Raw genomic sequence first — 173285 nt, 5'->3', positions numbered from 1 at the left:
GGCGCAAGCGCACCTGGGGGCTCGAAAGTGAGGGGGTAATCATCACGTGCTTGAGAGGCATATTCGTAGCCCACAGGTGCATGTTCCTTCCCTGATCAAAACTGACTTCCAGACACCGAAGTATGGAGGAGGAAAGGAACGGACAACCTATATCGAGAGGCTTCGTTCCGGTTCTGCGCAGTGGGTAAACCGGCAAGGATGCCGGTTTAGCCGCGCTGGGCCATGGATGGCCCATCGCGGCGACCCACGGAGCAGGACCGGAGCGAGGGTATGCCGAGCATTAGCGAGGCACCGAACGCCAGGGGCAAGAGCCCTTGGTTACTTGGGGCTCTTCCAAGTGACTCGCTGTAAAAGCGAAACCCTAAGTGGTCGTTACCGCAGGAATGGATATGTACACCTGAAAGAAATTGGTCGGCTGCCAGGCCGCCTTCGCGAGCAGGCTCGCTCCCACAGTAGATCGGGTACATCCGCAAGCGACTGGTCGGCTGACAGGCCGCCTTCGCGAGCAAGCCCGCTCCCACAACACGCGTGATATCAGGAGGGCTTGGGTGGGGCCGCATCCGACGGGGCTTTTGCCGAACCCTGCTTTTGCGCGCGCCACGTCGCCGGAGGCATGCCGAACTGGCTGATGAACCAGCGCGTAAACGAACTCGCCATCGAGTAGCCGAGCATGTCGGCAATGCGACTGAGCGAGTAATTCGGGTTGTCCAGGTAACGCAGCACCAGGTCGCGGCGCACGTCGTTGATCACATCGTTGAAGGCACAGCCATCATCCTTGAGGCGACGTTGCAGTGTGCGTACGTTCATGCCCTGGCTCTGCGCGACCTGTTCGATGGTGGCGCGGCCCATGGGCAGTAGCAGGTAGATGGCCTTGCGCACTTCGAACAGCATCGAAGTGCCCTGGTGGCTTTGCAGCGAATCGAGGTAGCTCTGGGCATAGCGTGCCATGGCCGGGTCGGCGTTGGGGTTGGTCATGTCCAGGCTGGCGCCGGCGCAGACGATGCCGTTGAACTCACTGCCGAATTCCAGGGTGCAACCGAACAGGCGGCGGTGCAGTTGAAGGTTGTCGGGGGCCTGGTGGGTGAAATTGACGCTGTAGGGATGCCAGTGTGAGCCGAGCAGGGCGGCGCACAGGCGGAACATCACGCCGATGGCCAGCTCGGTGGCCTGTCGACAGGGCATCGGCGATTCGGTGACCACCTCTTCGCGAATGATCACCATCTTGCCGGCCTCTTCAATGAAGATGGCCAGCGAGTCATTCATCAAGTGCCGGTAATGCACCACCACCTGCAAGGCATCGCGCAGCGTGCGCTGATGGCTGAGCAGCAGGCTGACCACGCCGAAGTCCGAGAGCTGGCGTGATTCGGCCATGCTCAAGCCGAAGGTCTGGCAGCCACTGGCAGCGGCTGAATCCTCCAGCAGGCGCACGGCGGAATCGATGGGGATGCGATGTTCCGGGGCCTGCAGCAAAGCCTTGGACAAGCCAACACTGGCCAGCAAATCGCGAGGGTTGAACCCCAGGTATTGGGTGACCTCCAGGTAGTTGGTCAAGACGGCGGCGCGAACAAGCTTGGTCATGCGAAGGTCTTTCCTGGGCCGATTGCAATTCAAGTGAGCGTGGCGACTATATCCAGCGCATCAGCAATTGCAACAGTTGTTAAGTGAGCGATTGCACCCGCCCATTGCTGTCCGATTTACCACTCTTGAACCTGCCTCATCGAGGCTCACCCATTGATTACAGTGACCCGCACAGAACTTGCTGAGATTTTCGACCGGTGGTCGCACCGCGCCATCACCGAAACGTTTGTCATGAAAAGAAAAGTGCCTGACGTCCAATGAAAAGCGCCTGGGGTGGGCGCTCTTTAATGTCAGTCCTACAAAAAGCCCCTGGCGACAGAGCCAGTCGAGTCATCGAGAAAGCGTAGGTGTTGAAGTGGACAAACTGCAAACTGCCGCAACCGTTCTGATCGTACCGGGCCTGCGTGAGCACGTCGCCGAACATTGGCAAACGTTGCTTGAAGCCAGGCTGAGCAAGGTACGTAGCGTGCCGCCGCTGGAGGCCGACAAGCTCGATTGCAACAAACGCGTGCAAGCGATCCAGCATGCACTGGAACAGATCGACGGGCCGGTGATCCTGGTCGCCCATAGCGCCGGTGTCCTGATGGTCGCGCACTGGGCCGCGCAGCACAGCCGGCCGATCAAGGGCGCGCTGCTGGCCGCTCCACCTGACCTCGATGCCCCTTGGCCGTCTGGCTACCCATCGCCGGAAACCCTGCGTAGCCAGGGATGGGACCCTCTACCCAAAGGCCCGCTGCCATTTCGCAGCCTCGTGGCCGCCAGTACCAACGACCACCTCGCCAGCCTGCAAGCCGTTACGCACCTGGCCGAAGGCTGGGGCAGCGAGCTGCTCAACCTGGGCGATGTCGGTCATCTCAATCCTGCTGCCGGGTACGGGCACTGGCCGCAAGCCGAAGCCCTGATCCTCGAGCTGGATCGCTAGTTCAGGCGCCGGTTGGCCCGCGCCATCCGGTATCCGCCCCTATCCTGAAAAACGTAAACCCCTGGAACAAGGGGTTACGCGGGGCCTGCTGCGCTTAAAACAAATACAAAAAGGCGGAGACAACGCTATGCACCACAACAAGAGTCACGGGTTCACCGCTTCACGCTACACCTTGCTGGCCTCTGCCATTCTCGCGGCAACGGTGCCGACGGCCCATGCGGTCGAGATCGAGACAGGTAACCCGGACTGGAACGTTCGCGTGGATAACACCGTCAAGTACAACTACGGCGTACGCACCGAAAGCGCGGACAAACGTATGTTGGGCACGCCCAACAACAACGACGGCGACTACAACTTCCGTAGGTCTGGCACCAACATCACCAACCGCGTCGACCTGTTGACCGAGATGGACGTGGTCTATCAGAACCACATGGGCTTTCGCGTGAGCGCCGCCGGTTGGTACGACAAGGCCTACGAGAACACCGGTTCCAATTCCAACCCGTTCGTCAACGGCAACGGTTCGACCTCGGGCCTGATCGCCAACGACCCACGCCTGGCCGCAGTCACCAATGACAACGTCGGCAATGGCAGCCCGCACCTGAGCAACTATGCCCAGCGTTACTACACCGGTCCGTCCGGCGAAATCCTCGACGCCTTCGTGTTCTACAGCACCGAAGTGGGCGAGGAGTCGATGCTGAGCTTCAAGGCTGGCCAGCACAACGTGTTCTGGGGCGAGACCATTCTCAATCCGGTGCATTCGATCAGCTACGGCCAGTCCGGCCTGGACCTGGCCAAGCTGGCCGCGTCGCCTGGCACCGAAGCCAAGGAGCTGTTCGTACCGCGCAATCAGCTGTCGATGTCGTTCACCGTCAACCCTGAGTTGACCCTGGCGGCCCAATACTTTCTCGACTGGGATGAAGCGCGTCTTCCAGAAGCCGGCACCTACTACGGCGGTTCCGACCTGGTCGGTTTCGGCGCGCAGTCGTTCCTGCTGGGTAACACTAATGCTGTCGTGCCTGGCAGTCCTCTGGGTTGCGGCCTGGCGCCGTGCAACGGCTTGACCAACGTGCGTCGCGGGCACGACCTGACCCCGGACAAGCGCGGCGACTGGGGCCTCATGGCCAAATGGTCACCCGCCTGGCTGGACGGCACCCTCGGCGTCTACTACCGCGAAACCTCGGAAATCCTCCCGCAGGCCTGGCTCGATGCCCGTGGCCTGAGCTCGGCCAACCCGAACGGAACCCGGCCAGCCGGCCAGGTGCCCGCGGTCATCAACACCCTCAACTCGCTGAGCACCGCCACCTATCAGATGGCCTATGCCGACAACATCAAGATCGTTGGCCTGAGCCTGTCCAAGGACGTGGGCGGGGTGAGCGTGGGCTCGGACCTGAACGTTCGGCACAACATGCCGCTGGCCAGTATCCCGGCCGTCGTCAGCACCACCAGTCCCCTGGGCCTGGGCCAGGGGCTCGGCCTGCTGCCGGCACGCACACCCGGCACTGGCGTGATCTACGACACCCCGGAAAAGGGCGACAGCATGGCCGCCACCGGCGACACCCTGCACTGGACGGTCAACGGTCTGATGACCATGCCGAAAACGCCCGTGTTCGATTCGGCGACCCTGCTCGCCGAGTTGTACTACAGCAACTTGCTCAAGCTCGATAGCAAGAACGAAGCGCTCTACAAAGGCAAGGGCACCTACCACGGTATCGATCAGCCGACCCGGGACAACTGGGGCATCGCGGTCAACTTCACACCGACCTGGTACCAGGTGTTTCCCGGTGTCGATCTCAACGCGCCAATGTCCATCAACCTCGGTCTCGATGGCGTGTCACCGGTCGCAGGTGGCGGTGCCAAGGACACCGGTAACTACGCAGTCGGCCTCGGCGCCATTGTGTACAACAAATACTTCGTCGACCTGAAGTACGTGGACTCTTTCGGCAAGGCCGACAAGTGCAATGTCAGTGGCGTGAGTACTGGCCCGACCGGAGGTGACGGCGCTGCGCCGAATGCCTTCAGCGGCAACGAAAACTACGCCTGTTACGCCGGTGGCTACTCGTCCTTTTCCGGTGGTGGTGCCACGACTGAGGACCGTGGCGCCGTGTACCTGACGATGAAAACAACCTTTTGATGCACCACTGATTTGCTCAATGCAAGCAGGAGAATAACAAGATGAAATTCGTGAAAACCGTGTTGGCCGCTTCGCTGGCCATGGTCCTTGCCGCCCAGGTACAGGCCGCTGTTTCGACCCAGGACGCTGCCAAGCTGGGCACCAGCCTGACTCTTGTGGGCGCCGAAAAGGCCGGCAATGCCGATGGTTCGATTCCGGCCTACAACGGTGGCCTGACCACGCCGCCAGCCAGTTTCAAGGCGGGTGACAGCATGCGCCCGGACCCGTTTGCCAGTGAAAAACCGCTGCTGGTGATCGATGGCAAGAACGTCGACCAGTACAAGGGCATGCTCACCGCCACCACGGTGGAACTGGCCAAGCGCTTCCCGACTTTTCGTGTGGACGTGTTCCCGACCCACCGCACCGTTTCGCTGCCAAAAGCCATCCTCGATAACGGCGTGAAAAACGCCAGCGGTGCCAAGTCCCTCGAAGGCGGCCTGGCGATCGACAACGTGCTGCCGGGCGTGCCGTTCCCGATTCCGCAATCGGGCAACGAAGCGATGTGGAACTTCCTCTTGCGTTATCAGGGCGTGAGCATCAACTCCAAGTACGACTCCTGGAACGTTGACTCCGCCGGCGTGCCAAGCCTGGCCACCACCGGGCAGGCGTTCATCTCCTATCCGATCTACGAGAACCTGACGCAGCCGATCAGCAGCGCCGATGTGTACTACCAGATGAAGCTGTCCTACACCGGCCCGGCACGTCGCGCCGGCGAAGCGGTGATGCTCAAGGACGCGGCCAACCCGCTGCAGCAACCCCGCCGCGCCTGGCAATACCTGCCGGGGCAGCGTCGGGTGAAGCTGGCGCCTAACCTGGCGTACGACACACCGAACCCAGGGACTGCGGGAGCGGGCACTTATGACGATGTGTTCGTGTTCAACGGTGCGCTGGATCGCTACGACTGGAAGCTGGTGGGCAAGCAGGAAATGATCGTGCCCTACAACACCTACAAGCTGACCTACGCCCAGGATCCGAAGTCGCTGACCACCGCCAATCACTTGGCACCGGACTTCGTGCGCTGGGAAAAACACCGCGTCTGGGTCGTGGAAGGCAACCTCAAGGCCGGTGCCCGGCACATCTATGCCAAGCGTCGTTTCTACCTCGACGAAGACAGCTGGAGCGCTCTGGCCTCGGATCAGTATGACGCCCGTGGCCAGCTCTATCGTGGTTCCTTCGCGTTCCTCAGCCAGAGCTATGACAAGCAGGTGCCGGACTCCACGCCTTTCATGATCTACGACCTGGTCGGGGGTTCCTACAACATCAACGGTGTAGTCGGCCCTTACGGCGGCATCAAGTACATCGATCCGCTCTCCAAGGCCCAGTGGTCGTCGGAATCCCTGGCCGGCAGCGGCATTCGCTAAGCAAACCGCAAGCAGACGCTCGCACGATCCACTGTGGGAGCGAGCCTGCTCGCGATGGACGTTAACGATGACGCGTGCTGTCTGGATGCCCGCGTCGCCCTCTGGTCCATCGCGAGCAGGCTCGCTCCCACATGACCTGCACGGCGCAAGGTTTGAACGTCAGGCACACCGATGTGTGTCCCGGCGCGGTTTTCCGAAGAGGACGCGGTATGTGTTCGAATAAGAATTATAGGCATGTGGCGTTTGGCGTTGTGCTTGGCTTGTTGCAGGGCATCACCCACGCAGCCGATTACGTTGATGTGCTGGACCTGCCTGCCAGGGTCAGTGCCTTGGCCCTCAAGAGCCCATTGTCTGGCATGGCCCGCGCCGGTGAGCGCGTGATCGCCGTCGGCCAGCGCGGCCATATCCTGTTCTCCGATGACGGTGGCAAGCACTGGCAACAGGCTGCCGTGCCGGTCAGTGCCGACCTCACCGCCGTGAACTTTGCCAGCGCTACCCAAGGCTGGGCGGTGGGCAATGACGGCGTGGTGCTGCACACGAGCGACGCTGGCGCGACCTGGAACAAGCAACTCGACGGTCGCCAGATCGGCGACTTGCTGGTCAAGCATTACACGGCGCTGGCCAGTGCCGAGCCGGGCAACGAACAGTGGCCGCTGCTGGTCGCCGAAGGTCAGCGCCTGCTAGAGCAGGGCGCCGATAAACCGCTGCTCGATGTGTGGTTCGCCAATGACCAGGTCGGCTATGTGGTCGGCGTGTTCAACCTGATCCTGCGCACTGACGATGGCGGCCAAAGCTGGACGCCGTTGCAGGATCGCACCGACAACCCGCAAGGCTTGCACCTCAACGCCATCGCCTCCACCGGCGACAACCTGTACATCGCTGGCGAACAGGGCCTGTTGCTCAAATGGGATGACCAGGTCCAGCGCTTCGCCGCCGTGCCAACGCCCTATCAGGGCAGCTTCTTCGGCGTCGTTGGCAAGCCTGGCGAAGTGTTGGTCTACGGCTTGCGCGGCAACGTGCTGCGCAGTACCGATGGCGGCCAGAACTGGAGCGCGCTGGACACAGGTCTGCACGTCAGCATCACCGCCGGCCTCGTCGATGCCCGGGGCAATTACCGCCTGTTCACCCAGGGCGGGCAGATGCTGGTCAGCCAGGGCTCGGGTGCGCAAATGCACCTGATGCAGCAACCGGCACGCACCCCGGTCTCCGGCGCCACCCAGTCCGCCGACGGCGCATTGGTGGTAGCGGGCAGCCGTGGCGCCCAGGTATTAGCCGCCGATCCAGCCCTCGAACCCTAAGAGCGAGAACCCAGACATGGGCAATATCAAACAAGACGCCATGCCGGTGATCCGCGAGCTGCGTGATTTCGACCGCCGCTCGGGCAACCTGCTCGAACGGCTGGTGTTCAACTACCGTCCGCTGTTCATGCTGCTGATGGCCTTGGCCACCGTGGTCCTGGGCTTCATGGCGGTGACCCGCCTGGAACTGCGCCCCAGCTTCGAAAAAATGATTCCGCAGAGCCAGCCGTACATCCAGAACTTCCTGGAGAACCGCCAGTCGCTGCGCGGCCTGGGCAACTCGGTGCGGGTGGTGGTCGAGAATACCCAGGGTGACATTTTCGACCCTCAGTACCTTGACGTACTCAAACAGGTCAACGACCAGTTGTTCCTCACTGAAGGCGTCGACCGTGCCTGGATGAAGTCCTTGTGGAGCCCGGCGGTACGCTGGACTGAAGTCACCGAGCAAGGCTTCCAGGGCGGCCCGGTGATGCCTGATACCTATGAGGGCAAACCTGAGCAAATCGAACAGCTGCGCCAGAACATTTCCCGCGCCGGCATCGTCGGCAGCCTGGTGGCCAGCGACTACAAGTCGAGCATGCTCGTCGTACCGCTGCTGGACAAGTCCGCCGCAGGTGGCCAGCGCATCAACTACCATCAGTTCTCGCAGATGCTTGAAGAGCAGTTGCGCGACAAGATCGAATTCGCCGGCGACAGCGCCGCGCGTAAATCCGGGGAAGAGGGCAAAGGCCCGTACAAGGTGCGGGTGATCGGTTTCGCCAAGCTGATGGGCGACCTGATCGACGGCCTGATCCAGGTGATGATGTTCTTCGGCCTGGCCGTGGTCACCTCGCTGATCATCATCTACGCCTACACCCGTTGTGTGCGCAGCACGCTGTTGGTGGTCGGCTGCTCGCTGATCGCGGTGGTCTGGCAACTGGGCATCGTCGCCTGGCTGGGCTACGCCATCGATCCGTACTCGGTGCTGGTACCGTTCCTGATCTTCGCCATCGGTGTGTCCCACGCCGCGCAGAAGATGAACGGCATCATGCAGGACATCGCCCGTGGCACCCACAAACTGATTGCCGCGCGTTACACCTTCCGCCGCCTGTTCATCGCTGGCGTCACTGCATTGCTGGCCGACGCCGTGGGCTTTGCCGTGCTGATGCTGATCGACATTCCGGTGATCCAGGACCTGGCGATCACCGCCAGCATCGGTGTCGCGGTACTGATCTTCACCTCGCTGTTGCTGATGCCGGTGGCGCTGTCCTACATCGGCGTCGGCCGCAAGGCGGCCGAGCGTGCGCTGAAAATCGACAACCGTGCCGAGCACCACAAGGGCTTCGGCAAACTCTGGGACCTGCTCGATCGTTTCACCACGCGCAAGTGGGCGACGGGCGCCGTGCTGGTCGCGGTGCTGATGGGCATTGGCGGCTTCATGGTCAGCCTGCAACTGAAGATCGGCGACCTTGAAAGTGGGGCGCCGGAGTTGCGCGCCGACTCGCGCTACAACCGCGACAACGCCTACATCACCAGCCACTACGCGCTGTCCAGCGACCTGTTCGCGGTGATGATCAAGACCGCGCCGGAAGGCTGCCTGAACTACAAGACCCTGATCCTCGCTGACCGCCTGGCCTGGGAGCTGCAACAGTATCCGGGTGTGCAGGCGACGTCCTCGCTGGTCAACGCGGTACGCCAGATCACCGCCGGCACCTATGAAGGCAACCCCAAGCTCAACAGCATCCAGCGCAACCAGGACGTGCTGAACTACGCCGCACAGCAAGCCTCGGTCAACTCGCCGGAGTTGTTCAACAATAACTGCTCGCTGATGCCGGTGATTGCCTTCCTCAAGGATCACAAGGCCGAGACCCTGGATGCGGTGGTGGCGATTGCTGACAAGTTCGCCAAGGAAAACAGTACTGACGATCGCCAGTTCCTGTTGGCGGCCGGCAGTGCCGGGATCGAAGCGGCCACGAACATCGTGGTGCGCGAGGCCAACCGTACCATGCTGCTGTACGTCTATCTGGCGGTAACCCTGTTTTGCCTGATCACTTTCCGCAGCTGGCGCGCCACGCTGGTGGCGCTGCTGCCGCTGGTGCTGACTTCGATCCTGTGCGAAGCGCTGATGGTGGCCATGGGCATCGGCGTGAAAGTCGCGACCTTGCCGGTGATCGCCCTGGGTGTGGGGATCGGTGTGGACTACGCACTGTATCTGCTCAGCGTGCAATTGCACTTCCAGCGCCAGGGCCTGCCGCTGTCCCAGGCCTACCGCAACGCCGTGTCGTTCACCGGTCGGGTGGTCGGGCTGGTCGGTATCACCCTGGCCGCCGGCGTGGTGTGCTGGGTCTGGTCGCCGATCAAGTTCCAGGCCGACATGGGCATCCTGCTGACCTTCATGTTCCTGTGGAACATGCTCGGTGCGCTGATCCTGATTCCCGCCCTGTCGTACTTCCTGCTGCGTGAACGGGCACCGCAACCCGGCGCTGTTGCGGCAGCCGAAATCATTGAATCCACTGAACGTCCCGGCATGCCCCATGCCGTGACCACTTCCGAGTAAGTCAAGATGTCTGATTACAAAGCTCCCCTGCGCGACATGCGCTTCGTACTCAACGAGGTCTTCCAGGTATCCCGGCTGTGGGCCAGTTTGCCTGGCCTGGCCGACGTGATCGATGAAGAAACCGCTGCCGCCATCCTCGAAGAAGCCGGCAAGATCAGTGGCGAAGTCATCGCACCCTTGAACCGCGCGACCGACGAGCAGGGCTGCACCTGGAACAACGGTTCGGTGACCGCCCCGGACGGTTTTGCCCAGGCCTATCAAGCCTTCGCCGAAGGCGGTTGGGTCGGTGTCGGCGGAGATCCGCAGTACGGTGGCATGGGCATGCCCAAGGCCATTTCGGCCCAGGTCGAAGAGATGGTCAACTCGGCCAGCCTGTCGTTCGGCCTGTACCCGATGCTGACCGCCGGCGCCTGCCTGTCGATCAAGGCGCACGCCAGTGAAGAACTCAAGGCGCGTTACCTGCCGAACATGTACGCCGGCACCTGGACCGGTTCCATGTGCCTGACCGAGGCCCATGCCGGCACCGACCTGGGCATGATCCGCACCCGCGCCGAGCCCCAGGCCGATGGCAGCTACAAGGTCAGCGGCAGCAAGATTTTCATCACCGGCGGCGACCACGACCTGACCGAGAACATCATCCACCTGGTTCTGGCGCGACTGCCGGATGCCCCGGCGGGCCCAAAAGGCATCTCGCTGTTCCTGGTGCCCAAGGTGCTGGTCAACGCCGACGGATCGCTGGGTGAAAACAATGCGCTGTCCTGCGGCTCCATCGAACACAAGATGGGGATCAAGGCGTCGGCCACCTGCGTGATGAACTTCGACGGCGCCACCGGCTGGATCGTCGATGCGCCGAACAAGGGGCTGGCGGCGATGTTCACCATGATGAACTATGAGCGCCTGGGCGTGGGCATCCAGGGCCTGGCGCAGGGCGAGCGTTCCTACCAGAACGCCGTCGCCTATGCCCGTGATCGCTTGCAGAGCCGTGCACCTACCGGCGCGCAGAACAAAGACAAGGCCGCCGACCCGATCATCGTCCACCCTGACGTGCGGCGCATGCTGTTGACCATGAAGGCCCTGAACGAAGGTGGCCGTGCGTTTTCCAGCTACGTGGCCCTGCAACTGGACATCGCCAAATACAGCGAAGACCCGACAGCCCGCACCCGTGCCCAGGAACTGGTGTCGTTGTTGACCCCGGTGGCGAAGGCATTTCTCACCGACATGGGCCTGGAAACGACCCTGCACGGGCAGATGATTTTCGGCGGCCATGGCTACATTCGCGAGTGGGGCCAGGAGCAACTGGTGCGCGACGTGCGCATCACGCAAATCTACGAAGGCACCAACGGCATCCAGTCCCTGGACCTGGCCGGGCGCAAGATTGTCGGCAGCGGCGGGACGCTCTACCGCCTGTTTGCTTCGGAAATCCGCAACTTCACCGCCAACGCCAGCGCCGAACTTGATGAGTTCACCCAGCCGTTGAACGCCGCCGTGGACACCCTCGATGAACTGACCGCGTGGCTGCTGGATCGGGCCCAGGGTAACCCGAATGAAATCGGCGCGGCCTCGGTCGAGTACCTGCACGTGTTCGGCTACACCGCGTACGCCTACATGTGGGCGCGCATGGCCAAGGCCGTCGTGAGCGGCGATGCCGAAGACGATTTCTACACCAGCAAGTTGGCCACCGCGCGTTTCTACTTCGCCCGGTTGCTGCCGCGTATCCACTCGTTGAGTGCATCGGCCAAAGCCGGTAGCGACTGCCTCTACGAGCTGCAAGCCGACCAGTTCTAAAGGACAAGGAACCTTAATCATGATGGCGACAAAAATAATTCCACCCGCCGAAGGCGCCTATGCCTATCCCTTGCTGATCAAGCAATTGCTGCTGTCCGGGGTGCGCTACGAACCGGGTCGGGAAATCGTCTACGCCGACAAACTGCGCTACAGCTACCAGACCCTCAACCAACGCATTCGCCGCCTGGCCAATGCGTTGACCGCGGCCGGGGTCAAGGCCGGTGACACCGTGGCCCTGCTTGACTGGGACAGCCACCGCTACCTGGAATGCTTCTTCGCCGTGCCGATAATTGGCGCGGTGCTGCACACGGTGAACATTCGCCTGTCGCCGGAGCAGGTGCTGTTCACCATGAACCACGCCGAGGACGACCTGGTGCTGGTGCATGATGACTTCCTGCCGCTGGTGGAACAGATCCAGGGCCGGTTGACCACGGTCAAAGGCTTTGTGCAGCTCACCGAAGACCAGGCATCCGATACTTCGTTGCCGGTGCTGGGTGAGTACGAGCAGTTGCTGTCCCAGTGCCCGGACCAGTACGAGTTTCCCGATTTCGACGAGAATTCGGTAGCGACGCTGTTCTACACCACCGGCACCACCGGTGATCCCAAGGGCGTGTATTTCACCCATCGCCAACTGGTCTTGCACACCTTGAATGCCGTGGGGACATTGGGCGTCTACCAGGGGACGCCGCTGCTGCGTTCCGATGACGTGTACATGCCGATCACGCCGATGTTCCATGTGCATGCCTGGGGCGTGCCTTACGTCGCGACCCTGATGGGCATCAAGCAGGTGTACCCCGGCCGCTACGAACCCAACAGCCTGGTCCGGCTTTATCAGGAGGAGAAGGTGACCTTTTCCCACTGTGTGCCGACCATCCTGCAAATGCTCCTCACCTGTGAGCAAGGCAAGTCCGCCGATTTCAATGGCTGGAAAATGCTCCTGGGCGGCAGTGCGCTGCCCTTGGGTCTTGCCAGCGAAGCCAGTGCCAAGGGCATGGTGGTGCACGCCGGCTACGGCATGTCGGAAACCTGCCCGCTGCTGTGCCTGACTTACCTGCGCGATGAAGACCGCAAGCAATCGGCCCAGGCGCAACTGCCGACACGCATCAAGACCGGTACGCCGGTGCCGATGGTCGACCTGAAAATCATCGATGCCAGTGGCAATGACGTGGTCCATGACGGCGAGTCCCTGGGCGAGATCGTGGTGCGCGCGCCGTGGTTGACCCAGGGCTACTTGAAAGAGCCGCAAAAAGGCGCCGAATTGTGGCAGGACGGCTGGTTGCACACTGGCGACATGGCTTCCATCGACCCGTTGGGCGGTGTGGAAATCAAGGATCGCATCAAGGACGTGATCAAGACGGGCGGGGAGTGGATCAGCTCCCTGGAGCTGGAAAGCCTGATCAGCGAACACCAGGCGGTGCTGTCGGTCGCGGTGGTGGGCATTGCCGATGAGCAATGGGGTGAACGGCCCATGGCCCTGGTGGTGTGCGAGCCGGGACAGTACCTGGACCGCAAGATCCTCGAGGCGCACCTGCAAGGGTTCGTCGAGCTCGGTCGGATCAATAAATGGGCGATTCCCAAGCAGTTCAAGTTCGTGGCTGAGATTCCCAAGACCAGCGTCGGCAAGATCAACAAGAAACTGATCCGGGAACAGGCGCTTGCCTGAGCAACCGTGACGCACAACCCACTGTAGGAGCGAGCATGCTCGCGAGAAACCCGAGAGCACCGCGGGGTGTCAGGTAGCCAGCGTCATCGTTGACGACCATCGCGACGGTGCGACGATTCGACATGCTCGCTCCTACAGGGGGGCCTTCGGCCCTACAGATTTCAATGAAAATCCCCCCGCACGTTTTGCAAAAACCATGAGGTTGCGTACCTCATTGCGACAACTCTTATCTCTCTACGGAAATTACTTTCATCTCGTTTGAAGTTCGTGCCTCGAAATGTTCTAAGAGTTTCACAAATATTTCGACGTGACCCTCTTGAGGAGTACCGCATGTTCAAACGAGCAATTCCCGCCGCCATTCTGTTGTTCGGCGGTTCGATCGGCGCACAGGCAGCAGAGCCCGGCGCACGCGGCTTTCTGGAAGACAGCAAGGCCAGCCTTTCCATGCGGACCCTGTACTTCAACAGCGATAACCGCGACGGCAGCGCAGACCCTTCCAAGACCGAAGAGGCGGCCCAGGGTTTTGTGCTGCGTTATGAGTCGGGATTCACCCAAGGCACCCTGGGGTTCGGGCTTGATGCCCAGGCGTTGCAAGGGATTACCCTGGACAGCGGCGCTGGTCGCCACGTCGGCAGCGGCATGATTCCCTCGAAGGGCGACGGTGCGGCCGATGCCTGGAGCAGCTTCGGTCCCACGGCGAAGATGCGCATCGCCAAGACCGAACTGCGTTACGGCACGTTGTTGCCGAAGCTGCCGATACTGCTGTCCAACGATGCCCGCGTGCTGCCGCAATCGTTCACGGGCGGCCAGGTCACGTCAAAAGACATCGATGGCCTGACCCTGACCGGCGGGTTGCTGGAGCACGCAGTCGGTCGTGCCTCGACCGATCGAACCGGCCTGTCGGTTGCGGGCGGTACCCGGGAGAGCAACAAGTTCTATTTCGCCGGGGGCGACTACGAGGTGACCAAGGCGCTGAAGGCACAGTACTACTTCGCGCAGCTGGAAGACTTCTACAACCAGAACTTCCTCGGCCTGACACACAGCCTGGCCATCGACAGTGCAAGCGCCATCACCACGGACCTGCGTTATTTCCGCACTACCTCCAGCGGTGCCAACAGCTCCGCTGCAGGTAGAGCGCAGGGTTATCGCGTCTCGGGTTACACCGATGACAACAACGGTGAAATCGACAACTCCACCTGGGCTGCCATGGTGACCTATACCAACGGCGGACATGCCGTGGCGCTCGGTTACCAGCAAGTGGGCGATGGCAGCAACTTCGTCCAGCCCAACCAGGGCAGCCTGGTGGACAAAGGCGCGGGTGGCGGCAGCGTCTACCTGCCCACCGATCGCATGATCCAGAACTTTGCCCGCGCCGGGGAGCAAACCCGTTTCGGTCAATACACCTATGACTTCGCACCCCTTGGAATCCCGGGCTTGAAGGCGTCAGTGGCGTATCTCAAGGGCACGGACATCAAGGCGCAAAACGCTGCGGACCAGTCTGAGTGGGAGCGTGATATGACGCTGGACTATGTGATTCAGTCGGGTTCGTTCAGGGGGCTTGCCTTCAGTGTGCGCAATGGCAAGTCGAACACCGATGCCGGGCGCAACGTTGAGCAGAATCGCTTCATCATCAACTACTCCCTCTCACTGCTATAACGGCCGCTACACCCTCACGGCGAATGAAATCCCGGGTAACCGACCAATCAGCGGATTCACTCGATCCACTGTAGGAGCGAGCATGCTCGCGATTGAGGTCAACGATAACGCGGGGAGCCTGGCCCCCCGCGGTGCTCTCAGGTTTTTCGCGAGCATGCTCGCTCCTACGATGCCCAACCTGACCGCCACTCAATAAACATCCCGCAAATAACGCTTCTGCTCACTCATCTGCCGCCAGTAGTCAGCGGCGCCTTGCGAGTCCAGTCCACCGTGGTGCTGCGCGACCTGGCGCAAGGCCTGGTCGACGTCCTTGGCCATGCAGCTGGCGTCGCCACAGATGTACAACCGGGCGCCGTCCTGCAGCCAGCGCCAGAGTTCGGCGCCTTGTTCGCGGATGCGGTCCTGCACGTAGATTTTCTCGGCCTGGTCACGGGAAAACGCCAGGCTCAGTTGCGTCAGCAGGCCATCGTGTTGCATGCCTTGCAATTCGTCGCGGTAGTAGAAGTCGCTGGCGGCGTGCTGTTCACCGAAGAACAGCCAGTTCTTGCCCTGGTCGCCCCGCGCCCGGCGCTCCTGCAGGAAGGCGCGGAAGGGCGCGACCCCGGTGCCGGGCCCGATCATGATCATCGGCACATCACCTTCGTTCGGCACGCGAAAGTGTCTGGCTGGCTGGACGAAAACCGGTACCTCGGCGTCCTGCGCGCGGTCGGCGAGGAAGGTCGAGGACACGCCCTTGCGCTTGCCGTAGCGCACCGCCGCCACGGTCAGATGGACTTCCCGTGGATGCGCCTTGGCGCTCGAAGCGATGGAATACAGGCGCGGTTGCAAGCGCTTGAAGGTGCCCAGGAGCTCGCTCGCCGAGCAGTCCAGTGGATATTCCTGCAGCACGTCCGCCAGTTGCCGCCCCCACAACCATTCTTTCAACTGAGCCTTATGGTCAGTCCCCAGCAACTGTTTCAAACCGGGATTGGCGCTGCGTTCGGCGATGAAAGCCAGGGTGTCTCTGTTGGGCCGGGCGATTTCGAAGTGTTCGGTCAGTGCCTGGCGTAACGACACTTCGGCGCATTGATCGACATTTACCAGCGTCTCGCCATTCAACCGGGTCAAGTCGAGCAACTCGTCGACCAGTTCCGGGCAATTGCGCGGATGGACGCCCAGCGCGTCACCCGCCTCATAACTCAATCCCGAATCCGCCAGGTCCAGGGAAAACATACGGGTTTCCTTGTGCGGGCTCTGGCGGTTCAGGTGAAGATTGGCCAGCAGCCGCGAAGCATGGGGCTTGGCCTTGCCGGGTGTCTGGGCAGCGCTGGCGGCAGTGTGGCTATGCGTGACGATCACAGCCTCGGGCTTGAGGGTCTTCTGCAATTGCGCCAGCCAGGTATCGGCGCGCTCCTCGAATTCGGTGTCGCAATCGACCCGTTCCAGCAGGCGGGTGGCGCCCAGTTCCTGCAGGCGCTGATCGAGCTGTTTGCCGTGCTGGCAGAATCGGTCATAGGCCGGATCACCCAGGGCCAGCACCGCAAAGCGCAAGGACTCCAGACGCGTCTGGGCGGTGCTGAGGGTGTGCCAGAAACCTTCGCCATTGTCCGGCGGATCGCCATCGCCGAAGGTGCTGCTGATCAGTGCCAGATTCTGCGTGCTGGCCAACTTGCTGGCGGGGAAGTCGGCCATCGCGCTCAGCTCCACGGCGAAGCCGTCATCGCGCAGGCGCGCGGCCAGGCGCTCGGCCAGGGTTTCGGCATTGCCGGTTTGCGACGCCCAGAGCAAGGTCACCGCGGGGGCATTTTCTGCAACGGCGGGCGCCAAAGTTGCAGCATGATCAGCTACACCCGCATCAACCCGACTGAACAATCCGCCCAGGAGTCCGTCCAGCCACAGACGAGTCTCGATGGCCAACGGCGCGCTGGGTGGCAGCACCGGCACCCCAGCCGCCTGGCGCCCTGCTGGCGATTGCAGGCCACTGAGAAAACCGGCGAGGTAGGTGCGTTCACGGTCGTTCAATGGCGGGGAGGGCAGGCAACGGATGCCCGCGAGATCGGCAAAGGTCTCGATGCTCGACATGGCGAGTTCCTCTGGTAAGGGGGATGAGTCGACGGTGGCCGGCGCTGGCGTTTGCAGGAACTGATGGTCGATCAGTTCGACACGTTGCAGGGCGACCGCACAGAATTTGAATTCGGGCTGCTGCGAGATCGGGTCGACGGCATCGTTGGTCACGGCATTGATCGCCAGGTTCTCGCCAAACACATCGTTCCAGTGAAAAGGCGCAAAACAGTTGCCCTGGCGCACGCGGTCGCTCACCAGCGCAGGCAACACGGCCCGACCTCGTACCGAACGTACCTCGACCGGGTCCTTGTCCTTGATGCCCAGGGCGCTGGCATCCTCGGGATGGATCTCGACGAAGGGGCCCGGATTGAGCTTGTTCAGGGTCGGCACCTTGCCGGTCTTGGTCAGGGTGTGCCACTGATGCTGCAAGCGCCCGGTGTTGAGCACGAAGGGAAAGGCTTCATCCGGCATTTCAGCGGGAGCCATGTGCGGACGGGCGAGAAAGATGCCTTTGCCGCGCTCGGTGGGGAAGACGATCGTCGGCTGGCTGCCGTCGGCTTCGACCCTGAGTGCCTGACTCTCGCCATTGTTGAGGTAGCGAATCGGATTGCGTTCCGCCGCGCTAGCGCTGGCGCAGGGCCATTGCAAGGGTTTGTTGCGCAGGCGCGGGTAGCTGGCGCCGCGAATGTCATAGCCGGTCTTGGGGTTCCAGGCGCGCTTGATCTCTTCGAACACCGCGTCGGCAGTGCTGTAGGTGAACGCCGCGGCGAAGCCCATTTCGCAGGCCACCCGCGCGATGATCTGCCAGTCGGGCAGCGTCTCGCCCGGGGGCTCCACGGCTTTTTGCATCAGCGTCAGGTTGCGCTCGGAGTTGATCATAACGCCCTCGGCCTCGGCCCAGAGCGCGCCGGGCAGCAGGATGTCGGCGTAACGGTTGGTCTCGGTGTCGAGGTAGGCGTCCTGGGTGATGACCAGCTCTGCCGCCTGCAGGCCGTCGATCACTTTCTGGCGGTTGGGGCCCGACGCCACCGGGTTGGTGCAGATGATCCAGCAGGCCTTGATCCGTCCTGCGCTCATGTCTTCGAACATCGACACGGTGCCGCCACCTGCGTTGCGCGGCAGTCGGTCGCGGGGGATGCTCCACAAGTTCTCGATGAACGCGCGGTCCGCCTCTACCAAGAGCGAACGCTGGCCGGGTAGGCCAGGCCCCATGTAGCCCATCTCACGGCCACCCATGGCGTTCGGTTGCCCGGTCAGGGAGAACGGCCCGCTGCCCGGCCGGCAGATCGCCCCGGTGGCCAGGTGCAGATTGCACAGGGCGTTGGTGTTCCAGGTGCCGTGGGTGCTCTGGTTCAGCCCCATGGTCCAACAGCTCATCCACTGTGCGGCTTCGCCGATCCATTGCGCGGCCTGGCGAATGTCCGCCTCGGGCAGACCGGTGAGGTGTGCGACCTTGGCCGGCGGATAGTCCTCGAGAAATTCCGGCATGGCCTCCCAGCCTTCGGTGAACGCCGCGATGAACGCCGGGTCGGTGTGGCCGTTTTTCACCAGCAGATGCAGCAAGCCATTGAGCAATGCCAGGTCGGTGCCCGGCCTGATCGGCAGGAACAGGTCGGCTTTGTCCGCGGTGGCGCTGCGCCGTGGATCGACCACGATCAACTTCGCGCCGGCCTTGACCCGGTCCATCATGCGCAGGAACAAAATCGGGTGACAGTCGGCCATGTTGGCGCCGATGACGAAAAACAGGTCCGCCTTGTCGAAGTCCTGATACGAGCCCGGAGGGCCATCAGAACCGAGGGAGAGCTTGTAGCCGCTGCCGGCGCTGGCCATGCACAGGCGGGAATTGGACTCTATGTTTGCGGTTCCGACAAAACCCTTGGCCAGTTTGTTGATCAGGTATTGGGCTTCCAGCGACATTTGCCCGGACACGTAGAACGACAATGCATCGGGGCCGTGGCGATCGAGGGTGTCGCGCAGTCGGTTGGCCGTCTCGCTGATGGCTTTATCCATGGCAATGCGCACCGGATCGCGGCGGCGTTCCTGGCGCAGGTAGGCGTGTTCCATCCGGCCCGACTCGGCGATGGCCTGGCCGCAGGTGGTGCCCTTGGTGCAGAGCCTGCCGGCGTTGCTCGGGTGCTCCTTGTCGCCGCTGACCTTGACCACGCGGTTGTTTTCGACCTGCATGACGATGCCGCAGCCCACACCACAATAGGGACATACACTGCGTACGGTTTTGCTTGTCATCCTCGTCCCTCGAATCTTTTGCCGGCCGTTGCCGATGCCGGAAACAAAAAAGGCGCCATGCGGCCCACCGTCAGAAAAAACGGGGGACACACGGCGCCTTTGTCGTATGCATGCAATCAGCGTTGACTGCAGGGTTGAGGTGTTCCTAGCAAGTCACGCGCCAGAAATGCCCTTGAGGTCGTGATCGTTATGGATGCGCAGGCGAGCGGGGCTGCGCGGGCACGGTTTTGCCGGATGAAAAGCGCGGTCTTGTGCGATTCCCCGGCGAAGGGCGTGCAGGAGGGGGATCGTTGAACGACGGTTCAAATGAACGGTGCAGCGCCGGTTGGCTGCACTTTTATAAAGCGCCATGTGCACCCAGGTGCACCAGTCGGTGGCGGCGTCGGGACTGGCGCCTGTACCGCGCCAGTCCCGACCGGGTTATCACTTGCCCAGCGGTGGCGTGCGCGGTGGAATCAAGCGCTTCGAACCACAGGCCTCGAACGCCGACGCCAGGCGCAGCAGGCTCGAGTCGTCATAGGCGCGACCGGCAAAGGTCAGCCCCACGGGCATGCCGATGTCCGGCATGACACCCATCGGCACGGTGACTGTCGGCACACCCAGGTGACGTATCGCGAGGTTGCCGTTGGCCACCCATACACCGTTGCTCCAGGCGATGTCCGCCGCTGCCGGATCAACGTCGGCATTGGCCGGGCCGACGTCGGCGACCGTCGGGAAAATCACTGCATCGAGCCCCAGTCGGTCCATCCACTGTTCAAGATCGATCTGGCGGGTCTGTTCCAGGCCGCGCAGGCCATCAGGCACCGTCGGGATCTGGTCCCACGGGGTAATGCCGCGCTCGGCCATGCGCACGTACTCGTCCATGCCGGCGGCCAGGTCGCCTTCGCGGTTGGGCAGGGTGCCCGGGTCGTGCGGGAAAATCAGTGGCCCATCGACATCCACCAGACGGTTCAATTTCGGATCGCCGTTGGCCTGCAGGAAATCGTCGAACGCCCAGGCCGTCAGGTCCCACAGCTCGTGATGCAGGAATTCCTTGGACACGATCCCGCGATTGAACACGGTCGGTGCACCGGGGCGATCGCCTTCACAGTTGGATACGAGGGGAAAATCGACCTCGACGACTTCGGCGCCGGCGGCCTGCAAGGCCTGGCGTGCCTGCTCCCAGAGCCCGATCACCGAAGGCCGGGTGTGGATGCGCTGCCCGGTCGGGCCGCCGATGCCAGGGGCTTCACTGGTGCCGGCTTCAGGGTCGGCGTTGATGTACATGCGCGGAACGCCCAGGCGCTTGCCGACCAGTGTCGCGGCATTGGCGGCCAGGTCCTGGTAAGACGCGGGACGCACCGAGGCGACGGGCGGAATCGGCACCCAGGGTTGCATGCGCCACAGGTCGCCGCGGGTGTCGGGGTCCTCGGCCACCACCACGTCAAGCACCTCGAGCAGGTCCGCCATGGTCCTGGCAAACGGCACGACGACGTCCATGGTCGGCGTCAACGGCCAGTTGCCGCGCACCGAGATCACGCCGCGTGACGGCGTGTAGGCACACAAGCCATTGTTGGACGCAGGGCCGCGACCGCTCGACCAGGTTTCTTCAGCCAGGCCGAAGGCGGCAAAACTCGCGGCGGTGGCCGTCCCTGCGCCGTTGGAAGAGCCCGAGGCGAAGGGGGCGGTGAGGTAGTCGGCGTTGTACGGGCTTTCTGCGCGGCCGTACACGCCACGCTGCATGCCGCCGTTGGCCATCGGCGGCATATTGGTCTTGCCCAGGCAGATGGCACCGCCAGCACGCAAGCGCTCAACGGTGAATGCATCGCGATAGGCGACCAGGTCCTTGAAAGCCGGACTGCCGGAGGCGGCGGTGAGCCCCTTGACCAGATAACTGTCCTTGGCCGTATAGGGGATGCCATCGAGCGGGCCCAGCGTTTGGCCCTTGGCTCGACGGGCATCGCTGGCCTGTGCCTCTTTCAAGGCGTCGGGGTTGCGCACCACCACCGCGTTGAGCGCGGTGGGCGTCTGGGGCGTGTCGTAGGCATCGATCCTGGCCAGATAAGCCTGGACCAGCTCAACGGCGGTGGTCTGGCCGGATTCGAGCGCGGCGCGCAGTTGGGCAATGGAAACTTCGGTGACTTCGATCATGCGGTGACTGCCGAGTGTTGATGGGGGATGCGCTGAGTGAGGCATCCGGGTACGCCCGTCATGTTAGCACCGCGCTCGTCGAAGTCAGCGATCGACTTGAAGACGCAGGCGCTGGTTCACCGGATTGAAACAGGTGCGCAAATGGTCGATGACCTGGTCGATCGAAGGCCCTTCAATGGCCGGTAGTTGCGAGTTCTCGCCAAATTCACGCCAGATGAACAGGGTCATTTCAGCGCCATCGGTCAGTGTACGCGCGGCGGCGCTGGTGCCGAAGTTTTCCAGCAGCCGGTAGCGCTCATCCTCCCAGAACTGGTCCTCGACCCACTGGTAGACCGGTATGTAATGAAAATGGATGGGGAAGCGTGGGTCATGGCCGAAGCGGCTGATATAGAGCCACTTGGGCTTCAACTCCGCTTGCAGGGTTTTCTGGATGCTGGCGAGCAGCACGCCCATCTCCACCAAGGCCTGCTCGGGCAGGTCGGACAGCGAATTGGCGTTGTGCCGGGTGCCCAGCACCAGATAGCCGGGGAGCGCCGAAGACATATGGTGGTTGAGGATCCAGTGGGCGGTTTCATGAATGATGAAACGGGGTGCGATGTCCATGGGTCTATGTCCGTTGGCGAAACTGCCGAAGGGGGCGAGTGGGGGTGGCCACGATCGATTCTAAATCCAGCATTGCGCGGTGCGATACGCTTTTTGCGCCGAGTCCATGAGCAGGGCCCACAGGGTTTATGGCACTGTGCCCTTCAGGTACTGGCAATGTAGGGGTAAACATTGCTCGCGACCACTGGACAAGGGTGTAGCAGGGTAATGCTTTGGTATGAGGCGGGCAGGGGCCGCCAGCCGAGCATGGCAACGGGTTTCACAGGTTCAGCTCGATCACATGGGCGGCATTGAATCGAGCATTTTCATTGACGCCCTCTTTGGCATAGCCCCGGGCATTGCAGATGACCCGGGTGTCGCCGATCCGGTAATCGAAGCTGCCATGGGTATGGCCATGCAGCCAAAGCGCGGGCTGCCACGCCTCGATCCGCGCCTGCAGGTCTGAGACGAAACTTGCGTTGATCGGCGAATCGGCGAACGCCGGGCTGATGCTCGACCGTGTCGGCGCGAAATGGGAAATCACCACCGTGGGGATGCCGGGGTCGGCGGCAAAACATTCTTCCAGCCAGGCGACCGTCTGCATGAACAGCATCTGGGAAAGGGCCGGCGTGAACAGGTCTGGGAAGTCAGGCGCAACCTTGATGCGGCTGAAGTCGCGGATCAGCCGGGTGGCCATGTCGATACCCTGCGCCCGATCTTCCGCTCGATCGAAGAGACGGTAGTCTGACCACAGGGTACAGCCCAGGAAGCGTACGCCGTGATGAACGTATGCGGTGCGTTCCAGGACGTGGATCGGAGTGCCTTGCGACAACCTGTGCAACTGCTCGTAGGTAGAGATCAGGTCACTGCCATAAAATTCGTGATTGCCCGCCACGTACAATACCGGCGCCGGGCTTGACCTGGCCCAGTCGATGGCCGCGGCCGGTCGGGAAATGTCACCGGCCAGGACCACGATATCGGCCTCCACAGCCGGGAATGGCATGGCGTCTACGGACAAGTGGATATCGGAAAGCAAGGCGATGCGCATGGAACGGTTCCTGACAGGATTGAACGTCGTCGGCTGGTTACTTGAGAGGATGACGCACCAGAATCGACTCGTCGATCCGGTCGATGGCGGTGACACCTGTCAAGGTCATCGCCACGCGCATTTCCTTGGCGAAAATATCCAGCATGTTTTCCACCCCGCGTTGACCATCGGCTGCCAGTGCATAAGCCATGGAGCGTCCCAGGAGCACTCCCTTTGCTCCCAGTGCCAACATGCGCACCACATCCAGCCCCGAGCGAATCCCCGAGTCGACCAGCACCTTGAGGTCATCACCGACCGCTTGCATGATGGGCGGCAAGGCTTGGGCCGTGGAGAGCACGCCGTCCAGCTGGCGTCCGCCGTGGTTGGAGACGACAATGCCGTCCGCGCCAAAACTGACCGCATCCCTGGCGTCCTCGGGGTCGAGAATTCCCTTGATGATCATCGGGCCCTTCCAGAAATCGCGAATCCACTCCAGGTCGCTCCAGCTGATCGAGGGATCGAAGTTGTTGGCCAACCAGCCGATGTAGTCCTCGAGCGTAACCGCCTTGCCCAGATACTTCGAGACATTGCCCAGGTCATGCGGGCGGCCCAGCAGGCCGACATTGAAGGCCCAGTCGGGTCGGGTCATGGCCTGCAGCATGCGCCGCGACGATGCATAGGGACCGGACATGCCCGAATGGGCATCGCGATAGCGCGCACCGGGCGTGGGCATATCGACCGTAAACACCAGGTTCTGCACGCCGGCAGCCTTGGCGCGCTCCAGCGCATTTCTCATGAAGCCCCGGTCCTTGAGCACATACAGCTGGAACCAGATGGGCTGCCGACTGTTGGCGCAGACTTCTTCGATCGAGCACACCGAGACAGTGGACAGGCACAGCGGGATGCCTTTTTTCTCGGCGGCCTTGACCGCCTGCACCTCGCCCCGGCGGGCGAACATGCCCGTCAGGCCTACCGGCGCCAACACGATGGGCATCGACAGTAGTTGATCGAACAGGGTGGTTTGCAGGCTCAATGCTTCGACGTTCTTGAGGATACGTTGGCGCAGGCTGACCTGCGTCAGGTCGGCGCTGTTGGCCCTCAGCGTATGCTCGGCATAGGCTCCGCCATCGATGTAGTCGAACAAAAAACGCGGGAGCTTGCGCCGCGCTGCCTCGCGATAATCGGATGCGGACGAAATGATCATATGGCCGATGCCTCGGGCTGATGAGGGACGGTGACGTCTGTCGAGCGTGAACGCAGATTAGCCCATGCAATCGCATCCCTGCAGAAAATGCCATTCAAACCTTTTGTGGCTGCAACATGGACGAAACATAACGCGCCTATGATCCGCCTCAACCAAAACTCAGGGAACGACCCATGAATCGGCCATCAAGAAGCCTGCGCAAACTGCTCGACGCCGTCGCCACCAACAATGAAGGCGCGGCGTTGGATGTGATGCGTGCAGCTGAACAGCTCAAGGACGAAGTGTTGCGCCAACGCTTGCTCAACCTGATTCATCGACTCAACCAGGACGCCATTGACTTGCGGATTGCGCGGGATGAGATTCAGGGGGGTGGGATCAAGTTGGCGTGAGGGGCGCCCGTCAACTTGCTGAAAGGGTGCCAGGGGGCAGCCGATCCAGGTCACGTCATCCGTCCACTCCTGGCGCAAGGTGGTCTCACCAAAGATGGCGTCAGCCGAAATGGTTGTTGGGTTGCCGAATTTTAGTAGCGAGCATGTCGAATCGTCGCACCGTCGCGATGGAAGTCAACGATGACACGGGGGAGCCTGACACCCCGCGGTGCCCTCAGGTTTTTCGTCGGAACGCCGCCCGGAGCATGCTCGCTCCTACAGGATTGCCCACTGCGCAGAACCGGATTTTGCAGGTATACCGATCCCCTGTGAGAGCGGGCTTGCCCGCGAAGGCGGCCTGACAGTCGACCAATCTCCCGCGGCTGTCCACGATCCAGGCAATATCTGTAGGAAGAATACGAGGCGACATCGCCCTGCCATTTCAAACGCCGTATGATGCGAGCCTCATTGTCGATAAGGACGTCGCCATGTCACCAAACAAGGCTTGCCCCGTCATCCTCTCCAGTACTATCGGGCCACGCATCCTTCTGTTCCGCCACCCCCTTGCGCCGGGCATTCACGCTTGGCCTCATGTACAGGAGAGTTGATGCATGAACAGATTCAGGATCCGCGAGCTGAACAGCATGGATGCGGACGCCTTGCTGGCCTTCGAAATCCACAACCGTGCATGGTTCGAATCGCATATTGATGCGCGCGACCCTTCTTTTTACTCATCGCAAGGCGTCGCCGAACATATCGAAGGCTACTTGTCCGGTTTTGCCATCGGCACCTGGCATCCGTTTGTTATTGAGGACGGCAGCGGAACAATTGTAGGGCGGGCAAACTTGAAAGGCATAAACCCATCGACCGGTTGCGCAGAGGTTGGCTATCGGATCGGTCGCGACGCCTGCGGGCAGGGCCTGGCGACACAGGCGCTCAGGCATCTGATCGAGCAAGCGCAGGCGCGTTGGCAACTGACGCAACTGGTGGCTTATGTATTCAAGGAAAATGTGGGCTCAAAAAAAGTGCTGTCCCGGTGCGGATTCAAGCTTGAACAACCCCGCAGCAACGAAGAACCGGAAGCCGAATGCCGATTCGTCCGCGCGCTTGTTCCAGACACTAATGCACAGTGATCGCCCAGGTGATGAACCCTGCAATGGCCGTGGTACAGGTCAAGGCGATAAGGAAAAGAATGTCGACCAGTTTTTCCAGGAAGTGATTGCGGTTCACGTTGCTGGTGCGCAACGCCCAGTAGGACAGCAGCGTGGTAATCAAATACAGGATGGCGTTTATCGCAAGAAAGTCATCACCCAGGGAGTCTTCACTTCTCAGCGTGGTAACCACCTGGAAAATACCGATGACCGTAATGCATACGCCCACCATGGCCGCTGAAGCGGTAAAGACATGCACGCAGATATCTTCATTCAAACTGACCGGCGATTTTTTTTCGTTCATGTCATTTCCCGTCAGCCAGCGCAGTGAGCCACTGGTTTTGCGCGAGACTTTTGCGCAGTGTAGAACAGGTCGGGTGACTGGCAAGTAGCTAGGAACCGCCGTTACAGCAATGAGATGAAATGAGCTTTTTCCCCAGGTAAATACCTTCATTCGGCGATTTTCGTCTGTCAGAGATGCCTTTCCTGGTTTTTCCAAGCGGCTGGTCGTCTACGCTGGATACACAAGCCTGCCACGTAAACTCATCCACCGGAGCGTGAAGACATGTCCGAACATTTTGACGTGGTGGTTGTGGGTTCTGGTTTCGGTGGATCGGTAATGGCCTACGAACTGGCTAAAGCCAAAATGAAGGTTTGCCTGCTGGAGCGTGGCCAGGCCTTTCCCCCAGGCTCTTTTCCGCGCAGCCCGCGTGAAGTGGCGCGCAATTTCTGGGACCCCAGCGAGCGTCTCTACGGCATGTTTGACCTCTGGTCATTCCGCAAGAGTGAGGCCGTGGTGGCGAGTGGGCTGGGCGGCGGGTCCCTGATCTACGCCAACGTGCTGATTCGCAAACCTGCGGCATGGTTCGAGCGTGACCTGGCGGGTGGGGCGCGGGGGCCATGGCCCTTGAGCTACACGGCGCTCGAACCGCATTACGAAGAAGTCGAGCGGATGCTGGGGGGGCAGGTGTATCCATCAAGCGATCTGCCGAAGGAGGCAACGACCAAGGCGCGAGCGTTCGCTGAGGCGGCTGCCAAGGTCGGGCTCAATCCATATTACCCATTGTTGGGCGTGTCATTTGCCAATCCAGGCAGACGGCCGGCCATGGGCGAGCCAATCAGGGAGACCGAGCCAAACCTGCACAACGCACCTCGTTCCACCTGCAGGCACTGCGGTGAATGCGATATTGGCTGTAACTATGGAAGCAAGAATTCACTCGACTTCAACTACCTCAGTGCGGCGAAACGCTTGGGTACGGATTGTCGAACGCTGTGCGAAGTGCGAAGTATCAGCCCGATCGATCACAGCGATCCCTCGCGAGGCTACGAGGTCTCATACGTTCGACACACACCTTTGGCTCAAATGCCTTCGAGTCATTTGCCCCTTGATGTGATGACCTGTGATCGGTTGATACTCTGCGCCGGGACGTTGGGGACAAGCTATCTGTTGCTCAAGAACCACCATCGCTTCCCGCGAATCAGCCACCTGCTTGGCAGCGGATACTCAACCAACGGCGACCTCCTGGCCTTTGTCATGCGCTGCCGCGACGGCACCTCCCGCCCGCCGCAACCACGCGTTCTCGATCCAAGCCGCGGCCCGGTAATCACGACGTCTGCACAAATCGACTTCGGCCCGGGGCGGGGAGGCATGATCCAGGACGCCGGCTATCCGGAGTTCGTCAACTGGTTGGTCGAAGCGAGCGACATGGGTGGAGTCATGCCGCGAGCGCTGCGGTTCGTCATCAACCGGATCCACGCATGGTGGTCGGCCAGCCCGCGCAGCGAGTTCGGTTTCGAGATAGCGAAGCTGCTTGGGCCAGCGGCGTTGAGTAGCAGTTCCCTCCCGCTACTGGGCATGGGGTGTGATAAGGCAGATGGTCGTCTGAGGCTGCGCAAGGCGCAACGCGGGAGCGCTTATCTGGATGTTGACTGGACGTCGCGCCACTCGGCCGAGTGCTTCGATACGCTGACCGAATGGTGTCGCAAGATCGCCGTGGAGATGGGGGGCACGCTCGCTTCAAATCCCTTGACCCGATATCTGCAACGCATCATTACCGTTCACCCGCTCGGTGGGTGTCCGATGGGCAAGGATGCCCACTCGGGGGTGGTCGGTACTGATGGTGAAGTCTTCCATTATCCCAATCTCTACATCGCCGACGGCTCGATCATGCCCGGCCCCGTCGGCGCCAATCCCAGTCTCACCATTGCAGCGATGTCGCGCCTCATTGCCCAGGGCATCATCGATCGCAGGAACGGTAGCAACACCCCGCAGGAGGGCCTGCGCCATGACCAATGACAAAGGTTCGGCCACGTCGTCACTGCAGTTTACCGAGACCATGAAAGGGTATGCAGGCGCAGGGCAGAAGGACTTCCAAAGTGGCTATGAAGCAGGTAAAGGCGTCTCGTCTTCTATCGCCTTTACGCTCACTATCAGCATTGATGACGTCGAGCGCTTCATAGACTCGCCTTTGCACCAGGCCGATGCGGCTGGTCACCTCAATTGTGGTTTGCTGGGTGGTCGTGTGCCTGTAGAGAGGGGGCGCTTCAACCTCTTCGTGGACAGTGTCGGTGATCGCCTGCGCAAAAAGATGTTGTACCGTTTGTTCGTGCGCAACCGGCAGAACGAGCCGTTGACGATTGCAGGTCATAAAGACATTTTCGATGACCCTGGTCCTGACCTGTGGTCAGACACGACGACCCTCTACGTGTCGATTCTCCGTGGGCACGTGGAACCGGCAGATGACTCGAAGGCTGATGTTGTTGCCGCAGGCATCATGCACCTGGGCGCGCTTGATTTCATGAAGCAGATGGCGACGTTTCGTTGTTTCGCCGCCACCAGGTCCAAGCGCTGGGCAGCGTTGGAACGCTTCGGTCGCTTCTTTCTGGGTAACCTGTGGGGCGTGTACGGTCGCCCCGATTTTTCGCTGACAAACACTCGGTACGAGCGGGAGATTGCGCTGTTCACCACAGAAGGCGTGCCGGATGCACAGTGCACCCACCACGCCATCACCACGGCCGATAAACTCGGATTGGGAATGCTCCGATTCACGCGTGCCGCGTGCGATGACGTGGTGCTGCTGATACATGGGCTGACCTCTTCCAGCGACATGTTCATCATGCCGGAGCACTACAACCTCGTCAGCTACCTGCTGGACCATGGGTTTACCGACATCTGGACGCTCGATGGCCGAATGAGCAATCGCTTGCCCTACAACTTGCTGCGGCACCGCTACACGATGGACGACGTCGCCCTGTTTGACTACCCGCCAGCGCTTGAGCGGATCAGGGAGGCGGTGGGGTCGTCGGTACGGATCCATGTCATTTGCCATTGTCTGGGGGCCGTGTCCTTTACCATGAGTCTTTTCGGCAAGGCTGTGACGGGTGTGAGCAGCGTTGTGGCCAATAGCGCGGCACTGACACCACGGGTCCCCGGCTGGTCCAGGGTCAAACTGACGATCGCGCCGTTCGTGACCGAGTACATTTTGGGGATGACCTATCTGGACCCTTTGTTCAGTGAGCGACCAGGGCTGACCCTTGGCAAGATCATGGGCAAAGTCACGAGCTGTTTTCACCGCGAGTGCGATGTACCTGCGTGCCATATGCTGAGTCTCATGTGGGGTGCCGGCAGCCCGGCGCTCTACAACCACAAGAACCTCGCAGACATCACCCACCGGCGCGGGGGCGACCTCTATGGCCCGACGAGTGTGCATTACTACCGCCATGTGCTGAAGATGGTGAAAGCGGACAACACCGCAGTCAAGTATGACCCATTGAATACAGAGCACAGCGCGTTACCCGACAACTACATGGCGTATGCTCACGAGATTGAAACACCTGTCCTGTTCATGACGGGCCAGGAGAATCATGTGTTCAGTGATTCCAACATCCTCTGCCATGCCAGGCTCGAGCAGAGGGTGCCAGGCCGTCATCAACTGCGCGTCATTCCAGGGTACGGGCATCAGGACGTGTTCATGGGCACCCATGTTGATCGCGATATCTTTCCCCATATTCTTGAGTTCCTGACTGCCAATGCTCGTCCGGTGCGGGACTCGAAGGAACAGGCAGAATTTAGCTCGCCAGTGTGTTATCAGAGTGATTTCCCTGATTATTAGGCCTGTAAATCAGAGCGATTCATTGCTGGCAAAGGTCTGATCGACCAACCGTATGCTGTCGCGTCCGCCACGTTTGGACTGGTAAAGCGCCGCATCGCCTTGCTCGATCAATGCCGCGAGGCTCGCTGGCGGATGGTCGAACAGGTTGGCGCCGATGCTCAGGGTCACAGCGGCAGGGGTGGCAAACGTTTGTGCGGCAGCGCGGTGAAACTGCTCACGCAGCGCGTTGCCCAGCCCGACGATTTGCGCATTCGATGCATTGCGCAGCAGGATCACGAATTCGTCACCACCCAACCGCGCCGCCAGTGCGCCTTCAGGCAGGATCGAACGGATCATCTCGCTCAGCGTGATGAGCAGGCGGTCGCCAGCCAGATGGCCATAGAGGTCGTTGACCTGTTTGAAGTTGTCGATATCGATCAACAGCAAGGCACCGGGTCTTGCCGTGGAGACGTTATCGAGCAGGCGCGCTGCTCGCACTTCGAGGGCGCGGCGGTTGTACAGGGCGGTCAATGGATCACGGGCGGCCAGCCGGGCTATGCGCTTCTCGCGCCTGTAGCGTTCGGTACCGGTCATGGACAAGGCGATCAGCATGATCGCCATCGCGCCCTCGACCAGGGAAATCTGAATGATCTCGCCACGAAACGCGGCAAGATCGATCAGCGTGCCGGGAACGATGGCGGTGATCGACTTGGCCAGATAGAACAGTCCATGGACCAGCAGCACATAGCGCAGTTGCACCGCCCCCACGCTCAACGACTTGCCATGGGGACGCAGGAGGAAACTGGCCCTGAGTGTCACCAGGGCCACCAGCAGCGAATTGGCCAGCAGCATGACCTTCGACCACGACGGCTCGTCGGGCAACAACAGCAAGGCCACCCAGGCGACGAAGATCAGGTACCAGGCACGCGAAAGCCGCGTCTGCGTGAAGCGCGCGACGCCCAGCAGGAAACACCAGTGGGCCACCACCAGCAGGCCATTGGCGAACCAGATACCGACCAGCAGAAGGCCGGCCCCGCGCAGCAAGGCGAGGGTCGACCCCAGGGTGATGGTGGCGAAACCCGCGCTCCAGAACAGCAGCGAGGGTTCGCGAATGCTCCGCCATTCGATCGCCAGGTACAGCGCGGCGGCGGCTGCAAGGGCGATCGAAATCGTCAACATCGTGGGAGGGTCGAGCGCCATAGCCTGAAAAACCTTTCTGATCTGCGATGAAAGGCGTGATTGTAAAGGCTGGGCTGGTTTTTCGCAGATCCCGACGCATTGAAAAAGCTGCTGCGGGATCCCACGCTGCGCATTAATGATTCAGCGGGCCTGCCAATCGCGCATCCATTGCAAGCCTTCGCTGGTGTTGCCGCGCGGCCGGTACTCGCAACCCACCCAACCGCTGTAGCCCAGCTTGTCAATCAGCTCGAACAGGTAGGGGTAATACAGCTCGTTGTGCAGGTCCGGTTCGTGGCGATCCGGCACACCCGCGATCTGGATATGGCCGATGCCGGCGATATCCCGACGCAGCTTCGTCGCCACGTCACCTTCCACGATCTGACAGTGGTAGATGTCGAACTGGACCTTGAGATTGTCCCGGCCGACGGCTTTGCAGGCTGCCTGGGCCTGATGCTGGTGGTTGAGGAAAAAGCCCGGCATGTCGCGGGTGTTGATCGGCTCCAGCAACACGGTGATGCCGACTTTGGCCGCTTGCGTGGCCGCGTGGCTGAGGTTTTCCAGGTAAGTCTCATGGTGTCGGGCACGGTCTGCTTCGTTCGCCAGCAGTCCGGCCATCACGTGGATGCGGTCATTGCCCAGGATCGCGGCATATTCCAGGGCCTGGTCGAAACCTTCGCGAAACTCCGCTTCACGGCCAGGCAAGGAGACGACCCCTCTTTCGCCTGCCGCCCAATTGCCGGGCGGGGCGTTGAACAGGGCCTGGACCAGGCCGTTGTCGTCCAATCGTTGTTTAAGTTGTTGCGCGCTGTAGTCGTAGGGGAACAGGTATTCCACCGCCTGGAAACCATCGGCGGCGGCCGCGGCGAAGCGGTCGAGAAAATCGTGCTCCGGGTAGAGCATGCTGAGGTTGGCAGCGAAACGAGGCATGGTGACTCCTGAAATCGAAATTATTGTAGGAGCGAGTTTACTCGCGAAAAACCTGAGAGCGCTGTGGGGTGTCAGGCTGCCCGCATAATCGTTGGCGTCCATCGCGAGCAAGCTTGCTCCTACAGGTACCGCGTAGTTCTTGTGGGAGCGAGCCTGCTCGCGAAGAGCTTGAGAGCGCTGTGGGGTGTCAGGCTGCCCGAGTTATCGTTGTCGTCCATCGCGAGCAAGCTTGCTCTTACAGGGGTTACCACTGCACGCCAAAGACTTCGCGCAGTTCATCCAGTGCGGCCTGGTCGAGCGGGGCCGGCCTGGGGTTGCTCATCAGCCAGAGGCGTGCCGTTTCTTCCAGCTCTTCCAGGGCATAGCTGGCCCGCGAGACCGAGCTTTCCCACACCACCGGCCCCAGTCGCTCGAGCATGACCCCACGCACGCTGGTGGCCAGTTGCGCCACCCGCTCGGCTACCTTCGGCGAGCCGGGACGTTCATAGCCGATCAACGGGATATGCCCGACCTTCATCACCTGATAGGGCGTCAGCGGCGGCAGGATGTCATCCTGCTGCCAGACCCCGGCCAGCGTCAACGCCACCAGGTGCGTGGAGTGCGTGTGCACCACGCCGCCGACCCCCGGGTTGCGATCATAAACCTCCCGGTGCAAGGCCAGGGTCTTCGACGGTTTGTCGCCGCTGACCCATTCCCCTGCCAGGTTGACCTTGGAGAGGGCGGCCGGATCCAGGCGGCCCAGGCACGCGTCCGTGGGCGTAATCAGCCAGCCATCGTCGAGCCGGGCGCTGATGTTGCCGGCACTGCCTACTGTGTAGCCACGGCTGTACAACAGGCCGCCTACGTCACAGATTTCTTCGCGCAGGGCGTTTTCGTTGCTCATGCTTGAACTCCCGCCAAGTGTTTCAGAGCCTTGGCGAAGAAGTCAGGGCCACCGAAGTTGCCGGACTTGAGCGCCAGGGCCAATGGTTCCCCAGGCGTGCTGACGCAAGCGGGCACCCCCGGATCAATTTGCGCACCGATCTGCAACAGCTGGATATCCAGCGCTTGCACCACGGCCCCGGAGGTTTCCCCGCCGGCGACCACAAATCGCCGCACACCGGCCTGGCGCAGCCCGCTGGCTATCTTGCCCATGGCCTGCTCGAGCATATTCCCCGCGCGCTCGGTACCCAGTTCACGTTGTACGGCCTTGACCTCATCCGGGGAGCTGGTGGCGTAGATCAGCACCGTTTCCGCCGTGTCAGCGACGAAGGCCAGTGCCTGTTCGATGACCGACGCTCCCGCCGCCAAGGCCAAAGGGTCGATCCGAAAGGCTGGGCGACCGGCCTGCAGCCAGTTCGCCACTTGCCCGTTGGTGGCTTGCGAAGCGCTGCCCGCGAGCACCACTTCGCCACCGTCAACCTTAGGCACTAGAGCGGCGTCCAGGTCGCGCAGTTTACCCGCCCGACGGAAGTTGTCCGGTAAGCCCAGCGCCAGTCCCGAACCGCCCGTCAGCAGGGCAAGACCGGCGCAGGCTTCGCCCAATAGATGCAGGTCTGCATCGGACACGGCATCGGCGATCGCCATGCGCACACCCTCGGCGCGAAGCTGCGTCATGCGGGCGCGAATGCTCCCCACGCCCCTGGACACCGTGTCATGGCGCAACAGGCCGACTTTGCCCTGACTCTGCGCTTGCAGCACCCGAACCAGGTTCGCGTCGGTCATCGGTGTCAGCGGGTGATGCTGCATGCCCGACTCGCTGAGCAACTGGTCCTGCACGAACAAATGCCCACGAAAGACCGTGCGCCCGTTTTCCGGGAAGGCGGGGCAGGCCAGGGTGAAATCACTGTCCAGCGCTTCCAGCAAGGCTTCGCTCACCGGGCCGATGTTGCCGTCAGCGGTCGAGTCGAACGTCGAGCAGTACTTGAAGAAAATCTGTTCGCAGCCACGTTCGCGCAGCCAGCGCAGCGCTTCGAGCGACGCCTCAACGGCGTCGGCGGCCGGCACGGTGCGAGACTTCAGGGCGATGACGATCGCATCGGCGTCGAGGTGTTCGGCAACCTCGGCGCCGGGTATGCCGATGCTTTGCACGGTGCGCATGCCGCCGCGCACCAGCATGTTGGCAAGGTCCGTGGCACCGGTGAAATCGTCAGCGATGCAGCCCAGCAGAGGGCGGGCAGGGGCATTCAACATGTCGGGTTCCTCATCCGGGCAGATAATCAGTCATGTACTGCTTGATCACAGCGCGCAAATCTTCATCTGCGGTGAAGCCCAGGTCCCGGGAATAGGTGGCACAGAAGGACCCCGGCCACGAACCGACGATGCGCTCGATCGCCGGATTGCGCTCCAGGCTGATCCGCGCGGCCACTTCCGTACCAGCGACCTCGCGCAGGGCATCGATCATCTGTTCGACGGTAATCGACAGGCCCGGCATGTTGATCACCCGACCCTCGGTCATCTGCTCGCCGGCCAGTTCATGGCCATGGATCAGGTTGGCGATCGCTTGCGCTGGCGACATCAGCCAGAGCCGCGTATCGAGGGGTACCGGACACACGCTGGATTGGCCATTGAGCGGTTCGCGGATGATCCCGCTGGCGAAGCTGGAAGCGGCCAGGTTGGGTTTGCCCGGGCGCACCACGATGGTCGGCATGCGCAGGCTGCGGCCATCGACAAAACCGCGCCGGCTGTAGTCGGCGAGCAGCAGGTCGTTCATCGCTTTTTGCGTGCCATAGGAACTCTGCGGTGCCCACACCTGATCATCGCGCACGCGTTCCGGCAGTTGCCCGCCGAATACCGCGACGGAGCTGGTCATCACCCATTTCGGGCAGGTGCCGAGCAGGCGAATGCGTTCGAGCATGTTCTGGGTCGCGGTGAAGTTGATGCGCATGCCCAGTTCGAAGTCGGCCTCCGCCTGGCTGGAAACCACCGCCGCCAAATGGAAGATGCTGTCGGTGCTGGCGTCGATAAGGCTGTCCAGCACTTCAGGGTTGGCGATGTCGCCACACACCACCGTTACCCGAGGATCATCGATGCCCTCGAGCGCGACCATATCGAAGGCGACGATTTGCCCGATGGGCTGGGGCTGGCCTGCACGGTCGGTGAGCGAGCCGCGCAGCAGCAGGGCTTCGATCAGACGGCGGCCAAGGAAGCCGGCTGCACCGGTCACGAGAATTTTCATGAGTTGCTCCAAACGTCAGCGGTTGACGAGTTTTCCGGGAATTTTGAAGACCAGCAGGGCGCCGAGGAACAACGCGCTTGCCATCACATACATGCCGATCGTGGTGCTGTGGGTGGTGTCCTTGAGGAAGCCCATCAGGTACGGCGAGACGAAGCCCGCCAGGTTGCCCCAGGAGTTGATCAGGGCAATGCCGGCGGCTGCGGCGGTGCCGCCGAGGAAGGCCGTTGGCAGGCTCCAGAACAGCGGCAGGGTGCTCATGGCCCCCATGGAACCCAGGGTCAGGCCGATCATCGAAATCGTGAAGTTGTCGCTCCAGGTGGCAGAGATGAACAGGCCGACACCGCCCAGCACCGCAGTCAGCGCCAGGTGCCAGCGACGCTCGCGCAACCGGTCGGCGCTACGCGACACCAGGATCATGGTCATCGCGGCGGCGGCATAAGGGATGGCGGTGAGCATGCCGACCTGCAAGACATCGCTGACGCCGGCCTGGCGGATCAGTGTCGGCAACCAGAAGCCCACGGTGTAGAAGCCAGCAATCATGCAGAAGTAGATGCCTGTCAGCAGCCAGATGCGCGGCTGCAGGAACACCTCTTTGAGGCTGTGGGTTTGATGGCCAGCGGTTTCGGCGTCGATACGGGTCTGCAGCAGGGTTTTCTCTTCCTGGGTGAGCCAGCCGGCACTGGAGATGCGGTCGCTGAGACAGAAGATCACTAGGATGCCGACGGCAATCGAGGGCAGCCCTTCAAGGAAGAACAGCCATTGCCAGCCGGCAAACCCATGGTCACCGTTGAAGGCGCTCATGATCCAGCCGGACAGGGGCGCACCGATCAGTCCCGAGAGCGGCACGGCCGTGGCGAACAGGGCGTACATCTTGCCGCGGCGATGGGTCGGGAACCAGTAGGACAGGTAAAGGATGACGCCCGGGTAGAACCCGGCCTCGGCGATGCCCAGCAGGAAGCGCATGATGTAGAAGGACATCGGCGTACTGACCAGGGCCATGGCCGAGGAGATGATGCCCCAGGTGATCATGATGCGCGCGATCCACAACCGCGCACCGACACGATGCAGGATCAGGTTGCTGGGAATTTCCACGAGGAAATAGGCAATGAAGAAAATCCCTGCGCCGAGACCGTAGACGGCTTCGGAAAATTGCAGATCGTCGGACATCTGCAATTTGGCGAAACCCACGTTCACCCGATCCAGATAAGCGACGAGGTAGCACAGCAACAACAACGGCAGGATCCGCCACGCGGCTTTGCGATATGCAAGGTCCTCGAAGCGATCGGCGGGCGCGATGGCACCGGTTTGAATCACAGATTCAGTCATGTGTTTCCCCCATCCTTATTTTTGTAGTGGGTGACGTTGTTTTTATCGGACTTACATGAAGATCGGTTTTTTATCATAATACGTCATACGAATTCAAGGCGCAGAATCCAAAGAGGACGACGGATCTAAAATGCAGTACCGTTCACCGATTTGAGCCCAGAGATGCCTATGCCCACTCCTGACAAATCCCCCTGTTCCGCCGAGGCGCTGGCCGTTCTGAAGGACTCCGCCAAGGGCACGCTGTCCGATCAGGTGACGGCGGCCCTGAAGGCTTATATCGCCAATGGTGAAGTGCTGCCGGGCGCTCGCCTGCCCACCGAGCCCGTGCTCTCGGAGCGATTCGGGGTGAGCAGGACGGTCATCCGCGAGGCGATCTCGCGCCTCAAATCAGCCGGGCTGGTGGAGGTCCGCCAAGGCAGCGGTACCGTCGTCAGCGAAGGCGCGCACATCAAGGCGTTCACCATCGACCTGGATGTCAGCGGCTCGATCGAGGCGGTATTGCGGGTTACCGAACTGCGCCGCGGTATAGAAGGGGAGGCAGCAGCATTGGCGGCACAGCGGCATTCACCAGCACAACTGGAGGCCATCCACCAAGCGCTCAAGGCCATCGATGCCGCCGAGCAGGCGGGGCGCGATGGCGTCGAGGAAGACCTGGCGTTCCATCACTCCATTTCCAGGGCAACGGGCAATCCGCTGTACCCGTCACTGCACGAGTTCATCGCTCAGTACATCAAGGAAGCGATCCGCATCACCCGCTCCAACGAGGAACGCCGCCACGACCTGGCCAGGACGGTGCATGTCGAACACTCTGCCGTGTACGAAGCCATCGCCGCACGAGACCCTGAAGGCGCGCGCCATGCCGCCCTCAACCACATCAACAATGCGGTCGAGCGGCTCAAGAGTGCCGATCCTGCGTTCTGGCAGAATCCGGGGGCGAGAACCTCTTAGCCTGATCTGTAACGGCCCGGCTTACCGGCGAAGGCTGCGTAGAATGTTGCGCTGACGTTTCGGCCCGCTTCGCCGGCAAGCCTGGTTCCTACGGTATTTGTTAACGCCGGGCGAGGCGTCGTGATCACCGCTGGCCTGTAGGAGCCCGGCTTGCCGGCGGTGGCGTCCTCGAATATTGCATTTACCTTTCTGGCCTCATCGCTGGCAAGCCAGCTCCTACAAAAGCTGCGTAGGGCGTTGACTCATGGGTGCCGGACTTCCTGCCAATGTCTTACAGCAGGCTCCACGACACCCCGATATACACCCCCATACCTTCACCCGGCGTCGACCGCGCCGCGTCCAACCCTTTGTCGTCGTAGCCCGGCGTGACAGTGGCGGCGTAGTGCTTGTCGGTCAGGTTGCGCATGTCCACCCAGGTCTGCCAGTCACCCTTGGGCGCGTTGTAGCCCAGGGTCGCGCCAAACAGTGCGTAGGGATCGGCGTAGTAGCTGTTGGCGTAATCGACCGCGACCTTGGACACCCATTGCGTGTTGAGCGCGGCGAAGAATCCCTGGGGCCAGTCGTAACGCAGTTCGCCCTGGTAGTAGTGCATCGGCAGGCCTGGCAGGCGGTTGTCGCCGAAGCGTTCGTCGTCCTCGTAGTGGAAGTCACTGAAGGTATAGCTCTGGCGCAGGCTCAGTTGACCGCCATCGTTACCCGACCACAGGTTACTCGACAGGCTGGCTTCCACGCCCTGGTGCACGGTGGGGCTGGCGTTGAGTTCGTAAGGCGTGGTGGCGTTGGCATCCGGCAACACCGAGAGCAATTCGTGGCGCACCTGGGCGTAGTACCAGGCCAGGCTCCATTGGCCCATCGCGCTGTCGCCGCGACCGCCCAGCTCCAGGGTGGTCGCCGTCTGGTTTTGCAGCTCGATAGGATCGCGCTGGGTACCCGTGGCGGGGCCGCTGCCGGCCGGGAAGCGAATGTTGGAGCTGTAGATCAGCGACCAGGGGTGCGGTGCCTCGACCGAACGGCTGAGATTGCCGAACAGTTGCAGGTCAGGTGTCAGTTGGTAGCGCAGCCCCAGGCGCGGGGCATAGTCCCAGTCGCCCTGACTGGTCTTGCCACCGCCTTGCGGGTAGGTCACCGCGCTTTCGCGGCGGGTGTAGATGGCCGCCAGGCCCGTGGTCAGCCACAGGTCGTCGGCAATCTCCAGGTCATTGCCCGCGTGCAGGACGCTGTCCGAGCCCTGGTAGGTGAAGTTGCGCATGGGCGTGCCCGGCGCATAACCGGCCGTGTTGCCGGTGGGGATGCGCACCTGTTCGCTGGCGCCGGCGTTGGGCAGGTGCTTGGTCACGCGCAGGCCCAGGGTGCTTTGGCTCTGCAGGCCCCAGAGGGTGTCGCGACGCTTGTAGTCAAGGGTGCCGCTGACATCCGTGTAGGCCACCTTCAGGCGGTTGGGACCTTCGCGCAAGTCCATGGGGTAGTCATGGTAGGCAAGGCCGGCCTGGATGCTCGAATCGTCATCGATGAACCAGGTGGTCTTGTTGCCGATAAAGGTGCTGCCCGGCTGTTCGCGGCGATCGTCGCGCGCCACGTAGGCAGGGTTGGCCGCGCGCGGGTCGTGCTCGATGGAGTGTTTGGTGACCCGGCCGGCGAGGTCGTTGTCGGTCTGGCGGTAGCGCAGGTAGAAGCGCGTTTCCAGGTTCGGGTTGAAGCGATAGCCGAAGTTGGCGATGACGCCCTGGCTCTCGCTGGCGGTGTGATCCTGATAGCCGTCCGCGCGAGCGTCGGTCAAGGCCAAGTAGTAGTCGAAATCGCCCAGCACCTGCCCGGAGCTGACCTGGCGTTGCTGATAACCGTGGCTGCCCGTGGCATAGCGCACCTGCAAGCGCGGTGCGTTGTAGCCGGTATGGCTGACGTAATCGATGGCCCCGCCCAAGGCCAGGGCACCGCGGTCGAAACCGTTGGCGCCGCGCAGCACCTCCACATGGTCAAGCCATAGCGGTTCCAGCAGCTCATAGGGTGTGCCGCCGGGACCGGTCAGCGGCAGGCCGTCGAGCATGGCGTACAGGCCCGAGGCATGGGCGCCCGGCGCACGGTTGATGCCCGACCCGCGGATCGAGATCTTCACGCCTTCATTGCCTGCCGACTGGGCATAGATGCCTGGCTGATAAGCCAGCACATCCTGATTGCTCGCTACCCGGCCCTGCAGGGGGCGGCGCATGTCGACCACGTTGGTGCCGCCGGGTACCTGTTCGAGCCGCGCCTTGGCGTCCTCGATCCCCTGGTCCTCGTCACTCGGGTTGTCGGCCCCGATCAGCACTTGCCCCAACTCCAGGCCCTGGGCCTGGGCGATCGCCGGACAGACAAGGGCCAGGCCCAGCAACGCGGCGGACAGGGATTGGGGCGAGGGCATTGAGAAAACTCCAGACAGGGGGATACGGGCAGTGAAGTCTGCGACGCATGAAAGAACGAAGGGAGCACATGATGATTTTGCTGTTGCGCCAGGATCAGGCTTATCGGCAGGGGCGAGCCTGGCGTGAAATGGCGACCGTCCATGTCGTCGCGCTGCGGGACGCGCCTACTGTCGAACAGGCGCAAGCTTCACTGTACGAGCGAGCATGCTCGCGATGGTCGTGAACGATAACGCGTTGAACCAGATGCCCCGCGGCGCCCTCTGGTTTTTCGCGAGCATGCTCGCTCCTACAGGTAGGCAGTCGCGGTTGTTTCAGCGTTTGTTCAACGCCGCTTCCGCCGCCGCGATTTCAGCCTGGCGCTTGAGGATCACGTCGCCCACCGGCGGTCCCTGGAAGCGTCGCGCTTCGAAACCGAACCAGACGATAGCCGTCAACACCAAAAAGCCGATGGTGATGTACAGCGCCCAGTCGTTCGGTGGCTGGATGCCGATGACGAAAATGATCACCATCGACAGGACCGAGAGCAGGGCGAACAGCGTGTACCAGAAGCGCCCCATGTTCCACGGCCCCATGGTCGGCCATTTCGAGGTGCCGTAGGCAAACAGGCCCAGCACGATGGGAATAATGAATGAGAAGAACAGGAAGATCACTGTGCAGGAGACCACGATGGTGTAGACCGGTGTTTCGCCGATCGATATCACCGACGATCCCCAGACGAACAGCACCGCCAGTGTGGCACCGGTCCAGATGGCTGCCACCGGGCTGCGGAAGGTCGGCGAAACCGAGGCCAAGGCTTTGGAGCAAGGCAGGCCGCCATCGCGGGAAAACGCGAAGATCATGCGTGAAACCGAGGTCACGGTCGCCAGGCCACAGAGCACCTGCGAGATGAAAATCGCCACGTACAAGCCGTCCTTGAGCAGCGGGTTGACTTGGGTATTCATGGCCCAGAAGAACACGCTCCAGCCCTGCTTGGCCGCTTCGTCCATGCTCGGCAACATCAGCACGAATGCGCTGAGCATCACCCAGCCGAACAGCAGCGACCAGACCACCGACATGACCATGCCCCGCGGCACCGACATGGCCGCATTGCGGGTTTCCTCCGAGGTGTGGGCAGAGGCGTCGTAGCCAGTGATGGTGTAGATCGGCAGGAGCAGGCCGAGCATGAAGACCCAGCCGTTGGAGACTTCCGGCCAGACACCGCCGCCCGCTGCGCCGGAGTAGTTGCCGAAGGTCACCAGTCGCGAGAATTCGTAGCTGGGGGCCGAGATCAGGCAGACGATGGTCAGCGCCAGTGCGGTGGCGAAGATCAGGTAGCCGGAGAAATCAGTGAGCCTGGCGGTCAGGCCGATCCCCAGGTGATTGCACAGGGCCTGGAGACCGGTGAGGATCGCCAGGAAAATCACCCGGGTCGTGGTGGTGTCTTCCATGCCCAGCGTGGGGCCAAAGGCGCCGAAAAAGAAGTAATAGGTGCCGACGTTGATCGCCCCCAGCACCGTGACCAGCCCCAGCAGGTTGAACCAGGCCGTGAGCCAGCCGGTAAAACGGTTGCCGAGGATCGAGCCCCAGTGATACAGGCCGCCTGCGGTGGGGTAGGCCGAGGAAATCTGCGCCATGGCCAGGGCGAACACGCCGGAAATCAGGCAACCGATCGGCCAGCCAATACCGATCGACGCACCGCCGGCGCCCGAGGTGCCCTGGGCCAGTGAGTTGATGCCACCGGAAAGGATGCAGATGATCGAAAAGGAAATCGCAAAGTTGGAGAAAACCCCCATTCGTCGCGAGAGCTGTTGGGCATAGCCCATGCTGTGCAGCACCTTGACGTCATCGTCGTGCGCGTCGGTGCCGGGCTGGCTTGCTGGGTTCATTGTCGTGTGCCCCTTCAGGTTTTGATACGCAGCCATCCGGCGCTCCGGATGGATTGGCTTTCAACCCCTTGTCGTACTGCTCCTGTTTCCTATTGGTGAAACCTGCCTGCTTTTGTGTAGGAGCGAGCATGCTCGCGATGGAGGTTAACGATTACTCGGGGCGTCAGGTTCCCCGCGTTATCGTTGAGGTCCATCGCGAGCGTGCTCGCTCCTACAGAAGGCGGCCGTGGAGGGCCGCCTGGAAAATTTCCGCTACACCGGCCCGGGTCAAGGGCAGCGGGTTGCCGCCGGCCGACGGGTCGACCACCGCCATGTCGGCGATCAGGTCGGCTTGCTGGTCGTCCACCCCCAGCTCGAACAGCGTATGTGGCACGGCGATGTCCTTGCGCAATTTGAGGACGAAGGCCAGGAAGCTGTCGAAGCCCGGGGAGGGCAGGTGCAGGTACGCCGCCAGGCGTGTGATGCGTTCCTCGATGGCCGGACGATTGAACTTCAGCACGTAGGGCATCAGGGTGGCGTTGGTCATGCCGTGGTGGGTGTCATACAGGGCGCCGATCGGATGCGCGAGGGCGTGCATCCCGCCCAGGCCTTTCTGGAATGCAGTGGCGCCCATCGCTGCCGCCGCCAGCATTTGCCCGCGTGCATCGAGGTCCGAAGGGGTGTGGACGGCGCGCACCAGGGCATTGCTCACCAGGCGCATGCCTTCGACCGCAATGCCATCGGCCATGGGATGGAAACCAGGGGCGCAGTACGACTCCAGGCAGTGCGCCAAGGCGTCCATGCCTGTGCCTGCGGTGACTTTGGCCGGCATGCCGACGGTCAGGGCGGGATCGCTGATGACCACGCGCGGCATCATTTTCGGGTGGAAGATGATGCGCTTGGTGTGGGTACGATCGTCGATAATCACCGCCGCGCGGCCCACTTCCGAGCCCGTACCCGCAGTGGTCGGCACCGCGATGACCGGGGCAATGCGGCTTTCATCGGCGCGGGTCCAGTAGTCGCCGATGTCTTCGAAATCCCAGACCGGGCGGGTCTGGCCACTCATGAAGGCGATGAGCTTGCCCATGTCCAGGCCGCTGCCTCCGCCAAAGGCCACCACGCCATCGTGGTTGCCCGCGCGCCAGGCGTCGAGCCCGCCTGCCAGGTTGGCTTCGACCGGGTTGGGCTTGAGGTCGCAGAACAGCGCGGCGCCCAGCCCTGCATCGCGCAAGGCGTCCAGCGCAGCCGTGGTGATCGACGCACGCCCCAGACCGCTGTCGGTGACCAGCAGCGGGCGCTGGATCCCCTGGCTGCGACAGACCTCGGCCAGTTCCGCGATGCGGCCGACACCGAAGCGGATGCTCGTGGGGTAGTTCCAGTTTCCAGTCAGGCTCATGGCTCAGATCTCGTGGCGCAGATGGAAGGATTTGGCGCGGGTCAGGTGTTCGTATCCCAAGCGGGAAAGGGTCACGCCGCGCCCACTGTTCTTGACCCCTGTCCAGGCCAGGGCCGGGTCCAGGTAGTCGCAGCGATTCATGAACAGGGTGCCGGTTTCGATCTGCTCGCCCAGGCGTTCGGCGGCGGCCAGGTCCCGGGTCCAGATGGACGCGCTGAGCCCGAACTCACTGTCGTTCATCAAGGCGACGGCCTCGTCGTCGCCGGCAACTGGCATGATGCCGACCACTGGCCCGAAGCTTTCATCGCGCATCACCGACATCCGATGGTTCACATCCACCAGCACTTGTGGAGCCAGATAGGCGCTGCCGGGCACATCGGCGGCGAAGGCTTGCGCGTCGATCAGCGCCGTGGCGCCCTCACTCAATGCCTCGGCGATCTGCCCGCGCACGAAATCGGCCGCTTGTGGATTGACCATCGGTCCGAGGGTGGTGGCGGGGTCCAATGGATTGCCCAGCACGTACTGGCGGGTCAATTCGGCGAAACGCTGGATGAAGGCCGGATAGATTGCCTGATCGACATAGATGCGCTCCACGGCGCAACAACTTTGTCCCGAGTTGAAGAAGCTGCCGTCCACCAGGTTTTCCACCGCGTGTTCGAGGTCGGCATCGGCCCGAACGTAGGCAGGGTCCTTGCCGCCGAGCTCCAGGCCGGTGCCGATGAAGCCTGTGAGTGTCGCCTGTTGGACGATCTTGCCGGCCTCCACCGAGCCGGTGAAATTCACCTGCTGTATGTCGCCGGAGACAATGGCCAGCGCAGTCGAGGCGTGCTCAAGCACCAGGTTCTGGAACAACCCTTCAGGCAGATGCGCCCGACGAAAAGCTTCAGCGAAACGCTCACCCACCAGCAGGGTTTGCGAAGCGTGTTTGAGGATGACGCCGTTGCCAGCCATCAGCGCCGGAATGACCGAGTTGACTGCCGTCAAGTAAGGGTAATTCCACGGGGCAATCACCAGCACCGTACCCAGCGGTTCGCGCTTGATATAGCGCTTGAAACCCGCGACAGGCACGGGCTCCACCGCTGCCAGCGCATCAGGCGCAATGGCGATCATGTGCCGTGCGCGTTCTTCGAAACCGCGCAGTTCGCCGGAGCCGAAACGCACCGGTCGACCCATCTGCCAGGCCAGTTCCGGGACGATGTCATCCTTCATGGCCAGCATTGCGTCCACTGCTGCGCTGCAAATGCCCGCGCGTTCGTTCAGTGGCCGGCGTTTCCACTGCGCCTGGGCATCGGCCGCCGCCTCCAGTGCCCGATAGAGCTGGCCGGTATCGGCGCAGGGACGTTCAGCATAAACCCGGCCATCGACCGGGGAGATGAGTTGAATCGTCTTGGTCATGGCAATCTCAATAGCGCTCGAAACCGCGCTGCAGTTCCCAATCGGTAATCCGCCGGTCGTACTCCTTCTGTTCCCATTCGGCGGTGTGTACGTAGTGATCGATGACCTCGTCACCGAACGCCTCGCGCAACATGCTCGACTTCTGCAATGCGGCGCTCGCCTCACGCAAGGTCTTGGAAACCTCGGGCAAATGCTCGTCTACGTAGGCATCGCCCTCAAAGGGCGCGGCGAGCTCGAGCTTTTCATCGATGCCTGCCAGCCCCGCGGCGATCAAGGCGGCGAAGGCCAGGTAAGGGTTGAGATCGGCACCGCCAATGCGACATTCGATACGGATCGATTTGCTGCCCTCGGCGCACAAGCGAAAGCCCGCGGTGCGATTGTCCCGGCTCCACACCGCGCGGGTAGGGGCGAAGGTGCCGGCCTGGAAGCGCTTGTAGGAATTGATGTAGGGCGCAAGAAAGCAGGTGATGTCGTTGGCATACTTGAGCTGCCCGGCCACCCAGGCACGCATCAGCTTGGACATGCCGAACTCGGCCTTTGCATCGAAGAACAGCGGTTTCTTGGCGTTCTTGTCCCACAGCGAGTTGTGGATGTGGCTGCTGGAGCCGGCGGCGTCATAGCGCCACTTGGCCATGAAGGTGATCGCCTTGCCCTGCAATTGAGCGATCTCCTTGCACGCATGCTTGATGATGACGTGATGGTCGGCCATGGTCATCGCGTCGGCGTAACGGATGTTGATTTCTTCCTGGCCCGGGCCCCATTCACCCTTGGAGTTTTCCACGGGAATGCCGCTGGCCTGCAGATGCTTGCGAATCGCCCGCAGCACCGGCTCTTCGCGGGTGGTCTGCAGGATGTTGTAATCCTCTATGTAGTGCCCGGCGGTTTTCGGCTTGTGATAGTTGCGCTTGTGGATGGCCTCGTAGCTCTCGTCGAACAGGTAGAACTCCAGTTCGGAAGCAAACATGCCGGTGTAGCCGCGTTCACGCAGGCGCTCGACCTGTTTTTTCAGGATCGCCCGCGGGCTGTGGGGCAGGTCCTCTCGATGGTGATGGTCCAGCACGTCACACAGGACCAGCGCCGTGCACTCAAGCCAGGGCACCTTGCGCAAGGTGCGCATGTCGGGCTTGAGCACGAAATCGCCGTAGCCTTTGCTCCAACTGGCGGCGGCATAGCCGGGCACCGGCTCCATGTCGATGTCGTCGGCCAGCAGGTAATTGCAGCAGTGGGTTTCTTCATGGCCGCTGTCGATGAAAAACTCGACCTGGAAGCGCTTGCCAACCAGGCGCCCCTGCATGTCGACCATGCACACCAGTACGGTATCGATCTCGCCAGAGGCGGCAGCACGCTTGAGTTGGTCAAAACTGAGGAACGGCTCGGTCATCACGGCAATCCTGCGCAAATTGTTTGGGCCTGTCTGAGATAGCTGTTGCAGACGCTCTCCAGATAAAACCAACAACTGCCGCCGCGAGCATCGTAGGCAATAAGCTGACGTAAGCTTAGCCTACTGTCGCTTTTCGCAAGTTTTTGCTGCGCAGGGTGTGTGACCCTCTACGATCGACTTTCAAATTGTTGAAGAGGAGGTGCGGCATGCAGCGATTTACTGGCGGTTGCCTGTGCGGCAATGTGCGGATTGTGGCGTCGGGGCAGCCCTATCGGGTCGGCCTCTGTCACTGCCTCGACTGCCGCAAGCACCACGGTGCGCTCTTTCACGCCTCGGCGATCTTCCCTGAGGACGCGGTGATGATCGAGGGCGAAACGCGCGACTACGCCGGGCGCTATTTCTGTCCGCGCTGTGGCTCGTCGGTGTTTGCCCGCAGCGACGACGAAATCGAAGTGAACCTGGGCTCGCTCGATGCCCCTGACCAGTTGAAGCCAACCTATGAAAGCTGGACGGTGCGGCGCGAGTCCTGGTTGCCGGCGTTCCCGCTCGCACGGCACTACAAGCACGATCGAGAGGGCACCGGCCGATGTGACGGCTAAATGATATGGCTTGTAGGAGCGAGCATGCTCGCGATGAACGTCAACGATAACGCTGGCAACCTGACACCCAGCGGTGCTCTCAGGTTCATCGCGAGCATGCTCGCTCCTACAGAAGATCAGCGCGTCGCCCTGTCCGTTAGGCGATATCTCCTGGCTTGTTAGCGTTAGCCGGCTATCAGGGCGCGCGCTATTGTGGTCGCACGTTCCCGGCCGCCTGGATGATCCCGATGACCCGCCCCCGTTTCTTGCCCGATAACTTCACCCTGACCCTGATCGGCGTGGTCCTTCTCGCCAGCCTCCTGCCCGCCAGTGGCCAGGTGGCCGTGGGCTTCGGCTGGTTGACCAATTGCGCTATCGCGCTGCTGTTTTTCCTGCACGGCGCAAAGCTGTCCCGCGAGTCGATCATTGCCGGCGCCGGCCACTGGCGCTTGCACTTGCTGGTCTTTGGCCTGACGTTCGTCCTGTTCCCGCTGCTCGGCCTGGCGCTCAAGCCTGTGCTGTCGCCGATGATCGGCGCCGACCTGTACATGGGCATGCTCTACCTCTGCGCGTTGCCGGCCACGGTGCAGTCGGCGATTGCCTTTACCTCGTTGGCGCGAGGCAACATTCCGGCGGCGATTTGCAGTGCGGCAGCGTCCAGTCTGTTCGGGATCTTTCTTACGCCATTACTGGTGACCTTGCTGCTAGACGTGCACGGCGAGGGCGGCTCGACCCTCGACGCCATCGTGAAGATCAGCGTGCAGTTGTTGCTGCCGTTCATTGCCGGGCAGATCGCTCGCCGCTGGATCGGCGCCTGGGTCGCACGCAACAAGGGCTGGCTGAAATTTGTCGATCAGGGCTCGATCCTGCTGGTGGTGTACGGCGCTTTCAGCGAAGCGGTGATCGAAGGCATCTGGCACCAGATTCCATTGCGCGACCTGGCCGGGCTGGTGGTCGCCTGTTGTGTGGTTTTGGGGTTGGTGTTGCTGGCGTCCACCGTGCTGGGCAAGGCCTTGGGTTTCAACCAGCAAGACCGCATCACCATCCTCTTCTGTGGTTCGAAGAAAAGTCTGGCCACGGGTGTACCGATGGCCCAGGTGCTGTTCGCCGGCAGCACCATCGGCGTGTTGATCCTGCCGCTGATGCTGTTCCACCAGATTCAGTTGATGGTCTGTGCGGTGCTGGCCCAGCGGTTCGCCAATCGCCCTGAATCGGTGCCTGAATTGATGGCACAGGTCGACCCTTGATGGTAAGTCGCTGTTTTAAAATAAAATAATGATGCAGGGGGGTTCCCAGGCGGCAAGAAAGTTGATAAATTGCCGCCCATTCCTGCAGGGGGCCATCCACGGCTCTCCAGGTAGCAGCTACAGGGGCGTCGCCAAGCGGTAAGGCAGCAGGTTTTGATCCTGCCATGCGTTGGTTCGAATCCAGCCGCCCCTGCCATCTTCTGATCAGCCGCGCTCGTGCATTGCACGAGCGCGGCTGATTGCATTCTGAATATCCTCTGCCCGCATCCAAAAGCTTCCCACTGCACGGTGTCTCCTTCGCAGGCTCACGACAGCTCGTTCGCTCCCGTTTGCCCGTGATGGCGAGTGGATATCTGCAAGAAGCCGATTATGCTTCTAGAAACCTTGCAGCGATGCGAGGCCGTCAGCCTGTGTGCATGCTTTGCGCAATCCGTAATCCGATGACATCAGCCCTAGGGCCTGGGTGCGGCAACAAGACAGTGGGGTACTCCGGCCTATAACAAGAGCAAGACGGAGAAGACTCATGGCCGCAATCGACAACACAACCACGGGCAGCGCGCCCAACCACGGGATCACCAAGGAGGAGCGCAAGGTCATTTTCGCCTCGTCCCTGGGCACCGTGTTCGAATGGTACGACTTCTATCTCTACGGCTCTCTCGCCGCGATTATCGCCAAGCACTTCTTCGCTGGCGTCAACGAGACAACGTCCTTCATTTTTGCCTTGCTCGCGTTCGCCGCAGGCTTCGCCGTACGCCCCTTCGGCGCCATCGTGTTCGGCCGTCTGGGCGACATGATCGGGCGCAAGCACACCTTCCTGATCACTATTGTGATCATGGGTATCTCTACCGCCGTCGTGGGCTTTTTGCCCGGTTACGCGACCATTGGCGTGGCGGCGCCGATCATCCTGATCACCCTGCGCCTGTTGCAAGGCCTGGCCCTGGGTGGCGAATATGGCGGTGCAGCGACTTACGTGGCCGAACATGCACCCAAAGGCAGGCGCGGTTATTTCACCTCGTGGATCCAGACCACCGCCACCCTTGGCCTGTTCCTGTCGTTGCTGGTCATTCTCGCCTGCCGCACCGTCCTGGGCACCGAGGCGTTCGAAGCCTGGGGCTGGCGGATTCCCTTCCTGCTGTCGATCCTGCTGTTGATCATCTCGGTCTACATCCGCTTGCAGCTCAGCGAGTCGCCGGTGTTCCTGAAGATGAAGGCCGAAGGCAAGTCCTCCAAGGCGCCGCTGACTGAATCGTTCGCCCGCTGGGAGAACCTCAAGATAGTGATCATGGCGTTGCTCGGCGGTACCGCCGGCCAGGCCGTCGTCTGGTACACCGGGCAGTTCTACGCGTTGTTCTTCCTGCTGCAAACGCTCAAGATCGACGCGCAGACGGCCAACCTGCTGATTGCCGGTTCGCTGTTGATCGGCACGCCATTTTTCGTCATTTTCGGCAGCCTGTCTGACCGCATCGGTCGCAAGGGCATCATCATGGCCGGCTGTATCCTCGCAGCGGTGACCTACTTCCCGATCTTCCATGCGTTGACCCAGTACGGTAACCCCGACGTGTTCGTTGCGCAGGAGAAGAACCCGGTCACGGTGGTCGCCGATCCCGACCAGTGTTCGTTCCAGTTCGACCCGGTGGGCAAGGCCAAATTCACCAGCTCCTGCGACTTGGCCAAGACCTTGCTGGCAAAAAGGGCCATTCCCTACAAGAACGAGAAGGCCGAACCGGGCACCGTCGCGCAGGTGCGCATCGGCGACAAAGTGATCCCAAGCTTCGAAGGCACCGGCATGCCGGCTGCCGACTTCAAGACCCGCAACGACGCTTTCGTCGCGACCCTCGGCACCGCCCTCAAGGACGCCGGCTACCCCGAAAAGGCCGATCCGGCCAAGACCAACTACCCGATGGTGCTTTTGCTGCTGACCATCCTGGTGATCTACGTAACCATGGTCTACGGCCCGATCGCCGCCTGGCTGGTGGAACTCTTCCCGGCGCGCATTCGCTACACCTCGATGTCGCTGCCTTACCACATCGGCAACGGCTGGTTCGGCGGGTTCCTGCCGACCGTGGCCTTCGCCATGGTCGCGGCCACCGGCGATATCTACTACGGGCTGTGGTACCCCATCGTCATCGCAGTGATGACGGCGGTCCTGGGTACGTTCTTCCTGCCGGAAACCAAGGATCGGGAGATTCATCACACCTGAAACCTGCACTCGCCCTTTCCCGCACGGGAAAGGGCGATGCCGCTTCTTTTCAGATCCGCGAATACTTTTTCCTTCCTCACCGCACATGCCGCTCGTCTATTCGAACGCACACTTTCCCCTCGACACCTTCAAACCAGTACGGCCCGGAAAACCCGGAACTACGTGGTGAGGTGAAACATGTCCAGCGAAACGATCTTCCAGGATAAAGGGCAAGACCCGGACAAGACGCAGGGTGCTGTAGAACCCGCGTCGGACGATCCGGGCAAATACGATCCCCTGACCCAGCCCGACCTCGATGAAGACGAGGGCGCGCAGGATTGGAATGAGCGCGACAGGAAACTTCCCGAGGCAGATGAACAAACACCTTTGTCCGACGACAGGCGATAAACGCAGGCGCCCGGCGATAGCCCGATGCACTGCCCAGGAGAACAGCCAATGACACTATTCACGCCCTTGTCGGGTTCGCCTTCGGCGCTTTCGGATGCCGGCGTCGATGGCCCTTACCGTGAACTCTATGGTTTGCTGTACAGCAACGACCCGCAAGCAGCCACGCGGGGCGAACAGTTCCTGCGCGAGCAACTGGCCCTCGCCGCCGAACTCCCCTGTGATCTGCCTGAAGAGCCAGGCCAGTTGTCGTCATGGACGGAACAACATTGTGCCGATGTGGCGCGTGACTATGCCCTCTATCTCGAGGCGCGCAAGCAGGGTGAGGCGCGTCGGTATTTCTCGAGCAAAGCCCATGCCCTGTATTTCCTGCAACGTGTTGCCCCGACCAAGGAAGTCGACGGTGCATGGCTGGCCGGGGTGCTGGAGCATTGGCAGGACATGCGCTATGACGGGCTGCTGAGCACCTATCTGGAAGAATTGGGCAATGGCGATGCGCGGCAGAATCACGTAGTCATCTATCGCAAGCTGCTAGCCGCCCACGACTGTGGCGACAGGCAGGGGCTGCTCGACGAACATTTTCGCCAAGGCGCAATCCAGCTGGCACTGGGGCAGTGCAGCGCGATGTTCATGCCGGAGGTGATCGGCTACAACCTCGGCTACGAACAACTGCCGCTGCACTTGCTGATCAGTGCCTATGAACTGCGTGAGCTGGGGATCGATCCGTACTATTTCACCCTGCACGTCACCATCGACAACATCAGCAGCGGTCACGGGCGCAAGGCTATTGAAGCGCTGCTCGACCTGATGCCCATGGAGCAGGGGCGGGACGAGTTCTATCGGCGCGTTGCCGTCGGCTATCGACTCAATGACCTGGGGCCGGGCTCGACGGCGGTGATTGCAGGTTTCGATCTGCAGCAGGAAGTGATTGCCATGCTCGAGCGCAAACGCACCTATGGACAGCACATGCATTCCGATTACTGCCAGATCGAAGGCCAGACCGTCAATCAATGGCTGGCAACCCCTGGCCAGACCGAAGATTTTCTCGGGGCCCTGCAACGCAAGGGCTGGATAAAACGGCATGGCCCACCCGGGGAAAGCCGCTTCTGGCAATTGATCGAGGGCGACACGGCGGCCATGTTCGGCGTGTTCAGTGGCTACGAAAAACAGCTGCTGCACGACTGGATCGCCGGTGACTGGCAAGCGCCGCAACAGCAACGGGCGATACGCCGGGTGCCGTCCGATGATGCCTTCGCCGATGACGCCTGGGCGAACGATACCGAGCTCAAGGCCTTGCAAGAGGCGCTGCACGGCCAGTCACCGCGACAGCAATTGCAACTGCTGATTCCTTGGCTCTCTGCACAGCGCCATTGTCGTCCCGCCGGGCTCTACGCAACCCGCCGTTTCATTGAATGCGTGGCCCGTTTGCGCTGATTCCAGGAGTGTCATGCATGTCAGAACAACAGATTGCCGATCGTACTTTGCTGGAGCTCGGCAAGCGCCTGGCTGCCCAGGACTACCGTTTCATCACCCCGACGCCCTTGACCCATGAGCGCGTATGCCAACGCTTTGCACCGCCCTTGGCCACGGACCGGCGTGACGTGTTCGGCTGGTCGATGCCTTTCGAGCACACGCTGTTTCCAGCGCAGGAACTGGCTGACCTGGAGCAGGCGGCCATCGTCGAAAAAGAGGGCTCGCTGTGGCGTAGCACGGTACGTTGGTCAAGCCTTGGGTCCTTTTTGATTGCCCACTCGGCGTACCCGACGACGCAGAGCGATGCGGTGTTTTTCGGGCCCGACAGCTACCGCTTCGCGCAATTGATCGAAGCGCATCTGCAGCAGCGCTCCGAGCCCGTACGGCGCGCGGTGGACATTGGTTGCGGAAGCGGCATCGGAGCGCTGGTCGTCGCCCGCGCCCGCCCGGACGCCGACGTGCTGGCGGTGGATATCAATCCACGGGCGTTGCGCTTGTCGGCGGTGAATGCCGAGCTGGCCCAAACCAGCAATGTGAGCGCTTACCACAGCGACGTGCTGGGCAGTGTCGAAGGGCTGTTCGACCTGATCATCGCCAACCCGCCCTACATGAACGACAGCCAGCAACGGGCGTATCGTCATGGCGGTGGGGCGCTGGGGGAAGCCTTGTCGGTACGCATCGTGCGTGAATCGCTGCCGCGCCTGGACAAAGCCGGCAGCCTGCTGCTGTATACAGGAGTGGCGATGGTGGCCGGGATGGATCTTTTTCTCGAATCCATCCAGCCGCTACTGGGCGACGACAAGTTCAGCTGGACCTATCGAGAGCTGGACCCTGACGTGTTCGGCGAGGAACTGCTCAAGCCCGGCTATGAACGGGTGGAGCGCATTGCCGTGGTGGCGTTGACCGTGACCCGGCGCTGTTGATGCACCGTCGGTTCAATTGCCATCCGCTACCTTGCGTTCGATCTCGGCAACTTTGCGTCTGAGGTCCTCGGCTTCCTCCTCGGTGGTTTCGGGGGGAGGGGGCGCAAGGGCGTCATCCTCTTCGGTGGGCGGGGTGTCGGCAGGGGTGATGCGGTCATCGTTGTTCATGATGCTGGCCTCCAGTGTGTACTCATTGGATCGGGGCCTTCGCTACGAGTTCGAGATTTTCACTGGCCATGCCTGCCGCAAGTCAGCCTTTGCACCAATACTCGCTCACCGCACCGTGTGCACCCTGCACCGGATCCTGGTCGGGGAACGGCAGCGCGTCGATGTCTTGCAGCTGCGCAGCGCTCGGCGCTTCGCGGCAAATGTCGGCATGCTGGCCCGGCGGATAGGCGCCGACCACCAGGAAGTCGTCGCTGCAATCGAGGTTGCAATGCCCGGTGCCCGCCGGCAACAGCAGCACATCCCCGGCACTGACCTGCAGCACTTGGCCGCCAGGTCCGCCCAACATCAGGCGGGCATGGCCGCTGGCTATCCCAAGCACTTCATGGCCTTCGGTGTGATAGTGATGGAAGTCATAAATGCCGTAGCGCCATTGTGGTGGCCAGCCGTTGGCGCTAAAGGTCTGTTCGAACAGGGCCGCCGGATCGTCGCCCTGGACAGCGATGGCCTTGGGATAGACCAGCACCGGTAGGCGAGGGTTGTTCGGCACCCAGCCATTGCGTTGGAACATCACTTGTTGCGCGGGAGCATCCGCTTTCGACCTGTTCATCTGTGACCTCCGTCTTTGCCCGGCGCTTTAAAGGCTGGCTATTGCAGGGACCTATTGTTGAGTGACATTGCCTGGGTATGGGTGGTTCTAAAAAACCGCAGGTGCAGGTGCAGTGAACTCCTGAAGGCGGCCTGGCTCAGAACTTCAAACGCTGAATTTCAAGCGCTGAAGATCAGGAGCACTCAGTCGTGATCAGGGAGAAAGGGCCATGAGCAACGCATTAACCCTCGAACGCCTGCTGCAACGGTTCGCCTGTCGGCCTGCGACAAGCTCCGCGGACGCCGCACTGCAACCGCTGATGCAACAGCTCGTCAGCGATGGATTTACCGACCTGCCTCTGCCCGGGCAAGGCCGAACCCTGGATCGCTGGCGCACCCTGGCCGCCGTCTCGGCCAGCGATCTGGCACTGGCCAAACTGTTCGAAGGTCATACCGATGCGCTGGCAATCATGACCGAGCTCGAGCCCGACGCGCCACCGGCTGCGGGCACATGGGGCACTTGGGCGGCCGAGCCGGCCTTTGCCCGGCTTAATATTGTCGACCGTCAGGCCGGAACCGTTTACTTGCAGGGCCGCAAGGCCTGGTGTTCTGGTGCGGCGATACTCGATCGGGCGCTGGTGACAGCATGGGATGAGCAGATGCAACCGCAGTTGGTGGCGGTCACGTTGCAGCAGCCGGCGATCAGGCGACTCGACGATGGCTGGCAAGCGGTTGGCATGGGCCGTACGGCCAGCGTCGACGTGCTGTTCGAGGGTGCGCTGGGCCGTTGTGTCGGTTTGCCTGGGCAATATGTCGACAGGCCCGGCTTCTGGCACGGTGGCGCCGGGATTGCCGCGTGTTGGTACGGCGCCGCTTGTGCGCTTGCCGATTACCTTCGCCAACATTGTACGCAGCCGTACTGCGACGCCCATGCCCAGGCGCATCTGGGGGCCGTCGATGCGGCGTTGTGCTGCGCCCGGGCTGCGCTTCGGGAAACGGCCCTCTGGATCGATGAAAACCCCCGGCGCTCGGCGCAACTTCCTGTCTGCCGACTGCGTGCCCAGGTAGAAGCGGCCGTCGACAGCGTGCTTGCACATGTCGGGCGCGGGCTGGGTGCCACGCCATTGTGTCGTGACAGTCATTTCGCCAGGCTCGCCGCCGACCTGCCGGTCTTCCTGCGCCAGAGCCATGCCGAAAAGGACCTGGCGCAGCTTGGGCAGCAGGTCGCCGCGCAGCCGCTCGATGGGTGGGCGCTGTGATCGCCGGGCCGGCTACTCAAGAAAACCTGATTCAGGGTGCGGGGACAACGCTGGCCGAATGGCAGGCCAGTGACTGTTTGGCGCAAGTGCCAACCATCACTCATCGGCAACTGGTGCCTGTGGGGCAGCGCCTGGTCGTCGTCGCCCCGCACCCTGATGATGAAGTCCTCGGTTGCGCCGGCATCCTGGCGGGGATGCGGGGCAACGAGGCCGACGTCCTGATGATTGCGGTCACGGATGGCGAAGCCAGCCATCCGCAATCGCGGCACTGGACGCCGACACGCCTGCGACGGCAGCGCCCGATGGAAAGTACCCACGCGCTCGCCCGCATGGGGCTCGATGTCGATGCGCTGGACTGGCAACGCCTGGCGTTGCCCGACAGCGCTGTAGAAACGCAGGAGGCTTGGTTGGTCGAGCGGCTGGCGGCATTGATTCGCCCGGGCGATCGTGTGATCACCACCTGGCGCCGGGACGGACACTGCGATCATGAGGCGACCGGCCGCGCGACCGCCTGCGCGGTAGCCCGCCACCAGGCTTGCCTGATTGAAGTACCGGTCTGGGCATGGCATTGGGCGCGTCCCAACGATGCCCGAGTCCCTTGGGCGCGGGCGCACAAATACCTGCTGGCCCCACACGTGTTGGCGCGCAAGCGCCAGGCCATCGCGGCCCATGCGTCGCAGGTCAGCCGCGACGGTCAGACACCCGCGGTGTTGAGCGGTGAAACCCTCGAACGATTGCTGCAGCCTTTTGAACTGGTGTTTTTATGAGCGTATCCCCCGACTACTTCGAGCAACTGTTCGGAGCCAGCGATGACCCCTGGTCCTTTCGGACCCGCTGGTACGAAAAGCGCAAGCGCGAGCTGACGCTGGCCAGCCTGCCGCGCCAGCGCTATCAACGTGTGTTCGAGCCAGCCTGTGCCAACGGTGAACTCAGCGTACAGTTGGCCGGACGCTGCGACGCGTTGCTGTGCCAGGACCTGAACGCGAAGGCGGTCGAGCTGGCGCGCCAGCGCTTGAGTGGCCTGCACCATGTCCACGTCGAGCAGGCGGGTATTCCCCGGCAATGGCCGGACGGTGACTTTGATCTCATCGTGCTCAGCGAAGTGGGGTATTTCCTCGATGTGGACGACTGGCACCAGGTCATCGAAAACACCTTGCGCAGCCTCGGCCCGGCGGGCGGCGTACTGGCCTGTCACTGGTTGCATCCGATCGAAGGGTGTTCGCAGGACGGTCACGATGTTCATGCGGCGCTTGGCGAACGCCTGCATCTGCATCGTCTGGTGCGCCATGAGGAAGCGGATTTCCTGCTCGAATACTGGAGCCGAACAGCAACCTCGATCGACCTTGCCGAAACCTGCCAGTCGTTACCCGGCCAGTGACTTCAGGTAGTCGCCAAAGCCTTCCCGGCATCGGCAATGCTGGCGAGCGCTGGTGGTGACCGGGTTGCCGGCCGTCCACATGATGCGCGCGCCGCTGCGTTCCAGGTCGGCGACCAGTTGCACGTCTTCGTGGGCGGGCAAGGCCTGGAATCCGCCCGCCTTGCGATACGCCGCAGAAGAGACGCCGAGGTTGGCCCCATGGATATGCCGATGGCCCTCAACGGGACGGTAATTGGCGTGATAGCGCTCGCGCACTCCCTCCGAATGTTCAGACCAGTCGTTGACCTTGACCAGGCCGCAGACCGCATCGGCGTTGAACCTGATCTGCTCAACCAGCCAGGAATCGGGCACGACGCTGTCGGCGTCGGTGAAGGCCAGCCAGCGTGCATCCGCCGCCAGCAGGTGTTCGGCGCCTTGCGCACGGGTTTTTCCGACGTTGCGGTGAGTGCAGCTCAACGTCCATACGTCGTAGGCCTGGGCAATGTCCATGGAAGTGTCCGTGCAGTCATCCAGGACGATCAGGATCCTGACTTCTTCACGGTCCAGATCCTGGTGAAAGGCCGCCGCCAGCAGCGACTCGATGCATTCCTCAAGGCGCTGTTCCTCGTTATGCACCGGGACAATCACTCCTATCATCTGCAGCTCTCCATGGGACGTTCACTGTAACCTGGCTTTTCGATGTCGACCGGGATCAATGGCCATTGGTTGCAACTGTTTGCGCACAAAGGGAATCATCCATGGCGGGCAACCATCGATCAGGTGCCGCCGATGAAAGAATGAACCGCCGCATCTGCGCTGCGCCCTTAGTCATAAGCACTGGTAGAGGCAATGGGCGTGAACGAACGGACGATTTTCACCGGGTGTGCCGGCTGGAGCCTGGGCAGGGAACATTCAGCGGCCTTTACGGCTGAAGGTACCCACTTGCAGCGCTATGCGGCGCGACTGAACTGCGCCGAGATCAACAGCTCGTTCTATCGCCCGCATCGCCAGCAAACCTACCAGCGCTGGGCGGCCAGCACGCCGGTCGGCTTTCGTTTCAGTGTCAAGGTGCCCAAGCTGATCAGCCATGTGCAGCGCCTGCAGGCCTGTGATCAGGCGCTCGATGAGTTCGTGCTGCAATGCTCCGGCCTGGGCGATCGCCTGGGCTGCCTGCTGGTGCAGCTACCGCCGTCGCTGGCGTTTGACGAGTCGGTCGCCGAAGCATTTTTCATCAGCCTCAGGCGGTGTTTTCCAGGACCTGTGGTGTTCGAGCCCCGACACGAGTCCTGGACCGGTGCCGAGGCATTGTTGGTGCGCTATCAGATTGCACAGGCCGCGGTGGACCCTTCGCGTATCAGCACTGACTCGACGCCACGGGGATGGCCGGGGCTCAAATACTGGCGCCTGCATGGATCGCCGCGCATCTACTACAGCCCTTATGAATTGCCACGCCTGGAACGCCTGGCGGTCGAGCTGAAAACAGCCACTGCCGAAGGACAATCAGCCTGGTGCATCTTCGACAACACCGCCAGCGGCGCGGCACTGGGCAATGCCTTGACGTTGGCGCAATGTCTGGATCCGCACTAAACCCCTTTGGTGGACGGCAACAGGATCGTCAGGATGCCCAGCAGCGGCAGGAACGAACACAGCGTATACACGTATTCGATGCCGTGGATATCCGCCAGGTGCCCGAGTAGCGCGGCGCCGATGCCGCCAAAACCGAACATCAGGCCGAAGAATACCCCGGCGATCATGCCGACGTTGCCGGGCACCAGTTCCTGGGCGAAGACCACGATGGCCGAGAAGGCCGAGGCGAGGATGAAGCCGATGATCATGCTCAGCACGCCGGTCCAGAACAGGTCGACGTGGGGCAGGGCGAGGGTGAAGGGCGCCGCTCCGAGGATCGAGAACCAGATCACTTGCTTGCGCCCGATCCGGTCACCGATCGGCCCACCGAAGAAGGTGCCGGCTGCCACGGCGCCGAGAAACAGGAACAGGTACAGTTGCGAGCTGGCCACCGACAGGTCGAACTTCTCGATCAGGTAGAACGTGAAGTAGCTGGTGAAGCTGGCCATGTAGAAGTACTTGGAGAACACCAGCAATGCCAGGACCACCAGGGCAAAACTCACCCGTTGCCTCGACAAGCCATGGGTTGCCTTGGTGCCCTGCTTGAGCTTGAACAGGTTCAGATGGTGGCGGTACCAGCGGCTCAGCCCGTATTGCACGAGGATGGCGAATACCGCGAACAGCCCGAACCAGGCGACGTTGCCCTGGCCATAAGGGATGACGATGGCCGCTGCCAGCAGCGGACCAAAAGCGCTGCCGACGTTACCCCCGACCTGGAAGGTCGACTGGGCCAGGCCGTAGCGACCACCCGAGGCCAGGCGCGCGACGCGGGAAGTCTCTGGGTGAAAGGTCGACGAGCCAATGCCCACCAGCGCCGAGGCCACGAGAATCGCCCCGAAGCTGCCGACCATTGCCAGCATCAGGATGCCGATCAGGGTGCAGACCATACCGGCCGGCAACAGCCACGGCTTGGGGTGGCGATCGGTGTAGTAACCGACCCAGGGTTGCAGCAGCGAGGCGGTCAGTTGAAAAGTCAGGGTGATCAGGCCGACCTGGGTGAACGTCAGGCCATACGTGGCCTTGAGCATCGGGTAGATCGACGGCAGCACGGCCTGGATCAGGTCGTTGATCAAGTGCGCGAGGGCACAGGCACCGATGACGCGCATCACCAACGGGCTGGCCTGGCTGGCCACTGAAGCTGTGGCCGTGGGGGAAGTAGTGGTACTGATGGACATGGGATCCTTCCAGAAAAAACGTAAGACGGGGCTCGGTGCCAGGCACAAAAGCGCTGCCCATTTCAGGGTTCGGCGTTATCCTAGGGACCACCCGACTGCCTGTCTCACGCAATTCGGGAGTCGACTATCGCAAAAAGGGCATCATGATCAAGTCGCTGAAAGAATTCCTCAGAGAGATCGACGACCGATCCTGCGATGTGAGCAGCAGCGCTACCGACTACCCGGAAAACTGGGTGATCGAAGCGCATTCCCATCAGGCTCACCAATTGATCTACGCCATCGAAGGCGTGATGGTGGTGCACTCGGGATTGAGCCAGTGGACGGTGCCGCCCAGTCGCGGGATATGGATGCCGAGCAGGCACGTTCACTCGATTCGCTGCGTCGGTCCGTTGAAGATGCGCAGCCTGTTCGTGCGTCCCGAGGCGTTTGCGGACATGCCCAACGAACCCAGGGCGGTGAGTATTTCGGCGTTGCTCAGTGAGTTGATCAAGGTCTCGGTGGCTATCACCGCACCCTACGACGCGGACTCGCGCGAAGCTCGGGTGATGCGCCTGATCCTCGATGAACTGAGGATCTTGCCCACCTTGCCGCTTCACCTGCCTCAGCCCTCGGACCCACGGATCAAGGTGGTGTGTTCAGCGTTGCAACGCGATCCCGGTGATGGCTCGACCCTGGCCCACTGGAGCGCACGCCTGGACCTCGACGAAAAAACCATCCAGCGCCTGTTCCGCAAGGACACCGGGATGACCTTCGGCCAATGGCGCCAGCAGGCGCGGTTGCTGCTGGCCCTGGAGCGCATCGCCGTGGGCGAGAAGATCATCGACATCGCCGGGGAACTTGGCTACGACAGCCCCAGTGCCTTCACCAGCATGTTCAAGAAACAGTTCGGCAAGACCCCCAGTCATTTTTTCAGGTAGGAGCGAGCTAACGCGGGCCACCTGACACCCCGCACCTGTAGGAGCTGCCGCAGGCTGCGATCTTTTGACTTTGATTTTTGAAAGCAAGATCAAAAGATCGCAGCCTGCGGCAGCTCCTACAGGGGAATGCGAACGCTCTATTTGCGGTCTGACAGCGGCCCCATTTATTGCTGATGTACCCGGTCCCTGCAGGAGCGTGGTTCACCATCGTCAGGTAACCCCTAAAACGCCTGCATCGCACCCACCAACGCCTCGTGAAAGTAAGCCTTCGATGCCCGGTCGCAGAGTATGAACAAGCGCGGCTGTTGCGCCGACGTGGCGTTGATCACGATCACGTTGATGCGCGCCGCCGAGGTTTGCGCCACGGCACCGGGGCCGAACACCTGGGGGGCCATGTCGACGCCGCAGAGTTTGGCCATGACCTCGGGCAATTGTTCACCGCTAAGCTGGAACCAGGCATGGCTGTCCTGGCGTGGCAGCAGGTAGTTGGCTTGATGGTCCAACTCCCAGCGGGCCTCTTCGTCGGCAATACGTTGGCCCTGGTCTTGCGCACTGCCCAGCAGCAGGTATTCGGTCTGGGACAGACGCACGGCGTAGCTGCCCTCAACCTGGGTGACGGCATGGTTGGGCGCGTCCGGCAGCACGAAGCCCCGACGCTGCAAATAGGGCGCACTGTCGGCACCGCGAAATCCGACCCGGGGCAGGTCGGTCAGGTCCGTCAGCGCACAGGTGGGCAGGAGGGCAAGGGCCGGCTGCCCGGCGCTGTGTTGTTGTCTCAGGCTGGTCATGGCTCAAAGCTCCTGGCGCAGGTTGGAAGGGTCGAAAAAGGGTAACGGCACCACATCGGCATGGACCACGCGCCCACCTTCGACACGGATGGCAATCCGTTGCCCCGGTGTGCTTTGGTCGATGCCGGCGTACGCCAGGCCAATGATCTTGCCCAGGCTCGCCGAGTACTCGCAGGACGTGACGTTGCCGCTGATGTCCGGGCCGTTGAGCACCAGATGACCTTCCAGCGGTTGCGCGCTGCCCTTGGGCAAGGTGAAACCCACCAATTTGCGTGTTTGCGGCTGGGCTTCGAGGATGTCCACCGAGCGCCGCCCGACGAAGAACGGCTTGTTGCGATTGACGGCCCAGCCCATGTCGATTTCCATGGGATGGGTCATGCCATCGGTGTCCTGGCTGATAATCACATGGCCTTTTTCCAGGCGCAGCAAACGCTGGGTCTCCACGCCGAAAGGGCGAATGTCATGGGCCTTGCCGGCTTCCATCAGCGCGTCCCACAGCGTGAGGCCATGGCGCGCCGGCACGTGGATTTCATAACCCAGTTCGCCGACAAAACCGACTCGCAACAGCCGCGCCTTGATCCCGGCCACGGTGCCTTGACGCACGCCCAGGTAGGGAAACGCTTGAGCGCTAAGGTTGAGCTCGGTGCAGACCTTCTCCAGCACTTTGCGCGAGTCGGGACCGGCGACATTGACGGCACAGATCGCCGCCGTGACGTTGGCGACATCCACGTCCAGGCGCCATTGCGCGTTCCACTTGAGCATCTGCTGGTAGATGCGATCCACGCCGCTGGTGGTGGCGGTGACGTAGAAGTGATTGTCGGCGAAACGCGCGCACACGCCATCGTCGATCACCACCCCCTGTTCATTGGTCATCAGCGCATAACGGGAGCGACCGATCGGCTGCTTGAGGAAGGCGAAGGTGTACATCCGGTTGAGCAGTTCGGCGGCGTCCGGGCCGCGCACATCCAGGCCGCCCAAGGTCGAGACGTCGATGATCCCGACCTTGTTGCGCACATGCAGCGCTTCGGCCTGCATGCATGCCTCGCGGTCCCGGGCATTGCCGTAGTAGGCCGGACGCTGCCAGATACCTGCGGGCATCATCTTCGCGCCGGCTTGCAGGTGCCGGGCATGCATGGGTGTCTGTCGATACGGATCGAACGCGCGACCGGCCACGTGGGCCAGTTTTTCCGCGACAAAGGGCGGGCGCGCGGTGGTCACGCCGGTTTCGCTGATGTTGCGCTGGGTCGCCCAGGCCACCAGGCGCGCGGTCGGCAGGGCCGAGTGACGCCCTTGCGAGGGGCCCATGCCCACGGTGGAATAACGCTTGACCAGTTGCACGTCGCGATAACCGATGCGCGTGGCAATGACGATATCCGCCACTTGCAGGTCCTCGTCGAAATCGACGAAATCCTTGCCTTTGGGGTGGGGGAAGATCGGCCAGTTGAAGTTGACCCGCACCTCGCTGCCCAAGGGCGCCCGGTGCACACCGACTGCCAGCCCCAGCGCAGCGGCGGCGTCGGCACCGGCGTTGACGCCGTCGGCGATCACGTTGTCGAGGCGGTGACGGCCATTGACCGAGCCTGCGACCGCAAGGTTCTGCGGCAGTCCGCTGAGGGTGAATTCGGCGCGCTGATCGTCGTAGGCCAGCTTGCCACCCGCCTGGCACAGCAGTTGATAGACCGGCATATAGCCGGCGGACATGCACAACAGGTCACAATCCAGGCGTTGCCCGCTCTCGGCGACCTGGCCTTGGGCGGTGATCTTGCGCACGTCGACGCCATTGACATGGCGCAGGCCTTTTTCATGCAGCGCTTCATACACGGTACTGTTGAGTTGGCAGGCAATCTTGCGTTGCGCCAGCGCGCCCAGTAGGGCCACGTCGCCCGGGCCTTGGCGCATGTCCACCACCGCGGCGACTTCCACGCCTTGATCAAACAAGTCCAGCGCGGCGAGGTAACCGTCATCGTTGCCGGTCAGCACCACCGCGCGCTTGCCCGGCTTGACCGCGTACAGCCTCATCAGGCGCTGCGCGGCGCTGGTCAGCATCACGCCGGGCAAGTCGTTGTTGCGAAACACTACCGGCTGGTCGAACGCCCCGCTGCACACCAGGCACTGTCGGGCGCGCACCTTGTACATGCGTTTTCCTTGAATCACCGGCAGGTAATTGTCGGCGAACCAGGCGTTGCAGGTCGCCTCGGTGAGGATGCGAATATTGGCGTGCTGTTGCACCGCCGCGAGCAGTTCGCGGCGCAAGGCGTCGGCGCGAATGCCGGCGATGTCGAAGCGGGCATAGGTCAGCGAACCGCCGAGGACCGGCTGTTGCTCGATGAGCAATACCTTGGCCCCGGCATTGGCCGCGGTCAGGGCCGCGTGCAGTCCGGCGGGACCGGCGCCCACCACGGCCAGGTCGGTGAACAGGTAGGCCTTGTCGTAGTACTCGGGCTTGAACGTCAGGTCGAGTACGCCCAGGCCGGCCTTCTTGCGAATGATCGGTTCCCAGACTTTCCACATGCCCCGGGGCTTGTAGAACGAGCGGTAATAGAAGCCCACCGGCATGAATCTGGAGAACTTGCCCAGATAAGCATCCCGGTCGTTGTCCAGCGAGCCGTTGACGTTCTGTGCCGTCACCTGCAAGCCGGCAACCAGCGCATGGGCATCGGCCAGTACGTTGGGTTCCCGGGGCAATTGCACCAGGCTGTTGGCGTCCTGCCCGGCCATGGTCAACGGGCCACGTGGGCGGTGGTACTTGAACGAGCGGGAAATCAGGAAGCGTCCGTTGGCGAGCAGGGCGCTGGCGATGCTGTCGCCCTGCAAGCCCTGATAGGGTTGGCCGTCGAAACTGAAATCGAGCGGCTGGTTACGGTCGATCAGCAGGCCCATCGGGGCGGGTAGGCGGTTCATCCGGCGATCTCCTTGGCGGCGTTGAAGTCGACGCGGGCAGTGAAAAGTTCTTTAGGGTCGAAAGTGCGCAGGATGTCGTCGGTGACGGTGTGGCGTTCGGCGAGAAACCAGTAGCTCGACGGCGTGTGCATCCACCATTCGCGCACCACGCCGGCGAGGTTGTCGGTGTTGAACACGTAGTCGGCCCACTCGGCATCGCTGCAGCGCAGTGCATCGGGCATCGGCTTGAATTCGCCGCCATAAGTGAATTCGCTGATATTGCGTGGCCCGTTGAGCGGGCAATTGATGATTTTCATGGTCCGCTCTGCCTCAGTGACTGGCCGCCGTGGCGCCCATTTCGTTGACTTGCCGGAAGGTCGAGAAGCGCTCCAGGCCGAAGGGCTTGATCAACTCCGGCACCTTGCCGCCGCTGGCCACCAGTTCAGCCATGGTCTTGCCGCAGACAGGCGTGGCCTTGAAGCCCCAGGTGCCCCAACCGGCGTCCAGGTAGTAATTCTTCACCGGCGACAGGCCCATGATCGGGCTGTAGTCCGGCGTCATGTCGGTGATCCCGGCCCACTGGCGCATCAGCTTGGCGTTGGCCAGGAACGGGAACATCTCGATGGCATGGGCCAGCAGGCTTTCCTTGAGGTCCAGGGTCGATCGGGTGTTGAACAGCGGGTACGGATCGGAGCCGCCGCCGAACACCACTTCGCCGCGGCTGGTCTGTTGCACGTAGCAGTGCAGCGCCGACGAACTCACCAGCGGATCGAGGAAGGGTTTGAAGGGCTGGGTGACCATGGCTTGCAGCGGGAAGGTCTGGATCGGCGAACGAATCCCGGCCTTGGCCATCAGCAGTGAGCTGTGCCCGGCAATCGCCTGCACCGTGCAGCCGCACTTGATGGTGCCGCGGTTGGTCTTCACGGCGGTGATGGCGCCATTCTCGATGATCAGGTCCTGCACCTCGGTGAGCTGATGGATTTCCACCCCGCGCTTGGCCGCTTGCTTGGCGTAGCCCCAGGCCACGGCATCGTGGCGCGCGGTGGCGCCGTCGATGTGCCAGAGGCCGGCGATCACCGGCAGGTGGCCGGGGTCGAGGTTGAGGCTGGGCACCAGTTCGCGGATCTGCTGGCGGTCGATCATTTCAGTGCGACCGCCGAAGTGCTTGTTGACCTCGGCCCGCTGGCGGAACGATCGCACGGTGGCATCGGTGTGGGCCAGGGTCAGTTGGCCGCGTTCGGAGTACATGATGTTGAAGTCGAATTCGTTGGACAGGCCCTGGAACATCCGCACCGATTCGGCATAGAAACGCACGCCTTCGCTGGTGAGGTAGTTGGAGCGAATCACTGCGGTATTGCGCGCGGTGTTGCCACCGCCCAGGTAGGACTTCTCCAGCACGGCGATGTTGGTGATGCCGTGATACCTGGCGAGGTAATAAGCGGTGGCCAGGCCATGGCCACCGGCACCGATGATCACCACGTCATAGCTTGATTTCAATTCACGCGGCGGCGGCAGGTCCACTTCCACCGGGTACTCGGAACTCAGCCCGTACTTCAAGAGATTGAATGGCATACGGCCTCCGATAGGCTGTGCTGTTGCATAAGGGCTGCGGTCACGGTGTTTTTCATCAGGAAGGCAATGGTCATCGGTCCGACACCACCGGGTACCGGGGTGATCGCCGCGACCCGGGGCAGGGCGCTGTCGAAGTCGACATCGCCGACCAGGCGGCTGCGACCGGCGTCGTCGATACGATTGATGCCGACATCGATCACCACTGCACCTGGCTTGAGCCAACTGGCATCGATCAATCGCGGACGACCCACGGCGGCAATCACGATGTCTGCCTGACGGCAGAGCGCCTGCGGATCGGGGCTGTGTGAATGCAAGACCGTCACCGAGCAGTCGGCCTTGAGCAATAGCGCCGCCATGGGTTTGCCGACGATGTTCGATCGGCCGATCACCACTGCATGCTTGCCGCGCAGATCGCCGCAGGTCTGCTCCAGCAGGTACAGGCAGCCACTGGGTGTGCAGGGCGCGAGTACCGGGCGCCCCTGGCTGAGGCCCCCCACGTTTTCGCTGTGGAAACCGTCGACGTCCTTGCCAGGATCGATCGCCTGCAGTGCCCGCAGTTCATCGACCTGGGCGGGTAGCGGCAATTGCAGGAGAATGCCGTGGATCGAGCCATCGGCATTCAGCCTGGCGATCAGGTCGAGCAACTGTTCGGTGCTGGTGTCTGTGCCCAGCCGATGTTCCAGGGAGCGGATGCCGACCTCTTCTGCGCGCAGAATCTTGTTGCGCACATACACCTGGCTGGCCGGGTCGCTGCCGACCAGGATCACCGCCAGGGCCGGCTGGATGTCTTGCGCGCGCAGGCGCTCGACGTCCTTGCGAACCTCGATCAGCACCCGGGCGGCGGCGGCTTTGCCGTCAATCAGTCGGGGTGTGTTCACCGGAAGATCACCGTTCTGTCCTGGTTGAGGAAAACCCGATGCTCCAGGTGGTACTTGACCGCCTTGGACAGGGCCACGGTCTCGGTGTCACGCCCGGTGGCCACGAGGTCATCCGGCAGGTAGACGTGATCGACGCGCTGCACCTCCTGTTCGATGATCGGACCCTCATCGAGATCGCTGGTGACATAGTGGGCGGTGGCGCCGATCAGCTTCACGCCGCGCTGGTACGCCTGGTGATACGGCTTGGCGCCCTTGAAACCGGGCAGGAACGAATGGTGGATGTTGATTGCCCGACCGGACAGTTGCCGGCACAGGTCGTCAGAGAGGATCTGCATGTAGCGCGCCAGTACCACCAGCTCGGTGCCAGTGTCGTCGACCACCTTCATCAGCTCGGCTTCCTGGCGGGCCTTGGTGTCCTTGGTGACTGGCAAGTAGATGAAGCGAATGCCCTCGCGCTCGGCCATGGGCCGCAGGTCGAGGTGGTTGGAGACGATGGCGGTGATGGTCATGTCCATCTCGCCCTTGTGGTAGCGGTAGAGCAGGTCGGTCAGGCAGTGGTCGAACTTGCTCACCATCAGCAGCACGCGCATCGGTTCGCGGGTGTCATGCAGTTCCCAGTGCATGTCGAAGGCCTGGGCGACGTCACTGAAACCGTCCTTGATCTGCTGGATATCCCCTGCGTGGCCATCGTTGAAACGAAACACCGCGCGCATGAAAAAGCGCCCGCTGAAATCGTCGTCGAATTGCGCCATCTCCCCGATGTAGCAACTGTTGTCCGCCAGGTAGGTGGTGACGGCCGCGACAATGCCGGACACCGCGGGACAGGTGATCTTGATGATGAAATGGTTTTTTTCGTGTTGCATGACACGTCCTCGGGATGATGGCGGCAGCTCATCGCATAGCGAAAAAATGTCAGCGGACAGCGAGGCTCATTCCATGAGCGCGGTTTCTTGTCAGGAATAAAATATTCCTGTTGTAGGCTTTATAGGGGAAATGCAGGCGGCGCGTCCAGAGGTTTTGTGAAAGTTTTTTAACTAGTGGGAATTTTATTGGGCAACCCGACGTGCCCTGTAGGAGCGAGCACGCTCGCGAAAAACCCGGGAACACCGCGTGGCGTCAGGCTCCTCACAACCACCCTGGCCACACCGCTTGCACGCATGAAATTAAAGCTGTATTTTTTCATGAAATTAAAACTATAAAATTTCATGGAGCCGGTATGTTTCAGCAATCAACCCAACATGTCGCCAGCTATTACGCCCATACATGCGCCGATCGCCTGGTCAATCGAGCGGCGTTGGAGGGCGAGCAGGACACCGACGTGCTGATCATCGGTGCCGGCTTCAGCGGTTTGCACACCGCACTGCGCCTGGCCCTGGCCGGCAAGCGCGTGACACTGCTGGAGGCCAGCCGGGTCGCCTGGGCCGCGTCGGGACGTAATGGCGGCCAGGCGATTCTCGGTTGGTCCTGCGACATGCCGCCGCTGGAAGCCGCACTGGGCCATGAACGCGCGCGGCGCTTGTGGGACGGCATGCGCTGGGCGGCAAAAGAGGTGCGCGAATTGCCCGGGCGCCATGGTTTCGATTGCGACTACCGGCCCGGGCACCTCTGGACTTCGGTGATGCCACGGCGGGTGGGGTTGTTGACCGAGTGGCAGCACGAGGCCAGCCACAAATGGGGGCATGACGGTTTGCGCTTCATCGAGCGCGCCCAGTTGCCCGAATGGGTGGCCAGCGAGCGTTACCAGGCCGGTTTGTACGACCCCGAAGGCGGGCATTTGAACCCGCTGAAACTGGCACTGGGACTGGCCGCCGAGATCGAGCAGGCCGGTGGTGTGATTCATGAGCAAAGCATGGCGTTGAATTATCGCGAGGACTCGAACGGCTACGTGGTGACGACTGAACGCGGACGCATTCGCGCCGATGTGTTGGTCTTGGCCTGCAATGCCTATCTTGACCGGCTCGACCCACAGCTATCGAGTTGCGTACTGCCCGTTGGTACCTACCAGGTGGCTACGGCGCCGATGTCCGAGGCCCAGGCAGCCGCGCTGCTACCCAGCAATGTCTGCGTCACCGACAACCAGTTCGTGCTCGACTATTTTCGCCGCACGCCAGACAACCGGCTGCTGTTCGGCGGCGGTTGCACCTATCTGGGGGGCATGCCCAAGGACATCGCCGGCGCCACACGGCCGTGTCTGGAAAGGGTGTTCCCGCAATTGAAAGGCATTGAATTGGAGTTTGCCTGGGGCGGTCACATCGACCTGACGCTCAAACGCACGCCCGACATCGGTCGACGCGGTGACTTGTATTGGTTGCAGGGCTATTCCGGGCACGGCGTTCTGCCGACCCTGGCTGGGGCACGGGCGGTGTCTGACGCTATTCTCGGCCAGCCGGATGAGCTGGCGCTGTACCAGGGTTTGACCAACCCCAGTTTTCCCGGCGGTAAATACATGGCAGCACCGCTGGAAGCCATCGGCAAAGCCTGGTACAGGCTGCGCGACAGCATTTGAATCGGCCACTTCTGGAAGCCTTTAGATGGACATGCAAGAAGAGATTTCGGCGTTGGCGATCCTGATCCAGGACCTGCGCAAGCACAAGAAGTACACCTTGAAGGATCTGGCCGACAAGATCGGACGCTCCGTGGGTTTTCTATCCCAGGTCGAACGCGGCTTGTCCCGCCCGACGGTGGCGGACCTGACCGCCATCAGCGAGACCCTCGGCGTGCCGACCACCTATTTCTATAGCCTGCCCAAACCCATGGCCCTGCCGTGGGTGACCCGGCCGGATGAGCGCCGCACGTTGTATTACGCCGATGGCATCACCGACATCATGGTCTCGCCAAAGATGCGTGCGTCCTTTTCCATGCTCGAAAGCCAGCTGGAGCCCGGTGCCAGCAGCGGCGACCGGCACATGAAGGACAGCTCGGAGCAGGGCGGCTATGTGCTGGAAGGGGAACTGACCCTGTGGCTCGACCAGAACGAACCGGTGACCCTGCACGCTGGCGACAGTTTTCAACTGGCCAGTCATGCCCACTGCCGCTACGGCAACCTCTCAGACCAAATGACCCGCGTACTTTGGGTCTACACCTGATAAAAACAACAAGGAACAAAACGATGGATGCTGTGTGCTCTGATCTGTTGGCCGAAGTGCGTGGGTTTCGCCAGCGCTACCCCGATGTGCGCTTCGTCGACCTGATATCCCTGGACATTCCGGGGCATTTCTACGGCAAGCGCTACCCGATCGAAATGCTCGAAAAAGTCGCCGCTGGCAGCGCCCTCAAATTGCCGCAAAACTGCGTGTTGCTCGGCACCCAGGGCGGGCTGTTCAAGATTGGCGACTACTGCTTCAACGATGGCGATCCGGACGCGCTGCGTCGCCTGGTACCGGGCACGCTCAAGTTGGTGAGTTGGGAGAAGCAACCGCTGGGGCAGATGCTGATCACCTCCGATGGCACGGAAAAACCGATCGTGTTCGAACCCCGTGAAGTCCTGGCGCAGGTGTTGGCGCGGCTTGGCCGCAAAGGCATTTTTCCGGTGGTGGCGTTTGAGCTGGAGTTCTACCTGTTCGACAGTCAGTTGCGCGATGGCTTGCCGCAGTTTGCCCGCGACCCGCTGACCGGCGATGCGGACGATCAGCCGAACATGCACATCGAACGCCTCTCGCGATTTGCCCCGGTGCTCGACGAAATGGTCGAGACCGCACGTGCACAAGGCATCGATGCCACGGTGATCACCGCCGAATTGGGCCCCGGTCAGTTCGAGATCAATTTCGGTCATCTTGATGATGGTCTGCGCGCTGCCGACTGGGCTGCGTTGTTCTGCCGCAGCACGCGAGGCGTGGCACTCAAGCACAACTACCGCGCCAGTTTCATGGCCAAGCCTTACCTGCAGCACCCCGGCAGCGGCATGCATGTGCACGTGAGCCTTTACGACAAGGCCGGCAACAACCTGCTGGCGGCGAACGGGCAACGCGCGTTGCGCCATGCGGTGGCCGGTTGCCTGGATGTGTTGCCACACTGCATGCCGATTTTCGCGCCAAACCACAACGCGTTGCGTCGCTTGAGCGCCACGGTCAACGTCGCCTCGCGCGCCAGTTGGGGCTTTGAGGATCGAGACGCATGCCTGCGGGTGCCGGAGTCTGACGCCAGGAACCTGCGGGTCGAACATCGCCTCGCTGGCGCCGATGCCAACCCGTATCTGGTGCTCGCCGCGATCCTGGTGGGGTTGGAGCAAGGCCTTGAACAGGAGCGCGAACCGATCGCCCCACTCAACGACGACCGCAACAGCGGCATCGACTTTCCGCTGGAAATGCTCGAGGCCGTGCGAGCCATGCAAGGCCATCAAAAACTGCGAGAAGGTTTGGGCGCGGAATTCGTCGATGTGTACTGCGAGAACAAGCGCCAAGACCACTTGGCGTTCCTGAACGACATCAGTGCACGGGAGTATCGCTGGTTCCTGTAGTTAAGGTTGTTTCGAGGTTAACCGTAAAAAATATCTGGATATTTAATAGGTTAGGGATTTTAGTAACTAAACGGTTAATCAAAATATCTTGTTACAGGGCGAAACATTGCGTAATATCCGCCCCGCGTTCACCACCACGGTTTATGCATTTTTAAGTCCCGGGCGTCCATCAGCTGCCCGGGATTTTTTTTGCCTGAAATTTGGTGTCATTGTAGGAGCGAGTATGGTCCGGGCGGCGTTCCGACGATGGACGTCAACGATGACGCGGGAAACCCGCGGCGCAGATGTAAAAAAGCCCGGCTGATCAGGCCGGGCTTTTTGTGGGTGCGGTGAAGCGATGGGTTCAGGCGACGGTGTTGCCTTGCAGGCGGTCCGAGCCATCGGCAGCGACGGTGTTGCCTTGCAGGCGGTCCGAGCCATCGGCAGCGACGGTGTTGCCTTGCAGGCGATCCGAGCCATCGGCAGCGACGGTGTTGCCTTGCAGGCGGTCAGAGCCATCGGCGGCGACGGTGTTGCCTTGCAAACGATCCGAACCATCGGCGGCCACACGATTCTCGATCAAGCGATCCGAACCACCCTCGGCCACCCGGCTTTCAATCAGACGATCCGAGCCACCTTCAGCCACGACAGGCTGAACAGAGGTAGCGGCAAAAGCGTTAACTGCGAAAAGCGAGAAAGCGATGCTGAGGAGGGTTTGGCGTTTCATGATCGTGTGCTCCGGGGTGTTGTTGGTTGGTATGGAGCTGATGTTACGCCGTGGAGTTTTTAAGAGAACTTCATTGAGTTAATGGTGACTATTGACGCAGTCAATGATCGTTAACGCGAAATAAGTCCGTGATCGATCGCGTATTTGACCAGCGCCGCCGGTTTGTCGATGTTGAGCTTGCGCCGAATGCTCAAGCGGTGCGTCTCCACCGTGCGCACGCTGATATCCAGTTCCCGCGCCATTTCCTTGTTGTTCAGCCCTTGCGCCATCTTCGACAAAACCTGGCTTTCACGGGGGGTCAGTTCGTTGTCGGTGTTTTTGTCAGCGATCAGTCGCTGGGCGATGTCGGCGCTGTAGAAGGTCCCCCCGCTGGAGATGGCTTCGATGGCCGCGATGATTTCCCGTGATGGGGCATTTTTCAACACGTAGCCGCTGGCGCCCGAGCGCAGTGATTCACTCACGTACTCATAGTTGTCGTACATGCTCAGCACCAATACCTTTAGCGACGGGTACTGGCTGCGCAGCACGCGGGTCAGTTCCAGGCCGTTGATGTCCGGCAGGCTGATGTCGACCAGCAGCAGGTCGGGCTGGCAGCGCCCGACCATCTCGATGGCCTCGGCGCCACTTTCGGCTTCGCCCACCACTTCCAGGGGGGCCATGACGGACAGCAGCGCCTTTATTCCGTCGCGGACCAGGGCGTGATCGTCGACCAAGGCGACGCGGATCGGGGAGGGCAGGTTCATTGCAGGCTTCACTCTTGATTTTGGGGCATCAGCGTTTGCTGGCGGGCAGCTTCATCGGTAGCAGAACATCCAGCTCACTGCGTCCGGGCGTCGAGATCAGTTCGAAGCGGCCACCAAAATGTTCGACGCGTTCACGAATATTACGCAAGCCAATGCCGACGTGGCGACGTTCGACCTGGGCGACGTTGAAACCAACTCCGTCGTCGACCACCGTCAGCCGCACCGATTGTTCGCAGCCGCGCAGCGTAATGGATACGTGCCTGGCCCGGGCGTGGCGCTCGATATTGGTCAGGCCTTCCTGGACGATGCGAAACAACGAGACTGCTGCGCCGTCGACCAGTTGGCAGTCGAACTCATTGTCGTCATAGGTCACGGTAAGGCCGCTACGCTGTTCGAACTCAGCGGCCAGTTGACCGATTGCCGCCGACAGGCCGAGGGTATCGAGCAACGATGAGCGCAAGTCGTGGGAGAGGCTGCGCACTTCGCCGATCGCATCACCCAGGCGCGCGGTGGCATCCCTCAACGCGCCCAAGCCCTTGTCGTGGGTTTGCCCGCTTTCCAGCAAGTGGCTGGCGAGTTCGAACTGAAACTTGATCGAGACCAGCACCTGGCTGATGCCGTCGTGCAGCTCGCGGGACACCCTCGAACGCTCCTCCTCCTGCAGGCTGACAATCCGCTGGGTCAGGCGCTGCAGTTTCTTGTCCGCCAAGCGATGTTCGCTGACATTGAGGGTCATGCCGGTGGCGAAGACAAACAGCACTGCCACCAGCGCAACCACCGCAATCGCCATCATGGTCTTGCGGATGCCCTGGGCCACTTCGGCTCGGGCTTGCTGGGTGGCGCGCTCGACATCTTCAAGGTAAATGCCGGTACCGAGCATCCAGCCCCAGCGATCGAGCATGACCACGTAGGCCAGTTTGTCGGTCACCTGGCCGGAGGAGGGTTTGTTCCAGGCGTAGCGTTGGAAACCTTCGCCCGATTGCGCACTCTTGAGCAGCGCCTGGATCACCGGCAGGCCGTGTGGGTCTTTCATGTCCCACAGGTATTTGCCCACCAGCTCCGACTGGCGCGCGTGCATCAGGCTGCGGCCTTCATGGTCGTAGACGAAGAAATAGCCATTGATGCCAAAGCTGAGCTTGCGCAGTTCCTCCAGCACCTGTTGCTGGGCGCGTGCGTCACCCTGGCCATTGTCGTACAGCGGCTCGATCAGGCTTTTCGCCATTTCGACGTAGTTTTTCAGTTCCGCGCGCTTGCTCATCAGGATGCTGTCTTCGATCAGCTGCGCCTGTTGATCACCCAGCTGGCGATTGAGGGAAATCACCAGTGCGCAAATGACCGCAATGGCCAGCACCAGCGGCAAAATGCCGAGGGCGACGATCTTGTGTTTGAGCTGCATGGTTGCTCCTGCCCGCGCGAGGGGCCGGCATCATATGCCAAAGATACCCCAGGACTGTAGCGTTGCTGGACGGAATGACTGATGGCGGGGATGCCCGCCCATTGAAACGCAATCCCCTGTGGGAGCGAGCCTGCTCGCGAAAACAATCGGTCATTCAACATCCATGTCGTCTGACGGATCGCTTTCGCGAGCAGGCTCGCTCCCACAAGGGGCCGAATTTTCAATAGCAGATCAGTGTGTTCTACGTAGAACTACGTAGACGGCGCGTACGTAGTAACGCGGATTTATTTGTGGACGACATGCGCGGATATTGGCCCAGCTCCGCACAGCGGACACAATTATAAAAATTACCGCCGCAGTCACGAGCTGTCGGCAGGAGACCCTCTATGCCCCGTCTGGCTAAACACCTCGCCTGGTTTGCCGTGGCTGTCCTGGGAGCGATTGCGCTGAGTGTCGTGGCCCTGCGCCGCGGCGAAGCGATCAACGCCCTGTGGATCGTCGTTGCAGCCGTCGCCATCTACCTCGTTGCATACCGCTACTACGGCCTGTTCATCGCCAACAAAGTGATGCAACTGGACCCCAATCGCGCCACGCCCGCTGTGCTCAACAACGATGGTCTGGACTTCGTGCCGACCAACAAGCACGTACTCTTCGGTCACCACTTCGCGGCCATCGCCGGCGCGGGACCGCTGGTCGGTCCGGTATTGGCGGCGCAGATGGGCTACCTGCCTGGCACGCTGTGGCTGATTGCCGGCGTGGTGCTGGCCGGTGCCGTGCAGGACTTCATGGTCCTGTTCATGTCCACCCGCCGTAATGGTCGTTCGCTGGGCGACATGGTCCGCGAAGAAATGGGCCGCATCCCCGGGACCATTGCGCTGTTCGGCTGCTTCCTGATCATGATCATCATCCTCGCGGTGCTGGCGCTGATCGTGGTCAAGGCCCTGGCCGAGAGCCCGTGGGGCATGTTCACGGTGATGGCGACCATCCCGATCGCGATGTTCATGGGCATCTACATGCGCTACATCCGTCCGGGGCGCATCGGTGAAATCTCGATCATCGGCGTGTTCCTGCTGCTGGGTTCGATCTGGCTGGGCGGGCAGATTGCCACTGACCCGGTGTGGGCCAAGGCCTTTACCTTCACCGGCGTGCAGATCACCTGGATGCTGATCGGTTACGGTTTCGTGGCTGCCGTTCTGCCGGTCTGGCTGATCCTGGCACCCCGTGATTACCTCTCCACGTTCCTGAAAATCGGCACCATCGTCGCCTTGGCCATCGGTATCCTGGTGACCATGCCCGAGCTGAGAATGCCGGCACTGACCCAATTCGTCGATGGCACGGGACCGGTGTGGAAGGGCGGTATGTTCCCGTTCCTGTTCATCACCATCGCCTGTGGCGCGGTATCGGGTTTCCACTCGCTGATCGCTTCTGGCACCACGCCAAAATTGCTCGCCAGTGAAGGTCATGCCCGGTATATCGGTTACGGCGGCATGCTGATGGAATCCTTCGTGGCGATCATGGCCATGGTGGCTGCCTCGGTGATCGATCCGGGCGTGTACTTCGCCATGAACAGCCCTGCGGCCATTGTGGGTTCCGATGCGGTTTCGGTTGCTCAGACCGTCAGCAGCTGGGGCTTTGCGATTACTCCCGAAGCCCTGCAAGCGGTGGCCAAGGACATCGGTGAAACCAGCATCCTGGCCCGTGCCGGCGGTGCGCCGACCCTGGCCGTGGGTATCGCGCAGATCCTGCACCACGTGCTGCCGGGTGAAAACACCATGGCGTTCTGGTACCACTTCGCGATCCTGTTCGAAGCGCTGTTCATCCTGACCGCGGTGGACGCCGGTACTCGCGCCGGGCGTTTCATGCTTCAGGACTTGCTCGGCTCCTTCGTGCCATCGCTCAAGCGCACCGAGTCCTGGACCGCCAACCTGATCGCCACCGCCGGCTGCGTGGCCATGTGGGGCTACCTGCTGTACCAGGGCGTGATCGATCCGCTGGGCGGCATCAACACCTTGTGGCCGCTGTTCGGCATTTCCAACCAGATGCTGGCCGGTATCGCGCTGATGCTCGGCACCGTGGTGCTGATCAAGATGAAACGGCAGCGCTACGTTTGGGTCACCTTGTTGCCCGCCGTGTGGTTGCTGATCTGCACCACCACCGCCGGCTTCATCAAGTTGTTCGACGCCAACCCGGCCATCGGCTTCCTGGCCCTGGCGAAGAAGTACAGCGATGCGTTGGCCAATGGTCAGGTGCTGGCCCCGGCCAAGAGCATTGACCAGATGCAGCACGTGATCTTCAACGCCTACACCAACGCCACGTTGACCGCGCTGTTCCTGTTCGTCGTGTTCAGCATCCTGTTCTTCGCACTCAAGGTCGGTGTCGCCGCCTGGGGCACCAAGGAACGTACTGACAAGGAAGCGCCGTTCCACGCGCTGCCGATGCCTGATCATGTTCAATGACCTGAGTCGCCTGGGTAAATACCTCGGTCAGGCCGCGCGCCTGATGGTGGGTATGCCCGATTACGACAACTACGTCGAGCACATGCAAAACAAGCACCCGGACAAGCCGGTGATGGACTATGAGGCGTTCTTTCGGGAACGCCAGGAGGCCCGCTACGGCAGCAAGGCGGGACCGAAGTGTTGTTGAAAGAATGAAAAAACCCGGCCTAACCAGCCGGGTTTTTTGTTTGGGATTTCACGTGTTCAGTTCAGATGTGGGAGCTTGCTCGCGAAGGTGGCTGAAATTAAGTCGACCGGACAGATAGTCGGCAATGAACATCACTTTCAGGTCCATAGGTTTGAGCTCTCGCCACGGCATGGTCAAATCCTCGGAATCGACCAGTGCCAGTTAAAAACTGTTACCTATGTGCTTGAACTGTTTTGTTACCTATGTGGGTGAGTCATACCGGCAAAGCCTTTTGCTTCCTTTTTGCTGGGCCGGCACTCCGGCGTTTGAAAAAGGGAGTCGCCGTAAGGGCGAAACCATAGGTGGCCGTTACCGCAGCAATGGATATGTACTCGGCCAACACAACACAACACAACACAACACAACTCAGGTGAGCGTCAGCTACAGACTGAACCGCTGCAACATAGTCCCCAGTCTTTCGGACATCGCCTTGAGCTCCTGGGTCGTTCGCACAATTGCGCCCTGGGCCGTTGCATTCTCTTCCACGCTTTGCGCGACTTTTTCCACATTGCTGGCGACCTGATCACTCGCTGCGCGCTGTTCCTGCAATGACAGGGAAATGAAGCTCACGGCTGCAATGGATTCATCCAGCGCCCCCTTGATCCGCCCCATGGATTGCCCGGCGCTTGCGACCAGTTTCTGGCCTTGGGTCACACGCTCACAACCGGCAGCCATGCTGTCCTTCGCTTTGACCATGCCGTTTTGTATGGCATTGACCAAGGTCACGATTTCCGTAGTGGACTGGGCGGTGCGCGCGGCAAGGCTGCGCACCTCATCGGCGACCACGGCGAAGCCGCGACCCTGTTCACCGGCGCGTGCCGCTTCGATGGCGGCATTGAGGGCGAGGAGATTGGTCTGCTCGGCAATGCCGCGAATCACACCGACAATCAGGCTGATATTGTTCGACTGAATCGCCAGTTGATCGATGTCCACCGAACTCTGGGCCACCAGATCGGCAATCTGTTGCATTTCCTCGATGGACGCATGCATCACCGCCATGCCTTCGTCGGTGATTTCACCGGCTTTGTGCGCGGTGCTCTGGGCCTGGCAGGCATTGTCGGCGATGTGATTGATACTCACGGAAAGCTCTTCCACCGTGGCGGCCATCGATGAAGCAGTTTCACTTTGCAGGGCGGCACTGCTCAGACCCTGTTCCGAGGACGCGGACAGTTGTAGCGTGGCCACTTCGATCTGTTCGGAGGCCTGGCCAATCTTGCCGATCATGTCGCTCAAGCTATGACGCATCGCCTGGACGGAATGCAAGACACCGGTTGAAGGTTCCTGCCGATCATCCTGGGTGCGAGCCAGTTTTCCATGGGCGATGTTCGAGCTGATAGCGGCCAGCTCAGCAGGTTCGGCGCCGAGCTGCAGGCCCAGCTGTCTGGAAAAGAACCATGAATAGGCCGCGCCGGCCAGCGTCGCCAACAGGAGAATCAACAAGCAGAGCCGGAGATTGGCGGTGTAGGCGATATGGTTTTGCTCAAACTGGTTCCTGGCTTCCAGCAGTTGAACCTCGATCAATTCGGCAAACTTGTCCGACAAGGGGTCGAACAGCGGGTACAACTGCTCGATCGAGAAACGCGCCAGACCCACGTCGTCGTTCTGGCGCAGAATGCCCAGCAAACTTTGCAACGGACCGCGGGTGGCGGCCATCAGTGGATCGATCTGCGCGATCAGGCGGGTTTCTGCGGCAATCAGTTGCGTCGATTTGTAGGCTTGCCACGTCAGATCGATTTCTTTCTGTGCCTGATCGATCCGGCTCAGCGAGTCCGTTTTGGTAAAGTTGCCATTACGTGCCTTGTGGGTGGCATCAACGATGTTCACTGCATACAGGTCGGCGATTTTCTTCAGGTCCCGCAAGGGCACGACTCGATCGAGATAGACGGTTTCCAGGCTGCGCACCGCCGATTGCATGCCCAGGAGTCCAAGGCCGCCGACGCACAATAATCCCAGTAATAAAGCGGTAGTCAGCAGTAGAAGGTGAGTCCTGATTTTCCAGCTTTCCATAATCCGGTATTCCTCAGTCGACTTGTCCAGTCAGCAATTGAAGTTGAGCGTTATGCTCCATCCTGTGCACATGGCACATTGATATCGTGTGCTGGGGCAGCCAGGAAAAGCACGGTGTTACCGGCAGGAATTGACGAATTAGAGCGATCTGACAGAGCGCGCCGAAGGATTTTTCACACAGGCAGCTTGCGGGTAACCGGGAACACTGGCCTGTGAGGGACCCTGGTGTGCGGCTGCTGATCGCAACAAAACCGGGATTGCAGGCAAACCGGGATAGCCGTTTTTCAGGCGTATCGGTATGCTCAGCGCACAGTCCGAAACGCCAATGATAAACGACCACAGTGACGACATGAGCTCATCAGAAACGCGTGCGAATATCCTAGCGCTGTATCCGGAAGACTCCCGCGAGGCGGCGGTCCTGCTCAAGCAGGCCGTGCCCCTGATGGTTCGCCATAACATCCCGCCCAATCCCGTGCACTACGCACTCTGGTACACCTACAGCAAGGGTCAGGACCCGGAACTCATTCGCCACCTGGACCGGGTGGTCAGAGACTTCGACGGTTGCCCGCCAGAGGCTGCGACCCGGCTGTTCCGCCAGTACATCATTCGTGATGAGCTCGAGGATGCCCGTGCAGAGCAGCATCAGGTCATCAACCTGGTCGATGGCATGGAGCGCGACGTCTCGCGCAGCGTGCAGGGCAGTCTCACGTTCCAGAACCGTCTTGGGCAGTGCCTGGAGCTGCTCGACGAACCGGCCAGCGACCGCCTGCCGGGTATCTTGAGCGAGCTGCAGCAGAGCACCCGTTTGATGCAGAGCCAGCAGGAGCACTTCCTCGCGCAACTGCACTCGGCGCAGGATGAAATCAAGACCCTGCGCGACAAACTGCAACGCGCGCAACTGGCCGCGACCCTCGATGGCTTGACCGAACTGCTCAACCGCACGGCGTTCACCCGCCTGCTGGAGCAGGCGCTGGGCAAGGCTTCCGGCGGGGTGGCCCTGGTGATCCTGGATATCGACCACTTCAAGCAATTCAATGATCAGTACGGTCACCCGCTGGGCGACCGAGTCCTGCAGCATGTCGCCCAGGTGCTGCGCGGCGCGTTGCCAGCCACTGCTTTCGCCGCGCGCTACGGTGGCGAAGAGTTCTGCGTGGTCCTGCCCGATTGCGCCGACCTGGGCAGTGCCTGCGCCTTCGCCGAGCACCTGCGCCTGAAGGTCCAGTCCTTGCGCATCAAGGCGCGTGGCACCGACACCGTGCTGGACACCGTGACCGCATCCTTCGGTGTGGCCCTCGCACAGACCGGTGACAACCTGGAAACCCTGCTGACACGCGCCGATGACGGGCTGTACCAGGCGAAACGCAACGGACGCAACCAGGTGCATGCCCTGCGGGACAGCGCGGTATCGCAGCCTTAGAGCTGGATTATCGACCCTCGACGCTGCGCGGCACACCAAGCGGATTGCCGTCGCGCAGTGCCTCCGGCAGCAGCGCATCGGGGAAGCCCTGATAGCACACCGGCCGAAGGAAGCGCTCGATGGAGGTCATGCCCACCGAGGTAAAACGGCTGTCCGACGAGGCCGGGAAGGGGCCGCCGTGCACGCTGGCGAAAGACACCTCCTGCGGGTGGGCGAAGGCATTGACGACAATCCGTCCGGTGCGCCGTTCCAGGATCGGCAGCAAGCGACGGGCCAGTCCCTGGTCCTCCTCTTCAAGGTGCATGGCGGCACTGAGCTGACCGCGAAGGGCACGGGCGACCGCGAACATTTGCGCCTCATCCTCGACCTTCACCAGCAGGGCTGCCGGGCCGAATACCTCCTGGGCCAGGGCCGTTTCGCTAAGAAAACGCTGGCCGTCAACCTCAAGCAAGGCGGCCTGGCCATCAAGCGCCCCCGTAGCGGGCGAGCCTTCGGCGACAGGCGTGGCACCGGCGCCTTGCAGCTTGTCAAGACCGTTCAAGTAAGACCCGTGGATGCCAGGCGTCAGCATCGGACGTGCCGGTGCCATCCCCACACGATCGATCATGGCAGCGCGCAAGGGTTCGAATCCGGGCCCTGCGATGGCAATCAGGATCGCCGGTTTTAGGCACGCTTGCCCGACGTTGACCAGCATGCGCTCGACAAAACCGTCGCCGATCTGTGCGCCACGCTCGGCCAGTGCCTGGGGCAGGATGAACGTGGGGTTGACGCTGGCCATCTCGGTGAACACCGGGATCGGCTCAGGGCGTAGTTGCGCCCGGCGATACAACGCCATGCCGCCTTGTTCGGAGCCGGTGAAGGTCACCGCCTTGATCAACGGGTGATCGACCAAGGCTTCGCCGATCGCGTTGCCGGCGCCGCGCACCATCGAGAACACGCCTTCAGGCAGGCCACTGTCTTGCACCGCCTGGCAGATGGCCCGTGCCTGGATTTCCGAGGCACCCGGGTGTGCGTTGTGGGCCTTGACGATCACCGTCGCGCCCGCCGCCAACGCCGCGGCGGTGTCGCCTCCGGCCACCGAATAGCTGATGGGGAAATTGCTTGCGCCAAACACCGCCACCGGGCCGAGGGCGATACTTTGCAGGCGATGATCCATGCGCGGGCGTGGCTGGCGCTCGGGTTGGGCCGGATCAATGGCCACCTGGAGGAAGCGGCCCCTGCGCACCACTTCGGCGAATTGGCGGAACTGGGTGGCGGCCTTGGCCGCTTCACCCAGCAGCTGCGCTTCGGGCAGGCCGGTTTCCAGCGCGGCCCGTGCCGCAAGCGGCTGGGCGACCACATCAAGATTGTCGGCGATGCGCTCCAGCAATGCCGCACGCTCGGCGAGCGAGGTATGGCTGTAGTGGTCAAAGGCGGCGTCGGCAAGGTTTGCGGCCCTGTCCACTTCGACTGCGCCACCGAAGGCGAAATTCGGCTCGATCAGTTGATGGGTGGCAGGGTTGAGCGCTTTCATCGTCCCCGCGCTGGCGGGGACTTCGTTGGCGCCGAGTAACAGGTTTCCAGTCAGTTTCATGGGCGTGCTCACGGCTTGAGGGTGGCGATCAGTTGCTCGGTCGTCACAATCGAATGGGCGAAGGTCGGGCCATTCAATTCATGGGCGGCGTGCATCATTTCCGGTTTGAAAGCGGCGGTGGCGTCGCGCACCAGGGTGACGTGGTAGCCCAGTTCCTGAGCGTAACGGGCGGTGGCCTCGATACAGGTATTGGCCAGCAGGCCGACGATGATCACGTGGGTGATGCCTTTCTGCTTCAGGCGAAAATCCAGGTCGGTGTTGGCAAAGCCGCTCGATCCCCAATGCTCCTGGACGACGATATCGCCTGGCTGGGGCGCGAAATCAGGATGCCATTCACCACCCCATTCGCCGCGCGCGAAATGGTGCATGTGCTGGATCTTGCATTGAGTAGGACTTGGGTGGTCCCAGTTCTCGTAGTCACCTTGTTCCCAGCGCCGGTGCGGTACGATGAACACCGGAATGTCGAGGGCGCGGACCGTTCGGTCGAGTGTGCGCAGATTGTCGAGCAGGCCGACTTGCCGCGCGATCGGTTCGAGCAGGGGGAAGATCTTGCCGCCTTCAGACAGAAAATCGTTGTAGGGATCGACCAGCAGGTAGGCGGTTCGAGCCAGCGGGTAAGGCGTGTTGGACATGATGAGTGCTCCAGTGAAATGGGCTGAGCGATGCCATTGGCTTGCTTGGCAGCGTGTTGATATGATAATCATAGTTACTTGGAAAGAGGCAAGCCCGTATGGCGCTAAAAAAGACTAGTCCTGAAACCTTGTGTCCGATTGCCCGGGCCGAGGACGTCGTCGGCGATCGCTGGACCGTGCTGGTGTTGCGCGAGTTGTTCATGCGCAATCATCGCTACGATGAGATCCAGGCGCAGACGGGCGGTACCCCGCAGATGGTCGCGGCTCGCCTGAAGAGCCTGGAGGCTGACGAAATGGTCGAACGCCGCGCCTACAGCGAGCGGCCACCACGCTACGAGTACCACCTCACTGCGAAGGGGCAGGCGTTTTATTCCGTGGTCCTGGCATTACGTGCCTGGGGTGAAACCTGGTGCAAGTCGCCACAGGAGGGCTTGGCCGTGCGCTACACCCACCAGCGTTGCGGGCAGCCTGCCGGGCTGGGGCCGCTGTGCGAGCATTGCGGTGAATTGTTGCGGCGCGACGAGCTGGTCAGCGAGCCGAGTGCAGCCTATGCCTTGGAACGCCAGGAACGACGCGAGGCCTTCAAGCGCAAGCCGGTGGCCAAATCCGCAGAGTAAAGGCGACGTCTTTTACTATTCGTTGCACTGATAGTGATCATCATCCATCACAAGTTCTGTTGTGGCCGGCAAACAAGGAACATGGCGTGCATTGAAAACGCTTGTGGAACCCTGTGATGAAGATGTTGACTCGACTGGCGCTGATCGCCCCCTTGCTGCTGTCGGGGTGCGCCTCGGCCCCCAATGATCCGACGCTGACGCTGCAAACGAAAAAGGCACCGGCGGATTACGCCCACTGTGTCTTGCCGAAACTGCAGGAAAACGCGCTGAGCGCGACGATCTCGCAAACCCAGCGCAGCTATCGAATCGTCGTTTCGAGCAAAGTCGCCGCCGACGATGTGCTTGAGGCGTACAAGGTCTCGAACGGCGGCAAGGTGTTCCTGTACGAACGCACGTTGCTGGCCTCGACATTCGGGCCATCACGACTCGAACGTGCGGCCCAGGAGTGCCTTTGAAAAGCCCCGTGGCGTGGGCACGACCAGTAGTGGGAAGCCAATACCTTCGATGACATTAAGGTTGAGCGACCCACATGGCCGCTCAATTGAAGTGGGTGTTAGAAGAGAACGAAAGCAGAGGCCGTAGTTTGATTCAGGTTGATGTTGCCGACTTCCAGTACTTCATATTCCGCGCGGATACCGATATTGCGAAATACATCGAATTCAACGCCGGCACCGTAGGTCAGGTCGACGCCCGTATCATCGTCGGCAGCATTGCCGTCCGCATCCCAGGCATGTGCACCGACACTGCCGAAGATACGCACCCGATCTCCTACCGGAAATCCGACATGGGCACTGGCCTGGACGGATTTACCGTCAAAATCAAGTTCCTTGTCCTCGAACTGGCCGAGATCCACGAAGGCGCCCTCAAAGGCCAGATAGCTGTTGAGACGATAACCTGCGAAAACCTTGTAGCTGGAGTCGTCATCGCTCAAATGGGTTTTGTCGGTTTCAATATTGCTGACGCCGGCGCCCAGGTATAAACCTTTGTCATCGGCGAGCGCCTGAAAAGACAGTAACGAAAGCAGCGATACGAAGCCAAGATTTCGAAGTAGCATGTGAGGTGGGTCCTTATACGGGTTATGGGTGGTGATGCACGGCGTTAATAGGCGTCAATCATCCAGGCCAACGCGACGCCACATAAATAAGCGGCAAGGCACAGGATGATTTTCTGTTTGAGTGGCAGCGTACTTAATCGATAGCGCATGCTTATCCCCTTGAGTAGACCGAAGCCATCCTGGCCACTCAGTGAGTAAGTTAAAAATCATTGATTGTTATTTTTTGGCGCTGCCAGCATTGTTCGGTTACGCCTGGACGTTTCTGAGGGCGTCTCGCCATAAGCGTCCTGATACGCCTTGGAAAATCGGCTCAGATGATGAAAATTCCAATGCATTGCTGTTTCAGTGACTGTAGGCCAGGTGTTGCGGATCAAGTCTCGGCGGACATGGGCGAGTCTCAGGTTTCTGATGTAGGCGATCGGCGAAGTGCCGAATGTTTCAACGAAACCATGATGCAGGCTGCGAGTGGTGGTTTGCAGTTGTTTTACCAGCACCTTCATGTTCAATGGCTTGTTTGGGTTTTGATGAATGTACTCAATTGCCTCTGTCGCGATCCTCCTTCTGGTCGGGGGCCTCAGTGCGCAACGGCCAACGGGTGTCAGGGCCCGTATCAGGGCAACCAGCAATGCATCTTCATTAAATGAGTGTTCATGGCGGTTGCGCTGTTTCAACGGAGATTCATGGGGGGAGGTCAAGTAAGCATTGAAAACGTCAATGGCCGATTGCACTAATTTGAAATTGGCAACCTGGAAGCGGTATGCCTGTCGATTTGCCAGGACGTCGATCAATGAATGGTTTGCGACGCACTGTTGGTAATGTTCTACATTTGTGGTCAGGGTAAACAAGGTTTCATTTGGCTCGCAGGTGTAGCGTACAAACTCGCCGCTGTATAACACGATTATTTCGTTAGGCCGCAATTCACGGTTGTTGACAGTGGGTCGACTAATCGTAGATTGGGATATGGCCAAGGTGACACAGTCATGAGGCACAAAACCGATCAGCGTGACAGCTGAATCAAAGTGCAGTCGACTGCATTGGCGCCTGCAATCCTGCATGATTTTATCCGCACGCTGGCGTGCTTCGTGCTTTGAGGGGGCGATGCTCATCACGTCGAGGACTCCCGCATGAGCTCCAGTGCCGCAGCAAAAACGTACGTGTCGCTCGTGGATAACTCCACCAGGCTCTGAAGCTTGCATGGCGCTATTTTCGAGCCAAAGATGGCTGACTGGTTTGACGGGCCAAGGGCTGAGGCATTAAAGGCAAAGAAATCATCCACGCGATAATCGGTACAAATCTTGTAACTTGATTGTTCTTCGATCAGCTTGTTTTCGTTGCTTTCAATGCGCGTCAGGTCGGCCTTGTAGTGTTCCTTGTCGTCGGCCCAGGCCTTGAGAGAAAGCAATACACCAAAGGATACGCTTGCGAGGTTTTTAAGCAGCATTGAGGTGCTTTCCTTGTTGATGATTTTTCAGGCAGAGCAGTGTGTCTGCCGTATCACTGTCACGGCTTTGCCTTCGGATAGTCCTGTGCTGACGATGTTTGTTGAAGTCAAAAATTCATATTTTCAAACGGGAGTCAGCGAAATCTCATCGCTCTCGTTGTCAATGTTTTGTGAGGGAGGCAATGAGTCATCAACCGCGCTGTCACCTTCATTGCGCTCATTTTCAGAATGGATTTTCAGGTGTTTCAACTTTATTTTTTCGTTCGGGCTCAGTTCTATTTCGTAGAGCTCGATTTCCGTGCTGCCGATGGCGTATTCATTGTGCGCCATTGAATGAAAAGGTAAGGCAGCTAGAGATAGAAGTGCCAGGATCTTGGTCATCATTGATTTGACGGCTCGCGAACACGATAAAGGCGGGATCTTGATGGGGGGAGGGTGCTAGATTCAAATCACTAATTATTATTTTTGTTATGGTGTGATTTGCTGAGGTGCCTCAGTGATTCATGCAGCGCAGGCGGCCGACATCATGCACATAAAAACACACGCTGTTTTTGTCGGCGGTAGGGAGTAATTCGTAGTTTAGGATAGTGCCTTCCTGAAGAATGAATTGACGCCTGAAAAACAGATCCGGAGTTTTTTCGATGGCGAATAATTCGTTGTCCTGGCTCAGTTTGACGTTATTGATTTTTATCTGGACGTGATGATTGCTTTCCCGGATAACCTGCGCCGAAATAGTCGCGTTACGTATTTTTCCGTTCAAGCTTTCCAGGGTGGTTTGTGTCAGCCGACCGTGGCCGATTGTCAGATACTCTTCAGTGTTGAGCTGATTCGAATCCTCCAGCCATTGTCGGGTTATGGTTTGATAACTGATATTTTCCATGTAGTAAGAAGGCGAGTACAACAAAGAAAAAATACAGGCGGCGTTAATGATCGCAAGCACTATCCAATGTGCGGTTGAAGGTGTCATTGACTTCATAGGGTGACTTCCAAGCATTGCCGAATCATCAGCGCAAGGTCTTTTTGCTCACTATTCAATTGCAGGTTTGCAGTGCTCAGGTCTGGGCGAATGCACGAAACGGAATAGTTGGATTTAAACAGGTTTAGCCAAACGTCGCCTTTTAAATTGAGCGAAAGTTGTTTGACTTGTGCGATCGAAAGATCCCTCAGTTCCTCTGCCTCCGCAACACTGTGGCCTACGGCATGGATGGCCAGCTCATTGTGTTTTGCGCTGGAAACTTCAACTTTCGGTGTGTCGAAGCCGGAGTGGAAGCCGGTGTAGGCACACACTCCCAAGGTCAAGACATAGCCGATCAACTGGAATTTTGTAATGTAAGTTGATGTTCCGGTTTTCTCTGCAGGCACCGGCAGAGGCCCTTGTTTTTGTGGCGCCAACGCTTCAAGGGCGGGCACAGGTTCCGCTGCATCTGAAGGTGTCGGCAGCTCGGCCTGTGCATCCATTACATAGAGACGGTTGAAGCAATAACCCCTGCGCGGAACCGTCATCACTATTTCGTGATCTCGACTGTCATTGAGCAGGTTTCTAAGAGAGAAAACGGCCTGGTTCAAACTGCCGGAGGCGACGACGCGGTCATTCCAGGTGTAATCGATGATTTCCTCGCGGCTTTTGGTCTGGCCGGGGTCCATCAGCAGCAGGTCCAGTAGACGCGATTCGGCTCTACCGATGGTAGAGCTTTGAACTTCTCCATGGGTTGTGGTGATGGTAAGCAAAGCGGTATCTGGATCGAAAAGGGCCATGGCACCGTTTTTCAATTTGAAGGCGTAGCGCATGGGTATCCTCCGTTCAGGTGGTTCGGGCTGAGTATAGAGACGGTTTTGACAGGCCGGATTTGACGCAGTGCGTTCTTGTCGGGGAGTGAACGGCAATGAGCGGGCAAGCGCGGGTAATCCACGGAGGCTCAATCGGGGGCGGTGATGATGCTCGAAGCGCGCGATCTGCGCTATCCGAAAAATGCAAGGCAGGGGTATTGGAAGGTCTGTTACTGCGAGTTAAACGGTATTGCGAAACCCCATGCTCGATTGCATCGCATAGCAATCCCGTGACAGTGGATGGCAGGCCATTCAACGTCGCAATGGGGTTTCGAGCGAGTTGTTACTGCCCTGACAGCAGTGCTTGCATGTCGTTCGTCATGTCCTTGAATGCAACCTTGAAATCATTGGCGACAATTGGCTGGCTGGCATTTTTCACGGTTTCACCGAACACCTTGCGAACCACCTTGGCGACCGGCAAACCGGTTCTGGCATCTACCAGGTCGGCTTCCAGGTACAGTTCGGCGGTCTGATCGCGATGGCCGGTGGCAGCTTGTGTCGCCCCGACAATGGCGGCGATCGGTACGGCTTCATACCAATGCATGCCTTCGTTGTTGGCGCTGACGTGGGTGATTGCCGCTTGCAGGATCAGCGTCCGTGAATCGGCCGGTGCGCGTGGCACCTTTGAGACAATGGTGTAGTAGGGGCTCAAGGCAGACTTGACACTATTGCTGGCTGCAGTCTGTACGTCCTGCAGGGTTTTCAGGTTGACGCGCTCGGTCGGTTTCGGCGCCGGGTACAGCGCTACCTGCTCGAACACCACCGTGGAGTAGGCGTGTGGATCAAACCCTGGCGCCATCCAGCGCAGTACCTTCTGTTCACTCGGCGTAGTCTGCTCTTGCAGCCCCTCGTAATTGGGGAGGAAGCCGGAGTATTGATTCGGCTGCGCCACTTTGGAGACACAACCGACCTGAAACACGCAGCTCAAGGCAATACCGGCAATCCATCCATTCGACATGTTCATGTGTTCTGTTCTCTGTGATGAAAGTTATCGATCAGATTGCCTGCCGTGGCCGGATAATCCGAATCAATAACCGTCAACAACTCTCAAACGTGAGTGGCTGGCGGGGCCTATGTATCGCTCTGTATCCAGCCCCCTCGAACGCAGACTGGCTTACAAATGCCCCTGCAACCGGATACACCCCGGATACACGGTTGCCGTCAAATAGCCCTGCCTAAGCGAGAAAGCAACCGCGCCTCGCACCTCGGCTTATCGCCCTTTTGGCAATGACCCACGCGGCTCGGCCGCCCACAGTATCCGGAGTATCACCATGTCCCGTATGTCGAACAAATCCCGTATTGGCCTGATCGCTGTTGCACTGGCCGGCAGCCTCAACCTCGCTTCGAACGCTTTTGCCGCCGACGCGCTGCCTCAGGGGTATCAACTGGCCTCGGCGGAAAAAACCAGTGAAGGTAAATGTGGTGAAGGCAAGTGTGGCGCTGGAGAAACCGGCGCCAAAGTGACCAAGGCCGGCGAAGGCAAGTGCGGTGAAGGCAAGTGCGGCGATGCTTCGTTCGCCCGTACCGACACCGACCACGACGGCCGCGTTTCGCTCAAGGAACTGCTGACCGTGGCCCCGCAGGGCGGCGAAGAGTTCAAGGCCATGGACACCAACAACGACGGTTTCCTCTCCGAAGGCGAGGTTTACAAATTCCGCACCAACCAGTTCATCTCCAATGGCAAGAAAGTGCCTACGGAATTGTTTACCCAGATGAGCAAGGCGAAGAGCTGATTGCGAGTTGCATCGGTCAATAACCTCCCTGGGATTTTCCTGGGGAGGTTTTTTTGCGTGCGTATCCATTGCTGCGATAACGGCCACTTATGGTTTCGTCCATGCGGTGCGTCACTTGGGAAAAACCTGTAGGAGCGAGGCTTGCCCGCGAAGGCGGCCTGACAGCCGACCTGACTTTCACGGTTGTACCTGAATGTCGAAACCCTGCGACGCAACCCTTACTCGAAGGCGCGTCGGTAGGCAAACAGCCCCGGCATGCCGCCAGTCATCACAAACAGCAGATTGCTCCCCGCCGGGTAATCACCCCGGCGTACCGCGGCGAGCAGTCCGGCGAAAGCCTTGCCGCCGTAGACGGGATCGGTGAGCAAGCCTTCCTGGGACGCCAGCAGGCGTACCGCTTCGAGCATTGCTTCGGTCGGCGCGCCATAGGCATCGCCGCGTTGGCTGCCATCCACGCGAATCGAGTGGTCGGCCAGCGTCGTGGAACGGTCAAGCAGCTGCAGGACCTGTCGGGTTTTTTCCAGGGTCGTGGTCGCGGCCTGATCCTCCGTCGCCAGCACCGAGTAGCCGAGGATTTGCGTCGAGGCACCAGCCAGGGTGACGCCGGCCAATAAACCTGAGTGCGTGCCGGCGCTGCCATTGGGCACGATGATGTGCTCGAAATGCACCCCCAGCGCCTGCGCCTGGCGCAGGATCTCGCCTGCGCAGGCGGCATAACCCAGGCTGCCCCGAGGGCTGGACCCGCCGAGGGGCATCACAAAAGGCTTCTTGCCTTGGCCCTTGAGCGTGTCGACCAACTGCGTCGCGTAGGCATCGGGCAAGACACCCCGAGCCAGCCGATGGACCTTCGCGCCAAACAAGGCATCCAGCAGCACATTGCCGTTGTGGCAAAAGTCGTCATCGGTGCGCACGGCCGAGGGTGTCAGGATCAGCTCGCAGGCAAGGCCATGACGGGCCGCCACGGCCGCGGTCAGTCGTGCGTGATTGGATTGCAAACCGCCCCAGGTCACCAGTGTGTCGGCGCCTTCGGCCAAGGCTTCGCCGAGCAGGAACTCCAGTTTGCGCAGTTTGTTGCCACCGCCGCCAAGACCGGTCAGGTCGTCGCGCTTGACGTAGAGCTGACAGCCATTGAGTTCGGGCAAGTCGCTCAAGCGGGACAGTTTCTGGATCGGCGTCGGGCCTTCGAGCAGGGCCACCCGTGGGTAGGCGGCCAGCGCGGCATCAAGATGATTCAAGTCGTGGGGCATGAAGGTTCGCTCGTGGAGTGAAGGAATTTGAACGCCATCGACCACTGTAAAAAGCTCTGGTTCGAAGATATACCACCGGCAAGGAATTACAGTTGATACACCATGTAATGAACGGTTGCATCTCTGATACAGATGCCAGCGATCTTGATAAATCGTTTCACGAGATATCTTCGCGCGAGATAAGGTCTGCCCATTCGCCTGCGGAGTACCTGGTCCCATGAATTATGCCGAGCGCAATCTTGTCTATTGGCGTCGCAACCTGGCTGTTTGTGTATTCGGCTCGTTCACCACATTGGTGAGCCTGAGCATGCTGTTGCCGTTCCTGCCGCTCTATGTGCAGCAACTGGGCGTCACTGAGCAGGCCGATGTGGTGCAGTGGTCCGCGGTAGCGTTCGGCGCGACATTCTTTGGCACGGCGATCACTGCACCGCTCTGGGGCCGCTTGGCTGATCGTTTTGGGCGTAAACCGATGCTGGTCCGCGCGGCCATCGGCATGGCGATCGTGATGTCGCTGATCGGGCTGGCGCGGGACGTTACCGATCTGGTGGCGCTGCGCCTGATCGCCGGGCTCATCGGCGGATATGCCTCGGCTTCGATCGTGATGATCGGTTCCCAGGTGCCACGGGAAAAGGCCGGTTGGGCACTGGGCGTGCTGTCGACGGGGGCGTTGTCCGGCAATTTGATCGGGCCGCTGGTAGGTGGATTCCTCCCGCAGTGGGTAGGTATCCGTGGCACTTTCTTTGTTGGCGGCGCGATGATCGCCGTGGCGGCGATCACCACCATCGTGCTGATTCGTGAGTCGTTCGATCGTAGTTCGGACGGGGCCCGACGCGCCAAAAAAATCCCGGTCGAAGGTGCCGGTTCTCGATGGCCGATCATTGGCGCACTGCTGATGACGGCAATGATGGTGCTGCTGGCCAACATGTCTATCGAGCCGATCATCACTGTCTACATCGGTCATCTGGGCGTGGCCTTTGATGATCAGGCGCAGATTGCCGGCGTGGTAATGGCCTGTTCAGCGCTGGGCAGCATCCTGACCGCTGCCAGGCTGGGGGCACTGGCCGATCGGGTCGGCAGCTGGAATGTGATCATCGGATGCCTGGTGTTGACGGCAATCGTCATGGTGCCCCAGGCATTCGTTACGCAGTGGTGGCAACTGGCAGTGTTGCGCGGCCTGATGGGCATGACCATAGCCGGGCTGCTGCCGGCGATTGCCAAGCTGATCCGGCAATCGGTGGAGGATCACGACAGCGGGAAAATCCTTGGCTATCTGCAATCGGCGCAGTTCTCCGGGCAGGTGATCGGGCCCCTGATCGGTGGCCAGATCGGCGCCCATTTCGGGTTGCACCACGTGTTCCTGGTGACCGCCGCGCTGCTGATGTTGTGCGCCGGAATCAATGGCTGGGTGAGAAGTGGCGCAGAAATCCAAAGTAGTAGATTCACCAAAAGCGATCAACCGGATCATTAATGATCATTTTACATGATCATGTGCCGGGCATAGGTTTAAAGGGCACAGATACCGCAGCCAGTGGCGGATCGAGTCTGAATCTGAGGCTGTGGAACAACAATAACGCTACCACTGCTACACGGAGTCAACGTGAACCATGCAACCGAATCAGCCAGAATCCGCAACCATCCCCGGTACAAGGAGCTGGTCTCGCGGCAGCGAAGGTTCGTCGCCAGTCTGACCGCGGCAACCCTTGTCCCGTACTTCTCGTTCATCCTCGTCGCCGCTTTCGCCCCCCAGTTGCTGGCGACGAAACTTTCCGCGACCAGCATCATCAGCATCGGTTGGCCTTTAGGTGCCGTGTTCATCGTCGGGGCCTGGTTGTTCACCGGGCTGTACATCCATCGCGCCAATGGTGAATTCGATGACCTGAGCGCAGAAATCCGCGCGGGGGCCATCGTATGAAACGCATCCTCATGAACCTCATGCTTCCCGTACTGCTGTGCGTATTCGCGGCTCGCGCCATGGCCGGTGACATTATCCAGGGCGTCGAAAAACAACCGATCAACATCACCGCCATCAGCATGTTCCTGGTCTTTGTCGTGACCACCCTGGGCATCACGTACTGGGCCGCCTCGAAAACCCGATCCATGGATGATTTCTACACCGCCGGTGGCGGCATCAGCGGTTTCCAGAACGGCCTGGCACTGGCCGGTGACTACATGTCGGCGGCGGCGTTGCTGGGGGTCACCAGCATGATCTTCTTCAACGGCTTCGATGGCGTGCTGTACTCGATCAGCTTCTTTGTCGCCTGGCCCTTGCTGTTGTTTCTGTTCGCCGAGCGCATCCGCAATCTGGGGCGCATCACCATCTCCGATATCGCTTCGTTCCGCCTCGATCAAAACCGCATCCGCACGATGACAGCCTTCGGTTCGTTGACGGTAGTGTGCTTTTACCTGGTGGTCCAGATGGTGGGAGCAGGGCAGTTGATCCAGCTGCTGTTCGGTCTGCCCTACAACTATGCGGTGGTTGCCGTGGGGCTGTTGATGGCGGTCTACGTCACCTTCGGCGGCATGGTCGCCACCACCTGGGTGCAGATCATCAAGGCCGGTTTGCTACTGGTGGGCGGGACGCTGCTGGCATTCCTGGCGCTGAGCAAGTTCGGCTTTTCCTTCGACCTGTTGTTTGAAAAAGCCGTGGCCGCGCACCGTGATGGCGAGCGGATCCTGCTGCCGAGCAAACTGGTGGCCGACCCGCTGTCGCTGATCTCATTGGCGCTTGGGCTGGTATTTGGCACCGCAGGGCTGCCGCATATCCTGATGCGCTTCTTCACCGTGCCGGACGCCAGGCAGGCGCGCAAATCGGTGTTCGTCGCCACGGGCTTCATCGGCTTTTTCTACCTGATCGTGGGCGTGCTGGGCCTGGCGGCCATCGTGATCGTCGGGCAAGACCCGGCCTTCTACGAGTCCGGCAATCTGGCGGGCAAGCTGATCGGCGGCAGTAACATGCCGGTGATGCACCTGGCCAAAGCCGTGGGTGGCGACCTGTTGCTGGGCTTCATTTCCGCCGTGGCGTTCGCGACGATCCTGGCGGTGGTGTCGGGGCTGACCATGGCGGGCACATCAGCGATCTCCCATGACTTGTACGTGATGGTGGTCAGGAAGGGTAAGGCCGAAGCCAAGGACGAACGCCGCGTTTCGCGCATTGCCTCGGTGGGCATCGGCATCGTCGCGGTGGTGCTGGGGATTCTGTTCAAGGATCAGAACATTGCCTTTCTGGTTGCACTGACGTTCGGCGTGGCGGCCTCGGTCAACTTCCCGATCCTGGTGCTCTCGATGTACTGGAAAGGGCTGACCACCCGGGGCGCGCTGATCGGCGGTGTCGCCGGGCTGGTGAGTGCGGTGGGCCTGGTCATTCTCTCGCCGGCGGTGTGGGTCAAGGTGCTGGGCAATGCCGAGGCGATCTTCCCCTATGACTACCCGGCGATCATCTCGATGAACGTGGCATTCCTGTTCACCTGGCTGGGCTCGGTGACTGACCGCAGCCGTGGCGCGGTGCTCGAGCGCGAGCGTTTCGATGATCAGTTGATCCGCGCCCAGACCGGGCTCGGCGCCGCGCAGGCGGTCAACCACTAAGACCTTCGCGGTCCATCCTTTCCTGATCTGCGCATTCTGCAAAAGGAGTCAGCCATGCAACTACGAGACAATGGCCTGAGATTTTCACCCATCACCGTTGCCCTGCACTGGGTCGTGGCGTTTTCGCTGCTGGCGATTTTCGGCCTGCAACTGTTGAACGACCACGCCTCCAGCGAGGCGCAGCAACTGGCGCTTGGCAGGGTACAAAACCTGCTGGGGCTGATTCTGTTCCTCGTCTCGTCCTACCGGTTCTGGGCGCGGATCACCTCCTATCATCCGCTGCCGGTAGGCACGCCGAACCCGATCGAAGTGATCATCAGCCGCTCGGTGGCGGTGTCGCTGGCCCTGGCGATGGTGCTGTTGCCGATCGCGGTATGGGCTTCACGGGCCGCTGCCGGCGAGGTCGTCGAACTGCCCGGCGGGTTGTGGATTCCGAGCATCCTGCCGGCCAACCCGACCTTGAAGCATGTGGTCGATGTGTTGTTTGACATTGGCGCCTCGGCGTTCCTCGCCGGGCTCGCATTGCATGTGTTCGGCGCGGTGAAGAATCACTTTCTCCTGAAGAACAACACGCTCAAGCGGATGCTTGGCAAACATGTGGAGCTGTGAGTCATGAAACAGGACAAAACGGTTTTTTCGGGTAATGTCGTCACCCGGCTCTGCGGCGTGAACTACCCGATATTTCTCGGCGGCATGGCGGCCATATCCGGCCCGAAACTGGTCGGGGCCGTGGCCAACGCCGGGGGCATGGGCGTGCTCGGCGGGTTGCGGCTGCCGCCTTTGGCCTTGCGTCGCTGGATCGAGGAAACACGGGCACTGACCGACCAGCCGTTCGGGGTGAACCTGGTGCCGCAGTTCGGCGGGCCGGATGTGTTCGAAGCGCAGTTCCAGGTGATCCTCAAGCAGAAGCCCAAATTGTTGTCGCTGTTCTATGCCGAGAAATATGCCGCCGACATGATTCCCCGGGCGAAAGACGCCGGGCTGTTGGTGATGGTGCAAGCTGGGTCGGTGGAGCTGGCCCGCATCGCTATCGCCCAGGGCGCGGATATCATCATTGCCCAGGGCAGTGAAAGCGGTGGGCACCTCAATCGCGGCACGATCGGCATCATGCCGTTGTTGACCTCGATCCTGGCTGTCGCCGAGGGCAAGCCGGTGCTGGCGGCCGGCGGTATCGTCCACGGCGATGATGTGCGCGCACTGATGTCGCTCGGCGCGTCAGGGGTGGTGGTGGGCACGGCGTTCATTGCCACCGATGAGTCCAACGCCCATCCGCTGTACAAACAGAAGATCATCGAGGCGACTACCGATGACACGGAGTACCGCACCGGCTATTCGTTCGGCTGGACCTACGGCACGCCGCACCGGGTGATTCCCAATCGGGACAAGTGGAACCTGCTGCGCTTTATCGGCGGCGGGGCCCGGGCGATTGACAAGCCTCGGATGGCGCAGAAGCTGTCGCTGTATGCGGGGCAGGGGGTGGGCAAGATCCACAGTGTCGTGCCGGCTGCCGAGCGGGTGGCGGAGCTGGCGTGCGGGCTGGATCAGTTGTCTGTAACCGAGAGAAAGGTCACGGACTACGCTGCGACAGGACGGTTCCTGAACGAGCAGAGAAGGACACTCGGCTGGCAGTGAACCTTGTGGGAGCGAGCCTGCTCGCGAAGGCGACAGCACATCCAGAATGGATGTCGACTGAACCACCGCTTTCGCGAGCAGGCTCGCTCCCACAGTGGTTGCCGATGTAGTTCAAGCCACCGCCGGCCGGGCGATCTGTTGTTGCGCCAGGCCGATGAACGCGCTCATCGCCGAGGTGATCATCGTGTCGTTGCGGCGGATGAACACCGTGGAGACATTGGCGAATTCCGCCGGCAGGGTGTGGCAGCGGATGGCATGGCGCACGCTGCAGTTTTCTGCGATGGCCTTGGGCAACAGGGTCACGCCCATGCCCGCCGCCACGCACGACAGGATGCCGTCGAGCGTGCCCAGTTCCATGATCTGGTTGGGCACAAGACCCACTTGGTAGAACCAGTTCTCCAGGGTCGAACGATAGAAACAGCCGGTGCGGAACACCAGCACGGTCTGCTGGGGCATTTTCTCGATCAGCGCCGGCAACGTTTCGAACTGGCTGCTGCTGACCAATACCAACTCTTCGCAGAACACCTCTTCCTGGGCCAGCGCCGAGTTCTGGTGAAAGCCGCCGACGAAGGCACCGTCGAGGCGATGGGCTTCAATGGCCTTGATCAACTCGACCGTGGTGCCGGTGAGCAACGACAACTGCACGTCGGGATACTGCTCGCGGTAGCGGGTCAGCACTTGCGGCAAGCGAATGGCAGCGGTGGTCTCCATCGAGCCGAGCCTGAGCAGGCCGCTCGGGCTGCCGGTGTCCATCAGGGCGCTGCGGCTCTCGTCGGTGAGTTGCAGGATGCGCCGCGCATAACCGAGAAAGGTCTCGCCCGCCGAGGTGAGTACCACGCCTGATTTCTTGCGGATGAACAGTTCGCGATTGAGTTCGGCTTCCAGTTCCTTCACGCGCATGGTGACGTTGGACTGCACGGTATTCACCTGCAACGCGGCGGCGGTGAAGCTGCCCAGTTCGGCCACGGCGCAGAAAATCTTCAGTTGGCGCATTTCCATTTGTTGTCACCATCTATCAGTAGAAGTGATCGCTGACATGCTTAACGATCACTTTACGGCCATTTCTGGTGATTAGTAAAGTGACTAAAACCCCCTGATAAGTGAAGGTCGGCCCATGACACTGATTTCGACAATCGACCATGTCTTCGCTGGAGGCCTGGCGCTATTGCAGCCTGAAGGGCAGCGCACGGGCATCTTCAAGCAACGCCAGGCAGGCCCGGTGCGCGTGGAGTTACAGGGGATCGTCGGCGACCAGCACGGCGACACCCGGGTGCACGGCGGGCCGGAAAAAGCCGTGCATCAGTATGCGGCGCAGAACTACCAGCGTCTGGCGCAGGCCTTTGCCCCCAGTGCCGCGCAAATGGTTGTGGGGAGCCTGGGGGAGAACATTTGCGCATTCGGGCTTTCGGAACTCAACGTGCACATCGGCGACGTGTTCCGCATCGGCAGCAGCCTGTTGCAGGTCTCCCAGCCGCGCAGTCCGTGCTGGAAGATCAACCATCGGTTTGATGCCGAGCACATGTCGATGTTCGTCGCCCGGGAACGAATCACCGGCTGGTATTACCGGGTGCTCGAGCCGGGCTGGCTGCAAGCGGGGGACCGCATTGAATTGCTGGAACGGCATAACGAACGGTTTTCCATCGACCAGTTCTGGCAGGTGCAATTGGCGCACCGGCCGCTGATCGACGATTTGCTCGCGCTGGCGGACAGCGTCGGCCTGGCCGCGGACTGGAAGCGCCGCCTGGGCGAGCGGGCGAAATGGCTGCTTCATAAAATATGATCCATAAGATCATTAATCATCATTTTACATGATTTATCGGCGGGCCTAACGTGGCCATGTCGGGAGCGCTCAGCCGCCCCGGCCTGACAACAACAAGAGATGGCTCCTATCCACCACCAGGGGACAACCCGCCATGAGCACCCAGCCTGCAGACATCGCACACTACATTCACGGTCGCCTGACACCCGGCACTTCCAGTCGCTCGCAGCACGTCACCAACCCCGCCACCGGTGGGGTGATCGGCAAGGTGGCCCTGGCCTGCGCCGCGGACGTCGACGCCGCGGTGCAGTCGGCCGCCGCCGCCTTTCCCGCCTGGTCGGCGACACCGCCGCTGCGCCGCGCGCGCATTCTGTTCAAGTTCCTCGCGCTGCTCAACGAGCACCGCGACACCCTGGCCCGGATGATCACCACCGAACATGGCAAGGTCTTCACCGATGCCCAGGGCGAAGTGACGCGCGGCATCGAGGTTGTCGAGTTCGCTTGCGGCATCCCGCAATTGCTCAAGGGCGACTACACCGAGCAAGTCTCGACCAACATCGATAACTGGACCCTGCGCCAGTCCCTGGGCGTGGTGGCCGGTATCACGCCCTTCAACTTCCCGGTGATGGTGCCGATGTGGATGTTTCCGGTGGCCATCGCCTGCGGCAACACCTTCGTGCTCAAGCCCAGCCCGATCGACCCATCGCCGGCGTTACTGATTGCCGAGTTGTTCAAGGAGGCCGGGCTGCCCGACGGCGTATTCAACGTGGTGCAGGGCGACAAGGAAGCCGTGGACGCGCTGCTCGACCACCCTGAAGTCAAGGCCGTGAGTTTTGTCGGCTCCACGCCAATCGCCAACTACATCTACGAGACCGGCGCTCGCCACGGCAAGCGTGTGCAGGCGTTGGGTGGGGCGAAAAACCACATGGTGGTGATGCCCGATGCCGACGTCGAGCAGGTGGTCGATGCGCTGATCGGCGCGGCATTCGGTTCTGCCGGCGAGCGCTGCATGGCGATCTCGGTGGCAGTGTTTGTCGGTGATGTGGCCGACAAGGTCCTCCCCAAACTGGTGGAACGCACCCGCACACTGAAGATCCTCGAGGGCATGAACCTGGCCGCCGAAATGGGCCCGATCGTTTCGCGCGTGGCGCACCAGCGCATCACCGGCTACATCGAGCAAGGCATCGCTGAAGGCGCCGAGATGCTGGTCGACGGCCGTGACTTCGATGGCTCGCAGGCCGGCGCCGATTGCGCCGGGGGCTTCTGGCTCGGTGGCACAATATTCGACCATGTCACCCCCGAGATGAAGATCTACCAGGAGGAAATCTTCGGTCCGGTGCTGGCGTGCATGCGGGTCAAGGATTTCGCCGAGGCGGTCGATCTGGTCAATGCCCACGAATTCGGCAACGGCACCGCGTGCTACACCCGCGACGGCCATATCGCCCGTGAATTCGCGACCCGCATCCAGGTGGGCATGGTCGGCATCAACGTGCCGATTCCGGTGCCAATGGCGTGGCACGGTTTCGGTGGCTGGAAGCGCTCGCTGTTCGGTGACATGCACGCCTATGGCGAAGAGGGCGTGCGTTTTTACACCAAACAGAAATCGGTCATGCAGCGCTGGCCGAACAGCATTGCCAAGGGCGCCGAGTTTGCCATGCCGACCTCCAAGTAGGCCTTCACGCGCTTTCGGGTTGGAGGGTGTGCAGGCGCGGGCTTGCACGCTGTCCATTGTCCCAGGGAGCGGCTCTGCCTTTTCTCAACGGCGGCTCGCTCCCATTTTCTTGCCCAAGGTAAACCGCGATGCCATTGCTCAAGTTCGACATCATTCAAGGCCGTAGCGACGAACAGTTGCGCACTTTGCTGGAGGTGGCGCATCAGGCCATGGTCCAGGCATTCGAGGTGCCTGCCAGTGATCGCTACCAGAGCGTGACGCAACACCGGCCGGGGGAGTTGGTACTGCACGACACGGGATTGGGTTACTCGCGATCGGACAATGTGGTGTTGCTGACGGTGATTTCGCGCCCGCGCGCCCAGCAGCAAAAAGTCGCGTTCTACCGCTTGCTGGCCGAGCAGTTGCACGCCGAGTGCGGCCTGTCGCCGGACGACCTGATTGTTTCACTGGTGGAGAACACCGACGCGGACTGGTCGTTCGGTCGTGGCCGCGCGCAATTTCTGACTGCAGAGCTCTAGCGTTCACTTTCATTCATCAGGCCCAGGTGCTGCCATGTCCAATCCACTGTTGTCCCTATTGAACATCCAATTGCCGATCATTCAGGCGCCGATGGTGGGCGTCTCCACCTCCCGGCTTGCGGCGGCGGTGTCCAATGCTGGCGGGCTGGGTTCCATCGGCATTGGCGCGAGCAACGTCGAGCAGGCGCGGGCGATGCTGCGTGAGACCGCGGCGCTTACCGACAAACCCTTCAACGTGAATGTGTTCTGCCACCAGCCGGCTGTCCGGGACACCTTCCGAGAATCCCGGTGGTTACAATTTCTGGCAGGTTTTTTCGCCGAGTTTGGTGCCGAGCCACCGGTGTCGCTGCGGGAAATCTACACTTCGTTCGTCGAAGATGCCGACATGCTGCAGATGCTGCTGGAAGAAAAGCCGGCGGTGGTCAGCTTCCATTTTGGCCTGCCGCCACGACCAGCCATCGATGCACTCAAGGCCGCTGGCATCCTGCTGCTGTGTTCCGTGACCAGCCTTGCCGAAGCGTTGGCGGCGCAGGACGCGGGCGTGCATGCACTGGTGGCACAGGGTTACGAGGCGGGTGGGCATCGCGGGGTCTTCGATCCGCGGCAGGATTTGCAGATGGGCACCTGCGCTTTGGTGCGTGTACTGGTCGATGCCTGTCGTCTGCCAGTGATTGCCGCGGGCGGCATCATGGACGGTGCAGGTATTAACGCCGTCATGCAGTTGGGCGCCAGTGCCGCGCAGTTGGGCACGGCATTCATTCTCTGCCCTGAATCGTCGGCGAACGCTGCCTATCGCGAAGCGCTCAAAGGCCCGCGCGCGCATCAGACGCACGTCACCAGCGTCATTTCCGGCCGCCCGGCCCGGGGCATGGTCAATCGCAACTTCACCAGCCTCGAAGGGGCAGGCATCGAATTGCCGGACTACCCACTCACCTATGACGCCAACAAGGCGCTCAACGCTGTGGCGGCGGCCCGGACCAATAGCGATTTTGCCGTGCAATGGGCTGGACAGGGGGCACCATTGGCTCGGGAGTTGCCGGCCGCAGCGTTGGTGAAGCTGCTCGCGGCCGAGATGCAATCCTGAGTGCGGGCTTGTCATGGTTTTGTTGTAACTTGGGCGCCGGGACTGAATCGGTTTGCAAGGGATGAACCATGACATTGACGGCCGAGAAATTGGTTGGCATCGCATTGACCAACCCGATCAACGCGCAATTGACCTCACGCTTGCCTGCGCTTGGCCTTGATCAATGCATGCTCACGGCAGGTTGCCTGTTCCAGGCGGTATGGAATCAACAGGCGCAGCGCGATCCTGCCTGGGGCATCAGGGATTACGACGTTTTCTACTTTGACACCGATCTGTCGTGGGAGGCCGAGAACGAAGTTATTCATCGGGCTCAGGGTCTGTTCCACGATCTCGGGGTCAACGTTGAGCTCAGGAATCAGGCGCGCGTGCACCTTTGGTACAGTCAGCGCTTTGGCGGGACTTATTCCAGGCTTGAATCGGCCAGGGACGGGATTGATCGCTACCTGGTGGCGGGTACTTGTATTGGTCTGGATGTTGTCACCGGCGAGGTCTACGCCCCCTACGGCCTGGAGGACTTGGACGATGGTGTGTTGCGCATCAATCCGGCAAACCCCAGGCCTGACTTGTTCGAGCAGAAGGCGAAGAGTTATCAGGTTCGCTGGCCATGGTTGAAAGTTGTGTAAGGCGTGCCTGCCCGCGTTGTGATCGATGATGGTTCCCACGCTCTGCGTCACTGTTGCGCACTGCTCAGGTCATGCGTCGTCAGCGGAACGCGGAGCGTCCCTGGCGGAGCGTGGGAACGATCAACGTGTTCGCTTGAAATCAGGCCGCCTCGCTTTGCTTTTGATCGCGAGCGCCCCGTTAAACCACGATGGCCCATCGCGACGACCCCTGTAGGAGCGAGCATGTCGAATCGTCGCACCGTCGCGATGGAGGTCAACGATGACGCGGGAAGCCTGACACCCCGGGGAGCTCTCAGGTTTTTCGCGAGCGAGCTCCTGCAGAAAGGGCGAAACCATAAGCAGCCATTACCGCAGCAATGGATATGTACGCCAAAAGAATCCAGCAAAAATAGCCTGGGTGGTTTCTCCCATCGAGTGCCGTCAGGCTAAAAAGGCCGATACCTGGACGAGGTTATTGTCCTGGGCTGCCGCGACAAGGTGCAAAGGCACATGCGGTTGCTCGACGGGGGAGGAGATTTCAATGCTTCCCACAATATGCGCTTGTCGCTCGCTCAGTCCGGTCGACTCTTGTTCCTTTTCCTTAGCCATTCTCGCGTGGTTCGCTGCGATTTCGTTGAGAGTTGACACGTTACATCTCCGGTGACTGACCAAGCGTTTTGCTGGAGTCCTTTAGCGTTGATTGGATGGCCATCGCGTCAGTTTTATGTCGTTCGCGATGGCTAACGCGGGCCGGTGCAATCCCCACGCCAGAGAAGGCCAGGATTACCTGTGGCGATTTCATTTACGACGAAAGGTTATGGGCCTCGGTTAAAACACGATGCCGAGCTTTACGCCGTACTCGTCCCGGGTCTGCTTGTCGAAGTCGGTTAGCTGAAATTGACCGTCCAGGTCGTATTTGAAGCGGTTGTAGTAAAGGCTGGCAATCACCGGAATCGATCCCTCCTGGTTGAACAGCCAGCTCAATTCGACAAATGGATTGGTGGTGTCCTTGAGGTCCTGTTCCTCGCTGTCCACGTTGTGGATTTCCAGCTGCGCATTTCCATTGACGACCTTGCGAACGCCGGCTTCCAGGCGCAAGGTTGAGGTACTGAAGGCGTGGTTGTAGCCGGCTGCGACTTTAGCGAAGGGAGTGCGACTGGTGAGATTGATGTCGTACTTGTGAAAATCCGGGTCATAACGGTTCCACTTATAGCCTGCTCCGATCAAAACGTCGAAAAAATTGTCGGCATCCAGGGCGATTCTCCACCCCAGGTCCAGGTCGGCCTGGCCATCGGTGACGCGTTGATGCTTTTCCTCGGAGTACTGCCCGGTGATTTCTGCCTGATACACAAGGCCGCCCCGGCCCGTCATCTTGTTGCCGAAGTTGAGGAACAGTCCTGCTTCGGGGATATGCTCGGAACTGCTGGTCCTGCGGCCTGTAAACTCCAGCTCGCTGTAGCTTCCCAGCAGGCCGGCGGAAAAAACAGGGTTTTCAGAAGATGTTGCGCTAGCGAATGACGGGGCGGCGCCCGCCAGGAGGGAGGTGACAACAGCAGCAAGACTGGTTCTATTCATGAGAACTCCATCAGCGCACCAGGGTCCGTGACGGACCTGTCACTAACAACAATAGTCGGTTTTGGTACAACGTAAGACCGGTCGTCGGCGAGTTCTCGAAAAAGATGGCAATTGGCCTTGGTGTCATCTTTTTGTCGTCCGTGAGTGCGACTTTGCGGGGTTGCGGTGCGGATCCTTGTCCGACGAACTGCACTTCTGCTCTTTCGATATGTGGCCAGTGCGGGCACAATGCGCATCCTTTTTTTGGCTGGCCTTGCCGGAGGCCTCGAAATGATCAAAACGCCGTACTACCTCATCGATAAGCAAAAGCTGCTGGGCAACATGGAAAAGATTGCCTACGTGCGCGAGCAGTCCGGGGCCAAGGCCCTGCTGGCACTCAAGTGCTTCGCCACCTGGTCGGTGTTTGACCTGATGCAGCAATACATGGATGGCACCACGTCGTCGTCGCTCTACGAACTCAAGCTCGGTCGGCAGAAGTTCGCTGGGGAGACTCACGCCTACAGCGTCGCCTGGGCCGATGACGAAATCGAGGAGATGCTCGACAACTGCGACAAGATCATCTTCAACTCCATCGGCCAGTTGCAGCGCTACACGCAAGCGTCTGAAGGCAAGGTCCGTGGCCTGCGGGTCAATCCGCAGGTGAGCAGCTCCGATTACCTGTTGGCCGACCCGGCACGGCCGTTCAGCCGCCTGGGTGAGTGGGACCCGGTGAAGATCGAGCAGGTCATCGAGCAGATTTCCGGCTTCATGTTCCACAACAACTGCGAGAACGGTGACTTCGGCCTGTTCGACGACATGCTGTGCACCATCGAAGAGCGTTTCGGTCATCTGCTGCACAAGGTCGAGTGGGTCAGCCTCGGTGGCGGTATTCACTTCACCGGCGAAGGCTACGCGCTGGATGAGTTCTGCGCGCGCCTCAAGGCGTTCTCGCAAAAGTACGGCGTGCAGGTCTACCTGGAACCGGGCGAAGCGGCGATCACCCAGAGTGCGTCGCTGGAAGTCACCGTGCTTGACACGCTCTACAACGGCAAGCACCTGGCGGTCGTGGACAGCTCTATCGAAGCCCACATGCTCGATCTGCTGATCTACCGCCTGAACGCCAAGCTGGCCCCGAGCGCGGGTGAGCACACCTACATGGTGTGCGGCAAATCCTGCCTGGCCGGCGATATTTTCGGTGAGTACCAGTTCGATCGTCCGCTGGCCATCGGCGACCGCCTGTCGTTCGTCGACGCCGCGGGCTACACCATGGTCAAGAAAAACTGGTTCAACGGCCTGAAAATGCCGTCCATCGTAGTGAAACAACTCGACGGTACTGTCGAGGTGGTTCGTGAATTCGGTTACAACGACTATATGTCCAGCCTCTCGTAAGCTGGCTGAGAAGGAGAGAGAGAAAAATTGAAGAAGAACGTACTTATCATTGGTGCAGGAGGTGTCGCCAAGGTGGTGGCCCACAAGTGCGCGCAGCACAACGACGAGCTCGGTCGTATTGCTATCGCGTCGCGCAACATCTCCAAATGCCAGGCCATCATCGACAGCGTAAAGGCCAAGGGCAGCCTCAAACAGCCCGCTGAAATCAAGGCATTCACCCTCAATGCCCTGGACGTCGAGGCGACCAAGACGCTGATTCGCGAAACCGAATCGCAGATCGTCATCAACGTCGGTTCCGCTTTCCTCAACATGTCGGTGCTGCGTGCTTGCATCGATACCGGCGCGGCCTACCTGGACACCGCCATCCACGAAGAGCCAGGCAAGATCTGCGAGACGCCACCCTGGTATGGCAACTACGAGTGGAAGCACCTCGAGGAATGCCAGCAGAAGAACGTCACCGCCATCCTCGGCGTGGGCTTCGACCCGGGGGTGGTCAATGCCTACGCGGCACTGGCCCAACAACAGTATTTCGACAGCATTGATTCGATCGATATTCTCGACGTCAATGCCGGTTCCCATGGCAAATATTTCGCCACCAATTTCGATCCGGAAATCAATTTCCGCGAGTTCACCGGGCAGGTGTGGAGCTGGCAGGACAGCCAGTGGACCAGCAACACCATGTTCGAAGTCAAGCGCACCGACGACCTGCCGGTAGTCGGTTCGCAGAACCTGTACCTGACCGGTCACGATGAAGTGCACTCGCTGTCGAAGAACCTCGGCGTGCCCAACGTACGTTTCTGGATGAGCTTCGGCGAGCACTACATCAATGTGTTCACCGTGCTCAAGAACCTCGGCCTGCTCTCCGAGCAACCGGTCAAGACCGCCGAAGGCCTGGAAGTCGTGCCGCTCAAGGTGGTCAAGGCCGTGCTGCCTGATCCGAGCTCGCTGGCGCCTGGCTACACGGGCAAGACTTGCATCGGTGACCTGGTCAAGGGCACCAAGGATGGCCAACCGCGCGAAGTGTTCATCTACAACGTTGCGGACCACGAGCAAGCTTTTGCCGAAACCGACAGCCAGGGCATTTCCTATACCGCTGGCGTACCACCGGTGGCTGCAGCCCTGCTGGTAGCCCGTGGCGAGTGGGACGTGCAGCGCATGGTCAACGTCGAGGAGCTGCCAGCCGAGGCATTCCTCAAGGCGCTGGACGTGATGGGCCTGCCGACCCGCATCAAGGACGAGCACGGCGATCGTGCGTGGGACTGCAACGCCTGAGGATAGGGACTTTGTGGGAGCGAGCCTGCTCGCGATGGACTGAAGAGCGCTGCGTTTATTCAGTAAACCAGCGTCATCGTCAACGACCATCGCGAGCAGGCTCGCTCCCACATTGGATCAACTGCGCAGATTCGATCAGTGGCGATCCAGCCACACCGTCTGTGCATTGCAGAATTCGCGTACGCCGAAGTGCGAAAGCTCACGGCCGAACCCGCTTTTCTTCACGCCACCGAAGGTCACGCGCGGGTCACTGGCGCAGTAGCCATTGATGAAGACCCCACCGGTTTCCAGTTCGCTGGCCATCTGCTGTGCCTGCTCGACATTGCCGGTATAGACGGTAGCCGCCAGACCGAACTCACTGTCGTTTGCCAGTTCCAGCGCATGCGCTGCGTCACGAGCGGTGATGATCGAAGCGACCGGTCCAAACAGCTCCTGTTTGAATGAAGTCATCTGTTCAGTGACACCCGCCAGCACCGTAGGCTCATAGAAGTTGCCCGGGCCTTGGGCTTTCTTGCCGCCCAGCAACAAGGTCGCGCCTTCCTCCAGGGTGTCGCGCACCTGTTGATCCAGTTCATCGCGCAGATCGAAGCGGGCCATCGGGCCGATGTACGTCTCGGCGGACAGTGGTTCACCGACCACCAGTTTACGCGTGGCGTCGACAAAGCGCCGGGTGAATTCCTCGACTATGCCTTGCTCGACAATCAGCCGCTTGGCGGCTGCACAGACTTGCCCGGTGTTCTGGTAGCGACCGATCACGGCGGCTTTGACGGCGTCGTCGAGGTTGGCGTCATTGAGCACGATGAATGGATCGGAACCGCCCAGTTCCAGCACGCACTTCTTCAGTGCCGCCCCCGCCTGGGCGCCGATAGCCATGCCGGCTCGCACACTGCCGGTCAAGGTGACGGCGGCGATGCGTGGGTCGGCGATCGCCTTGGAAACGCCGTCCGGCGTGACGTTGATAACCTCGAAGACGCCTTCGGCGAAGCCCGCCTGCTTGAAGGCGTCCAACAGCAAGTAGGCACTGCCCATTACATTGGGCGCGTGCTTGAGCACATAGGTATTGCCGGCCAGCAGGGTCGGGACCGCACCGCGCAGCACTTGCCAGACCGGGAAGTTCCACGGCATGACCGCGAGGATCGGGCCCAGCGGGCGATATTCGATGCGCGCCTTGTTGCCTTCGACCAGCGTGGGTTCAGCGCTGAGCATGGCCGGCCCGTGTTCGGCATACCAGTCGCAGAGCTGCGCACATTTTTCGATTTCACCGCGGGCCTGGGCGATCGGCTTGCCCATTTCCAGGGTAATCATGGTGGCCATGGCCTGGGCGTTGTCGCGCAATGCCTGGCCAAGGGCAATCAATCGTTGCACGCGTTGTGCAACCGGCTCGCGGCGCCAGGCGCGGAACCCGTTGGCGGAACGCGACAGGGCGGCGTCCATTGCCGCTGCGGATTCGAAAGGATAGTGGCCGATCTGTTCACCGGTCGCCGGGTTGATCGAAATGGCGTGGGTAAGGCTGGATATGTGGGTCATGGCACCGTCCTGCGGGGTAAGAATGGGCTCAGGTTACGGTGCTGTATGTTTTCTTGAAACTGAATAATAATGAGCGTCTTGTTCACGTTTGGAGAATGAATTGGACCTGGTTCAGCTCGAGATTTTCAAGGCTGTCGCCGAGCACGGCAGCATCAGCGTCGCCGCGCAGCACATCCATCGGGTGCCTTCGAACCTGACCACGCGGATCAAGCAACTTGAGCAGGATCTGGGCGTCGACCTGTTCATCCGCGAAAAAAGCCGCCTGCGCCTGTCGCCAGCCGGCTGGAGCTTCCTCGACTACGCCCGACGGATTCTCGACCTGGTCCAGGAGGCCCGCGCCACGGTGGCCGGCGAAGAACCCCAGGGTACATTTCCCCTGGGATCGCTGGAGAGCACCGCAGCGGTGCGGATTCCCGAGCTGTTGGCGGCTTATAACCAGCAGTACGCCAAGGTCGAGCTTGACCTGTCCACCGGACCTTCCGGGACCATGATCGACGGGGTGCTGGCGGGCCGCCTGACCGCCGCGTTTGTCGATGGCCCGGTGCTGCACCCGGCGCTGGAAGGCGTACCGGCATTCGAAGAAGAAATGGTGCTGATTGCGCCGCTCAACCACAGCCCGATCCATCGCGCTCAGGACGTGAACGGCGAAAATATCTACGCCTTCCGCTCCAACTGCTCCTACCGCCATCACTTCGAAAGCTGGTTCGCCAACGACGCGGCAGTGCCGGGCAAGATCTTCGAAATGGAGTCCTACCACGGCATGCTCGCCTGCGTCAGCGCCGGTGCCGGCCTGGCCCTGATGCCGCGCAGCATGCTGCAGAGCATGCCCGGCTGCAGCACGGTCAGCGTCTGGCCGTTGTCCGAATCCTTCCGCTACTTGCGCACCTGGCTGGTATGGCGCAGGGGCACGGTGTCGCAGAGCCTGACCATGTTCGTGCGCTTGCTGGAGGAGCGGTGTGAAGCAATGAATTAGTCAAATGGAGGGGAGGGCACGTCGAGGCGCATTCTCAAAAAAATTTGACATATGTTATTTGTGATCACATATTGGGCCCATAAGAACGTCCAATGTGAGCCATTACTCATGACAGATCATCCGATCCTCCTGCCCACCATGCGCCAGGTGTCCCGCGATACCCTGCAGGATCAGGTCTACCGCCAGATCCGCGAAGCGCTGATGAGCGGCCGCTTCCAGCCAGGCCAGAAACTGACCATCCGCGGTCTTGCCGAGGCGCTCGGCTCCAGCCCGATGCCGGTGCGGGAAGCACTGAACCGCCTGAGTGCGGAAAACGCCTTCGAAGTCACCGAAACGTCCCGCCTGCGTGTACGCATGATGACCCCCGAACGCCTGCGCGAGATCCGCGATGCCCGGGTTGCGCTCGAAGGCCTGCTGGCCGAGAAAGCGGTCATCCTGCTCAACGACGCCGACCTCAAGGACATCAGCCACCTGTGCGACCAGATGCAGCAAGCCGCCGACAGTGTCGATGTGGCCCGTTACCTGTGGACCAACTTTGCCTTCCACCGACGCATCTATGCGGTTGCCAAAGCCGACCTGACTATCGCGGCAGTGGAGAATTTCTGGCTGCACATGGGCCCCTGCTTTGCGCTGGTAGCACCTGACAAGGCGCACCTGCAGCGCTCGATGGAAGCGCACAACCGCATCGTCGAGGCCCTGGCCGCCCGTGATGGGGCTGCAGCCCGGGCGGCGGTCACCGACGACATCATGCAGGCTGCCGACTCCCTGTCGCGCCTGATCGTCAAGAGCGACCGTTCACGGTCGCCTGTCTCTGGAGTAAAAAAGGCATGAGCGTTCTCGACCGACTGATTCCCTACACCGGCCTGCGTGTTCTGATCTCCGGCGGTGCTGCCGGGATCGGCGAAGTGTTGGCGGCGGCCTACATGGAAGCCGGCGCCAAGGTGCATGTGTGCGATGTAAGCGAAGCGGCCCTTGCCGCGTTCCGCGACCGTTATCCGGACAGCGTCGCCACCCGCGCGGACGTGGGTGACCCGGCGCAGATCGAAGCGGTGTTCAAGGTTCAGCTCGAACATTTCGGTGGCCTCGATGTCCTGGTCAACAACGCCGGGATCGCCGGACCGACTGCCGGAATCGATGCGATCACAGACGAAGAATGGCAGCGCACCATCGACATCAACCTCACTGGCCAGTACCGCTTTGCCCACCACGCCGTGCCGCTGCTCAAGGCGTCACCCAACGCGCACCTGATCCACATCGCCTCGGTGGCCGGCCGCCTGGGTTACGCCTGGCGCACGCCGTACGCGGCGACCAAATGGGCGATCATCGGCCTGATGAAATCCCTGGCATCGGAGCTTGGCGAAAGCGACATCCGCGTCAACGCCTTGCTGCCCGGCATCGTCGAAGGCCCACGCATGGACGGTGTGATTCGTGCCCGCGCTGAACAGATGAACGTGCCTGAAGCCGAGATGCGCGAGGAGTACCTGAAAAAGATCTCGCTCAAACGCATGGTGACTGCCGAGGACGTTGCCGCGATGGCGCTGTTCCTGTGTTCACCGGCCGCACGCAACGTGACCGGCCAGGCCATCAGCGTGGATGGCAACGTCGAGTACCTCTAGGCGCCTCGACCCCCGATCGCAACAACGGCCGGACAACCAGTCCGCGTCGAGTGACCCCGATAACTTTCTCGCCAAGAACAAGAACGGAGAATACTCATGTCCAAAAAACGCCCGATCATCATTACCTGCGCAGTCACCGGTGCTATCCATACGCCGTCGATGTCGCCACACTTGCCGATCACGCCGCAGGAAATCGCCGACGCCGCCATCGGTGCCGCCGAGGCGGGCGCATCGATTGTCCACCTGCATGCGCGCGATCCCATCGATGGCCGGCCCAGCCAGGATGTCGACCTGTTCCGTCAGTTCCTGCCGCAAATCAAGGCCAAGAGTGACGTGGTGATCAACATTACCACCGGCGGCGCGCCAACCATGGGCGTGGAAGAACGCCTGCAGCCCGTGGCGCAGCTCAAGCCAGAGCTGGCGTCGTTGAACATGGGCTCGATGAACTTCGGCCTGTACGAAATGCTCGACCGTTTCACCGAGTTCAAGCACGACTGGGAGCGGCCGTACCTGGCCGAGAGTGACGACCGGATCTTCCGCAATACCTTCCGCGACATCGCCCACATCCTCAATGCCTGCGCCGAGAACCGTACCCGTTTTGAAATTGAATGCTACGACATTGGCCACCTGTACACCGCCGCGCACTTCCTGGAGCGCGGGTTGCTCAAGGCGCCGATCTTCATTCAGTCGGTGTTCGGCCTGCGCGGCGGCATCGGTGGCCATCCTGAAGACCTGGCGCACATGCGCCGCACGGCCGACCGTCTGTTTGGCGATGCTTACCAATGGTCGATCCTGGGCGCCGGTCGCAACCAGATTCCGCTGGGCACCATGGGCCTGTCGATGGGCAGCCATGTGCGGGTCGGCATTGAGGATTCGCTGTGGGACGGACCGGGCAAACTGGCGGCGTCCAATGCGGATCAGGTCAAGCGCATTCGCACGGTGATCGAAGCCTTGGGCGGGCGCGTGGCGACCCCGGATGAGGCACGGGAAATGCTCGATCTCAAGGGCAAGGACCAGGTCGATTTTTAATATCGCCGCTCTCTGGCTCGGCCTCCATGTCTCGAGCGTCCGCGTTCGAGACTGGCTCATGACAACTCGAAAAGGTTAGTCCGATGACAATAATAAATAAAACCGACGCGCTTTCCGAACCCCGCGATCCGGCGACGCTGAACAAGTTGATGTTCGTCAAACTGATGCCGTTGTTGATAGCGGCGTACGTGCTGAGCTTTCTTGACCGCACCAACATCGCGTTGGCCAAGCATCACCTGGATGTCGACCTGGGCATTTCCGCTGCGGCCTACGGGTTGGGCGCCGGGTTGTTCTTCCTGACCTACGCACTGTCGGAAGTACCCAGCAACCTGATCATGCACAAGGTCGGCGCGCGATTCTGGATTGCACGCATCATGGTCACCTGGGGCCTGCTCTCCGCGGCGATGGCTTTTGTCCAGGGCGAAACGTCGTTCTACGTGCTGCGCCTGTTGCTGGGCATCGCCGAAGCGGGCCTGTTCCCCGGCGTCATGCTGTACCTGACGTACTGGTTTGGCCGGGAGCAACGCGCCCGGGCGACCGGTTACTTCCTGTTGGGTGTGTGTTTTGCCAACATCATCGGCGGGCCATTGGGTGCGGTGCTCATGCAACTGGACGGTGTCTGGGGCTGGCGCGGCTGGCAGTGGATGTTCATGCTCGAAGGCTTGCCGGCCGTGTTCTTCGCCATGGTGGTCTGGAAAAAATTGCCCGATCGTCCAAGCAAGGCGCCTTGGCTGACTGCCACCGAAGCCGAGCAGATCGAGCAGCGCCTGGCAGCTGAGTCGGAGGAGGGCGCAGGCAAAGGTGGCCACTCGTTCAAACAATGCCTCACCCCGCAGATCCTGTTGGCGATCCTGGTCTACTTCTGCCACCAGATCACGATCTACACGGTGATCTTTTTCCTGCCCGGGATCATCGGCAAATACGGCGACCTGAGTACTTTGCAGGTTGGGTTGCTGACTTCCCTGCCTTGGTTGGCGGCGGCGGTGGGCGCCATTGCACTGCCCCGATACGCCTCCACGCCAGCGCGCTCCCGACAAATGCTGGTAGCGGGCTTGCTGACCATGGCCGCGGGACTGGCGATCGCTTCGCTGGCGGGGCCTGTGATCAGCCTGCTGGGCTTCTGCATCTCGGCGGTGATGTTCTTCGTCGTGCAGTCGATCATCTTTCTCTACCCCGCTTCGCGACTCAAGGGCGCAGCGCTCGCCGGAGGATTGGGGTTCGTTAACTCGTGCGGCCTGCTGGGCGGTTTTGTCGGCCCCTCGGTCATGGGATTGATCGAGCAAAGCACGGGCAATGCCATGAATGGCATGAAAATCGTGGCGATTATCCTGGTCGTCGCGGCATTGGCTGCGTTGCGTTTGCGCCAGGGCCATGAGCAACAGCTGGGCAAACAACGGCTGCAAGGCCGGCGTCAGCCTGTGTGAGTGCGCGCTGATAAAAAGGCTCCGCAACAGGGTGGGAAGGATATTTGCTACCTCCCCACCCTAGTTTTCCTCGATGTTATCAATGTGCTTGAAACGTTCGATCAGAAAGTCGATCAGGCAGCGCACTCTCGCTGACAAATGCAGCTGTTGCGGATAGACCGCGTACACGTCGGCGCGGGTAGGGGTCTGGTCTTCCAGCACCAGGCGCAAGCGGCCGCTGCGTACATAGCGGGCGATGTCCCATTCGGCCCGCAGCAATATGCCGAAGCCATCCAGCGCCCAGTTCAGCGCCACCTCGCCATCGTTGCAACCCAAGGCGCCATGCACCTTGATGTTTTCCTTGCGCCCGCCGTTGTTGAAGCTCCAGACCCCATAGGGTGATTCGTTCTGGCGGATGAAAATGCAGTTGTGATCCTGCAACTCGGCAAGCTTTCCTGGTGTGCCGTATTTGTCCAGGTAGAGCGGTGAGGCACACAACAGGCGACGGTTGGAGGCGATCTTGCGCGCATGGAAGGCGGCGTCTGGCAGGGTGCCGAAACGTATGCCCAAATCAAATCCGTGAGTCGCCAAGTCAAGTGGGTGGTCGCTGATTTCCAGCTGTATTTCCACCTCCGGGTATTGGGCGAAGAACGCCGCCAGGGCAGGGCCGATATAGCGCCGGCCAAAGCCCAGGGAGGCATTGACCCGGATCAGCCCCTTGGGGGTGGCGCGGCTGCTGCTGACCAACTGCTCAAGCTCGTTGATCTGGGTGAGGATCCGTGCGGCGTGGGAGAAATACAGCTCGCCTTCCGACGTCAGGCTCATCGACCGCGTGGTGCGATTGACCAGGCGTGTGCCGAGCCGTGCTTCCAGGGCGGTCAGGCGTTTGCTCACTGCCGGTGGCGTCACGCCCAGCTCTCGGGCCGTGGCTGCCAGGCTGCCTTTGTTGGCCAGCAGGTAGAAAAAAGACAAATCCAGGGTCTGGTCCATTCGTAACTCAAATTCATCTATGTAGTTATTTTGGGTAACTCACGCTCATTTACTCACTACATATACTCCGCTCACCCCCTGATTGAACACCCCGTTCAGCAGGCACAACAAAAACGTGACGAGAGTGGAGTTAACGATGAGCGCATACAAAATTGCTGCGGTTCCAGGTGACGGTATCGGTGTGGAAGTGATCGCCGCGGGTGTCGAGGTGCTGCAGGCCCTGTCGAAAAAGTCCGGCTTCGAACTGGATTTCAAACACTTCGACTGGAACTCGGACAACTACCTGAAAAACGGTTACTACATCCCGGAAGGCGGGCTGGAAGAACTGAAAACCTTCGACGCGATTTTCTTCGGCGCCGTCGGTGCGCTCAACGTACCTGACCATATTTCCCTGTGGGGCTTGCGCCTGCCGATCTGCCAGGGCTTCGACCAATACGCCAACGTGCGTCCGGCGCGCGTGCTGCCCGGGGTGAAAAGCCCGCTGCACAACGGCGACCAGATCGACTGGGTGGTGGTGCGGGAAAACTCCGAAGGCGAATATTCCGGCAACGGCGGTCGCGTGCACCGGGGCTTGCCGGAAGAAGTCGCCACCGAGGTGTCGGTATTCACCCGTGCCGGGGTGGAGCGCATTCACCGCTTTGCTTTCGAGCTGGCGCAGAGCCGTCCGCGCAAGCACCTGACCATGGTCACCAAGTCCAACGCTCAGCGTCATGGCATGGTGTTGTGGGACGAGATTTTCTTTGAGGTCGCCAAGGACTTCCCTGACGTGAAGATCGACAAGGAACTGGTCGACGCGGTAACCACGCGCATGGTGCTCAAGCCATCGACACTGGATGTGATCGTCGCCACCAACCTGCACGCCGATATCCTCTCCGACCTGGCCGCCGCGCTGTCCGGCAGTTTGGGTATCGCGCCGACCGCCAACCTCAACCCGTCGCGCAGATTTCCTTCGATGTTCGAACCGATCCACGGCTCGGCCTTCGACATCACCGGCAAGGGTGTCGCCAACCCGATCGCGACATTCTGGACAGCGGCGATGATGCTCGAACACCTCGGTGAGCCAGCCGCGGCCAAGCTGTTGATGTCGGCCATCGAAGCCGTGACTGAAAGCGGCCTGCATACCCCGGATCTGGGCGGTAACGCCACCACCCGGCAGATCACCGAGGCCATCATCGCCTTGATCAACCGCTGATAGTTTCCAGCGATTCAAACGAGTACTGCGGCACAACGCCGAGGGGCGGATCACCGATCCGGCTCCTTGGCATTTCCTGACAACAATAAAAAATCAGGGCCCTGTCATGAAAAGAATATTTGGCAAACTCTACGTACAAGTGCTCATCGCCGTCATTCTCGGCGCGATCGTCGGGGTGTTCATGCCCGAGACCGGTACTGCGCTCAAGCCCTTGGGCGACGCGTTCATCAAGCTGATCAAGATGCTCCTGGCCCCGGTGATCTTCCTGACCGTGGTCACCGGCATCGCCAAGATGGAGAACATGAAGGAACTGGGGCGCGTCGGGTTTCGCGCGTTGATTTACTTCGAAGTGGTTTCCACCCTGGCTTTGGTGGTCGGCCTGGTGGTGGTGGATGTCTTCAAGCCTGGTGCCGGCATGAACATCGATGTCGCCACGCTCGACACTTCAAGCCTCGCCACCTACACCTCCGCGGTCAAGCATGCATCGTTCATGGACTTCATCATGAACATCATCCCCGACACCATCGTCGACGCCTTTGCCAAGGGCAATGTCCTGCAGATCCTGTTGTTTTCGATACTGCTCGGTGTAGCGCTGGCGTATGTGGGGCCACGTGGCAAGGTATTTGTCGACACGCTCGATAGCCTGATGCAGGGCATGTTCCGCATCGTCAACATGGTCATGCGCCTGGCCCCGATCGGTGCATTCGGTGCCATCGCATTCACCATCGGCAAGTACGGCTTCGGCTCGCTGTTCTCCCTTGGCAAACTGATGGCCTGCGTCTACCTGACCTGCGCGGTATTCGTGATCTTTGTCCTGGGGCCGATCTGCCGCTACAGCGGTTTCAGCCTGTGGAAGTTCCTGAAGTTCATCAAGGAAGAGCTGTTTACCGTGCTCGGCACCAGCTCTTCGGAATCGGTGTTGCCGCAGATGATTGCCAAGATGGAAAAGGCCGGCGTTTCCAAGCCCGTGGCCGGGATGATCATCCCCTCGGGCTTGACCTTCAACCCCGACGGCCAGGCGATTTACTACACCATTGCCGCAATCTTCATTGCCCAGGCGACCAACACGCCACTGACCCTGACCGATCAGTTGATCGTGCTGGCGGTGTTGATGTTCACCTCCAAGGGCTCGGCGGGCGTCACCGGCTCCGGCTTCATCATTCTGGCGGCAACGCTTTCGTCCCTGGGCACCATTCCTGTGGCGGGCATGGTGCTGCTGCTGGGGGTCGACCGATTCATGTCGGAAGCGCGTGCGATCACCAACACCATCGGCAATGGCGTGGGCACCATGGCGATCGCCAAATGGGTCGGAGCGCTGGATACGGTAAAAATGCACAAGGCCCTCGATGGCGACGCCGAAGACAAAGTGCCCGAGGCCGTGCCGCCAGAGAGTGCCGCCGTGGCGCCCTCGTTAGCCATCAACCCTTTGCGAGGGAATTTGCAGAAAACCACGAGGGCCTGAGGGGGCAGGGCGCTGAAGGTCGAAGTTCAGCGCCCTGGCAGTTTTTTGTCATCTTCAGACTTCGTTAAGAAATCCCTTAGATACTTCTCCCAACTGATCCGGGGGAGGTGTTTTCCAATGTCCGAATTCAACTGGAATGTGCAGTTGCCGCTGTATTTCGGCCAAGCCGAAACACCGCCAATGAGTCTCCTCAGGGCTTTGCCCGGCGACGAGCAGCGGAGCGTCTTCGAAAGCTTCATCCAGCAACGTTTTCGCAAGGCCCACGGCGCCGACATCCGTCATTTCATGCCAGAGCTGTTTGGCATGAACGATGCTTGCGGTACCTTGTGCGCAGTGGCTGGCGTGCGACTGGCAGGCGCACACCCGTTGTTTCTGGAGGGTTATCTGGACGAGCCGATCGATCCGCTGATCAGTGCCACGGCGGACCGCACCGTGGAGCGATCCGCCATCGTCGAAGTCGGTAATCTGGCGGCCGCCGATACAGGCAGCGCGCGCATGAGCATCATCGCGTTGACCTACGTGCTGGCCATGGGTGGCCTGGAGTGGGTGGCGTTCACCGGCAATATTGGCCTGGTGAACAGCTTCCATCGCCTGGGTTTGAAGCCGGTGACACTGTGTGCCGCCGATCCTGCGCGCTTGGGCGAGGAGCGCCATGCCTGGGGCAGTTACTACGAAAGCAAACCCTGGGTCCACGTTGGCAATATCCGCAGTGGGTTCATTCATTTACGCAACATAGGTCTGTTCAGTCGACTGGGTTTGCCTTCGTCCATCGAGGGGTGTTGCCATGTCGCCTGAAGTGGAGCGTTTCAAACGGACACTGCGCGATCATGCCGCCCGCAAGGGCGATGACATTGCCTTGTGGGGCGATCAGTTGAAACTGGACTACGCCACCCTGTACGCCGAAGTGATCGAGCGCCAGCAACGACTGCGCGATGAACACATCAAGGTGCTCGCCCTGGCGTTGGACAACGGTGTCGAGGCGATGCTCTGGGACCTGGCCGCGTTGTTCGAAGGCTTGACGTGTGTCGCGTTACCGCCTTTCTTCAGCCCGGCGCAGCGCAGTCATTGCCTGGAACAGAGCCAGGCCGAAATAGTGATCGCTGAGCCGCACCAGACAGCCGAACTGCAAGCAGGCGGCTATGAAAAATCCGGCGAGTTCTGGCGCCGTACCTTCAGTGGCTCGAACCGGATGCCCGAAGGCACCGCCAAACTGACGTTTACCTCCGGCACCACGGGGACACCCAAAGGCGTGTGCCTGAGTGCCGACAGCATTCTGCAAGTCGCCCGCGAACTGGATCAGGCCAGTCGAAGCTGCCATCCGCAGCATCATCTGGCGCTGTTGCCGCTCGCCATTTTGCTGGAGAACATCGGTTGTTATGCCGCGTTGTATGCCGGCGCGACCTTGAGCCTGCCCAGCCAGAAAACCCTCGGGATCCAGGGGGCCAGTGGCGTGGATGTGCCGCAACTGCTGGCGTGCCTGGCGAAACGATCGCCCCAGAGCCTGATCCTGGTGCCGCAGTTGCTGCTGATGCTGGTCAGCGCGGCCGAGCAGAAAGCCTTCGACCCGCAGCACCTGCGTTTTGCCGCCGTGGGTGGCGCCCGGGTTTGCGAAGATCTGTTGCATCGAGCCCAACGTGCAGGCGTGCCGGCTTACGAGGGGTACGGATTGTCGGAATGTGCGTCGGTGGTGTGCCTCAATACACCGCAAGCCTGCCGTCCTGGCAGTGTCGGCCGCCCCTTGCCCCATGTGCAGGTTCGCCTGGCCGACGACGGCGAAGTGCTGATCAAGGGCTCGACCCTGCTGGGTTACCTGGGGGAGGCGCCGCATGCTGATGAGTGGTGGCCCAGCGGTGACCTCGGTGAGTTCGACGAGGAGGGATTCCTCTACCTCAAGGGCCGCAAGAAACATCAGTTCGTCACCAGTTTCGGGCGCAACGTCAACCCCGAGTGGGTCGAAGCCGAACTGACCCAGCGCCGTCATATCGCCCAGGCCTTCGTCCATGGCGAAGCCCTGCCGGGCAACCATGCATTGCTCTGGCCGCACCGTGCGGACTGCACGGACGAGCAATTGGCCGCCGCCGTGGCCGAGGCCAACGAGGCCTTGCCCGATTACGCCCGGGTCCAGCACTGGACCCGTCTGGAACAACCCTTCACCGTTACAAATGGCCTGCTGACAGCCAACGGTCGACCACGCCGCGACGCCATCGTCGAGCGATACCGGGCGCAGCTGACTGAGTCGGTACTATTCGAGGAACCCGCATCATGAGCTTTTTCGACACCCTGCAAGAGGCCACCCACCAGGAGCGCAGTACGCTGTTCAATCTGCCGATCATCGTCGATGCCCTCGAAGGCAAGGTCAGCCTGGAGAGCTACCGGGCCTTTCTGGCCCAGGCTTACTACCACGTGCGCCATACCGTGCCGTTGATGATGGCCTGCGGTGCACGCCTGCCGTCACGCCTGGAGTGGCTGCGCGAAGCCGTGTGCGAGTACATCGAGGATGAATACGGCCACGAACAATGGGTACTCGATGACATTCAGGCCTGTGGCGGCGACAAGGAGGCGGTGCGCGGCGGCCAGCCGTCGTTGGCCATCGAGCTGATGGTCAGCTTTCTTTACGACCTGATTGCCCGGGGCAACCCGGTGGGGCTGTTCGGCATGGTCAATGTGCTGGAAGGCACCAGCATCGCCCTGGCCACCCATGCCGCTGGCAGCATTCGCGAACGTCTGGCCCTGCCGCAAAGCGCTTTCAGCTACCTCGATTCCCATGGATCGCTAGACATCGAGCACATGCAGACCTACCGCCGACTGATGAACAAACTGGACGACCCTGGCGATCAGGCCGCTGTCATTCACGCCTCCAAAGTGGTTTACCGGCTTTACGCCGACATGTTCCGTGGCCTGCCACGCGACGGGGAGAACCCGCATGCGCCTGTCTGAGACTCGCGTGGTACTGACCGGTGCCAGCGGCGGCATTGGCCTGGCGATCACCACCGCCCTGTGCGCCAGTGGCGCCACGGTGCTGGCCGTGGCCCGACATCGGGAGGCGCTGGAGCCCTTGCTCGAACGCTACCGGGAAAGGCTGTTCTGGGTGGGCGCCGACCTGACATTGCAGGCCGACCGGCGCAAGGTGCTGGCCGCCGCCGAAGTCCTGGGCGGGATCAACCTGCTGATCAATGCGGCCGGGGTCAACCACTTCGCCATGCTCGAACAGCTCGAGGACAGCGAAATAAACGCGATGCTGGCGGTGAACATCAGCGCGCCAATCTGCCTGACCAAAACCTTGCTGCCACTGCTCAAGCAGGCGGACAGCGCCATGGTGGTGAACGTCGGCTCGACCTATGGCTCGATTGGCTATGCCGGTTACGCCAGTTATTGCGCGAGCAAATTCGCCCTGCGCGGGTTTTCCGAAGCCCTGCGCCGGGAATTGGCGGACACCCGGGTCGGTGTGTTGTACGTCGCACCGCGCGCCACCCATACAAGCATGAACAGCCCGGCGGCGCAGGCCTTGAATGACGCACTCAAATCCAGCGTCGACGACCCGCAAACCGTCGCCTCGGCGGTCATCCACGCCATTGCCGGCGACCGCCGCGACCTGTATCTGGGCTGGCCGGAGCGATTCTTCGTGCGCCTCAACAGCCTGTTGCCCAACCTGGTGGATCGGGGTCTGCGCAAGCAATTGCCGCTGATTCGCCGCCTGAGTCAAAAGCCAGACAACGAGAACCTCGAGCCATGAAAAAATTTGCCGCGTATTTACTGTTGGGCGCCTTGAGCCAGAGCGTCTGGGCCCTGGACGCCGCCGACCAGCAACGTCTCAATGGCATCCAGCAGAGCTGGGCGCACATTCAGTACGAGTTGCCAGAGGAGCAACGCACCGCCGCCTTCGAAAAGCTCGCCACCCAGGCGGCAGCGTTTACCCAGGAGCGCCAATCGGTGGCTGAGGCCTGGATCTGGTCCGGCATCGTCACCAGCAGTTGGGCCGGCGCCCAAGGGGGGCTCGGAGCCCTTGGCAAGGTCAAGGACGCGAAGCAATATCTGGAAAAAGCCCTGACCCTGGACCCCAAGGCCTTGCAAGGTTCGGCCTACACCAGCCTCGGCGCGTTGTATGATCGTGTGCCTGGCTGGCCTATCGGTTTCGGTGACTCGGACAAAGCCGAGCAATTGCTCAAGGTCGCTTTGCAGATGAACCCCAATGGCATCGACAGCCTGTACTTTTGGGGTGATCACCTCTACCGTCAAAAGCGCTACGCTGAGGCCAAGGCAGCGTTGCAAAAGGCCCTGTTGGCCGCCCCTCGGCCCGGGCGGGAAACCGCCGATGCCGGGCGTCGCAAAGAGATCGAAACACTGCTGGTGGATGTGAACAAGAAACTCGGCTGACAGGAGTCCGCGTGCGTTTACTACTGATTGAAGATGACGTGGCCCTCGGTGCAGGCATTCATCAAGCCCTTGAGCGCGAAGGCTATACCGTCGACTGGTTGCGCGATGGCAGCAGCGCCTTGCATGCATTGCTCAGCGAAACCTTTGACCTGGCATTGCTTGACCTTGGCCTGCCGCGCATGGACGGGCTCGAAGTGCTGCGGCGCCTGCGCGACAGTGGTTCGAACCTGCCAGTGCTGATTCTCACGGCCCGGGATGCCACCGAAGACCGCATAGCCGGGCTCGACGCCGGGGCTGACGATTACCTGATCAAACCTTTCGATTTGGCCGAACTCAAGGCGCGCCTGCGGGCGCTGTTGCGGCGCAGTGCCGGGCGCGCACAGGCGTTGATCGAGCACGCTGGCATCCGGCTCAACCCTGGCACCCAGCAAGTCAGTTACCAGGGCGAACCGGTGGCGCTCACGCCCAAGGAGTATCAACTGTTGCATGAACTCCTTTCGCCCCCGGGCCGGATCATGACCCGCGACCATTTGATGCAGTTGCTCTACGGCTGGAACGAAGAGGCTGAAAGCAACACCCTGGAAGTGCACATCCATCACCTGCGCAAGAAATTCTCCACCGACCTGATCCGTACCGTTCGCGGCGTCGGTTATCTGGTGGAGGAGCGTCGGTGACGTCGATCCGCCGTCGTACCCTGACGTTGATCATTGGCCTGATGCTCGTGGGCCTGGGTGTGATCAGCGCCTTGAACCTGCACGATAGCCAACACGAAATTGCCGAAGTCTACGACGCCCAACTCGCGCAAAATGCGCGATTGCTGCAAGGCGTGTTCCGCATGCCACTGGCCAGCAAGGAACACGCCGAGTTGTACCAGGCGTTCAATGAATCCCTGGGCGAAGCGGTGCCCAGGGGAGACGGACATCCCTATGAAAGAAAAATTGCCTTCCAGGTCTGGAATCCCCACGGCGAAGTGCTGGTGCACACCGCCAGCGCTCCCTCTTTCACTGCTGTCCCCACCACACCCGGCTTTAGCGATGTGGTGGACCTGAATAACCGCCACTGGCGCGCGTTCCTGCTGGAAGACAAGCAGAATCACCTGCGGATCTGGGTCGGTGAGCGGGACGATGTGCGGGCGGACCTGGTCGACCGTATCGTGCGTCATACCCTTTGGCCTAATGTGTTGGGCAGCCTGTTGCTCGCGGTGATGGTCTGGCTGGCCATCGGCTGGGGTCTCAAGCCGCTGGCAAATATGGCGGCGACCCTGCGCGCACGGCACAGCGGATCATTGGAGCCTTTGCACCTGTCGCCACTGCCCAGCGAACTGGAGCCCATGCAAGCGGCGCTCAACCGCGTGCTCGCGCAGATTCAGGAAGTACTGGGGCGTGAACGACGGTTCATCGCAGACGCCGCCCACGAAATGCGTACGCCGCTGGCGGTGCTGAGGGTGCATGCCCAGAACTTGATGGAGGCGGGGAGCGAGGAGGAGCGCCGCACATCGCTGGAACACCTGATCGCTGGCGTGGACCGTACCAGCCGACTGGTCAACCAATTGCTCACGATGGCACGCATCGAACCCCAGGCAGCCATTCGGCCGCCGGAATACATTGACCTGGCGGCCACGGTTCGCGACAGCCTGATTCAGCTGACGCCCTGGTTGTTGGGCAAAAACCTGGAACTGGTGTTCGATGTCAGCGGCGACGTCAGCCAGGTCAGAGTCGATCCCGCTGCCATCGATATTGCATTGAACAATCTGGTGACCAATGCGGCGAACTTCTCGCCTGTGCACGGGGTGATCAGCGTAAGGCTGGCCGAAACAGAACAGGGCTATGAATTGTCCGTGGAGGACGAGGGGCCGGGGATCAATGAAGAGGACCGTGAGCGGCTGTTCGAACGATTCTACAGCCGGGCAAATGACCAGGGCGCAGGCTTGGGCCTGACCATCGTTCGGGCCATCGCGGATCGCCTGGGCGGGCAGGTCAAACTGGAGAATCGTTTAGAGGGAGGATTGCGCGCTTCGTTGGAAATTCGGCGTTTTTGACCTTGCCATGGACATGACGCAAAGTGCCCAGGTTACTCAGAAGAGCAACCACGCAAAAAAGCTTTGCCCCACCACTCGGTGCCTCGCTAAGGCTCGGCATGCGCGCAAATCTAACGCCAAAGCGAGGCGGCCTTAAAGCCGACCTGACTTTTTCAGATATCCGCAATGGAGCGAGCCTGATCGCGAAAAATGTCCAGACAACGCGTTCATCCAGAAAAGGCGCGTTATCGTTGACGTCCATCGCGAGCAGGCTCGCTCCCACAGGGGATCGGCGACAGACCTGCAATCAGTTCGACTTTAAGGCCGTCTTGCTTTTGCTTTGGCTTTTGATTTTCTTGCCCTATATCAATGGCTGGTTGGCTGACCATTTCGGTTCGCGCCTGGTCTTCAGTTCGGCGATCGTCCTGTTCATCCTGTTCGTGTTGCAGCGTGCACCCGCCAAGGATTAGCGCGGTGCGTGGGTTCTCCTGTCCTGGACCCTGAAACTCAAGTGCACGCAGGTGCCCTGTTTTTCATCGATTATCAGGCTCGCATCGCCGCCGAAGCTTTCCATGATCTGCTTCACCATGATAAATCCGATACCCAGCCTGCCTTGTCGGGTGGTGTAGAACGATTTGAAGGCCATCATTTGCTGTTGCCGGCAAGCGCCACCCCCGGTGTCGCCAATGGTCAGGTGCAGCCATTGATGGGCATCATCCAGGCGAGCCGCGATGTTCAGTTTTCCTGCCGTCGGCATCGCTTCTATGGCATTGGCAATGACGCTTCCTAAAATCTGCGAGAGCAACAGCGGATTGCTGATTACCCGAGGCATTGGCTCGTTTTTGAACTCGACTTGGATTTTTGCCTGACTCAGTTGCGCACTGAAGCTGTTTAGGGTGGCCTGTACCATCTCCATCGAATCCACCCGTTGCGCCTCCCCGCGGATCGGTCCCAGGCACAGGAGCAATTCCTGCACCCACCGCGACACCCGCTCCACCTGACTGATAATATCGTCGAGCTGCTTCTTTGCAGGCTGGCCCTGAATGTCATTTGCCAATTCCGCACTTGAGCGGATGCAGGCCAGAGGATTACGCAGGCTATGGGCGACGGCAGTGGACATTTCGCCCAGGCCAACGTACGTCTTGTTGGCAACGACTTGAGCCTCTTGCGACGCCAACTGGATCGATGTTCGTCGGGCAATCCGGTAAATCCCGAAGTAAACAAGCAGACCGCCCATGGTGGACAACCAGATGATCCAGTGACCGTGGTTCAGGCGTTCAATCAGGTCGATGGGCTCCCTGTAGATTTCAACCACCGCCAGAATGTTTCCCCGGTCATCGACCAGAGGGATGTAGCTTTCGATGAAGAACTTTTTGGGGGGGTACAGGAATTTCTGTTCACTGCGGTCTGCAGCGACATTGCTGTATTTGGTGGATATCCGTTCTTTGGAACTGAATGCCTGTTCAAGCTCGTCATTCAAAAATGCTCGCCCAACCAGCTTCTGGTTGGTTGACCAGACCACTGTTCGATTTGGGGAATAGATATTGATCAAGAGCGAGTTCGGGAGATGCGCAAGATAGTCCAGGAACTCGAAGCTGGCGGGCTGTGCGCTCTGTTTCTTTTCTTCTGGCATCGACTGGTGTTGAGCGTAGGCGAGCACCTCCCCGATCTGTCTACCCGCCAGCCCGTGGTGACGTATCTCACCTTTGGCAATGGTCTGGATGAACTGCGCTGTTATCAGCGCATCGCGTTCAAGGCTTTCGGCGACCAGAAATCTGGTCGACCAAGAACCCACCCCGAAAGCGATCACACTGATCAGAACGAAACTGACGATCGAAAACCAGCGCAGGAGATTGAATTGTTGAGTGGGTGCAATCGCGTCAACTGTTCCAGGGAGAAAGCGTCTATACAGCACGTCGATTGCAGGCATAGGGAGTACTCCTGGGTATGCCGCTTGTCAGCGGCTTCAACCTCTCAAGCAAGCCCTGGACGACCAGCAGTATCCATGCCAATGCAAGGTTGCGCTTGGGCGATGCATCTTGCGACCCTCTCGCCACGAAAACGCCAGGGCCGAAGCGGGTATTACTCCCCAGATATGGGGGGGATTCCCCTGGCGCCTTGCCTCCTGAGAAGGGAGGTCGCTGATGGACGGGTAGAAGTTTGGGGGCGGTTGATTCGTGAAAAGGGCATCGAGTGGCGCGCGACTCAGCGAGTTTCGGGTTGACTGATTTTTCACATCGATTTCACTGCTGCAGCACAGCGTCATCCTTATCTTGGCGCCTACGACGTGGTGAAGTTCTAAGGGGGATCCCTGGCTGGCACCAAGTTATGATGCCGCAGGTTCGATGGTATGCCCCGCACCCTGATCAATGATTGGTTAACTTCAAGATTCTTCCCGCAAACGCTTCGTTTACGCGCAAAGCACTTCGCGTTGATCGTGACTACGCTGTTACTCGGCGCGGTGACTCTATGGTTCTTGATGGCAACCCCGGTGATGGATCTGGGCGCGGGCGACAACATGATCAAGTCCGAGCTTAAAGAGACGTGGATGCAAGGTTCCATCGTGGTCCTGATCAGGCACGCCGAACGCTGCGATCGATCGGCGAACCCTTGCCTGGGCGACGCCGAGGGCATTACGGTCAATGGCAGTAATGCCGCAATAGCAGTCGGCACAGGTTTACGACAACTGGGTCTCGATAAAGTCCGTTTGATCGCCAGCCCTACGATTCGCACCCGGCAGACTGCCGATTTGATTTCGGGTGGGACTGTGGCGACTCAAGAGTGGGTAAGTGAATGTGATAGCGCTTTCAAAGATGCAGTGATTGCCCATAAGAGTCCCAATGAAAATCTGATCCTGATCACCCACAGCGGTTGTATCGATCATTTCGAGCGTCAGATGGGCGTGCGCGCGGGAGACCGCTCCAGCGCCTACACGCAGACCTTATTCGTCAAGATGGATGGCAAGCATGAACCGAGAATTCTCGGATCATTGAATGCCGCACAGTGGAAAGAACTGGCTGACGCACATTTGCTTTGAGCAATATGGGCAGGCGCTAATGATTCGTATCGTTCATGGCGCACAGCGTGTGCCTGCATAACCTCCATTCTTCCAACCAGGTTAAACAATCCACTGGGGCAGGCGCGCAAGAATGATCGTATGGCCGACGTTGGAGTTCGCACTACGGAAAATTCACATCACGTTGACCTTTCAACAACAGGCGGCTGATTAGCCTATAAACCTGGCCAATGGAGACCGGCAATGAGCGCCCCTGTCAAACTTAAATTTTCTGAAAAATACGATAAAGATCACGCAAACCAATACTACCTGAAGCATCAAGATGGCTTGTCTCGCAAATTGTCCCATTATCGGGACGAACAGATGGCCCGACATGCGCTGCACAAGGCTGGGGACCCCGGGCTGGTGCTTGACCTTCCATGCGGTGCGGGGCGGTTCTGGCCTGTGCTTGCAGAAAACTCAAATCGAATCATCATTGGCGCAGACAATTCGCCCGATATGATTAACACCGCCCTTCAGAATCAACCCGCCGATATAGTCAAACGGGTGAAGCCTCTCGAGACTTCTGCGTTCGCCATCGATCTACCGGCTAATTCGGTCGACAGTATTTTCAGCATGCGCTTGATTCATCACATCGGTGAATCCGCGCATCGACTGACAATGCTGCGAGAGTTTCACAGAGTGACGCGCGATACCGTCATCCTGTCGATGTGGGTCGATGGCAACTTTAAATCCTGGAAGCGCAAACGCCACGAACAAAGGCGCAAGGCCAGGGGCGAGCAGGGTGATTACCAGAACAGGTTCGTTATTCCTCGAGCCGTCGCAGAGGCCGAGTTCAAGCAGGCCGGATTCGTCATCGATAGCAAATCGGACTTTATTCCGTTTTATGCAATGTGGCGTGTTTACGTTTTGCGCAAGATTTAAACGCTGGGCAAGATACTCAGACCTTTGTTCGGAATTGAGTTGGCCAGACAATTATTCCGTGTATCTATTAACGTTCCTTGATAAACCCCGGGGCGTGAACGTTGTGCCAGCAACACTCGCCCCGGGTTTCAGCTAATCACATGGCGATGTTGGCCTTCCATTTCTGGTAGGGGATCGGCAACTTGCACGATTCGCCTCGTCCCATCGGGAAGTATTGGAAACCCCGCTGCGCAAGACGATCTGCGTCGTACAGGTTGCGGCCATCGAAGATCACGGGGGCCTTGAGCCTTTTGTGGATCAGGTCGAAATCCGGTGCCTTGAATTGCTGCCACTCGGTGCAAATGACCAGCGCATCGGCACCACTGAGCGTGGCTTCCGGCGTGCCCATCAGGCTCAGGTTGGGCTGATCGTTATACAACGATTGGGTCTGCTGCATGGCCTCCGGATCAAATGCCCGAACATGTGCGCCTGCTTCCCACAGGGCTTCCATGAGCACCCGGCTGGGAGCGTCTCGCATGTCATCGGTGTTGGGTTTGAATGACAAACCCCACAGGGCAAATGTCCTGCCCCGCAGATCACCTTGGTAGTACGCGTTGATGCGCTCGAACAGCTTGTGTTTCTGCCGCTGGTTGATGGCTTCCACGGCCTGCAACAGATCATTGGAGCATTGAGCCTGCTGTGCGCTGTGGATCAGGGCGCGCATATCCTTGGGGAAGCATGAGCCGCCATAACCGCACCCGGCATAGATAAAGTCGTAGCCAATGCGCGAGTCGGCACCGATGCCCAGGCGCACCTGTTCGATGTCGGCCCCCAGGTGTTCGGCGAGTTCGGCGATCTGGTTGATGAAACTGATCTTGGTCGCCAGCATGCAGTTGGCGGCGTACTTGGTCAGTTCGGCGCTGCGCAAGTCCATGAACATGACGCGGTCGTGGTTGCGGTTGAATGGCGCATAAAGTTCACGCATCACTTCACGCACGTCCTCACGCTCGCAGCCGATGATGATGCGGTCCGGGCGTCGGCAATCGGCGACAGCCGAGCCTTCCTTGAGAAACTCCGGATTGGAGACGATGTCGAAATCCAGCGTTTGCCCGTAGCGTTGCAGTGCCTCGCTGATCCGCTGGCGCAGGGCGTCACCCGTGCCGACCGGTACGGTGGACTTCTCAACGATGATGATGGGCTCGCTGCGGTGTCGGGCGATGGCTTCCCCCACAGAGAAGACGCTAGTCAGATCCGCTGAGCCGTCCGCAAGGGATGGCGTGCCCACGGCGATGAATAAAACTTGGCCGTGCTCCACGGCGAGTTTTTCTTCGCAAGTGAAGCGTAGCCGTCCATTTTCCAGGTTGTGCTTGACCAATTCAGACAAGCCCGGCTCATAGATGCTGACTTGTCCACGATTGAGAGCGATCACTTTTTCGTAGTCGATGTCCATGCAGATGACATCATGACCGACCTCTGCCAAAACGGTTGCCTGGACAAGGCCGACGTAACCGCTACCGAAGACACTGATTTTCATTGAACACTCCTGAGATCGGACACGAGAGCCGGTCGAGAGTTGATGGTAATGACGCCGAGGATGACCAGGGCCACGCCAAGGCTTTTGGAAAGACTGAACGCTTCGTTGAATAACGGCAGTGCCGCGGCAAGCAGATACACCAGCGCGTAGCTGATGCTCAGGAGTGAATACGCTCGCCCCAAGGGCACATCGCGCAGGGCGACCAGCCAGCAGAGCATCGACAGGGCGTAGGCGAGGATCGCCGCCAGCACCACAGCGATGGCGGACGGGTCGACGCTGTGGTTGTTCAAGGCTGCGAGCCATTGTTCGGGTTGAGGGAGGCGACTCATGCTCCAGCGCATGCCCAACTGTGCGGCACTGACCAGCAACACACTGCCCAGCGCAAAGGTGATACCGCGACGAAGGCTCATGTGTGTTGCCCCAACAGCACCACGCCGCCGATCACCAAGGCCACGCCCAACCAGTGGCGCCGGTCGATGGTTTCGTGGAACACAAACCGGGCGACCAGGGTAATCAATACGAAATTCAGGCTCAGCATCGGGTAGGCGATGCCGACTTCCAGGCGCTGTAGCACCAGCAACCACACCAGTAAGCCGGCACCCAACGCAGCAAGCGCCAGCCACAACCAGGGTGTACGCAGCTTTTCACCCCAGCCCGACGTCTTGCCGCGCCAGCTTTCCACAGCACACTTCTGGGCAATTTGACCGAGGCAAGTCAGCAGGCAAGCGGCCAGGAGCAGCAACAGGCTCATGGCGTCTCCCCAGGGATAATCAGAATGACGATGTTGCCTTGTTCATAACGTTTGCCCTCCTTGGGTAGCTGGTCGAGTTCGTGCAGTTCATCCTTACCCTTGACCCGCATGACCACACCGACCGAACCGCTACGGCGGGCTTCGCTCATCCACTGCTGGATCTGCTTCGTGTCGACTCGCTGATGTATCCCGTCAGGGTAGGCAAGGCCATACTTGAGTTCGCCGATCGTGTTGTACAACGCCACGTCCGGGCGTTTCAGGCGCCACGCCAGGGCCGACGCTGCACCGAGATCGTTGCTCAGCAACCGTTCGGTCTGTTTGAGTTCCTGAAGGTGCTTGAGGATGAACTGGTCGGGCATTTTATTATCGACCACGGACTGGGGTAATCCGGCCGGCACCAGGCCGATCAGCAGCAAGCTGCCGAACGCCGGGGCGGCCCAGCATTGCAGGGGCCTGAACGCTTGCAGCAGGTTAGCCATGATCCAGCCGAACAGACCGATGAAGATCAGCACCAGGTTGTGTGGCTCATGGTCGTACAGCGGTTTTTTCAGTTGCAGGTAGACCAGGGCGAGCAGGGCGGCCAGTCCCAGCAGCAGGTTCAGCAGGCCGTTGATGCCAAGGGCCCGACCCTGTTTGAGCTGCAGCCGGTCGGCCAGCGCATGCCCCATCAGCAAGGAGAGTGGCAGCAGGCAGGGCAGGATGTAGCTGGGTAATTTGCCTTTGCTGAGGCTGAAGAACAGCAACGGCATCAACAGCCAGAACAACAGGAAAGCGATACTCGCCTGGCGACGTGTTTGCCATGCCTGCCGCAACGCCGGTGGTAATAGCGCCACCCAGGGCAGACTGAACACCACCAGCAGCGGCAGGTAGTAGTACCAGGGTGCGCTGTGTTGCGCGTCGTCACCGGCGAAGCGTCGAATATGCTCGTGCCAGAAGAAGAACCGCCAGTAATCGGGCTCTTGCGCGTGCACCGCCAATACCCACGGCAGGCTCACAACGATGGCCACGGCTATCGCCACCGGGCCGTAGGTGAATAATTCACGCCAGCGCTTTTGCCAGATCACCCAGGGCAGGGCGACCAGCACCGGCAACAACCAGGCGAGAAAGCCCTTGGTCAGGAACCCCATGCCGCACGCCAGGCCGACAAGCGCCCACCCGGCCAGGCGTTGAGCGCGACTGACACTGTCCAGGGCAAACCACAAGGCTACCAGGCTCAGGTTGACCCAAAAGGTAAACTGCGGATCGAGGTTGGCGTAGCCCGCAGCGCCGGCGATCACGGTGAGACTCATGTACAGCAGCGCGCAGACGAAACTTTTGTGCGGATCGTTCCACAACCTGCGAGCGATGAGGTAGCACAGCAGTACGCTCAGCCCGGTACTCAGGGCTGAGGCAAACCGCACGCCGAACAGGTTCTGGCCAAACAATGCCTGGCTGGCGGCAATCATCCAGTAACCGGCCGCCGGTTTTTCGAAATAGCGCAGGTTCATGAAATGCGGTGACACCCAGTTACCGCTCAGGAGCATGTCCTGACTGATCTGGCCGTAGCGGGTTTCATCGGGAATCCACAAGCCATGAGTGCCCAATGGCAGCAGGTAAGCCAGTAGACAAAGGCCCAGCAGCAGTGGCAATGCCCAGCGTGTGCTCATGCGCCTTGTACTCCCAGCCAGCCTTCGCGACCGGCGATTGCGCCACGCACTACACGACCGGTCGGCAAATGGTCAGGGGCTTCGGGCAGCAGATCACCCAAGGGTTGAAAGTGGATAGCTCGCTGGCGCGCATCGGCCAGCAGTTGACGGAAATCGTTGGCCATCAGAATCCCTTCTACTTCAGCATGGATCGTGTAGACGTTGAGTTTTTCGGGGGTGAAGTGCTCAAGAATGAAAGCGTTGTAGTCCTTGGCCGCGACAATCGGGCCGACCACCTCGTCAAAGGTCGGCAGGTCCACCGGAATCTGTGGCGCACCTGGACCACCGCCGGCCAGTGTCGGCCGGAACAGGCTTGTGCCACGGCAATCGCTGTTGTAGCGAAAGCCGAACGCTTGCTTGGCCTCGATTACGCGCGCGTCGGCGCGCCAACCGGCGGCAGCCGAACACTCGACTTTTTCCCCGAGGATGTCGCCGAGGGTGTCGACGCCCTGGCGGATCTGCTCGATCAGTTGCGCGTCGCTCCAGCGTCCGGCGTTGGCCTGCCAGCCGTGGTGATCCCAGGCGTGCAGGCCGACTTCATGGCCAGCGGCCTGCGCCTGGCGCATCAAATGCCCCAGGTGTCGGCCGATCGGTTTGCCCGGCCACGCAGTGCCAGCCAGCAGAATGTCCCAGCCATACAGGCCGGCCGCATTGGAACGCAGCATCTTCCACAGAAATTGCGGCCGAATCAGGCGCCACAGATGGCGCCCCATGTTGTCTGGCCCGACGCTGAAGAAAAACGTCGCCTTGACCTGCGCTTCATCGAGTATTTCCAGCAGCCGTGGCACCCCCTCACGGGTGCCCCGGTACGTGTCGACATCGATTCGAAGACCGGCCTGCATCAACATGATTGTTCTGTGGAGTGCTCCGCTTGTTCGAGCATTGCCTCGCGCAAGAAGAAGTCCAGCGTATTGCCGATGGTCTCGCTCATTTCCACCGTTGGCGTCCAGTCAAGCAGACGCTTGGCATTGGCGATGCTCGGCTTGCGGTGCGACACGTCCTGATAACCGGTGCCGTAGAACGCCTTGCTTTCCACGTCGCGGAAACCCGCGAACGGCGGGAAGTTAGCGCGCAGCGGGTGCGCTTCGAACTGGCGCAGCAACTCTTCACCCAACTGACGAATGCTGGCTTCGTTGTCCGGGTTGCCGATGTTGATGATCTGGCCGTTGCAGGCGTCGTTGTCGTTATCGATGATCCGTGCCAGCGCCTCCACGCCGTCGGCGATGTCGGTGAAACAGCGTTTTTGCTCGCCGCCATCGAACAGGCGAATCGGCGTACCTTCCACCAGATTGAGGATCAGTTGCGTGATCGCCCTGGAACTGCCGATGCGTGCCGAGTCGAGGCGGTCCAGGCGCGGGCCCATCCAGTTGAAGGGACGGAACAGGGTGAAGTTCAGGCCTTTCTGGCCGTAAGCCCAGATCACTCGATCAAGCAATTGCTTGGAAATCGAGTAGATCCAGCGTTGCTTGTTGATCGGCCCGACGACGAGGTTGGACGTGTCTTCATCAAACTTGGCATCCTCGCACATGCCGTAGACTTCGGACGTCGAGGGGAAGATCACGCGCTTGTTGTACTTGACGCAGTAGCGCACCAGTTTCAGGTTCTCTTCGAAATCCAGTTCGAAGACGCGCAGCGGATTGCGGGTGTACTCGATCGGTGTGGCGATCGCCACCAGCGGCAGAATCACGTCGCACTTCTTGACGTGGTATTCGATCCACTCGGAGTGGATGCTGATATCGCCTTCGACGAAGTGGAAATTGGGGTGGCTGCGCAGTCGCTCGATGGCGTCCGAACCGATGTCCAAGCCATAGACTTCATAGCGGTCGTCACGCAGCAAGCGTTCGGACAAGTGATTGCCGATGAAACCGTTGACGCCGAGGATCAGCACACGGGTCCGACGCGGTGCGCGCCCGGACTCGGCGCCACGCAACACGGAACCGTCCACCAGGCCCAGCTCGTTGGCCAGTTGTGGGCCGCTGAGGTACAGGCCATTGTCGTTACGCTGGCCAGCGCTGATCACCAGGGAGTCTTCGCCGCAAGCGATACGCAGCGGGTCGACGCTGATCACCCGGCCGGGTGCCTGCCCTTCATTGCCCTTGACGACTTCAGCGCTCCAGACAATCAGCTTGTGCTCGCCCACGGCGCAGAAAGCCCCCGGGTAAGGTTGGGTGACGGCACGGACCAGATTGAACAGTGCTTCGGCGGGGCGCTGCCAGTCCAGTTTGCCGTCAGCCGGGGTGCGGCGGCCGAACACCGTGGCCTTGGATTCGTCCTGAGGGGTTTCACTGGCTTTGCCGGCGAGCAACGCAGGTAGCGTGTCGCGCAGCAGATCGGTGGCGGCCAGGCGCAATTTTCCATGCAGACTCAGTGCGGTGTCGCTGCGTTCAATCTCCACCCGTTGCTGGGCGAGGATCGCGCCGGCATCAGCGCGTTTGACCATGCGGTGCAGGGTCACGCCGGTCTCGATTTCACCGTTGACCAGCACCCAATTGGCAGGCGCGCGCCCTCGGTAGCGCGGCAGCAATGAACCGTGCAGGTTGAACGCACCTTTGCTGGCCGTTGCCAACAGGGGTTCGCTCAACAGTTGGCGGTAGTAGAAGGAAAACAGGTAATCGGGGTTGAGCTTGCTGATGCGCTCGATCCAGAGCGGATGGTTGGCATCTTCCGGGGCGTGCACCGGTATACCTTTGCGCGCACACAGTTGCGCAACCGAGGCGTAAAAGGCGTTTTCCTTCGGATCATCGGCGTGGGTGAATACCGCGGCGATGTCATAACCACAACTGAGCAAGGTTTCGATGCCGGCACAGCCAATATCGTGATAGGCGAATACAACAGCTTTTGCGCTCATGAAATAACCTGGTCTGATGAGGTGGAAGTGAGGCCGTCAACGGTGATAACAGGAGCGGGGGCAGCCGGTTGGGTACGCAGGACCTTTTCGACAAAGAACCGGGGCCGGGCACGGACGTCGCCGTACATGCGCCCCAGGTATTCACCCAGCAGGCCCATGCCGATGAATTGGCCGCCAGTGAAAATGAACAGCACGGCAAATAGTACGAACATACCGTCGCCGGCCCAATGGGCGCCGAAGGCCAGGCGCAGCACGATCAGCATCGTGGCGAACAACACGCCCAGCGCTGCCATGCCGAAACCTACGATGCTCAGCAGGCGCAGCGGCGTGGTGGTCATGCAGGTGATCAGGTCGAACATCAGGTTGACCAGGCGCATCGGGCTGTACTTGGATTCGCCGTGTTCGCGCTCGGCGTGGTTTACCGGGATTTCCGTGGTGTGCCGGGCGAAGCTGTTGGCCAGGATCGGGATGAACGTGCTGCGTTCGCGACAGGCGAGCATGGCGTCGACAACGCTACGGCGGTAGGCGCGCAGCATGCAGCCGTAGTCGCTCATGGCGACGCCGGTGGAACGCTGCACGGCCAGGTTGATCAGCTTCGATGGCCAGCGGCGCAGGGCCGAGTCCTGACGGTTGCTGCGCACAGTGGCGACCACGTCATAGCCGAGTTCGGCCTGGGCCACTAACCGCGGAATTTCTTCGGGAGGGTTTTGCAGGTCGGCGTCGAGGGTGATGACGACGTCGCCCTTGCACTGTTCGAAACCAGCCATGATCGCCGCGTGCTGCCCATAGTTGCGGTTGAGAATGACCGCCACCACCGGGCTGCCCTCACGGTTGGCGGCGTCTTCGAGGATCTGCGCCGACGCGTCGCGGCTGCCGTCATCGACCAGCACGATTTCGTAGTCATGGTGCAGTTGCTGGCACGCCGTTTCGGTGCGCCTGAGCAACTCGAGCAAGCTGTCTTGTTCGTTGTAGACCGGGATGACGATCGATACGCAACGGATCGGATAAGGTTTCACAGGCTTGTGTCCACTAAGTTTTCAATGGCGCCAACCACACGGTCGACGTCGTCGACAGTCATGTCGGGGAACAACGGGATCGAGCACAGTCGAGCCGAGTTCCATTCGGTGTTGGGCAGGTGAACGTCGGGGAACCGTTGGCGATACCAGGCGTGCAGGTGAGTGCCGATGAAGTGAATGCCGGTGCCGATGTTCTGCTCCTGCAAACCCTTCATGAACGCTTCACGATCGAGCCCGCAGCGCTCACTGTCGATCCGCAGGATGAACAGGTGCCAGGCGTGCTGCTGCGCATGGGTTGGAAGGGCCAGCGGTTGCACCGGCAGGCCTTCTAGCCGGCGCAAATACGCGTGGGCCAGCTCAGTGCGTTTGGCGTTGATGTCGTCCAGTCGCTGCAACTGCACCAGGGCAATGGCGGCATTGATGTCCGCCAGGTTGTACTTGAAGCCGGGCTCCATGACCTGGGCCTGGGGTTTGCGGCCGTGGGTCAAGCGATCGTAGGCGTCGACACCGAGGCCATGGAACTTGAGCATGCGCACGCGCGAGGCCAGGCCTTCGTCGTCGCTGACGAACATCGCGCCTTCGGCGCAGGTCATGTTCTTGATCGCATGGAACGAGAAGATTGCCGTGCCCTGGGCACCGACATGGCGCCCTTTGTAGAAGGTGCCCGCCGCGTGGGCGGCGTCTTCGATAACCGCGATGCCGTGCTTGTCGGCCAGCGCGTAGAGCGGGTCGAGATCGAACGCGGCGCCGGCGTAATGCACGGGAATAATGGCTTTGGTGCGAGGCGTAATGGCCGCTTCAATGCTCGCCAGATCGCTCATCAACGTATGGCGGTCGACGTCGACGAACACCGGCGTCGCACCGAGCAGGCAGATCATGTTGGCGGTGGATACCCAGGTCTGCGACGGCGTAATCACTTCATCGCCCGGGCCGATCCCCAATGCCAGCAAAGTGATGTGCATACCACCGGTGGCCGAAGACAGTGCCACGGCGTGTCGGCATCCCACATAGTCGGCAAACTGTTCTTCAAGTTGCTGGTTTTTCGGGCCGGTAGTGATCCAGCCGGAGCGCAGTACTTGCTCTACGGCGGCAATTTCTTCATCACCAATACTGGGTCGGGAGAACGGAAGAAACGCTTGACTCATGGGTACCTCGGTGCTGAAAGAGTTAGTAGCCTTGAACGCTAGAAATGGATCCAGTGACAGCCTAGACGCTAAAAGAAAAGCTGCATCAATCAGTTACCTGAAGTTGTTGACAAGGCGAGAGAGTGATTTTTTTTGTGCCAGGGTGGATGAGCGAGTGGTCGCAAAGGGGCTGCCTGAAGTCATTGAGGCTAAGCGCGTTTTTGTGAAAGAAGTATGAAAAGGCGGTTGAGAAATCGTTTTCTGTAAGCCAAAACCAGAAAGATTATTAAAGACTTTGATGGCGACTATGCATAAGTAGGAAATGTCCTACAGCTGTTGGCGTAGTTTTACTACATCGAGGTGGCTTTGGCTGATGCTCTTTTATTTCTCGAGTCGCTTGGATTAGTGAGTTTGCCTGCTGCTGAAACGATTAGTTGCCAAACTATTCCAGTCGATGAAGTGGCTTGATTCGGCGAGCTCTGTCGGTCGAGGTCGGAAAAGTCGTTGACACGGACCCTGATCGCGTTTCGGGCGAAGCTCAAATAGCGCTTGCGCAGTGCTTGGCCTACGCAGGTGCAGGGGCCACAACGGCCCGTTGATTACCCTCTTGGGCGACTCACAAAATTTTCATTCTTTTTTGTTTATAAGCCTCTGCAAATACAAGAAAACCTTGCCATCAAGCAGAGTGATTTATGGAAGTGACCCTTCTTTGCACTGGTTATGCCGGGTTGGCACAGCCAGCCCACGTCATGGGGACAGGTACGCAAGGACGAGGCGTATGAGGATACTGATAACCGGCGCCGCAGGTTTTATCGGGTTCCATACTGCCAGGCGTCTATGCAACGATGGCCACCAGGTTGTTGGTATCGATAACCTCAACAACTACTACAGCGTAGAACTCAAACAGGCTCGGCTTGCGCAGTTGGCTGAATGCCGCAACTTCAAGTTCCAGTTGCTGGACGTGGCAGACAAACAAGCGCTGCTGGCGTTATTCGCTGAAAACAGGTTCGAGCAAGTCATTCACTTGGCCGCCCAGGCCGGTGTGCGCTATTCCATCGACCACCCGGACACTTACGCGCAAAGCAACCTGGTGGGATTCCTTAATGTATTGGAAGCCTGCCGCGCGCAACTACCCGCGCACTTGATTTACGCGTCAAGCAGTTCGGTGTATGGAATGAATGATCACTTGCCATATGCCACGACCGACGCTGTCGATCGGCCGATGTCGTTCTATGCCGCCACCAAGCGCGCCAATGAACTGATGGCCCACTCCTACTCGCATCTCTACGGAATTCCCACGACCGGCCTGCGTTTTTTTACCGTGTACGGGCCTTGGGGTCGACCTGACATGGCGTTGTTCAAGTTCACTGACGCGATCCTTAAAGGTCGCCCCATTGACGTGTACAACGACGGCGCGATGTCTCGGGATTTCACCTATATCGACGACATCGTCGAGGGTATTGTGCGGCTGATCCCGCTACCACCTACCGATGAGACCGGCGCACGAAACAAGGTCTACAACATCGGCTTTGGCGCGCCGGTCAAGCTTCTTGAATTTATCGAGTGCATTGAAGAGGCGCTGGGAACCTGCGCAATAAAAAATTTCATGCCGTTGCAGTCAGGCGACGTCCTGAACACCTGGGCGGACACTCGTGAGCTGGAGGCGCGCATAGGTTTTCGCCCGCAGGTCTCGGTGGCTGCCGGCGTGCAGTCCTTTGTCGCCTGGTACCGCAATTATTACGGCGTCTAGCCACCCACTTCGCGTTTTATCTACGGAAACGTCATGCAAGAAACTCCTTATGTGTCGGTCCTGATCCCGGCAAAAAACGAAGCAGGCAATCTCATTCCACTTCTGGAGGAAGTGCGGGCTGCGCTGGCCAATGAGCACTTTGAAGTCATCGTAGTAGACGACGGGAGTACCGACGCCACCGCCAGCGAATTGCGAACCCTGCAAAGTAGCGGCTACAAGCAATTGCGGGTGCTCAGTCATGCCCGCTCCCTGGGGCAAAGCACCTCGATTTACCACGCCGCCGAACGGGCGCGTGGGCATTGGCTGGCAACACTGGATGGCGACGGACAGAACGATCCGGCCGATCTGCCGAAAATGCTCGACCTGGTAAGAGGTTCGGAAGGCAAACCCGGAGGCGTCAAGCTGGTGGCCGGTCACCGCGTAAACCGCCGGGACACGGCGAGCAAACGCTGGGCATCGCGATTTGCCAACAATCTGCGCAGCAGGCTGCTGCAAGACCAGACCCCCGATACCGGGTGCGGTATCAAATTGATCGAACGCGCGGCGTTTTTGCGCCTGCCCTATTTCGATCACATGCACCGCTTTATCCCCGCACTGATCCGTCGCCACAACGGCCGAATGCTGGTTCAGCCGGTGAATCACCGTGAGCGTGGAGCCGGTGTCTCCAACTACGGAAACCTCGACCGGGCCCTTGTGGGCATTGTGGATTTATTTGGGGTGTGGTGGCTGATAAAGCGCACTCGCCTGGAAGTCAGTGCACAAGAGACCGAGGTTTGACATGGGTAGAGAATCTTTGTGGCTGGCCATTGGTTTCGTGGGGCAATTGGCATTCACCGGGCGGTTTGTCCTGCAGTGGCTGTACAGCGAATACAAGAAACGCAGCGTGATCCCTGTCGCGTTCTGGTACTTGAGCATCGTTGGCAGTGCGCTGTTGCTGGCCTACGCCATCTACCGCGAAGACCCGGTATTTATTGTCGGCCAGTCCTTCGGTTTCATCGTGTACCTGCGCAATTTGCAGTTGATCGCAAAGCATCGTGAACAGGAAAACCTCGAAACGGATAACAAGGACTGAGACGGTGCGGATACGACTATCTTCTTCGCGGTTGGAGCTTTTGGCTCTTGTGGTGTTGACGCTGGTCATGGTGGGCGCCGGTATTGGCTGGCGCCAGCCGTTGAATGTCGATGAAGAGCGCTTTCTCGGCGTAGCCTTGGAAATGCTGCAGAACGGTTCGTGGTTTATCCCGCATCGTGCTGGCGAAATTTACGCGGATAAACCCCCGCTTTTCATGTGGGCCGTGGCGCTGTTCGTGCAGCGTACCCACCTGCCCAAAGTTGCCCTGTACTTGCCGGCGCTGTTGGCGGGTGCCGTGACTACGGCCTGCTTGTATGACCTGGGCCGTCGCTTGTGGGGGCGGCGTGCAGGCGTAATTGCAGCGATATTGTTTCTCGCCACTTACCAGACCTACAGCATTTTACGGACGGGGCAGATCGATGGTTTTCTGGCCCTTTGGACGATTCTGGGGATCTATGGCCTGTGCCGGCATCTGTTGCTCGGTCCGGCGTGGCGTTGGTACTACGTAGCCTGTGCCGCCATGGGGTTTGGAATCATCAGCAAGGGCGTGGGCTTTCTGCCGGTATTGATGCTGATCCCTTACGCCTACGCGGTGCGCAAAGGCTGGAAAGGGGTGGTGCCGATGCCGGGCAAGGCGGGGGCCTGGTGGCTGGGGTTGCTGGTGGCGTTGGCAGCCATTGCGGTCTGGCTGGGACCTCTGGTGGTGATCGTGCTGCAGGGCAGTGCCGATAGCCTGGCTTATGCCCAGGAAATCTTGCTCAAGCAAACCGCTGGCCGTTACGCCAACGCTTGGGAGCACCGCGAACCCTTCTGGTATTTCTTCGCCAAGGTCATCCCGAAATACTGGGTGCCGATCTTTTTCATGCTCCCGTGGCTGGTGCCCGCCTGGCGCAAGCAACTGGCCAAGCACGACGGTCGAGTGCTGGTGCTACTCGGTTGGGTGGTCCTGGTGTTGCTGTTTTTCAGCCTGAGCAGTGGCAAACGCAAGCTGTATATCTTTCCTGCGTTGCCCGCGCTGATCCTGCTGGTGGCGCCACTCATTCCCTGGATGCTGCGGCGTTGGTTCAGCAAGCGTCCCTGGGGCAGGACGGTATTTGTTGCACTGACCGCGGTGTGGTTGTGCGCGTGGTTGGTCCGCGGCTTCATCGAGCCCCATAAAGAAGGGGTCAACCCCCACGAAACCCTCATGCGTGACGTCGCACGGCTGACCGGGAATGCCGAGTTGGTGCTGGTCGGTTGGCGTGAGGGGCATTGGTTGTTCGCGCAGCAACCTGTCGTGCATTTCGGCTTTATGAACAACCAGGCCCTGGAGCAATCAGCACTGTGGCTTCGTGACCATCCGCAAGCCTATGCGTTGGTGCCCGCGCAGGATTTGTCGCGCTGTTACGACCCGCAAAAAGCTCGCCGTGTGGGTGATACCTCGAGGGCTGAGTGGTTCCTGGTTGGCGCTGACGCGGACAACCATGTTTGCCAGCCCCCGGCACCCCACAAGATTTATCCATTCGCGTGGAAGCATTCCCTGTGAGGACCGGAGTTGTTCTATGAATATTCAAGTGAATCATGATGTGGTGTTGCGAAAACCAAAGCGACGCCATGGCCTGCGCATTGTTATTTCAGTGTTGTTGTTAGGTGTGCTTGGGACGATTTCCTCGCGTTTCTACTGGCACCAGCAGCTGTTCCACTCTGTAGCGCAAACCTGGCGCGGTGGCAGTCAAGCAACTGGCTTATGGCTGCCAGGCTTTGTGCCTGATGTTGTGGCCAAGCCGGTAGAGGGTATTGAGGAGGACATCTCGGGGATCACCTACGACTACGACCATGACCGGCTGCTGACCATTACCAACGGCGGGCTGATGCAAATTGTTGCCCTGGACCGCGCTGGTAAAGTGCTTGAGCGCTATCTGCTCGAGGGTTTTGACGATACCGAAGGATTGGCCTACATGGGCAATGGTCGAGTCGTTGTCACTGAAGAAGGCGATCAACGCCTGACGTTTATCCAGCTGCCCGAGAAGTCGGCGACCATTCGAAAGGGAGCAGATCCGTTCATCACCGTAGGTATCAACCTGAGCACAAACAACAAGGGCTTTGAAGGGGTGACCTATGACCCTATGACGGACCGTTTGTTTGTGATCAAGGAGCGCGATCCGCGACAGCTCTATGAAATTGATGGCGTGTCGAAAAGCCTGAATGGAAACCTGTCCATCAACCTGATCGATCGAACTGATTGGGTGAACCATGAATTTTTCGGGCGTGACATCGCCGACGCTTATTACGATCCGGGCACTGGCCACCTGGTCATGCTCAGCGAGCAGTCCAAATTATTGATTGAACTGGATAAGGAAGGCCGTTTTGTCAGCTACAAGAGTCTGCTCGAAGGTGTGAAGGATTTCTTTTCGTCCAAGTCGCATCCGGAAGGCGTAACCATGGATGCGCAAGGCCATTTGTATGTCGTGTCGGAGCCAAACCTGTTCTATTCGTTTACGCGCAAGCCTTGAAGTCGACGAAAAACACAGTGGACTGATCCGTTGAGCAGACTCACGCAATCTCGTGCGTCTTTGGCAAGGAGTAGGGCGTGTATGAGTACAGAAAGTGAGGCATTACGGCCAGTGCAAGCCGCGCGGCGTGCGCTGGATTGGCAAACCTTGGGCGTGGCGGTGTTGCTCCTGCTGCTGTTTTACTGGGGGCTGGGTAGTTTGCCGTTCATGAGCGTCAATGAAGCCCGGCGCGCCGTGACGACACGGGAAATGCACGAGGCAGGTCAATGGCTGCTGCCGTACATGAATGGCGAGCTGTACCTGTCCAAGCCGCCGCTGTTCTATTGGCTGGCCCTGGTCAGCACGTCACTGCTGGGCAGCCTGAGCGAATGGAGCGTGCGCCTGCCTTCGGCGCTGTTTGCGACGCTGTGTTGCCTGACCTTGTATCGCCAGGCCAGCGCATTCGCCGGGCGACAAGTGGCGCTGCTGGCGGTAATGTTCCTGGCGGCGAATGCCGGTTTCAGCCTGTTTGCCCGCCGGGCAGAAATCGAAATGCCTTTGACCGGATTGTGTCTGCTGGCACTGTTTTGTGCATGGCGCTTTCTGTTCGAGCAAGGCGCTCGCACCTGGGTATGGCTCAGTTACGGGGCACTCGGCTGTGCCTTGCTGACCAAGGGGCCGGTCTGCCTGTTGTGGGTGACGGCACCGATCCTGGTCTGCGCGTTGATCAGTCGCGATCGCCTGGCCCGAGCTTTTCTGTGTGACGGCTGGGGCTGGTTGCTAGCGATACTGGTTGGGGTTTCCTGGTATCTGGCGGTGTCGATGCAGGAGGGCTGGGGCGTCTGGTCGGCCATCCTCAATGAAGACATCGTCAAGAAAATCAATGGCCAGGGGGCAGAAGCCTGGTACGCCTATCTGTTGTATCTGGCCGGGGATTTCTTTCCCTTCTGGCTGATATTACTGGTGCGGCCGCGGCAACTCTGGCGCGCCATCCGCCTGAGCCCGCAGTTGACCCTGTTGCTGTGCTGCATTCTGGTACCGCTGCTGTTGTTCTCGCTGTTCACCGAAAAGCACGCCAAGTACCTGTTGCCAATCTACCCGGCCATCGCCCTGCTGTTGGCCTGGCACTGGAGTCAACTGCTGACCCAGGTTCGGCGGCCTTGGCAGCGCTGGTGTCTGCGGGTTACTCCGGTCGTGGTACTGGCGGGATACACGCTGTTCTACCTGGGTCTTGAGGGGCGAGTGTTCGCCCATCGAATCGAAGGGCTTGCGCAGATCGAGGCCGCCACCGACGCCTACCCGAACGTCCCGGCCTACAGTTTGGGCGATGCAGACATTCGCCTGGTCTATTACATGGGGCGGCCCGTCAGTTCGATCAACGCGTCACAGGCCGGCAGTGTAGCCCATGCACCGGGCCTGCTGTTTGTCCAGGAGCCGCTGCCGGCGGCGTTGCAAGCCCTGGCACCTTGCACCCTGACACGTGTCCAGTCGTACCTCAAACCCAAGCGTTCGGCCGTGCTGCTCGGGCTGGGCTCATTGTGCGCCAATCCGGGCCAGGCTGAATAACCCATGTTGCTGATCGATTTGATGAAATTTTGCTTATTGTTCGTGTAGATTTACCACCCCTCCAAGATGAGTCGTGATTCAGTGCATGTGAGACAGGAGTGTCCTCATGCTTTTGACTTGTCGACCCATCGGCACAACAAATTCAAACCTGGAGGGGAGCACGACAAGGAGTTTTTAATGCGTTTGCCCGCTTCAGCCCCTCTGCGTTTCCTGTTGATGATCACCGGCCTGTGGCTAGTGGTTTTTTTCCTCACCCGCCTGGTGTTATTCGCTACCCACCTTTCAGAGGCGGGTACAGCCTATGCGTCGATCTTTGGGATTGGCGCCTTGTACGACCTGAGTTTTTTGCTGTACGCCGCACTGCCAATGAGCCTGTATGTGCTGCTGTGTCCGCCCGCATTGTGGCGCTCGCGTGGGCATCGCTGGTTCTTGCAAGGGCTGCTGACGCTCAGTGTTTTCGCCATGCTGTTTACGGCGGTGGCTGAATGGCTGTTCTGGGACGAGTTCGGCGTGCGCTTCAATTTCATCGCCGTGGATTACCTGGTGTACTCCGACGAGGTGCTGAACAACATCCTGGAGTCCTACCCAATCGGCAAATTGCTTGGCGCGCTGGCGGTGATCGCGGTTGTCATTTGCATTGCCTTGCACAAGCCTCTACAGCGGGTGTTGGGTGCGCCATTGCCTTCCTGGCGCCAGCGTTTATCGAGTATCGGCGTGATTTTCGCCTTGAGTGCTGTGGTTCTTCTGGTCGTCGACCAGGACACACCACGTGGCAAGGGCGGCAATACCTATCAACACGAGCTGGCCAGCAATGGTCCCTATCAGTTCTTTGCCGCCTTTCGCAACAACGAGCTGGACTACGATCAGTTCTATGGCACCTTGCCGGCGGAGGTAGTTGGCAAGCAAATCCATCAGGAGCTGGCGGAAAGTGGCGTGCAATTCATCGACAAGGATTCGCTCGATGTCCGCCGTACCGTGACCCCGAACGATAAGACCCAGCGACATAATATTGTCCTGGTGACTATCGAAAGTTTCAGCGCCAAGTACATGGGCAGCAATGGGAACCCCGACAACCTGACGCCCAACCTCGATCAACTGCGCAAAGAGAGCCTGTACTTCAACAACTTCTATGCCACCGGCACCCGGACGGACCGCGGCCTGGAAGCCATAACACTGTCTATCCCGCCGACCCCGGGACGCTCCATTGTCAAACGGGTTGGTCGTGAAAGTGGTTTCGCCAGCCTGGGCCGACAGCTCAATCACGTCGGTTACGACAGCGTGTTCGTGTACGGCGGCCGTGGCTACTTTGACAACATGAATGCCTTCTTCGGCGGCAATGGTTATCGGGTCGTAGATCAAAGCAGCGTCGATGAAGCCGAGATTCATTTCAAAAATGCCTGGGGTATGGCTGATGAAGACCTCTACCAGCAAACGCTGAAGCTGGCAGACGAGAATTTTGCCAAGCAGAAACCGTTCCTGCTGCAACTGATGACCACCTCCAACCATCGTCCATACACTTACCCTGAAGGCAGGATCGATATTGCGTCCGGTGACGGGCGTGACGGCGCGGTGAAATACACCGACTATGCGATCGGCAAGTTTCTGGAAGCAGCTCGAAAGAAAGCCTGGTTCGACGACACGATTTTCGTCTTTGTCGCTGACCACACCGCTGGCAGCGCGGGCAAGGAAGACTTGCCGATTCGTAACTACCAGATCCCTTTGTTCATCTATGCGCCCAAACTCATCGCGGCGCGTGAAGACAGCCAGCTGGCGAGTCAGATCGACCTGGCGCCAACCCTCTTGGGTCTGTTGAATCTCAATTACGAGTCGACATTCTTCGGTCGCGATTTGCTTCAACCTTCCACCTTGCCGCCCCGCGTGTTAGTCGGTAATTACCAGCACCTTGGCTTGTTCGATGGTAAAGACCTGGCGATTCTCAGCCCCCGGGCGACCTTGCGACGCCACGATGACGCGCTGGGTGCAAGCCATGAAGTGACGGTTCAGCTCGACGACCCGCTGGTCGCGCGTGCAATTACCTATTACCAGGCCGCCAGTTATGGGTTCACTCATCGTTTATTGAATTGGCCCGGTAGTGAACGTATTGCCACGCAATAGCTAGCGCCATTGATCGCCCCCTTTTCCCGTCTATTGGGCGGGGGCCGATCAATCACTTGAGGGACGTTCGCCGGATATCAAGTCGCGAATGGCGTTTATGGCGCGTTCGCGCGCGCTGGCGAGCAATTGCGGGGAAACCAACGGCGCTTGCAAAAGCCCTTGGGGCAGGGGCATGACGCCAAGCGCAATGTGCGCCTGTTCGAATTGTCGTTCGCGCCTGATCACTCCGCCCGACACGAGTTTGAAATAGAACCTGCTGAAGCCTTCTTGCTGCTTGGGCGTGCCACGTACCCCCGTTGTCCGGTCGATGACCCCCAGTCGCTGTTCCAGTGTGTGGCGAAGCCGGGCCTTGCCCTTGCGTTGGATAGGCAGCGGAAATACCGCGACCGGACGCCCGGTCATGCAAGCCTCTGTGAGCATTGAAAGGCTGTCGCCGGTGACGATAAATCCATCCGCCAGGGCGAGAAATGCAGGGTAGGGGTTGTCTTGCGTCTCACCGAATCGATACGCCCAGCATGGAACGTCAATGGCAGAGAGCAACGCGTCGGTGGTCGTCGCCGATGAGCGCGGACTGGTCGATAACAGGATCGAGCCACCCAGGGCCTTGACCGCGGCATTGGCTTCACGGCCAAGTCGAACTTCTGATTCCGTGTCCATACAATAAGGTGCGGCACTGGCTCCCACGAGGACGGCGATCCAGGGGCGCGGCAGTGCAGCGAAGCGCTGGCGCCATAGCGCCAGTTGCGCCTGATCCAGCGTACGCGGATTCATGTACGGGGCAGGGAGTTCCACTACGTTGTCTGCCAGGGCAAGCCCATATTGTGGCGTCGACAAGACCAGGTCGAAGCGCCACAACGGGAGCTGGGCACGTCCCACATGGGCCAGTTTTGCCGTGCCCTTGGAGCGATGCTTGATCCATTGGGCAACCTGGGCGCAGCGCCGTCCTGCACTCAAGACCAGGTCTGGCCAGGGCGCGCTCAGGCCTGGGACTGGCCGTCTGGGCAACCGGGTGCCCAACAGGGCGTCGAGCAGATAAGGACGTGGGGGTGTGGTGATGTGTTTGCATTCGTAGGGCCAGCCCAGGGCGTCGGCCATGGCTATCAGCTGTGCATTGTCGCCGGCATGTTGACTCAGCAGCACCCAGACCTTGGGGTTCTCGGCCGCTTTGCGCCGTAATGCGTAGTCCGCGACGAAACGTTGCGTATGGCCTTTTTCATCCACGCAATCAAGCTGCCAGCAACGATCCGGGTAGCGCCGCGCGATGCGCCGCAGCAGTCGTCGCCAGCCGCTGACAGAACTGGTCATTGAACCATCGCCACTGAGCCTTGCGTGAATATAGAGCAATCGGGAAGCCTGGTTGAACAGGCGATCCATGACCCAGGGCAAGTCTTCCGGCGGCAGCTTTTCAAGACCCTGGGCCGCGATGAAATCCTGGGGAGGTAAATCCACCTGGCGAAGCTGCTCGATATCCAGTTGCCTGACCGTCGGGCCGTGTGCCTCCGTGGGTTGCCAACGCCCGATCAACCCGAGATTCGTACACTGCAGCTTGCGACTGAGCAGCCTGACATCCTGCGGGATAAGCGCCGGTAGAGTGGTGGCTTCCCGGCTGCAGTGGACGAATCGCGGACTGGGCTGTGCTGCCGTGTAGAGCTCATACCCACTAGCGTCCGCCGCCTCCTCAAGGCTGAGAAAAATCTCCGCGTAGGGATGAATCTGATAGCTGTATTGTGCCGGCAGAGGTCGCCAGGGCTGCAGATGCAGCGTCGTGTAATGCAGCAACCGGGACTCGCCGTGTTTGTATTCCAGGTCGCGAGCATGCCAGATGGCATCCAGTACGCCGAAGCAGCCCGGTATCTCGGAGGCGAGCGCATGCAGCTTTTTTTTGCTGGTCGTGGTGGCTGCTTGCATGTTCCAGCAGCAGTGCATCCGTTCGCAGTCGATGAGCATGACGGCCGTTTCCCTGGGCGCGAGCGCCAGATAGCCGTGCTCGCCCATCGGTTGGTCGAACAGCTCGGCCGGGTCGGCGGTGTAGAGTTGATCGACGTCGTTGTACAGCGCGCGACCGTGGCGCCCCGCCAGGTCCGGGATAGCGAAGCGGTAATTGGTAAAGCCGGTGCGCCAGCCCGCCTGGTTGAAGCCGGGCAGGCCGGTCATGCGGTAGACCTCATAACGGCGGTCCGGGTTGCGCACCTGTTCCAGCGCATAGACAAACATGCGCTCAGCGCGATATTGGGCAGGTTCGGTACCCAGGAATATGCGCACGGCAGGTGCGTGCGGTGCCCCGGCTCGGGCTGCCAAGACGATCGGCTCGATACGCGGTATCGCGATGTGTTCCCCAATGTCCCCTGGGGTAGCGGGGGCATAGGTACCGATGCTTGAGGACGACTGTGCTGAACCCTCCAGGCGCATGGGCGTTTCCTCGGAACATTAATCTCCACAGCATAGAGCGAAATACGCAAGTCGAGGATAAAGTTTGCGTGCGGTGTTTTTTTGAATCGAGGCGATGGGCGGGTGTCGAAAGGTTTAACTCAGCGAATGGATTGTTCTAGTCTTCCAAGCAAGTCTTTAAGTGATCGCAGGGTCCTGCTCGTTCAAATCCTTAAATGGGAGCCCGGGAGAAATGGGTCTATTCGAACAACGCACCCGTACAGCTGCAATCTTGTTGAGCGCCGGCCAAGGACGACGGCTTCTTCCCTATACGACGAACACCCCCAAGTGCCTGATCGAAGTCGGCGGGCAGCGGGTCATAGAATGGCAGATCGATGCGCTGATGGCCGCCGGGATAAGCCGGATCACCGCGGTCATCGGCTATGGCGCAGAGCAGGTCGAACGGGCCCTGAACGAACGTTACGGGCCTGGCGTCATTTCCACGATCTACAACCCGTTCTTTGAGGTCGCCGATAACCTGGCCAGTTGCTGGATGGCTCGCCAGATCATGCATGACGATTTCATCCTGCTCAATGGCGATACGTTATTCGACCAGCCAGTCCTGGAGCGATTGCTTGATGCACCGGCCAGGGCGATTACACTCGCGGTGGACAAGAAACTGGCGTACGACAGCGACGATATGAAAGTCCAGCTGATCGGTGATCGAATCAGCGCCATCGGTAAACTGATTCCGCTCGATGATGTCGACGGGGAGTCTATCGGCATGATGCATTTTCAGGCCGGCGGAGGACCACTGTTTCGTAGTGCGCTGGAAGACAGCATGCGACGTCCTGAAGCCTTGCAAAGGTGGTACTTGAGCATCATCGATCACCTCGCAGGGACTACCGGGCAAGTGTTCGCGCAGTCCATCGAAGGATTGGGCTGGGCCGAGCTGGACTTTCCTGCCGATCTCAGGGCTGCGCAGGCACTGGTCAGGCCCTGGGTATGCCGCAAGCAAGGGACGGCAATTACCCTCGCGGAGGGAGAGTAGGGCTGCTCGTAAGGTGGGGTTTCAAGCCCGTCTATCGACCAGGCAGGCAGTCACAATGAGACTCGATGCTGGGCTCAAAGGTCTCGTGCAAGGAAGAATATTCCCAGCGTTCGACGGTGACGCGCCTTGTTTGTTTGTCCAGATGGATTCGATTGAACGAATTGGGGGCATTGCCGCGTATACGTGAGGAGAGGGTCGTTCCGGCCTGCACCCCCCAGATTTCCTTGGACAATGCGCCATATTGCGTGCTGAGTGCCAGCACATAGGGAAGATGGATGTGCCCCCCCATCACCAGGTCGAGCCCGGACGAGGCCCAGCGTTCCAGCGCAGCCCCCGCACCGATCTGCAGATTGCGCCGGTCGCTGGCGACGATTGCGCCGAACGGCTGATGAGCGACGACGATGCGCAGTTTTTGCGGATCGCATTTCTGTAGCCGCTCAGCCACTTCCTCGACTTGTCGGGCAGTGACCTTGCCGTCTTTGCGGCGTGCCGGGTGGGTGGTGTTCAAGCAAATGATCAAGGCATCGTCATTCTCGAAAACGGGTGCGAGATTGCTGTCGATGTACTTGTAGTAATTCCCATAGGGTGCAAACAGGCGCGCGAACAGGTTGAACATGGGGATATCGTGGTTGCCGGGGATCGTCAGGACTTGCGGTATTCCATAGCCCTTGATGCGGTTGATGAATGCCTGCGCCGAGGCGAACTGCCCGCGCCGGGCGCGCTGTGTAATGTCTCCGGAGAAAAGGACCAGGTCGGCGCCGTAGGCCTTGACGTGCGTTTCAAAGGCTTGCATGACGGGGAGCTGTTCGGTGCCGAAATGGGTATCGGAAATATGCAGGAGACGGGTCATCGTTGCTGGACATCCTCTATACCCGACAGGGCTTGGCGCTTAATTTTTCGTCCGTTGGTGCCACTGACCACGTTCTTTGCCACTGTTCATGGGGTGCCTCCATTGTTCGCATTGCGAGCAGCAGCGTCTTCAGCGAAGCCGGCGGCTTTTGAGCAGGCGCCAGAGCAATGGCCAGCCGAAGAGCAGTGGAAAACGACGCAAGCGATGGGTCACGACGACAGGCTCACCCAAGTGGCGTTCCAGCTTCCATATGAGGTAGTCGACACCGTTTTCGAAGGTGAAAAAGGATTTGACCAACCGCGCCACGTTCAAGGTTCTTCCCTGGACCCGCCGCCATTTCCACAGACGTTCAATGCCTCGGCGCGTGGCCAGCGGGCAAAGGTTGCGATAACTGTCTTCTTCGCCCGTGCAGGCCGCCATTTGCTTCACCGCAGGCGCGGCTGCCTGGGTGATGCGCGAATAATAGTCCATGTCATGCCTGACGAGCTGCCTGGGTCGATCAGCTGACTCGGGACGCAGCTCGGTCCGGTAGGTCAGCGACAGTGATCTCTCCCACAGGTTGAAACTGTCGAATCGATCCGGCAGCGTGGCGACGCAGCGATCCATCAGGGTCATCACGGCTTGAGCCAGGGCGAAATGGATACGCTTGCGCGTTTCCTCGTCTTTGCAATAAACCAGCCGGCAGGGCTGGGCGAAGCGGGCCCAGAGGTAGCTTTGAAACCATGAACCGGTTCCCGCCTCGAAGTCCTGCAGCGACAGGATGGCGCATTTGGCATGGAGTATTTGCCCATCGGCCGCCGCAGCCCTGACGAGGATCACCGTGGGTGGCAGCCAGGCATTGGCGAGCTGCTGCAAGCGCGTGTGATGAGCGTGAGCGTAGCTATCGACCAGCGCATAGACATCGACCAGGCCATCGGTGAGATCGCCGTTGCGCAGGCATGAACCGTAGACCAGCAGCGCCACCAATGCATCGCCCAGGCGTGTGTGCAATGCCTGGACAATGGCCTGCACCTCGTCAGGCATCGGCTGCGTGCACTGCTCACTGACCTGTTCAAGCAGCTTCGCAGGGGGCGGCGGGCAAGCTTCAGGCATCATTGAGGCCCGAGCGGGGCGCGAACATCCGCACGATCAAGCGGTCGCGTTCGGCGCTCATGTCGATTCGGCTGAGCCAGGGCTGTGGCGGCTGGCCTCGGTGTTTCAAGACAAGGGCGGACATCGTGCGCACCCCCAGGATCAGCGTCGAGACGCAGGTCCAGACGGCCACCCAGATCAACGCCGTGTCATGGGCATCAAACGCCCATAAGCTGGTCAGTATGAGCAAGTTGGGATTGCGCCGTGCGGTGATCAGCCGGTTGAGTGAGTCGAAGGGGCGCCAGAGAAATAGCGAAAAAGGCGCGGCCAGCTTGAACGCACCTTCGCATAGCCTGCCTGCGACATAGCCCAGGCAAATGGCCCAGAGCACGGGCTCGAGGGGTATGGCCGAATCCCACGTTGCCTCGTAGCCCAATCCCCAGGCGATGTACCAGAGCGGCGGGTGAATCAGGTCCAGGCCATGGTCGAAAAGGTTTCCGAAGCGCGTGGAGGTCACGGTGACGCGTGCCAGCTTGCCATCCACCGTATCCAGGAACGTCATCAACCAGCCGGCCAGCAGGCCCGCGCCAAATAATCCATGCCAGAAAAGATAGCCTGCCGCGATGGCCAGGACATAGCTGGCTGCCGTGACCTGATTGGGACTTAGCCCCAGCCGCACGCACCAGACGGTGGCCCAGCGAGCGGGGACAGGCCAGATCGCCCGGGTGATGAAATCGGTGACGCCCTTGTAGGAGCCGTTGAACAGGGACTTCTCAAGATGCGCCTGGTTGGCGGCGGTGATTTGCGCGACCCAGGGAGGATCGAATTTGCGCAGTTGCGTCTGCATCGCGGTGGCCACGGTGCCGGGAACCACTTTGCGCAATCCGGCGACAGCGTCAGTGTCCAGGCTGGGCAAGTGGGCGAGCCGCTCGACACTGGCGTGGGCGGCGACAATGGTGCCGGTGCGCGGGTCCTGTAGCGCGATCTCAGGCGTTGCCAGCAGCCCCTGGAGCACGCGGTCGTCGTAAAGGTAATCCTCGCGCAGCAGGACCACCTCGCCTTGCGCCGGCAACGGATCGTTCGCGTTGCACAGATGGGCGTTGGGAAACTTTGCGAGCATACGGCCCACTCGCTCCCTGGAAGTCAGTCCCCACAGCCGCACCGGGCAGCTACAGATCAGGTATACGGGAGTCTTCATGGTTGGTTGCGCCTGCGCCGAATCACATTGATTGAAGGAGCGGGCGCCAACGCCCTGTCCATTGAACAGCATGACGGTTTCAACGACTGCCCCGGTCCAGATACGCCACGATCATGATAGCCACTACAAGCAAGACCAGGGCCGGCCCCAAAGTAGTGACCAGAATGTTCATTTTTAGCAGTAGACCGAGGTTTACGATGATCTGATTACTTACATAGACCATTAACCCGACCAGCGCACCCAAAGCCAGCCGTGCACCCAGGTTGGGCGAGCGCGGTTGTGCGAAGGCAAACGGGATGGCGAACAGGATCATCGCCAGGGTCAGGATCGGTCGCCCGAGCTTTTGCCACATCGCCATTTCGTATTGTGCCGATGGCTGGCCCGAGCCTTTGAGGTACGCGATGTAGCGGTAGAGCTGGCGTGCAGACAGGCTTTCGGTCGGCAGCGTAATGTCGCCCAATCGCGCACTGCCAAAAATCGAACGCCAGGGCATTTGATCGAGTTGTTGCGTCGTTTCAGCGCCCTGGTCCCACTGTTTTACCTGGACATTGTTCAAACGCCACTGGCCTGCGTCCAATATGTCCGCCGTCTCGGCAAAGATGTAGGAAACCAGTGAGCGGTCGTTGTCGAACCTGAAAATCTCAATATTGACCGGCAACCGTTTGTGCGCAAGATTGCCAATACGGACGATCTGATCGTCCTGTCGAGCCCAGACGCTGCCTTGATCGTTGCTCGCCTGCGCACCGGCGGCGATGGCTTCGTTGCGCAGCTCCAGGCCATTTTGCTGCAGGGGAGAGGCCACCCACTCATCCAGCGCCGCCCATGACAGCGCCAGCGCGAGACCGGCCACTGTTGCCGTGAACCCGATCCGGGCAATCGACAGCCCTGTAGCGCGCATGACCGTCAGTTCCCGTGTGGCTGACAATTGCCCCAGCGCGGCAATGCCACCCAGCAGTGCGATAAAGGGGCCAAGCTCGACGACACGGCGCGGCAGCGTCAGGAACACGACTTCGATGGCCTGGCTCAATCGATACCCGCCGGGCGCGACGTCGTCTAATTCACCCACCAGGTCAAGGGTGGTGAACAACGGTAGCAGCAGCGCTGCCGCGGCCGCGAAACCGAAGAACACATGGCGGGTAATGTAGCGATCGAGGATTTTCATCGATAGCCGAACCGAAAGTTTGCCAGGTCGCGCGCCAGGAAAACCAGCAGGGCCAGGCTCATCAGCAGGGGCACTGTCCACAAGCCCGGATACAAGGGCAGGGTACTGTTGCCTACCATCGTCTTGCAGATGTCCGCTGCGTAGTAGATCACCGCGAAGACGGCGGTCACGGGCAGCAGGGTCGCAAACCGTCCCTGCCTGGGTCGGGTACGGCTTAACGGAATGGCGAGCAACGCAAGGACCATGGCGCTTACACCCCGCGTCTGGCGCCATTGCAATTCAGCTTTGTCCGAGGGCGCGCTGGAAGCCTTCAGCACTTCGTTGGGGGCTGCCTTGCGCTTACCCTCGGCGGCCCGTTCGATGGGTAGCAAGTGCAGTCGCATATGCTCGAACTTTTCCGAAATGTCCCGGGAAGCACTGTGCTTGAGCAAATAGGAATGGCCTTGCGTCAACTCCACGATCGGATCGTCCGGATTCGGATCCAGGATTCTCGCTTGCCTGGCGCGAAATACACGGGTTTTCGAGTCACCCGGGTCATAGATCAGTACATCGTGGAGGCGGCCATCAGTGCGGTCGATGCGTTGCGCCAGGATCATCCTGCCGTTTTCATTGTTCAGATTGAACCGTTGCGCCTGCAGATGATTGACGTCCAGGTCTGTTCGCGATTGCTGTTCCAGCACATAGGCCTGCGTATAGGCCCAGGGGCGGCCGTAGAGCGACAGCATGGCCACCGCCAGTGAGATCGGAATAGCCAGCAACAGGACGGCTCGATAGATCCGCAGGGGACTTGCACCCGAAGCGGCTATCGCAATGATTTCAGAATCATGGCACAGCCGTCCCACCGCCAGTGTCACCGAGGCATACAACGCCACGGGCACCAGCATTTCCAGGGCAATCAGTACCTTGTAGAACACCATCGCCAGTACCGCTTGCAAGGCCAGAGTGCCCTCGACGGCGTCAGCGAGATACCGCTCTACCGAATAACTGGCAAAGATGAACACCAGGATGCTGACCATCACGATCACCGGCCGCCGGATCTCGGCGATCACGTAGCGTTCGATCAGGAACATGCCCTGGATCCCGGCCGGCAGCCTTGCCCATGCCGCGCTCGCGCGATTGAGCATTCCTGCCGCCAGGATCCATCAGGTATCGCTCGGTATCGATTGATTTCTCTGGGCATGAATTCTCTCCACCATTTGATAATCCAGCGGCGAATCGACATCGACAGCGGCCTCCGGGAAGGGCATGACCACCGCCCCGAGACTCACCCCCAACCGGTCGGAAAGCTGTTGCAGCGCTTGTTCCAGGGTCAATCGACCCAACAAATATCGCAGTACTCCTTCGACGCCCAGAGCGCCAGCGATGACACGCCTGGGATGCTTGCGATCGTGTTCGACCCGTTGCCAGTAGCTGGCGAGACGTCGCGCGTCCTCGGTCATGAAGGCGAACAGGTTGCTGCCGCAATAGGGGCCGCCGCGGAGCCGGATGCTGGTGCGCCGGGTGCCTGGAAAACCCGCCAGCACCGTGTCCAGCGGCGTTACCGCCACCACAAAGTCATGGCCGCTTGAAGTCGCTTGCGCAAGGAAATAGTCGACGATCTGCGGACTGAGCAGCGCATGATCCGCCGTGGTCACCAACACGGGACTGTCTGCGGGTTGACGCGCCAGCGCCAGCGCCGCGCTGGCGCTGGGGGAGTTGGCAGGTTCCAGCCAACTGACGCTGGCGCAGTCCAGCAAATGCGTCAACGAGGCCTCTTGCGCCATTAAATGTTGCGCAGGCCCCACGAGTACGATCCGGTCGATCCGGTCACTGGCCGCCAGCGCCTCGATGACGCGACGAACCATGGGAATCCCGGCCACCGGCGCCAATGCCTTGCAGCAAGTCCCGGCCATGGCGGCAACGGGATCGGCCGGCCCCCTGTCAGCAGCCAGGACCAGCGCGGTGAACGGCCTGAGCTCAAATGTGCTTTTCATAGATCCGGTAGCGCTTGTAGGCGGTGGCGCCGATTTGTTCGAGAATCTTGCGCATTACCGCGTTCGATTCCAGGATCCAGGACATTTCCAGGGCTTCTATGCCGCGCTTGACGAAGGGCGGCTTGAGCGCTTCGATCAACAGCAAGGCGAGTGCAGGCCCCAATCGGCTGAACTGGTAAGCCTGCTTGACGCCCATCAGGGGCACGCGTGCAGTCCGCGCACCTTTGACGTAAAGCCGCCACAGCAGGCGTAGCCAGCCAAAGGGCAGCAAGCGCCCGTCGAGCGAGGCGATCGCCTCGTTGATGTTAGGCATGGCCACGATAAACGCGCAGGGCTCGCCATCGACTTCGGCGATGTACAGCAAGTCCTTGGGGACCAGCAGCCTCAACTGGCTGCCAAGCTCGTAGAATTCGGATTCGGTGAACGGGACGAAACCCCAGTTGCGGCTCCAGGCGTCATTGAAGATTTCCCGCAGGATGAGCATGTCCCGCCGGAACTTACGGGGGTCCAGGGGCCTGATCACCACGCGCTTTCGCTCGCGCGCCATCATCGCCGTCAACGCTGGCGGGAAGTGCAATTGATCGGTGCGCATCCAGTAGGCGAGCAGATCCTTGGCTTGCCGGTAGCCAAGGGCGGCGAGCCTTTGGTCATAAAAACGCTGTCCGTGCCCCATCATGGCGCAAGGGGGATGATCGAATCCCTCTACCAGCAACCCGCTTTCCTGGTTGATGGTCAGGTTGAAGGGCCCCGTGATGCGTGCAGCGCCATGCTCGCGCAGCCAGGCTTCAGCAGCCGCGAACAGGCTGTCGAACACAGCGGGATCGTCCACCGCTTCAAGCATCCCGAAGTGCCCCGAATCATGGCCGTGCAATTGCCGGTGAAGACTGTCGACCTGTGCGGTGATCCGCCCCACGACTTCAGTTCCCGACCAGGCCAGCCACGCCTGCCATGTCAGGTGAGGGGAGGCTGGATTCTTTTGTGAAAGGAGTTCCTGACGCTCGTAATGGATCGGTTCGATCCAGCAAGGATCGTTGCGATACAGGGTGCCGGGGAAACTGATGAATGTCTTGAGGTCCAGGCTTGTGAGGACGGGTCGCGTAATGATTGGCAACTTCTTATTGATCATCGTTGGCCACAAAAGTCCGAAGCAGTTGAACTCGTATCTCTTTCTTAGTACCTCAGAGAGCGTAGCTGAAGTATTGGCGTAGGGCGTACGTGCAGAAAACAAGGGTGCCAGTGATTCGGTAAAAGCTCGGTAATCCGTGTAATGCTGTTCACTTTAGGTTTGGGGGTTGCAGGTGCATATTTGGATTGGGTGTTTATCCGTTGCTGCGGTAACGGCTACTTAGGGTTTTGCTTTTACTGTAGGAGCCAGGCTTGCCGGCGAAGGCGTGCTGGCAGGCGATAATTGTCTTTCAGGTGTACATATCCGTTGCTGCGGTAACGGCCACCTAGGGTTTCGCTTTTACCTGTAGGAGCCAGGCTTGCCGGCGATGGCGTCCTGGCAGGCGATAATTGTCTTTCATGTGTACATATCCATTCCTGCGGTAACGGCCACCTAGGGTTTCGCTTTTACAGCGAGTCACTTTGAGAAGCGCAAAGTAACCAAACGCTCTTGCCCCTGGCGTTCGGTGCCTCGCTAAGGCTCGGCATGCCCTCGCTCCGGTCCTGCTCCGTGGGCCCGCCGCGATGGGCCATCCTTGGCCCAGCGCGGCTAAACCGGCATCCTTGCCGGTTTACCCACTGCGCAGAACCTCCACTCGGCCTCTCGATGTGGCAAGAAAATCAAAAGCCAAAGCCAAAGCCAAAGCAAAAGCAAAAGCAAAAGCAAAAGCAAAAGCGAGGCGGCCTTAAAGCCGACCTGATTGCAGGCTTATCCGCGATTCCCTGTAGGAGCGAGCATGCTCCGGGCGGCGTTCCGACGATGGTCGTCAATGATGACGCTGGGCAACTGTCAGCCCGCGGTGCTCTCAGGTTTTTCGCGAGCATGCTCGCTCCTACAGGGGATCCAGGTACACCCGTCAAAGTCAGGTCGGCTTTAAGGCCGCCTCGCTTTTGTTTTTGATCCGGGCGCCCCGTTAACCACGCTGGCCGAACGCAGGCATTGCGCAGTGGGGAAACCGGCAGGACGCCGGTTTAGCCGCGCTGGGCCAAGGATGGCCCATCGCGGCGACCCACGGAGCAATGCCTTCGTTCTGGCATGCCGAGCTCTAGCGAGGCACCGAGTGGTGGGGCAAAGCCTTTTGCTTCCTTTTCGGCGTTTGGAAAAGGGAGTCGCCGTAAGGGCGAAACCATAGGAGGCCGTTACCGCAGCAATGGATATGTACTCCGACAATAAATCTCACACACAGGGCTTCCTGTGAGGCCCCGTATCACCGTTGCGCACGGCTCAATTAACGCGTCGTCAGCGGAACGCGGAGCGTCCCTGGCGGCATTCCCACGCAGAGCGTGGGAACGATCAGCGACAGGAGATTCAGGTTCACCCGTAACAGTCAGGTCGGCTTTAAGGCCGCCTCGTTTTGGCTAAACCGGCATGGATGGCGGAGGGCCCTGTAGGAGCGAGCATGCTCGCGAAAAACCTGAGAGCACCACGGGGTGTCAGGCTCCTTGTGTCATCGTTAACCTCCATCTCGAGCATAGTCGCTCCTACAGGCCGGGCGGCGTTCCGTGCTTCCAAGTGACCCGCTGTAAAAGCGAAACCCTAAGTGGCCGTTACCGCAGCAATGGATATGCACCCAATCCAAATATCCACCTGCAACCCCCCAAACCTAAAGTGAGCTGCATTACAGTAATCCACGCACTTTGTGATAGACATCACGCTGAGAACGAGAAGCTTTCATCACGATTAATACTCGCCGGTCGTCGCTCATCCGGGAAAAAATTTGCGCTCATCCAGATGCCGATTAGTATTGCGTTAGGCTTTGTAAATAATTGAAAAGGCTGAGCCGGATATCCTTGGGGCCACGACTCCATGGAAACGGTTTTGAGGGCAGTAGAACGGCACGTGTTTTACTGGCGCAGGTGATAAATCCGCTATTTGACTTGTCCTTACTTGGCTAAATGGATGGGTGTCTACTTATGTCTGCGACCCTTTCAAACCAGGCACTCACCCAACGTCTAGCGGACTTTCCCACGCTGGTGGAAGCGCTCGATTATGCCGCTTCAGGCCAGGGCGGGATGAACTTCTACGACAGACATTGCCGCTTGAATGCAGCGCTCGAATACTCAACGCTCAGAAGTAATGCTGTCTCGATTGCCCAGCGCCTACTTGGGCTCAAGTTGAACAAAGGCGATCGGGTTGCGCTCATCGCCGATACGCACCCAAGCTTTATCGAGTCGTTTTTCGCCTGCCAGTACGCCGGCTTGATCGCCGTTCCTCTGCTCGTTCCTGCCAGCCTGGGAAGCCATCGTTCCTATGTGGACAAGTTGAAGGGGCTGTTCGCCAATTGCACGCCGGCGGCCGTCTTGGGGTTGGAGGAATGGCTGCCCTATATCCGCGAAGCACTGGGGGACACCCGGCAGGTGTTCGTCGGGTCGCTTGAGACATTGGGCCAATTGCCCGCGTCGCAGACGCTACCCACGGTCTCGCCGGAGGACATCGCCTACCTGCAATACACGTCCGGCAGTACCCGCTTCCCGCGTGGCGTGATCATTACCCAGCGTGCGGTGATGGCCAACATCAAAGGCATCGTCGTGGACGGTGTTGGCATTCGCGCAGGGGATCGGTGCGCCTCATGGTTGCCCTTTTATCATGACATGGGGCTGGTGGGTTTTGTCCTGGCGCCCATGGCGGCGCAACTGACTGTCGACTACTTGCACACCCGGGATTTCGCCACGCGGCCCGGGCAATGGCTCAAGCTTATCAGCCAGAATCGGGTCACTGTCTCGGTGGCGCCACCCTTTGGCTATGACCTTTGTACCCGGCGAGTCCGGGACCTGGAAAAAACGCCGCTGGATCTCTCCTGCTGGCGGGTCGCGGGGATCGGGGCAGAACCGATTCGGGCATCGGTGTTAAGCCGTTTCGCCGATTGTTTTCTCGACACCGGATTCGATCCGGCGGCCTTCACGCCTTGCTACGGTCTGGCGGAAAGCACGCTGGCTGTCAGCTTCGCCCGTCGCGGGGTGGGGGTGCAGGTGGACCATGTCGCGCGCTCGGTATTGGAGCATCAGCTCAGGGCGCAGGCGAGCGCCACCGATGATCCGGCAAGCTGCGCTTTCACCAACTGTGGCGCCCCTTTGCCCGGCCATCGCGTGGAAATCCGCAACGCTGCGGGGCAGCAGGTTGCGGAGCGTGAGGTCGGGCAGATATTCGTCCAGGGACCCAGCGTAATGTCGGGTTATTTCAATGACCCACAGAGCACCCGGGCAGTCCTGGAAGATGGCTGGCTGAACACCGGTGACCTGGGCTACCTGTCCCAGGGTGAACTGCATATCACCGGTCGGAGCAAGGATTTGCTGATTGTGCGCGGTCGCAACATCTGGCCGCAGGATATTGAATACCTGGTGGAATCCGAACCTGAACTGAGGCCCGGCGATGCGATTGTATTCGTCGTTCCCGTCGATGATGAGCCCCAGGTCGTGGTCCAGATTCAATGCCGCATCCGTGAGCCAGAAGGTCGTGAACGCCTGGTCCGAACCCTGGTGGCGAAGATCACCAGTGAGTTCGGTCTCACTGCTGACGTGCACCTTGTGCCGCCTCACTCGTTGCCCCGAACCTCCTCGGGCAAGCCTTCCCGTGCCGAAGCCCTTGAACGATTTTTGGCCCAGGCGAACACCGACCTTCCTTATCCAGCACTGGAGGAGATGTGAGTGCTCGCGTTGTTTCGCTCACTGGCGCGACTGGCTTCATAGGCAGTGTCCTACGCAAACGGCTCATCACCCGTGGCGTGGAGGTCCGTGCCCTGGCCCGCTCAAGGAGCGCAATGACAGCGGATGGAACAAAGTGGATCAGCGGAACACTGGAAGATGAACAGGCCCTGGCTGAGCTCACCAGGGGGGCGGATGCGGTCATTCATTGCGCAGGGAAGGTCAGGGGCAGGAATGCCCGAGACTTCGACGAGGTCAATGTGCAGGGCAGCAAGCGCTTGATGGAGGCGGCGCGGATGAGTGGCAGTTGCGAGCGTTTTCTGCTGATCTCGTCCCTTGCCGCTCGATATCCGACATTGTCCTGGTACGCCGCTTCCAAATTCGAAGGGGAGTGCCAGGTCAGGGAGGCGGCCGGGACGATACCCGTGTGCATTTTCAGGCCAACCGCCGTGTATGGGCCAGGCGACCGCGAGTTGCGCCCGGTGTTCGAGTGGCTCCTGCGGGGCTGGCTGGTCACGCCGGGTAAAGGCGATTCACTGCTTAGCTTTCTGCATGTCGACGATCTGGTCAGTGCCGTCATGCAGTGGTTGGATGCGCCTGTCATGCAATCGCAGACCTTTGAATTATGTGATGGCCAGGCACAGGGGTACGACTGGGCAAGCCTGGCCAGCATCGCCACCGATATCCGCAATGCGCCGGTACGGCAAGCGGTAGTGCCTGCCAAAGTGTTGAAGGGGATCGCACGAGCGAACCTGGTGCTGTCGCGCTTCACCCGCCAGGCGCCCATGCTGACCCCCGGTAAAGTCAATGAACTGATGCACCCTGACTGGACTTGCAGCAATGCCCGCATCAGCGCGGCATTGGGTTGGGCGCCACGGATTCTTTTGCGCCAGGCGCTGCACGATCACTTGTTCTGAACGGGTGACCGCTACTGAACTCAAGGAGAGCCACGTTGATCTCAAAAGAAGCGATACTCGAAAAGGTGATAGAGCTCATCAAGGAACTTGCACCTGATGAAGCGCTGATAAAACCGGATACCGACCTGATCCAGGACCTGGGGATTGAGTCTATAAGAGTGATGGACATGCTGATGGTACTGGAGGACGAGTACGACATCTCGATCGAGCTCAATGTTCTGGTGAAGGTGCGCACCCCCGAGCAGTTGGCCGAGGCCATTCTTACCCTGACGGAGCGTAAATATGGGACTGTTTGACAAGTTCGGCAAGCTGGCAGCCGAGCGCGCCAGTCTCTGCGACTCGCAGATCCATCCCTTTGGAATTCGCATCGATGAGATGTATTCCCCAACCGAGGGCATGATCCAGGGTAAGCGGGTAATTCTTGCCGGCACCAACAACTATCTTGGGCTCACCTTCGACCCCGCCAGCATCAAGGCGGCGCAGCGCTCGCTGGAGCTTGAAGGTACCGGCACCACTGGCTCTCGCATGGCCAACGGCAGTTACGCCGGGCATAGCGCGCTGGAAGAGGAGCTGGTCGATTTCCTGGGGCGGCGTTCCGTCATTGTGTTCTCCACAGGCTATGTCGCCAACCTGGCTGTCATCGGGACGTTGGCAGGGGCGCGCGAGGTAGTGTTGCTTGACGCCGACTGCCACGCGAGCATCTACGACGCTTGCAAGCTGGGAGGTGCGGAAGTCATCCGGTTTCGCCATAACGATGCCGCTGACCTGGAGCGGCGCATGGTTCGGCTCGGTGAGCGTGCCCGAGAAGCGATCATCCTGGTGGAGGGAATCTACAGCATGTTGGGTGACCAGGCGCCACTGCGGGAAATAGTCGACGTCAAGCGCCGCCTCGGAGGTTACCTGCTGGTCGACGAGGCTCATTCCTTTGGCGTCCTGGGAACTCACGGCCGGGGCTTGGCCGAGGAGTTGGGCGTAGACTCGGAGGTGGACATCCTGTTAGGCACGTTCAGCAAGAGTTTGGGCGCGGTAGGCGGATTTGCCGCCTGCCACGACGCGCAAATGGACCTGCTGCGCTACGCCAGCAGGCCTTATATTTTTACCGCTTCGCCATCTCCTTCTGCGATTGCCTCGGTAAGATCGGCGCTGATGGCCATAAAAAGACGCCCGCAACTGCGCAGTCAGCTATGGTCGAACGCACGGCGTCTTTATCAGGGCTTGGCCGATTCCGGTTACCAACTGGGACCACAAGTCAGCCCGGTGATTGCCGTCATGTTGAAATCGCCTCACGAAGGCCTTGCGGTCTGGCGGGCGCTGATGGAGAAGGGCGTGTATGTCAATCTGGTCCTTCCGCCGGCGACACCCGGCGCGGTCACCCTGGTGCGATGCAGCGTCAGTGCGGCGCATACAGCTGGACAAATAGACCATATCATCGAGGCCTTCGCTTCTTTGCGTGGCCCGATGGGGCCTGTCGCAGGAAACGCTTGATCAGTGTCCCAGGATGTTGGTGAGCTGATCTACACCCACGTCATAGCGAACCACAGTCATGCGGATTATTTTTGCCTTTGGCCGCTCCTATCCGGCCCGCACCGTGCTGATGCTCCTGAGTCTGCTGCTGGCAGGGGTGGTTGAAAGCGTCAGTTTGAGCACGATGCTGCCCTTGATATCGGCCATGCTTGAAGACCAGCCCCATTCGAAGCTGGCGGTCTACGTCTTCGGGGCGATGAACTCGATTGGCCTGCAGCCGACGATCGCGAACATGCTGGTGGTCATTGTCGTGGGCATGACGCTGAGCAACCTGCTGATACTGTTGGGCAACCGTCAAGTGGGCTATACCGTGGCGCATGTGGCAACCGACTTGCGTGTGAGCCTCATCAAGGCATTGCTGGGTAGCCGCTGGGAATATTACCTGCGCCAACCTTCCGGAGCACTGGCCAATGCCGTGGCAACCGAAGCCTTCCGGGCTTCAACGGCCTATGAGCATGCGGCCAATATGCTGGCGCTGGGTATCCAGGCGGCGGCCTATGCACTGATCGCGCTTTTTGTCTCGTGGCAGGCCGCGATCCTGTCACTGGTGATCGGCTTCGTCCTGCTGGCTGCCGTGCGAGGTCTGGTCAAGACATCGCGGCGTGTCGGGAAAAGCCAGACCCGCCTGATGCGCGAGTTGCTGGTGCACCTGACGGACACCCTTGGCTCGGTGAAACCGCTCAAAGCCATGGCACGCGATGACATCGCCGACTCCTTGCTGCGTCGTCACGCCGGCGAGCTCAATACTGCATTGGAGCGCGAAGTGATGAGCCGCGAAACGCTGCGGGCCTTGCAGGAGCCCATGCTGGCGATCCTTGCCGCGGCGGGCCTCTACGCGGGGCTGGTCATCGGCGGCATGCCGCTGTCTTCGGTGATGGTGTTGATCTTCGTGGTAGTGCGCATGCTGGGGTTGCTGCACAAGGCACAGCAGCGCTATCACCGGATGGCCGCGCAAGAGAGCGCCTATTGGGCCATCAACGAGTCGATCGACAACGCTATTGCCGATGCCGAGCCTGTCGGAGGGACTTGCACGCCTTCCTTGCAGCGGCATATCGCTTTTGAAAATATCAGTTTTGGCTACGGCGGGCGGCAGGTTCTTGACAACGTGTCGATGAATTTCCCGGTCGGTTCATTCACCACCATGATCGGTCCTTCCGGCTCCGGCAAGACCACTGTGCTCGACCTGATCTGTGCGCTCCTCGCGCCACAGTCCGGACGTATCAGGGTCGACGACTGTGACTTGCACGCCCTGGACAGGAAGGCCTGGCGCCGAATGATCGGCTACGTCACCCAGGAAACCCTACTGTTGCACGATAGCATCCTGGCGAACGTCACTTTGGGAGACAGGGCCTTGAACGCCGCCGACGCAGAGCGCGCGCTGCGTCAAGCCGGTGCATGGCAGTTTGTGCAGGAATGCCCTGGCGGACTGCAATCGATCGTCGGCGAGCGCGGTGCCAAACTCTCGGGTGGGCAAAGGCAGCGTATCGTCATCGCGCGTGCCCTGGCCCATCGCCCCAGGCTGCTGATCCTGGACGAAGCTACCAGCGCCCTCGATCCGGAGTCGGAGGCGGAAATATGCCAGGTGCTGAAGAACCTCACGCCTGGTATCACTGTCATCGCAGTGTCGCACAGGCCAGCCGTGATCCGCATTGCGGATCAGATTCTCGAGGTCCGAGACGGCAAGGTACTGGCCACGCACCATGCCGTCGGCCCTGATGGCACTCGGGCTGACGAGGCGAAAGCCTGAGAAAAGCGCAGGGGTACGCTCTGTAGGAGCGAGCATGCTCGCGAAAAAACCTGAGAGCACCGCGGCGTGCCAGGCTCCTCGCGTCATCGTTGACCTCCATCGTCGGAACGCCGCCCGGAGCATGCTCGCTCCTACAGTGATATCCGTTCATTCGCGGGAGTTTGCGTTTACAGGCTGCCGACCAGATGGCCGCCGTCCACTGCCAGGACCGCGCCTGTCATGAAGGCGCCGGCCTCGCTCGCGAGCAGGAGAAACGGGCCTTCCAGTTCCTGCAGGCTTCCCAGTCGTCGCATCGGCACGGTGTCGCGTATATACGCCTGGCCCTTTTCGCTGTCGAAATACTCATCGTTCATTTCGGTCTTGAAGTAACCCGGCGCAATGGCATTCACGCGGATCTGGTAGCGCGCCAGTTCCAGCGCCAGGGATTTGCTCAGTTGCACCACGCCAGCCTTCGCCGCGCAGTAGTGGCTGTAGCCAGTGCCTACGCGCAGCCCGAGCATCGAGGCGATGTTGACGATGCTGCCAGGTCGCTGTGCCTTTGCGAGGCGTTGCGCCGCACACTGGGCAACGCGCCAGACGCCGTCGAGGTTGGTCGACAGCATCGCCCGCCAATCGGCCTCGCTGATCTCCAGCACGCGCTGGCCGTTGCCGATGCCGGCATTGTTGAGCACTACATCCACCACACCGAAAGCAGCTTGGGCGGCGTCAAACGCTGCTTCGACGCTGTCGCGATCGGTAACGTCCAAGGCCACGGCCATAGCCTCACCGCCAGTCTGGCGAATTTCCTCCGCCAGTTGCTGCAAGCGCTCCGCGCGCCGGGCGCCCAGCACTACGCGCGCACCCGCACCGCTGGCCACGCGCGCCAGATGTGCGCCAATGCCGCTGGAGGCACCGGTGACCAGTACCGTCTTGCCAATCAGGGAAAAACCGGGGTTGTCATTCATCGCATTGTTCCTGTCGGGGAGTGGATCGGCCGCCCATGGCGGCCGATCGGTACTCAGATTCGTTCGATGCGGGTCTTGCCGGCAGCCACCAGGCGTTCCAGCAACGGGGCAGGGTGGAACCACATCTCGCCGTATTCGCCGAGGGCCTTGCGGTAATGGCGGATACCGTCCAGCACCTTGTCCAGGCCGATCTGCTCGGCATAGTGCATCGGCCCGCCGAGCCACGCCGGGAAGCCGTAACCGTTGATCCACACCAGGTCGATATCGCCACTGCGCTCGGCAATGCCTTCGTCGAGCAGTTGAATGCCCTCGTTGATCAGCATGAACAGGCAGCGGTCATGAATCTCCTGCGTGGCGATCGGCCGGCGGCGGATGTCCAGTTCGCCGGCGATGCGTTCGGCCAGGGTGATGACCTCGAAGTCCTCCTTGCGCTCGCGACCCTCATAGATATACGCACCGCGCCGGGTCTTCTGGCCGAAGCGGCCGAGGGCGTTCAGTTCGTCAGCCAGGCGGCAATAGCTCGGATCATGGGCAATTGCTTCACGACGCGACTCGCGCACCAGGAAACTGACGTCGATCCCGGCCAGATCGTGCATCGCCATCACCCCCATGGCCAGGCCCAGATCAGTCAGCACCTGGTCGATCTGCGCTGGCGTAGCGCCCTCCAATACCAGGCGATGGGCTTCGCGGGAGTAGGGTTCGAGCATACGATTGCCGATGAAGCCGAAGCACACGCCGGACACTACCGGGATTTTCCCAATCGTCTTGCCCAGTTTCAGTGTGGTCGCCAGCACCTCGGGCGCGGTGAGTTTGCCGCGGACCACTTCGAGCAGGCGCATCACATTGGCCGGACTGAAAAAATGCAGGCCGATGACGTCTTGCGGGCGGCGGGTAACCGCGGCGATCTGGTCGACATCGAGGGTGGAGGTGTTGCTGGCCAGAATCGCGCCTGGCTTGCACACCTCATCCAGGGTGCGGAACACCTGCTGCTTGATCGGCAGGCTTTCGAACACCGCCTCGATCACCAGGTCGCACTCGGCAATGTCGGCATAGTCAAGGGTGCCGGTGAGCAAGGCCATGCGCTGGTCGAGCTGTTCCTGGGTCAGCTTGCCGCGTTGCCGGCTGATCTCATAGCTGCTGCGGATTTGTCCAAGCCCACGCTCCAGCGCCTCGGGTTTGAGCTCCAGCAGCGTGACGGGGATGCCCACGTTGGCGAAGTTCATGGCGATGCCACCGCCCATGGTCCCGGCGCCGATCACCGCGACCCGGGCGACCGGACGCAAGGCTGTGTTAGCGGTGACACCGGCCACTTTGCCGGCCTCGCGCTCGGCGAAAAACACATGGCGCAAGGCCTGGGATTGCGTCGAGGCTTCGGCTTCCTTGAACAGGGCGACTTCGCGCTGCAGCCCGGCCTGCAACGGCAGCACGCAGGCCGATTCGACGGCCGCCAGCACCAGTCGGGGCGCCAGGCGGTTTTTCCAGCGCGGTTCGTGGCTGGCCCGATAGTCTGTGAAATACCCATCGGGCAGGGCGGCGGCCGGGTTGGCGTGACGTTCTGCGGGGCGCGCCGGTGCGCCTTCGCGGATCAACTCCCCGGCGAAGTGACGTGCGCCATCGAGCAGGCATTCGCCATCCCCGAGCAAGCGGTCGATCAAGCCGAGCTCAAGGGCCCTGCCTGCGCTGACAGGCTGGCCGGAGATCATCATTTCCAGTGCCGGTTCGGCGCCGATCAGTCGCGGCAAACGCTGGGTCCCACCCGCACCGGGCAATAGGCCCAGGTTGATTTCCGGCAAGCCGAGACGGCTGTCGGCAGCGCTGATGCGATAACCGCAGGCCAGCGCCAGCTCCAGCCCGCCACCGAGGGCGAAGCGATCGATGCTGGCAATCAGAGGTTTGTCGATTTGGGTCAGACGCAACAGCAAGTCGGGCAGCGAAGGGGCGGCGAAAGATCCGGGAAGGCCGAATTCGCTGATATCGGCACCGGCGCAGAACAAGCCGTTTGCACCGTGCACGATGATCGCCGAGACGGCAGGATCGCTGGCGGCGCGCTCACAGGCGTCGAGAATGGCCGCACGCAGGGGTTGCCCCAGTGCGTTGACCGGCTTTGATGCCAGGCCGATCAGGGCGAGATTGTCTTCGACGTGGTAGGTGACCAGGTTGCTCATGTTGATTTCCCGAAATTTATTGTTATCACAGGGGAGGGGCTTTAGAACCAGCGGTCCTGCATGTAGTAGGCGACATGGTTGGCTTCAGTGAGCAGCCGCCCCTGGGACTCCAGCGACGCCAGTTCCCAGGTCATGTAGTAATGCGCAGCCTGCAACTTGCCTTGATAGAAATCGGCGTCGCTGTCGCCGGCGCCCGAACCCAGGGCGCGGCTGGCCAGCAGGGCCTGGCGCAACCAGATCCAGCCGACCACCACGCGTCCAAACAGGTCCAGATAGGGCGTGGCATTGGCCATGCCGAGGTTGGCATCGGCCGTCACCTGCGCTTGCAGGCTGGCGGTGACTTGCTCGAGTACGCGCAAGGCATCGGCCAGCAGTGCCGCGAGCGGCGCACAGTGTGGGTCGCTGTTGGCGGTGAGCAGGGTGGCAAGCACTTCGGCGGTGAACAGTCGATAGCCGTCACCTCCGCGCGGCCCCAGTTTCCGACCCAGCAGGTCGATGGCCTGGATGCCTTCGGTGCCTTCATGAATCGGGTTCAGGCGATTGTCGCGGTAGTACTGTTCCAGCGGGTATTCGCGGGTATAACCGGCGCCGCCAAGCACCTGGACGCCAATCTCCGACGCGAGCAGGCCGTAGCGCGAAGGGTAGGTCTTGACCACCGGCGTCAGCAGGTCGAGCAATTCGCCGGCATTGTTGCGCGCCAGCGCAGTGGTCGCGGTGTGGGCATCTTCCACCAGGCTGCTGGCATACAAGCACAGCGCCAGGCTGCCCTCGGCGTAGACCTTCTGTTGCAGCAGCATCCGGCGCACATCGGCGTGCTCGACGATGCGCACCTGGGGTGCCGCCGGGTTCTTGTTCCCGGGCAAGCGGCCCTGTGGCCGCTCGCGGGCGTAGTCCAGGGCGTGAATGTAGCTCTGGTAGGCGAGGCTGGCGGCCCCGAGGCCGACACCGATGCGGGCCTCGTTCATCATCTGGAACATGTAGCTCAGGCCCTGATGTTCCTCACCGACCAGGTAGCCCACGGCGCCGTCGTGCTCACCGAAGCTGAGCACCGTGGACGTGGTGTTGCGATAGCCCATCTTGTGCAGCAGGCCGGCCAGGGCCACGTCGTTGCGCGCACCGACGCTGCCATCGGCATTGACCAGGAACTTGGGCACCAGGAACAGCGAAATGCCCTTGGTCCCGGCCGGCGCGCCTTCGATACGGGCCAACACCATGTGCACGATGTTCTCGGTCAGTTCGTGGTCGCCACCGGAGATGAACATCTTCTGGCCGAAGATCCGGTAAGTGCCGTTTTCAGCCGGGCGAGCCAGGGTGCGCAGATCGCCCAGCGCCGAGCCCTGGCCGGGTTCGGTGAGGGCCATCGTGCCGCTGAAGCGACCGTCGAGCATGGGCGCCAGGAAGCGTTCAAGCAACGGTGGACTGGCAAAGGCTCTGAGCAGATTAGTCGCGCCGATGCTCAGGAAGGAATAGGCGACCGTGGAAATATTCGCTGCGTTGAAGTAGGCCATGCAAGCTCGCAGGATCACTTCCGGCAATTGCAGGCCGCCATCGGCAAAGTCGTGGTGGGCGGCCAGGAACCCGGCCTGGGCAAAGGCGTCCCAGGCGACTTTGGTTTCGGCGATCATGTGAACCCGCTCGCCATCGAAGGTCGGTTCGTTGGCGTCGCCCTTTTGATTGTGCGGGGCGAACAGTTCAGCGGCGATCTGGCGGGCGGTGGTGAGAGAAGCGTCGAACACGCCGCGGTCGTGCTCGGCATAGCGCGGGCGTTGCAACAACGCTTCGGTATCGAGCAGCTCGTAAAGCTGGAAGCGCAGTTCGCGTTCGTTGAGCAGCAGGTCAGTCATGGCATCTCTCGTCAAACAGTGTCGAGTGTGGGCCATGGAAGCAATTCTCGGCCCGTTACAGGCGTCCACGATAGTGTGATGTGCCAGGCTTTTATCCCCCTCCTTTGGGGGAGGACCGGACGTCGTCAGGTGATGCGAAGCGGAAAAACCACAAGACCAGAGCAGCAGTACTGATCGAGGCGCCCAGCAGGCTAACGGCCATCCAGCCCCAAAGCGCATAAACCTGGGTCGCTGCGGCGGCTCCCAGCGCGCTGCCGACCGAGTAGAAGCACATGTAGGCGCCGACCATGCGACTGTGCGCGTCGGGTCGTGCGGCGAAGATGATGCTCTGGTTGCTGACGTGTACTGCCTGCACCGCAAAGTCGAGCAGCACGACGCCGCAGACCAGCGCGACCAGGGACGTCTGGGCGAAAGCGATGGGCAACCAGGACAGCGTCAGGAGCCCTAGCGAAATGCCGGTCACTCGTTGCCCCAGGCCTTTATCGGCCCAGCGACCGGCTCTTCTGGCGGCCAGGGCACCGGCGACGCCCGCCAGGCCAAACAGGCCGATAGCCGTGTGTGACAGCGACAGCGGCGGGGCGCTCAAGGGCAGCACCATGGACGTCCACAACACGGAAAAAGCGGCAAAGATCAGCATCGCCAACAGGCCCCTGGTGCGTAACGTGGGCTCGGTAATGAACAGGGTGAACAGCGAACGGATGAGCGTGAGGTAGCTGTCTTGATGCCTGGGCACCGCCGTTACGGGCACGCTTTTCCACAGCACCGCCGCGAGCGTGAGCATCAGTCCTGAAGACAAAAAGTACACGGCGCGCCAGCCCGCGATGTCCGCAATCACGCCAGAGGTAAACCGCGCCAGAAGAATACCCAGGACAATCCCGCTGGTTACCGTCCCGACGGCTTGCCCACGTTGCGAGGGCGTTGCCAGCGCGGCGGCGTATGCCACAAGTACCTGTACGACCACGGCCAGCAGGCCCATCACGATCATGGCACTCAACAAAGCCAGCCATTGCTGTGCAGCACCGACCGCCGCCAGCGCCACCACCGACAGCAGCACTTGCGCCAGAATCAGCCGCTTGCGATTGACCAGATCCCCCAGCGGGACGATGAACAGCAGCCCCAGCGCGTAACCCACCTGGGTGGCCGTCACCACAATCCCGATCATTGATGAGTCCACGCCCAGACTCTGGGCCATGGAATCGAGTAACGGTTGCGCGAAGTGAACGTTGCCGACTGCAAGTGCGCAGGTGATGGAAAACAATAACGTCAGCGATGGTGAAAGCCCTGGAGAGTGTTTGAACCCGGTGCATTCGCCGATTTGCCCAGGCCGCCTGACCAGGCATTGGGCCGCTGAATCGGTACCTGCTGTCATGTGCGCCTCCGTGGCGTTAAACTGGTTGCAAATTAAAACCTGAATCTATTGTTGGCATGACAGGTTTCAAATTGCAACCACATTCCCGGGAGTAAAAAATGCTCGACGACGCTACGCCACAAGGCAACGAATGCCCGGTCGCAAGAACACTGGATTCCATTGGCGATCGCTGGTCGCTCATGATCATCCGCGATGCCTTTGACGACATTCGCCGGTTCAGCGAATTTCAGAAGAGCCTGGGCGTGGCCAAGAATATTCTGGCTTCGCGACTGAAGACCCTGGTCGAGATCGGGATATTCGACATCCGACCGGCGTCGGATGGCAGCGCCTACAAGGAGTACGTGCTGACAGAGAAAGGACGGGAGATCTTTCCGTTGGTGGTCTGCATGAGGCAGTGGGGCGAACGATTCCTGTTCGAGCCGCAGGAGACCCGTTCTGTGCTGTTGGACAACGCGTCCGGCCAGCCGTTGATGCCGATTGAGGTGCGCTCAGCGAGCGGGCAGACGCTGGGGCCCGCTGATTGCCACAGGGTGAGACTGGTTGATGGCGAGTCGTGAATCGACTGTTGTCATTCCAGAAGTGGTGAGGGCCAGGCAAACTTTCCATCATCGCCCAGGCTGCCATTGTGAGTACCCTGGCAGGCCTTCTCCATTCAGCCACGCTACGTCCTGCTCCGTCCAGATGTGATACTCCGGCCTGGAACCAGGATCCTCGTCCAACGTCGCCACGCGCACGATCATCGCGCTTGAGCCGTTACGCTCTGCCGCAAGGTGCGATCCGCAGTGCGAGCAGAAGTGTCGGATCTTCCCGGGAGATGATTCGAAAGGCCTCAACGCGTCCAGGCCTCGTGTCCACCTGAAATGCTCTTTCAACACGCCAGCTGTGGAGACATAAGCAGCGGCATGGGTCTTGCGGCAGGTATTACAGTGACAATGGCTGATGGGCATATCAATGCTGTCGATCTCATAGCCTACAGCCCCACAAGCGCAGCTTCCTTTCATTTCATCCTCCGGTTTGGGCACTGTGTGAAGATCACGGCTTTTTACAGTCTGACGGCGTTTGCCAAGCGACAAGCTCGACGTAGCTCGACTCCCCACCTCCAGTCGCACCCGACAACCAACCCCATACGAATGACAGGGTGGTCCGCCCCTCGTGATCAACGCCTACCGTGCCACGAGACCAGCCGGACAGAATCTCACCCTCCGTGGTCAGGCAATGAAAAAGCAGCTCGATGGTATCGGCGCCCGTCACGCGGCCGACTTGATGACCGATGCGGATCTTGCCGCCCTGGTAGGTACTAGAAATGGCATCTCCCTCGACCTGGTAGTGAAACACCGTGCCTGCACCGGACAGTCCGTGGGTATTGCCTGCTACCGTGAATCGGCGATTGTTCAAGCGTTCGGTGACTTGAGAAAAGGGGCTTTCCATGAATGTTGCTTCCTTGTAGTGGAGAGGGTCTATCTTAGCGTTGGAGTATTGAGCGCCAAGCGTCAAAACCTTCCCGTCAGCGGATACTCCACAGCCAGGCGTACCTGATCCGTGTCCAGTTCTGCCTGTGCGGTATTGCCCCGATGCACATTGTATTGTAACGACAGGGTGGTGCCTTTTGCCGCGCCACCTTGCACCACATGGCGCACCTGCAGGTCACGTTCCCAATGTTTGCCACCTTCGCCATAACCCAGGTAGGCGTAGCCGCCTTGCGGGTCGACATGGCTTCCATCGATCCGGCTTCCGCGCACATAGGCGGCGCTCATGGTCAGGCCCGGTAACCCCCAGGGGCTGGCATCGAGATCGTAGCGGGCTTGCCAGGACCGTTCATGGGGAGCGTTGAAGTCCGACAGCTGGACGGCGTTGCTGATGAAGATAGCGCCACGGGTGACGTAGTCAAACGGTGTGTTGGCGTCCACCTTCTGGTAGCCGAGGCTGAAGCCATGGGGGCCTTGGGTGTACGTGGACATCAGGCTCCAGGTCGTGCTGTCGATCCTGCCGGACAGCGACTTGCCCTCATCCGTGGTGCGGTACAGGTTCAGGTTGATCGACAACGCGCGGGTTTCATCCAGCGGCTGGATGAAGGTGCCACCCAGGTAATGCTGGTTCCAGGTGTCCTCATAGCGCGATGTATAGGCGCTGACGGTCAGCTTCTTTGCCGGTGTGAAGACCACGCCCGCGAGATCGAAGGCATCGCCTTTCCCGGCGTTGGAGTAGTTGACCACAAAGCCCTGGTCATGGCTGCTGGCGTTGCGATCGGTACTTTCGCTGAAATGTCCTGCTACCAGCGTCAGCGCCTCCAACTCGCTGCTGGTGAGAAACACCCCGGTGGCGGTCTCCGGGAGCAGGCGGCTATCGGACGAACTGAACACCGGCGTTTTCACGCGCTGCTCGCCATAGCTCAGCACGGTCGATGACCGGCGCAGTTTGAGTGCCGCACCGCCGCGGCTGAACGCATCCTTGGGATGTCCCTGGTTGTCGAGACCGAGCAATCGCGCTTTTCCTGCGCGGCCACCGCCGCTGTCGAGTTGTGCCCCGAGGTAGGCATGGGCATCCATGCCCACCCCGATCAAGCCCTGGGTGAAGCCCGATTGCACCGTCGCCATCAGCCCGTAGGCCCATTCTTCGGCGTAGCCATTACGCTCGTCACGCGGTTTGTAGGCATTACGCGCAGCGCCATTGCGGGCGCCATTGAGGTACTCGCGATGGTCGTAAACCGTGCGATTGAGCACGCTCCAGGCGCTGTCCTGGATAAATCCATTGGCTTGCGATTGAGCTGAATCGGCGAGTGTAAGAGGGCTTGCCAAGGCGAAGAGAATGGCCGATCGGGTATGCATTCCGGGGTGTCCACAAACGAATCAGGATGAGCGCAAGCGCAGGATGTGCGCGCCGTCGAAGGGGTCAATGAGGTAGTGCGCGTGCACCCCGAAAGTCTCCAGCAGGCGTCGCGGGGTCAACACCTCGAGCGGCTTGCCAAGGGCCACCATGCGCCCTTTTTCCAGCACCGCCAGACGATCGCAAGTGAGTGCCTGGTTGAGGTCGTGCAGGGCAATCACGGTGGTCACGGGCAATGCGTGAACAACGTGCAGAATCGCCAGCTGGTGCTGGATATCCAGGTGGTTGGTCGGTTCGTCCAGCAACAGGATCTGCGGGCGCTGGGCCAGGGCGCGAGCGATATGCACGCGCTGACGCTCGCCGCCAGAGAGGCTACGCCACGTGCGCCTGCAAAGATGCGTCGCATCGACGTCGCGCAAGGCTTGATGGACGATGTCTTCGTCCGCCTTCGACCATGGACTCAAGGCCGACAACCACGGCGTTCGGCCCAGGGCCACGGCATCGAACACACTGATCGCATCCAGGGTGTCGGCCTGCTGCTCAACCACCGCCAGGGTTTGGGCGATGGTTCGCCGGGACAGGGCCTTGAGGTCTTGGCCGTTGAGATGGACCGCTCCCCGGCTGGGCGCACGCACGCCGGCCAGCAGTTTGAGCAGGGTGGATTTTCCAGAGCCGTTGGGCCCGACAAGGCCCAGGGTTTCGCCACGACGAATGTCCAGGTGAATCTGGTGCAATAGTTCAACTTCGCGGATATGCAATTCGAGGCTGGAACAACTCAGCACGGTTTCGTCGGTAACCGGCGCAAGCGCATTCATCGGGCATTCCTCCGACCGACCAGGATCAGCGCGAACACCGGCGCGCCGACCAATGCGGTAATCACGCCGACCGGAATCACCTGGCCCTTGATCAAGGTCCGCGACAGCACATCGGCGGCCACCAGAAACACCGCACCGCCCAGCGCACTCGCCGGCAACAGGCGGGTATGCCGAGTGCCCAGCAACAGCCTGGCGGCGTGGGGAATGACCAGTCCAACGAAACCGATAGAGCCGACAATCGACACCATCACCGCCGTCACCAGGGCGGCGCAACTGATCAACAGAAATTGCACGGGACGTACCGCGATGCCGAGTGAGGCCGCGGAGTCCGCGCCGAAGGTGAAGGCATCCAGTGCCCGCCGGTGCCACAGGCAAACCGCAAGGCCGGCCACCGCAACCGGTACAGCCAGCCACACGGAGGGCCAGCGCACGCCACTGAGATTGCCCAGTAGCCAGAACATGATGCCGCGAGCCTGTTCGGAACTGGCCGACTTGGTGATCAGGAACGCGGTGAGCGCATTGAACAGTTGCGAACCGGCAATGCCCGCCAGGATGATCTGGCCAGTATTGCCGGGCGAACCGCTGGCACGGCCCAGCAACACCACGACGGAGAAGGCGGCGACGGCGCCGGCAAACGCCCCGGCCGACATCGAAATCGCTCCGGCACCCAGGCCCAGCAACGCCACCAGCACCGCGCCCGTCGAGGCCCCCGCGGAAATGCCAAGCAGGTAGGGATCGGCCAACGGGTTGCGCAGCAGCGATTGCAGGATCACCCCGCAGGTCGCCAGGCCCGCCCCGCAAGCCGCCGCCACCAACGCGCGGGTCAGGCGGTAGTTCCAGACGATGCCCTCATCGATAGGATCGAGGGCATACCCGGCCATCCACAGTTTGTTGGCCAACACCTGAAACACCACGCCGGGTTCGATGCGGGTTTCACCGATGGCCACGCCGGCGATCACGGCCACGAGCAGCATCACCAGTGCTAGCAGCGTGCGAATCAGCGCCGCAGTCATTTTGGCAGGTCGTAGCGGTTGATGGCCGTTGCCAGCGATTCGAGGCCGTCGAACATTCTCAGGCTGGCCTGCATGGCCATGGCGTCGAGGATAATGATGCGGTTGTTTTTCACCGCGTCCATGTTGCGGGTCACAGGATCGCTGCGCAGGAATTGCAGTTTCCTTTGATAGTCATCAGCCGGGAAACGCCGGCGATCCATGCGGGCGATGACCAGGAATGTCGGGTTGGCCTTGGCGATGGTTTCCCAGCCAACGGTTGGCCACTCTTCGTCGGACTGCACCACATTGCGCACGCCCAAGGTGCCCAGCATGAAGTCGGGGATGCCCTTGTGCCCGGCGACATAGGGATCGATGTCCAGGCTGGCACTGGAAAACCAGACCAGCGCGCTGGTGTGCGTGAGGTCTTTGCCTTGCACCGCGGCAATGGACTTGGCCAGGCTGGCCTGCAGTTGCGCGTTCAGTTGCTGCCCGCGCGCCTGGACATCGAAAATCTCGGCCAGCTGGGCAATGCTTTTGTAGAGACTGTCAACGCGAAACGGCTGCAGGCGGGTGCCGTCGGCCCCCACCAGGTTGTCCTTGGATTCGCAGTCCGAGGGCATGAGATAGGTTGGAATCTGCAGCTCGTGAAACTGCTCGCGGGTAGCGACTGCGCCTTGCGGGCCGACCATCCACTCAAGTTCGACAGCGACCAGTTCCGGGCGCTTGCCGATTACCGACTCGAAACTCGGCTCATTATCGGCCAGGCGTTCGATCCTGTCGTTTTGCCCCTTGTATTTGCCCAGCACATCATTGAACCACAGCGAAGTGCCGACCAGTTTGTCACCGAGTCCCAGGGCGAAGAGCATT

General features: G+C 60.5%; 151 protein-coding genes, 1 tRNA gene and 2 pseudogenes (1 of these 154 running past the window's edge). 78 read left to right on the top strand and 76 right to left on the bottom strand.

Annotated elements, in window-relative coordinates:
- Positions 1–534: 534 nt before the first annotated feature.
- Entirely contained in the window at positions 535–1578 is a 1044-nt protein-coding gene (locus CGA21_RS09460) for an AraC family transcriptional regulator (protein WP_020800028.1), read from the bottom strand.
- A gap of 355 nt (positions 1579–1933) precedes the next feature.
- Between CGA21_RS09460 and CGA21_RS09455 the strand changes: the two genes are divergently transcribed.
- The 8 genes from CGA21_RS09455 (at position 1934) to CGA21_RS09420 (ending at position 14969) form a co-directional block, all read left to right on the top strand.
- A complete protein-coding gene (locus CGA21_RS09455; protein WP_020800027.1) occupies positions 1934–2500 on the top strand; it encodes an RBBP9/YdeN family alpha/beta hydrolase in 567 nt (188 codons plus the stop codon).
- Between the two features lie 127 nt (positions 2501–2627).
- Positions 2628–4631, top strand: a complete 2004-nt coding sequence (locus CGA21_RS09450) for a DUF1302 domain-containing protein (protein ID WP_110751159.1) — start codon at positions 2628–2630, stop codon at positions 4629–4631.
- Between the two features lie 41 nt (positions 4632–4672).
- Complete coding sequence (locus tag CGA21_RS09445; RefSeq protein ID WP_020800025.1) at positions 4673–6031, top strand: DUF1329 domain-containing protein; 1359 nt, start codon at positions 4673–4675, stop codon at positions 6029–6031.
- Between the two features lie 209 nt (positions 6032–6240).
- Positions 6241–7329 carry a WD40/YVTN/BNR-like repeat-containing protein gene (locus CGA21_RS09440; protein ID WP_110751163.1) on the top strand — a complete coding sequence of 363 codons (1089 nt, stop codon included), beginning with the start codon at positions 6241–6243 and terminating at the stop codon, positions 7327–7329.
- A 16-nt stretch (positions 7330–7345) separates the two neighbouring features.
- Positions 7346–9865, top strand: a complete 2520-nt coding sequence (locus CGA21_RS09435; RefSeq protein ID WP_188264080.1) for an efflux RND transporter permease subunit — start codon at positions 7346–7348, stop codon at positions 9863–9865.
- Positions 9866–9871: 6 nt separating this feature from the next.
- Entirely contained in the window at positions 9872–11650 is a 1779-nt protein-coding gene (locus CGA21_RS09430) for an acyl-CoA dehydrogenase C-terminal domain-containing protein (protein ID WP_188264079.1), read from the top strand.
- A gap of 19 nt (positions 11651–11669) precedes the next feature.
- Positions 11670–13313, top strand: a complete 1644-nt coding sequence (locus CGA21_RS09425; protein WP_188264078.1) for a fatty acid--CoA ligase — start codon at positions 11670–11672, stop codon at positions 13311–13313.
- Between the two features lie 330 nt (positions 13314–13643).
- A complete protein-coding gene (locus CGA21_RS09420; RefSeq protein ID WP_188264077.1) occupies positions 13644–14969 on the top strand; it encodes an OprD family porin in 1326 nt (441 codons plus the stop codon).
- A 189-nt stretch (positions 14970–15158) separates the two neighbouring features.
- On the opposite strand, the gene CGA21_RS09415 is transcribed toward CGA21_RS09420, so the two are convergent.
- From CGA21_RS09415 to lldD, 5 genes are all read right to left on the bottom strand, one after another.
- On the bottom strand, positions 15159–19256 hold the full coding sequence (locus CGA21_RS09415; RefSeq protein ID WP_188264076.1) for a bifunctional nitrate reductase/sulfite reductase flavoprotein subunit alpha: 4098 nt from the start codon (positions 19254–19256) through the stop codon (positions 15159–15161).
- A gap of 423 nt (positions 19257–19679) precedes the next feature.
- Positions 19680–21386: an amidase gene (locus CGA21_RS09410; RefSeq protein ID WP_188264075.1), complete on the bottom strand. Its 1707-nt coding sequence runs from the start codon at positions 21384–21386 to the stop codon at positions 19680–19682.
- An 84-nt stretch (positions 21387–21470) separates the two neighbouring features.
- Entirely contained in the window at positions 21471–21989 is a 519-nt protein-coding gene (locus CGA21_RS09405; RefSeq protein WP_020800054.1) for a hypothetical protein, read from the bottom strand.
- Between the two features lie 259 nt (positions 21990–22248).
- A complete protein-coding gene (locus CGA21_RS09400) occupies positions 22249–23016 on the bottom strand; it encodes a metallophosphoesterase (RefSeq protein WP_188264074.1) in 768 nt (255 codons plus the stop codon).
- 37 nt (positions 23017–23053) lie between these two features.
- The gene (gene lldD, locus CGA21_RS09395; RefSeq protein ID WP_188264073.1) at positions 23054–24199 is read right to left on the bottom strand and encodes an FMN-dependent L-lactate dehydrogenase LldD; all 1146 of its coding nucleotides are present in this window, start codon (positions 24197–24199) and stop codon (positions 23054–23056) included.
- 173 nt (positions 24200–24372) lie between these two features.
- Here lldD and CGA21_RS09390 point away from each other — a divergent pair, with 173 nt between their 5' ends.
- Complete coding sequence (locus CGA21_RS09390; RefSeq protein WP_110751179.1) at positions 24373–24588, top strand: hypothetical protein; 216 nt, start codon at positions 24373–24375, stop codon at positions 24586–24588.
- 590 nt (positions 24589–25178) lie between these two features.
- A complete protein-coding gene (locus tag CGA21_RS09385; RefSeq protein ID WP_188264072.1) occupies positions 25179–25700 on the top strand; it encodes a GNAT family N-acetyltransferase in 522 nt (173 codons plus the stop codon).
- On the opposite strand, the gene CGA21_RS09380 is transcribed toward CGA21_RS09385, so the two are convergent.
- The gene (locus CGA21_RS09380; protein WP_110751187.1) at positions 25687–26022 is read right to left on the bottom strand and encodes a hypothetical protein; all 336 of its coding nucleotides are present in this window, start codon (positions 26020–26022) and stop codon (positions 25687–25689) included. The two genes, CGA21_RS09385 and CGA21_RS09380, sit on opposite strands and share 14 nt — an antisense overlap.
- Positions 26023–26283: 261 nt before the next feature.
- Between CGA21_RS09380 and CGA21_RS09375 the strand changes: the two genes are divergently transcribed.
- Positions 26284–28014, top strand: a complete 1731-nt coding sequence (locus CGA21_RS09375; RefSeq protein WP_110751189.1) for an FAD-dependent oxidoreductase — start codon at positions 26284–26286, stop codon at positions 28012–28014.
- Positions 28004–29830 carry an alpha/beta fold hydrolase gene (locus tag CGA21_RS09370; protein ID WP_110751191.1) on the top strand — a complete coding sequence of 609 codons (1827 nt, stop codon included), beginning with the start codon at positions 28004–28006 and terminating at the stop codon, positions 29828–29830. The genes CGA21_RS09375 and CGA21_RS09370 overlap by 11 nt, the downstream gene beginning before the upstream one ends.
- A gap of 9 nt (positions 29831–29839) precedes the next feature.
- Here CGA21_RS09370 and CGA21_RS09365 read toward each other — a convergent pair whose 3' ends face one another.
- From CGA21_RS09365 to CGA21_RS09340, 6 genes are all read right to left on the bottom strand, one after another.
- Complete coding sequence (locus tag CGA21_RS09365) at positions 29840–31009, bottom strand: GGDEF domain-containing protein (protein ID WP_188264071.1); 1170 nt, start codon at positions 31007–31009, stop codon at positions 29840–29842.
- Positions 31010–31129: 120 nt separating this feature from the next.
- Complete coding sequence (gene otnI, locus CGA21_RS09360; protein ID WP_188264070.1) at positions 31130–31915, bottom strand: 2-oxo-tetronate isomerase; 786 nt, start codon at positions 31913–31915, stop codon at positions 31130–31132.
- A 244-nt stretch (positions 31916–32159) separates the two neighbouring features.
- The gene (locus CGA21_RS09355; RefSeq protein WP_110751195.1) at positions 32160–32798 is read right to left on the bottom strand and encodes an aldolase; all 639 of its coding nucleotides are present in this window, start codon (positions 32796–32798) and stop codon (positions 32160–32162) included.
- A complete protein-coding gene (gene otnK / locus CGA21_RS09350) occupies positions 32795–34087 on the bottom strand; it encodes a 3-oxo-tetronate kinase (RefSeq protein WP_188264069.1) in 1293 nt (430 codons plus the stop codon). The genes CGA21_RS09355 and otnK overlap by 4 nt, the downstream gene beginning before the upstream one ends.
- A 10-nt stretch (positions 34088–34097) precedes the next feature.
- Positions 34098–35072, bottom strand: a complete 975-nt coding sequence (denD, locus tag CGA21_RS09345) for a D-erythronate dehydrogenase (RefSeq protein ID WP_110751199.1) — start codon at positions 35070–35072, stop codon at positions 34098–34100.
- A gap of 15 nt (positions 35073–35087) precedes the next feature.
- Positions 35088–36398 carry an MFS transporter gene (locus CGA21_RS09340; RefSeq protein ID WP_188264068.1) on the bottom strand — a complete coding sequence of 437 codons (1311 nt, stop codon included), beginning with the start codon at positions 36396–36398 and terminating at the stop codon, positions 35088–35090.
- Positions 36399–36560: 162 nt separating this feature from the next.
- Here CGA21_RS09340 and CGA21_RS09335 point away from each other — a divergent pair, with 162 nt between their 5' ends.
- Positions 36561–37346, top strand: coding sequence for a FadR/GntR family transcriptional regulator (locus tag CGA21_RS09335; protein WP_033043139.1), 786 nt, complete (start codon positions 36561–36563; stop codon positions 37344–37346).
- Positions 37347–37617: 271 nt separating this feature from the next.
- Here the strand turns inward: CGA21_RS09335 and CGA21_RS09330 are convergent, their stop codons facing one another.
- Positions 37618–39744 carry a TonB-dependent receptor family protein gene (locus CGA21_RS09330; protein WP_188264067.1) on the bottom strand — a complete coding sequence of 709 codons (2127 nt, stop codon included), beginning with the start codon at positions 39742–39744 and terminating at the stop codon, positions 37618–37620.
- A gap of 68 nt (positions 39745–39812) precedes the next feature.
- On the opposite strand from CGA21_RS09330, the gene CGA21_RS09325 reads away from it, so the two are divergent.
- Positions 39813–39968 carry a hypothetical protein gene (locus CGA21_RS09325; RefSeq protein ID WP_188264066.1) on the top strand — a complete coding sequence of 52 codons (156 nt, stop codon included), beginning with the start codon at positions 39813–39815 and terminating at the stop codon, positions 39966–39968.
- Positions 39969–40056: 88 nt separating this feature from the next.
- Here the strand turns inward: CGA21_RS09325 and CGA21_RS09320 are convergent, their stop codons facing one another.
- The 4 genes from CGA21_RS09320 to CGA21_RS09305 all read right to left on the bottom strand — a co-directional run bounded on the left by CGA21_RS09320 (position 40057) and on the right by CGA21_RS09305 (position 45761).
- Positions 40057–41610 carry an amino acid permease gene (locus CGA21_RS09320; protein WP_110751461.1) on the bottom strand — a complete coding sequence of 518 codons (1554 nt, stop codon included), beginning with the start codon at positions 41608–41610 and terminating at the stop codon, positions 40057–40059.
- Between the two features lie 211 nt (positions 41611–41821).
- Complete coding sequence (locus CGA21_RS09315; protein ID WP_020796418.1) at positions 41822–42985, bottom strand: iron-containing alcohol dehydrogenase; 1164 nt, start codon at positions 42983–42985, stop codon at positions 41822–41824.
- Between the two features lie 3 nt (positions 42986–42988).
- Positions 42989–44380, bottom strand: coding sequence for an aldehyde dehydrogenase family protein (locus CGA21_RS09310; protein ID WP_188264065.1), 1392 nt, complete (start codon positions 44378–44380; stop codon positions 42989–42991).
- 7 nt (positions 44381–44387) lie between these two features.
- Positions 44388–45761, bottom strand: coding sequence for a glutamine synthetase family protein (locus tag CGA21_RS09305; protein WP_020796416.1), 1374 nt, complete (start codon positions 45759–45761; stop codon positions 44388–44390).
- Positions 45762–45967: 206 nt separating this feature from the next.
- Between CGA21_RS09305 and CGA21_RS09300 the strand changes: the two genes are divergently transcribed.
- The 7 genes from CGA21_RS09300 to CGA21_RS09270 all read left to right on the top strand — a co-directional run bounded on the left by CGA21_RS09300 (position 45968) and on the right by CGA21_RS09270 (position 52566).
- Entirely contained in the window at positions 45968–46360 is a 393-nt protein-coding gene (locus CGA21_RS09300; RefSeq protein WP_188264064.1) for a GFA family protein, read from the top strand.
- Positions 46361–46587: 227 nt separating this feature from the next.
- Complete coding sequence (locus CGA21_RS09295; RefSeq protein ID WP_188264063.1) at positions 46588–47586, top strand: bile acid:sodium symporter family protein; 999 nt, start codon at positions 46588–46590, stop codon at positions 47584–47586.
- 121 nt (positions 47587–47707) lie between these two features.
- A tRNA-Gln gene (locus tag CGA21_RS09290) sits at positions 47708–47782 on the top strand.
- Positions 47783–48109: 327 nt separating this feature from the next.
- On the top strand, positions 48110–49786 hold the full coding sequence (locus CGA21_RS09285) for an MFS transporter (protein ID WP_188264062.1): 1677 nt from the start codon (positions 48110–48112) through the stop codon (positions 49784–49786).
- 177 nt (positions 49787–49963) lie between these two features.
- On the top strand, positions 49964–50173 hold the full coding sequence (locus CGA21_RS09280; protein WP_188264061.1) for a hypothetical protein: 210 nt from the start codon (positions 49964–49966) through the stop codon (positions 50171–50173).
- Positions 50174–50221: 48 nt separating this feature from the next.
- Positions 50222–51604, top strand: a complete 1383-nt coding sequence (locus CGA21_RS09275; RefSeq protein WP_188264060.1) for an iron-containing redox enzyme family protein — start codon at positions 50222–50224, stop codon at positions 51602–51604.
- A gap of 17 nt (positions 51605–51621) precedes the next feature.
- Positions 51622–52566: a methyltransferase gene (locus CGA21_RS09270; RefSeq protein WP_188264059.1), complete on the top strand. Its 945-nt coding sequence runs from the start codon at positions 51622–51624 to the stop codon at positions 52564–52566.
- Between the two features lie 12 nt (positions 52567–52578).
- Here the strand turns inward: CGA21_RS09270 and CGA21_RS09265 are convergent, their stop codons facing one another.
- Entirely contained in the window at positions 52579–52734 is a 156-nt protein-coding gene (locus tag CGA21_RS09265; RefSeq protein ID WP_188264058.1) for a hypothetical protein, read from the bottom strand.
- A gap of 82 nt (positions 52735–52816) precedes the next feature.
- A complete protein-coding gene (locus CGA21_RS09260; protein WP_188264057.1) occupies positions 52817–53341 on the bottom strand; it encodes a cupin in 525 nt (174 codons plus the stop codon).
- Between the two features lie 208 nt (positions 53342–53549).
- Here CGA21_RS09260 and CGA21_RS09255 point away from each other — a divergent pair, with 208 nt between their 5' ends.
- The 3 genes from CGA21_RS09255 to CGA21_RS09245 are packed head-to-tail and all read left to right on the top strand — an operon-like array spanning position 53550 to position 55956.
- Positions 53550–54578 (top strand): acyl-CoA dehydrogenase, encoded by a 1029-nt coding sequence (locus tag CGA21_RS09255; protein WP_188264056.1) that lies wholly within the window; start codon positions 53550–53552, stop codon positions 54576–54578.
- Positions 54575–55345, top strand: a complete 771-nt coding sequence (locus CGA21_RS09250) for a PIG-L deacetylase family protein (protein ID WP_188264088.1) — start codon at positions 54575–54577, stop codon at positions 55343–55345. Before CGA21_RS09255 ends, CGA21_RS09250 begins: the two co-directional genes overlap by 4 nt.
- On the top strand, positions 55342–55956 hold the full coding sequence (locus CGA21_RS09245; RefSeq protein WP_188264055.1) for an SAM-dependent methyltransferase: 615 nt from the start codon (positions 55342–55344) through the stop codon (positions 55954–55956). The genes CGA21_RS09250 and CGA21_RS09245 overlap by 4 nt, the downstream gene beginning before the upstream one ends.
- Here the strand turns inward: CGA21_RS09245 and CGA21_RS09240 are convergent.
- On the bottom strand, positions 55942–56592 hold the full coding sequence (locus CGA21_RS09240) for a glycosyltransferase (protein ID WP_188264054.1): 651 nt from the start codon (positions 56590–56592) through the stop codon (positions 55942–55944). The genes CGA21_RS09245 and CGA21_RS09240 overlap by 15 nt on opposite strands.
- A 192-nt stretch (positions 56593–56784) precedes the next feature.
- Between CGA21_RS09240 and CGA21_RS09235 the strand changes: the two genes are divergently transcribed.
- A complete protein-coding gene (locus CGA21_RS09235) occupies positions 56785–57522 on the top strand; it encodes a DUF72 domain-containing protein (RefSeq protein WP_188264053.1) in 738 nt (245 codons plus the stop codon).
- Here CGA21_RS09235 and CGA21_RS09230 read toward each other — a convergent pair.
- Positions 57519–58736, bottom strand: a complete 1218-nt coding sequence (locus CGA21_RS09230) for an MFS transporter (protein WP_188264052.1) — start codon at positions 58734–58736, stop codon at positions 57519–57521. The genes CGA21_RS09235 and CGA21_RS09230 overlap by 4 nt on opposite strands.
- Before the next feature lie 95 nt (positions 58737–58831).
- Between CGA21_RS09230 and CGA21_RS09225 the strand changes: the two genes are divergently transcribed.
- A complete protein-coding gene (locus CGA21_RS09225) occupies positions 58832–59653 on the top strand; it encodes an AraC family transcriptional regulator (protein WP_188264087.1) in 822 nt (273 codons plus the stop codon).
- A gap of 221 nt (positions 59654–59874) precedes the next feature.
- On the opposite strand, the gene CGA21_RS09220 is transcribed toward CGA21_RS09225, so the two are convergent.
- Genes CGA21_RS09220 through purU form a run of 6 tightly spaced genes read right to left on the bottom strand, consistent with a single transcriptional unit; the run spans position 59875 to position 66634 of the window.
- On the bottom strand, positions 59875–60441 hold the full coding sequence (locus tag CGA21_RS09220; RefSeq protein ID WP_188264051.1) for a sarcosine oxidase subunit gamma: 567 nt from the start codon (positions 60439–60441) through the stop codon (positions 59875–59877).
- Positions 60442–60444: 3 nt separating this feature from the next.
- Positions 60445–63342: a 2Fe-2S iron-sulfur cluster-binding protein gene (locus CGA21_RS09215; RefSeq protein ID WP_188264050.1), complete on the bottom strand. Its 2898-nt coding sequence runs from the start codon at positions 63340–63342 to the stop codon at positions 60445–60447.
- The gene (locus CGA21_RS09210; RefSeq protein WP_110751237.1) at positions 63339–63638 is read right to left on the bottom strand and encodes a sarcosine oxidase subunit delta; all 300 of its coding nucleotides are present in this window, start codon (positions 63636–63638) and stop codon (positions 63339–63341) included. The genes CGA21_RS09215 and CGA21_RS09210 overlap by 4 nt, the downstream gene beginning before the upstream one ends.
- Positions 63639–63651: 13 nt before the next feature.
- Entirely contained in the window at positions 63652–64893 is a 1242-nt protein-coding gene (locus CGA21_RS09205) for an FAD-dependent oxidoreductase (protein ID WP_110751239.1), read from the bottom strand.
- The gene (folD, locus tag CGA21_RS09200; RefSeq protein ID WP_188264049.1) at positions 64875–65771 is read right to left on the bottom strand and encodes a bifunctional methylenetetrahydrofolate dehydrogenase/methenyltetrahydrofolate cyclohydrolase FolD; all 897 of its coding nucleotides are present in this window, start codon (positions 65769–65771) and stop codon (positions 64875–64877) included. The genes CGA21_RS09205 and folD overlap by 19 nt, the downstream gene beginning before the upstream one ends.
- Positions 65768–66634 (bottom strand): formyltetrahydrofolate deformylase, encoded by an 867-nt coding sequence (purU, locus tag CGA21_RS09195; RefSeq protein ID WP_110751243.1) that lies wholly within the window; start codon positions 66632–66634, stop codon positions 65768–65770. The genes folD and purU overlap by 4 nt, the downstream gene beginning before the upstream one ends.
- Before the next feature lie 353 nt (positions 66635–66987).
- On the opposite strand from purU, the gene CGA21_RS09190 reads away from it, so the two are divergent.
- From CGA21_RS09190 to CGA21_RS09180, 3 genes are read left to right on the top strand one after another with little or no spacing between them, the layout of a single operon-like run.
- Complete coding sequence (locus tag CGA21_RS09190) at positions 66988–68277, top strand: NAD(P)/FAD-dependent oxidoreductase (protein ID WP_188264048.1); 1290 nt, start codon at positions 66988–66990, stop codon at positions 68275–68277.
- 25 nt (positions 68278–68302) lie between these two features.
- The gene (locus tag CGA21_RS09185; RefSeq protein ID WP_020800970.1) at positions 68303–68857 is read left to right on the top strand and encodes a helix-turn-helix domain-containing protein; all 555 of its coding nucleotides are present in this window, start codon (positions 68303–68305) and stop codon (positions 68855–68857) included.
- 23 nt (positions 68858–68880) lie between these two features.
- Entirely contained in the window at positions 68881–70227 is a 1347-nt protein-coding gene (locus CGA21_RS09180) for a glutamine synthetase family protein (RefSeq protein ID WP_188264047.1), read from the top strand.
- Between the two features lie 343 nt (positions 70228–70570).
- Here CGA21_RS09180 and CGA21_RS09175 read toward each other — a convergent pair whose 3' ends face one another.
- The 3 genes from CGA21_RS09175 to CGA21_RS09165 all read right to left on the bottom strand — a co-directional run bounded on the left by CGA21_RS09175 (position 70571) and on the right by CGA21_RS09165 (position 73072).
- The gene (locus CGA21_RS09175; protein WP_110751249.1) at positions 70571–70933 is read right to left on the bottom strand and encodes a hypothetical protein; all 363 of its coding nucleotides are present in this window, start codon (positions 70931–70933) and stop codon (positions 70571–70573) included.
- A gap of 110 nt (positions 70934–71043) precedes the next feature.
- On the bottom strand, positions 71044–71676 hold the full coding sequence (locus CGA21_RS09170) for a response regulator (RefSeq protein WP_020801265.1): 633 nt from the start codon (positions 71674–71676) through the stop codon (positions 71044–71046).
- Between the two features lie 28 nt (positions 71677–71704).
- On the bottom strand, positions 71705–73072 hold the full coding sequence (locus CGA21_RS09165) for a cache domain-containing protein (protein ID WP_110751251.1): 1368 nt from the start codon (positions 73070–73072) through the stop codon (positions 71705–71707).
- Between the two features lie 386 nt (positions 73073–73458).
- On the opposite strand from CGA21_RS09165, the gene CGA21_RS09160 reads away from it, so the two are divergent.
- Positions 73459–75528: a carbon starvation CstA family protein gene (locus CGA21_RS09160; RefSeq protein ID WP_188264046.1), complete on the top strand. Its 2070-nt coding sequence runs from the start codon at positions 73459–73461 to the stop codon at positions 75526–75528.
- Positions 75518–75715, top strand: coding sequence for a YbdD/YjiX family protein (locus CGA21_RS09155; RefSeq protein ID WP_046042517.1), 198 nt, complete (start codon positions 75518–75520; stop codon positions 75713–75715). Before CGA21_RS09160 ends, CGA21_RS09155 begins: the two co-directional genes overlap by 11 nt.
- A gap of 84 nt (positions 75716–75799) precedes the next feature.
- Here CGA21_RS09155 and CGA21_RS30220 read toward each other — a convergent pair.
- From CGA21_RS30220 to CGA21_RS30360, 3 genes and pseudogenes are all read right to left on the bottom strand, one after another.
- Positions 75800–75886 (bottom strand): annotated as a pseudogene (locus tag CGA21_RS30220) (helix-turn-helix domain-containing protein); the annotation flags it as partial.
- A 249-nt stretch (positions 75887–76135) separates the two neighbouring features.
- On the bottom strand, positions 76136–76744 hold the full coding sequence (locus tag CGA21_RS30365; RefSeq protein ID WP_411157065.1) for a methyl-accepting chemotaxis protein: 609 nt from the start codon (positions 76742–76744) through the stop codon (positions 76136–76138).
- A gap of 495 nt (positions 76745–77239) precedes the next feature.
- Positions 77240–77761, bottom strand: a pseudogene (locus CGA21_RS30360) (Tar ligand binding domain-containing protein); the annotation flags it as partial.
- A gap of 349 nt (positions 77762–78110) precedes the next feature.
- On the opposite strand from CGA21_RS30360, the gene CGA21_RS09145 reads away from it, so the two are divergent.
- Positions 78111–79178, top strand: coding sequence for a GGDEF domain-containing protein (locus tag CGA21_RS09145; RefSeq protein ID WP_110751465.1), 1068 nt, complete (start codon positions 78111–78113; stop codon positions 79176–79178).
- A gap of 7 nt (positions 79179–79185) precedes the next feature.
- Here CGA21_RS09145 and CGA21_RS09140 read toward each other — a convergent pair whose 3' ends face one another.
- Together CGA21_RS09140 and CGA21_RS09135 are read right to left on the bottom strand one after the other, a co-directional pair.
- A complete protein-coding gene (locus tag CGA21_RS09140) occupies positions 79186–80751 on the bottom strand; it encodes an aldehyde dehydrogenase (NADP(+)) (RefSeq protein WP_188264045.1) in 1566 nt (521 codons plus the stop codon).
- 8 nt (positions 80752–80759) lie between these two features.
- Positions 80760–81383, bottom strand: a complete 624-nt coding sequence (locus CGA21_RS09135) for an isochorismatase family cysteine hydrolase (protein ID WP_110751259.1) — start codon at positions 81381–81383, stop codon at positions 80760–80762.
- A 98-nt stretch (positions 81384–81481) separates the two neighbouring features.
- Here CGA21_RS09135 and CGA21_RS09130 point away from each other — a divergent pair, with 98 nt between their 5' ends.
- Together CGA21_RS09130 and CGA21_RS09125 are read left to right on the top strand one after the other, a co-directional pair.
- On the top strand, positions 81482–82000 hold the full coding sequence (locus tag CGA21_RS09130; RefSeq protein ID WP_110751261.1) for a winged helix-turn-helix transcriptional regulator: 519 nt from the start codon (positions 81482–81484) through the stop codon (positions 81998–82000).
- 116 nt (positions 82001–82116) lie between these two features.
- Positions 82117–82455, top strand: coding sequence for a hypothetical protein (locus CGA21_RS09125; RefSeq protein ID WP_110751263.1), 339 nt, complete (start codon positions 82117–82119; stop codon positions 82453–82455).
- A gap of 98 nt (positions 82456–82553) precedes the next feature.
- Here CGA21_RS09125 and CGA21_RS09120 read toward each other — a convergent pair whose 3' ends face one another.
- From CGA21_RS09120 to CGA21_RS09090, 7 genes are all read right to left on the bottom strand, one after another.
- Positions 82554–83054, bottom strand: a complete 501-nt coding sequence (locus CGA21_RS09120) for an outer membrane beta-barrel protein (protein WP_110751265.1) — start codon at positions 83052–83054, stop codon at positions 82554–82556.
- A 206-nt stretch (positions 83055–83260) separates the two neighbouring features.
- Complete coding sequence (locus CGA21_RS09115; RefSeq protein WP_188264044.1) at positions 83261–84160, bottom strand: AraC family transcriptional regulator; 900 nt, start codon at positions 84158–84160, stop codon at positions 83261–83263.
- Positions 84160–84495 carry a hypothetical protein gene (locus CGA21_RS09110; protein WP_179053694.1) on the bottom strand — a complete coding sequence of 112 codons (336 nt, stop codon included), beginning with the start codon at positions 84493–84495 and terminating at the stop codon, positions 84160–84162. Before CGA21_RS09110 ends, CGA21_RS09115 begins: the two co-directional genes overlap by 1 nt.
- A gap of 123 nt (positions 84496–84618) precedes the next feature.
- A complete protein-coding gene (locus CGA21_RS09105; RefSeq protein ID WP_188264043.1) occupies positions 84619–84879 on the bottom strand; it encodes a hypothetical protein in 261 nt (86 codons plus the stop codon).
- 109 nt (positions 84880–84988) lie between these two features.
- Positions 84989–85471: a hypothetical protein gene (locus CGA21_RS09100; protein WP_110751273.1), complete on the bottom strand. Its 483-nt coding sequence runs from the start codon at positions 85469–85471 to the stop codon at positions 84989–84991.
- A complete protein-coding gene (locus tag CGA21_RS09095; RefSeq protein WP_110751275.1) occupies positions 85468–86283 on the bottom strand; it encodes a transcriptional regulator in 816 nt (271 codons plus the stop codon). Before CGA21_RS09095 ends, CGA21_RS09100 begins: the two co-directional genes overlap by 4 nt.
- A 322-nt stretch (positions 86284–86605) precedes the next feature.
- Entirely contained in the window at positions 86606–87286 is a 681-nt protein-coding gene (locus CGA21_RS09090) for a DUF3313 domain-containing protein (RefSeq protein ID WP_188264042.1), read from the bottom strand.
- A gap of 307 nt (positions 87287–87593) precedes the next feature.
- On the opposite strand from CGA21_RS09090, the gene CGA21_RS09085 reads away from it, so the two are divergent.
- Complete coding sequence (locus tag CGA21_RS09085) at positions 87594–88055, top strand: hypothetical protein (RefSeq protein WP_110751279.1); 462 nt, start codon at positions 87594–87596, stop codon at positions 88053–88055.
- A gap of 218 nt (positions 88056–88273) precedes the next feature.
- Here the strand turns inward: CGA21_RS09085 and CGA21_RS09080 are convergent, their stop codons facing one another.
- Positions 88274–89302 carry a D-cysteine desulfhydrase family protein gene (locus tag CGA21_RS09080; RefSeq protein ID WP_110751281.1) on the bottom strand — a complete coding sequence of 343 codons (1029 nt, stop codon included), beginning with the start codon at positions 89300–89302 and terminating at the stop codon, positions 88274–88276.
- Positions 89303–89519: 217 nt separating this feature from the next.
- On the opposite strand from CGA21_RS09080, the gene CGA21_RS09075 reads away from it, so the two are divergent.
- The 5 genes from CGA21_RS09075 (at position 89520) to CGA21_RS09055 (ending at position 94516) form a co-directional block, all read left to right on the top strand.
- The gene (locus tag CGA21_RS09075) at positions 89520–90770 is read left to right on the top strand and encodes an MFS transporter (protein WP_188264041.1); all 1251 of its coding nucleotides are present in this window, start codon (positions 89520–89522) and stop codon (positions 90768–90770) included.
- A gap of 129 nt (positions 90771–90899) precedes the next feature.
- Complete coding sequence (locus CGA21_RS09070; RefSeq protein ID WP_110751285.1) at positions 90900–91214, top strand: DUF485 domain-containing protein; 315 nt, start codon at positions 90900–90902, stop codon at positions 91212–91214.
- Positions 91211–92884, top strand: a complete 1674-nt coding sequence (locus CGA21_RS09065; RefSeq protein ID WP_188264040.1) for a cation acetate symporter — start codon at positions 91211–91213, stop codon at positions 92882–92884. Before CGA21_RS09070 ends, CGA21_RS09065 begins: the two co-directional genes overlap by 4 nt.
- A 54-nt stretch (positions 92885–92938) precedes the next feature.
- Positions 92939–93493, top strand: a complete 555-nt coding sequence (locus CGA21_RS09060) for a cytochrome b (protein ID WP_110751289.1) — start codon at positions 92939–92941, stop codon at positions 93491–93493.
- A 3-nt stretch (positions 93494–93496) separates the two neighbouring features.
- Positions 93497–94516, top strand: a complete 1020-nt coding sequence (locus CGA21_RS09055; RefSeq protein WP_110751291.1) for an NAD(P)H-dependent flavin oxidoreductase — start codon at positions 93497–93499, stop codon at positions 94514–94516.
- A 111-nt stretch (positions 94517–94627) separates the two neighbouring features.
- On the opposite strand, the gene CGA21_RS09050 is transcribed toward CGA21_RS09055, so the two are convergent.
- Positions 94628–95515 carry a LysR family transcriptional regulator gene (locus tag CGA21_RS09050; protein ID WP_033043782.1) on the bottom strand — a complete coding sequence of 296 codons (888 nt, stop codon included), beginning with the start codon at positions 95513–95515 and terminating at the stop codon, positions 94628–94630.
- A gap of 115 nt (positions 95516–95630) precedes the next feature.
- Between CGA21_RS09050 and CGA21_RS09045 the strand changes: the two genes are divergently transcribed.
- From CGA21_RS09045 to CGA21_RS09025, 5 genes are all read left to right on the top strand, one after another.
- Positions 95631–96296, top strand: coding sequence for an MOSC domain-containing protein (locus CGA21_RS09045; protein WP_188264039.1), 666 nt, complete (start codon positions 95631–95633; stop codon positions 96294–96296).
- Positions 96297–96429: 133 nt separating this feature from the next.
- Entirely contained in the window at positions 96430–97947 is a 1518-nt protein-coding gene (locus CGA21_RS09040) for a CoA-acylating methylmalonate-semialdehyde dehydrogenase (RefSeq protein WP_110751295.1), read from the top strand.
- Between the two features lie 128 nt (positions 97948–98075).
- On the top strand, positions 98076–98465 hold the full coding sequence (locus tag CGA21_RS09035; RefSeq protein WP_188264038.1) for a tautomerase family protein: 390 nt from the start codon (positions 98076–98078) through the stop codon (positions 98463–98465).
- Positions 98466–98499: 34 nt separating this feature from the next.
- Complete coding sequence (locus tag CGA21_RS09030; protein ID WP_188264037.1) at positions 98500–99549, top strand: NAD(P)H-dependent flavin oxidoreductase; 1050 nt, start codon at positions 98500–98502, stop codon at positions 99547–99549.
- A gap of 68 nt (positions 99550–99617) precedes the next feature.
- Positions 99618–100172 (top strand): nucleotidyltransferase family protein, encoded by a 555-nt coding sequence (locus CGA21_RS09025; RefSeq protein WP_188264036.1) that lies wholly within the window; start codon positions 99618–99620, stop codon positions 100170–100172.
- Positions 100173–100592: 420 nt separating this feature from the next.
- Here CGA21_RS09025 and CGA21_RS09020 read toward each other — a convergent pair whose 3' ends face one another.
- Positions 100593–100799: a hypothetical protein gene (locus CGA21_RS09020; protein WP_110751303.1), complete on the bottom strand. Its 207-nt coding sequence runs from the start codon at positions 100797–100799 to the stop codon at positions 100593–100595.
- A 180-nt stretch (positions 100800–100979) separates the two neighbouring features.
- On the bottom strand, positions 100980–101726 hold the full coding sequence (locus CGA21_RS09015; protein WP_188264035.1) for a hypothetical protein: 747 nt from the start codon (positions 101724–101726) through the stop codon (positions 100980–100982).
- Between the two features lie 270 nt (positions 101727–101996).
- Here CGA21_RS09015 and CGA21_RS09010 point away from each other — a divergent pair, with 270 nt between their 5' ends.
- Both CGA21_RS09010 and CGA21_RS09005 read left to right on the top strand, forming a co-directional pair.
- Positions 101997–103094 carry a carboxynorspermidine decarboxylase gene (locus CGA21_RS09010; RefSeq protein WP_033044664.1) on the top strand — a complete coding sequence of 366 codons (1098 nt, stop codon included), beginning with the start codon at positions 101997–101999 and terminating at the stop codon, positions 103092–103094.
- 27 nt (positions 103095–103121) lie between these two features.
- Positions 103122–104366, top strand: a complete 1245-nt coding sequence (locus CGA21_RS09005) for a saccharopine dehydrogenase family protein (RefSeq protein ID WP_020801089.1) — start codon at positions 103122–103124, stop codon at positions 104364–104366.
- A gap of 135 nt (positions 104367–104501) precedes the next feature.
- On the opposite strand, the gene CGA21_RS09000 is transcribed toward CGA21_RS09005, so the two are convergent.
- Positions 104502–105893: an aldehyde dehydrogenase family protein gene (locus tag CGA21_RS09000; protein WP_188264034.1), complete on the bottom strand. Its 1392-nt coding sequence runs from the start codon at positions 105891–105893 to the stop codon at positions 104502–104504.
- Between the two features lie 100 nt (positions 105894–105993).
- On the opposite strand from CGA21_RS09000, the gene ptrR reads away from it, so the two are divergent.
- The 5 genes from ptrR to CGA21_RS08975 all read left to right on the top strand — a co-directional run bounded on the left by ptrR (position 105994) and on the right by CGA21_RS08975 (position 110935).
- Positions 105994–106866, top strand: a complete 873-nt coding sequence (ptrR, locus tag CGA21_RS08995; RefSeq protein ID WP_188264033.1) for a putrescine utilization regulator PtrR — start codon at positions 105994–105996, stop codon at positions 106864–106866.
- Positions 106867–106974: 108 nt separating this feature from the next.
- The gene (locus tag CGA21_RS08990) at positions 106975–107697 is read left to right on the top strand and encodes a GntR family transcriptional regulator (protein WP_110751308.1); all 723 of its coding nucleotides are present in this window, start codon (positions 106975–106977) and stop codon (positions 107695–107697) included.
- Positions 107694–108482, top strand: coding sequence for an SDR family oxidoreductase (locus CGA21_RS08985; protein ID WP_188264032.1), 789 nt, complete (start codon positions 107694–107696; stop codon positions 108480–108482). Before CGA21_RS08990 ends, CGA21_RS08985 begins: the two co-directional genes overlap by 4 nt.
- Positions 108483–108578: 96 nt before the next feature.
- Positions 108579–109511, top strand: coding sequence for a 3-keto-5-aminohexanoate cleavage protein (locus CGA21_RS08980; RefSeq protein ID WP_188264031.1), 933 nt, complete (start codon positions 108579–108581; stop codon positions 109509–109511).
- 83 nt (positions 109512–109594) lie between these two features.
- On the top strand, positions 109595–110935 hold the full coding sequence (locus CGA21_RS08975; protein ID WP_110751313.1) for an MFS transporter: 1341 nt from the start codon (positions 109595–109597) through the stop codon (positions 110933–110935).
- A 60-nt stretch (positions 110936–110995) separates the two neighbouring features.
- Here the strand turns inward: CGA21_RS08975 and CGA21_RS08970 are convergent, their stop codons facing one another.
- A complete protein-coding gene (locus CGA21_RS08970; protein ID WP_110751315.1) occupies positions 110996–111904 on the bottom strand; it encodes a LysR family transcriptional regulator in 909 nt (302 codons plus the stop codon).
- A gap of 136 nt (positions 111905–112040) precedes the next feature.
- On the opposite strand from CGA21_RS08970, the gene CGA21_RS08965 reads away from it, so the two are divergent.
- The 10 genes from CGA21_RS08965 to CGA21_RS08920 all read left to right on the top strand — a co-directional run bounded on the left by CGA21_RS08965 (position 112041) and on the right by CGA21_RS08920 (position 121419).
- Positions 112041–113096, top strand: coding sequence for a tartrate dehydrogenase (locus tag CGA21_RS08965; RefSeq protein WP_188264030.1), 1056 nt, complete (start codon positions 112041–112043; stop codon positions 113094–113096).
- Positions 113097–113202: 106 nt separating this feature from the next.
- Complete coding sequence (locus tag CGA21_RS08960) at positions 113203–114558, top strand: dicarboxylate/amino acid:cation symporter (protein WP_188264029.1); 1356 nt, start codon at positions 113203–113205, stop codon at positions 114556–114558.
- Positions 114559–114675: 117 nt separating this feature from the next.
- Entirely contained in the window at positions 114676–115353 is a 678-nt protein-coding gene (locus CGA21_RS08955) for a thermostable hemolysin (protein WP_188264028.1), read from the top strand.
- Entirely contained in the window at positions 115343–116824 is a 1482-nt protein-coding gene (locus tag CGA21_RS08950) for an AMP-binding protein (RefSeq protein WP_188264027.1), read from the top strand. Before CGA21_RS08955 ends, CGA21_RS08950 begins: the two co-directional genes overlap by 11 nt.
- On the top strand, positions 116821–117495 hold the full coding sequence (locus tag CGA21_RS08945; RefSeq protein ID WP_188264026.1) for a TenA family transcriptional regulator: 675 nt from the start codon (positions 116821–116823) through the stop codon (positions 117493–117495). Before CGA21_RS08950 ends, CGA21_RS08945 begins: the two co-directional genes overlap by 4 nt.
- Positions 117482–118291 carry an SDR family oxidoreductase gene (locus tag CGA21_RS08940; RefSeq protein WP_110751325.1) on the top strand — a complete coding sequence of 270 codons (810 nt, stop codon included), beginning with the start codon at positions 117482–117484 and terminating at the stop codon, positions 118289–118291. The genes CGA21_RS08945 and CGA21_RS08940 overlap by 14 nt, the downstream gene beginning before the upstream one ends.
- Entirely contained in the window at positions 118288–118932 is a 645-nt protein-coding gene (locus CGA21_RS08935; RefSeq protein ID WP_110751327.1) for a tetratricopeptide repeat protein, read from the top strand. Before CGA21_RS08940 ends, CGA21_RS08935 begins: the two co-directional genes overlap by 4 nt.
- 11 nt (positions 118933–118943) lie before the next feature.
- Positions 118944–119606: a response regulator gene (locus tag CGA21_RS08930; protein WP_188264025.1), complete on the top strand. Its 663-nt coding sequence runs from the start codon at positions 118944–118946 to the stop codon at positions 119604–119606.
- Positions 119603–120970 carry an ATP-binding protein gene (locus tag CGA21_RS08925; protein WP_188264024.1) on the top strand — a complete coding sequence of 456 codons (1368 nt, stop codon included), beginning with the start codon at positions 119603–119605 and terminating at the stop codon, positions 120968–120970. The genes CGA21_RS08930 and CGA21_RS08925 overlap by 4 nt, the downstream gene beginning before the upstream one ends.
- 98 nt (positions 120971–121068) lie before the next feature.
- Positions 121069–121419, top strand: a complete 351-nt coding sequence (locus CGA21_RS08920; RefSeq protein ID WP_188264023.1) for a hypothetical protein — start codon at positions 121069–121071, stop codon at positions 121417–121419.
- Here the strand turns inward: CGA21_RS08920 and CGA21_RS08915 are convergent.
- Positions 121416–122879 (bottom strand): sensor histidine kinase, encoded by a 1464-nt coding sequence (locus tag CGA21_RS08915; protein WP_188264022.1) that lies wholly within the window; start codon positions 122877–122879, stop codon positions 121416–121418. The two genes, CGA21_RS08920 and CGA21_RS08915, sit on opposite strands and share 4 nt — an antisense overlap.
- A gap of 420 nt (positions 122880–123299) precedes the next feature.
- Here CGA21_RS08915 and CGA21_RS08910 point away from each other — a divergent pair, with 420 nt between their 5' ends.
- Positions 123300–123986 carry a histidine phosphatase family protein gene (locus CGA21_RS08910; RefSeq protein WP_188264021.1) on the top strand — a complete coding sequence of 229 codons (687 nt, stop codon included), beginning with the start codon at positions 123300–123302 and terminating at the stop codon, positions 123984–123986.
- Between the two features lie 222 nt (positions 123987–124208).
- Complete coding sequence (locus tag CGA21_RS08905; protein WP_188264020.1) at positions 124209–124889, top strand: class I SAM-dependent methyltransferase; 681 nt, start codon at positions 124209–124211, stop codon at positions 124887–124889.
- A 136-nt stretch (positions 124890–125025) separates the two neighbouring features.
- Here CGA21_RS08905 and CGA21_RS08900 read toward each other — a convergent pair whose 3' ends face one another.
- Genes CGA21_RS08900 through arnB form a run of 8 tightly spaced genes read right to left on the bottom strand, consistent with a single transcriptional unit; the run spans position 125026 to position 133847 of the window.
- Positions 125026–126402, bottom strand: coding sequence for a UDP-glucose dehydrogenase family protein (locus CGA21_RS08900; RefSeq protein WP_188264019.1), 1377 nt, complete (start codon positions 126400–126402; stop codon positions 125026–125028).
- A complete protein-coding gene (gene arnF, locus CGA21_RS08895) occupies positions 126399–126812 on the bottom strand; it encodes a 4-amino-4-deoxy-L-arabinose-phosphoundecaprenol flippase subunit ArnF (protein ID WP_188264018.1) in 414 nt (137 codons plus the stop codon). The genes CGA21_RS08900 and arnF overlap by 4 nt, the downstream gene beginning before the upstream one ends.
- Complete coding sequence (arnE, locus tag CGA21_RS08890; RefSeq protein WP_188264017.1) at positions 126809–127153, bottom strand: 4-amino-4-deoxy-L-arabinose-phosphoundecaprenol flippase subunit ArnE; 345 nt, start codon at positions 127151–127153, stop codon at positions 126809–126811. The genes arnF and arnE overlap by 4 nt, the downstream gene beginning before the upstream one ends.
- The gene (gene arnT, locus CGA21_RS08885; protein ID WP_188264016.1) at positions 127150–128799 is read right to left on the bottom strand and encodes a lipid IV(A) 4-amino-4-deoxy-L-arabinosyltransferase; all 1650 of its coding nucleotides are present in this window, start codon (positions 128797–128799) and stop codon (positions 127150–127152) included. Before arnT ends, arnE begins: the two co-directional genes overlap by 4 nt.
- Positions 128796–129680, bottom strand: a complete 885-nt coding sequence (arnD, locus tag CGA21_RS08880; RefSeq protein WP_188264086.1) for a 4-deoxy-4-formamido-L-arabinose-phosphoundecaprenol deformylase — start codon at positions 129678–129680, stop codon at positions 128796–128798. Before arnD ends, arnT begins: the two co-directional genes overlap by 4 nt.
- Positions 129680–131686, bottom strand: a complete 2007-nt coding sequence (gene arnA, locus CGA21_RS08875) for a bifunctional UDP-4-amino-4-deoxy-L-arabinose formyltransferase/UDP-glucuronic acid oxidase ArnA (RefSeq protein WP_188264015.1) — start codon at positions 131684–131686, stop codon at positions 129680–129682. Before arnA ends, arnD begins: the two co-directional genes overlap by 1 nt.
- The gene (gene arnC, locus CGA21_RS08870) at positions 131683–132702 is read right to left on the bottom strand and encodes an undecaprenyl-phosphate 4-deoxy-4-formamido-L-arabinose transferase (RefSeq protein WP_188264014.1); all 1020 of its coding nucleotides are present in this window, start codon (positions 132700–132702) and stop codon (positions 131683–131685) included. Before arnC ends, arnA begins: the two co-directional genes overlap by 4 nt.
- On the bottom strand, positions 132699–133847 hold the full coding sequence (arnB, locus tag CGA21_RS08865; protein WP_188264013.1) for a UDP-4-amino-4-deoxy-L-arabinose aminotransferase: 1149 nt from the start codon (positions 133845–133847) through the stop codon (positions 132699–132701). The genes arnC and arnB overlap by 4 nt, the downstream gene beginning before the upstream one ends.
- Before the next feature lie 757 nt (positions 133848–134604).
- On the opposite strand from arnB, the gene CGA21_RS08860 reads away from it, so the two are divergent.
- The 7 genes from CGA21_RS08860 to CGA21_RS08830 all read left to right on the top strand — a co-directional run bounded on the left by CGA21_RS08860 (position 134605) and on the right by CGA21_RS08830 (position 142800).
- Complete coding sequence (locus CGA21_RS08860; RefSeq protein WP_188264012.1) at positions 134605–135576, top strand: NAD-dependent epimerase; 972 nt, start codon at positions 134605–134607, stop codon at positions 135574–135576.
- A 33-nt stretch (positions 135577–135609) separates the two neighbouring features.
- On the top strand, positions 135610–136353 hold the full coding sequence (locus tag CGA21_RS08855) for a glycosyltransferase family 2 protein (protein ID WP_188264011.1): 744 nt from the start codon (positions 135610–135612) through the stop codon (positions 136351–136353).
- Position 136354: 1 nt separating this feature from the next.
- Positions 136355–136648, top strand: a complete 294-nt coding sequence (locus tag CGA21_RS08850; RefSeq protein ID WP_188264010.1) for a lipid-A-disaccharide synthase N-terminal domain-containing protein — start codon at positions 136355–136357, stop codon at positions 136646–136648.
- 67 nt (positions 136649–136715) lie between these two features.
- Complete coding sequence (locus tag CGA21_RS08845; RefSeq protein WP_188264085.1) at positions 136716–138173, top strand: ArnT family glycosyltransferase; 1458 nt, start codon at positions 136716–136718, stop codon at positions 138171–138173.
- A gap of 16 nt (positions 138174–138189) precedes the next feature.
- Complete coding sequence (locus CGA21_RS08840) at positions 138190–139140, top strand: SdiA-regulated domain-containing protein (protein WP_188264009.1); 951 nt, start codon at positions 138190–138192, stop codon at positions 139138–139140.
- Positions 139141–139221: 81 nt separating this feature from the next.
- Entirely contained in the window at positions 139222–140685 is a 1464-nt protein-coding gene (locus CGA21_RS08835) for an ArnT family glycosyltransferase (protein ID WP_223194077.1), read from the top strand.
- Positions 140686–140862: 177 nt separating this feature from the next.
- On the top strand, positions 140863–142800 hold the full coding sequence (locus tag CGA21_RS08830) for an LTA synthase family protein (RefSeq protein ID WP_188264008.1): 1938 nt from the start codon (positions 140863–140865) through the stop codon (positions 142798–142800).
- Positions 142801–142848: 48 nt separating this feature from the next.
- Here CGA21_RS08830 and CGA21_RS08825 read toward each other — a convergent pair whose 3' ends face one another.
- Complete coding sequence (locus CGA21_RS08825; protein ID WP_188264007.1) at positions 142849–145209, bottom strand: ELM1/GtrOC1 family putative glycosyltransferase; 2361 nt, start codon at positions 145207–145209, stop codon at positions 142849–142851.
- A gap of 211 nt (positions 145210–145420) precedes the next feature.
- Between CGA21_RS08825 and CGA21_RS08820 the strand changes: the two genes are divergently transcribed.
- Positions 145421–146218 carry an NTP transferase domain-containing protein gene (locus CGA21_RS08820; RefSeq protein ID WP_110751341.1) on the top strand — a complete coding sequence of 266 codons (798 nt, stop codon included), beginning with the start codon at positions 145421–145423 and terminating at the stop codon, positions 146216–146218.
- Between the two features lie 31 nt (positions 146219–146249).
- Here CGA21_RS08820 and CGA21_RS08815 read toward each other — a convergent pair whose 3' ends face one another.
- From CGA21_RS08815 to CGA21_RS08785, 7 genes are all read right to left on the bottom strand, one after another.
- Positions 146250–147068, bottom strand: coding sequence for a metallophosphoesterase family protein (locus tag CGA21_RS08815; RefSeq protein WP_188264006.1), 819 nt, complete (start codon positions 147066–147068; stop codon positions 146250–146252).
- A gap of 129 nt (positions 147069–147197) precedes the next feature.
- A complete protein-coding gene (locus CGA21_RS08810) occupies positions 147198–148091 on the bottom strand; it encodes a hypothetical protein (protein WP_223194076.1) in 894 nt (297 codons plus the stop codon).
- 61 nt (positions 148092–148152) lie between these two features.
- A complete protein-coding gene (locus CGA21_RS08805) occupies positions 148153–149337 on the bottom strand; it encodes a CDP-alcohol phosphatidyltransferase family protein (protein ID WP_188264005.1) in 1185 nt (394 codons plus the stop codon).
- A 79-nt stretch (positions 149338–149416) separates the two neighbouring features.
- A complete protein-coding gene (gene lptG, locus CGA21_RS08800; RefSeq protein WP_110751345.1) occupies positions 149417–150499 on the bottom strand; it encodes an LPS export ABC transporter permease LptG in 1083 nt (360 codons plus the stop codon).
- The gene (gene lptF, locus CGA21_RS08795) at positions 150496–151623 is read right to left on the bottom strand and encodes an LPS export ABC transporter permease LptF (RefSeq protein WP_223194075.1); all 1128 of its coding nucleotides are present in this window, start codon (positions 151621–151623) and stop codon (positions 150496–150498) included. The genes lptG and lptF overlap by 4 nt, the downstream gene beginning before the upstream one ends.
- 18 nt (positions 151624–151641) lie before the next feature.
- Entirely contained in the window at positions 151642–152472 is an 831-nt protein-coding gene (locus tag CGA21_RS08790) for a nucleotidyltransferase family protein (protein WP_110751347.1), read from the bottom strand.
- Positions 152456–153598 (bottom strand): N-acetyltransferase, encoded by a 1143-nt coding sequence (locus CGA21_RS08785; RefSeq protein ID WP_188264004.1) that lies wholly within the window; start codon positions 153596–153598, stop codon positions 152456–152458. Before CGA21_RS08785 ends, CGA21_RS08790 begins: the two co-directional genes overlap by 17 nt.
- A gap of 1952 nt (positions 153599–155550) precedes the next feature.
- Between CGA21_RS08785 and CGA21_RS08780 the strand changes: the two genes are divergently transcribed.
- From CGA21_RS08780 to CGA21_RS08760, 5 genes are read left to right on the top strand one after another with little or no spacing between them, the layout of a single operon-like run.
- On the top strand, positions 155551–157281 hold the full coding sequence (locus tag CGA21_RS08780; RefSeq protein WP_188264003.1) for a fatty acyl-AMP ligase: 1731 nt from the start codon (positions 155551–155553) through the stop codon (positions 157279–157281).
- A complete protein-coding gene (locus CGA21_RS08775; protein WP_188264002.1) occupies positions 157278–158195 on the top strand; it encodes an NAD-dependent epimerase/dehydratase family protein in 918 nt (305 codons plus the stop codon). The genes CGA21_RS08780 and CGA21_RS08775 overlap by 4 nt, the downstream gene beginning before the upstream one ends.
- 35 nt (positions 158196–158230) lie before the next feature.
- Positions 158231–158491: an acyl carrier protein gene (locus tag CGA21_RS08770; RefSeq protein WP_110751355.1), complete on the top strand. Its 261-nt coding sequence runs from the start codon at positions 158231–158233 to the stop codon at positions 158489–158491.
- A complete protein-coding gene (gene spt, locus CGA21_RS08765) occupies positions 158478–159680 on the top strand; it encodes a serine palmitoyltransferase (protein WP_110751357.1) in 1203 nt (400 codons plus the stop codon). Before CGA21_RS08770 ends, spt begins: the two co-directional genes overlap by 14 nt.
- Positions 159681–159738: 58 nt before the next feature.
- Positions 159739–161466: an ABC transporter ATP-binding protein gene (locus CGA21_RS08760; RefSeq protein ID WP_110751359.1), complete on the top strand. Its 1728-nt coding sequence runs from the start codon at positions 159739–159741 to the stop codon at positions 161464–161466.
- A gap of 167 nt (positions 161467–161633) precedes the next feature.
- On the opposite strand, the gene CGA21_RS08755 is transcribed toward CGA21_RS08760, so the two are convergent.
- The 4 genes from CGA21_RS08755 to CGA21_RS08740 all read right to left on the bottom strand — a co-directional run bounded on the left by CGA21_RS08755 (position 161634) and on the right by CGA21_RS08740 (position 167788).
- Complete coding sequence (locus CGA21_RS08755) at positions 161634–162410, bottom strand: SDR family NAD(P)-dependent oxidoreductase (RefSeq protein ID WP_110751361.1); 777 nt, start codon at positions 162408–162410, stop codon at positions 161634–161636.
- Positions 162411–162463: 53 nt separating this feature from the next.
- The gene (locus CGA21_RS08750) at positions 162464–164575 is read right to left on the bottom strand and encodes a 3-hydroxyacyl-CoA dehydrogenase NAD-binding domain-containing protein (protein ID WP_188264001.1); all 2112 of its coding nucleotides are present in this window, start codon (positions 164573–164575) and stop codon (positions 162464–162466) included.
- Between the two features lie 41 nt (positions 164576–164616).
- Positions 164617–166419, bottom strand: coding sequence for an acyl-CoA dehydrogenase (locus CGA21_RS08745; protein WP_188264000.1), 1803 nt, complete (start codon positions 166417–166419; stop codon positions 164617–164619).
- Positions 166420–166510: 91 nt separating this feature from the next.
- Complete coding sequence (locus tag CGA21_RS08740; RefSeq protein ID WP_223194074.1) at positions 166511–167788, bottom strand: MFS transporter; 1278 nt, start codon at positions 167786–167788, stop codon at positions 166511–166513.
- Between the two features lie 98 nt (positions 167789–167886).
- On the opposite strand from CGA21_RS08740, the gene CGA21_RS08735 reads away from it, so the two are divergent.
- A complete protein-coding gene (locus CGA21_RS08735; RefSeq protein ID WP_110751371.1) occupies positions 167887–168345 on the top strand; it encodes a winged helix-turn-helix transcriptional regulator in 459 nt (152 codons plus the stop codon).
- Positions 168346–168393: 48 nt separating this feature from the next.
- Here CGA21_RS08735 and CGA21_RS08730 read toward each other — a convergent pair whose 3' ends face one another.
- The 6 genes from CGA21_RS08730 to CGA21_RS08705 form a co-directional block, all read right to left on the bottom strand.
- On the bottom strand, positions 168394–168789 hold the full coding sequence (locus CGA21_RS08730) for a GFA family protein (protein WP_188263999.1): 396 nt from the start codon (positions 168787–168789) through the stop codon (positions 168394–168396).
- Positions 168790–168820: 31 nt separating this feature from the next.
- Positions 168821–169216: a hypothetical protein gene (locus CGA21_RS08725; protein ID WP_188263998.1), complete on the bottom strand. Its 396-nt coding sequence runs from the start codon at positions 169214–169216 to the stop codon at positions 168821–168823.
- 62 nt (positions 169217–169278) lie between these two features.
- Positions 169279–170613, bottom strand: a complete 1335-nt coding sequence (locus tag CGA21_RS08720) for an OprD family porin (RefSeq protein ID WP_110751377.1) — start codon at positions 170611–170613, stop codon at positions 169279–169281.
- A gap of 21 nt (positions 170614–170634) precedes the next feature.
- Positions 170635–171426: an ABC transporter ATP-binding protein gene (locus tag CGA21_RS08715; protein WP_110751379.1), complete on the bottom strand. Its 792-nt coding sequence runs from the start codon at positions 171424–171426 to the stop codon at positions 170635–170637.
- Positions 171423–172427 carry a FecCD family ABC transporter permease gene (locus tag CGA21_RS08710; RefSeq protein WP_177411642.1) on the bottom strand — a complete coding sequence of 335 codons (1005 nt, stop codon included), beginning with the start codon at positions 172425–172427 and terminating at the stop codon, positions 171423–171425. The genes CGA21_RS08715 and CGA21_RS08710 overlap by 4 nt, the downstream gene beginning before the upstream one ends.
- 8 nt (positions 172428–172435) lie before the next feature.
- Positions 172436–173285, bottom strand: partial view of an ABC transporter substrate-binding protein gene (locus CGA21_RS08705; RefSeq protein ID WP_188263997.1) — the 3' portion only. The gene runs 164 nt beyond the window's last position; 850 of the gene's 1014 nt are visible here — the last part of the coding sequence; its start codon lies beyond the right edge, outside the window; the stop codon is at positions 172436–172438.

This window comes from Pseudomonas sp. PSB11 (genome assembly GCF_014596605.1).
In the GTDB taxonomy this organism is placed as follows: domain Bacteria; phylum Pseudomonadota; class Gammaproteobacteria; order Pseudomonadales; family Pseudomonadaceae; genus Aquipseudomonas; species Aquipseudomonas umsongensis.
This window is presented reverse-complemented; position numbering and strand designations above follow the sequence as displayed.

Excerpts from the sequence above, each read along its gene's own strand:
- CGA21_RS09460 (WP_020800028.1), bottom strand. The coding sequence starts at position 1,578 with ATGACCAAGCTTGTTCGCGCCGCCGTCTTGACCAACTACCTGGAGGTC.
- CGA21_RS09450 (WP_110751159.1), top strand. The coding sequence starts at position 2,628 with ATGCACCACAACAAGAGTCACGGGTTCACCGCTTCACGCTACACCTTG.
- CGA21_RS09445 (WP_020800025.1), top strand. The coding sequence starts at position 4,673 with ATGAAATTCGTGAAAACCGTGTTGGCCGCTTCGCTGGCCATGGTCCTT.
- CGA21_RS09440 (WP_110751163.1), top strand. The coding sequence starts at position 6,241 with ATGTGTTCGAATAAGAATTATAGGCATGTGGCGTTTGGCGTTGTGCTT.
- CGA21_RS09435 (WP_188264080.1), top strand. The coding sequence starts at position 7,346 with ATGGGCAATATCAAACAAGACGCCATGCCGGTGATCCGCGAGCTGCGT.
- CGA21_RS09430 (WP_188264079.1), top strand. The coding sequence starts at position 9,872 with ATGTCTGATTACAAAGCTCCCCTGCGCGACATGCGCTTCGTACTCAAC.
- CGA21_RS09425 (WP_188264078.1), top strand. The coding sequence starts at position 11,670 with ATGATGGCGACAAAAATAATTCCACCCGCCGAAGGCGCCTATGCCTAT.
- CGA21_RS09420 (WP_188264077.1), top strand. The coding sequence starts at position 13,644 with ATGTTCAAACGAGCAATTCCCGCCGCCATTCTGTTGTTCGGCGGTTCG.
- CGA21_RS09415 (WP_188264076.1), bottom strand. The coding sequence starts at position 19,256 with ATGACAAGCAAAACCGTACGCAGTGTATGTCCCTATTGTGGTGTGGGC.
- CGA21_RS09410 (WP_188264075.1), bottom strand. The coding sequence starts at position 21,386 with ATGATCGAAGTCACCGAAGTTTCCATTGCCCAACTGCGCGCCGCGCTC.
- CGA21_RS09405 (WP_020800054.1), bottom strand. The coding sequence starts at position 21,989 with ATGGACATCGCACCCCGTTTCATCATTCATGAAACCGCCCACTGGATC.
- CGA21_RS09400 (WP_188264074.1), bottom strand. The coding sequence starts at position 23,016 with ATGCGCATCGCCTTGCTTTCCGATATCCACTTGTCCGTAGACGCCATG.
- lldD (WP_188264073.1), bottom strand. The coding sequence starts at position 24,199 with ATGATCATTTCGTCCGCATCCGATTATCGCGAGGCAGCGCGGCGCAAG.
- CGA21_RS09390 (WP_110751179.1), top strand. The coding sequence starts at position 24,373 with ATGAATCGGCCATCAAGAAGCCTGCGCAAACTGCTCGACGCCGTCGCC.
- CGA21_RS09385 (WP_188264072.1), top strand. The coding sequence starts at position 25,179 with ATGAACAGATTCAGGATCCGCGAGCTGAACAGCATGGATGCGGACGCC.
- CGA21_RS09380 (WP_110751187.1), bottom strand. The coding sequence starts at position 26,022 with ATGAACGAAAAAAAATCGCCGGTCAGTTTGAATGAAGATATCTGCGTG.
- CGA21_RS09375 (WP_110751189.1), top strand. The coding sequence starts at position 26,284 with ATGTCCGAACATTTTGACGTGGTGGTTGTGGGTTCTGGTTTCGGTGGA.
- CGA21_RS09370 (WP_110751191.1), top strand. The coding sequence starts at position 28,004 with ATGACCAATGACAAAGGTTCGGCCACGTCGTCACTGCAGTTTACCGAG.
- CGA21_RS09365 (WP_188264071.1), bottom strand. The coding sequence starts at position 31,009 with ATGGCGCTCGACCCTCCCACGATGTTGACGATTTCGATCGCCCTTGCA.
- otnI (WP_188264070.1), bottom strand. The coding sequence starts at position 31,915 with ATGCCTCGTTTCGCTGCCAACCTCAGCATGCTCTACCCGGAGCACGAT.
- CGA21_RS09355 (WP_110751195.1), bottom strand. The coding sequence starts at position 32,798 with ATGAGCAACGAAAACGCCCTGCGCGAAGAAATCTGTGACGTAGGCGGC.
- otnK (WP_188264069.1), bottom strand. The coding sequence starts at position 34,087 with ATGTTGAATGCCCCTGCCCGCCCTCTGCTGGGCTGCATCGCTGACGAT.
- denD (WP_110751199.1), bottom strand. The coding sequence starts at position 35,072 with ATGAAAATTCTCGTGACCGGTGCAGCCGGCTTCCTTGGCCGCCGTCTG.
- CGA21_RS09340 (WP_188264068.1), bottom strand. The coding sequence starts at position 36,398 with ATGACTGAATCTGTGATTCAAACCGGTGCCATCGCGCCCGCCGATCGC.
- CGA21_RS09335 (WP_033043139.1), top strand. The coding sequence starts at position 36,561 with ATGCCTATGCCCACTCCTGACAAATCCCCCTGTTCCGCCGAGGCGCTG.
- CGA21_RS09330 (WP_188264067.1), bottom strand. The coding sequence starts at position 39,744 with ATGCCCTCGCCCCAATCCCTGTCCGCCGCGTTGCTGGGCCTGGCCCTT.
- CGA21_RS09325 (WP_188264066.1), top strand. The coding sequence starts at position 39,813 with ATGATGATTTTGCTGTTGCGCCAGGATCAGGCTTATCGGCAGGGGCGA.
- CGA21_RS09320 (WP_110751461.1), bottom strand. The coding sequence starts at position 41,610 with ATGAACCCAGCAAGCCAGCCCGGCACCGACGCGCACGACGATGACGTC.
- CGA21_RS09315 (WP_020796418.1), bottom strand. The coding sequence starts at position 42,985 with ATGAGCCTGACTGGAAACTGGAACTACCCCACGAGCATCCGCTTCGGT.
- CGA21_RS09310 (WP_188264065.1), bottom strand. The coding sequence starts at position 44,380 with ATGACCAAGACGATTCAACTCATCTCCCCGGTCGATGGCCGGGTTTAT.
- CGA21_RS09305 (WP_020796416.1), bottom strand. The coding sequence starts at position 45,761 with ATGACCGAGCCGTTCCTCAGTTTTGACCAACTCAAGCGTGCTGCCGCC.
- CGA21_RS09300 (WP_188264064.1), top strand. The coding sequence starts at position 45,968 with ATGCAGCGATTTACTGGCGGTTGCCTGTGCGGCAATGTGCGGATTGTG.
- CGA21_RS09295 (WP_188264063.1), top strand. The coding sequence starts at position 46,588 with ATGACCCGCCCCCGTTTCTTGCCCGATAACTTCACCCTGACCCTGATC.
- CGA21_RS09285 (WP_188264062.1), top strand. The coding sequence starts at position 48,110 with ATGGCCGCAATCGACAACACAACCACGGGCAGCGCGCCCAACCACGGG.
- CGA21_RS09280 (WP_188264061.1), top strand. The coding sequence starts at position 49,964 with ATGTCCAGCGAAACGATCTTCCAGGATAAAGGGCAAGACCCGGACAAG.
- CGA21_RS09275 (WP_188264060.1), top strand. The coding sequence starts at position 50,222 with ATGACACTATTCACGCCCTTGTCGGGTTCGCCTTCGGCGCTTTCGGAT.
- CGA21_RS09270 (WP_188264059.1), top strand. The coding sequence starts at position 51,622 with ATGTCAGAACAACAGATTGCCGATCGTACTTTGCTGGAGCTCGGCAAG.
- CGA21_RS09265 (WP_188264058.1), bottom strand. The coding sequence starts at position 52,734 with ATGAACAACGATGACCGCATCACCCCTGCCGACACCCCGCCCACCGAA.
- CGA21_RS09260 (WP_188264057.1), bottom strand. The coding sequence starts at position 53,341 with ATGAACAGGTCGAAAGCGGATGCTCCCGCGCAACAAGTGATGTTCCAA.
- CGA21_RS09255 (WP_188264056.1), top strand. The coding sequence starts at position 53,550 with ATGAGCAACGCATTAACCCTCGAACGCCTGCTGCAACGGTTCGCCTGT.
- CGA21_RS09245 (WP_188264055.1), top strand. The coding sequence starts at position 55,342 with ATGAGCGTATCCCCCGACTACTTCGAGCAACTGTTCGGAGCCAGCGAT.
- CGA21_RS09240 (WP_188264054.1), bottom strand. The coding sequence starts at position 56,592 with ATGATAGGAGTGATTGTCCCGGTGCATAACGAGGAACAGCGCCTTGAG.
- CGA21_RS09235 (WP_188264053.1), top strand. The coding sequence starts at position 56,785 with ATGGGCGTGAACGAACGGACGATTTTCACCGGGTGTGCCGGCTGGAGC.
- CGA21_RS09230 (WP_188264052.1), bottom strand. The coding sequence starts at position 58,736 with ATGTCCATCAGTACCACTACTTCCCCCACGGCCACAGCTTCAGTGGCC.
- CGA21_RS09220 (WP_188264051.1), bottom strand. The coding sequence starts at position 60,441 with ATGACCAGCCTGAGACAACAACACAGCGCCGGGCAGCCGGCCCTTGCC.
- CGA21_RS09215 (WP_188264050.1), bottom strand. The coding sequence starts at position 63,342 with ATGAACCGCCTACCCGCCCCGATGGGCCTGCTGATCGACCGTAACCAG.
- CGA21_RS09210 (WP_110751237.1), bottom strand. The coding sequence starts at position 63,638 with ATGAAAATCATCAATTGCCCGCTCAACGGGCCACGCAATATCAGCGAA.
- CGA21_RS09205 (WP_110751239.1), bottom strand. The coding sequence starts at position 64,893 with ATGCCATTCAATCTCTTGAAGTACGGGCTGAGTTCCGAGTACCCGGTG.
- purU (WP_110751243.1), bottom strand. The coding sequence starts at position 66,634 with ATGCAACACGAAAAAAACCATTTCATCATCAAGATCACCTGTCCCGCG.
- CGA21_RS09190 (WP_188264048.1), top strand. The coding sequence starts at position 66,988 with ATGTTTCAGCAATCAACCCAACATGTCGCCAGCTATTACGCCCATACA.
- CGA21_RS09185 (WP_020800970.1), top strand. The coding sequence starts at position 68,303 with ATGGACATGCAAGAAGAGATTTCGGCGTTGGCGATCCTGATCCAGGAC.
- CGA21_RS09180 (WP_188264047.1), top strand. The coding sequence starts at position 68,881 with ATGGATGCTGTGTGCTCTGATCTGTTGGCCGAAGTGCGTGGGTTTCGC.
- CGA21_RS09175 (WP_110751249.1), bottom strand. The coding sequence starts at position 70,933 with ATGAAACGCCAAACCCTCCTCAGCATCGCTTTCTCGCTTTTCGCAGTT.
- CGA21_RS09170 (WP_020801265.1), bottom strand. The coding sequence starts at position 71,676 with ATGAACCTGCCCTCCCCGATCCGCGTCGCCTTGGTCGACGATCACGCC.
- CGA21_RS09165 (WP_110751251.1), bottom strand. The coding sequence starts at position 73,072 with ATGCAGCTCAAACACAAGATCGTCGCCCTCGGCATTTTGCCGCTGGTG.
- CGA21_RS09160 (WP_188264046.1), top strand. The coding sequence starts at position 73,459 with ATGCCCCGTCTGGCTAAACACCTCGCCTGGTTTGCCGTGGCTGTCCTG.
- CGA21_RS09155 (WP_046042517.1), top strand. The coding sequence starts at position 75,518 with ATGTTCAATGACCTGAGTCGCCTGGGTAAATACCTCGGTCAGGCCGCG.
- CGA21_RS30365 (WP_411157065.1), bottom strand. The coding sequence starts at position 76,744 with ATGCATGCGTCCATCGAGGAAATGCAACAGATTGCCGATCTGGTGGCC.
- CGA21_RS09145 (WP_110751465.1), top strand. The coding sequence starts at position 78,111 with ATGAGCTCATCAGAAACGCGTGCGAATATCCTAGCGCTGTATCCGGAA.
- CGA21_RS09140 (WP_188264045.1), bottom strand. The coding sequence starts at position 80,751 with ATGAAACTGACTGGAAACCTGTTACTCGGCGCCAACGAAGTCCCCGCC.
- CGA21_RS09135 (WP_110751259.1), bottom strand. The coding sequence starts at position 81,383 with ATGTCCAACACGCCTTACCCGCTGGCTCGAACCGCCTACCTGCTGGTC.
- CGA21_RS09130 (WP_110751261.1), top strand. The coding sequence starts at position 81,482 with ATGGCGCTAAAAAAGACTAGTCCTGAAACCTTGTGTCCGATTGCCCGG.
- CGA21_RS09125 (WP_110751263.1), top strand. The coding sequence starts at position 82,117 with ATGAAGATGTTGACTCGACTGGCGCTGATCGCCCCCTTGCTGCTGTCG.
- CGA21_RS09120 (WP_110751265.1), bottom strand. The coding sequence starts at position 83,054 with ATGCTACTTCGAAATCTTGGCTTCGTATCGCTGCTTTCGTTACTGTCT.
- CGA21_RS09115 (WP_188264044.1), bottom strand. The coding sequence starts at position 84,160 with ATGAGCATCGCCCCCTCAAAGCACGAAGCACGCCAGCGTGCGGATAAA.
- CGA21_RS09110 (WP_179053694.1), bottom strand. The coding sequence starts at position 84,495 with ATGCTGCTTAAAAACCTCGCAAGCGTATCCTTTGGTGTATTGCTTTCT.
- CGA21_RS09105 (WP_188264043.1), bottom strand. The coding sequence starts at position 84,879 with ATGATGACCAAGATCCTGGCACTTCTATCTCTAGCTGCCTTACCTTTT.
- CGA21_RS09100 (WP_110751273.1), bottom strand. The coding sequence starts at position 85,471 with ATGAAGTCAATGACACCTTCAACCGCACATTGGATAGTGCTTGCGATC.
- CGA21_RS09095 (WP_110751275.1), bottom strand. The coding sequence starts at position 86,283 with ATGCGCTACGCCTTCAAATTGAAAAACGGTGCCATGGCCCTTTTCGAT.
- CGA21_RS09090 (WP_188264042.1), bottom strand. The coding sequence starts at position 87,286 with ATGAACATGTCGAATGGATGGATTGCCGGTATTGCCTTGAGCTGCGTG.
- CGA21_RS09085 (WP_110751279.1), top strand. The coding sequence starts at position 87,594 with ATGTCCCGTATGTCGAACAAATCCCGTATTGGCCTGATCGCTGTTGCA.
- CGA21_RS09080 (WP_110751281.1), bottom strand. The coding sequence starts at position 89,302 with ATGCCCCACGACTTGAATCATCTTGATGCCGCGCTGGCCGCCTACCCA.
- CGA21_RS09075 (WP_188264041.1), top strand. The coding sequence starts at position 89,520 with ATGAATTATGCCGAGCGCAATCTTGTCTATTGGCGTCGCAACCTGGCT.
- CGA21_RS09065 (WP_188264040.1), top strand. The coding sequence starts at position 91,211 with ATGAAACGCATCCTCATGAACCTCATGCTTCCCGTACTGCTGTGCGTA.
- CGA21_RS09060 (WP_110751289.1), top strand. The coding sequence starts at position 92,939 with ATGCAACTACGAGACAATGGCCTGAGATTTTCACCCATCACCGTTGCC.
- CGA21_RS09055 (WP_110751291.1), top strand. The coding sequence starts at position 93,497 with ATGAAACAGGACAAAACGGTTTTTTCGGGTAATGTCGTCACCCGGCTC.
- CGA21_RS09050 (WP_033043782.1), bottom strand. The coding sequence starts at position 95,515 with ATGGAAATGCGCCAACTGAAGATTTTCTGCGCCGTGGCCGAACTGGGC.
- CGA21_RS09045 (WP_188264039.1), top strand. The coding sequence starts at position 95,631 with ATGACACTGATTTCGACAATCGACCATGTCTTCGCTGGAGGCCTGGCG.
- CGA21_RS09040 (WP_110751295.1), top strand. The coding sequence starts at position 96,430 with ATGAGCACCCAGCCTGCAGACATCGCACACTACATTCACGGTCGCCTG.
- CGA21_RS09035 (WP_188264038.1), top strand. The coding sequence starts at position 98,076 with ATGCCATTGCTCAAGTTCGACATCATTCAAGGCCGTAGCGACGAACAG.
- CGA21_RS09030 (WP_188264037.1), top strand. The coding sequence starts at position 98,500 with ATGTCCAATCCACTGTTGTCCCTATTGAACATCCAATTGCCGATCATT.
- CGA21_RS09025 (WP_188264036.1), top strand. The coding sequence starts at position 99,618 with ATGACATTGACGGCCGAGAAATTGGTTGGCATCGCATTGACCAACCCG.
- CGA21_RS09015 (WP_188264035.1), bottom strand. The coding sequence starts at position 101,726 with ATGAATAGAACCAGTCTTGCTGCTGTTGTCACCTCCCTCCTGGCGGGC.
- CGA21_RS09010 (WP_033044664.1), top strand. The coding sequence starts at position 101,997 with ATGATCAAAACGCCGTACTACCTCATCGATAAGCAAAAGCTGCTGGGC.
- CGA21_RS09000 (WP_188264034.1), bottom strand. The coding sequence starts at position 105,893 with ATGACCCACATATCCAGCCTTACCCACGCCATTTCGATCAACCCGGCG.
- CGA21_RS08990 (WP_110751308.1), top strand. The coding sequence starts at position 106,975 with ATGACAGATCATCCGATCCTCCTGCCCACCATGCGCCAGGTGTCCCGC.
- CGA21_RS08985 (WP_188264032.1), top strand. The coding sequence starts at position 107,694 with ATGAGCGTTCTCGACCGACTGATTCCCTACACCGGCCTGCGTGTTCTG.
- CGA21_RS08980 (WP_188264031.1), top strand. The coding sequence starts at position 108,579 with ATGTCCAAAAAACGCCCGATCATCATTACCTGCGCAGTCACCGGTGCT.
- CGA21_RS08975 (WP_110751313.1), top strand. The coding sequence starts at position 109,595 with ATGACAATAATAAATAAAACCGACGCGCTTTCCGAACCCCGCGATCCG.
- CGA21_RS08970 (WP_110751315.1), bottom strand. The coding sequence starts at position 111,904 with ATGGACCAGACCCTGGATTTGTCTTTTTTCTACCTGCTGGCCAACAAA.
- CGA21_RS08965 (WP_188264030.1), top strand. The coding sequence starts at position 112,041 with ATGAGCGCATACAAAATTGCTGCGGTTCCAGGTGACGGTATCGGTGTG.
- CGA21_RS08960 (WP_188264029.1), top strand. The coding sequence starts at position 113,203 with ATGAAAAGAATATTTGGCAAACTCTACGTACAAGTGCTCATCGCCGTC.
- CGA21_RS08955 (WP_188264028.1), top strand. The coding sequence starts at position 114,676 with ATGTCCGAATTCAACTGGAATGTGCAGTTGCCGCTGTATTTCGGCCAA.
- CGA21_RS08950 (WP_188264027.1), top strand. The coding sequence starts at position 115,343 with ATGTCGCCTGAAGTGGAGCGTTTCAAACGGACACTGCGCGATCATGCC.
- CGA21_RS08945 (WP_188264026.1), top strand. The coding sequence starts at position 116,821 with ATGAGCTTTTTCGACACCCTGCAAGAGGCCACCCACCAGGAGCGCAGT.
- CGA21_RS08940 (WP_110751325.1), top strand. The coding sequence starts at position 117,482 with ATGCGCCTGTCTGAGACTCGCGTGGTACTGACCGGTGCCAGCGGCGGC.
- CGA21_RS08935 (WP_110751327.1), top strand. The coding sequence starts at position 118,288 with ATGAAAAAATTTGCCGCGTATTTACTGTTGGGCGCCTTGAGCCAGAGC.
- CGA21_RS08920 (WP_188264023.1), top strand. The coding sequence starts at position 121,069 with ATGCGCGCAAATCTAACGCCAAAGCGAGGCGGCCTTAAAGCCGACCTG.
- CGA21_RS08915 (WP_188264022.1), bottom strand. The coding sequence starts at position 122,879 with ATGCCTGCAATCGACGTGCTGTATAGACGCTTTCTCCCTGGAACAGTT.
- CGA21_RS08910 (WP_188264021.1), top strand. The coding sequence starts at position 123,300 with ATGCCCCGCACCCTGATCAATGATTGGTTAACTTCAAGATTCTTCCCG.
- CGA21_RS08905 (WP_188264020.1), top strand. The coding sequence starts at position 124,209 with ATGAGCGCCCCTGTCAAACTTAAATTTTCTGAAAAATACGATAAAGAT.
- CGA21_RS08900 (WP_188264019.1), bottom strand. The coding sequence starts at position 126,402 with ATGAAAATCAGTGTCTTCGGTAGCGGTTACGTCGGCCTTGTCCAGGCA.
- arnF (WP_188264018.1), bottom strand. The coding sequence starts at position 126,812 with ATGAGCCTTCGTCGCGGTATCACCTTTGCGCTGGGCAGTGTGTTGCTG.
- arnE (WP_188264017.1), bottom strand. The coding sequence starts at position 127,153 with ATGAGCCTGTTGCTGCTCCTGGCCGCTTGCCTGCTGACTTGCCTCGGT.
- arnT (WP_188264016.1), bottom strand. The coding sequence starts at position 128,799 with ATGAGCACACGCTGGGCATTGCCACTGCTGCTGGGCCTTTGTCTACTG.
- arnD (WP_188264086.1), bottom strand. The coding sequence starts at position 129,680 with ATGCAGGCCGGTCTTCGAATCGATGTCGACACGTACCGGGGCACCCGT.
- arnA (WP_188264015.1), bottom strand. The coding sequence starts at position 131,686 with ATGAGCGCAAAAGCTGTTGTATTCGCCTATCACGATATTGGCTGTGCC.
- arnB (WP_188264013.1), bottom strand. The coding sequence starts at position 133,847 with ATGAGTCAAGCGTTTCTTCCGTTCTCCCGACCCAGTATTGGTGATGAA.
- CGA21_RS08860 (WP_188264012.1), top strand. The coding sequence starts at position 134,605 with ATGAGGATACTGATAACCGGCGCCGCAGGTTTTATCGGGTTCCATACT.
- CGA21_RS08855 (WP_188264011.1), top strand. The coding sequence starts at position 135,610 with ATGCAAGAAACTCCTTATGTGTCGGTCCTGATCCCGGCAAAAAACGAA.
- CGA21_RS08850 (WP_188264010.1), top strand. The coding sequence starts at position 136,355 with ATGGGTAGAGAATCTTTGTGGCTGGCCATTGGTTTCGTGGGGCAATTG.
- CGA21_RS08845 (WP_188264085.1), top strand. The coding sequence starts at position 136,716 with ATGGTGGGCGCCGGTATTGGCTGGCGCCAGCCGTTGAATGTCGATGAA.
- CGA21_RS08840 (WP_188264009.1), top strand. The coding sequence starts at position 138,190 with ATGAATATTCAAGTGAATCATGATGTGGTGTTGCGAAAACCAAAGCGA.
- CGA21_RS08835 (WP_223194077.1), top strand. The coding sequence starts at position 139,222 with ATGAGTACAGAAAGTGAGGCATTACGGCCAGTGCAAGCCGCGCGGCGT.
- CGA21_RS08830 (WP_188264008.1), top strand. The coding sequence starts at position 140,863 with ATGCGTTTGCCCGCTTCAGCCCCTCTGCGTTTCCTGTTGATGATCACC.
- CGA21_RS08825 (WP_188264007.1), bottom strand. The coding sequence starts at position 145,209 with ATGCGCCTGGAGGGTTCAGCACAGTCGTCCTCAAGCATCGGTACCTAT.
- CGA21_RS08820 (WP_110751341.1), top strand. The coding sequence starts at position 145,421 with ATGGGTCTATTCGAACAACGCACCCGTACAGCTGCAATCTTGTTGAGC.
- CGA21_RS08815 (WP_188264006.1), bottom strand. The coding sequence starts at position 147,068 with ATGACCCGTCTCCTGCATATTTCCGATACCCATTTCGGCACCGAACAG.
- CGA21_RS08810 (WP_223194076.1), bottom strand. The coding sequence starts at position 148,091 with ATGCCTGACGAGGTGCAGGCCATTGTCCAGGCATTGCACACACGCCTG.
- CGA21_RS08805 (WP_188264005.1), bottom strand. The coding sequence starts at position 149,337 with ATGAAGACTCCCGTATACCTGATCTGTAGCTGCCCGGTGCGGCTGTGG.
- lptG (WP_110751345.1), bottom strand. The coding sequence starts at position 150,499 with ATGAAAATCCTCGATCGCTACATTACCCGCCATGTGTTCTTCGGTTTC.
- lptF (WP_223194075.1), bottom strand. The coding sequence starts at position 151,623 with ATGCTCAATCGCGCGAGCGCGGCATGGGCAAGGCTGCCGGCCGGGATC.
- CGA21_RS08790 (WP_110751347.1), bottom strand. The coding sequence starts at position 152,472 with ATGAAAAGCACATTTGAGCTCAGGCCGTTCACCGCGCTGGTCCTGGCT.
- CGA21_RS08785 (WP_188264004.1), bottom strand. The coding sequence starts at position 153,598 with ATGATCAATAAGAAGTTGCCAATCATTACGCGACCCGTCCTCACAAGC.
- CGA21_RS08780 (WP_188264003.1), top strand. The coding sequence starts at position 155,551 with ATGTCTGCGACCCTTTCAAACCAGGCACTCACCCAACGTCTAGCGGAC.
- spt (WP_110751357.1), top strand. The coding sequence starts at position 158,478 with ATGGGACTGTTTGACAAGTTCGGCAAGCTGGCAGCCGAGCGCGCCAGT.
- CGA21_RS08760 (WP_110751359.1), top strand. The coding sequence starts at position 159,739 with ATGCGGATTATTTTTGCCTTTGGCCGCTCCTATCCGGCCCGCACCGTG.
- CGA21_RS08755 (WP_110751361.1), bottom strand. The coding sequence starts at position 162,410 with ATGAATGACAACCCCGGTTTTTCCCTGATTGGCAAGACGGTACTGGTC.
- CGA21_RS08750 (WP_188264001.1), bottom strand. The coding sequence starts at position 164,575 with ATGAGCAACCTGGTCACCTACCACGTCGAAGACAATCTCGCCCTGATC.
- CGA21_RS08745 (WP_188264000.1), bottom strand. The coding sequence starts at position 166,419 with ATGACTGACCTGCTGCTCAACGAACGCGAACTGCGCTTCCAGCTTTAC.
- CGA21_RS08740 (WP_223194074.1), bottom strand. The coding sequence starts at position 167,788 with ATGACAGCAGGTACCGATTCAGCGGCCCAATGCCTGGTCAGGCGGCCT.
- CGA21_RS08735 (WP_110751371.1), top strand. The coding sequence starts at position 167,887 with ATGCTCGACGACGCTACGCCACAAGGCAACGAATGCCCGGTCGCAAGA.
- CGA21_RS08730 (WP_188263999.1), bottom strand. The coding sequence starts at position 168,789 with ATGAAAGGAAGCTGCGCTTGTGGGGCTGTAGGCTATGAGATCGACAGC.
- CGA21_RS08725 (WP_188263998.1), bottom strand. The coding sequence starts at position 169,216 with ATGGAAAGCCCCTTTTCTCAAGTCACCGAACGCTTGAACAATCGCCGA.
- CGA21_RS08720 (WP_110751377.1), bottom strand. The coding sequence starts at position 170,613 with ATGCATACCCGATCGGCCATTCTCTTCGCCTTGGCAAGCCCTCTTACA.
- CGA21_RS08715 (WP_110751379.1), bottom strand. The coding sequence starts at position 171,426 with ATGAATGCGCTTGCGCCGGTTACCGACGAAACCGTGCTGAGTTGTTCC.